The following is a 230686-nucleotide window of genomic DNA, read 5'->3' on the forward strand; positions in this document are numbered from 1 at the left end:
CGGTCCCATTCCGAACCCGGAAGCTAAGCCCCATTGCGCCGATGGTACTGCACTCGACAGGGTGTGGGAGAGTAGGACACCGCCGAACACCCGTTACCGAAAGGGGACCCAATAATTGGGTCCCCTTTCGTGTTTTTATCGTGCTTTTATGAAAGGATTTTTTCTGTGTCCGACAACAACGGTGAGCGTCGATCCTTCCGGAGTGGAGGATCTACTCCCTGGTCGGGCCGGGGCGAAGGCAAAGAAGGCTCGCAGACCAATCGCGGCAACGACGACCGCAGGCAGAGCGGCGACAGGCGTGACGATTCCTCCGCCGGACGCGGCGACGACCGCCGGCCTCAGCGCAGCGGTGAACGCTCCTACCCGGATCGCGCACAGCGCGGCCGGAGTGAGGATGCGCGCCCCCGCCGAGAAGGCGATGCACGACCCGACCGCAACAACGACTCCCGGCCCCGCCGTGAGGGGGACGCGCGTCCACCCCGCAGCGACGACAGGCCCGACCGCGGCTACCGGCCGCAGCGCGACCAGCCGTCCGGCGACCGCCGGCGTGACGACTCACGGCCCAGCCGTAGTGGCGACTCGCGCCCGAACCGCGACAGCGATCCTCGGCAGAGCAGGGGTGACGACCGCGGACGGCAGTTCGGTGATCGGAACCGACCTTCGTCGGATCCGTCCCGTCGAGACGCCGGTCGCAGCGAGCGTCCGAATCGTCCCACCGGTGACCGCAGCCGCGACGACGCACGCGGCGGAGGTCGCAGCTACGGCGACGATCGCCGTGGAAGCGATGACCGCCGTGGAAGCGACGATCGCGGAGCCCGCAGCTACGGCGGCGATCGCCGCGGTAGCGAGGCCCCTCGGCGTCGTGGCGGCGAAGGCGGTTTCGGCCCGGCAGGCGGACGTGACGGTTCTGCCCCCCGGCGCGATGCTCGCCCCGACGAGCCGGACCTGCCCGAGAACGTCGAAGCCTCCGAACTGGACCCGGCGATCCGGCGCGATCTGCTCAGTCTCGACAAGCTGAACGCCAACGCCGTCGCACGTCACCTGGTGATGGCGGGAAAGCTCATCGACGACGACCCGCGCCTCGCGTTGGCGCATGCCCGTGCCGCACGTCAGCGTGCCGGCCGGATCGCAGTCGTCCGTGAGGCCGCCGGTATCACCGCGTATCACGCAGGCGAGTGGGCCGAGGCACTCTCCGAACTCCGTGCAGCACGCCGGATGTCCGGTGGAACAGCGCTTCTCGCCGTCATGGCCGATTGCGAACGTGGCCTCGGACGACCGGAGAAGGCCATCGAACTCGGGCGCAGCGAAGAAGCACGTGCCCTCACCGGTGACGAAGCCAGTGAACTGCGGATCGTTGTCGCGGGTGCCCGCATGGATCTCGGCCAGTACGACCAGGCCGTCGTGACACTGCAGACCTCCGATCTCGACCCGACCCGTTCCGGTACGCCCGCGGCACGGCTCTTCTACGCGTACGCCGACGCACTCGTCGCAGCGGGACGCGCGGAAGAAGGCGTGCAGTGGTTCCTGCACTCCGCCGAAGCCGACATCGAAGGTGTCACCGACGCCGAGGATCGGGTGGAGGAGCTCACCGGAGGAGACTTGTGACGTCGTCGAGCGGCGCCTTCGGCGACGCGGCGGCCGAGTACACCGGTGACTCTCTGCGTTCGCTCTACGATGTCCTCCTCCTGGACCTCGACGGCACGGTCTATCGAGGCGCGGATGCCGTTCCCGGTGCCCGCGAGGCGTTGACCGCCGGCGACAACCTGTTCTACGTCACAAACAACGCGAGCCGTCGCCCGAGCGAAGTCGCACGCCATCTCCGTGACCTGGGGTTCCCGGCGGACGACGCGTCGGTGGTGACGAGTTCGCAGTCCGCCGCCCGTCTGCTTGCGGAACAGGTGCCGTCGGGATCGCCTGTCCTGGTAGTCGGTACCGACGCGCTGGCCGAGGAGGTCGCCCGGGTGGGATTGAACCCGGTGCGCACCGCCGACGCAGAGCCCGTCGCCGTGGTCCAGGGACATTCACCCGAGACGGGGTGGCCGATGCTGGCCGAGGCGACACTCGCCATTCGCGCCGGCGCCTGGTGGGTCGCGACGAACATCGACTCGACGCTGCCCACCGAACGGGGACTGGTGCTCGGCAACGGGTCGATGGTCGCGGCGGTGCGTCACGCCACCGGCGCCGAGCCCGTCGTGGCAGGCAAGCCGGCGGCCCCCTTGCTCGAGGATGCGATCCGGCGTGGTGCCGCACAACGACCGTTGGTCATCGGTGATCGGCTCGACACCGACATCGAAGGCGCCAACGCCGTCGGCGCGGACTCCCTCCTTGTTCTGACCGGCGTCAGCACGGTCGACGACCTCTTGCGTGCACCCGTGGAGCAACGCCCCACCTACGTCGGTGCCTCGCTCGGGTGCCTCGACGCTCCGGCGTCACAGGTCCGGGTGATGCCCGGCGGGCACTGGACGGCACGTGTCGAGGACGGCGATCTGTATCTCGAATCCACCGGAGTGGCCGGCGACGCGATGGAGGTCCTACGCGGACTGCTCGGCATCGCCTGGTCGAACCCCGGTTTCGGTCGAGTCCGGCCGGTCGACGAGCACGCGCGCAGCGTGCTCGAGGAGTGGGGCATCGCTCCCTGAATCGGGTCGTGCCGTGTGCCGGTCGTGGCGTAGATGCACTAGCGTGGTCGGTGATGAGCACGTCTATTCCACGCCCGGGCGAACACGTTCCCGGCCCACGAGCAGCGATCGATCCCGACCGTATCCACGCGGAGGTCGATGCGTTGCTGATGCGCGCGCGCGACAGCGCGGACACCTCCGATACGGCCCAGGGGATCTCCCGCCAGGCCCAGCTGCTCGACCAGGCCCACGACGTTCTCGTGCAGGCGCTGGCGACCGTGGACAAGATCTGACGTGGCGCGCCGAGCACGGGTCGACGCAGAACTGGTTCGTCGCGGATTGGCGCGTTCGCGGGAGCACGCGAGCGAGCTGATCGCCGCGGGCCGGGTGTTGATCGCGGGCACCGTGGCGACCAAAGCCGCCACCGCCGTCGAGCCGAACACCCCGCTACTCGTCACCGAGGTCGCGGACGAGGTCTCCTGGGCCTCACGTGGCGCGCACAAACTTCTCGGAGCACTCGAAGCCTTTACCCCGCAGGGCCTGCAGGTTTCCGGCAAACGATGCCTCGACGCAGGTGCGTCGACGGGTGGATTCACCGATGTCCTTCTGCACGAAGGTGCCTCGGAAGTGGTCGCCGTAGACGTGGGATACGGGCAGCTCGTCTGGAGACTGCAATCCGATCCGCGTGTCCACGTGATCGATCGAACAAATGTGCGTACCATCGACGCGGATCTCATCGGAGGACCGGTCGAAGTGGTGGTGGCGGATCTGTCCTTCATCTCCCTGAAACTGGTGTTGCCCGCGTTCGTGCGTTGCGCGGCTCCGGGCGCCGATCTGCTTCCGATGGTGAAACCCCAGTTCGAAGTCGGCAAGGACCGCGTCGGTAGCGGCGGAGTTGTGCGAGACCCCGAACTCCGGGCCGAAGCGGTGCTCGACGTGGCGCGCGAAGCCCAGCGTGCCGGGCTCCGCACCCGGGGAGTGGTCGCAAGCCCGCTGCCGGGTCCGTCCGGGAACGTGGAGTACTTCCTGTGGCTGCGGGCCGGCGAACCGGGCGCCGAGGAGCTCGACCCGAACGTGATCGATCTCGTCCACCGCGCGGTACAGGAAGGACCACAGTGACAACATGGCCGGCGCAGCCGAACCCGGGGACAACAGGGCCGGCGCACCTGGACCCGGGGGCAACAGAGCCGGCGCAGCTTGACCCTGGGACCACTGCGCCGACGGGTCCCGGACGCACCGAACGCGAGATTCTGCTCGTCTCGCATGCGGGCCGCGACGAGATCGCGACCACCGCCCTGCGGGTCGCCAAGGTGCTGGGCGAGGCGGGCATCGGCCTCCGGGTACTCGAGGACGAGGCCGGCAGCAACGGGCTGGGAGTTCTGGCAATCCCCGGCAGCTTCATCCGCATCGTCGAACCCGGCCCCGACGCCGCCGCAGGCTGCGAGATGGTCATCGTGCTGGGCGGGGACGGAAGTTTCCTCCGCGCCGCCGAACTCGCACAGTATGCGTCGGTCCCTGTGCTGGGCATCAACCTCGGACGAATCGGGTTCCTTGCCGAGGCCGAAGCCGAACACCTCGAAGACGCACTACATCAGGTCGCCCACCGCGAGTACCGCATCGAAGAACGAATGACACTGGACGTGACCATCCGCGTCGACGACAGGATCGTCGACCGCGGCTGGGCGCTGAACGAGGCGAGCCTCGAGAACAAATCCCGGCTCGGGGTGCTCGAGGTCGTGCTCGAGGTCGACGGCAGGCCGGTGTCGTCCTTCGGTTGCGACGGGGTGCTCATCGCAACCCCCACCGGTTCGACCGCCTACGCGTTCTCCGCGGGCGGTCCTGTGGTGTGGCCGGAACTCGAGGCACTACTGGTGATCCCGAGCAACGCGCACGCGCTGTTCGCGCGCCCGCTGGTGACGAGTCCCGAATCGATCATTGCCGTCGAAACCCTCGCCGGGGGCCACGACGGGGTGGTGTTCTGCGACGGCCGGCGCACGCTCGAACTGCCCGCGGGCGGACGCCTCGACGTGGTGCGCGGCCGGCACCCGGTGCGCTGGGTACGGCTGGATTCGGCACCGTTCGCAGACCGGATGGTGCGAAAGTTCGAACTTCCGGTGAAGGGCTGGCGGGGAAGGAAGCTCTGAGATGCTCGCTGAGATCCGGATCGACAATTTGGGCGTCATCTCCGAGGCGAGCGCCCGGTTCCACGGTGGTCTGACGGTGCTGACCGGCGAGACGGGGGCCGGCAAGACCATGGTGGTCACGAGCCTGCACCTGCTGTCCGGGGTTCGGGCGGACGCGACACGAGTCCGCGTCGGCGCGAACCGTGCCGTGGTCGAGGGACGCTTCAGCGTCGACGACGGCGCCAGTCACGTCGAAAAAGAAGTTGCCCGGCTTCTCGAGGCCGCCGGTGCGCAGCGCGACGAGGACGGCAGCATCATCGCCGTCCGCAGCGTGGGCAGCGACGGCCGGTCCCGCGCCCACCTCGGGGGACGCAGTGTCCCGGTGGGTGTGCTCTCGGAGTTCACCGACCCGCTGCTCACCGTGCACGGACAGAACGACCAATTGCGCCTGCTCCGCCCGGGTGAACAGCGCTCCGCGCTGGATCGGTTCGGCGGCAAGGCGATCGTTCCGCTGCTCGACCGGTATCGCACGCACCGGCGTCGGTGGCTCGACGCCCGCGCAGAATTGCACGAACGTACCGAACGGTCGCGGGAGCTGGCGCAGGAAGCCGACCGTCTCCAGTACGGACTCGACGAGATCGAGCGCGTCGATCCGGAGCCAGGGGAGGATGCCCGGCTCGTCGACGACGTCCGTCGCCTGTCCGATCTCGATTCTCTCCGCGAGGCAGCGATGGGCGCGCACGCGGTGCTCGCCGGCCAGGACGCCGCCGACGGTGACGAAGCACGCTCCGCACTCGACTTGCTGGGTGAGGCACGCTCGCGCGTGGACGGCAGCGACGACCCGGCCCTTCGCGACCTCGGGCCACGCCTGGACGACGCCATCGCGGTGGTCACCGACGTGGCCGGTGATCTGTCGGGCTACCTGGGGGATCTCCCGTCCGACCCGGGCGCGCTCGAAACGCTGCTCACCAGGCAGGCCGAACTGAAAACCCTGACCCGGAAATACGCGGCGGACGTCGACGGGGTACTCGAGTGGGCGCGCGGCGCCCGGGAACGACTCTCGAGCCTCGATGTGTCCGCCGAGGCCCTCGACAAACTCGCCGCCGAGGTCGACGCCGAGGCCACCGCCACCGCGGAGGCCGCGACGGCGTTGTCGGCGGCACGCCACAAGGTGGCGGGGAAGCTCGCGAAAGCGGTGAGCAAAGAACTCGCCGGACTGGCGATGGGCCGCGCGGTGCTCGAGGTGCAGATCCGTGAACAGCAGGCCGCGGCGGCGGATTCCGCGCCGCTACCCATCGGTGACCGCGTCCTGCACGCCGGTGAGTCCGGCGTCGACGAGGTGGAGTTCCGGCTTGCCGCGCACGATGGCGCTCCGGCTCTGCCCCTGGCGCGCAGCGCGTCCGGCGGCGAACTCTCGCGCGTGATGCTCGCGCTCGAGGTGGTCCTCGCAGGCTCCGAGCGTGGCGCGACCATGGTCTTCGACGAGGTCGACGCCGGCGTCGGAGGCCGTGCCGCTGTCGAGATCGGCCGCCGGCTGGCTCGGTTGTCCCGCACCCATCAGGTCATCGTCGTCACCCACCTCCCGCAGGTCGCCGCGTTCGCCGACACGCACCTGGTGGTGGACAAGGTGGACGACCGTGCCGGTGTGGTGAGCAGCGGCGTGCGGATGCTGTCGGACGCCGAACGTGTCGCCGAACTCGCCCGGATGCTCGCGGGACTCGACGACACCGAAACGGGTCGCGCCCACGCCGAGGAGTTGCTCGCCGTCGCGCACGCCGAGCGGGCACTGTGATCGGCCCGTGGAAGCGGCGTAGCGGCGTCGTCTCGGCGCGCCTCCGATAACTGACCGGAACTCCGGAGCATCATCTTTGCCATGAAGATGCCGGCGCTGCTGTCACGTACCAACGAAACGTTGCCCGGAGTCAGCGGTATCGCGAGGGTCGATACGAACTCCGCGAAGCTGTTGCGCCGGGTCGGCCCCGGCGATGTGGTGGTCCTCGACGTGGTCGACCTCGATCGTGTCACCGCAGACGCTCTCGTCGAAGCAGGCGTGTCGGCCGTCGTCAATGCATCGGCCTCGATTTCGGGCCGGTATCCGAATCTGGGCCCCGAGGTGATCGTCGCCAACGGCATCCTCCTGGTCGACAACACCGGCGCCGAGACATTCAAGAAGATCAAGGACGGCGCCAAGGTCCGGCTCTACGAGGGTGGCGTATACGCCGGCGAGCGACTGCTGGTGCAGGGTGACGAACAGACCGAAGCCGAGATCTCCGATCGGATGATCGAAGCCAAGACGGGTCTCGTCGACCACCTCGAAGCGTTTTCCGGCAACACCATCGAGTTCATCCGGTCGGAGAGCCCACTGCTCATCGACGGCGTCGGCATCCCGGAGATCGACCTCGACCTACGCGACCGGCACGTCGTGGTGGTGTCCGACGGGCCCGGCCACGTCCAGGACCTCAAGGATCTCAAGCCGTTCATCAAGGAATATTCGCCGATACTCGTCGGCGTCGGACCGGGTGCGGACGCGCTCACCAAGGCCGGGTACCGACCGGATCTGATCGTCGGTGATCCGGACGGGATCGGCACGGCGACCCTCAAATCCGGTGCCGAGGTGGTGCTTCCCGCGGACCCGGACGGCCACGCTCCCGGTCTCGAACGCATTCAGGACCTCGGTATCGGCGCGATGACCTTCCCGGCGGCCGGAACGCCCACCGACCTCGCGCTGCTGCTCGTCGATCATCACGGCGCCGCGCTCGTGGTCACTGTGGGCAGCACCGTCTCGCTCGACGAGTTCTTCGACCAGGGGCGTCGCGACACCAACCCGTCGGCGGTCATGACGCGGCTCAAGGTCGGACCGAAACTTGTCGACGCCAAGGCTGTCGCCACGCTGTACCGCAGCCGCGTCTCCGGCGGCATCATCGCCTTGTTGATCTTCGCAGCGCTGATCGCGATCATCGCGGCGCTGGTCGTCTCCAATCTCGGGGGCGATGTTGTCGCCCTGGCCCAGGAATGGTGGGACAGCGCCGTCGACTGGGTCCGGGGCCTGCGCGCGTGATTTCGCTGCGTCACCACGCCGTCTCGCTGGTGGCCGTGTTCCTGGCCCTGGCGCTCGGCATCGTGCTCGGATCGGGACTGTTGTCGGGCAGCGTGGTCTCCGGCCTGCGGGACGACAAATCCGAGATGCGGCGCGAACTACAGGACGCCGAGGACCGGGCGGCCCGGCTCGACGGACAACTCGTCGCCGCCGACGGGTTCGACGCAACCGTCGCGCCGCGCGTGGTGCGCGATGCCCTCACCGACCGCACCGTCCTCGTCGTCACCACCCCTGACGCCGATCCCGCCGACGTCGACGCACTGGTACGCACGGTGGGGGACGCCGGAGGAAGGGTCACCGGCCGGCTCGCGCTCACCGACTCCTTCGTCGGCGCGTCCGGAGCCGACCAACTGCGCACCACGGTCACCAATGTCATTCCCGCCGGGGTGGAGCTGCAGACCGGCGCCGTCGATCCGGGCAGCCTCGCCGGGGACCTTCTCGGCGCAGTGCTGTTGGTCGACCCGGTGACCGGTGAGGCCCGCGGCACTCCGGAGGAGCGCGCGCTGGCCCTGACCACTCTCCGCAGCGGCGGCTTCATCGGCTACGACGACGGAGAGTCCGAGCCGGCGCAGACGGCGCTCGTCATCACCGGCGAACCCGCTGCCGGGAGCGATGCCGCCGGCGGAAACCGTGGGGCTCTCGTCGCCCGCTTCGCCGCCGCTGTCGACGCCCGTGGAGCCGGTGCCGTCCTCGCCGGTCGCCCGGGTGCCGCGGCCGGAAACGGCCCTGTCGCCGTGGTGCGTGCCGATGCGGCACTGTCCTCCGGGCTGTCCACCGTGGACAATCTCGATCGGGAAGCCGGCCGGATAACCACGATTCTCGCGGTCCGGGAACAGCTCGACGGAGGCGCCGGACGCTACGGCACCGGTCCCGGAGCGAGCGGCGTCACCGTCGGCTCCGCGGCGCGCTGAGCGCACACCGTCCGGCCCGGTGCACGTGTCTCAGCCGTCCGGAAATGTGACGTCCACAGCACCGGAGGGCGATACAGGCGAGTCGAGTACGCCCCGGACGCAGAAGGTGTTACCGTGAAGTTCCGTGGGTCGGCAGGCCCCAGCTGCATCACATCAGTCCAAAAGTCCTGCACCTGACGTCACGGGAGCTCTTTTGCCACAGTCACGCCTTTCGCGTACCGCTACCAAGCACATCTTCGTCAGCGGGGGCGTCGCGTCCTCGCTCGGCAAAGGTCTCACCGCGTCGAGCCTCGGAGCGCTGCTCACCGCCCGCGGGATGCGGGTCACGATGCAGAAGCTGGACCCGTACCTCAACGTCGATCCCGGCACCATGAATCCGTTCCAGCACGGTGAGGTCTTCGTCACCGAGGACGGCGCCGAAACCGACCTCGACGTCGGCCACTACGAGCGCTTCCTCGATCGCGATCTCAGCGCCGACGCGAACGTCACCACCGGCCAGGTGTATTCGACGGTCATCGCGAAGGAACGCCGCGGAGAGTATCTCGGCGACACCGTGCAGGTGATCCCGCACATCACCGACGAGATCAAACGGCGCATCCTCGCGATGGCCGCACCCGACAACGAGGGCCAGATCCCCGACGTCGTGATCACCGAAATCGGTGGCACCGTCGGAGACATCGAATCCCAGCCGTTCCTCGAGGCCGCACGCCAGGTCCGTCACGAGGTCGGCCGCGACAACTGCTTCTTCCTGCACGTGTCGCTGGTGCCGTACCTCGGCCCGTCCGGCGAACTGAAGACCAAGCCGACCCAGCACTCGGTCGCGGCGCTGCGCAACATCGGCATCCAGCCCGACGCTCTCGTCCTGCGTTGCGACCGCGATGTGCCGGCCACGCTCAAGGCCAAGATCTCGCTGATGTGCGACGTCGACCTCGCCGGGTGCATCTCGTGCCCCGACGCCCCCAGCATCTACGACATCCCGAAGGTGCTCCACAGCGAAGGCCTCGACGCCTACGTCGTGCGTCAGCTCGGCCTGCCGTTCCGCGACGTCGACTGGACGGTGTGGGGCGACCTGCTCGAGCGGGTGCACAACCCCCGCGAGACCGTCGAGGTCGCGCTCGTCGGCAAGTACATCGACCTGCCCGACGCCTACCTGTCGGTGACCGAGGCACTGCGCGCCGGTGGATTCGCGCACCGCGCCAAGGTGAAGATCCGCTGGGTCGCCTCCGACGAATGCGAAACCGAAGCCGGCGCCGAGAAGCACCTCGGTGACGTCGACGCCGTGCTGATCCCCGGCGGATTCGGTATCCGCGGAATCGAAGGCAAGCTCGGCGCGATCCGCTTCGCCCGTATCCGCAAGATCCCGCTGCTCGGCCTGTGCCTCGGCCTGCAGGGCGTCGTCATCGAAGCCGCGCGGTCCGTGGGAATCACCGATGCCTCCTCCACCGAGTTCGATCCCGACACCACAGCACCGGTGATCTCGACGATGGCCGACCAGGAGCAGGCCGTCGCCGGCGAAGCCGACCTCGGTGGCACGATGCGGTTGGGCGCCTACCCGGCCACGCTGAAGAAGGGTTCGGTCGTCGCCAAGGCGTACGGCTCCGAGCACGTCTCCGAACGGCACCGTCACCGGTTCGAGGTCAACAACGCCTACCGCGACGAGATCGCGAAGTCGGGACTGGTGTTCTCGGGCACGTCGCCCGACGGCCGCCTGGTGGAGTTCGTCGAGTACCCCGCGAGCACCCACCCCTACTTCGTGGCGACCCAGGCGCATCCCGAACTGAAGAGCCGCCCGACCCGCCCGCACCCGCTCTTCGCCGGGCTGATCGCCGCAGCACTGCAGTACAAGGCCGCCGAACGGCTGCCCGTCGACGTCCACGGCGGTGACCCGGCCGCCGCCGAGCCGGTCACGTCCGCGTCCGGCTCCGGCGACGCCGAGTAGATCGATGGCGCAGCGACACGAGTTCAGCACCCGGTCCAGCAGACGGATCTACACCGGCGCCATCGTGTCGCTGCGCGTCGACGAGGTGGTCATGCCCGGCGGGCAGACCGCCGAACGGGAAGTCGTCGAGCACCACGGCGCCGTGGCCGTGGTGGCCGTGGACGCACACGACCGGGTGGTGCTCGTCCATCAATACCGCCATCCGCTCGGCCGTCGGCTGTGGGAGCTACCCGCGGGCCTGCTCGACGCCCCGGGTGAGGACCCCCTCGACGCTGCACGCCGTGAACTCGCCGAAGAGACCGGGCTCGCGGCCGCCGAATGGGAAGTGCTCGTCGACATCGCGCTGTCGCCCGGATTCACCGACGAGTCGGTCCGGGTCTTCGCCGCATGCGGTCTCAGCGCGGTCGACCGCCCCGACCCTGTCCACGAAGAGGCGGACCTCGAGGTGGAGTTCGTCCCCCTCGACGAGGCCGTCGCCATGGCGTTGCGCGGGGATATCGTCAATGCCACGGCGGTCTCGGGCATCCTGGCGTTCGCCGCCACTCGCACCACCGGGGGAGCGTTCCTCCGCGCCCCGGACGCGGCATGGCCGGACCGACCGAGCGCGTTCGCCCGAACGCGCGCCGAACAGTGAGAACCTAGAGGGCGTGCTCGCTCGACACCTCGACGCCTATCTCGATCACCTCACCGTCGAACGTGGTGCTGCCCGCAACACGCTCACGGCCTACCGGCGGGACCTGACCCGGTACCTCGAGTACCTCGCCGAGCGCGGGGTCGGTGATCTCGTCGAGGTCGAGGAACAGCACATCGCCGATTTCGGGGTCGCGCTCCGCCGCGGCGACCCCGAAGCCGGTCGTCCCGCGCTCGCTGCCGGTTCGGTAGCCCGCGCACTGATCGCGGTTCGCGGCCTCCACCGGTTCGCCGCCGCGGAGGGCCACACCCCCGTGGACGTCGCGCGGTCCGTCACCCCACCGAGCCAGGGCAGGCGACTGCCGAAGTCGCTCACCGTCGACCAGGTCACCGCGCTCCTCGACGCGGTCGGTGGGGAAGCGGACGGCGCGCGCGGCCTGCGCGACCGGGCGCTGCTCGAAGTGCTGTACTCCACCGGAGCCCGGATCTCCGAAGCCGTGGGGCTCGACGTCGACGATATCGACACCGAGTCGCGCGCCGTGCTGCTGCGAGGCAAGGGAGGAAAACAGCGCCTCGTTCCCGTCGGGCGACCTGCCCTCGCCGCGCTCGACGCCTATCTTGTGCGGGGCAGACCCGCCCTCGCCGGCGGACACACGCCCGCGCTGTTCCTCAACGCGCGCGGCGGCCGACTGTCCCGGCAGAGCGCCTGGACGGTGCTGCGGGCCGCCGCGGAACGCGCCGGAATCGACTCGAATGTCTCCCCCCACACGCTCCGCCACTCTTTCGCGACGCATCTCCTCGACGGCGGCGCCGACGTACGGGTGGTACAGGAGTTACTGGGGCATGCTTCTGTGACGACTACTCAGATATACACGCTGGTCACCGTGGGTGCGTTGCGCGAGGTGTGGGCCGGCGCGCATCCGCGCGCGAGATGAGTTACACCGCGTGGCGGCGCGTGTCCGTGCGGTAAACGGGGGCACGAGGCGGTAGCGTTCCTGTAACGGAACGGCCGCCGGACCAGGGCTCCGGTGACATACAGACTCCGGTGAAACAGAGACCGGGTCGCCAGACAGGGGGAGTACCGAAAGTGGGCACACCTCAGCCACCCGCCACGGAAACCACACACACCCGAACACCCGCATGGGCGCTCGCGGCCACCGGGTCGAGGGACACGGAGTCCGCGCCGCCGGTCGCCGACGTCGAACTCGGACCTACCGGACGGCCGCGCCGGGCGATACCCGAACCTGTCCCGCTCTCCTCCCACGGTCCCGCGAAGATCATCGCGATGTGCAACCAGAAGGGTGGGGTCGGCAAGACCACCTCCACCATCAACCTCGGGGCATCGCTCGCCGAATGCGGCCGCCGTGTGCTCCTTGTCGATCTCGACCCCCAAGGGGCCCTGTCGGCCGGTCTCGGCGTCGCCCACCACGACCTCGACATGACCGTCCACAACGTTCTCGTCGACCCACGGGTCACCGCCGACGACGTCCTCGTACGCACACACATCGAGAACCTCGATCTCCTGCCCAGCAACATCGACCTGTCGGCCGCGGAGATCCAACTCGTCTCCGAAGTCGGTCGCGAGCAGGCGCTCGGGCGCGCTCTCTACCCTCTGCTCGACCGCTACGACTACATACTCGTCGATTGCCAGCCCTCACTCGGGCTTCTCACCGTCAACGCGCTGGCCTGCGCCGACTCGGTGCTCATCCCGATGGAATGCGAGTTCTTCAGTCTCCGCGGGCTCGCGCTGCTCAACGACACGGTCGCCAAGGTCCGGGATCGGCTCAACCCGAAACTGACGGTGGCGGGCATTCTCGTGACCATGTACGACTCGCGCACCCTGCACGGCCGCGAAGTGATGTCGCGTGTCGTCGAGGTGTTCGGGGATCTCGTCTACGACGCCGTCATCAACCGCACCGTGAAATTCCCCGAGACCAGCGTCGCGGGCGAACCGATCACGCGGTGGGCTCCTACTTCCGCCGGCGCGGAGGCCTACCGGGGCCTGGCGCGAGAAGTGATCCACCGGGCCGGCCGCTGATCCGTGTATACCGCCACCCCGGACACGGCCCCTCCGAAAGCCGCTCGTCCGGCTACCGTCGCCCGGAATCACATGCCGGACGCCCCGGAAATCCCTGCTGCGCCGGAAGTCCCGGCTGCCTCGGAGGCCACGGATACAGCAGCGAACGTGGAGACCTCGGCGACGGTCGCTGCGGAGCCGGACAGGCCCGCCGGCTTCCACCTCAGCCTCCGCAACTTCGAAGGCCCCTTCGATCTGCTGCTCAGCCTGATCTCCCAACGTCGGCTCGACGTGACCGAAGTAGCCCTCCACGAGGTCACCGACGAATTCATCTCCTACACCCGTCGGCTCGGACCCGAAATGGGTCTCGATCAGACCACGGAGTTTCTCGTCGTCGCTGCGACCCTGCTCGATCTCAAAGCGGCGCGACTGCTGCCGTCCGGCGACGTCGACGATCCTGAAGACCTCGCCCTCCTCGAAGCCCGTGACCTGCTGTTCGCGCGGCTCCTCCAGTACCGGGCCTACAAACTCGTCGCCGAGCAGTTCGCCGCTCTCGAAAGCGCCGCCCTTCGCCGCTACCCGCGCGCGGTCTCCCTCGAAGAATGCTTCGAGAATCTGGTGCCCGACGTCGTCCTCGGCGTCGACGCCCAGCGCTTCGCGGAGATCGCGGCTGCCGCGTTCCGGCCCAAGCCCGTTCCCACAGTCGGTCTCGACCACCTGCACGTGCCGACCGTGTCGGTACCCGAGCAGGCGGCTCTGATCCTCGCTGTCCTGGAACAACGCGGGGCAGGGGTCTGGGTAGGGTTCGACGACCTGATTTCCGAGTGCGAGCACGGACTGCAGATCGTCGCCCGGTTCCTTGCGTTGCTCGAGCTCTACCGGGAACGTGCCGTCACGTTCGAACAACCGGACCCGCTGGGACCGTTGCAGGTGGCGTGGACCGGGGAGAACGACGACGCCGCCATCGACTTCGAGGAGGACTACGGATGAGCCAGGACCACGTCGCGGATGCCGCCGCCGGTACCGCCGACGAGCGGGCCTGGGACGCGGAACTGCTCGAGATGGCCGACGACGAACTCGTCGCCGCGCTCGAAGCGCTGCTGCTCGTGGTCGACACGCCGGCACCCACCGAGCAACTCGCCGCCGCCATCGGAGTCACCACCGAACGTGCGGAGACCGCACTGCGCGGCCTCGCACACAGTCTCACCGCGCGCGGCTCCGGCATCGACCTGCGGATCGCCGGCGACGGCTGGCGCTTCTACACACGCCGCGACTTCGCCCCGTACGTCGAGAAGCTTCTTCAGGGCGGCGCACGCACGAAGCTCACCCGCGCCGCCCTGGAAACCCTGGCCGTCGTCGCATACCGGCAGCCGGTGACCCGTGGCCGGGTCAGTGCCGTGCGCGGCGTCAATGTCGACGGCGTGATGCGGACACTGCTCGCCCGGGATCTCATCGCCGAGGCGGGGACGGACCGCGAGACCGGCGGCACGCTCTACATCACGACGGATCTGTTCCTGGAGCGGCTCGGGCTGGCGTCGCTGCAGGATCTCCCGCCCGTCGGACCCCTACTTCCGGACGTCGATGTGATCGATGACATCTCTGAGAGTCTCGAGTCGGACCCACGATTTGAGAGAATGGGAAAGAACGCGCGTCCCGAGAAACTCTCGCCCGCGGAGTTCGATCCAGAGAATTGACAGGAATCAAGTGAATACACCCGCTCGCCGTGATGGCACACCGGACCGCAATCGTAGTAACCCCCGCGCCGCGAAGGCTCAGAATCCTCGCGCTCAGCGCTCCGACAATCGGACTGACGCTCGTCCCGATCGTCGCACCGACTCCCGCCCCGACCGCCGTACCGAAGGTCGTTCGGATTTCCGGACGGATCGTCGTACGGAAGGTCGTCCCGATCGTCGTACGGAGGGTCGTTCGGATCACCGGACCGATCGTCGTACCGAGGGTCGTTCGGATCACCGGACCGATCGTCGTACCGAGGGTCGTTCGGATTTCCGGACGGACCGTCGTACGGAAGGCCGTCCCGATCGTCGTACGGAAGGTCGTCCCGAGTACCGGACGGATCGTCGTACCGAGGGTCGTTCGGATCACCGGACCGATCGTCGTACCGAAGGTCGTCCCGAGTACCGGACGGATCGTCGTACCGAGGGTCGTTCGGACCACCGCCCCGACCGTCGTACCGCAGGTCGTCCCGAGTACCGGACGGATCGTCGTACGGAAGGTCGTTCGGACCACCGCCCCGACCGTCGTACGGAGGGTCGTCCCGAGTTCCGGAACGACGCCCGTACCGATCGTCGTACGGACTCTCGTCCCGATCGCCGGGTTGAGGAACGAACGGACGCTCGTCCCGATCGCCGCACCGACGCTCGTCCTGATCGACGGGCAGCAACCTCGACGCCGGACGCCGGCAAGAAACCCCACCGCAAGGGCGCCACGCTGAACAAGCGCGGCCGCCCGGCCGCGCCCAAACCGGCGGCCAAGCGGCCCGTGCCCAACCCGACGATCAGCAATGCGAAGCCCGCGCGGCATCAGCACAGCGATGCCGGTCCCACCCAGCTTCCCGCGGGTGAGGGAGTGCGCCTGCAGAAGGTGCTCGCCCAGGCCGGTGTCGCCTCACGCCGGGCCGCCGAAGAACTCATCGACGCCGGTCGTGTCGAGGTCGACGGCAAGATCGTGGTCGAACAGGGCCTTCGCGTCGACCCTGAGAACACGGTCATCCGCGTGGACGGAACGCGCGTGGTCGTGAAGAAGGACCTCGTGCATCTCGTGCTGAACAAGCCGCGCGGATGGCAGTCCACGATGTCCGACGATCTCGGCCGTCCCTGCGTCGGCGACATCGTCTCCGAACGCATCGCCGCCGGCCAGCGACTCTTCCACGTGGGCCGGCTCGACGCGGACACCGAAGGTCTGCTGCTGCTCACCAACGACGGTGAGCTCGCCCACCGGCTCATGCACCCGTCGTTCGAGGTCACCAAGACCTACCTGGCGACCGTCAAGGGCGAGTTGCCGCGCGGCGTCGGCAAGAAGCTCAAGGAAGGCATCGAGCTGGACGACGGCCCCGCCTCGGTGGACCAGTTCGCACTGCTCGAAGTCTTCAACGGCCAGTCCCGCGTGCGTCTCGAATTGCACGAGGGCCGCAAGCACATCGTCCGCCGGCTGCTCGACGCGGTGGGTCACCCGGTGATCCGCCTGGTGCGCACCAACATCGGTGCCGTCGCGCTCGGCGACCAGCGGCCCGGCACTCTCCGTGTGCTCGGACGCAAGGAAGTCGGCGGACTGTACGAGGCGGTCGGCCTGTGACCGGCTCCGCCCCGCTCGCCGGGGACGGCCCGCTGATCGTCGCGATGGACGGCCCGTCCGGGACCGGAAAATCCACGGTGTCCAAGCGACTGGCGAAGCACCTGAACGCGGCATACCTCGACACCGGGGCCATGTATCGGATTGCGACCCTGCACGCGCTGCGTCGCGGCACCGATCTGACCGATCCGGCCGCCATCGCGGCGGTCACCGCAGGCTTGCCCTGGTCCATCGGCACCGATCCGGCCGTCGAGGACATCCGCCTCGACGGTGAGGACGTCCGCGAGGTCATCCGCAGCGCGGAGGTCACCGCTGCGGTGTCCGCGGTCTCCGCAGTGCCCGAGGTGCGCACGCTCCTCGTCGAGGCACAGCGGCGACTCGGACGCGCCGCGGGCCGTGTCGTCGTCGAGGGACGTGACATCGGCACCGTCGTGTTCCCCGACTCGGACGTGAAGATCTATCTCACCGCCTCTCCGGAGGCCCGCGCCCACCGGCGCAACAACCAGAACATCGCCGAGGGACGCGGCGACGACTACGAGGCTGTGCTCGCGGCGGTACAACGCCGCGACCACCTCGACTCCACCCGCGCGGTCTCACCGCTGCGCGCGGCGGACGACGCGGTCGTCGTGGACACCAGCGATATGAACATCGACGAGGTGGTTGCCGCGCTCGTCGCGGTGGTCACCGAGCAGACGGGAGCGACGCTGTGAGCGACGACGTCACCACAGAATTCGCCGGAGACGGCACATGGTCGGAAGAAACCGACTGGGATATCGACCTTACCGACGGTGACGCCTTCGAAGAGTTCGTGCCGGTTCCGACCGTCGCGGTCGTCGGCCGACCGAACGTCGGCAAATCGACTCTGGTCAACCGCATCATCGGGCGCCGCGAGGCGGTCGTCGAGGATGTGCCCGGAGTCACCCGCGACCGCGTCTCGTACGAGGCGACGTGGGCAGGGCGCCGATTCATGGTGCAGGACACCGGCGGCTGGGAGCCCGATGCCAAGGGCATGATGCAGTCCGTGGCGCAGCAGGCCGAGGTCGCCATGCGGACCGCCGACGCGATTCTCGTCGTCGTCGACGCGACGGTCGGTGCGACCAACGTCGACGAGGCTGTCGCGAAGGTGTTGCGGCGCTCGAAGACCCCGGTGCTGCTCGTCGCGAACAAGGTGGACGACGACCGGGTCGAAGCCGAAGCCGCCGCTCTGTGGTCGCTCGGTCTCGGTCAGCCCTATTCGGTGTCCGCCACCCACGGGCGCGGTACGGGCGACCTGCTCGACGACCTGCTCGAGAAACTGCCCGCGACGCCGCGCGAAGGCACCGGCGGGGGAGGACCCCGCCGCGTCGCCCTGGTCGGTAAGCCGAACGTCGGCAAGTCGAGCCTGCTCAACAAGCTCGCCGGTGACGAGCGTTCGGTGGTGCACGACGTCGCCGGCACCACCGTCGACCCCGTCGACTCGCTCGTCGAGCTCGGGGGCAAGCCGTGGCGGTTCGTGGACACGGCGGGCCTGCGCAAGCGCGTCACGCACGCGTCGGGCGCCGAGTTCTATGCGTCGCTGCGGACACGCGCGGCGATCGAGGCCGCGGAAGTCGCGGTGCTGCTGATCGACGCGTCCCAGCCCATCACCGAGCAGGACCAGCGTGTCATCACGATGGTCGTGGAATCGGGCCGGGCACTCGTGATCGCCTTCAACAAGTGGGATCTCGTCGACGAGGACCGTCGCTACGAACTCGGCCGCGAGATCGAGCGCGACCTGTCGCGGGTGCCGTGGGCGGCGCGGGTCAACATCTCCGCCAAGACCGGTCGCTCGGTGCAGCGTCTCGTCCCGGCCATGGAGACGGCGCTCGAGTCGTGGGACAAGCGCATCTCCACCGGACGCCTCAACAATTGGCTCAAGGAGATCGTCGCAGCGACACCTCCGCCGATGCGCGGTGGCCGGTTGCCGCGGGTGATGTTCGCGACGCAGGCCGCGACGCGCCCGCCGACCTTCGTGTTGTTCACCACCGGATTCCTCGAGGCCGGGTACCGCCGGTTCATCGAACGGAAGCTGCGTGAGGAGTTCAACTTCGACGGCAGCCCGGTTCGCGTCTCCGTGCGCGTGCGGGAGAAGCGCGACCGTCGCAAGTGATCGGTCCGCGACCATGACACTCCAACGGACATAGGGCTCTGACCAGGCGATTAGCGTTTCCCGCCGTCCCTGTTGTAATCTCAACGAGCGCTCGAGAGAGCGCGGACGGGCTGTGGCGCAGCTTGGTAGCGCACTTGACTGGGGGTCAAGTGGTCGCAGGTTCAAATCCTGTCAGCCCGACCGAGGAATAGCATGTCAGAGGCGGTTTCGGAGAAATCCGAGACCGCCTCGACTGCGTTCGAGCCCCGGATGCCCCACTGAGCCGTGACGCGGCCAGACGCTCGCGGGTCGCGAGGACGGCGACCCTGCCCCGGTCGCCACTCGGCTTCGTGGACCGCTGCTCGACGTCGAAGCCGCGCTCCGATCCCAGCTGTCAGGGACGGCGATCGGGACCAGCACGCGTCTCGAGGGGTCTCGTGGAGCTCCGTGAGCCCATTTCCGGCACAACTACGTCAGCGTCCAGCGCGAAGCCAGAGCATCGCAGATGGCGCGTTGCTGAGATTCGTCCTGGTGGTGCGCGAGGAGTCCTTCGATGGTGAAAATGCCGATCATCACTTCGGCGTCCACGGCCGGGGCGGCGACTCCGGCCTTCTCGAGCTCGTAGCGGAACAGACTTCCGGTGATCGCATGGAAATTCTGATGCCATTCGGCGATGGCCGGTGAGTGCCCGACGCGGGCGTGCACCGTCGTCACCAGGTGACTCATGTCCGTGAGTTGTCCGACCACCCAAGCCAGCCGGGCGGCAATGGGCTCGCCGGCGACGTCCTGGTAGCGCGGCCACACGTCGGCCATGACCGCCGTGAGAACTGCGATCAAGACGTCGTCCTTGTTTCCGAAGTACCAGTAGATAGTGTTCGGCGCCACCCCGGCTTCCTTGGCGAGTCGGCTCATCGAAGTGGCGTCGTAGCCATCCTCGACGAACAGCCGCCGGGCGGCCGCCACGATTTCTGCGCGCTTCTCGTCGGCGGGTTGCGGGCGCTTGTTGCGTGCCATGGCGTGGTTCCCCTCGGACGGTCCAGGTCCCGTTCCTCGATGCCGTTCACGGCGCTGCTACCTTGTGTTGAATATCATTCAAGATACTCGACGGGGGAACACCTTGACTCACCCATACAGCTACGTCCGACACGACGTGACATTCCTGTCCGACGGGACACCCTGCGCCGCATGGCTGTATCGGCCCGATGGCGTCGAGAATCCGCCCGTCGTCGTGCTGGCGCACGGCTTCGCCGCGTTCCGCGAACTGCGACTGGACGCCTACGCTGCACGGTTCGCCCAAGCTGGATACGCCGCGCTGGTGTTCGATTATCGGCACTGGGGGGCCAGCGGAGGACAACCCCGCCGCATCCTCGACATCGGTCGACAGCACGCAGACTGGCGTGCCGCCATTGCCTACGCCCGCAGCCTGCACAACGTCGACACAACCCGCGTCGTCGGGTGGGGATCCTCGTTCGGCGGTGGACACGTCTTGGACCTGGCCGCCCAGGATCACGCGCTTGCTGCCGCGATCGTGCAGGTGCCCCACATGACCGGCCCCGCCTCGGCGTTCGCGCAAGCCCCCGCACTCCTCGCCCGCCTCGTCGTCGCGGCCGTGCGCGATCAGGTAGGGGCGTGGCTGGGCCGCCCGCCCCATCGGGTCAAGTCCATCGGCACACCCGGCGACCTCGCAATGATGACCTCCCCCGGTGCCTACGCCCTGGTCGAGCGAATGGCCGGAGACCAGTTCGAGAAACTACTGGCCGAGAATGATGTCGCCGCTCGTATCGCGCTCCGCGTGCCGTTCTACTCACCGGGTCGGAAGGCAGCCGACATCACCGCTCCGACGCTGGTTCAGCTCGCCACGAAGGACGACGTCACCCCGTATGCGAAGGCTCGGAAGATCGCGGCGCGCATCCCGCGCGGTGAAGTGCGGTCCTATGACTGCACGCACTTCGAACCCTATCTGGACCCCCACTTCGAGCAGATCGTGACCGATCAGATTGCCTTCCTGGACCGCCATGTCGGAGGCACCCGATGACACCGTCGACAACGCCCCGACCCTTCCCGCTGCGGTGCGCAGCCTGAAACTCGGTGCCGGTCGATCGGCGTGGCGGTCGTCGGCGATGTGATCGAGACGTTGATACCGTCCACTCCTGACCGTGATCGGGCTCGAACCGGCGGGACTTCACGCTGATGGATTCACGCGCCGCCGTACCGCCCCCGGGGTTGTTCCCGTCGCCCTCTTGAACGCCCGCGCGAAGGCGGCCTCGGAGTCGTACCCCGATCGCGCGGCGAGTTCGGCCACCGTCGCGCCCCTGCGCAACGCGACGGCTGCCGTTTCCATCCGCCATCGGGCGACGTACCGCATGGGAGGTTCCCCGACCAGTTCGGTGAAGCGCGCAGCGAACGCAGATCGTGACATCGCCGCCTCGCGAGCCAGCCCGGCGACACTCCACGGCCCCTCCGGAGCGCGATGCACCGCCGCGAGCGCGCGACCCACCTGCGGATCCTGCAGCGCCCCGACCCACCCGTCCCGCGCCGCGGGGTCGGACTCGACCCAGGTCCGGATCGCGAGGATCACGAGGATGTCGGCCAACCGGGTCAGCACTGCCTCGCCACCGGGCCGCACCCGGCGTGCTTCGTCCGCCATCAGCGCGAGTATCTGCGATGCGGTCCCCAGGCCCGAGTCGATCCGCAGGACCGGCGGCAGTAAGGACACCAGTCGCCGCGCGGTCGGATGGTCGAATTCGACGATGCCGCATACGAGCACGGTGGGGTCACCGCCCCCACCGTGCCGCAGAACCGAATAGTGATCGCCGATCATTTGCTGCGGGAGCGTGTCGACGCGACCGGTGCGGGCCGCGGTCGGCCCGCTGCGAATCAGGTGGCCAGTCCCGTGGGGTACCACCGCGAATTCGCCGGGAAGCATGCGCGCCGGCGGTGAGCCGGGGACATCGAGCCATGCCTCGCCCGAGACGACCAGATGGAAGCTCGAACTGTCGGCGAACGCCGGCATCTCCAGACCCCACGGCGCACTCAGCTCGGAGCGGCAGTAGAAACCCCCGCGCATCCGCAGCAGATGCAGTGCTTCCCCGAGGGGGTCCACCGGGGTCCACGGATATGCCGTCGCGCCCGTCGTGTTCGTCATAGGGCCACAATCCCGCCCTCGCGACCCGTTCGTCCAGTCGCGCCGGACGAACGGGCATAAAACCTGGGCTTCGGGGCATGGAAGGTCCTGAACCGGCTCCATAGCCTGGGTTTTGGACACAGAACTATGGACGCGAACGAGGAGGACAACATGAAAGTACTGGTGGTCGGCGCAACAGGAGGTTCCGGGAAAGCGGCAGTGACCGCGCTGCTCCGCCGTGGTCACGACGTCACCGTGTTCGTCCGGAACGACAAGGCACTGGGAGATCTCGCTGGGCGATCGACGATCGTCACCGGCGATGCCACCCGGCCGGAGGATGTCGATGTCGCGGTGCGCGGTCAGGACGCGGTGATCGTGACGCTGGGGATCAGTGAAAACCCCGTCCGCGTGCGGATGCGCGGACCGGCAGGGACGGCTCTCGATGTGCGCTCACGCGGCACGCACAACATCGTGGCCGCGATGGGACGCCACGACGTTCGGCGCCTCGTCGTGCAGACCTCGTACGGCGTGGGGGACACCCGCGGCAAACTGCCCCGGCGATACGCGTTGATGTTCCGGGCGCTACTCGGTCCGCAGATCGCGGACACCGAGAAACAGGACGCTCTCGTGCGTGAGAGTGATGTCCTCTGGACGCTCGTGCAGCCGGTCAACCTCACGGACGAGGGATCCGGTACGGCGACGACGTCCGACACAGGGGAGGTCGCCGGTTGGCACGTGGCCCGCGGTGCGGTCGGTGAGGTCCTCGCCGACGCCGTCGAGCGGCCGGACTACGCCGGAAAGACGATTGCGGTGTCGTGAGTGTGAAGAGACGGTCACGATGAGAAAGTGCCACGCCGCGGGTCTGTCACGGCGTGGCACTGCCACACCACGACCGAGCGTTTCCCGACACAGAAGGAGTTGGTGACCGTGCCCACCACACTGAATCCGTATCTCGGCTTCCGTGACACCGCGCGCCACGCGATGGAGTTCTACCGAGACGTGTTCGGAGGTGAACTGACGATCTCCACGTTCGGGGAGATGCAGATGGGAGACCCGGGCGATGAGGACAAGGTGATGCATTCGATGCTCACCACCGCCAAGGGAATGGTCCTGATGGGTTCCGATACCCCCGCGGCGACGGAGTACATTCCCGGCACCAACTTTTCAGTTTCCATCAGCGGTGACGACGAGGCCGAACTCCGCGGCTACTGGGACGGTTTGACCGAAGGCGGCCGAATCGACGTGCCGCTCGAGGTTGCGCCGTGGGGCGACATCTTCGGGATGGTCACCGACAGGTTCGGAGTCGACTGGATGATCGGCATCTCCGGGGCTTCCGGCTAGCGGGCATCGAGCTCGTGGACCAGTCGCGCGGGAGCGGTGACGCGGAAGGACATATCCAGCAACTCGGCGACCTCGTCCCAGTCCACGGTGGCGCTCTCGAGGTCGAACCCGATCCATCCCGACGGACCCATGTAGGCGGGGTGGTACGTGCGCGCGTCCTGAAGCAGCGCTTCCCGCTCGGAGGCGTCCGGCTTGAGGATCAGCGAGCGCGGGAAGCTTCGTCCGGTCTCTTTCACGGTTCCGCCGTACACCGCGAACGCCGTCTTCGTATGGAAGAAGGGACGTCCGTGTGAGATCTTCTCGCCGGCGCCGGGAAACGCCAATGCCAGCTCGCGCACCCGCGCGAGCAGCGGATCTTTCTCGTCGAACATGATCGGGTGCGACATGCGGGCAGCGTACCGCCGAGTTCGGGGTGGCAGCAGCGTTCCGCGGCAGGTCGAACGCTCGTCGTGTGGGCCGGCGCCGGGGGACAGCTGTGTCCGTTCAGCGGAGCACGGCGATGCCCTCGCGGAGCAGCGGGGTGACTCCGTCGCCGATCTTGTCGAAGCCTTCGCCGACCGTCTTGCCCTGCCGGTAGCGGAAGTAGATCCCCTCGAGGATCACCGCGAGTTTGTAGTACGCCAAGGCCAGGTGGAATGCCAGGTCGGACACGTCGCGTCCGCCGGCCGCGTCGTAGCGGGCGAGGAGTTCGTCGTCGCTCAGGAAGCCCGGCGCCTGCGAGACCGTGGAGACGGGGAACCCGGCGTCGAGCCGCGCGAGACGCTGGTAGACGAGCAGCAGCGCCACGTCGGTCAGTGGGTCGCCGAGCGTTGCCATCTCCCAGTCGAGGACCGCGGCCACCTCGTCGTGGTCGTCGACGAGGAGATTGTCGAGCCGGAAATCTCCGTGCACAATGCCTGCGGCACCGTCGTGGGGGAGTCGTGCGACGAGCAGTTCGTGCAGCTCGTCGGCTTCGGGCAGGTCCCTGCTGCGGGAGTTCTCGAGCTGGGTGGTCCAGCGTCGCACCTGCCGGCCGAGGAATCCTTCCGGCCGGCCGAAATCTCCCAGTCCGACCGCCTTCGGGTCGACGGCGTGCAGGGCTGCGAGGGTGTCGATCATGCGTTCCGAGATGGACCGTGCCCGTTCGGATCCGAGGGGGAGGAGTTGTTCGACGGTGCGGTACGGCGTTCCCTCCACGAGGTCCATCAGGTAGAAGGGCGCGCCGATCACGTCGGGGTCCTCGCAGAGGTGATGAGTCCGGGGGACCGGCACTGCTGTTCCGGTGAGGGCGGTCAGCACGCGGTGTTCGCGCGCCATGTCGTGTGCTGTCGCGAGGACGTGACCGAGCGGGGGGCGGCGCAGGACGAGCCGGTGGGACCCGTCCGTCAGCTCGTAGGTGAGATTGGAACGCCCACCGCTGATGAGCCGGGCGGAGAGGGGACCGTCGAACTGCCCGAATCCCACGGTTTTCAGGTGGGCGGCGAGCTTCTCGAGGTCGAGACCTGCGGGTGGGGCTGTGTCCGTCATCCGGATCCTTTCTGTTTCGACACACTATGGCGTGCAGCGGATCTCGGTGTGGGCGGAACGACTGTCAATCCTGGAAGAAATCCGGGTTAGACGGAAATCAAAAATTTACCGAATCGTGCGCCGTCGGAACACCCGCCTCGCCTCGCCACGCTGTGACGCCACCAGACCAACCCACCTACTACTGTCATCGCATGAGCGCCCTACACCCTCTCGATCGCAACCACCTCACCGCGGCACTCGCCGCGTTCGAGTCACGCCGGTTGCCCCTCGATGGCAGGCGCCATGCCGCCGTGGTCGTCGCCGTCCTCGACGACGGCACCGGGAATCCCGTGATGCCGCTGACCAAACGACCCGCACGACTCCGCGCGCACCCAGGACAGTTCGCCCTCCCGGGCGGGCGTCTCGACGACGGCGAGACCCCCGAGGACGCGGCGCTTCGCGAACTGCACGAAGAACTCGGCCTCGCCCTCGAGCCCGACGCGATCATCGGTCGCCTCGACGACTACGTCACCCGATCCGGATATGTCATGTCGCCGTTCGTGGTCTGGTCCGACACCGCCATGGCCGACCTCGTCCCGAGCCCCGACGAGGTGGACATCCTCTACGCGGTCACCGCATCCGAACTCGACGTCGCGCCGCGCTTCGTCGCGATCCCCGAGTCCGACAAGCCCGTGATCCAATGGCCCTTCCGCGGACATCTCATCCACGCCCCCACGGCAGCGGTGGTGTACCAGTTCCGGGAAGTGGCACTGCACGGCCGGCACACCCGCATCGAAGGACTCGAGCAGCCAGTCTTCGCCTGGCGCTGACGCCCCGGACGGAGACCCGGGACGAATGTGGAAGGGTATGAGAGACCGACGGTGAAGCCGAGAAAACTGCGAAGAACAAGGGATGACGCGACGATGACCGATGCGACCACGGGCGCCGGCACGGGCAGCGCCGACCGCATCCTCACCGTTCCCAACGCCCTCAGCTTTCTCAGGCTGCTCGGGGTCCCACTGTTCCTGTATCTGGTGCTCGTCGTCCACGCCGACGCCTGGGCGCTGATCCTGCTCATCGTCAGCAGCCTGACCGACTGGGCGGACGGCAAGCTCGCCCGACTGCTCGACCAGACCTCCCGCCTCGGCGCGATCCTGGATCCGATGGTCGATCGCCTCTACGTCGTGACCACCCTCGTCGCACTCGTCGCCCGCGACATCATGCCGTGGTGGATCGCCGCCATCCTCATCGGGCGCGAAGTCGTCCTCGCGCCCACCCTCGCCGTCTACCGACGCAGGGGACTGCCCCCGCCGGAAGTGCTCTACCTCGGTAAGGGCGCCACCTTCCTGCTGATGTTCGCGTTACCGCTGCTACTCGCCACGGTGGCCGTACCCGGTTCGGAACCCATCACGGGTCCGCTCGGCTGGGCGGCGCTGATCTGGGGCACCGTGCTCTACGTGTGGACCGCGATTCTGTACATCGCTCAGGCCGTCACCATCGCGCGGACGGTCCCGGTGACGGGCCGGCCCGAATGAGCCGCAAGTGGGAACGCGTGCGCCGCAACCCGGTGCCGTCGCTGCTGAAATCTCTCCTCGAGGACCATCTCGACCCGGGTTACGCCGCGGCCGCCGCCGACCGGCGCGCCGGACGACGACCGACCTCGCGCGCCACCGCCGGGGTATGGCTCATCGTCGGGGTCGTGCTCGCCGGCCTCGTACTGGGAACCGCGTACGCCCAGAACAACGCGGGGGAAGCGGGGACCGACCAGGCGCGCGCCGAGATCCTTGCGTCTCTGCGCGCGGGTGACGAGAGGAACGCCGCGCTCGTCGCGCGGCGTGACGAACTGACCCGGACGATCCAGGACCGTCGCGATGCTCTCTTCGCCGACGACACCGAAGGCGGCACCGTGCTCGATCAACTGCGCGCGGCGGAGGATGCAGCCGCGGCGCTGCCGGTCCGGGGTCCGGGACTGACGGTTACCCTCACCGATCCCGCGGCCCGCCCGAACCTGTCCGACTCGTCCCAGCAGACAGAAGGCCGCCCGACCGCAGCGGTCTTCGACCGGGACCTGCAGGCAGTGGTGAACGCACTGTGGGCGGCGGGTGCAGAGGCTGTGTCCGTCGGCGGGGTCCGGGTGGGTCCGGGCGTGACCGTCCGCCAGGCCGGGGGAGCGATGCTCGTGGACAACCAGCCGGTCTTCTCTCCGTACGCAGTCTCGGCGGTGGGATCTCCGGGCCGGCTTCAAACCTCGTTCGTTGTGAGCGACGCCTACCTGAGGATCGCCGGAATCGCGCAACTCTACGGGGTAGGTTTCACCCTTGCCGACGAGGACGAACTCGAACTCCCGGCCGCGCCGGCGCGAAAAATCGGATCAGCAGGGGAAGTGGGGAATCGGTGAATCGGGTCAATCATGCTCAGGCGCTGTATGCGGCGCTGGCGCTCGCGATCGGGATCGCAGCCGGCATCGTGTTCAGCCCCCAGGTTCCCGACATCGTGCAGCCGTACCTGCCCATCGCGGTGGTTGCCGCCCTCGACACGGTGTTCGGCGGTCTGCGCGCTTACCTCGACGACATCTTCGACGCGAAGGTGTTCGTGGTGTCGTTCGTGTTCAACGTCCTCGTCGCCGCACTCATCGTGTGGCTCGGCGACCAGCTCGGTGTGGGCACGCAGCTCTCCACCGCGGTCATCGTGGTTCTGGGTATCCGGATCTTCGGCAACGCCTCGGCGCTGCGCCGCAGATTGTTCGGTGCGTGACCTATGTCCGACGACACACGCGGTGACGAACACGAACTACGCGGCGGTCCCGAACGGGAAGGCCCCGAACCGGACGCCGTCGAACCGGATCAGGACGCGGACGGCCTGGCCTCGGCGGCGACGGCCCCGGGGCCCAAGCGGACCGCGCCGGTCTTCGCGGTGCTCGCCGCACTCCTCGTCTTCCTGCTCGGTACGGCGCTCGCCACACAGGTCAGGAACACCGGTACGGGCGACACCCTAGATTCGGCGCGCCCAGCGGATCTCCTGGTTCTGCTCGACAACCTCAATCGCAGAGAGGCCGCGCTGCGGCAGGAGATCACGGCACTCGAGCGCACACTCTCGAGTCTCGAGCGGGACGGCTCGGACGCCGCTCTCGCCGAGGCACGTGAGCGGCTCGACGACCTGTCGATCCAGCTCGGCACTGCGCCGGCGACCGGCCCGGGAGTCGTTCTCACGGTGAACGACCCGCGCGGCGGCGTCGGGGCCGAGGTCGTGCTCGACATGATCCAGGAACTGCGCGCGGCGGGCGCCGACACGATGCAGATCGCCGGTGCGGACGGCGAGACCGTACGCATCGGTGTGGATTCGTGGGTGACGGGCTCGTCGGGCGCGATCACGGTCGACGACACGCCGCTTCGTGCCCCCTATACGGTCACCGCCATCGGTGACGGACCGACCCTCGCGGCAGCACTCAACATCCCGGGAGGTGTCGTCGACGCCGTGGCCCGAGCGGGCGGCAGCCTCACCGTGGAGCAGTTTCCGCAGGTCGACGTGCCCGCCTTGCGGGAGATCAAGCCGCGCCAATACTCTCAGCCCGGATAGTGAATCCGACGTTCGCCCGGAACGTCGCCCCCGAAAGGATCTACCTTGAGTGAGTTCGAAACGCCCGGCGAGTTGCGCTACACGGCGGAGCACGAATGGGTGCAGAGGACCGGAGCGACAACCGCGCGGATCGGGATCACGGACTACGCACAGTCTCAACTCGGCGACGTGGTCTTCGTGCAGTTGCCCGAGCCGGGTGCCGACGTGACCGGAGGCGACTCCTTCGGTGAGGTCGAATCGACCAAGAGTGTCTCGGATGTGTACGCGCCCTTCAGCGCGAAGGTCACCACGGTCAACACCGACCTGGAGACCAACCCGGAACTGGTCAACAGTGCTCCCTACGGAGCCGGGTGGCTGGTCGAGGTGGAGGTGGACAGCGAAGGCGACCTCGACGGCGCCCTCGGAAAAACGATGGATGCGGACGGCTACCGCGGCATCACGGAAAGCTGACGGTCGCGGCATGTAACGTGGCCGCGACTACCTGCACCAGTGCCCCCGCACAGGGTACGGTCAGATATGGCGTGTGCCGTGTCGATTTTGATCGGGGCGAACGACTCAACGATCGCCCGGGAGTTCCCGGGCGATCGAACGGATAAGGAGAAACGGTGAGCGAGAACGGCAACGCGGGCTACGAGGAGACTCCTGCGGAGACTACTTCGGTGTTTCGCGCCGACTTCCTGAACGAAGCGGAAAGCGCCGGGGCCGGAACGGCTACGACCGACGCGCCCGTCTCAGGTGTCGAAGGGCTCCCTGCCGGATCAGCGCTACTCGTTGTCAAGCGTGGACCCAACGCGGGTTCGCGCTTCCTGCTGGACCAGCCGACGACGTCGGCGGGACGGCATCCCGACAGCGACATCTTCCTCGACGACGTGACCGTCAGCCGCCGGCACGCCGAGTTCCGTCAGGACGAGGGCGACTTCCAGGTGGTCGACGTCGGAAGCCTCAACGGCACCTACGTCAACCGGGAACCGGTCGACTCCGCGGTACTCGCCAATGGCGACGAGGTTCAGATCGGCAAGTTCCGGTTGGTGTTCCTGACCGGTCCTCGCGGTTCGCAGGGCGCGAGTAGCTGATGACCGCAGCCCACCAGTCGGCGCCGGCCGGCATGTCGATCGGGTCCGTACTCGATCGACTGCGGCCCGAGTTCCCGGACGTCACGATCTCGAAGATCAGATTTCTCGAGGCCGAGGGGCTGATCAGCCCGGAGCGCACTCCGTCGGGCTATCGCCGGTTCTCCATCGCGGACTGTGAACGGCTGCGCTATGTGCTCACCGCACAACGGGATCAGTACCTTCCGTTGAAGGTGATCAAGGAACAGCTCGAGGCGATCGACCGCGGCGCCGCGACGGTGGGATCGGTCGAGACGCGGCCCAAACGGCCCCGGCCGCTGGCAGTCGCCCGCGGTGAGGTTTCACCGGAGGACCTGCGCACCGACCGGGAGATCCGCGTCAGCCGCGACGACCTGTGCGAGCGGGCCGGTGTGGATACCGCGTTCCTGGCCGAACTGGTGGGGGCGGGCCTGGTGATACCGGGTCCCGCCGGGTTTTTCGACGACGACGCGGTGCTGCTCGCGCGCACCGCGAAGGCAATGGCCGAGTTCGGCCTCGAGGTACGGCATCTGCGCGCATTCAAGCTCGCTGCCGACCGCGAGGCCGGACTCGTCGCCCAGATCGCGGGTCCTGTCGCGAAGGGGCGCGATGCCGGGGCCCGGCAGCGCGCGGAAGAGATGGTGCGCGAACTCGCCGCATTGTCGTTGACGCTCCACACTTGCCTGGTGAAGGCAGCCGTCCAGGGAGCGCTCGACCGCTGACCGCTCCCGGCAGCGCCGACCGGCACCTGACGGATGTTGAGGAGCGCACTAGAATTCAGGCAATATCGATTCGGGTGGTACGCCACTGACGAGCAGCGGGACGGAGGCGCCGCGATGAGCGAGATGCGCGTGGTGGGAATCCGAGTGGAACAACCCCAGAACCAGCCTGTCCTGCTGCTCCGCGAAGTCGACGGCGAGCGGTACCTGCCCATCTGGATCGGCCAGAACGAAGCGACCGCGATCGCGCTCGAGCAGCAAGGCGTGGAACCCGCCCGCCCCCTCACCCACGATCTGATCAAGAATCTGCTGGACGCCTTCGGCCACGCACTCCTGGAAGTCCGCATCGTCGACCTTCAGGAGGGCACCTTCTTTGCCGATCTTGTTTTCGACGGCGACATGCGCGTGTCGTGCCGCCCGTCCGATGCCGTCGCTGTAGCCTTGCGCATCGGTGCACCGGTATTCGTCGACGAAGCGGTACTCACCGAAGCAGGACTGGTCATGCCGGACGAGCGCGAAGACGAGGTTGAGAAGTTCAAGGAATTCCTCGACAACATCTCTCCGGACGACTTCAAGGCGACGGACGGCTGAGCGGTCGTTCGTCGACCGGCGACGGACGCGTTGCGGCCCCGAGCAGCAGCCCAGTCCGACGCGAGTAGTGTCGAACGTTGCCTTTCCGGTGGGCGTGTTGCTGCCCCGCGCCCCACGCCGGAGCGTACGCTGGGTAAATCCGAATATGGATTACTTGGTGAGCCTGAGAGCGCTCGACGATCGGATGCGGTGGGGGAATCCGCCGGTCGGTCGTTGCGAGGTACAACAGGGCGCGCGAGAGGAAGTCACACAGTGCGAGATCGGCCGCAGGGACAGCATTCCAACGTTGACGCCGGCGACCGCGCGAGTTCGTCACCTACACCGCACGACGAAGAGATCCAGCCAGGGCTGTTCCCCGACGATTCGGTGCCCGACGAACTCGTCGGCTACCGGGTGCCCATCGCGTGCCAGATCGCGGGAATCAGCTACCGCCAACTCGATTACTGGGCGCGTACCAACCTCGTGGTCCCGTCGATCCGAGGCGCGGCAGGGTCGGGAAGCCAGCGGCTCTATTCGTTCAAGGACATCCTGGTTCTCAAGATCGTCAAACGACTCCTCGACACCGGTGTCTCGCTCCAGAACATCCGCGTCGCCGTGGATCATCTGCGCAGTCGTGGCGTCCGCGACCTCGCCAGGATCACACTGTTCTCCGACGGCACCACGGTGTACGAGTGCACGTCGCCCGAGGAGGTCGTCGATCTTCTCCAGGGCGGGCAGGGCGTCTTCGGGATCGCAGTCAGCGGCGCAATGCGCGAACTGACCGGAAGCATCGCCGACTTCCCCGCAGAGCGTGCCGACGGAGGCGACGTCGAAGAGCGGCCGGAAGACGAATTGGCGTCCCGGCGCCGCAGTCGCATCAACCGCCGAATCGGCTAGACGAAGATCACCCGCGAGGGTGGTGCGGTGTCGTCGATGCATGACCGTCGTGTTCTAGACTTGGGCTCGCGTCGCCGTCGTGCGGGAGAGTTCCGGACCTGATCCGGGCGCCGAAGGAGCAGCACCTCCCCGTCAATCTCTCAGGCATACAGGACCGTGCGAGCTACGACGTCTCTGGAAAGCGGTGGGAGCACCCACCCGCCCACGGGGAAACGCCCTCCACGGGCCGAATCTCTCAGGCGCTCGCTCCGCGAGCTCGCGACAGAGGGGGAGGAAACATCCCGTGCGACCACGCACGGTGGTGGACCTCTCCGATCAGCCTGGGAGCTGCGATGTCAGAAGATGTCACCTCGAACTTCGCCGACCGTCACATCGGTCCCGACACCGCGGGTCTGCGCCGCATCCTCGAGGTGGTCGGAGTCGACTCGCTCGATGCACTCGCCGCGCGGGCCGTCCCGGCGACCATTCTCGACGAGCGCGACGGTGCCGTCTCCGACGGGCTCGAAGTCCTCGACGCCCCGAAGTCCGAACACGACGTTCTCGCCGAGCTGACTGCTCTCGCCCGGAAGAACACCGTCGCGACCTCGATGATCGGGCAGGGCTACTACGACACGCTCACGCCACCCGTACTGCTGCGCAACATCATCGAGAACCCCGCCTGGTACACCGCGTACACGCCCTACCAGCCCGAAATCAGCCAAGGTCGCCTCGAAGCCCTGCTGAACTTCCAGACCATGGTCGCGGACCTGACCGGCATGGAGGTCGCGAACTCGTCGATGCTCGACGAAGCCACCGCAGCAGCCGAGGCGATGACACTGCTCCGCCGCGCGAACCGCAAGTCGAAGAGCAACCGGATCGCTGTCGACGCCGATCTGTTCCCGCAGACCGCCGCGGTCCTCGCGACCCGAGCAGAGCCTCTCGGCATCGAGATCGTCACGGCGAACCTCGTGGACGACGGCCTTCCCGAGGGCGACTTCTTCGGGGTCATCCTCCAGGTACCCGGAGCGTCGGGACGCGTGTACGACATCACCCCGATCATCGACGCTGCCCACGCACGCGGCGCGCTCGTCGCAGTGGGCGCCGACCTGCTGGCACTGACCTTGATCACCCCTCCCGGAGAACAGGGTGCCGACGCGTGCTTCGGCACGACACAGCGTTTCGGCGTTCCCATGGGATTCGGTGGTCCGCACGCGGGCTATCTCGCGGTGAAAGCGTCCGACACCCGCACACTGCCGGGGCGGCTCGTCGGTCTGTCGGTCGACGCCGACGGCGACCCCGCCTACCGCCTCGCACTACAGACCCGCGAGCAGCACATCCGTCGGGAGAAGGCGACGAGCAACATCTGCACCGCGCAGGTGCTGTTGGCCGTGCTCGCCGCGATGTACGCGTCGTACCACGGCGCCGAGGGGCTGACGGCGATCGCACGCCGCGTCGCCGGGCATGCGGATCACCTCGCGTCGGCGCTGCGTGAAGGCGGCGTGGAGGTCGTGCACGAGTCTTTCTTCGACACCGTGCTGGCCCGGGTCCCGGGCCGGGCCGACGAGGTGATCGGTGCCGCAGCAGCGGCAGGTATCAATCTCTACCGGGTGGACGCCGATCATGTCTCGGTGTCCTGCGACGAAGCCACGACGCCGGCGCACATCACCGCCGTGCTGGAGGCGTTCGGTGTCGCCGACGGACATCCGGGATCGGGTGGGGGCGCATCGCTCGCCGTGCCGGCGCGGACGAGCGCCTTCCTGCAGCACGAGGCGTTCACCCGCTACCGCACCGAGACCGCGATGATGCGGTACCTGCGGCGTCTGTCCGATAAGGACCTCGCGCTCGACCGCACGATGATTCCGCTGGGCTCGTGCACGATGAAGCTCAACGCCGCTGCCGAGATGGAAGCGATCACCTGGCCCGAGTTCGCGGGCTTGCACCCGTTTGCGCCGGCCGAGCAGACCGCCGGCATCCGGCGTCTCATCGCCGACCTCGAGGGATGGCTGGCGGCGGTGACCGGCTACGACGCGGTAAGTCTGCAGCCGAATGCGGGCAGCCAGGGCGAATACGCAGGATTGCTCGCGATTCGCCGGTACCACCTCGACCGAGGCGACGACCGGCGCGACACGTGCCTGATCCCGTCCAGCGCCCACGGCACCAACGCCGCGTCGGCCGTGATGGCCGGGATGCGCGTCGAGGTCGTGGCGTGCCGGCCGAACGGTGACGTCGACCTCGACGACCTGCGGGCCAAGATCGCCGATCACGCGGAGCGTCTCGCGGCGATCATGATCACGTATCCGTCGACGCACGGCGTGTACGAGGAGGACATCGCCGAGATCTGCGGGGCCGTGCACGACGCCGGTGGGCAGGTGTACATCGACGGCGCGAACCTCAACGCGCTGGTCGGGCTCGCCCGTCCGGGCAAGTTCGGTGGCGACGTCAGTCATCTCAATCTGCACAAGACGTTCTGCATCCCGCACGGCGGCGGTGGGCCGGGTGTGGGACCGATCGGAGTGCGTGCCCATCTGGCCCCGTACCTCCCGGGTCACCCGGCCGAGCCGGGCCTCGGCGGCGGCGGACCGGTGTCGGCGGCGCCCTTCGGCTCGGCGTCGATCCTGCCGATCACTTGGACGTATATCAAGCTGATGGGGGCGGAGGGCCTGCGGAAGGCGTCGCTCACCGCGATCGCCTCGGCGAACTACATCGCCCGTCGTCTCGACGAGTACTTCCCGGTTCTGTTCACCGGCGAGAACGGCATGGTGGCGCACGAGTGCATCCTCGACCTGCGGGGGATCACCAAGGCCACCGGTGTGACGGTCGACGATGTGGCGAAGCGACTGGCGGACTACGGGTTCCATGCGCCGACGATGAGCTTCCCGGTGGCAGGCACGTTGATGGTCGAGCCCACCGAAAGCGAGGACATCGCCGAACTCGACGCGTTCATCGACGCGATGATTTCCATTCGCCACGAGATCGACCGGGTCGGGGCAGGGGAGTGGCCCGCCGACGACAACCCGCTGCGCGGCGCTCCGCACACGGCGGAATGCCTGGTGGGAGAGTGGGACCACCCGTATTCGCGCCGGACCGCGGTGTTCCCGATGGGGAAGGCCCGCGCGAAGGTGTGGCCGGCGGTCCGTCGGATCGACGGTGCGCACGGTGACCGGAACCTGGTGTGCTCGTGCCCACCGTTGGAGGCGTACAACAGCTGAGCTGTCCGGGGCCGACGGGAGAACCCGTCGGCCCCGCAGTTACCTGGTTAATGTTCTGGACGGTACGGAAACCCTAGAAAACCCGAACAACTCGTCCTCACGCGACGGACCTCACCCCCGGCCCCGACTCAGGGGGCGGGTTCAGGAGGCGGGTTCAGGAGGCGGGTTCAGGAGGCGTCGGCGGTGAGTTCGAGGATCGTGATCTCGGGGGGAGTGCCGACCCGGACGGGTGGGCCCCATGCTCCGGTGCCCTGCGACGTGTAGATCAGTGTGTCGCCGAACCGGTCCAGTCCGGTCACCGTGGGATTGGCGAGCGAGACGAACGGGCGGAGCGGCCACATCTGGCCGCCGTGCGTATGTCCCGACAGTTGCAGGTCCACGCCGCGATCACGCGCTTCGAGGACATGCTTGGGCTGGTGCGCGGCGAGCACCACGACCGTGCCCGGTTCGACGCCGTCGAGCGCGGCCGACATGTCTGCGATGTGAGGTTCCGGAGCCGTGTAATCGTGAACTCCGGCAAGCGCGATCGTGTCGCCACCCCGCGTGAGAACGACGTGCTCGTTTCGCAACGTCCGTACCCCGAGGGTCTCCCAGTGGTCGAGCCAGGACATGCCGTCGTCCGCGTAGTACTCGTGGTTGCCACTGACACCGAAGACGCCGAGAGGTGCACGCAGGTCGCGAAGTGGTTCGAGGTCCTCACCGGCGAGGGCCACGGTGCCGTCCACCAGGTCGCCACCGAGGACCACCAGGTCGGGTTGCTGGGCGTTCACCAGGTCGACGACGCGGCGCACGAAGTCGGCACCGCGAGCGGGTCCGACATGCAGGTCGGTTACGAGGGCGACGCGGGTCCCCTCGAATCCGGCGGGGAGCCGGCGCAGGGGCACGCGGACGTCGACCACGCGTGGACGCGCGGCCTCGAACACGCCGTAGGTGACGGCGCCGACCGATGCGACGACGAGTGTCGCGGTGGCGATCCGGATCGCTCGACGCCGGGACGGGTCGGCAGGTTCGTCGGTGCGGGGCTTCGTGCGGTCACGGATGCGCCGGACGATCCGTGCCCCGAGAGCGAAGATGCCGATGATTAGGACCCCGAGCCCGAGGTACAGCACGACGGCGAGCCAGGTCCACCCGAGGAACCCGATCGAACGTGCCCACGACGGGTCGAGCGTCGTACCCACCGAACTGGCGGCGACGGCGAAGACCGCGAGCACTACGAGCGCGAGATCGGCGCCGAGCGCGGCGCGACCGGTCACACCCGGCGCGCGTACGAGCCGACGATGCAACCAATAGGTGATGAGGGCGAAGAAGATCGCCATGACAAGCAATCTGAGCACGGTCAGGAAGCCAACTTCCGGATGATGTCGACGAGGGCGGCGCCCTCGGTGGAGGGGACGGTCTCGAGCGTTCCCCCGGTGCGGTCGGCGACCGCTCGCAACGCGGAGAGGTCGGTGACGGGCTCGCCCAGGACGACGAGGTTCACGCGGACGGGTTTGTCGGGGGAGGCAAGCTCGTCGATCGCGGCGAGGAGACCGGCCACGTCGGTATCGCTGCTGTCGAGCACTGCGAGAACGACGTTCGGGCGGGTGGGGTCGTACTTGTCCACCGCGTCGCGGTACGCGGCGGACAGCGCGGCGCTCACGGGTTCGTCGTCGGTGAGGGTGACGGTGTCCAGTGCGCTGCCGAGCGCCGTTCTCTTCGCCGCGGTCAGGCCGTCCCGTTCCACCGCGATCCGGTATCCCGGCGCGTCGTCGGAGAACACGTACATGCCGATCACCGACGTGTCGGGTGAGCGGCGGACGAGGAGGTCGAGGGCGTCGCCGGTGTGGGCGAGGCGAGTGCCGTCGCCGTCCAGGGCCGACATCGACTGCGACGTGTCGACGACGAAGGTGACCTTGCTGGGCGGCACCGGCTCGATGCGGGTGCGGAGCAGTGCCTCGGTGACGACACGGGGGGCGGGAACGAGCGTCGAGTCCACGCGAGGAAGGCGAATGGCGTCGATGGGCGCGGGCACTTCGTCGCCGACCCGGAAGCCGTTCTCGACCAAGAGTTGCGTCTGCTCGGGCTTGCGCACGAAATCGACGAACTCTGCCGCCGCGCGCGAGAGGGTCTCGTCGACCCACGGGGCATCCACAACGGCAGCCGGGAAATCCGCAACCGGGGTCGCACCGACGGGCAGGTAACCGGACAAGCCACGGACCGCGTCGTCGTCGAGCGACGCGTACAACTGCTGCTCGACGACCGGCACCGCGTGGACCGGCGCCGACACGTCGGCCCGGGCGCCGAGCGCCGCGAGTGCGTCGGTCGTCGTCGGCCCGGCGGTCGGCCCGAGTGCATTGGCGCCGAGCGCCAGTTCGGTGACGGCGGTGACCGCGGCCGGGGACTCGGCCTGTTCGACGGTGAGCGGGCCGGTGCCGGCGCCCGTGACCGCCGCGGCGACTCCCTCGAGGGCGAGCGCGGTGGCGTCGGTGCGTTCGCCGGTGGGCAGCGCGAGCGCCAGCCGACCCCACGCTTCGAGGCCCACGGCGCGCATCGCAGCCGGGTCGCGCTGGAGCTGGGGGAGATCGTCCCATCCGACCGCTGAGCTCGTCAGCGCGCGGCCGAGATCGTCGGGAACGGCGAGCACGACCGGGGAGGTGGCGAGGGAGCGGGCTTGCCCGTCGACGGCGGTCGTGGCGCGTTCGGCGGCGCGGGAATCGAGGGGCACCCACAGGGCGGGCTCGGGCCCGAGTGCGGTGTTCCACGGCGTGTCCGAGCCGAGGCTCGCCGCGACGGGAGCCGATTCGGCGGCGAACACCTGTGCGGTCACGCAGTGGTCGCGGATGACGGGAGCGACGTCGGTGGTCCATCGGTCGGCGAGCGTGGTCAGTGTCGGAGCGATCAGGGGGTCGGCGGCGATCCGGAGTACGGCGTCGCCTTCGACACATGTTGCGGCGGCGTCCGCGCCCTGCCTGTCGATTCGTTCGCGTAGCTCGAACCAGCCGAACACGGCGACCACGAGCAGGACGATTGCCACGACCACCACGATCAAGCTTCTGCTGATGCCTCGCGCACCGTCGCCGCGATGTCTCCCGCTCACGTCTGGGTTCGCCTCGTTTCGTGGTGAATCCGGTCGAATCCGACCGGCTACAGCAGTCTAGTGATGCCGCCGAAGGTGCTGTACGCGGTGCAGCCCGTACGGTGCAGCCGTACTACGGGGCAGGGCCCCGGTCCTTCTCGGATCGGGGCCCTGCTGCGCGAAGCGGTTGTGCCGGTGCCGGCGTTCGATCAGGCGAACGTGGCCTTGTACTCGCGGCGGCGGCGGTGCAGGATCGGCTCGGTGTAGCCGCTGGGCTGCGTGGTGCCTTCGAGGATGAGTTCCTTGGCTGCCTGGAACGCGATGTTGTCGGCGAAATTCGGGGCCATCGGCCGGTAGGTGGCGTCGCCCTCGTTCTGACGGTCGACGACGGGTGCCATGCGTTCTAGGGATTCGATGACGTCGGCTTCGGTGACGACACCGTGGCGGATCCAGTTGGCGAGCAGCTGGCTGGAGATGCGCAGGGTGGCGCGGTCTTCCATCAGTGCCACGTCGTGGATGTCGGGGACCTTGGAGCACCCGACACCGTGGTCGATCCACCGCACCACGTAGCCGAGGATCGACTGGCAGTTGTTGTCGAGTTCCTCACGCTTCTCGGCGTCCGACCAGTTCGGGTTCTCGGCGAGCGGGATGGTGAGGATGTCGTCGAGCGTGGCCCGGGTCTTGCCCTTGAGCTCGTCCTGGACCGCGAAGACGTCGACCTCGTGGTAGTGGGTGGCGTGCAGTGTCGCCCCGGTGGGGGACGGCACCCAGGCGGTGTTGGCGCCGGCCTTGGGCTGGCCGATCTTCTGCACGAGCATGTCGTGCATGAGGTCGGTCATGGCCCACATGCCCTTGCCGATCTGTGCCTTGCCCTGCAGACCGGCGGCGAGGCCGGTGTCGACGTTCCAGTCCTCGTAGGCGGCAATCCACTTCTGCTGCTTCATCGCGGCCTTGCGCACGACAGGACCCGCCTCCATGGAGGTGTGGATTTCGTCGCCGGTGCGGTCGAGGAAGCCGGTGTTGATGAAGGCCACGCGCTCGGATGCGGCTTCGATGCAGGCGGCGAGGTTGACCGTGGTGCGGCGCTCCTCGTCCATGATGCCGACCTTGAGCGTGTTGGCGGGCAGGCCGAGGATCTCCTCGACGCGGCCGAACAGTTCGGTCGTGAAGGCGGACTCTTCGGGGCCGTGCTGCTTGGGCTTGACGATGTAGATCGAGCCGGTGCGGCTGTTGAGGAGCGGTCCGTGCTCGTCGTCGCCGTAGAGGCCGTGGGAGGCGCACAGGCTGGTGACGAGGGCGTCGAGGATGCCTTCGGGCACCTCGTTGCCGTCGCGGTCGAGGATCGCGGGGTTGGTCATGAGGTGACCGACGTTGCGGACGAACAGCAGCGAGCGTCCGTGCAGTTCGAGGTCGCTGCCGTCGAGCGCGGTGTACACGCGGTTCGGCGCGAGGGTGCGGGTGAGGGTCTTGCCGCCCTTGGAGAACGATTCGGACAGGTCGCCGCGGTTGAGGCCGAGCCAGTTGCGGTAGCCGATGACCTTGTCCTCGGCGTCCACGGCGGCGACGGAGTCTTCGAAGTCCATGATCGTGGTGACCGCGGATTCGAGGACGACGTCCTTGACGCCGGCGGCGTCGGTGCTGCCGATGGGGGATTCGGCATCGATCTGGATCTCGATGTGCAGGCCGTTGTTGCGCAGCAGCACGGAGGTGGGGGCGGCCTTGTCGCCGAGGAAGCCGACGAGCTTCTCGGGCTGGGCCAGCCCGGTGACGGTGCCGTCCGCCAGGGTGACCCGGAGTTCGGTGCCATCGATGGCGTAGTTGGTGGAGTCGACGTGGGATCCCTCTGCGAGGGGGACGGCCTTGTCGAGGAAGTCGCGGGCCCAGGCGATCACCTTGTCGCCGCGCACCTTGTTGTATCCGGTGCCCTTCTCGGCGCCGTCGTCCTCGGGGATGGCGTCGGTGCCGTACAGCGCGTCGTACAGCGAACCCCAACGGGCGTTGGATGCGTTGAGCGCGAAGCGGGCGTTGAGGACGGGGACGACGAGCTGAGGACCGGCCGTGGTGGCGATCTCACTGTCGATATCGGCCGTGGTGATCTGGAACGGCGCCGGAGTGGGGACGAGGTACCCGATCTCCTCGAGGAACGCCTTGTACGCGGCGGGGTCGTGGGGCTGCCCGGCGCGGTCGCGGTGCCAGGTGTCGATGCGGCTCTGAAGATCGTCGCGCTTGGCGAGCAGCTCGCGGTTCTTGGGAGCCAGCTCGTGGATGATCTTGTCTGCACCGTCCCAGAACGCGGCTGCGTCTACCCCTGTGCCGGGGATCGCTTCGTCGTTGACGAAGTCGTAGAGCACCTTTGCGATGTGGAGTCCACCGATTTGCACGCGTTCTGTCATTAGCCTCACTCTTTCCGGTTGCGGTGCGCCCGGGGCAGCGCCGCGGGTGCTTGCACGAAAAACTCCAGTTATGTTACCCGCCGGTAGCAGTAGGGGTGTCGGGTCGACACGCGCGCAGGGCGGAGCATCGATTGAGCAGTTCCTCACGGAGGTCCGCGGCGCGAGTGGTGAGCGCCGACTGCTCGCGGACGTACTGTGCGCGTCCGGCGGCAGTCTCGATAGCGACGGGCGAGTAGCCGTAGCCGCTCAGATCATACGGGCTGGCCCGCATGTCCAATTCGCGAGCCGCCGACGCCAACCGGAAACAGTCGAGCACCAGATCGGAGTCGACCAGCGGGGAGAGCTTGAAGCACCACTTGTAGAGGTCCATCCCCGCGTGAAGGCACCCGGGTTGCTCCCGGTCCATCCGGCTGTCCTGGGTGAGCGCCGAAGCGTTGCGCGGCGCGGCCTCCGGGGTGAAGAACCGGAACGCGTCGTAATGGGTGCATCGAAGCTGCATTGATTCCACCACGTCGTCCGTGCCCTGGTGGCCGAGCCGCAGCGGCACCGACGAGTGCCGAACGTCCTCGGTGCCGGTGCGGTACACCATCGCCCATTCGTGCAGACCGAAGCAGCCGAGCTGGGCCGGACGGGATGCGGTGGCCGCGAGCAGACCGGCGACGAAGTCGACCGTGCCGGAGCGGTGCGCAAGGACGGCGTCCCTGACCCGGACCGCGGGTACGCCGTCCACCTCGAGCCGCTCGTAGCCGGGATGATCCCGGTAGTCGCGGGTCGCGGCACCGAGCAGGATCGTCCCGTAACCGGGATGCCAGAACCGCAACTTGCCGGGCCGGTAGTTGTAGTAGGTGAACAGGAAGTCGTGCACCGGGTGCGTCTCGTCGGCCGCGCGCCGCTTCAGATGATCGGCCAGCAGGGCGTCCACCGCGGCGTGGTGGCGGTCGCGGCGACCGGTCCAGTCCGCCTCCACGAGCACGGTCGGGGCGGCACCGGGGGTGGGGTCGGTCATGGGGTGCGGCGCTCCGGGGGTTCTGCGACGCGGTGGGTGGCGTCGCGGACGGTACCGACGAACTCCTCGACGAGATCTTCGAGCGCCACGATGCCGATCACGGTGCCGCCGGCATCGACGACCCCACCGAGATGCGAATTGGTGCGGCGCAGCACCGACAGTGCCTCGTCGAGCGCGACATCCGGGCGGATCGACGGCAGCGGCCGGATGGTGTCGGCGGCGATGGCGGCGTCGGGACCGGCGTTCGGATCTCCGACGAGGTCGAGGACATCCTTGATGTGCACGTAACCGTTGATCGTGCCGCTCGGTGCCTGCGCGGGGTAGCGGGAGAACCCGGTCGCGATGACCGCCTGCTCGATCGCGCCGAGCGTGGTGGTGCCGCTCGCCGTGACCGGCACGGTCCGCACGGACGCGAGCGGGATCATGACATCGGCGACGGTGCGGTTGCTGGTGCTCAGCGCGCGGGTGAGGCGGCGGTGCTGTTCCTCGTCGAGCAGGCCTTCGGAACGGGACTCGCCGATCATCTCCGACAGTTCGAGGGCGGTGACGGTGACCTCGAGTTCGTCCTTGGGTTCGACGCGCATCAGCCGCAGCACACCGTTGGCGCACACGTTGTAGAACGCGATGAGCCACCGGGCCGGTCGCATGAACATCAGGTGGGCGGGGACGAGCAGCATGGCGGTGCGTTCCGGACCGGCGATGGCGATGTTCTTGGGGACCATCTCGCCGAGCAGAATGTGCAGCACCACCACCAGGCTCAGGGCGAGTGTGAAGGCGATGGGATGCAGCCACGCATCGGAGATCCCGACGAGGTGCAGCGGCTGTTCGATCAGGTGCGCGAGCGCCGGTTCCCCGACCCGGCCGAGCAGGATCGAGCAGATGGTGATGCCGAGTTGGGATCCGGCGAGCATCAGTGAGAGGTGTTCACCGGCGTCGACGACGGTCTGGGCGCGTTTCCGGCCTTGCGCGACGAGCGTTTCGAGGCGGTCCCGCCGGGCGCTGATGAGTGAGAACTCCGCGCCGACGAAGAACGCGTTGCCGGCGAGCAGTACGACGGTGAGGGCGACGGCGATCCAGTCGTTCATCGGGCGTCACCGTCCGGTGTCTCCGAGGTGTCCGTGTCTCCGAGGTGCCCGGTGTCCGGATGCCCGGATTCGGTATCGCCGGGTTCGGTGTCGTCGGGTTCGGTGTCGTCGTCCGGTTCGCCGGGGACGAGGAGCACCCGGTCGATCCGGTGACCGTCCATCTCGAGGATCTGCGCGTACCAGGGCCGGTGTTCCTCCCCGGGGCGGGCCGGCAGGACGATCTCGTCCCCGACGTCCGGGATGCGGCCCAGTTCGGTGAGGAACAGGCCTGCCAGAGTTTCGTAGTCCCCCTCGGGAGCCTGGTAGCCGGTCAGGTGGGCGAGTTCGTCGGTGCGGAGCAGACCCGCACACGACCAGCCGACGCCCTGCGGGTGCGCGTCGAGTTCCGGTTCGTCGTGCTCGTCGCGGACATCGCCGACGATTTCTTCGATGAGATCCTCCATGGTGACCAGGCCGGCGGTGCCGCCGTATTCGTCGACGACCAGCGCGACCTGCATGCCGTCGGAGCGGACCCGTTCCATCACGGCGTCCCCGTCGAGGCTGGAGGGCACGTTCGGAACCCGGCGGGCCAGAGTGTGGACCGGCGTGGTGGCCCGTGCGGCGGCCGGGACGGTGAATGCGTGCTTGACGTGCACGACACCGACGGTGTCGTCGAGGTCGCCGTCGACGACCGGGAACCGGGAATAGCCGGTGCGGTCGGAGCGATCGATCAGGTCGAGGACGGTGTCGTTCCGGTCCAGCGACTCGATGGTCACGCGCGGAGTCATCAGATCGGCGGCGGTGCGCTCCCCGAACTGCAGGGACCGGTCGACGAGCTGGGCGGTGCTCTCGTCGAGGGCACCGCTGACAGCGGACGCGCGGACCAACGAGCCCAGTTCCTGCGGGGACCGCGCCGAGCGCAGTTCGTCGGCGGGTTCGATGCCCAGGCGCCGCACGATGTAGTTGGCGCTGCCGTTGAGCCCGTTGATGGCCCACTTGAACACGAGGGAGAACCCGGCTTGCAGGCCCGCGGTGGCCCGGGCGGTGGCCAGCGGCCGCGCGATGGCGAGGTTCTTGGGAACGAGTTCGCCGAAGATCATCGAGAACGAGGTGGCGAGGATCAGCGCGACGATCAGCGACACGGTCCCGGACGCGGACTCGCTCAACCCGATCGCGGTGAGCAGCGGGTTGAGGAAGCGGGCGAGGACGGGTTCGGCAAGGTAGCCGGTGATCAGGGTGGTGATGGTGATGCCGAGCTGTGCTCCGGAGAGCTGGAACGACAGGGTGCGGTGCGCGTGCTGCACCTGCCGGGCGCGGAGGTCACCGCCTCGGGCTTCGGCGTCGACGGTGCTGCGTTCGAGGGCGGTGAGGGAGAATTCGGCCGCGACGAACAGCGCTGTCCCGGCGGTCAAGGCAACGAAGCCGACCAGGCTGAGGACGGACAGGATCACGGAAGTCACATCCGCTCCCGTGGGTGGTGAGTGTCGCCGGGGTGGTCACCCGGCTCGGTAGGGGAGCCCTCCGGACCGGCGGAGTCGGGCTCCGCAGTGGCTTCGGGTACTGACCTGCGGGAAGAGGGTGCCGCGGGCACCGGGTTCCTTTCGTCTGGTCCGGGACGGGAAGAGGAAGCGGCCGCCCGGACATCGTGTGAAAGTCCTCATTCTACTGAGAGGGATGCGGTGTTGTCGCCGCGGCGCCGAAGCGCACCCGATCGGCGGTGGGTGCGACGGTTCGGCAGCCGTCGGCCTACGGTGTGGGCGGGACCGCGGAACGGATCTGTGCTCGCGCCCTCGGACGAAGGAGTATCGACCATGACTGCAGGAACCCCTGGCGGACGTATCCCGAGCCGGTGGGAGGAGCTCACGGCGGCAGATCCGTCGCATTCGACCTGGTACGTGGAGCGGTTCCGGGAGTTGGCGGCACAGGGCCAGGACACGGCCGGTGAGGCCAGGCTGGTCGACGCCATGGTCGAACGCGGGGCGCGGGTGCTCGACGCCGGATGCGGTCCGGGCCGGCTGGGCGGATATCTGCATCGGGCCGGACACCAGGTGGTCGGAGTGGATGTCGATCCGGTGCTCATCGCCGCGGCGGAGGAGGACCATCCCGGTCCGCGCTGGCTGGTCGGGGATCTCGCGGAACTGGATCTGCCGGCGCGGGGGGTGACGGGCGCGTTCGACGTGATCGTCTGTGCGGGCAACGTGATGACGTTCGTGGCGCCGCAGACCCGGGATGCGGTCCTGGCGGGATTCGTCCGGCACCTTGCCGACGGCGGGCGTGTCGTGGTGGGGTTCGGTGCCGGTCGGGACTACGAGTTCGCGGAGTTCTTCGCCGATGCGGAGCGGGCCGGACTGACAGTCGACTTGCGACTGTCGACGTGGGATCTGCGTCCCTTCACTGAGGATTCGGGCTTTCTGGTGGCGGTGTTGTCGCGGGCGTCGTGACCTCGGGGGTGGGAGCCTCCGCCCGGGACAGCGCGACGGTGGTGACGAACATGACCAGCACCGCCGCTGCGACGAGGACCACGCCGGCGCCGCCGACCTGCAGGTGTTCACCGAGCACGACGACTCCGAGGAACATCGCACCGAGCGGTTCGCCGACGGTGAGGGCGGGGAGAGACGCGGACAGCGGCCCCACCTGAAATGCTCGTTGTTGCAGGTAGTAGCCGCCGACACCGGCGACGACGAGCATCCAGACCTGCCAGGACGTCAGTACCGCGACAGGCCCGTCCTCGAACAGGTCGGTGACGTGCTTGGTGAGGGCGGCCACGACCCCGTACAGCAGACCGCCGGCGGTGCCGAGCAGGGTCGCGCGGACGCCGGGGGTCAGCCGCGTCGCGTGGGCCGGGGCGGCGCCGAGCGCCGCGGCGACCGCGGTGACGGTGAGGACTGCGCCGAGGGGCAGCGCCCAGCGGGTGGCGGCCGCATCGGTGGTGCCGGCGGCGGGGTTGCCGACGATCAGGAAGATCGCCAGCGCCGCGCAGAGCGCTGCGGCGAGCATCCAGGTGCTGCGGGTGAGGCGGTAGCCGCCGAAATAGGCGGCGAGGGGCAGCGCGAACAGCAGTGAGCTCACCATCAGCGGCTGCACGACGAGCACCGAGCCGAGGGCGAGGGCCGCGATCTGGAAACCGTAGCCGGCGGTGTCGCCGACCGCGCCGGCCCACCAGCGAGGGTTGCGCAGCAGCGAGCTGAGCAGGTTGCCGGTTTCGGGGACGGCGGCGGCCGATCGTTGCTGGGCGACCCCGGCGATCGCGGTCAGCACCGCGGCGGCGAGTGCGCACGCCACGGATACTGCCGCGAGACCGGTCACGGCGAGGTCAGGCGCTGACTTCGCTGTGGTCGCCGCTCCACAGGGTGTGGAACTTGCCCGGCTTGTCGATCCGCTCGTAGGTGTGCGCTCCGAAGTAGTCGCGCTGACCCTGGGTCAGGGCGGCGGGGAGCCGTTCGGCGCGCAGCCCGTCGTAGTACGACAGCGACGACGCGAACGCGGGAATCGGGATGCCCAGCGTGGTGGCGGTGACCACGACCCGGCGCCAGCTGTCGATGCCCGCTTCGATGGCGTCACGGAAGTAGGGGGCGAGGATCAGGCTGGGCAGGTCGGGGTCCGCGTCGTAGGCCTCTTTGATGCGGTTGAGGAACTGGGCGCGGATGATGCAGCCGCCGCGCCAGATGGTGGCGAGAGCGGCGCGGTCGACGTTCCAGCCGTACTCGGCACTGCCCGCCGCGATCTGGTCGAATCCCTGGGCGTAGGCGACGATCTTCGACGCGTACAGGGCGGCGCGGATGTCCTCGGTGAACTGGGCGGCGTCGGTGGGGGCGGCGCCGAGCGTGCCGGAGGTGAGTCCGCGAGCGGCGGCCCGCTGGTCGCGGGAGCCGGACAGAGCGCGCGCGAAGACCGCTTCGGCGATACCGGTGACGGGCACACCGAGGTCGAGGGCGGACTTGACGGTCCAGCGGCCGGTGCCCTTCTGTTCGGCGGCGTCGACGATCACGTCGACGAGGGGCTTGCCGGTCGCAGCGTCGGTCTGGCGCAGCACCTCGGCGGTGATTTCGATGAGGTACGACTCGAGGGTGCCGGTGTTCCACTCGGAGAACACGTCGGCGATCGCTGCGGCGTCGTGGCCGAGCGCGTCGCGCAGCAGCTGGTAGGCCTCGCCGATGAGCTGCATGTCGGCGTATTCGATGCCGTTGTGCACCATCTTCACGAAGTGGCCGGCGCCGTCGGGGCCGATGTGGGTGCAGCAGGGGGTGCCGTCGACGTGGGCGGCGACGGTCTCGAGGAGGGGGCCGACGGCGCTGTAGGACTCGGCGGGTCCGCCGGGCATGATCGAGGGGCCGTTGAGTGCGCCTTCTTCGCCGCCGGAGATACCGGCGCCGATGAAGTGCAGGCCACGCTCGCGCAGCGCTGCTTCGCGGCGGATGGTGTCGGTGTAGAGGGCGTTACCGCCGTCGATGATGATGTCGCCCGGTTCCATCGCCCCGGCCAGTTCCTCGATCACCGCGTCGGTGGCGTCGCCGGCCTTGACCATGATGAGGACGCGGCGGGGCTTTTCGAGGGCGGCGACGAATTCTTCGATGGTTTCGGTGCGCACGAACGTGCCGTCGGAGCCGTGCTCGGCGAGCAGCGCGTCGGTCTTGCCGATGCTGCGGTTGTGCAGGGCGACGGTGTATCCGTGGCGGGCGAAGTTACGGGCGATGTTCGACCCCATGACGGCCAGGCCGGTCACGCCGATCTGGGCTTGGGGTGTCGCGGTGTGTTCGACGGTCATGGGTACAGCTTCCCCCGAAACGGGGTGGGATCGAAATCGGCGCGGGCTCAGTGCGCGAGCAGGCGGCTCAGCTCGGTGAGCCACGGTACGGCGACGGCAACGGTGGGCACCACGAGGATCGCAGCGGCGGCGATGTAGGCGCCGGCGGAGATACGCAGGTCGGGTCCCGGATCGGCGAGGCGCCGCACCCGTAGCACGGTGCTGGGTCCCCCGGCGGCCAAGGCACCTTTCGGGGTGGAAGTGCCGGCGCACGCGACCAGTGCCCGGGCGAGGGGTGTCGGCCCGGTCACGCGGACTGCGGAGTCGTCGGCGAGCATCTCCACGAGTGTCTGCACCGAGCCGAGGGCGGAGCGGGACCGCACCCAGCGGGGGAATGCTTCGTACACGGCGGTGAACGCCTCGAGGACGAGGTCGTGCCGGGCCCGCAGGTGCGAGTGCTCGTGGCAGAGGATCGCGCGGAGTTCGGCGTCGCTGAGATTGTCGAGCGTGCCGGCGCTGAGCACCACGCGGTGGCGCAGGCCGGGAAGGCAGTACGCGATGGGGTCGGCGGAGTCGAGGATCCGGACGTGCGGGTGGCGTCGGACGACCTCGCGGCTGTCGCGGTTGTCGAGAAGGTCGACGAGCATGCGGTGCCGGGACCGGCGACGGCGGGTACGGACCGCGACCCGCAGCACGGAGTAGATCAGGCGCGCACCGATGAGCAGGGTCAGGGCCAGCACCGCCATGTAGGTCAGCCACAGCGGCACACCGAGGGCTTCGATCTCGCGGAGCGGTTCGGTGGTGGGCCGGCCGTCGGCACCGGGGACGAGGAGCCGGCTGGCGATGGCCAGACCGGAGCTGAACGCGGACAGGACCGCGGCCAGCGCGATCGCCTGCCAGAGCACGAGCGCCGCACGTGGGTTGCGGTGCGGCCAGGTGGCGCGGGCGAGGAGCCCGGGCACCGGACCCGCGAGAAGCAGCGCGAGTATCCCGAAGAACAGCGCTGTGGGGGCGTTCATGGCATCGAGTGTGTCAGCTCGCGCGCCCGGAGCCGTGTTCGCCCAGCGTGGTGGTGGTGCCCGAGTGCTGGGCTTCGAGTTCGGCGAGTGCGGCGCGCAGTGCTTCGGCTTCGTCGGCGCCGACGCGGCCGACGAAGTGGACGAGGGCGGCGGCGCGGCCGGCGGTTTCGTCGGCTTGATCGAGGGCGTCGACCATGAGATTGGCGACGAGTTCGTCGCGGCCGTGGACGGGCATGTAGCGGTGGGCGCGGTCGTCGCGCTGCTGCACCACCAGGTTTTTCTTCGCGAGCCGTTGCAGCACCGTCATGACGGTGGTGTACGCCAGGTTGCGGCGGGTGGACAGGGCTTCGTGGACCTGCCGGACCGTCTGGGGTTCGGTGGAGGACCACAGGTGGTCCATCACTGCTCGCTCGAGTTCGCCTAGTGCTGCCATGATCCGATTCTACGGATTTCTCCGACGTTTGTGCGTACTACCCCGGGTCGTAGCCTTGGCAGGGCTGTGATCAGGGAGTTTCGGTGGTTCCGGGGGTGTGGTCCGGGGCCACGGGACCCCCGACTGCCCCGTAGACGTGCCGGGTGCCGATCGGGATGATCAGCGGTCGGCCGGACACCGGATCCTCGATCACCGAAGCGTCGAGGTCGAACACCTCGGCGAGCAGTTCGGCGGAGATCACCTCCGAGGGCGGACCGGAGCGCACGATGCGGCCGTCCTTCATCACCACGAGGTGGTCGCTGTAGCGGACGGCGAGGTTGAGGTCGTGCAGGACCATCACGACGGTGCGGCCGAGTTCGCTGTGCAACCGGTCGACGAGGTCGAGCACTTCCACCGAGTGCGCGAGGTCGAGGTAGGTGGTCGGTTCGTCGAGCAGCAGGATGTCGGTGCCCTGCGCCAGGGCCATGGAGATCCAGGCGCGTTGGCGCTGACCGCCGGACAGTTCGTCGACCGGCCGGTCGGCGAGGTCGGCGATACCGGTGCGGGCGAGCGCGGCGGCGACTTCCCCTTCGTCGTCGGAGGACCATTGGCGCAGCCAGGACTGGTGGGGGTGCCGGCCGCGGGCGACGAGGTCGGCGACGGTCAGTCCTTCGGGGGCGAGAGGAGCCTGCGGCAGCATCCCGAGGACGCGGGCGACGTCGCGGGTGCGCATCGTGGTGATGTTGTGGCCGTCCAGCAGGATCTGCCCGGTGCGGGGCTTGAGCAGTCGGCTCAGCGACCGCAGCAGGGTCGATTTGCCGCAGCCGTTGGGTCCGATGATGGTGGTGATGACGCCGGTGGGGATCTCCAGGTCGAGGTCGTCGATGATCAGCCGATCCCCGTAGCCGAGCCCGATGTGTTCGGCGACCAGACGGGTCGCCGGGGCGGCCTCGGGGTGTTCGGTGTCCGAGGCGGCGGGGGTGTGGGTGTCGGTCACGCGGAGACCTTCCGGTTGGAGCGCACGAGCAAGTACAGCAGGAACGGGCCGCCGAGCGCGGAGGTGACGAGACCGACGGGCAGTGGCACCGGCAGGATCGTACGGGCGATGAGGTCGGCGCCGACGACGAGCAGCGCCCCGGTCAGTGCGGACGCGATGATCGGCGGCCCCGCGGACTTGACCAGACGGACTGCGATCTGGGGGGCGGCGAGCGCGACGAACCCGACGGGTCCGGCTGCGGCGGTGGCGACCGCGGCGAGGGTGCAGGCGGTGATCAGCAGCAGGGCCTGCTGTGTTTGCAGCGGCACCCCGAGGGAGCGGGCGGTGTCGTCGCCGAGGCGCAGCGCACCGACGGTGAACGAGGAGACGGTGGCCCACGCGCCGAGGACGAGCAGAACCAGGGCGGCCGGGGCCACCTGGTTCCAGGAGACGCCGTTGAGTGATCCGGTGAGCCACACCTGAGCGCGGGAGACGTCGTTGATGTCGGCGGAGACCAGCATCCAGTTGGTGAGGGCGAGCAGCATCGCGTTGATGCCGATGCCGATGAGGACGAGCCGGAACCCTTCGACACCGTTGCGCCAGGCGAGCAGGTAGATGACCGCAGCGGTGAGCAGGGCACCGGCGAGGGCGGCCAGCGGCAACCCGAGGGTGGCGAGGATGCCGACGACGGAGCCGCCGCCGGTGAGGACGATCAGGGCGACCGCGGCGGCGCCGGCACCGGCGGTGATACCGAGGATGTCGGGGCTGGCGAGGGCGTTACGGGACAGCGACTGGGTGATCGCGCCGGCGACGGCGAGGGCGGCGCCGACGACGATCGCGCCGACCGCCCGGGGGAGTCGCAGGTCGAAGACGATGAATCGGTCGAGGCGTGCGCCGCCGCCGAAGAGCACCTCGATGACCTGGGGAACCGACATCGGGTAGTCGCCACGTCCGAGCGACACGCAGGTGAGCAGGAAGGTGGCGACGGCGATCAGGGCGCACACCAGCACCATGCGGCCGCGCCAGACCACCGAGAACGGTCCGATGCGGAATGCGTGCCGGCCGGGCACGGCGGTGGAGATCTGGATCGGGGAGCGGCGCCGCGCGCCGTCGACCGGGGGTGCGGGGGACGTGGGGGTCTCGGTGCCGGGCGTGGTGGTCACAGGGCCACCAGCTTCCGCCGTCGCACCAGGGCGATGAAGAACGGCGCGCCGATGAGTGCGAGCACGATCCCGACCTGCAGTTCGCCGGGGCGCACCACGATGCGCCCGATCACGTCGGCGAGTACGAGCAGGACGCCTCCGAGCAGTCCTGCGTAGGGCAGCAGCCAGCGATAGTCGGGGCCGGTGATCGCGCGGGCGATGTGCGGGACGATCAGGCCGACGAAGGCGATCGGGCCGCAGGCTGCGGTGGCCGCACCGGTGAGAACGGTGATGGCGCCGATGCCGACGACGCGGGTGAGGACGATGTTGGTGCCGAGCGAACGGGCGACGTCGTCGCCGAGGCTGAGCACGTTGAGCGACGGTGTCCCGGCGATGGCGACGACGAGACCGGCGATCAGGAAGGGCAGGACCTGCCAGAGCACGTCCATGCCGCGTCCGGCGACGGAGCCGACCACCCAGAATCGGTAGCCGTCGAGGCTGGTCTGGTCGAGCAGCACGATGGTCTGGATCATCGCCTGCAGGAAGAAGGCGACGGCGGCGCCGGCGAGGGCGAGGCTCAGGGGGCTCGAGCGGCCGTTGCCGACGGAGGCGAACCCGAACACGACGATGCTCGAGAGCAAGGAGCCGGCGAAGGCGAACCACAGGTATTGGGCGGGGGTGGTCACCCCGAACAGGTAGATCGCGAGCACGACCATGAAGGCGGCGCCGGCGTTGATGCCGAGCAGGCCGGCGTCGGCAAGGGGATTGCGGGTGTGGCCTTGAATGAGGGCGCCGGCGACGCCGAGCGCGATGCCGACGATCAGGGCGAGCAAGGTGCGGGGGATGCGCAGCGAGTGCACGATCAGGTCGGTTTCGGTGCCGTCGTTGACGGCGATCGCGTGGTACACCTCGGCGAAGGACATGGGCCGCGCTCCGACGGCGATGCTGGCGAGCACGACGAGCACCAGGAGAACTGCCAGCACGGCGAGACCGAGGAGTCGTCGGCGGCGCATCGCGGGGAGGCTGGTGTCGGCCGGTCGGGGTGCGAAGCCGTCGTGGACAGCGGCCTTGACGGTGACGGTTTCGGTGCCGCGCCGTAGGAGTGCGGCCCGGGCGCCGACCGGTGCGGCGGTGAGGGTGTCGCGGGTGACCAGTCCGAGCCACTGTTTGCCCAGGCTCTGTCCGGTGCGGCCTTCGCGCAGACCGCGGTTCCACCACAGCACCGTCCCGGCGATGAGGACGGCTGCGGTGCCGAAGACGATGCGGTCGGCCTGCCCGCCGCCGTGTGCGTCGCCGAGGGTGTCGACCACCAGGGCGCCGATGGCGAGGGGGAGGGCGACGAGTGCGAGGTCGAGGAGTTCGGCGGCGACGCGACGCCCCGTGGTGGGCGGGGCGGTCGGGGTGGACGCCGGTGGGGCGGCGTCGCGGTGGGGGGTGGTGGTCACGTGCGCGGGGTGCTCCTCGGGAGGGATCGCGAGTGGGACTGCGGATCTAGGAGTTAGGTTACGGAATCCTATGTGACGGCGGGAGGGGTGCCCGGGGTAACGGGAACGTGGGGGGTTGCGCACTCCGGCCCAGACTGTAATGGTTAGCCTTACCTAAGTAACGGGCCCGTCGATCAGGAGGTCGGATGACGACTCTGCTGCTGCCGTCACCCGCGGCCGCTCCCACCCCCGTCCGCGCGTTCGACGACACGCGCCGGCGACTGGAATCACTCGCTCCGGGAACGCCGCGCGTGTACGCGGTGGCGTGCGTGGACGAGGAACCGCGGCGACGCTGGTGGTACCTCGGGGGCATGGAGCGCATGCACCGCATCGAGTTGCTCTATGCCCGGGCGCTCGAAGACGTCGAGGATCCCCGCATCGCTGCAGAGCAAGTTGCCGCCGCGCTCATCCACGCGGTGACCGGACGCGTGCTCGCCCCGTATGTACTGGAAGGCCGCGTGTGGGATCCGGGACTCGACAATCTGTGGCTGCACCAGGACAGCGACGGCTGCATCGACTGGGCGGGTGTCGCCGACGACACGCTGCGGGTCCTGCCGGACGATCGCGCCGCCAGGTCCGACGACGTGGTGGTGCTGCCGTGCGAGGAGGCGATGGCCGTGTGGACGGCGCATCGCGCCGTCACCGCCCTGACCGCGGTCCACGCCGCCGTGCGCCGCTGTGCACCTCTCGACGGCCCGCGATTCTGGGCCATGGTGGGACGATCCGTGGTAACCGGTGCGGCACAACTCCCGATCCTCGGCGGCGGATCCCGGCGGGTCGCCGCCCGCCGGGGCCAGATTCTCCTCGACGCGTTCGTCGCCGCCGGGTTTCCGGTCCGAGGTCTTGTGAAATAAGGGCAGGCTTCCCTATAGTGGTGATGTTCGCGCAGTAACGGACCGCGCCGGAGTCCTGAGGGCTGCAGTGATTCCCGGGTCCATCCCGACGGCGGGTCCCACGAGCAATCGTGGGACCCGCCGTTCTGTGTATCCAGTTGTGTGTACGCCAGGGGGTGGGTGCCGGCGAGACGCACCGCGCAACCGAAACACGCGACGTGACCGAAAACCGCGATGCCCTACCATCGTTCGGTGGCCACCGGCGCCCGGATCCACCGGACGCGGCCCCGCACGCAACGGAGAGACCGCATGACCGACCAGCCCCGGCTCGACCCCACCTCGCTGCACGACCCGGCCGCCGCCACGGCGCTCAACGCCAACGGGTTCGGCGCCGCCCTCGGCCTCGAATTCCTCGAGATCGGCCCCGATCGGGTGGCGGCGCGCTGGACGGTGACCCCGAACCAGCACCAGCCGTTCGGCATCGTGCACGGTGGTGTGTACTGCGCGGTGATCGAGACACTCGCGAGCGTGGGTGGCTCCGCATGGTTCGGCGACCGCGGCACCGTCGTCGGAGTCAACAACAACACCGATTTTCTCCGTGCCACCCGCGAAGGTGTTCTCACCGCGATCGGCACCCCCGTGCACCGCGGCCGCACCCAGCAGCTCTGGAAGGTGACCATCACCGACGAGCAGGACCGCCTCGTTGCCCAGGGACAGGTGCGACTCGCGAACATCACCGACGCCGCGCATCTCGGCAGCTGACCGCCGGAGAAACCCATGTGGCACCAGGATTCGAGTCACAAAGGCTCTCGGTAGCGCTCCGCGACCGTCTGCGCCCGGCTGCGCAAGGAGGCGCGAAGTTCCGGCGGTGTGAGTGCCTCGGCCTGGGTGCCGAGTTGCCACAGCGCCCACTCCGCGTGCCGGAGGTCTTGAAACGTGACTTCCAGGCGCAACCGGCCGTCGGCTTCGGGTTCCTCGGTGCGGACGGCTTCTGCCATGTCCAGCAGGTCATCTCGTCGCGCCGCGTCGACTCGTACATCGACGGTGATGTGGTCCTCGGACAGGAACTGCGCGCAGCGTTGTGCCCAGATGCGTGCCAGGTCGATCCGATCCGGACGCTCCGCTGGTTCGGGCAGTTCGTGCGCGGCGACGATCCGAGATATCCGCAGGGTCCTGTCGGTGCCGAAGTCGGTGCCCAGCAGGTAGCCCTTGTCTCGCACCGTGACCAGACCGATCGGGTCCAGGGTGTACCACTGCGGCGGCCGGCCCGTGGGCGCGTAGCGGATGCGCAGCTTGCGTCCGCCGAGGACCGCATTCCGGACCGCGGTCAGGATGGGGTCCGGCACCTCGTCCCGGGTCGAGCGGCGGGAGAGGAGGTCGGTCTCGGGGTCGACGAGCAAGCGTTGGGCGGCATTGTTCGCGGCGATCCGATGGCTTTCGGGGAGTGCGTCGACGACCTTCCGCAGGGCTGACGCGCGAGCGGTTCCGAGTCCGAAGACCGGCTCGCCCGACCCGGAACCGGCGGCGAGCAGAGACAGCGCTTCGTCGTGGTTCAGCCCGGTGAGCTGGGTCCTGAACCCGGGGAGCAATGAGAACCCACCGTGCCGACCCCGTTCGGAGTACACGGGGACACCCGCTGTGGAGAGCGCCTCGATGTCGCGAAGGACGGTGCGCACCGAGACCTCGAGTTCACCGGCAAGGACATCGGCTGTCAGCCGGCCGCGCTGACGCAGCAACAGCACCAGAGACACCAGCCGGTCGGCCCGCACACACCCGGACGTTACCGAATACCTGACACAAGGTGTCGTGATTCAGCGGAAGGCTCCATGACGCGACGCCGCACCGGCGCGTCGCGGGACAGGACGCGCCCCGCAGGATCCGAATGGAGCCGAAGTGACAATCGAGCGAACGGTCCTCTGCACGAGAGTCCATGGCACCGACGGCGCCGGCAGCAACCGAGAGGGGTGACTGCTGGTGCCGGGTCTGAGCACGATCGGCGTCTACGGCTTCGACGTGACGTCGTTCCTGGAACGACTGCGACGAGCAGAGGTGAGCATGCTGCTCGACGTGCGTCAGCGTCGCGGCGTCCGCGGACCCGACTACGCCTGGGCGAATTCGCATCGCTTGCAGACCTCGCTCGCCGCGAGCGGCATTGCATACCGGCACCACCTCGAACTGGCACCGACAACGGAGTTGCGTGAGCTTCAGTACGCCGAGGACGCCCTTCAAGGTGTCGGCAAACGCACCCGGCGCGAACTCGCCACCGGTTACGTCAGCCGCTACACCGCCGAGATCCTCGATCCGGCCGACCTCGAGGCGATTGTGTCGGTGCTGCCGAGCGCGGGAGCAGCCGCATTGTTCTGCGTCGAACGCGATCCCGAGGCATGTCACCGTTCCTTGATCGCCCGACGGCTCGTCGAGCAGCACGGCTTCACGATCGAGCACCTGCGGCCGTCGTGAGTGGCGTCGACGGGTCAGACGGAGCCGAGCGCATCCTCGTCCACCCGTGAGTCCTCGGCGAACCAACTGCTCGCCGGCGGATTGTCGAGGTGCCACCGCACCGATTCGGCCACCCGGTGCTGTGGATCACCAGGACACCAGCCGAGAAGCTTCTCTGCCCGGCTCACCGATGCAAGGAGATGCTGCGCCGGTGCTCCCATGATCGCCAGATCGGCGGGCAGTACCGACTCCGGTACCCGTACCGGCTCCAGCATGGAGCCGGCTGCCTCGATGATCTGTTCCAGCCACGCGACCATCGGCACCGTCGTGGGCTCGCCCAGATTCACCGCCATGCCGTCCGCGGCCCGGGTATCGAGAGCGGACAGTACGCCCGTGGCGACGTCATCGACGTGGACGCGGGTCCACAGCAGGTTTCCGGCGCCGACCGGGATGTGCTGCCGTCCGGCACGGATACGGCGCAGCACCGGTTCCTCCCGGCGCTGCGGATCGTGTGGTCCGTAGACCATGGGCAGACGCAACACCACGGCACCTCGCGGGAGCCACCGCTCCTCGACATCGAGCTTGTCGTAGGCGTCCGGGATCCCCGGCATCTGGGCCCCGCGGTAGGGATAGCGCTCCCGGCGCAATTCGGAGTCCTCGGTCAGAGGCACCGCGGATTCGCAACGCCCCAAGTTGAAACCCGTGAACGCCTGGTATACGTCCACGCTGGACAGCACCACCGTCGGCACCGTGGGCACCACCGGCAGGACGGCATCGACGTGGTCGGCTGTCAGTGCATAGGTGTCGACTACGGCGTCCGGACCGAACCGGCGAACATCGTCGGCGTGACGACCCAGGGTGAGGCGATCGACCCGTAGGTGATCGACCGCCACCCAGGGGGACGGCTCGTGGTGTCCGCGATGGACAACCAGCACCCGATCGCCGCGCTCGTGGAGTCTTTCCACGATGCGCCGGCCGATGAATGTCGTACCCCCGAGAACCAGAACCCTCATGTGCTGCCGTCCCTTCGGCGCCCCTGATAACCACCAGGTTCCGGAAGCAATAGTGTCGAAGATAGCCAGATCGGAGTGCCCCCACCCGCGTTCGCGTGTAACCAACGGTTGGCGGGGATCTGCACCGGGGCCGGACGTCACGGCAATCGTCGGTAAGCGCCGAGAGTGAATCCGCCCGAGGTTGCCGATATGCCGACTTCTGTAGCGGACCAGGAGTGGTGCTCCGAGCGGACGTTTGCCTCACAGGCGCGGTCGGTGCGACGCCGCCTGCGTTGCCCGGTCCGAACCCGTCACCCCTGGGGCAAGGGAGATCCCACCTCCCGCCGCCGACTGCGGAGAAGGCCGCAGGCGGCAGGAGGTGGGGTCATGTCAGATTCCTGCCGTGTTTGCGCCCACGGCGCCGGCGACACGCCACAACGCCGTGTTGGTGTGCCTCGCCGCGTCGAATGTCTCCGCCGCCGGAGTGGTGGGGAGATCCGAAACGTTCCCGCCCACCTTGGCCAGGACGGCTCGCGACAGGAGATAGTTCTCGTCCACGACCTCATCGAGCGTCGGTACCGGTGCGGGACGCGGGATATCGGCGTGGACCGTGTGCCGGTAGAGATTGATCTGGTACGGCCAGTTGTCGCGAGTATCCCACTGGGAGACCAGAACATAGAGCTCGTCCAGCGTGGAGCCGGCGAGGACGTACCCTCCGTAGCATTGGGCGAGAGTGTTGTTCCGGTCCAGGTGCTCCTGGTCGTGCGGCACGTGACGGACCACGGTCGTGGTCGGAGCCTCCCCGATATGGGACGTCGGCCCGTTGCGAAGGCCCTTCACGTTGACGCGGATGTCCGGTGCGGTCTGGGTATAGGTGAGCAGCCATTGGCCCTGGACCAGGCGGAGATTCATCTCCCGGACCTTGGTCCCCGCCGGGAAGATGTCCGAGCATCCCCGGTTCCATCCCCAGTCCGTGCCGTTCCACCCCCAGCCGGACCACTTGGAGCGGTCCGCCACCTCGTTGGGGCGGCAGCGGTACAGATGGACGTTGGAGCCGCCGTCCACCAACCACTTGTTGCCCATGATGTAGACCCAGCCATCGGTCCCCATTTCCCAGGTGATGCCCATCTGGAAAGCACCCTCGTGATGCCACTCGCGCTGTCCGGCGGGACCCGCGTGAACCCAGGTCTGGCCGTTGTCGTCGGAATACTGAATCTCCGTCCACAGGACCTCCGAGAGGGACCGGCAGATCGTCACGAACAAGTAGATGCGGGAGCCGATGACGAGGAGGTCCGAAGGCAGGACCGTGGCGAAGCCGCCATTGGTCCACGGGGCCCTGTCGTGGGTGTACGGCCACAACTGGCGGGCGTACGAGCCGCCGATGGCCCCATGGAACGTCAGACCGTTCGCGTACGCCGCCGGGGTCTTCTCGTTCGTGAGGAGCATCACCGGAGACCGCCACCCGGGGCCACCGACGCCGGCCTGGTCGAAGGTGTCACCCAGGACGACAGCCTGGCTTCCGTTGGGGAGGCTGCGGGCTATGCCCAAGTCTGTACCGCCGACACCGTACTGCGTCGACGACGTGTTCGGCCCGGTCACCGGTCCTATCTTGGTAGTCGTTCCGGGTACTGCGTTCTGTTGGGAGGGAGACGGGACCGGCTCCGCCGTAGCCGTAGCCGTCGACGAGGGGGACTCTGTGACCGTGGGGAAACTGCCCGACGAGGGGTGCAGAGGAGTTGCTTTTCGCATGGTGGGTGCCTCAATTCGATGACCGAATGGATGGGGTACCCCGACGTATGAGGTGTCGCAGGGACTCCGGCCGGCGTTAACACGTCGGGAGGTCGAGACCGACCCGACGCAATTCCGACACCGTGCTGTGTCCTCTTTTGTCGCGCTTAACGCTCGATTCCGCAATACCGGTGGTGCCTCGTCCTTTTCGAACTCGGACCCACACCACCGGGCTGGTGTCCGCGAACGCTGTTCTCGTCCATCCGGTAGGCAAGTCGACGTAGTGCTGCTCGCTTCGGGATGGCGAGCACAGCAGGGCGGCCTGCATATCGACAAGGGTGGGCGCCCGACGCTCATCTTTGAGCTTGCGGTTGCCGCAGGGGACTTCATCCGCGCCACCCGCGAAAGAGTCCTCACCGCGATCGGCACCCCGTGCATCGTGGCCGCACCCAGCAGCTGTGGAAGGTCGGCGCCCGTCTCCTCATTGCTCGGCACTTCCCTTGTCACCGTTCACGGACACCACGTCCTGTACAGATGTGGAGTCCCGCCGGAGGAGATAGTGCAAGGGACTCCCTGAGCGCGAGTACCGCTCGTACCGTCGTCGAGGAAGAAGTCAAAGAAGCCATCCTCCACTTGGCGTTTTACGCCGGCTGGCCGAACGGGGTCAGCGCGATCACCGTTGCCGAGCAGGTCTTCGGCGGAGCCTGACGTCCGGGTCGGCGACCTCGGCGTCGAGGTCGCGCGACACTCCGCGATCCAGTAGAGCCCGGTCAGTCGATCTCCTCGACCACGCTTGTGCCCGCTTCCGGACGCGATTCCCACGCCCAGCTCTCGTGAAGACGTACGCGGCCGTCACCGAGCAGTTCGATCCGGCTGTCGCAGACTCCACTCGCGGTGATGCCGTCGACACCGAGGTGGACATAGCGGAAGTGCAACCGCTCGCCCGCACGCGTTCCGACGAGGAAACCACGCGCCACCTCTCCGCCCTCGTATTCGGCCCAGACAACAGCGTCGTCCTGGTGGTAGCGAAAGCGGGTCGCGCCACTGACCTGCCCGGTGGGTGAGTTGCTGACACCGGCAAACACCCTGCCGTCCAGGCAGATGGTGGATGGCGAACGGTGCGCTGCGTCGGCAGTGGTCATTCCGGCACCCTATCCACGGCCCTCCGACACCCACATCAGGGCGTCGGTCGGCTCAGGGATCTGCACGCGGTCACGATTGTTCATATCGCGCAGACCCCCAGCGGCCCGGCGTACCATGCCCCCATGACGGTGGTCGCGATCGAGCACTTGGTCAAGACGTTCGGTCCGACCCGGGCCCTCGACGGCCTCGACCTGACCGTCGAAGCGGGCGAGATCCACGGATTTCTCGGCCCCAACGGCTCCGGTAAATCGACGGCCATCCGCGTGCTGCTCGGACTGTTGCGCGCCGATTCGGGACAGGTCCGATTGCTCGGTGGCGATCCGTGGCGTGACTCGGTGTCGTTGCACCGGCGCCTCGCCTACGTGCCCGGCGACGTGAACCTGTGGCCCACCCTCACCGGCGGCGAGGCGATCGATCTGCTCGCCGGGTTACGGGGCGGACTGGACGAGAACCGCCGCGCGGACCTTCTCGACCGCTTCGAACTCGACCCGACGAAGAAAGCCCGCACCTACTCCAAAGGCAACCGTCAGAAAGTCGCGCTTGTTGCCGCGTTCGCGTCGGACGTCGAGTTCTACATCCTCGACGAACCCACCTCCGGACTGGACCCACTGATGGAATCGGTGTTTCAGGACTGCCTCGGTGAGATGTCCGCCGCCGGGAAGACGGTGCTGTTGTCGAGCCACCTGCTCGCAGAGGTCGAAGCGGTCTGCGATCGGGTCAGCATCATCCGGGAGGGCCGCACCGTCGAGACCGGAACCCTCACCCAGCTACGGCACCTCACCCGCACCTCGATCACCGCCGAAACCGCCCGTCCCGTCACCGGACTGCCCGAACTGGACGGAGTGCACGATGTCCGTATCGACGGTGTGCACACCCGCTGCGAAGTCGACACCACCGCACTCGACGCGGTGCTGCGCCACCTGCTGACCTTCGGGATCACCTCGCTGACGTCCACTCCACCCACCCTCGAGGAACTGTTCCTGCGTCATTACGGTGACGAACGGGTCCGCGAGAACGAGCGCCACCGGCGGGCCGAACCAGGAATGTCTCCGCGATGACGACGGCGGCCGCCGCGGCCCCGACGACCGGGGCCGAACGATTCGCCGGTACCGGGCGGCTCGTCCGACTCGCGTTGCGGCGCGACCGCATCCGGTTACCGGTGTGGCTGCTCGCCCTCACCGCGATCCTCGCGTTCTCCGCAACCAGTGTGGCGGGGCTGTATCCCACCGTCGCCGAATTGCGGGGTTTCGCTGCCGCGTCCGCGGCGTCCCCGGTGACGCTCGCCGTCAACGGCCTTGTGTCCGGCTACAGCATGGGCGCTGTAGTCGCCAGCCAGATCGTCATGCCGCTGGCGCTGGCCGCCGCGCTGATGACCACACTGCTGGTGGTGCGGCACACCCGCCAGAACGAGGAAACCGGCGCGGCCGAACTCATCGGGGCAGCGGTCGTCGGACGCCGGGCGCTGCTCGCCGCCGCGCTGCTCGTCGCCGTGGGTGCCAACCTCACGCTCGGTGTTCTCAGTGCGGCCGTGCTGACGATGCAGGGATTACCGGCGGGTGGATCGATAGCGCTCGGTGCGAGCGTCGCGGCCGCCGGTATCGCCTTCGCCGCGGTCGCCGCAGTCACCGCGCAGGTCACCGACAGCGCCCGCACCGCCAACGGGCTGGCCGGTGCCGCCCTCGGCGTGGCGTTCCTGCTGCGTGCGGTGGGTGACATGACCGGAACGGTCACCGGTGACGGCACCCGCGTGGAAAGCGGATGGCCCACGTGGCTTTCGCCGATCGGCTGGGCCGAGCAGATGCGGCCGTACGACACCGACGACTGGTGGGTCTTGGCACTGCCGATCGTGTTCTCGCTGGTCCTCTGCGCCGTCGCCGTCGCGCTCACCGGGCGCCGCGACATCGGGTCCGGGCTGGTACCGACCCGGCCCGGCCCGCCCCGCGCGTCCCGGGCACTACCCACAGCGCTCGGATCGGCGTGGCGGATGCAGCGCACGATCTGGTTCTGGTGGGCCTTCGGGATCGTCGTCCTGTCCCTGGTGTACGGCGTGATCGCCGACCAGGTCGACGACCTCCTCGGCGACGGCGAGCAGGGCAGTGATGTGCTCACCGACCTGGGCGGCGGTGTCACCGATCTGATCGACGCCTACTTCGCGGCGATCTTCGCGATGATCGCAATCGCGGTCGCGGGCTACGCCGTCCAGGCGCTGCTGCGGATGCGCAGCGAGGAAACCGCAGGACGGCTCGAACCCGTTCTCGCCACCGCGCTCTCCCGGCCCCGATGGATGCTCGCGCACGTGGGTGTCGTCACCGCAGGGATCGTGGCCCTGCAAGCGCTTACCGGAGCGGCGATGGGTCTGGCCCACGGCGTGATAGTCGGGGATGTGTTCGGACAGGTCGGGCGGCTGACCGGGGCGGCGCTGGTCTTCGTACCCGCAATCCTGGTGGTCGCCGCCGCAGTGGTGCTGTTCATCGGGGGAGTGCCTGCCTGGTCGTCCGGACTGTCCTGGGCACTGCTCGCCTTCTGCCTCGTCGTCGGATTGTTCGGTCCGCTCCTCGGGGTGCCCGACACCGCCCGGGACGTGTCGCCGTTCACGCATGTGCCGGCGGTCCCGGCCGCGTCGGTCACGGCCGGTCCGCTGGTCGCGCTCTCGTTGATTGCCGTGGCTCTCGGTGCGGGTGGCGTGATGCTGTTCCGCCACCGCGATCTCACCACGTCGTAAGAACTCGCGAGCAGGTCCGACACGGGAGCGCCGAGGTCGGCATGCGGCGACGTCACGACTCGGACAGCGCCGGTGCGGCACGCTCGGCGCGGCGGTAGCGGGCCAGACTCAGACCGCCCAACACGACGGCGACGACTCCCAGCACCACGGCGAACAATGCGCCGACGACCCCGTTGCCGGTATCGGGACCACCGGCGGCGTTCGCGCCGTGCATCCCACCGACAATCACACCGATCGCTCCCGTCGCCAACGCCACGACGATCCACGAGAGGCTGGGAGGTGTTCCGGAGCGGCGGGAACGCCTCAGGGCCACCGCGCCGGCGACCACGCCGACCAGCGCGAGCACGGCTGCGGTGGTGGGTACCGCCCGCCCGACGCCGAGTTCGTAACCGGCGGCAACGATGGAGGTGGGATCCGGAAGCGGGGCAACAGAAACCTCGAATACGGACATGACGATCCTTTCGGTCGGACGGGTATCCCGTCGAGATGGGGCACCTTCGATCGTCGTGCCCCGAGGCCGGCAGGTCATCGGCCGACGGGCGTCGGCGACTACGGCATCGGGCGTATGCCGCGCGCATCGATCCGCAACCGCCGACGTAGGCGACCGAGCCGCAGACCCCGGGTGCTGCGGGCGCGGGAAACCTATGATCACTGCATGCAGGATCGCGCTGCGTCGTTCCGCCTGCCTACCCGCGTTCAGGACCTGCTGTTGGCGCTGTTCATCACCGTCATGCAGGTTCAGGGCACCGTGGTGCGCAACAGCGGGCAGCCCGAAATCGTGCTGCGTCCCCTGTCCGACCTCGGGAACCTCGGCTACCTCCTGTTGATAGTCCCCGGCGCGGCCCTCGTCGTGCGCCGCGCCTGGCCGGTCGCCGTGTTCGCGATCACCGCGTTCAGCAGCGTCGTGTACTACGGCCTCGATTTCCCGGACGGGCCCGGGTGGCTCGCCCTGTTCGTCGCCCTCTACACCCTCACCGCGCACGGCGACGGACACCGCACACTCCGGCTGGCCGCCGTGGGCATCGTGGTTCTGTCCGCGGCGTGGCTCATCGCCGCGGCCGACATCGAGCCACCCGCCGCCATCGGCTGGGTCTACTTCCGCATCGGCGCGTCGGTCATGAGCGCCGCTCTCGGTGAAAGCGTGCGAGCGAGAAATCAGATCGCCGCGCAGGCACTCGAACGCGCCGTGGTGGCGGAACGCACCCGTGACGAGGAAGCCCGCGCCCGGGTCGACGCGGAACGGCTGCGGATCGCACGCGAGGTACACGACACCGTGGCGCACGCCATCGCCGTCATCAACGTCCAATCCGGTGTCACCGCACATGTATTCGACAAACGACCCGAGCGCGCCCGCGAAACCCTCGAGGTGATCGAGCAGACCAGCGCGCGGGCACTGGCGGAGATGCGCGCAATCCTCGAAGTACTCCGAGACGACAACTTCGGAGACGACAGAACTGCCGGCGGGGGAGACACCGACGGGCGGGCCCCGAACCCTGGACTGGCACAGGTCCAGGACCTCACCGACCTGGCGCGCGACGCAGGCCTCGATCTATCCGTCGATGCGCCGTCGCCTCCGCAGCCGGTACCCGCTGCGGTCGGAACCGCCGTGTACCGGATCCTGCAGGAATCGATCACGAACGTGATCCGTCACGTCGGAGCGACCCGCGTGACGATCACCGTCACCTACGGCGCAGACACCGTGGAAGTGCGCGTCGTCGACGAAGGCCGAGCACTCTCGGCCACCCCCGCGGTCTCGCCGCTCTCGACCACGCGCCGGGAGAGTGACCGTCCGGAGCAGCAGCAGAACAGACGCGGGTACGGCCTCGCCGGGATGCGGGAACGCTGCCGGCTCCTGGGAGGGCACCTCGACGCGGGTCCCCGTCCGGACGGCGGTTTCGCTGTCACCGCGTGGCTTCCGCTGACTTCGACCGAAACGGCGGCCACATGACCGGCGAGGAAGACACCTCCGGCGACGGCACAATCAAGGTGCTGCTCGCCGACGACGAGCAATTGGTGCGGTCCGGGTTCCGGCTCCTCCTCGACACCGAGGACGACATCACGGTGGTCGGGGAGGCCACCACCGGCACCGAAGCGGTAGCGAAGGCCTATGCGCTGCGGCCGGACGTCGTCCTCATGGACATCCGCATGCCTAACCTGGACGGCATCGAAGCGACCCGGGAAATCACTACCGCCGGCCTGGGACATGTACGCATACTCATCCTGACGACCTACGACACCGACGCCTACGTGTTCGAGGGCTTACAGGCCGGTGCCAGCGGTTTCCTGCTCAAGGACGCCGGTCCGGCCGAACTCCTGCATGCCATCCGCGTGATCGAGGCTGGCGACGCGCTGCTGGCACCGCGCATCACCCGCCGCCTCATCGGCCGGTTCACCACCCGGCAGGCGGCGGACAGGGCCGGGGAAGATCGGCTCTCCGTCCTCACCGAACGCGAGCGCGAGGTTCTCGCACTGGTCGGGGAGGGTCTGAGCAACCAGGAGATCGGTGCTGCCCTGTTTCTCAGCCCGGCCACCGCCCGCACCCACGTCAGTCATGCCATGGCGAAACTCGGCGCCCGTGACCGCGCACAACTGGTGGTCATCGCCTACCGGAGCGGACTCGTCACCCCGTAAAGCAACGACGCGTGTGACGCCCGGAGGATCATCCCGCTTCGCGTCGCGCGACAGCCTCACGTTCCTCGGCCGCGTTCTCCTCGGTCCGCAACCGCTGGATCGCGAGCCGTCCGAACACCTGCTGCTCGGTCGCCGCCATCTGGTTGCGCCCGCTCGAGAAGAACGCCTGTGCCCACGACAGCAAGGTCGACACCTTCGACGAGAATCCCACCAGGTACAGCAGATGCACGAACAGCCACGCAATCCACCCGAGGAACCCGGTGATCTCGAGTTTGCCGACCTTCGCGACCGCACTGAACCGTGAGATCGTCGCCATGCTGCCCTTGTCGAAGTACCGGAAGGGCGCACGCTGCGCGGGATCCTGTCCCTCCTCCACCGAGGCGATGATCTGCTTCGCGGCATACTTGCCGCCCTGCATCGCGACCTGAGCGAGACCGGGCAGCTTGTCGAGCGACATCATGTCGCCGACGACGAACACGTTCGGGTATCCCGGCAACGAGAGGTCCGGCAGCACCTCCACCCGGCCCGCCCGGTCGATGCCTGCCCCGGACTGCTCGGCGAGTTGCTTGCCGAGTGGGCTGGCAGCGACACCTGCCGACCACACCTTGCACTGCGATTCGATGCGCCGTTCGGTGCCGTCCTTCTCCTTGACGGTCAACCCGTCGGCGTCCACGCCGGTCACCATCGCGTTGAGCTGGATCTGCACGCCCAGGCCCTCGAGCGTCTGGCGGGCCTTGCGGCTGAGTTTGCCACCGTAGACCGGAAGGACGTCCGGTGCGCCGTCGAGCAGGACGACCCGCGCTTCCGTGGAGTCGATGTGCCGAAAGGCATCCCGGAGCGTGCGCCGCGACAGTTCCGCGATCTGCCCGGCGAGTTCGACTCCGGTCGGTCCCGCACCGACCACCACGAACGTGAGCAACCGCGCCCGCTCGTCGGGGTCGTCGGACAATTCGGCCTGCTCGAATGCGCCGAGAATGCGGCCTCGCAATTCCAGCGCATCGTCGATCGTCTTCATCCCGGGCGCGAACTCGGCGAAATGATCGTTACCGAAGTACGACTGGCCGGCACCTGCCGCCACGATGAGGCTGTCGAACGGGGTGACGGTGCGCCGGTCGAGGAGTTGCGAGGTCACCGTCTTGTTCTCGAGGTCGATCGTTTCGACGTCACCGAGCAGAACCCGCGCGTTCTTCTGCTTACGCAAGATCATCCGCGTTGCCGGCGCGATGTCGCCCACCGACAGAATGCCCGTGGCCACCTGATAGAGGAGCGGCTGGAACAGATGATGGGTGGTACGCCCGATCAACGTGACGTCTACGTCGGCGTTCTTCAGGTCCTGGGTACCGAACAATCCACCGAACCCGGACCCGATGACGACGACACGATGACGAGACTCACCCGATTGGACATTCATGCATGCTCCTTCGCTGTTGTCGGCACGACTATCCATGGGTACCCCCACGGCAGCCCTCCGACGCGGGTGGGACTGCATCCAGTCTCGCAGTTGACAAGCCGCAGCACAGGGGGATCGCGCCGGAGCGCAGGCGCGCCGGGCGGTCAGTGCGGGCGGGGTGCCGAGTCGCCGAGCAGTCCGTACACCGGGTTGTGCTGCGCGGCGTGCCGCACCGCGTCGCCGGTCGCCGACGTATAGATCTGCACCGTCTGCAAGGACCGATGACCGAGCAACTGCTGCAACTCGACCATGGTGGCCCCGCTGTCGGCCAGACTCGTCGCGAACGTGTGCCGCAGCGCATGCGCCAGCGCTCCGCGTTTACGTTCGGACTCGATGCCGGCGCGCCGGTAGAGGCGGCGCACCCGGTACTGCAGGGTGCCTCGGGTGATGCGCTGTCCGTCGCTGCCCACGAACAACGGATCGGTTCCCGGGTAGCGCTCCCACACGGCCGGATCGTCGCGATCGCCGCGCACCTGCCGCCGCGGTGCCGGGAACCGCGCGTACCGTTCCTCGAGGTAACTCGAGACGATGGCCGTCCAGCTGTCTTCGAGCGGAATCTCCCGTTCGATGGCTCCCTTGCCCAGCACCCGCAGCACCGGTGTGCCCGCTCCGCCGAGAATGCTGCCCACGTCGAGGCGGATCAACTCGTCCGAGCGGATGCCGGTGAGCAGCAATGTCGCGATCAGCGCGAGGTCGCGTTGCGGCCACTCCCGCGACGATTCCGCCGGACGTTGGGCCTCGACGGTGACGGTCTCGACGAGCTGGTGAATCGCGCTGGGGGAGAATGACTTCGGTGTGTGCTGGGGTTTCTTCGGTTGGGTGATCGAGGCCATCGGGTTGCCCTCCGACACCCCCTCGGAGACCAGGAAATTGCAGAAGTTGTTCCACACCGACCACGCGCGGCGCACCGAGGCCGGCTGCCGCTCGGCGGCGAACGCTGCGAACGCCGAGCGCATCGCGCGGATCGAGATGTCGCCGACTGTCAGGTCGGCGGGCGGACGTTCCCGCAGCTCACCGAGGTGTGTGCATACCGCGTGCAGGTCCAGGCGGTATGCCTTCAGGGTGTGTGGGGACCGTTTCGCGGTCTGCAGCGTTTCCAGATACGACGAGACCCACTCGAGCAGACCCGGATCGTCCCGGCTCGTCATTCCCACGCCCTCCTTCGGCCACCCTGTCGTACGCATGTGCGATTCCAGTGTGACAGGAGGGGGTGACGTGGCTTATGGGCATGTGACAGAAGTCCGGATCATCCATCCCGCCGATCCGGCCGTGACGGACCGAGCGATGAGCCCACAGCCCTCAGGGTCCGGTGCTGGAACCGATCGACGATCCGCCCCCTTCGCTGGAGCCCGAGCTCCACTCCGGGCCGAGGACCAGCGCGCCGGTTGCGCCGAGAAGGTCGGAATTCAGGTTGCAGATGCTTACGACCGCATAAACACCTCTCGGGATGTCCTGGAAAGTTCCGGACACCACGTTGTCACGGTTGGCACCTCGCAGCGGCTGTATCGCCGTGATCGCGTCGGCGTCGCCGAGTTCTTGGAGCAAGGCGAGAACGTCGATATCGGGGTTACCGACGAGGTAGTCGAGCAATACCGGTCCGACGACCGGCGCAGCCCGAACCGCGTCGACCACTGCGGTGGTGCAGGAGCCCGGCAACGTGAGCGACCCGATGAGTGGCACCCGCGGCACATCGGTGGCCGTGTAGGTGATCGACAGCCCGTCGACCTGGACGGAGTAACCGATCCCACGGGCAATCGCCACTGCCGGAGCGGGTTCAGCGGGATTCGCGTCGACCAGCGCCGGAACCGCGAGAGAGGTTGCAGACGCAGTCGCAAGGACGAGAACTGTTCGTGCCAGAAAGTGACGAATCATCGCTGCATCCCTTACGTCGGATCGCTCGATACCGTGTCGCTCAGCAATGCTAGCCGCGCATCTCTCCGTCAGCACGGTGAAATACACTCAGCGTGTCTGCTCTCCGATCGGTGTGATCGAAGCGAATGTCTCGCGATGCCGGACGATTTCGCGTGCAGTGGCCTAGGGGCTTGCGGCCGGCACCCGAGTGCCTCACGCTCTCGGAGCGGGCGAATCCTTGCTTCCCTCATGGAAACTCCCGGAAGCGGTCTTTCCTTCTTCGACGACGGGTGACTTGATGACCACCGGCGCCATCACCATCGTCGGACTCCGGTCGGCGTCCGGCACCTGTTCTTCGTCGGGCACGGCAGTACGTGTCGGCGCGCGACGACCGTAGGCAATCAGGACGACGGCGATCAGCACCGCGAACACCATCGGGTATGCGGATTGGACCAGCGTGCGCACCAGTGGCTCACCCGGGATCATGAAGATTCCGATCGCGACGACACCGTCCGGGTAGGAGCGGTACCACGCGCACAACGGCACCGCCGCAGCAACGGGAACCAGATAACCCCACCATCGGCCCCACCGCACCGCCTGGTCGAGGCACAACACGAGCAGCGGCACCACCCACACCCAGTGATGACCCCACGAGAACGGCGAGACCATCGGCGCGGTCAATCCGCACACGGTCAGGCTCAGCAGATGGCGACCGTGCCGATGGGCGAGCTGCGCGGCCCACAGCCCGGCGACGGCGACTACACCGGCGCACAGCAACCACAGCCACATCGGAGGTTCCTGCGTGTGGAGCGCCCGCGCGAGGAGCCCGCGCACCGATTGGTTCGCCGGTGAGGAAATCAGCCCGATTCGGTCGGAGCGAATGATTGCCGAAGTCCAGAACTGCCACGCATCGGTGAAGATCATCACGAATCCCGCCACGATCGTCGCGGCAAACGTCACGGTCGCAACCACGGCGGCACGCCACTGTCGCACCACCATGAGATACGCGATGAAGAACGCGGGTGTCAGTTTCAGGCCCGCGGCCAGGCCGACGCCGATCCCACGCAGGCGGCTCTGCTCCGGGCGGGACAGATCCCAGAGCACCAAGACGAGCAACACCAGGTTGATCTGCCCCAGCCACACTGTCATCCGCACCGGTTCGATCCAGGTGAGCGCAACCGCCGAGCCCACGCTCACGACCCGCATCCGGACCGAATCCTCGTAACCGAGCGCGCGCCAGCTCAACCGGACCGCCAGGTACAACAGCACCAGATTCACCAGGTTCACCGCGATGGCGGTGCCCGCCACGGAGAGCAGTGACAACGGCACGAACATCAGCGCAGCGAACGGCGGGTACGTGAACGGCAACGAGTCGAACAGAACGAAGGAGTACAACGGTTCGGGGCTGCGCGCGGTCAGGCCGCCATGCCGGTACACCAGCGCGTCGACCCCGTTGCCGAACAAGCCGTAGTAGTCGGTGAACCCCAGCAGCCGGTCGTGGGCGACGAACGCGACGCCGGCAACGATCACTGCCGCAACCGGCCACCACCTCGGCACTCTCGATCCTGCTTTGTGTATCCGACTCCTGTCTCGACTCCCCATGGATCGAACCTAGGGGGAGGAGACCGGCAGGTGCCGTACCGACACAGCGTGAGGCCGGAGTTTGCGGCTTGCCGACAACGGCGTCGGGTAGGGGTTGCCGGTCGCTCTGTCTCCGACGTGCGGGCGATGGGTCAGTCGCCGCGGACCGGCAATCGCCGCGGGCCCGGACCTTCTTTGGCAAGCACATCGCCAGGGTTGGCCAGCGGACAGATCTTCAGGCTCAGGCATCCACACCCGATACACCCTGCGAAATCGTCCCGGAGTTCGGTCAACGCGTCGATACGGCGGGTCAACTCGTCGTGCCACAACGCCGACATCCGTGCCCAATCCTCGGCGGTCGGCACCCGGTTGTCCGGCAACGAATCCAATGCCGCCTTGATGTCGTCGAGCGACACCCCGACGCCCTGCGCGATCCGGATGAACGCCACTCGCCGCAGTGTGTCGCGCCGGTACCGGCGCTGGTTGCCGGTCGTCCGTCGACTGTCGATGAGCCCCCGCGACTCGTAGTAGTGCAGCGCCGAGACGGCCACACCCGACCGAGCGGCCAACTCCCCGGGGGTCAACCACACGGCAGGAGACATCGTGAACCTTCCTGCAATCGGGATTGCACGCGTCGATCTGGGTGCACAGTACCCAAATATGAGGTGCGACGGCAGCGCTCGGCGGGCACGGCAACGGCTCACCCGTATCGGCGTCCGGGTGAGCGGGGGGATGCGATTGTGCCGGTCTACTTACGCCAGAACAGGTGGTGGGTGACGCCGCTCGGGCTGGGAACGACGTCGTGATGGAACCTGTCGTGCAATTCGTCCGGTGACTCCCACAGGTGCAGGCCGGACCCGAATTCGAGCGGTGCCACTGCGATATGCAGGGTGTCGACCAGGTCGGCGTCGAGGAACTGGCGGACCGTGGTGACCCCACCGCCGAGTCGGACATCCTTGCCGTCCGCGGCCTCGCGCGCTCGAGCGAGGACATCGGACGGTTCGCCACCGACGAAATGGAAGGTGGTGTCGGAAAGCGTGATGGAGGGGCGGGGGTGGTGGGTCAGGACGAATACCGGAGTGTGGAAGGGCGGTTCGTCGCCCCACCATCCCTGCCATTCGTCGTCGGGCCACGGACCGCCCTTGGGCGCGAACTTGTGACGACCCATGATCTCTGCGCCGATGTTGTGGGTGAAGTCGCGGGTGAAGTAGTCGTCGATGCCGCGACTGCCGCCGGGATCGGTGCGGTTGGGCCAGCTGGCGGTGGCTCCGGCCCACTCGAACATGCCGCTGTGGTCGAGACCGAAGGGGTTCTCGAGGGTCTGATCTTCTCCCGCGGCGATTCCGTCGCTCGAGACGGTGAAGTTCTGTACTCGCAATAGCTGGGACACACTGTTCTCCCGTGTCGTCTCGGATGGATTCGCAGAGGTAGACCGGGCGCAGCGGGCAAACTCATCGGACGATGCTCACCGGAGGATGGGGGACAGGGACTGTGCCCCGGTGAGGTCCGCGAGGTGAGGGGAGTGGAGCGCGAGGATCGTGCCCCGGTCGGCCGGGGAGCGTCGACAAGATCAACCGAGGAGGATGCGCTGAGGTCGACGATCGCGTGTCCGGTGCAGAGGTGCCGGCAGGCTCGCGCGAATGTAGTCGCACATTCTCAACACGGAAACGGTTGTGCAGCAGTAGTATTCATGGATAACGGTGATTATCCATCAAAACTGAACAGGGTAGACGAGGCGCATGTCCGGTTTCCGGACCCCGGGGGACGGGGGGCTTTCGCGGGTCCGTGTGGTGCGCTGCACGCATGCTCGGCAGGTCTGGCGGACGTCCGTTGTCTCTGCGGTCGGTGCCGGACGGGCTTGTGCGGGAGGACCGCGGCGTTCTCGTGTACAGGGGCATGTCGGGTATCGACCTCGAATGCCGATGGGTCCACGAATCCGCGGGCCGGCCACCGGGACGACCCCGGATCCATGTGTCGAAGCGAGCCGAGGCGGGCGGTGAATGAAGCCGCTCGATGGTGCATCACGAGACGGTGTGGGAGGCGGGCGTGCCGGAAACGGCACGGGTCGCCCGGTAGGCGTTCCACTCCCTTCGGGGGCGGGCCTGATCCGCGTTACTTGACATAATGTAGATTATCGGCGAAATAACGACCTGCGGAAACGGACGCACGCGGCCTTCGGCGACCGCCGGTGATGTTGCGTATCGCTACGCGTCACGTGCGACGTCGTCGCTCATTGCTCGCTTCGCGCCACGCGACTCGGCGCGGTTCTGGCCTCTCGCAAGTCGGCGCCGATCCTCGGATCGAATCGTCCCCGACGGCTGTGTGACTGGCGATCGGGTCTCGGCCCCGCTTCGCCTGTCCGATTCGAACATGCGGACGACGGGAATGCCGGCGACCCTCCCCGCTCCCATCCTGCCGGGTGGACATTAAAACGTCACAGTGACGTTTTAATGTCCACCCTCCCTTGCCGTATTTCACCGCCTCTAAGGGTCTGTGCCGTAAACGCACCAGGGCGATATTCGAGCAGATGACTGCGTCCGAAACATTCTGTGCCTACTGTCGCCCTGAGATACACCCTCTGGACCGTGTCACGCTCGGCCCGAGGGGCACCCGTCGAAACGTCACGTGACGAGCCGTGGAATGGGGAAGTCTACCCGTGCAACGAGTGACAATCGGCCCTCGTCGGCCCGCGATCGGCGGCCGTAAGCTTGGGCAACTTTCACCCGAGGAGAAGCCGTGAGCCACGAAGTGAAGATGATCGTCCTGTCGACCGATGACCTCGACGAGTCGATCAAGTTCTACAGCGAGGGCCTGGGAATGAGACTGAAGTTCCGCGACGGCACGCATTTCGCCGCGCTCGACGGTGGTGCGGTCACGATCGCACTCGCGACATCGGTCGATCATCCGATCCACGGACAGGTCGTCGTGGGTATCAAGACCGACGATGTCGATGCCGCTGCGAAAGCCACCGAAGAAGCCGGCGGCGGCATCGTGCAAGGTCCGTACGACGACGCGCACGAGCGCCGCGCGGTGGTGTACGACAACAAGGGCAATGGATTGGTGTTCTACAGCCCGTTGAATCGTTGATCGTGAATCGGAACCATTGATCAAGAATCGTTGATCGTGCGTTGACCCGTCGGGGGGATGCGGCCGGGTGCTTCGAGGGGTCTTCCTCGGAGCACCCGGCCGCAGCGGTTCCTCCCCGCTCCTACTCCCCTGCCGTGCGTGCCATCATTCACCGGTAATAGCCAGCGAATCAACCAATTTGCGTAGTGAGTGCAATTCCTCAGTCAGCTCGGCAAGCACCGTCAGGTGCCGCGACAGGTTCCCCGAGGTCAAGCCGAGCTCTTCTTTCAGAAATACGAAATCGACGGACTTGGCCTGAGACAGCACTGCCAGCACCCCCAAGCGAACTCGCTGGTGCACGACGTCATCGAGGCCACTGGTCGGATGCGTCATCGCCTGCCTCGATCCCTCAACGCCACCGCCACCACTCCAAGGAGCGAGACCGATCCTGCAGCCGCGATGTTGGGGAGCAGCCGCCAGGGCTCATTGGGTGCCTTTCCTCGGCTTCTCCTCGGTGGTGTCGCTCAGACCCACTGCACGAGTTGCCACACGAGGCCGTTCGGGTCGGCGAACTGACAGAACCGCTCCCCCCACGGCTCGGTCTCCGGTGCCGTGACCACGGTGGCACCGGCGGCGGCGATGCGGGCGTATTCGTCGTCGAGAGCATCGACGACGAAGGCGATCAGCATGCCCTGGCCGGCGGGACCGGCGATCGAGGCGGGTGTGAAGGTGTCGAGTCCGGTGCGCAGGAAGACGACGTTGAATCCGGCGTCGGGGTGGGTCAGGGACACGAAGCCGTCGGCGGACATCGCTTCGGTGAAGCCGAAATGGGTGGTGGCGAATTCCGCGGAGGCCGCGGGGTCGGCCACGTTCAGGGACAGGGCGGTGTCGGTGATCTTCACGGGAACCTCCAGGTGACGGAGACGAGGTGGTGTTCGGGGGGATGGAAACCAAAAACATTGTGCAGTGTATAGAGTAGCTCGTACCCGACCTGCGGAGGAGAGGTTTTCGATGGCTCGCGAACTACTCGACCTGTTGTGGCGGGATCACCCCGCAGCCCCGCAAGGAGGCGCGCGTGGACCCCGGGCGAAGGTGACCACCTCACAGGCCGTCGACACTGCGATCGCTCTGGCCGACACCGAGGGGCTCGAGCACCTCACCGTGCGTCGCCTGGCCGCCGAACTCGGCATCTCCGGTATGGCGCTGTACACACACGTCGGTTCCCGCGACGACCTGCTGGTGCTCATGGCCGACTGCGCGCACGACCGGCAACCGCGCGCGCCGTACGCGACCGAGGATTGGCGGGCACGGGTGCGTCAGGTCGCCGACGCCGACCTGACCCTCTACGGCGAACACAACTGGCTCCTCGATGTCGCGGACCAGCGAGTGTCGTTGGGGCCGGGGACGATTGCGAAGTACGACCACGATCTGCACGCCTTCGACCACACCGGCCTCGGTGACGTAGACCGCGACGCGGCGCTGACCTTCGTGGCGGATTTCACCCGCGCCGCGGCGCGTGCCCGCCGGCCCGATCCCCGCGCAGCGGACATGGCCGAGGTGTGGTCCGCGTGGAGCGAGCGTCTTGCGGTCTATGTCGGGAACAACTTTCCGCTCGCGCGGCGGGTCGGCGCGGCGGCAGGTGCGGTGCTGAACACTTCGTACAGTCCCGGTGCGGCGTGGGAGTTCGGGCTCGAGCGCCTGCTGGACGCGCTCGACGTCCTCGTCACGACCGCGTCGGACGATCCTGGGCCAACCGTGTAGCAGATTGCTACACTGGGAGGAACGGTAAGGCGCGTCGCGCGAAGGAGTACGTCATGACGAACGTCGTCGACAAGGTGACCAGGTTCTCGTCGGAGCTCGTCGACGCGGCCGCATCCGAAGGTGAACGGGAAAACCGTTCGGCCCGTCAGCAACTCGAACACTGGGCGCGCGTCGGCCGCGAGGTGTCCAACCAACGGCAGGTCGCGCGACGCCGCGTCGAGGCCGCGCTCGCCGGGCGGCTGCCGCTGCGCGAACTCTCCGACGAAGAAGGCGTGGTGTTCAACGCCGAGATCGCCGCGGCCCTCGAAGAGTCCCTCGCCACCGGTCATCACGTCACCGATCGCGCCGCGCGGGGCCTCGCGTCGGTGGTGCTCGACGACCAGGGCCGCGTCGTCAAGCACCTGCCTGACGGTACCCAGATCGTTCTGTGAGGCGACTCGATCTCGTCGTCGGACCCAACGGATCCGGAAAAACGACGTTCGTCGAGCAGCGTCTCGCTCCCCTGCTGCCCGGCAGCGTGTTCGTCAACGCCGATGTGATTGCCAAGCAGCGATGGCCGGACAGCCCCGAGGAACACTCCTACGAGGCCGCGCAGATCGCCGCGACCATCCGCGACACCCTCATCGACCAGGGTGAATCGTTCATCGCCGAGACGGTGTTCTCGCATCCCTCGAAACTCGACCTGATCGACCGGGCGCACCGCGCCGGGTACGTGGTGGTGCTGCACGTGGTGCTCGTGCCCGTCGAACTGTCCGTCGCCCGTGTCGCCGAACGCGTGATCGAGGGCGGTCACCGCGTTCCCGAAGAGAAGATCCGCTCCCGCTTCGAGCGGGTGTGGCCGCTGGTGGCGGACGCGATCGACCGGTCCGATCACGCGACCGTCTACGACAACACCGCCGCGGATGTCACCCGCATCGCGGCGCGTTTCGTCGACGGTGACCCGGTCGGTGAGGTGGCGTGGCCGTCGTGGGCGCCGGCGGCGCTGACCGGAGCGCAGACCGCACCGACCGCCCAGACCTGACGGAAAGCCGGCCCGGGTGTGCCGAGGCGCGGCTCACCGCCGCGATCCGGTACCGATGCTCGGGTACCGCCGCCCTCGCCGCAGGTGCGCGTCGCTCTCCTCGAGTCGGGCGCAGAGCACCGCGGCGATGGTGTCCACCGCCGGCGGTGCCACCATCTCGTGGTGTTCGACGTCGAGACGGTATTGGTGCAGCGTCCCGTCGACGAGGTCGTGCCACGCGGTGACGGCCGGCACGGAGGTCGACGACCGCAGGGCGGTGAAGAACAGCGCGTCGCCGAGGAAGGTGTCCGGGGAATGACGCCGCACAGCGCGGGTGGCCGCGGCCGACCCGAGGTGCAAGCGTTCGAGATGGCGCGGTGTCAGTCCGGTAGGACCGCCGAGACTGTCCTCGAGCAGGTCCAGCGCATCGTCGTAGCTGGGGTCCGGCCCGCCGTTGGTGACGACCCCGAGATCGCGGAGCATGTCCTTGACCGCGACCGGCGCCGAACCGCCGGGGACACCGAGATGGCTGTCGATCAGCGCGAGGGTGTCGACGGGGGCTCCGCCGCGTTGCAGTTCGACGGCGACGGCGTGCGCGACGACCCCGCCGAGGGACCAGCCCAGCAGGTGGTAGGGACCGTCCGGCTGCGCGCGGCGGATCTCGTCGGCGTAGCGGCGGGCCAGCGCCGGGATCGATTCGACGATCTCCCCGGTGCTCAGCGCCGGCAGTTGCAGGCCGTAGACGCCGCGCCCGCCGAGCCGTTCGGTCAGCCCGGTGTACGCCCAGGCCAGGCCCGCGGCCGGGTGGACGCAGAACAGCGCCGGTCCGGTGCCGGTGCGGAGCGGGACCAGGATCCGCAGCGCGTCGTCGACGGTGTCCTGCTCCCCCGGCGCGCGCAGATGGGCGGCGAGGCCGGCGACGGTGGGATGGGTGAACAGCACCTGTAGCGGGATCCGCCGGTCGAGGCGGCGGGACAGGTCCGGTACCAGCCGGGTCGCGAGCAATGAACTGCCGCCGAGGGCGAAGAAGCTGTCGTCGACCGAGACCGTATCGAGCCCGAGGTGTTCGGCGAAGACGTCCGCGATGGTGCGTTCCAGGTCGTCGGCCGGGGCGCGGTGTGCACCGGAGATGCCGGCGAACTCGGGGACCGGGAGCGCACCCCGATCGAGTTTGCCGGCGGGCGTGAGGGGGATCTCGTCGAGCGGGATCACGGTGGTGGGCACCATGTGCGCCGGGAGGCGGGCGGCGGCGAAGTCCCGGAGTGCGGCCGGGTCCGGTGCGGGGACGGTGGTGGCCCGCACATAGCTGACCAGCACGGTTTCGCCGGACGGTGCGGTGTAGCCGAGGGTGTGGGCGAAGTCGATGTCGTCGCGGGCGGTCAGGACGGTGTCGATCTCCCCCGGTTCGATGCGGAACCCGCGCACCTTGATCTGGAAGTCGGAACGTCCCACGTAGTCGAGCCGGTGGTCGCCGGTCCAGCGCACGATGTCGCCGGTGCGGTACATGCGGGCACCGGGACGGTCGCTGTACGGGTCGGCGACGAACCGGGTGGCGGTCAGACCGGGGCGGTGGTGGTAGCCGCGGGCCAGTCCTGCGCCGGCGACGTAGAGTTCCCCGGCCACGCCCACGGGAACGGGCCCGAGCCGGGCGTCGAGGACGGCGGCGGTGGCGCCGCGGGTGGGACGGCCGATGGTGACGTGGTCGCCGGCGTTCAGCGGCTCCCCGAGCGACGTCATGATCGTCGCTTCGGTGGGGCCGTACGCGTCGATCATGCGATGTCCGTCGGCCCAGCGCGTCACCAGTTCCGGTGGGCACGCCTCCCCCGCGACGAGCAGTACCTGCAGGTCCGGGACCTGGGCGGGGTCGAGGGACGCCAGCGTGGTGGGTGTGACGAACGCGTGCGAGACGCGGTGGTGCCGCAGCACGGCGGCGAGGTCTTCCCCGCCGTACACCTCGGGTGGCACGAGCACGAGGGTGGCGCCGGCGCACAGCGCCATCATCTGTTCGAAGATCGACGCGTCGAAACTCGGTGAGGCCAGGTGCGAGACGCGGCTGTCCGGTTCGACCCGCAGATGGTGCCGTTCGTCGGCGGCGAGGTTACCGAGACCGCGGTGGGTGACGGTCACTCCCTTGGGCCGGCCTGTCGACCCGGAGGTGTAGATGAGGTAGGCGGGATGGTCGGGGCGCAGGGGTGCGGCGCGGTCCGCGTCGGTGACCGGGCCGGTGCTGCGGTGCGCCAGGTCGTCGCGGATCTCGTCGTGGTCGAGGACGAGCCACTGCACCGTGCGGGGCAGGTGCTCGAGGTGGGCGGCGACGGTGACACCGAGTGTGGCGGCGCTGTCGTCGAGCATGTAGGCGATGCGGTCCGCCGGGTACGTCGGGTCGACGGGGACGAACGCGGCGCCGGTGCGGGTGGTGGCCCACACCGCGGTGATCTCCTCTGACGAGCGCGGCAAGGCGAGCGCGACCACGGTGTCCGGGGCGGCTCCCCGGTCGAGCAGCACCCGGGCCAGCGCGGCGGAACGGGCCTCGAGATCCCGGTAGCTCAACGCGGTGTCGCCGTCGACGAGCGCGGTGCCGGCGGGGTTCGCCGCGACGGCGTCGTCGAGCAGGTCCGGCCACAACCGTGCCGGTCCGCCCGCCGGACCGGTGGCGGGCACCAGTGCCGCCCGTTCGGAGTCGGTGAGCAGGTCCAGGTCGCCGACGGGGACGTCGGGATCGGTGGTGACGGCGTCGAGGAGCCGGATGAACCGGTCCGCGAATCGGGTGACGGTGTCCTGATCGAACAGGTCGGTGGCGTAGACGAATGCGGCGTCCATGCCGCCGGCCGGGTCGGCGGATTCCCCGATGAGCAGTTCGAGGTCGAAGTTGCACGACTGCGGGTCGAGTTGGACACCCTCGACGGTCAGGTGCGGCAGTTCGAGCGCGGGCCGTTCGGTGTTGTGGAATTCGAGCGAGACCTGGAACAGCGGGGAATGCGCGGTCGAGCGGCCCGGTTCCACCGCCTCGACGACCCGTTCGAACGGCAGGTCGGTGTGGGCGAACGCGTCGAGGTCGTCGTGGGTGACCGTGTCGAGAAGGGCGGTGAACGGTGCGGCGCCGGGGATCCGGGTGCGCAGCACGACGGTGTTGACGAACATGCCGATCAGGTCGTCGAGTGCGCGGTGCCCGCGCCCGGCGATCGGAGACCCGATGGCGATGTCGTCGCTGCCGGACAGGCGGGCCAGCAGCACGGCGAGGGCGGTGTGCACGGTCATGAACAAGGTGGTGCCGTGCGCGGAGGCCAGCCGGGTGAGCCGTGTGTGCAGCGCGGGATCGATCGGGAACCGCACGACGTCGCCGCGGAACGACTGCTGGGCCGGCCGCGGCCGGTCGATGGGCAGGGTCAGCACGTCGGGCAGGCCGGCGAGGGTGGTGCGCCAGTACTCGGCCTGCGCGGCGGCGAGGGACTGCGGGTCGGTGGGGTCGCCGAGCCGGTCGAGTTGCCACAGCGTGTAGTCGGGGTACTGGACGGGCAGCGGTGTCCATGTGGGGCCTTCGTTGCGGCTGCGGGCCTGGTAGGCGCCGAGCAGGTCGCGGGCGAGCGGGACGGTGGAGGCGCCGTCGGCGGCGATGTGGTGCACCACGAGCACGGCGAGGTGTTCGTCGCGGTCGAGGGCGAACACCCGTGCCCGGAACGGGATGTCGACGGTGACGTCGAATCCGGTGGAGAGGAAGTCGGCGACGGCGCTGTACACGGTGTCGGCGTCGGCCGGCACCACGTCGACGGTCAGGGGAACGTCCTCGGCGTCGAGGATGCGTTGCCGCGGCCCGGCGGCGGAGGCCGGGTAGACGGTGCGCAAGCTCTCGTGCCGCGCGATGACATCGTGCAGCGCGGCGCCGAGCGCCGCCGGGGACAGGTGGCCGCTGAGCCGGATGGCGAGGGGAATGTTGTAGGAGGCGCTGCCGGGGTCGAACTGGTTGAGGAACCACAGGCGTTGCTGCGCCGGGGACAGCGGGATGTGGTCGGGGCGGGGCCGCGGAGTCGGGCCGGCGGTGTCGCGGCCGGGGGTGGTGTCGGTGTCGAGTCGGGTGGCGAGCATCCGCACGGTGGGGGCTTCGAACAGGGTGCGGACGGCGATGTCGCGGCCGAGCCGGTCGCCGAGGCGGGCGACGGCGCGGGTCGCGATCAGGGAGTTGCCGCCGATGTCGAAGAAGTTGTCGGTGACGGAGATGCGCTCGAGGCCGAGAACGTCGGCGATCTCGGCGGCGATGGCGGTTTCGAGGTCGCCGTGGGGTGGCTCGTAGGCGCCGACGGCGCTCAGGTCCGGGACGGGCAGGGCACGACGGTCGAGTTTGCCGACCGGGGTGAGCGGGATCGTGTCGAGGACGGTGACGGCCGTCGGCACCATATGTTCCGGAAGGAGCTGTGCCAGATGGGCTTTGATGTCGTCGGGGTCGATGGTGCTGCCGGCGGCGGGGTGGACGTGCCCGACGAGCACGGTGTCGCCGCTCGGTGCGGTGTGTGCGACGGTCACCGCGAACGACACCGCGGGATGGGCGGTCAGGGCAGCGTCGATCTCGCCGAGTTCGACGCGGAATCCGCGGATCTTGACCTGGAAGTCGGCGCGGCCGAGGTATTCGAGCGCGAGCCCGTCGTCCGGATCGCCGGTCCACCGGACGATGTCTCCGGTGCGGTACATGCGCTCCCCCGGCGTGCCGTACGGGTCGGCGACGAACCGGGAGGCGGTCAGCGCCGGCCGGGCGTGGTAGCCGCGGGCGAGTCCGAATCCGGCCAGGTACAACTCCCCCGCGACACCGTGCGGGACCGGGCGCAGCGCGGGATCGAGCACCACGGCGTGCACTCCGCGCAGCGGGCCGCCGAGAGTGAGCGGGTCGTGGGGGCCGAGCGGGTCGCTGATCGCGGCCATGACCGTCGTCTCGGTGGGGCCGTACCCGTTGACGAGGCGGCGGTGCGGCGCCCAGGTGTCGCGCAGTTCGGGGGGCCACGCTTCACCGCCGACGGCGAGGTCGACGAAGGCGGTCAGGTCGGCCGGGTCGAGGGACGCCAGCGCGGCCGGGGTGAGGAACCCGTGGGTCACGCCGGTCTCGCGCAGCAGGCGTCCGAGTTCGGCGCCGCCGTACACGTGCGGAGGGATCACGACGAGGGTGGCACCGGACCCGAACGCGAGCAGGTATTCGAAGATCGACGCGTCGAAACTCGGGGACGAGAAGTGCAGCACACGGGCGCCGGGTCCGGCGCGGAACCGGTCCTGCTGCTCGCGCGCGAAGTTGTCGAGACTGCGGTGGGTGGTGAGCACCCCTTTGGGGCGGCCGGTCGAGCCGGAGGTGTAGATCACGTAGGCGGCGTGGTCGAGGCGCAGCGGCACGGTCCGGTCCCGGTCGGTGATCGGCGCCGGATCGGTGGCGGCGAGCGGTCCGATCAGCGCGGGGTCGTCGAGCACCAGCCAGCGGACCGTGCCGGGCAGGTCCGCGACGTGCGCGGTCGTCGTCAGGCCCACGGCGGCACCGCAGTCGTCGAGCATGAACGCGATCCGCTCGGCCGGGTAGCGGGGATCGACCGGGACGAACGCCGCGCCGGTCTTGGTGATCGCCCACAGCGCGACGAGGGATTCGACGGAGCGGGCGATGCCGAGCGCGACGAAGTTTTCCGGCCCGATGCCCTCGTCGAGCAGGACCCGGGCCAGCCGGGTGGAGCGCTCGTCGAGGTCGCGGTAGGTGACGGTGCGATCGGTGCCGCCGGGGGTGGGGTCGAGCACCGCGACGGTGTCGGGATGCGCGGCGGCGGTGGCGGTGAGCAGGTCGGGAAGGGTGGCGACGCTGCCGCCGACCGGTCCGTGGACCGGGGTGAGGGTGCGCCGTTCGGTGGTGGTGAGCACGTCGATGCCGGTGGCGGGTGCGGTCGGGTCGCCGGCGAGGGCGTCGAGGGTGTGGGCGATGCGGTCGGCGATGGTGGTGATCTCGGCGCGGTCGAACACCTCCGGGAGGTACTTCATCCGCAGGTGTACCGCGTCGTCGGTGTGGACCACGACGCTGAGCGGGTAGTGCGCGGCGTCGTGGCCGGTGATGTCGGCGACCCGGATGCCGCCGATGTCGGTGTCGCGGTCGAGGCCGGCGCGTTCGACCGGGTACGACTCGAACACGGTGAGGGTGTCGAAGCGGGCGGCGGCACCGACGTGCCGGTCGAGGGTGCTCAGGTCGATGTGGTGATGGTCGAGCAGCGCGGTCTGTTCGGACCGGACCCGGTCGACGAGGCCGCCGATGGTGTCGCCGGGGCGGACCGCGACCCGGACCGGCACGGTGTTGATGAACAGGCCCACCATCGATTCGATGCCGGGGACCTGGGGTGGACGGCCGGAGACGGTGGCGCCGAACACCACGTCGGTGCGGCCGGTGAGCGCTCCGAGGACGAGCCCCCACGCGGTCTGGACGAGGGTGTTGACGGTGACGCCGCGTGCCACGGCGATCTCGTCGAGGCGTGCGGACAGCGTCGGGTCGAGGTCGATGTCGAGGTCTTCGGAGATGCCGGCGCCGTGGGCGGACCGGTGCTGCGGGGCGAGCAGGGTCGGTTCGTCGAGACCGTCGAGGGCGTGCCGGTAGGCGTCGATCGATGCGGCCGGGTCGCGCTCGGCGAGCCACTGCAGGTAGGTGCCGTAGCTGTGCGGACGGTCCAGGACGGCGGGGTTGCCGTCGGTGGCGTAGAGCACCAGCAGTTCGCGGATCAGGACGGGGGTGGACCAGCCGTCGAGCAGCAGGTGGTGGTTGGTCAGGGCGACCAGGTGCCGGTCGGGGTGGGTGCGGATGACGGTGGCGCGCAGCAGCGGCGGGTGCGTGGTGTCGAAGCGGGTGTGCCGGTCGGTGTCGAGCAGTTCCTGCGCGGCGGCGTCGGGGTCGGGGTCGGGGTCGTCGGTGGTGTCGACGACGGTGAACGGGACGTCGACGTGGGTGGGGATCACCTGCAGGTGGCCGTCGGGGCCGGTGCTGAACGCGGCCCGCAGGTTGGGGTGCCGGTCGAGGAGTATCTCGAGGGCGCGCCGCCACCGGGCGGGGTCGAGGGGGCCGTGCAGGTCGAGGACGAGTTGGACGATGTAGGCGTCGGGGTCGTCCCCGGCGAGCAGCGCGTGGAACAGCAGGCCGGTGTGCAGCGGCGCGGTGGGCCACACCGTGTCGAGGGGACCGTAGCGCTGTTCGAGGTCTTCGATAGTGCCCTGTGGCAGCCGCACCAGCGGCAGGTCGGACGGGGTCAGTCCCCCGGTGTGCGGGCTGCGGGTGTGCCGGGTCAGCGCGGTGGCCGCGGCGGTGAACCGGTCGCTCAGGTCGGTGAGGTCGGCGGTGTCGAGCAGGCCGGCGGGGGCGGACCAGTGCGCACGCAGGACCGGTCCGTCGGGGGTGTCGACGGTCACGGCGTTGATGTCGACGACGGCGGCGGCCGGCATGTCGGGGTCGTGGGTGCCGCCGTGCGGGAACCCGGCCACGGGCAGCCACGGGATGTCGGTGGCGCCGCCGGTGCCGGCGGTGGGACGTCCGAGGTAGTTGAAGCTGATCTGGGGTGCGGGGTGGGCGGCGAGGTCGTGGCCGGTGTCGGCGTCGAGATAGCGCGACAGCCCGTAGCCGATGCCGTGGTCGGGGACGGCCGCGAGGTGTTCCTTGACGGTCTTGACGGCGCGGCCGGCGGCGGGACCGGCGGCCAGTGCGTCGTCGAGGTCGATGCCGGACAGATCCAGACACAGCGGATGGATGGTGGTGAACCAGCCGACGGTGCCCGACAGGTCGGCGCCCGGGGCGGCGGCGGTATCGCGGCCGTGCCCTTCCAGGTTGAGCAGCACGCTGGTGGCGTCCTCACCGCGGTCGCGTCGCCATCCGGTCACGGCGAGAGCGACGGCGGTGAGCAGGGCATGGTCGACGCTGCCGTGGAAGGCGGCGGGCACGGTGGTGAGCATCGCGTCGGTGACGGCGGTGGGCAGGTCCGCGACCACGGTGGTGACGGTGTCGTTGGTGTCGCGGGCCGGGTCGAACGGCCGGCGGCCGAGCGGCGGATCGTCACCGGTGAGCATGTCGCGCCAGTAGTCGATTTCGGCGCGGCGCTGCGGATCGTGGGCGGCGTCGACGAGGGCGTGCGCCCAGCGTCGTACCGAGGTCCCGGCCGGGGGTGGCAGCAGCGGCCCTGCGGGGTCGTCGTGGGCGGCGACACCCCAGGCGGCGGCGAGGTCGGGTACGAGGATGCGCCACGACACGCCGTCGACGGCGAGGTGGTGGACGACGATCAGCAGCCGTCCGGCGCCGCTGGTGGCGTCGAACCACACGATCTGCACCACGTGCCCGGCGGTCGGGTCGAGACGGTCTGCGGCGGCGTCGAGTTCGGTGGCGGCGAGGGCGAAGAAGTCGTCGGTGTCGGCGGCGCTGGTCACGGGGACCCGGTGGACGACGGTGCCGGCGGTGACAGCGCCGGGTGGGTCGACGTGCAGGCCGTATCCGGCGGGTGAGGCCGGGTCGGGGACCAGACGGGCCCGCAGCATGTCGTGCCGGTCGAGCACGGCGTCGACGACCGCGGTGAGTGTGGCGTCGTCGAGCCCGGTCGGCAGGCGCAACAGCACCGCCTGGGAGTACCGGTCGAAGTGGCCGCCGCGCTCGAGCATCCAGTGCACGATCGGGGGCAGCGGCAGCGCGCCGACTCCCCCGCCGGGCAGTTCGGGGAGCACCGCGGGGGCGTCGGTGGTGCCGGCGACCGCGGCGAGACCGGCGGGGCTCTTGTGCTCGAACACGGCGCGCGGCGTGAGGTCGAGGCCGAGGGCCTTGGCGCGCGACACCAGTTGGATGGACATGATCGAGTCGCCGCCGAGGGCGAAGAACGAATCGTCCACCCCGACGGTGTCGAGCCCGAGGACCTGCGCGAACAGATCGACGAGGGTCCGTTCGACGCCGGCGGTGGGTGCGCGGCCGGAACTGGTGCGGTCCGCGAAGTCGGGCGCGGGCAGCGCCCGCTGGTCGAGTTTCCCGGTCGCGGTGACCGGCAGCGAGTCGAGGACGACGAGGGTCGCGGGCAGCATGTAGGCGGCCAGATCGGTCGCGGCGCGGTCGAGGGTGGCGGTCACGTCCAGGTCGGTGCCGGTTTCGGGGACGACGTAGCCGACGATCCGGTCGGTGCCGGACCGGTCGTCGGTGTGCACGACGGCGATGGCGCGGGCGACGCCGGGGCAGCGCAGCAGCACCGTTTCGATTTCGCCGAGTTCGATGCGGAACCCGCGCAGTTGCACCTGGAAGTCGCTGCGCCCCAAGTACTCGAGGTCACCGTCGCGGGTGCGGCGGGCACGGTCGCCGGTGCGGTACAGCCGCGCCCCGGGCGGGCCGTACGGGTCGGCGACGAACCGGGCTGCCGTCAGGTCGGGACGCCCGAGGTAGCCGTGGCTCAACTGCTCCCCCGACACGTACAGCTCTCCCGCCACGCCGGGCGGTACCGGGTGCAGCCGCGCGTCGAGCAGAGGCAACCGCAGTGCGGGCAGCGGATCGCCGATGAGGCTGGCGGTGGCGGTGGCAGCGCGGTGCCGGTCCAGGGGCAGCGCGGTGACGTGCACGGTGGTTTCGGTGATGCCGTACATGTTCACCAGCGTCGGGGCGGTGTCGTCGTACCGGCGGTACCACCGCTCGAGCTGCGCCAGGTCGAGGGCCTCGCCACCGAAGATCACCCGGCGCAGCGGCAGGGGCGCACCGCCGGCGGCGCGGTCGGCTTCGATGAGCTGATAGAACGCCGTGGGGGTCTGGTTGAGGACGGTGACCTGCTCGCGGCGCAGCAACTCCAGGAAGTCCTGGGGGGCGCGGGCGGTGTGGTAGTCGACGACGACGAGCCGGCCGCCGTGGGCCAGTGCCCCCCACAGTTCCCAGACCGAGAAATCGAAGGCGTAGGAATGGAACATCGTCCACACGTCGCGGTGATCGAACCCGAACATCTCCCGCGTGTCGTTCAGCAGGGTGACGACGGTGCGGTGCGGCACGACAACGCCTTTGGGCCGGCCGGTCGAGCCGGAGGTGTAGATGACGTAAGCGGTGGATTCGGGGTGCAGCGGACCGTGCCGGTCGGCGTCGGTCAGGGCGGTACCGGGCAGCGCCGCGAGCTCCGCGTACACCTCCGGGGTGTCGAGGTAGATCGCCGGTGCGGCCGTGTCCGGCAGTGACGCGGCGTGATCACCCGTGGTGACGGTGCACACCGGTTGCGCGTCGCGGTAGAAGTGGGCGAGTCGCTCGGCCGGGTAGGTGACGTCGACGGGCAGGTAGCCGGCCCCGGTGTCGAGCACCGCGAGGAGCGCGACGACGAGATCGGAGGTGCGGGGCAGCGCGACGGCGACGAGGGTGCCCGGCCCGGCGCCGTGGCCGAGCAGCAGCCGCGCCAGCCGGTGCACCCGCTCGTCGAGGTCCCGGTAGGTGAGGTCGCCGTCCGCGGCGGTGACGGCGACGGCGTCGGGGTCGCGGTCGGCGCCGCGGCGGAACAGGTCCATGAGGGTGTCGGTGCCGGGGACGCGAGGTGCGTCGGCGCGGTGCGGGTGTTCGCCCGGGACGAGCAGGTCCACATCACCGACGGGTCGTTGCGGGTCGGTGGTGACCGCGTCGAGCAGCCGCACGAACCGGTCGGCGAAGTCGGCGACGGTGTCGGCGTCGAACAGATCGGTGGCGTAGGTGAATCCGCCGGACATCCCCGACACGTCCGGCTCTTCCTGCAGGGACAGTTGCAGGTCGAATTTGGCGACGGGCAGGTCGGTGTCGAGTGCGTCGACGGTCAGTTCGGGCAGGTCGAGGTGGGCCCGCTCGTTGTTCTGGAACTCGAGGACCACCTGGAACAGTGGGGAATGGTCGGTGGCGCGGGTGGGAGCGAGCGCGTCGACGAGTTTTTCGAAGGGCAGTTCGGTGTGCCCGAACGCGGACAGGTCGATCTCCCGGGTGCGGTCGAGGTGGTCGGCGAACGACAGTCCCCCGGAGATGGGGGTGCGCAGCACCACGGTGTCGACGAACATGCCGACGAGGTCGTCGAGGGCGCGGTGTCCGCGGCCGGCGACGGGGGTGCCGACGGCGATGTCGTCGGTGCCCGACAACCGGGCCAGGAACACCGCGAGCGCGGCGTGCACGGTCATGAACACGGTGGCGCCGTGCGCGGCAGCGAGGGCGGAGATCCGGCGGTGCAGGTCGGCGTCGAGGGTGAACCGCACGATGTCGCCGCGGTAGGTGCGGTGCGCCGGGCGGGACCGGTCGGTGGGCAGGGGCAGCAGTTCGGGGAGGTCGGCGAACGTCTCGCGCCAGTAGTGGAGTTGGGCGGCGGCCAGGGAATCGGGGTCTGTGGGGTCGCCGAGCAGTGCCTGCTGCCAGAGCGCATAGTCGGCGTACTGCACGGTCAGCGGCGCGGCGGACGGCGCCGAGCCGCGGGTCCGGTCCAGATAGGCGCCCATCAGGTCACGGGCCAGCGGCGCCATCGACGCCCCGTCCGCGGCGATGTGGTGCACCACCACGGCGAGTACGTGCACGTCGGGGTGCTCGGTGCCGGGGTGCTCGGTGCCGGGGTGCTCGGCGTCTGAGGCGGCGTCCGGGCCGTCGGGGAGCACGCGCAGCAGTCGCACCCGCACCGGCACGGCCGAGGCGACATCGAAGCCGGCGGAAACGAACTCGAGCAGCGCGCCGGGCAGATCGGCGGCGGTGATCGGCACCGGGGTGGGGTCGGCGAGGACCCGGCCGGTGTCGGTGACCACCTGCTGTGGGCCGTGCTCGTCTTCCGGATACCAGGTGCGCAGGATCTCGTGCCGGTCCAGGACGTCGCCCACGGCGGCGATCAGGGCGGGCAGATCCAGGCGGCCGGTCAACCGGATCGCGAGCGGAATGTTGTACGCGGCGGAGTCGGTGTCGAACTGGTTGACGAACCACATCCGTTGCTGCGCCGGGGACAGCGGGAGACGCTCCGGGCGCGGCCCGGCGGTGAGCGGCACCCGCCCGTGGCCACCGTGATCATCGAGGACACGCACCGCCAGCGCCCGCACCGTGGGTGCCTCGAACAGCGCCCGCACCCCGGCGTCGGTACCGAGCGCGGTGTTGATGCGGGCGACGACACGCGTCGCGATCAACGAGTTGCCGCCGAGATCGAAGAAGTTGTCGTCGATCGAGATGCGGGGGTGGCCGAGGACCTCGGCGACGATGCCGGCGAGGACCCGTTCGAGGTCGGAGGTGGGCGCCCGGTAGTCGCCGCCGGTGGCGGCGAGGTCGGGGACAGGCAGCGCGCGCCGGTCGAGTTTCCCGACCGGGGTCAGCGGAATCTCGTCGAGCACCACGACGGTGGCCGGCACCATGTGTGCCGGGAGGGACGCGGCGAGGTGGGTGCGCAGGGTGTGCGGGTCCGGGTCGGTGGCCGGTTCGGGCAGCACATAGGACACCAGCACGGTGTCGCCGCTCGGTGCGGTGTGCCCGAGGGTGTGCGCGAACACCACCTCGGGGTGGGCGGTCAGTGCCGCGTCGATCTCGCCGAGTTCGATGCGGAACCCGCGTACCTTGACCTGGAAGTCGGAGCGGCCGAGATATTCGACGGTGCCGTCGGAGCGCCACCGCACGATGTCGCCGGTGCGGTACATTCGCTCCCCCGGTGCGCCGTACGGGTCGGCGACGAACCGGGCGGCGGTCAGGTCGGGGCGGCGATGGTAGCCGCGCGCGACGCCGGCACCCGCGATGTACAGTTCGCCGGCCACACCGGTCGGGACGGGGCGCAACCGGTCGTCGAGCACCACCTGGTGGAAGCCGATGGCGGGGCCGCCGACGGTGACGGTGTGCCCGGGTTGCAGGGGCGCGCTGACGCTGGTTTCGATGGTCGCTTCGGACGGGCCGTAGCCGTTGAACATCTGCCGGCCCGGCGCCCACCGGGTCACGAGATCCGGGGGGCACGCCTCCCCCGCGACGACGAGCACCTGCAAGGTGTCCAGGCCCGCGGGGTCGAGTGAGGCGAGGGCGGTGGGCGTGAGGAAGGCGTGGGTGACCCGTTCCTCGCGCAGCAACCGGGCCAGTTCGTCGCCGCCGTACACGTCGGGCGGCACGATCACCAAGGTGGCGCCGGCGCAGAACGCCTTGGTGAACTCGAAGATCGAGGCGTCGAAGCTCGGGGACGCCAGGTGCGAGACGCGGGCGGTGTGGGTCAGCGTGAAGTGGCTGCGCACCTCGGCGTGCAGGTTGGCCATGCCGCGGTGGGTGACCACCACGCCCTTGGGGCGACCCGTCGATCCGGAGGTGTAGATCAGATACGCGGGGTGGTCGAGATGCAGCGGCGCGGTGCGGTCGAGGTCGGTGACGGGCGCCTCGGAGGTGTCCTCGATGCGGCGCCGCACCCCTGGATCGTCGAGGATCAGCCACGGCACTGTGTCGGGCAGCGCGGCGGCGTGGTCGGTGGTGGTCACGCCGACGGCGGCGGAACAGTCCGCGAGCATGTAGGCGATGCGGTCGGGCGGGTAGGCGGGGTCGACGGGGACGAACGCCGCACCGGTCTTCGTCACCGCCCACACCACCGCCGCCGACTCGATCGAACGCGACAACCCGAGGGCCACTACCGATTCCGGTCCGATGCCGGAGGCGATGAGCAGCCGGGCCACGCGGGTGGACCAGTGGTCGAGTTCGGCGTAGGTCACCTCGCGGCCGCGGAACGACAGGGCCACCGCGTCCGGCACGATGGCCGCGATCGACGACAGCAGTTCCGGCCACGACTGGGGGGAGACCGGCGGCAGGCCGCGGGCGGGTGCCAGCGCGGCGAGTTCACGTCCGGTGACGATGTCGATGTCGCCGACCGGGACGGTGGGGGTGGTGCCGATCGTCTCGACGATCCGCACGAACCGGTCGGCGAACGACGCCACGGTGGTCTCGTCGAACAGGTCGGTGGCGTAGGTGAACGCGGCGCGGATCCCGGCGGGTCCGTTCTCGTCGGCGGTTTCGGCGATCGACAACTGCAGATCGAAGTGCGACAGTCCCGGCTGCAGGTCCAGCACCGAGGCGGTCAGCCCCGGCAGGTGGACGTCGGGCCGTTCGGTGTCCTGGAACTCGAGCAGCACTTGGAACAGCGGTGAATACGCCGTCGACCGGGGTGGGTCGAGGACTTCGACGAGGCGCTCGAACGGGACGTCCGCGTGCCCGAAGGCGGCGAGGTCGGCGTCCCGGAGATGATCGAGCAGGTCGGCGAACGTGTCGGTCTCGTCGACGTGGCTGCGCAGCACGACGGTGTTGACGAACATCCCGACGAGGTCGTCGAGGTTGCGGTGGCCGCGTCCGGCGACGGGGGTGCCGACGACGATGTCGGTGGTGGCGGCGAGCCGCGCGAGCAGCACCGTGAGGGCGGCGTGCACGACCATGAACACCGAGGCGTCGTGGCTGCGGGCCACCGCCACCAGCCGCCGGTGGGTCGCGGCGTCGACGGTGAACGGCACCTGCGCGCCGCGCAGGCTCTGCTGCACGGGGCGTGGCCGGTCGAGCGGCAGTTCGAGTAGTTCCGGGGTGTCGTCGAGGGTGGTGTTCCAGAACTGGAGTTGCCGGGCGGCGACCGAGGTGGGGTCGTCCTCGTCGCCGAGGATGCGGTGCTGCCACAGGGTGTAGTCGGCGTAGTGCACGGGCAGCGGGGCCCACTGCGGTGGCTGCCCCGCGCGGCGGGCGGTGTAGGCGGTCATGATGTCGCGGGCCAGGGGGCCCATGGAGAACCCGTCGGCGGTGACGTGGTGCACCACCAGCGCCAGGATGTGTTCTGTCTCGGAGACGGCCAGCACCCGGATGCGGGTGGGGATTTCGGTGGCCACGTCGAAACCGGTGCCTACGATCCGGGCGATCTGCGCGGCGGGGTCCGCCGCGTCGGGGGTGCCGTCGAGCGGCACCACCGCGAACTCGGGTGGGGCCGCGGCGGCGGGCACCACCACCTGCACGGGACCGGCGTCGGTGAACGGGTAGCGGGTGCGCAGGGATTCGTGCCGGGCGACGACGTCACTCACGGCGTGCCGCAGCGCGGTGAGGTCGAGGTCCCCGGACAACCGGAGGGCGACGGCGATGTTGTAGGCCGGTGAGCTGGTGTCGAACTGGTTGATGAACCAGATGCGCTGCTGCGCCGGGGAGAGCGGGATCGGGTCGGGCCGGGGGCCGGCGACCGGCGCGGGCCGGGTGGCGGCGGCGCGGTCGGGGGCGCTCAGGTGCGCGGCGAGGTCGGCGACGGTGGGATGGTCGAACAGGTCCCGGATCCCGACGTCCGTGTCGAAGGTCGCGGCGAGCCGGGCGGCCAGGCGCATCGCGAGCAGCGAGGTGCCGCCCAGGTCGAGGAAGTTGTCGTCCGCGCCGACGGTCGGGCTGCCGAGCAGGTCCGCGAACGCCGCGGCGACGAGTTCTTCGTGCGGGGTGCGCGGCGGCCGGTACGGAGCGGTGGCTCCGGTGCGTGCCGGTTCGGGCAGCGCGCGGCGGTCGAGTTTGCCGTTGGGGCCGACGGGGAGCCGATCGAGCACCGTCAGCGCGGCGGGCACCATGTAGCCCGGCAGGCGGTCGGCGGCGAATGCGGTCAGGGCCGCGGTGTCGACGGCGCGGTCGGGTCGCGGCACGACGTATCCGGCGAGTTGGTCGTCTTCGCGCCGGTAGACGACCACGACGGCCTGCGCGACATCGGGGTGGCTGCGCAGCACCTGCTCGACTTCACCGAGTTCGATGCGCAGACCGCGCACCTTGACCTGGAAGTCGGTGCGGCCCAGGTACATCAGGGCACCGTCGCGGCGCCAGGTGGCGAGGTCGCCGGTGCGGTACATGCGGCTGCCGGCGGGTCCGTGCGGGTCGGGGACGAACCGTTCCGCGGTGGGGGCGGGACGGTCGAGGTAACCGCGGGCGAGCTGGATGCCGGCGAGATACAGTTCCCCGGCCGCACCCGGCGGGACGGGATGCAGGCGCGCGTCGAGCACGTAGGTGCGGGTGTTCCACACCGGGGTGCCGATGGGTACCGCGCCGGTGTCGGCGGGGCCGGTGGGCCACGCGGTGACGTCCACGGCGGCTTCGGTCGGCCCGTACAGGTTGTGCAGCGCGGCGCCGGGCAGCGCCGCGCGGGTGGCGGCGGCGGTGGTGGCGGGCAGGGCTTCCCCGGAGGCGAACAGCAGGCGCAGCGACCGGCCGCGTCCGGCGGTGACGGCGTCGACGAACACCTCGAGCATCGACGGGACGAAGTGTGCGACGGTGACCTGCCGTTCGTCGATCAGTTGCAGCAGGTAGGCGGGGTCGCGGTGGCCACCGGGGTCGGCGAGGACGAGATGCGCCCCGACCTGCAGCGGCCAGAAGAACTCCCATACCGACACGTCGAACGTGGCGGGGGTTTTCTGGACGACGGTGTCGGCGGCGGTCAGCGGGTACGTGTGCTGCATCCAGCGCAGCCGGTTGACGATGGCGTCGTGCGCGACGGCGACACCTTTGGGCCGGCCGGTCGAGCCGGAGGTGAACAGCACGTAGGCGAGGGTGTCGCCGGTCGGGTCGGGCCGGTGCTCGACCGTGGGTGCGGTCGCGGGTGCGGTCGTGGTGTCGAGGGTGTCCAGGTCCAGGACGGGGGTGCCGGGCGGGAGGGTGAGGTGGTCGCGGCCGCGGGTCAGCACCGTCACCGGGTGCGCGGTGTCGAGGACGTAGCGCAGCCGCTCGGGCGGATGGTCGGGGTCGAGCGGCAGGTAGGCGGCACCGGTCTTGACGATGGCGTACATGCCGACGAGCAGGTCGAGCGAGCGGGGTACGGCGAGCGCGACCACCTGTTCGGGTCCGGCACCGCCGTCGAGGAGTACATGGGCGAGGCGGTTGGCGGCCGTGTCGAAGTCGGCGTAGTCGAGGGTGTGGCCGCCCGCCGTGACAGCCGGGGCGTGCGGGGTCGCGGCGACTTGCGCGGCGAACAGTTCGCCGAGTGTCGCGTCGGTGCGCGGCGCGGTGGTGGCGTTCCAGTCGTGCAGGATTCGGGTGCGGTCGGTGGGGGTGAGCAGATCGACGTCGCCGACGGGGGTCGCGGGCGTGGCGACGAGCGCGGCGAGCAACCGCACGAAGCTGTCGCCGAAGGCGACGGCGGTGTCACGGTCGAACAGATCGGTCGCGTACGACAGGGCCCCGGCGAGGGTAGCGGGGGTGCCGTTGTCGCCGGGTACATCGCTCAGGAGCAGATGCAGATCGTATTTGGTGGTGGCGGTGTCGATTTCGGCGATGTCGATGGTCAGGTCCTGCAAGGCGAGGTGCGCGGTCTCGTTGTTCTGGAATGCGAGCATCACCTGGACCAGTGGTGAGTACGCCTCCGAGCGGGCGCCGGCGAGGGTGTCGGCGAGGGTGTCGGCGAGCCGGTCGAACGGCAGGTCGGCGTGCGCGAACGCGTCGAGGTCGTCGTCGCGGATGGCGGTGAGCAGGTCACTGAATGCCCGGTCGCCGCCGATGGTGCTGCGCAGGGCGACGGTGTTGACGAACATGCCCACCAGGTCGTCGAGGGCGGGGTCCCCGCGACCGGAGACCGGGGTGCCGATGGTGATGTCGTCGCTGCCCGACAGGCGCGCGACCAGCACCGCGAGGGCGGCATGCACGACCATGAACGGGGTGGCGCCGGCGGTGCGGGCGAGCGTGTCGACCGCGCGGTACAGCTGCGGGTCGAGGTCGAAGCGGACGGTGTCGCCGCGGAACGATTGCCGCGGCGGGCGGGGCCGGTCGGTGGGCAGGGTCGTCAGTTCCGGGGCACCGGCGAGCCGGTCGCGCCAGTAGTCGAGTTGCGTCGCCGCCCGCGACTGTGGATCGGCGGGGTCGCCGAGCAGCCGGTCGAACCACAGGGTGTAGTCGGCGTACTGGACGGGCAGCGGTGTCCACGCCGGGGCGGCGCCGTGGATGCGGGCGGCGTAGGCGGAGACCAGGTCGCGGGCCAGCGGCGCCATGGACGCGCCGTCCGCGGCGATGTGGTGCACCACCACCGCCAGCACATGGTCGTCGTCGGGGGTGGTGAGCAGGCGGATCCGCACCGGCAGGTCGGTGGTGACATCGAAACCGGCGGTGGTGAATTCGGCGACGGCGGCGTCGAGGTCGGCGGCGTCGATCGGGACGGCGGTCAGGTCCGGCCCGAGGTCGCCGGTGGGCACAACCTGCTGGATCGGTCCGTCGGGGGTGGCGGGAAAGACCGTGCGCAGCGTTTCGTGCCGATCGAGCAGGTCGGTGACGGCGGCGGTGAGCGCCGCGGTGTCGAGTGGGCCGGCCAGGTGCAATGCCACCGGGATGTTGTAGGCCGCGGAGCCGGGGTCGAGTTGGTTGACGAACCACAGTCGCTGCTGCGCGGCCGATACCGGGATCCGGTCCGGCCGCGGCCCGGCGATCAGCGGGATGCGGTCGGTGGGGGCCTCGCTGATCTGCGCGGCCAGGGTGTGCGCGGTGGGCGCTTCGAACAGTGTCCGCACTCCCAGGTCGGCGCCGAGTGCGTCGTTGAGCCGTGAGATCACCCGGGTGGCGATCAGCGAGTTGCCGCCGAGGTCGAAGAAGCTGTCGTGGACGCCGATGCCGGGGACGCCGAGTTGGTCGGCGAACACCTGTGTGATGGTCTCCTCGGTGGCCGTCGCCGGTGCCGTGCCGGCCGGGCCGGCGGTTCCGAACACCGGTTCCGGCAGGGCGCGGCGGTCGAGTTTGCCGACCGCGGTGAGTGGGATCTCGTCGAGTTCGACGAGCGCGGCCGGCACCATGTGGGCGGGCAGGCGGCGCGCCAGGTGCTCGAGGAGCGTGTCGTGGTCGACGGTGCGGCCGGGTTCGGGCAGCGCGTAGGACACCAGGACGGTGTCGCCGGACGGGCCGGTGCGGCCGAGGGTGGCGGCGAACGCGATGTCGGGATGGTCGGTGAGGGCGGTGTCGATTTCGCCGAGTTCGATGCGGAACCCGCGGATCTTGACCTGGAAATCGGAGCGGCCCAGGTATTCGGCCGTGGGGGCGCCGTCGGGGGTGGGCCGCCATCGCACCATGTCGCCGGTGCGGTACATGCGGCTGCCGGCGGGGCCGTGCGGGTCGGCGACGAACCGGGTCGCGGTCAGCCCCGGTTTGCGGTGGTAGCCGCGGGTCACGCCGGGTCCGCCGACGTAGAGTTCGCCGGTCACCCCGGTGGGGACCGGGCGTAGCCGCGCGTCGAGGATCACCTCGTCGACGCCGCACACGGGCGTGCCGATGGTGATCGGTTCGCCCGGGACGAGCGGGTCGGTGATGTTGACGACGATGGTGGTTTCGGTGGGGCCGTAGGCGTTGAACATGCGCCGGCCGGGAGCCCACCGGGCCGCCAGTTCCGGCGGGCAGGCCTCCCCCGCGACGGTGACCGCCTGGCAGCCGATCCCGGCCGGGTCGACGGAGGCCAGTGCGGCGGGCGTGGAGAAGGCATGGGTGATCCGCTCGTCGCGCAGCAACCGGGCCAGTTCGTCGCCGCCGTACACGTGGGCGGGGATCACCACCAGGGTCGCGCCGATGGCGAACGCGGTCATGTATTCGAAGATCGAGGCGTCGAAGCTCGGTGACGAGAAGTGCGAGACGCGGGCGGTGGGCTCGGGGGCGAGCCGCGAGTGCAGTGTCACCGACAGATTTGCCAGGCCGTGGTGCGGAACCACGACCCCTTTGGGGCGGCCGGTGGAGCCGGAGGTGTAGATCAGGTAGGCGGGATGGCCGGTGCGCAGAGGTGCCCGGCGGTCGATGTCGGTGAGTGCGGTCGCGTCGGTGCCGGCGATGCGGGCGCGCACGGCGGGGTCGTCGAGGACGAGCCAGTCCACGTCGTCGGGTAGCGCGTCGCGGTGCGCTCGTGTGGTCAACCCGAGGACGGCACCGGAATCGCCGAGCATGTACTCGATGCGGTCGCGGGGATAGGCAGGGTCGATCGGCACGAACGCGGCACCGGATTTGGCGACCGCCCAGATCGCCGCGACGGATTCGAGGGACCGGCCGATTCCCAGCGCGACGTACCGCTCCGGGCCGGCACCGGCCGCGATGAGCATTCGCGCGAGCCGGCTGGACCACTCGTCGAGTTCCCGGTAGGTCAGCGCGTCGTCTCCGCAGGCCACCGCCACCGAGTCGGGCACGATCGCCGCGACGCCGGTCAGGATTTCGGGCAGGGTCTGCGGGGAGGTCGCCGGGCGGCCACGTGCGGGCAGGAAGCCGTCGAGTTCGTCGTCGCCGACGACGGGAAGATCACCGAGCGGGGTTGCGGGGGCGGTCACGGCGGTATCGAGGACGCGGGCCAGGCGGGTGACGAACCCGCGGGCGGTGTCCTCGTCCACTGCCTCGGGCCGGTACCGGCCGTGGACGTGCACCCCGCCGCCGCCGGCGGTGAGGTGCAACGTCAGCGCGGTGGTGTCGGGCTGCGGGAGTGCTGCGGACGAGTCGGTGAGGCCGACGGCCACGGGGACGGCCGCGCCGGTGAGCACCGCGGGGTCGACGTCGGCGTGGGTGGCGGCGTCGCGGACGAGTGCACGGATCCGGTCCAGGTACTGCTCGAACGGCACGGTGGGGTCGACGTCGCTGCGCAGCGGCACCACGGTGGTGTCCGTGGGGGCGCCCACGAGGGTGTCCCGGCTGCCGGTCAGGACCGAGGTGACCACCGACGTCGCGGCGTACAGCACGGACTCCGGGTCGGCGTGGTCCCGGAGCATCTGTGCGGTGCCGGGGGCCACGGGCAGATCGGTGTCGAACTCGGCAACCCCCGTATCGGCAGCTGCGGAGTCCGGGCCGGCGGCTGCGGGCCGCGGCAAGGCGAGATGGTCGGGGGTATCGGCGAGGACGGCCTGCCAATAGGCGGCGGCCGCGGCGGAGCGCGCACGCTGGGCACCGATCGCTGCGGTCTCCGGATCGATCCGGTCGACGGGAGTGTCGCCGTCGGCCTGCAGGAACGCCGTGAGCAGTCCCACGAACCGGTGATGGTGCGCACGCAGTTCCGGTTCATCGTACCGGTGCGGATTACCCCGGAAATCGATGAAAGTCGTTGCTGGGGTGCCACTTTGGTAGATGTTGACGAGCAGGTCCTCGACCGGCCCGGACGTCATGATGTGGAATTCGCCGCGCAGGTCGCCGAGCACGATCTCCTGCCGGAAGAGCATCACGTTGATGGTGGGACCGGCGTAGGCGTGCGGGGCGGTGGTGCCGGATTCCCGGCGGATGTCCTCGATGCTGCACCGCTGGTGGCGCAACGCCCCCGTCAGTTCCAACTGCACGCGCCGCACCAGCGCGGTGCGGGTGCCGTCCGGGTCGATGTGCAGGTGCAGGGGTGCGGTGTTGACGAGCATGCCGCCCGAGCGCCGGGCCGCAGCGGTGGTGCGGGCGGAGACCGGCAGGTTCACCACCACATCGTCGGTGCCGGTCATCCGCGCCAGGTAGCACCCGAACGCGGCGACCACCGCGGCGGTGGACGACGATCCGGCGTCCTCGTCGACAGCGGTCAGGGCGGCCACCAGGTCGTCGGGCAACGGGATGCTCGACAACAACGACACCGGGGCGAGCGGGCCGGTACGGGTAGCCGGCGACGAACCGTCCTCGAGGCCGGCGACGCGCTCCATCCAGTAGTCCCGGTCGGAGGCGTACCGGGAGGAAGCCCGGTAGTCGCGGTCCCAGTCGTAGAGGGTGCGCAGGTCGGTGGCGCGCGACGGTTCGGGATCGCGCCCCTCGACGGCCGCGGTGTACAGCGCGGCGATGCGGTTGACCATGGTCATCGCGGCGTAGCCGTCGAGCGCGACGTGATGGATTCGGCCGTACCAGAGATAGCGGGCATCGCCGACCCGCAGTAGCGTCATGTTCACCAGCGGGTCGTGCGCGAGGTCGACCGGACGGGAGTAGTCCGCCGTCATCCACCGGTGTGCCGCGTCGAGCGGGTTCGGGTCGGCACGGAAATCGACCAGTTCGATCGGTTTCGCTGCCAAGGTCGGGTCGACGTACTGATACGGCTCGCCGTCGACCTCCACGACCCGGAGGTAGGCGGACTGGAACTCGCCCCCCGCGACGTACCCGGCCTGCCGTACCAGGTCGATGTCGAGTTCTCCGGGCAGATCGACGTACTGGGCGATGCAGATCGGCACCTCGGGTGCGAGTTGCTGCGCGAACCAGATCGAACGTTGTGCGGACGAGAGCGGAAAAGCATCGGGTGGTAGCTGCAGACGACGCTGTCGCAACGACATGTCCCCTCCGAGAGCGATGTTGGCGTAAACGGCGCGCCCCCGACATCGCGTCGGGGCCGATGCTCGTCGAACCTCTGTCGCCGAGACGGCCCCCGTTCATGTTCCCGGTGTGACCGGGAGCACTCCTCCAAGTTAGACCAGGATGGCGACGGATTGCCCGCATTCCGCAAGAGGTATCCGGAAATACATCGGATACAGAATTCGATCTTGGATGCGAACGAAAAAACCTTTACCGAGCATTTCCGCGACCCTGTGAAAACAATTACTCGGAGTTTCTCCGAAGCGTGCCGGCGATGCACTTGATCTTCGGAGTGCGGCAAATGTCCCGAATGCTCGGAGATATCAGCGAAATCCCCCGGGGCGGCGGGGTGAATCCTTATCCTCAGGATTTGGTACCCCCGTACGCGTCAGGAATTGTCCCCGCTGCCGCGTACGTCCGCGTCACGCAGTCCCGCCTCACCGTGTCCCCGGGCCGTCGCCCGTCGGCCACGCTTGCTCGCCGCCTTCCCACACGACTTCTCACCGCCGACCCGAAGGAGCATCAGATGCCGCGTCGCCGGACCATCCGTATTCTCGGCGCCCTGTTCGCCACCGCACTGGCCGTCACCCTGCCCGCGCAGGCCGCTGCCGAGCCCGCTCCGCCGGGCCTGCCCCTCGACCAGCTGCGCGCCGCTGCCGCACCCGACCCGGATGCCCTCCGGGCCGTGGACGACATGCTGGGCGCCGGAACGGGGTCGGCGCTGTTCGCGCCGCCGCCGCGCAACACTCCGCAGCCGTTCATGCAGCCCGCCCCCACCCTCGGACCCGGCTGCGGTGGCGGCATCGTGCCGTACGCCATGACCACCGGCTGGGTGCAACCGGGCCCCAACGTGAACCCGGACGTGCAGATCGGGCAGCTGAAGATCTTCGTCGCACCGACCATCCCCGTCACTCCTGCGGCCGCCGACCTCAAATTCGTCTGGCTCAACATGGAGACCTTCCGCGGCGGCATCGAGACCCTCGACGACAAGGCCGGCGGGGTACCGCAGCTGTCGAAGACGGTCAACACCGGCACCGGCCCGGTGCTGGCCAGCCTCTTCGGTTCGATCAACTACACCAACGGTGCGTTCTGCCAGGTGGTGTTCACGATAGGCGGGTTCTTCGCCTGAACTCCCGGCCGGGCGGGTCCGCTCAGCGGATCCGCTCGGCGTCCCGGGCGAGAGACACCAGATCGGTACACAACCGGCCCAATTCCGTCGCGTCGGCGCCCTCGGTGACCGCGGTGGCCACATCTTCGGCGGCGCAGCGCACCAGATAGGCGCGGTCCGCCAGCGACTCCACCTCGGCGGCGGTGAGTACCACCGCGTCCTCGGGCAGCCCCGCCTCGCGGGTGGTGTTGCGTTGCTCGTACGCGCGTTGCCGGCACGATTGCCGGCAGTAGCGGCGGCGCCGGCCCGTCCCGATCTCCGGGACCGGTCGTCCGCACCACAGGCAGCTGCCCGGCGGACGGGTGCGGTCGGTCATGTCCGGACACTTTACCGACGCTGCGGAGGCGGCCGGTAATGTGGTGTATCCGGCCTCGAGGCGGGCCGCGGGAACGGAATCGGCCCCGTCGACGTTGACATGAGGTGAACGTTGATCCCGCGTGGGCGCCCGCCTGCAAGGCGGACCCACCAGCGGGTGGAGCACACAAGAGAGGACACCACCATGGCAGATCGTGTACTGCGAGGCAGCCGGCTCGGCGCGGTGAGCTACGAAACCGACCGTGACCACGATCTGGCGCCGCGGCGGATCGCGCGCTATCGCTGCGACAACGGGGAAGAGTTCGATGTTCCGTTCGCCGACGAAGCCGAGATCCCCGGCACCTGGATGTGCAAGAACGGGCTGGAAGGCACCCTCGTCGAGGGCGTGGCACCCGAGCCGAAGAAGGTCAAGCCGCCGCGCACGCACTGGGACATGCTGCTCGAACGCCGCTCCGTCGAAGAACTCGAGGTCCTGCTGCAGGAACGCCTCGATCTGATCAAGGCGAAGCGCCGCGGCGCCTGACAGGCCCGGCAGCACCACCTCCGAATGCCGTTGCGGGAATTGTTCCCGCAACGGCATTCGCCTTTCTGTATGCGGTATCGGCCGGCACGGTTTTCCGTCCCGGACGCAATTGCATTGCCGGAGTGGCACAAATCCATCAATTGTCGGCACCTCGTTCGCCTGCATGCAATCATGAGCGAATACCAACCGACGAGTCGGGCACCGTCGAACACTTCACGATCCGACCCCCACCCCGGGGGTTGCACAGGGGTGAGCGCACGTGAACGACAGGCATACCGCGGCGGAAACGACGACCGCACCGACACCGGAAACCGAACTCGACGCTCTGCGCACCGAACTCGACCGAGTCGACCGCGCACTGCTCGACGACGTCCGCGACCGGCTGGCGCTGTGCGCTCGCATCGCCGAAATCAAACGGCGCCACAACATCGCTGTGCTCCAACCCGGCCGGATGCAGGCCGTGCATAGCCGCGCCCAGGACTACGCGCACCGTAACGGACTGTCCGGCGACTTCGTCGAAGCGCTCTACACCCTGCTCATCGGGGAAGCCTGCCGGCTCGAAGACGACATCGTCGCCGCCGCAGGCGCCGACGCCGGTCCGCGCCCGGCGCGCTCCGGGGACCCCCAGATCTGAGGCCGCCATGTCTGCGCCGCCACCGACCCGAACCCTGTTGGTCGACAACTACGACTCGTTCACCTACAACCTCTACAGCCTGCTCTCCCGCGTCAACGGAGTTCCCCCGGTCGTGGTCACCAACGACACCGTATGGGACGAACTGGGGCTGCATCGGTTCGACAACATCGTCGTCTCCCCCGGACCGGGACGCCCCGATCGGGCCCGCGACTTCGGGATCAGCGACCGCATCCTCGCCGACTCCGGGCTGCCGGTCCTGGGTGTGTGCCTCGGCCACCAGGGGCTGTGTCACCTGTTCGGCAGTGCCGTGGTGCCCGCGCCCGAGCCGGTGCACGGCCGGATCAGCCGGATCGTGCACGACGGCACCGGTCTGTTCGCCGGGATTCCGTCCCCGTTCGACGCGGTCCGCTACCACTCGCTGATCGCCGAGCACGTCCCCGACCAGCTCGTCGCCACGGCCTATACCGACGACGGGCTGCTGATGGCGGTCGAGCACCGGCACCGGCCGCTGTGGGGAGTGCAATTCCACCCCGAATCGATCTGCACCTGCTACGGCACCGAACTGCTCGGCAACTTCCGGGACGCCACCCCCGCCCGGACTCCGATCACCGTCACCGCACCGCCGCCGGAACCCGCTCCACCCCGATATGTGCTCGACACCCGGGTCCTCGACTTCCACCCGGCGCCGCACGCCGTCTACGAAACGCTCTTCGCCGACGACCCGCACAGCTTCTGGCTCGACGGCTCCGTCACCACCGAGCCCGGCTCCCGGTTCACGGTGATGGGCGACGGCTCCGGCCCCCGCGCCGAGTTCGTCACCTACAGCGTCGCCGAAACCCTGGTGCGCGAATACCGTGCCGGCGCTCCCGTCGCCGAATACCACCGCACCTTCTTCGACCACCTCGATGCGCGGCTCGCCGAGCGGCGCATCGCCCCCCGCGACGATCTGCCGTTCGCGTTCGCCCTCGGATACGTCGGCTACCTCGGTTACGAACTCAAAGCCGACGCCGGCGGGCAACTCGTGCACACCTCTCCGATCGCCGACGCCTCGATGGTGTTCGCGGACCGCGCGGTCGTCCTCGATCACGAGGCGGGCCGCTGTTATCTCCTGGCGTTGTCCGACGAACCCGACGACCCCGCGTCCGTCGCCTGGTTCGACGCCACCGCCGCCGCGCTCGCCGCGCTCGCCGACACCGACGTCGTCGCCCCGACCGCGGAGCCGTTGCTGCGTGACGAACACGATCTGCAGATCCGGTTGCGGCACACGCCGGAGCACTACCTCGACATGATCGGGCAGTGCCAGAGCGAGATCCGCAGCGGCGAGACGTACGAGGTGTGCCTGACCAACACCGCGACCGTCGACCGCAGCATCGACCCGCTGCGCACCTACCGGATACTGCGGAAGATCAGCCCCACCCCGTACAGCGCGTTGCTGCACTTCCCGGAGGTGGCGGTGCTCAGCGCCTCCCCGGAACGGTTCCTGCGGATCGGCGCGGACGGCATCGTGGAGTCGAAACCGATCAAGGGCACCCGGCCCCGGGGCCACACCGCTGCCGAAGACGCCGCACTGCGCGACGGGCTGCTCGTCAGCGAGAAGGACCGCTCCGAGAACCTGATGATCGTCGATCTGGTGCGCAACGACCTCTCCCGCGTGTGTCGGCCGGGTTCGGTGCACGTGCCGAAACTCTTCGACATCGAAACCTATTCCGCGGTACATCAACTCGTCTCCACCGTGCGCGGGACCCTGCGCCCCGACGTCACCGCCGTGGACTGTGTGCGCGCCGCGTTTCCCGGCGGGTCCATGACCGGCGCACCGAAGCTGCGCACCATGGAGATCATCGACAAATTCGAGGACGGCCCGCGCGGGGTGTATTCCGGGGCGATCGGCTACCTGTCCCCCACCGGCACCGCCGACCTGTCGATCGTGATCCGCACGATGGTCGCCACCGACCATCAGGTCACCTTCGGCATCGGTGGCGCGATTGTCGCGCTGTCGGACCCGGACGACGAACTCGAGGAAACGCTCGTCAAATCGCTGGTGATGCGGCGCTGCCTGGCCGAGACCGACGCCGCCCGCGCCGACGGCAACGCCGCGCTCCGCGCCCGACCCGACGGCACCGCGCCGTGACCGCCGTCGGACCCGGTCCGGTCGTCGTGGCGGGGGGCCGTGGCGCGGTCGGTGCGATGCTCGCCGCGGCGCTGTCCGGCGACGGCCACCGCGTGCTGCTCGTCGACCCCAGCGGACCCGCCGCGGCCATCGGCACGGCCGGCGCCGCGGCGCTGCCCGGTGACATCGCCGCGCCCACCCGGGACGTCGCGGCGGCGGTGCGCGCGGCGCCGACGGTGATCCTCGCCGTCCCCGACGCCATCGCCGTGGCGGCGCTCCCCGCCCTCGCGGGGTTGCTGCGCCCCGAGGCGCTGCTGGTGGAGACCCTGTCGGTGAAAACCCCGTTCGCCGCGGCGCTGGGTATCTGCCTCCCGGACCGGGAGGCGCTCGGCATCAATCCGATGTTCGCTCCGGAGCTCGGGTGGGACGGACGCCCCGTGCTCGCCGTGCGGCACCGGGACGGCCCCGCAGTCGGTGCGTTCGTCGACGCGGTAGGCCGGTGGGGTGCGCGGGTCGTGGAGGTCGGCGCCGACGATCACGACCGCGCGACGGCAACCACCCAGGCGCTGACCCACGCGGCCGTCCTTGCATTCGGCGGCGCCCTCGACCGGCTGGGACCGCCGACGGCCGCGGCCGCCGCCGCTCCCCCGCCGCACGTGCTGTTGCGGGCGCTGCTCGCCCGGATCGCATCCGGCACGCCGGCGGTCTATCACGACATCCAGGTCGCCAATCCGTACGCTGCGGACGCCCGCCGTGCCCTGCGCGCCGCCCTCGACGAACTCGACGCGGCCGAGGACCCGGACCGGTTCGCGGCGCTGACCGCACGCGCCTGCCGCGCCCTCGGCGACGACCGCGAGCAGTACCGGGCACTGTGCGGGGAACTGTTCGGCCTGCTCCCGTCGGACCTGCACGAACCGGACGCCGTGCGAAACGGGGTGTCGCCATGACCGACCGCGAGGCAGCGAAGACACGGGCCCGGCTGCGGCCCCCGGAGCTTCCCGACCACGACAGCGGCGACCCGGTCGCCGCCGCGGTGATCCGCGGCCTGACCCGGTCCTGGCCGCGGCGCGCCGCGGTGAAGAAATCCGAACCCGACCTGGACGCGCTGTTCGAACCCGCGCGCGACGATTTCCCCGACACGCTGCTGCCGTTCCACACCCATCCCCGGTACCTCGCACTCGATGAGCCCGCCCAGGCGCGGCTGCGGGCGTGGGGGTGGATCGCCTACAACAAGAACGTCATCGACATCGAGCAGTACGTGGTCAATCCCGGTTTCGGGCTGATCACCTCCGACGTGTTCGGTCTCGCCCCGCCGGACACCGTGGTCGTCGGGGTGATGCAGGCGATGGTCGACGAGCAGTACCACACCCTCATGCACCAGAACGCCAACGCGCTCACCCGCCGCCGCCGCGGCTGGGCATTGCCCGACGCGGTGCTCCCCGCCTGCCGCACCCTGCGCGCGCACCGCGCGGAGTTGCAGAGCACCGTCGATCCGCGGCACGCGGCGCTGGCGCAACTGGCGTTCACCGCGGTCGCCGAGACATCGATCAGCGCCTATCTCGCGCTGTTCACCGGCGACGAGACCGTGCAGCCGGTCAACCGTGCCACGGTCGCGGTCCACCGGCGCGACGAACTGTGCCACGCCACCCTCACCGGGGAACTGTTCACCACGGTGTTCACCGAGTTGGACGCCGCGGACCGTGAGTTGCTGTTCGACGCGCTCGCCGCCGGGGTCGATGCCTTCACCGGCGGTGACATGACGACCTGGGCGGCGATCGTCGCGCACGAACACGTCCCCGGCGGCCGGGAACTGATCGCGGACACCGCCGCGGCGACCGCGCATCAACCGGTGGTGCAGGACTGCAGCGCGATCCGCCGCCTGTGTGCGTCTGTCGGCGCCGGCGACGAGTTCGACGCGCACCGTGCTCGGCGAGGCCGGTCCTGACCGTGCGGGACCGGTTCCGTCCCAGCGGTGGCAGGGCCGGTGGTCAGTTGCGCTGCAGCAGCGCCCGCACCCGGTCGTAGCGGCTGCGCAGCCCCCACAGCGTCACCCGCAGCAGTGCCTCCTGCACGATGTTGCCGCTCATCTTCGACTCCCCGATCTCCCGTTCGGTGAACGTGATCGGTACCTCGGCGACAGCGAACCCCGCCTGCAGCGTCCGCCACGCCAGATCCACCTGGAAGCAATAGCCGTGGGAGGCGATCGCGTCGAGATCGAGGGTTTCGAGCACCTCGCGGCGGTAGGCGCGGTATCCGCCGGTGATGTCGCTGACCTTCACCCCGAGTGCGAGACGCGAATAGATGTTGCCGCCGCGCGAGAGCACCTCGCGGTGCCACGGCCAGTTCACCACGACGCCGCCCGGCACGTACCGGGAGCCGAGCACCAGATCGGCGCCCGCGTCGATGCGCTCGAGCAGCAGATGCAGCTGTTCGGGGGCGTGGCTGCCGTCGGCGTCCATCTCCACGAGCACCGTGTAGGCGCGGTCCAGTCCCCACCGGAACCCGGCGATGTACGCGGCGCCGAGCCCGTTCTTCTCGGTGCGGTGCATCACGTGGATGCGGTCGTCCGCGGCGGCGAGGCCGTCGGCGATCGCACCGGTGCCGTCGGGGCTGCCGTCGTCGACGATCAGCACGTCGGTGCCGGGCAGGGCGGCGTGCAGCCGCTCGACGATCCGACCGATGTTGTCGCGCTCGTTGTACGTCGGAATGATCACCAGGGTGCGGGCGCTGGGTGCGCTGTCGTTCCCGGCCGGCGTCGCCGATGCCATCAAAGGTCCTCCCTGTCGAACCGGCCGGGGGCCGGTGCTCCTGCGGTGCCGGGCGCGGGGTCTGCTTCCGGACCGGCATTCTGACGTCGGCTACGCACGAGGGCGACACCGGCGGCGACCACGGCACCGACACAGAGCACGAGCTCCGGGATCGGTCCGAGCCGACTTGCCAGCGTAACGTCTGCGCGCAACGGCACCTGCGCCACCAGGGCTGCGGGCTCGAACAGCGGGGTGCGTTGCTGCACCGATCCGTCCGGATCGACGATGGCGCTGACCCCGCTGGTGGCGGCGACCACGACGGTGCGGCCGTGCTCGACCGCCCGCACCCGCGACATTGCCAGCTGCTGATACGTCATCTCGGTGTCGCCGAAGGTCGCGTTGTTGGTGGGCACCGCGAGCAGTTGCGCGCCCGCGTCCACCGAATCGGAGAACGCCCGGTCGAAGGCGACCTCGTAGCAGGTCGCCACCCCGATGGTGATGCCGTCCGCGGTGACTGCCCCGTCCCCGTCGCCGGGTACGAAATTGCCCGCGCGGTCGGCGTACTCGGAGAACAAGCGGAAAAACGAGCGGTACGGCAGATACTCCCCGAACGGCTGGATGATCCGTTTGTCGTGCTGCTCGCCCGGCCCGGCTTCCGGGTCCCACACGATCACCGAGTTGCTGGTGGTGCCGTCGTCGTTGCGCAGCACCGTGCCGACCAGGATCGGCGCCTGCACCGCTGCCGCCGCGGCCGTGATGTCGCGGGCGGCGTCGGCATTGCGCAGCGGGTCGATGTCGGAGGCGTTCTCCGGCCAGATCACCACATCGGGTTGCGGCACCGCGCCGGCGCGCACGTCCGCGGCCAGTTCCAGGGTCCGCGCCACATGATTGTCGAGCACCGCTTTGCGTTGTGCGTTGAAGTCGAGGCCCAGTCGCGGCACGCTGCCCTGGATCGCCGCGACCGTCACCACCTGCGAGTCGGCGGGATCGGTGCGCAGCAGCGGCCACACCGCCAGCGCGGCCAGCGGCGCGAGCGCCGCCCACGCCGCGGCCCGTACGGCGCCGCGCCGGTCGAGGCGGGCACCGTTGCTGCGCACGACGGCCAGGGCCAGCGCGGCGAGACCGGTGCCGGTCAGCGCCACCGCGAACGACACGAGCGGGGCACCGCCGAGCGCGGCGAGGGACACGAGCACCCCGTCGGGCTGCCCGAACGCGAGCCGGCCCCACGGGAATCCGCCGAACGGTACCGACGCGCGCGCGAATTCGGTGGCGCTCCACGCTGCCGCGATCCACAGCGGCGCCGCGGGCAGGGTTCGCAGATGCACTGCCAGTGCCCCGAACAGGCCGACGAACACCGCCTCGGCGGCGGCGAGCGCCAGCCACGGCAGCGGCCCCACATAGACCCCCACCCACGGCAGCAGCGGCACCAGGAATCCGAGTCCGGCGAGATAGCCGTATCCGAAACCGGCGCGGCGCCGCATCGGTTGCGCCGTGAGCACGGCGGTGAGCAGGGCAATGCCGACCGGCGCGAGGAACCACAGCGGTCGCGGCGGGAAACTGGCGAACAGCAGCACCCCGGCGAGCAGCGCTGCCCCCATCCGCAGGCCCACCACGGTGGCGGTTCGCCCCCGTGTCCTGCCGACCGGTGCGGTCACCGTGCGTACACGACGCGGCCCCGGTGCACGCTGCGCACCAGTACCGGATCGTCGGTGCCGTCGGCGAGGTCGGGCAGCGGCGCGACCCGCGAGCGCGGATCGGTCGACCATCGCTGCACGCTGTCCTTGGGGGCGGAGATCACCAAGTCCCCCGCCTCCCACAGCGCGTACGACGCCGGGGCACCCGGATCCAGAGTTCCGGCCATCCCGTCGCGCACCCCGCCGGCGCGCCACGCGCCGCGGGTCGCGGCGGCGAACGCGGCTCGTGGTGAGATGCCGCTTCCGGCGGTGCGGTGATGCACAGAGGCGCGCAGCATCTGCCAAGGCCGGGGCGCGGTCACCGGCGCGTCGGAACCGAACGCGAGGGACATCCCGGTCGAGGCGATGGCGGCGAACGCGTTGAGGGTCGCGGCGCGCGCCGCACCCAGACGCTGGGCGTACATCTCGTCGGGTCCGCCCCACAACGCGTCGAACATCGGCTGCATGCTGGCGATCACCCCGTACCGGGCGAGCCGTTCGGCTTGTGGGCCGGTGATGGACTCGACGTGCTCGAGGCGGTGTCCGCGCGCACCGACCGCCGGTCCGCCCAGTTCTGCGGCGACCGCGTCGAATGCCGCCACGGTGGCGGCGACGGCGGCGTCCCCGATGACGTGGAATCCGGCCTGGATGCCGGCGGTGGTGCAGGCCCGCACGTGGTCGGCGAGTTCCTCGGTGCTCAGGTACGCGGTGCCGTGGCAGTCGGGGAGGTCCGCGTACGGTTCGGTGAGCCAGGCGGTGCGCGAACCGAACGCGCCGTCCACGAACAGGTCACCGCCGAGCGCGTGCGCACCTGTCGCGGCGAGCAGGGCGGTGGCGTCGTCGGCGGTGCGGACCGCTTGTCCCCAGTAGCCGCGCACCTCCACGGGATGGTCGGTGGCGAGCAGTTCGGTGAAGTCGTCGCGGCCGGAGATGTCGGGGCCGCCGCATTCGTGGACGGCGACGATGCCGTGCGCGGCGAAGTCGTCGAGCGCGGCGCGGCGGGCCTGGGCCCGTTGCGGTGCGGTGAGCCCGGTGCGGGCCGCGGCCCGCACCGCGTGGTGGGCTGCGGCGGTGACCGGGCGCTGCGGGTGGTAGCCGCCGAGAGTGTCGAGCGAGCCTGCGGCGACGCGCAGCGCCGAGGAGGCCGCCGCCGAATGTGCGTCGATCCGTCCGAGGTAGACGAGGCGGCCGGGTGCGGCGGCGTCGAGTTCGTCGGTGGTGGGCGGGGTGGGATCCGGCCAGCGGGTTTCGTCCCAGCCGTGGCCCCAGATCACCGCGTCGTCGCAGCCGGCGGCGTACTCCCCTACCCGGCGGAGGACGTCGTCGCGGTTCACGGCGCCGGTGAGGTCCAGTCCGGTCAGGGCGAGCCCGTGTGCGGTGACATGCACGTGGGTGTCGACGAATCCCGGTGCGACGAAGGCACCCTCGAGGTCGACGATCTCGGCGTCGGGGTGCAGGACCCGTCCGGTACGGTCCTGCCCGACCCACACGATCGTTCCGTCCGTGACGGCCATCGCGGTGGCGTCGGGTGCGCTCGCACTGTAGATGCGGCCGCCGACGAAGAGCTGGGTGTGCGGTGCTGGACTCACAACTGCCCAGTCTGCCCCGTCACGGGCGGCGGGGCTGCCGCGGGGTCTCGACGATCTCCCCTTCGAGGATCTCGCCGTCCACCACGTCCGGCCGGGTCGTGCCGGCCGGACCGCGGCCGGCGCCGCCGGGCAGATGGGGCGCCGCCCCGACGACGGTGTTCTCGACGACCTGACCGTCGACGACCACCAGGCGTTGTCCGCGCCAGGTGGCGGCGTGGGTGCGGGCGGTGCGGGCGGCCACGGCGCGCACCACCGGGCGGAGCAGTGCGCGGCTCGGCAGCAGCAGCACGATGCCCAGGACGGTGGTGATCAAGCCGGGAAGCAGCACGAGGCCGGCCCCGGCGCCGATGAGAGCGCCGTCGGTGAGCACCTTGTCGGGTGAGCCGGCGGGCGGGAGTGGGCCGCTGCGGAGTCGGCCGAGTCCGCGCAGCGCGCGGCGCCCCTGGGCGCCGAGCACCAGATATCCGGCGACGTTGACGGCCAGGAAGATCAGCACGGTGGCGAGGGCGCCGACGGTGGAGCCGAGCCAGGCCAGCACAGCGATCTCCGCGGCGACGTAGACGACGAACAGCAACAGGTACACGCGGGGTCCTTCCGTACGCCGGGTCCGGCGCGATGATCTCTCGGGCGAGGGACTGTTGTGTTCAACGTACGAGAAGCCGAGTTTGCTCCCGCCCGCCGCACAGACGCGGAGCCGATCCGGTCGGCGTGCTCGTCCCATGATCGAATGGCGCGCATGGATGTGGGCGACTGGGCCGTGCTGCTGGCCGCGGCGACGGCCGCCGGATGGGTCGATGCGGTGGTCGGCGGCGGCGGGCTGATCTTGTTGCCGGCGCTGCTGCTGGTCGCGCCGCAGTTGGCACCGCAGGCGGCGCTGGGCACCAACAAGCTCACCGCGATCTTCGGGACCGGCGCGGCGGTGTGGACCTTCGCGCGCCGGATCCCGTTGCGGTGGTCGGTGCTGGCGCCGGCCGCGCTGGTGGCGGCGCTATTCGCCGGGGCGGGCGCCGCCGCGGTGTCGCTGATCGACCGCGAGGTGTTCATCCCGATCGTGATCGTGGTGCTCGTCGGGGTGGCGGTGTTCGTCGCGGCCCGGCCCAAGCTCGGCTCCGAGACGGAGCAGCACCGCCCGAGCGCGACACGCATCGTGACGGTGATCGTCGGCGCGGCCGCGGTGATCGGGTTCTACGACGGCATCCTCGGCCCGGGCACCGGCACCTTCTTGATCCTCATCTTCGCGGCGATGCTCGGCAGCGAATTCGTCAAGTCCGCCGCGATGGCGAAGGTGATCAACCTCGGTTCGAACCTGGGCTCACTGGCGGTCTTCGCGATCGGCGGGCACGTGTGGTGGACCCTCGGGCTGACCATGGCGGTGTGCAACGTCGCCGGGTCGATGCTCGGCTCCCGGATGGCGTTGCGGCGCGGTGCCGGGTTCGTGCGGGTGGTGCTGCTGGTCGTGGTGGTCGCGATGGCGGTGCGGCTCGGCTTCCAGCAGTTCGGGTGAGACAGTCGCTACGGTAGGCCGGTGACCGGTGTGGACGACGATTTTCTGGCGCTGCCGCTGCGGGCCGCCGCCGATGCGGCACTGTCGGTGGCTCGGGCCGCCGGCGCCACGCATGCCGACGTGCGGGTGCAGCGGGTACGCACTCACTCACTGACGCTGCGCGACGGAGCGGTGCAGGCCGCGGTGGACGGCACCGATTGCGGGCTCGCGGTGCGGGTCCTCCTCGACGGCACGTGGGGGTTCGCGTCGCACCCGGTGCCGGGACCGGCGGGGGCGGCGGACGCGGCGGCGCGGGCGGTGGCGGTCGCCCGGGCGGTGCGGCCGCTGAACCGGGACCGGGTGCAATGGGCGGACGAGCCGGTGTATCGGGACGCGGTGTGGACCTCCGCGTACGAGATCGACCCGTTCGCCGTGCCCACCACCGACAAGGTGGCGCTGCTCGGCGATTTTTCCCGCCGGTTGCTCGACGCGGACGGCGTCGACCACGTCACCGCCGGCGTGGAGCAGGTCAAGGAGCAGACGTTCTACGCCGATCTGGCGGGATCGTCGATCACCCAGCAGCGGGTGCGGGTGCACCCGCAACTCGAGGCGATCACCGTGGACCGCCGGGCGGGCACCTTCGAGTCGATGCGCACCCTGGCGCCGCCGGTCGGGCGCGGCTGGGAGTACCTGAGCTCCGACACCCACTGGGACTGGACGGACGAACTGGACCGGCTCCCCGGCCTGCTGGCCGAGAAGGCGCAGGCACCGTCTGTGACGGCCGGTCCGACGGACCTGGTGATCGACCCCACCAACCTGTGGCTGACCATCCACGAATCGGTCGGGCACGCCACCGAGTACGACCGGGCGATCGGCTACGAAGCCGCGTACGCCGGCACGTCGTTCGCGACCCCGGACCGGCTGGGCACGCTGCGGTACGGCAGCGACGCGATGCACGTGACCGCCGACCGCACCACCGCGCACGGCCTCGCCACCACCGGATTCGACGACGACGGGGTCGCCGCCCAGTCGTGGGATCTGGTGCGCGACGGGGTGCTCGTCGGCTATCAGCTCGACCGGGCGTTCGCGCCGAAACTCGGGGCGGCGCGATCGAACGGCTGCGCCTACGCCGACTCCGCCCACCATGTGCCGATCCAGCGGATGGCGAACGTGTCGCTGGAACCGGACCCCGTCGTCGATCGCAGCACCGCCGACCTCATCGCCGGTGTCGAGGACGGCCTGTACATCGTCGGGGACCGGAGTTGGTCGATCGACATGCAGCGCTACAACTTCCAGTTCACCGGTCAGCAGTTCCACCGGATTCGCGGGGGCCGGCTCGTCGGGCAGGTCCGCGACGTGGCGTATCAGGCGACCACCACCGAGTTCTGGGGTGCTCTCGAGGCGGTCGGCGGGCCGTCCACCTGGCGGCTCGGCGGCGCCATGAACTGCGGGAAGGCGCAACCGGGCCAGGTCGCCGCGGTCAGCCACGGTTGCCCGTCGGTGCTGGTCCGCGGCGTCAACGTGCTCAACACCGTGCAGGAAGGCAGCCGATGATCCCCGCAGCGGATCTCGTGGAGGCGGCGCTCGCCGCGTCGACGGCCGACGAGACGATCGTTCTGGTCGACGACACCGAAGAAGCAGCGCTGCGGTGGGCGGGCAACTCGATGACCACCAACGGATCGACGCGTGCGCGGACGGCGACGGTGATCGCGCTGCGGCACACGACGGCCGGCACCCGGTGCGGCATCGTCACCGCGCCGCTGGTGCACCGCGGTGAGGTGACCGCGATGACCGAGGCCGCCGACGCCGCGGCCCGCACCGCCCCACCGGCCGGCGACGCCGTGCCGCTCGTCGCCGGCGACGGGACACCCGCCGACTGGGACGCACCGGCCAGACGCACCGGTATCGACGTGTTCGATCCCGTGATTGGTGCTCTGGCAGACGGTTTCGACGGATCCGACGCGCTGTACGGATTCGCGGAGCATCGGGTGCGCACCACCTGGCTCGGGACCTCGACGGGTCTGCGGCGCCGCTGGACCCAACCCGACGGGTCCATCGAGATCACCGGCAAACGCGGCGGACTCGACGGCGCCAGCGCGTGGGTCGGGGCGGGCACCACCGATTTCACCGACGTTCCGATGGACCGTTTGCTCGAGGACCTGTCCCGGCGGCTGGATTGGGCCGCGACGTCGGTGTCGGTGCCGGCGGGGCGTTACGAGACGGTGTTGCCACCCTCCGCGGTGGCCGACCTGATGATCTCTCTGATGTGGTCGATGGAGGGCCGCGGCGCGCACGAGGGTCGCACGGTGTGGTCGGGTCCGCGCGGCACCCGCCTCGGCGACACACTCACCGGCCTGCCGCTGACGCTGACCTCCGATCCGGCGGCGCCGGGCCTGCAGTACGCGCCGTTCGTCACGGCCACCACCTCGACAGATCCGGTGTCGGTGTTCGACAACGGGTTGCCCGCCGGCCGGGTCGACTGGATTCGGGACGGCACGGTGCACGCGCTGGCCTATCCGCGTGCCACCGCCGCCGAGTTCTCCGCCGAGCCCACCGCGCCCGGCCACAACCTGTTGCTCACCGGCGGTACCGGCGGGTCCCTCGACGACATGATCGCCGGGACGGAGCGAGGATTGCTGCTCACCACGCTCTGGTATCTGCGCGAGGTCGACCCGGCGAGCCTGCTGATGACCGGACTGACCCGCGACGGGGTGTACCTGATCGAGGACGGGCAGGTGCGGGCCGCGGTGGACAACTTCCGGTTCAACGAGTCCCCGGTGGCGCTGCTGGGCCGGGCTACCGAGGTCGGACACACCGAGCGCACGCTGCCCCGCGAATGGAAGGACTGGTTCACCCGCACCGCGATGCCGCCGATGCGGATCCCGGATTTCCACATGTCGTCGGTCAGCGCGGCGCGCTGACCTCCGGTACCGGCGGGGCCTACGGAGCCCCGCCGGGCCGGTGCTGGACGGCCGGCCCGGCGCTAGAGCAGCTCGGCGAGCTGGGCGCCGATGTCCTCGGGGGCGACGGTCGGTTCGAACCGCGTGACGACCGCACCGGCGGGGTCGACGAGGAACTTGGTGAAATTCCACTTCACCTCGTCGGTGCCGATGGCCTCGGGCCGAGTCGTGCGGACGTGCTCGAACAGGAAACCGTGATCGGGCCCGAAGTCGCCGGGCGCCGCGCTGCGCAGGTACCGGTACAGCGGGTCCGCGTCGTCGCCGTTGACCTCGACCTTGCCGTAGACCGGGAACGTCACGTCGTAGGTCAGACTGCAGAATTCCTGGATCTCCGCGTCGGTGCCCGGTTCCTGCTCCCCGAACTGGTTGCAGGGGAACCCGATGATCTGCAGTCCCTTGTCGGCGGTCGCGCGGTGCAGCGCTTCGAGGCCTTCGTACTGCGGCGTCAGACCGCACTTGCTGGCGACATTGACGATGAGCAGATACGAACCGGCGTACTCACCGAGCGAGACGGCGTCTCCCTCGGCGGTACGAACGGTGAAGTCGTGCACGGTCATGCGGTCTCCTGGCGGATCTGATGCAGCGAGTCGGAATGCAGGGCGGGCGGAACAACATCGGTGTCGAACAAGATCGGTTTCGAACAAGATCGGTGTCACAGCAAAACTACGACACCCTGATCACGTCACCGCTGTGTCCGATGTCACGGCAGGATTCCGGTCGCTGCCGAATCCCAGTCACGGCAGCGTGCGACGGAACCGCGCGGGACTGCCGACATACAGCGAATCGGCGCCGCAGTCGCGCGTGACGAGAGAATTGGCGCTCACCACCACCCCGGGACCGATGGTCACTCCGGCAGGATCACCGTGCCCGAGCCGATCCACGAGCCGTCACTGCGTGTCGGTGGTTCCGGTGTCGGGATCGAGGGAACACGCCAGCCCCACCGTCCCGGTGCGGCCGCGGCGCAGCACACTGGCCCCCACGGTGAGCCGACCGAGCAGGCCGTACTTCCGGGCGATCACCGAACGCGCATGGGCGGTCTGCTCGGCGTCGAGGATCACTCCGGTGCCGGGGACCGCTGCCGACTTCACGTTGCCGCGGGCGTCGCACACCGCCAAGGTCAGCCGCGGGTCGCGCCGCAGCCTGCGCACCTTGTAGGCATCCGCGGCCGTCCACACCAGCAGGCGGTCGCCGTCGGGTGCCGCCCACACCGCGGTGCCCACCGGAGTCCCGTCCTTCCGGAAGGTGGTGAGCAGGATGTACTTGGCCTCGGAGAGCTCTGCGAACGAGGGGCGCTCGGAGCGAGTTTCGGACATGGCCGACACCCTACGGTCTTTCCCGGCCCGGACGCGCACCGACAGCGGACCGGCCACCGCGGAAGCTGTGGTCGTCGATCGCACGACGATCTAGCCTGGTGGCATGCCCGACACCGAGGTCGAAGTCCACTTGTCCGGTGGCGTAGTCACCGCAGCGCAGTTGCGTGCGCTGGCGGAACTCGCCGACGCGCACGGCGGCGGCGAACTGCACCTGACCGAGCGGGCACAGATCCTGTTGCGCGGCGACGCCGAACCGATCACCGCGCGGCTCAACGCGATCGGACTCACCGTCGACGCGCCGACCCGACCCCGAGTCCTCGCCTCACCACTGAGCGGGCGCCTCGAGGGGCACCGCGACATCCGTCCCCTCGTCCGAGCCGTCGCCGCGCGGATCCACGCTTCCCCCGACCACGCTGCCCGGGTCTACGGCATCGACGACGGCACCGGCGACATCGTCGCGCTGGCCCCGCACGTCGCGGTCCTCGCGCGACCCGACGGGCGAATGGCGTTGGTGCGCGACGGTATCGACACCGGCCTGCGCATCGACCCGGACACCGCCGCCGAGATCCTGCTCGCCGGGACCCCACCCGCCGGGGAACCCGATGCGGCGGAGCCGTTGCCGCCGCCGCCGCCGGCTCCGATCGGGTGGCTGGACCAGACCGACGGCGCGGTCACGCTGGCCGGCGGTCTCCCCGGTGGGGTACTGCCGGCACGTCTCGCCGAGTTCCTCGCGGCGGTGGAACAGCCGGTCGTGGTCACCCCGTGGCGATCGGTGCTGCTGTGCGACCTGGACGAGTGGACCGCCGAGCAGGTGGTGCGGGTGCTCGCCCCGATGGGACTGGTGTTCGACGCCCGGTCCCCGCAACTGGACTGACCGGCGCCGGAAGTGCCGGCCGATCCCCCGGAACGGGTCCGCCGAGGCCTTTCGCCGCCTACCGTGAAACGGGTGACCCGCGCCGACCGTCCTTCCGGGCCCCGCGAGCCCGGCACCGCTGACGACACCTACGACGTGATCGTGGTCGGAGGGGGCCCCGCCGGCGAGAACGCCGCGCAGTACGCCGTCGCCGGCAGCGACCGCACCGTGGCGCTCGTCGAACACGAACTCGTCGGAGGGGAATGCTCCTACTGGGCGTGTATGCCCTCCAAGGCGCTGCTGCGCCCGGCTCAGGTACTCGCGACGGCGCGGCACATGCAGGGTGTCGGCGACAAGGTCAGCGCACACGGTGTCGATGTGCCCGCCGTCCTCGTCCGCCGCGACGGCTTCACCAACCACCGGGACGACAGCGGGCAGGTTGATTGGGCCCGCTCGGCAGGCATCGATGTGGTGCGCGGGCGCGGCTGCCTCGCCGGGGAACGCACCGTCACCGTCACCGATGCCCACCCCGATCAGCCCCGCACGCTCCGCGCCCGGCATGCGGTGGTGCTGGCCACCGGCACCGTCGCCGTGATTCCCGATACGCCCGGGCTGCGTGCGGCGTTGCCGTGGACCTCGCGCGACGCCACCAACCTGCTGGAGATACCCCGCCGTGTGCTGGTGGTCGGCGGCGGTGTCGTCGCGTGCGAGGCCGCCACCTGGTTGCGGCAACTCGGCGTCGAGGAGCTGACCATGGTGGTGCGCGGCTCGCGCCTGCTGCCCCGCGTCGAACCGTTCGCGGCCGACATGGTCACCGAGTCGCTCCGCGCCCACGGCATCACGGTGCGTCACCACGCGGCGATCAGGCAGGTCAGCCGACCGGACGTGCGGGAAACCGGCATCGGCCGGATCCACGGCGGCCCGGTCACCGTCGACCTCGACGACGGCAGCACCCTCGACGTCGACGAGATCGTGGTGGCGACCGGCCGTCGCGCCACCACCGCCGCGCTCGGGCTCGACACGGTCGGTCTGTCCGCCGACGCGGCCGTCACCGTCGACGACCATCTCACCGTCGAGGGTGTGGACGGCGACTGGCTCTACGCCGTCGGCGATGTCGCCGGTCGCGCCGCGCTCACGCACATGGGCAAATATCAGGCGCGGGTGTGCGGCGACGTGATCGCCGCCCGCGCCGACGGCCGCCCCCTCGGTGGGCACCGCTACCGGGCGAGCGCCGACCATCACCAGGTCCCGCAGGTGATCTTCACCGACCCGGAGATCGCCGCGGTGGGTCGCACCGCCGATCAGGCCCGCGCCGACGGTTTCGACGTGGAGGTGCTCGAAGCGGACATCGACGTGGCCGGCGCCGCGTTGTCGCGCGACGACTTCACCGGCCACGCCGCGATGGTCGTGGACCGCGCCACCGATACTCTCGTCGGGGCCACCTTCGTCGGCACCGACGTGAGCGAACTCGTCCATGCCGCCACCGTCGCCCTCGTCGGGCACGTAACCCTCGACACGCTCTGGCATGCGGTGCCGTCCTACCCGACGGTCAGCGAAGTGTGGTTGCGGCTGCTCGAATCCCGACGATCCTGAAACACGCTCAGCCGCAATCGTATTCATCCAGGACCGCTCTGCCGTCCCGGTCGTCGCCTCCGGGCCGTTTACCGCCGGCGTCCGCGGGTAGACGTCCCGGCAGAGAACCGTCACGCAGCAATCCTGCACGACACCTCGAGTGAGGAGGCGACCGTGATCGACATCAGCAGGGCCGTCGGCAGCGCCGGTCAGGCGGTGAGTGGCCTGGTCCGCCGCGCCGCCGACCGACCCGTCGACGCCGGACGACCGCAGACGGTGACCGTCGCTGCGCCCCGCGCGCAAGTCATGCAGTTCTGGCGAGATCCCGACAATCTGACCAGGCTGTTCGGCGATCGCGTCCGGGTGGAGACAGCGGAGGCGAACCGGCTGCAGTGGCACTGGGACACCGGCGGAGAACCCATGACCTGGGACACCCGCGTCGACGTTACCGAGGAAGGACTTGCCTTCGTCGGTGAGGACGACGCCGATTCGCCGGGCCCGCGTCTGGTGCTGGCCGTGGCCGACGCCCCTCGTGGGCGCGGAACCGAGATGACCCTGCGTGCCGACACCCCCGCGCCCGAGCTCGTGACGGGAGCGCTGACCTTCACCGCGCTGTACCGGGCCCGGGCCCTGATGCAGACCGGTGAGATGCCCACACTCCACGGAAGTCCGAGCGCACGCGGCACGGAAGGAGACCGGTGATGAAGGCTCTGTGCTGGATGGGTGTCAACGACCTGTCCGTCGAAACGGTCGACGACCCGGGGTTGGTCAACCCGCACGATGTGATCGTGCGGGTACGCTTGACCACCACCTGCGGTTCCGATCTGCACTTTCTCGGTGGGTACCTGCCCGGGATGCGGGAAGGCGACGTCATCGGTCACGAGTTCATGGGCGAGATCGTCGAGACCGGCCCCGAGGTGGCGTCATTGCGGGTCGGTGACCGCGTCGTCGTGCCGTCGTTCATCGGGTGCGGCAGTTGCCCGTACTGCGCGGACGGGATGCACGCGATGTGCGACACCACGAACCCGAACGCCGCCATGCAGCAACCTGTCCTCGGCTACCCGACCGGTGGGATCTACGGCTACACCCACCCGTTCGGCGGCTACCAGGGTTCCCACGCCGAGTACATCCGCGTGCCCTTCGGCGACGTGAACTGTTTTCCGGTGCCCGACGGTGTGAGCGACGAACAGGCGCTGTTCCTGTCCGACGCGGTGCCCACCGGCTACATGGGCGCCGACTTCTGCGACATCTCGCCCGGCGACACCGTTGCGGTGTGGGGTGCGGGAGCGGTCGGGCTCATGGCCGCCGCGAGCGCGAAGATCATGGGCGCCGAACGCGTGATCGTGCTCGACAGGTTCCGCGACCGGCTCGATCTCGCCGAGAAGAAGGTCGGCGCCGACACGGTCGACTACACCGTCGCCGACAGCGTCTACGAGACGTTGCGCGAGCGCACCGGCGGGCGCGGGCCGGACGCGTGTATCGACGCGGTGGGCATGGAAGGGCACGGTACCGGCGTCGGCCAGGTCTACGACAAGGTGAAGCAGGCGCTGCGTATGGAGTCCGACCGCGCGACTTCGCTGCGGGAGGCGATCCTGGCGTGCCGCAAGGGTGGTGTGGTCTCCGTCCTCGGCATCTACGGGCTGACCGACAAGTTCCCGATGGCCGCACTGACCAACAAGAGCCTCACGCTCCGCACGTCGCAGCAGCACGGCCAGCGCTACATGCCGCAGTTGTTCGAGCACGTGACGGAGGGCCGGCTCGACCCGAGTTGGCTGATGACCCACGACCTGCCGCTGAGCGAGTCGGTGCGCGGCTACGAGATGTTCAAGAACAAGGAGGACAACTGCCTGCGGGCGGTGTTCCGCCCCTGAGCTGATGCGGCGTCGTACTCCATTGTGTGTGACGGCCCCTCGGTCGGCCGCCCGGCAGGTCTCGACCAGGCGGAGGATTTGCCCTAGACGTCGGTGGACATGACGTTGGTGGACATGCTGTGCAGTATGCCGGGTAGCTGCCCCAGCGTGGCTGCGGGCAAGTCGCGAACCGTTTCCTCCGCGAGGGTGACCCACAGCTTGCGGATCTGCTCGACAAGCGCCTTGCCGCTGTCGGTCAGTGCCACGCGGGTGGCGCGTTTGTCGGCCGGATCGGGGGTGCGCCGGATGTGGCCGGAGGCCTCCAGCTTTCGACTCATCAGGGTGACGCTGGGCGGCTCGCAGCCCAGCGCCTCGCTGAGCTGAGCCTGGATCATCGGGCCGGTCCGGTCGAGTTCGAGCAGCACAGCCTCTTGACCGGCGTGCAGGCCGAGCGGGGCCAGCAACTGCGCAGCCCGGGCACGGTGTCGCAGACTCAGCAGGCGAATTGCCTGATTGAGGGCTTCGGCGTACTCGCGATCCATAACCACACTCCTTGACAAACCCATTCGTTATGCGCATAAGATTATGCGCATAACCATCATGCAACTCTACACAGAATCGAGCAGTCGACATGACGGTGAAGGTTGCGATTTTCTGCTATAGCTCGACGGGCACTGTTCACGCCTCCGCCGAGGCCATCGACCAGAACCCCAGAGGGCATCGGCATCGCGACGCCACCCGCTCGGTGCCGGTCGCCCAGCTCGACGACCTCGCCTGGGCCGACGCGTACCCGTTCGGCACGCCGACCCGGAAGCAATGACGAATACCCGCGCCGACAGCGCGATCGAGCCGAACACCCACTCGGCCCGGCTCGTTCCGGCGCTGGCGTGCGCTTGCCAATTCATGGTCGTTCTCGACGTGTCGATCGTCAACGTCGCGCTACCGGCGGTGCAGCGGGACCTCGGGTTCACCGACACCGGACTCGTCTGGGTGGTGAACGGCTACGTCCTGGCGTTCGCCGGATTCATGCTCCTGGGCGGGCGCGCAGCCGACCTTTTCGGTCACCGCCGCGTGCTGGTGGCCGGGCTCGCCCTGTTCTCCCTGGCCAGCCTGGTCGCGGGCCTGGCGACCACCGCGGAGGTACTGGTCGCCGCCCGCATCGCGCAGGGTCTCGGTGGCGCACTGCTGGCCCCGGCCACCCTCGCCGTGATCAACACCTGTTTCCCGGAGGGGCCGCAGCGCGCCCGAGCCTTCGGAGCATGGTCCGCCTCCGGTGGCGTCGGCGGCATGGTCGGTGCGGTTGCCGGCGGTGTGCTGACGACCGGATTGTCCTGGCGGTGGGTGTTCCTGATCAACGTACCGGTCGGGGTGGTGCTGATCGTGGTGGCGACGACGTCGCTGACCGCGCAGCCCGGTCGCCGCGAACCGCTGGATCTGGCCGGTGCGATCACCGGTACGGCCGGGCTCGCGGCACTGATCTACGGCGTCATGCAGACCGCCGACCATTCGTGGGGATCGGCGCAGGTGCTCGTCCCCGTCGGGGCCGGCATTGTCCTGCTGCCGATCTTCCTGGTAGTGGAGAAGCGTTGCGCCGCGGCACCGATGATGCCGCTGCGGCTGTTCGGCCACCGCAGCGTGGCGGTCGGCAACGCGATGTTGTTCCTGTTCGGTGGCATCGCCATCGCGATGTGGTTCTTCACCTCCCTCTTCATGCAGAACGTGCAGGGCTACAGTGCGCTCGACGCCGGGCTGGGGCAGACGCCCGCCGCGGTCGTGTTCGTGGTGGTCGCACGGTTCGCCGTCGGCCGGCTGCCGAAAACCGGCGTGCGCCTACTGACATCTGTGGGGTGCGCGTGCTTCGTCGCCGGGTTCGCCTGGCTCTCGCAGGCGGGCGTCGGCAGCCACTACGTGGCGAGCGTCCTGGGCCCGACCCTGCTCGTCGCGATCGGCATCGGTCTGGTCTTCCCGACGTTGATGGCGTCGGCGACCGCCGGCGTCGAGCAGCGCGACATCGGTATCGTCGGTGGTCTGGCCAACACGGCGGGCCAGGTCGGCGGTTCGGTGGCATTGGCGGTGTTCGCGACTGCGGCTGCTGTCCGCGCCACCTCGCACAGCAGCGGCAGTTCCTCGCCCGAGGCTCTAGCCTCCGGGTACGAACTGGTCTTCGCCCTGGCGGTCGGCGTCGCCCTGGCGATCGCCTCGGTCAGCGTGCTGTTGCCCAGGCGGCAGCGGAGCTGACCGCGACGACCGGAGACATCCATCGCCGACATGAAGAGCCCCCACAGGAAATCGCGACACGACGGCCCCGAGATCACCGCGAAATGTAGAGCCGCTCGATCGGTCTGGTTCCGTCGGACATGATCCAGTCCGCGGGTCGCCGCTCGAGCAGTGTCCAGCCGGTGCGCTCGTACAGTGCGATCGCCGTCGTGGACTGCTCGATGACGTCGAGTCTCAGGACGCCCCGCTCGCGCGCCTTTCCCAGCAGACGTTCCCCGACGTGCGACCCCCTGGCATCCGGTCGCACGAACAGCCGGGATACCCACACAGCGTCTTCGCGCCCGACCAGAGCGAGGTGTCCGGCGATCCGCCCCGCCTGCTCGGCGATCCACGCGGTGTCGAGATCCGCGGGGCTCAGCCACTCGACCGGATCGTCGGGCCAGCGATGGGGGTAGCCGTCCGCCGTGTGAACCTCGGACAGCGCCTCGACGCACTGTGCGAGGTCTCCCGGGCGACGGAGACGGATATTCACCGGCCGAACGCTACCTCTGTGCATCCCCGGCTGCGAATCGCCGGCGGGCGGCGCTGCACGCCGATAGGCTGCTCCCGCAGGCACTTCGGGGGCTTCCGCGCCTGCGAGACCGGATCGGCCGGAGCCCTGGCCCCCACGCTCCGGCCCACTGACACGAACGGTGGCCGACGATGCATCTGACGCACCCGATCGGTCGCGGCCTGCACCGGCTCTCACGCCGGATGTATCGCGGCGGGCGGCCGGGCCCGGTCACCCGCATCATCAACCGGCTCACCGCACTGCAGTACTCGGCGGGTGTGTTGTCACCGCGCTACACGATGACCCTCGAAGTGGCCGGACGTCGCACCGGCCGCCCGGTGATGCTGCCCGTCGTGGTCGCCGCCTACGGCGGCGACCGGTATCTGGTGTCCATGCTCGGCTCCGACGTCAACTGGGTGCGCAACGCGCGGGCCGCCGACGGGCGCGCCGTACTGCACCGCCGCGGAAGCCACGCCGTGGCACTCGAGGAGATCGCCCCGGGCGAGCGGGCCCCCATTCTGCGCCGCTACCTCGACATCGCCCCGGGTGCGCGGCCGCACTTCCCGATCGACCGGCGCGCGACCCCCGCCGAGTTCGCCGCCGTTGCCGACCGGTACCCGGTCTTCCGGATCCACGCCGTCTAACGCGGCAGTCGCCGCCAGATCGCCCGTGGCAGCAGCCGCATCCCGAAGAACACCGGACGCAGCAGGGCGGGCACCCACACCTCACCGCGACCGCGGCCCAGGGCGCGCACCACCGCGTCGGCGACCTGCGGTGGGGTACTCGAGAACGGTGCCGGACTCATCCCCTCGGTCATCCGGCCGATCACGAATCCGGGCCGCACCAGGAGCAACGACACTCCGCTGCCGTGCAGCGCGTCCGCCAGCCCCGACGCGAACCCGTCCAGACCTGCCTTCGCCGAGCCGTACACGTAGTTCGCGCGGCGCACCCGCACACCCGCCACCGACGAGAACACCACCATCCGTCCCGATCCCTGCGCACGCAGCAGGCTCGCCAGCCGGGTCAGCAACGCGACCTGCGCCACGTAATCGGTGTGCACGATCGCCGCCGCGTGCGCGGCATCGGTTTCGGCGCGGGCCTGGTCGCCGAGAATCCCGAACGTGAGTACCGCGAGATCGATCGGCCCGTGTGCGGCAACCAGGTCGTCGAGCATCTGCTGGTGGGTGCCGAGCGCGTCGGCGTCGAATTCCGCGGTGTGCACGGCGACGGCACCGGCGGCCAGCACCGACTCCCGGGGTCCGGCCAGGTCGTCGGCGCGACGCGCGGCAAGAATCACGGTGCGCCCCGGTGCGAGCCGGCGAGCCACCTCCACTCCGATCTCGCTGCGGCCCCCGAACACGACGACGGTTCCCTGTGCGCTGTTCATTCCGCCAGTGTCGCGGGAACAGGTTGCGCAGGTGTCGCCGGGTCCCCTCGTTCCGCGGCGGCGGCCCCCGGCCCTCTAGGCTTCCGGGCATGGTTCACACCCCCGACGCGCTCGGCGACCGTGCCCTGCAATTCCTGTCCGAATACCACCTCGGCACCCTCACCACGCTGCGGTCCGACGGCACCCCGCACGTCGTCGCGGTGGGATTCACCTGGGATCCCGACGCGCGGGTGGCGCGGGTGATCACCAACGCCGGGTCGCAGAAGGCCCGCAACGCCGCCCGCGGCGGCTACGGGGCGGTGTCGCAGGTCGACGGGGGTCGCTGGCTCACCCTCGAAGGTCCCGCGCGGGTCCGCGACGACGCCGACGCCGTCGCCGAAGGGGTCTCCCGCTACGCCCGCCGGTACCGGCAGCCGCGGGAGAACCCGACCCGGGTGGTCGTGGAGATCGCCGTGGCCCGCGTGATGGGGTCGGTGCTGGACTGACCGGCGCGCACGGTCTCAGGCGGGCAGCACCGTCAGGCCGTGCGGCCGCAGATTCACCGACTCGCAGCCGTCTGCGGTGACCACCACGATGTCTTCGATGCGTGCCCCCCACTGTCCCCGGAAATAGATGCCCGGTTCGATGCTGAAGGCCATGCCCGGCTCGAGCGTCTCGGTGTTGCCCCCGACGATGTACGGCTCTTCGTGAACCGACAGGCCGATGCCGTGCCCGGTCCGGTGCACGAACACCTCCCCGAGCCCTTCGGCGGCGAGCAGATCGCGCGCGGCGGCGTCGACCGCTTCGGCGGTGACCCCGGGGCGCACCGCGTCGACCGCGGCCTGCTGCGCCGCTTCCAGCACCGCGATCTGGGCGGCGATCGCCGGGTCGGGCTCGCCGATGCTGTAGGTGCGGGTCGAATCGGAGTTGTAGCCGGGCTCGACGGGACCGCCGATGTCGATGACCACGATGTCGCCGGGTTCGATGACCCGATCGGACACCTCGTGGTGCGGGTCGGCGCCGTGCGGGCCCGATCCGACGATCACGAATGCCGCCTCGGTGTGCCCCTCCTCGAGGATCGCGGCGCTGATATCCGCGGCGACCTGCGCTTCGGTGCGACCGGCCCGCAACCACTCCCCCATGCGGGCGTGCACGCGGTCGATGGCGGCGCCCGCGCGGCGCAACGCGTCGATCTCGTCGGCGTCCTTGAGCATCCGCAACTGCCGGATCACCGGGGTGGCGAGGACCGGGGTGCCGCCGAAGCGGGCGGCGAGCGGCACCAGATGCAGCGCCGGCATCGCCTCGGCGACCGCGACCGCGGACGCACCCGGCAGCAGCTCGGCGACCAGCGCATACGGGTCCTGTCCGTCGACCCAGTCGCGGACCGGCACGGCGAGTTCGGCGACCGCCGACTCGTTGAGGGACGCCAACTCGAGGCGCGGCACCACCACGGTGGCAGCCGACCCGTCGGTGGGGATCACCAGGCAGGTCAGGCGTTCGAACGACTCGGCGCGTGAACCCACCAGGTACCGCAGGTCCGGTCCCGGGGTGATCAGCAACGCGTCGAGCCCGGCGGCGGCCCCCAACTCGGCGGCGCGAGTCAGGCGTGTTCCGTAGCGGGCGGCGGGAAATCGGGAGTCGGCGGTGCTCATGATCCCCAGCGTATCGGTCGCGCCCGGATGGCAGGATGTGGTCCGTGACCCCATCCGAGACGTCCCCGCCGCCGACCGCCCCGCAACCGGTGGTGCTGCTGCTCGACGGTGCCAGCCTGTGGTTCCGGGCCTTCCACGCGTTGCCCGAGTCGATGACCGCGCCGGACGGCACGCCCGTCAACGCGGTCCGGGGTTTCGTGGACATGGTCGCGTCGCTGATCCGCCGGCACCGGCCCAGTCGCCTGGTGGTGTGCCTGGATCTGGATTGGCGCCCCGCGTTCCGGGTCGCCGCGGTGCCGAGCTACAAGGCACATCGCGTCGCGGCCGGGTCCGACGGCACCGTCGAAGAGGTGCCGCCCGCATTGCTTCCGCAGGTCCCGGTGATCCTGGACCTGCTCGCCGCCGCCGGGATCGCCACCGGCGGCGCCGCCGGATTCGAGGCCGACGACGTGCTCGGCACCCTCGCCGCGCAGGAACGCACCGACCCGGTGATCGTGGTCAGTGGTGACCGCGACCTGCTGCAGGTCGTCACCGACACACCGGTGCCGGTGCGGGTGCTGTACGTGGGCCGCGGGCTGGCGAAGGCGGAACTGTTCGGTCCCGCCGAGGTCGCCGACCGCTACGGTGTTCCGGCCGACCGCGCCGGCGTCGCCTACGCCGAACTGGCCGTGCTGCGCGGCGACCAGTCGGACGGGTTGCCCGGCGTCAAGGGCGTCGGCGAGAAGACCGCCTCCGGATTGCTCATGCAGTACGGATCGCTCGCGGCGGTCCGCGCGGCGGTCACCGACGAGACGTCCCGGCTCTCGCAGGGCATGCGGGCGAAACTCGCCGCAGCCGCCGACTACCTCGACGCGGCGCTTCCGGTGGTGCAGGTCGCCACCGACGCGCACGTGCAGATGTCGCGGCCCGACGTGTTGCCGCCGGCCCCCGCCGACCCGGACCGGCTCGACGAACTGGCGCGCCGCTGGGGTGTGGAACGGCCGGTGACTTCGCTCGTCGCGGCGCTCGCCGGACAGTGACCCGCGGCGGCCCGGTCAGTTGGGGCGGCTGACCTCGTAGGTGCCCGCGTCGTCGGTGAAGGTCAACGTCACCGAGCGGTACTGGCCGTCGACGGTGACGGTGCACGTGAAACTGTTGCCCGCCTCGACTTCCTGCCCGGTCGGACAGGACACGTCGCCGACCTCGGTGGCGCCGTACGACTCGGTGAGCACCTTCGCCACGCCCGCCTCGGCGGCTGCCGCGTCGAGGGTGGTCTTGGCGCCGAGGGTCGCGACTGCGATCACCGCGCCGATGACGAGGACGAGCGCCACGACGCCGATGATGATCAGCGGCATTTTCGATTTCCTCGGCGGCGGAGTGGGCTGGCCCCACTGCTGCGCGCCGGCGGGCGGTGGCCCCCACTGCTGTCCGGCCTGCGGCGACGGGGGCTGGCCCCACTGCTGCGCCCCTCCGGGCGGCGGACCCCAGCCGAGAGTCGCGGCCGGTCCGGGCTGCGGTGCGCCCCACCCCGGCTGTCCGGGCTGCGGCCCCCAGCCCTGCGGGCCGGGTTGCTGCGGAGACTGTTGCTGGGGCGCCGGGACTGGACTCCAGGGCTGCTGCGGCGGACCGCCGGGCGGTCCCCACTGCCCCGCGGAAGCACCGGGCTGGGCGCTGCCCGGCTGCCACGGCGACGGGCCGGGATTCGGCTGGGCGGGTTGCTGTCCCCAGCTACCGGGCGGGGGCGGTGGTGCCCAGGATTGTCCGCCGGGAGCGGCGTCCCACGCCCGGCCGGAGGCCGGGTTCGCCCACGGATCGGCCGGTCGGGACGGTTGCTGTCCGTCCGGGTCCTGCGGTTCGTTCGGCCCGGTCATCGTCGCCTCCAGCTGCCCTTCACGTGTCGTCTCACCGTAGCGCCACCGGACCCTGTGGCACCGGTACGGCAGCGCGTATCAAATCACACCACCCGGACCGGTCGCGCCCCGGAGGGTCGCGGCGCCGACGCTCACGCCGCGGCCGGATCGATGGCGACCACCCCGCGCCGGATCGCCCCCACGGCCCGGCCTGCGGTACGCACCAGTTCCGGGTCGTCGGCGCAGGTCCGGACCTGGTCGAGGATGTCGATCAGCTGCCGGCACCACCGCACGAAATCGCCCGGGGACAACTCCCGGCCCGCGACGTCGGCCGCGATCAGCGCCTCGGCGAGCGAACCGGAGTTCGCCCAGGTGTACGCGGCGGTGACGAATCCCAGGTCGGGTTCGCGGGTGGGCGGCAACCGGTGCCGCACCTCGTCGGTCCGCAACGTGTCGCACATCCGGATCGTCTCCGCGAGCGCGGTGCGGATCGGCCCGGTCGGGCCACGCACGGTGACCACGTCGTCGGTGCGCGACTCGTAGATCACCGACGACGCCACCGCCGCCAGTTCGGCCGGGGACAGCCCTGCCCAGATGCGGTGCCGGAGGCATTCCGCGACCAGCAGGTCGGCCTCGGCGTACACCCGGGCGAGCCGGTCGCCGGCGTCGGTGGTCTCGGGGTCGTCGCCGCCGGTGAGGTAGCCGCGTTCGGTCAGGAGCGCGACGATCCGTTCGAACGTGCGCGCCAGCGAATCGGTGGTCGCCTCGGCGCGGCGCCGCTGCTGCTCGGTTTCGCGCAGCAGACGGTGGTACCGCTCGCCGAGCCGCGCCAGCGACTCGAGGTCGGGATCGTTGCGCGCCGGGTGGCTGCGCAACCGGCGCCGCAACGCGTCGATCTCCCGGTTGTGTCCCTTGGTTTTGCCGCGCTTCGGGCGGCGCGGTGCCGACAACCCCTTGGACCGCAGCGCCGACGCGATGTCGCGGCGACCGCGTCCGGTGCGATGGTCGATGTGCCGGGGCAGCCGGAGCCGTCCGAGGACTTCGGCCGGTGACGGGAAATCGCTCGGCGACAACCGTCCGGACCACCCGTCGGTGGTGACGACCGTCGGACGCGGGTCGGTGACGTCCTGATCGGGGATGACGACGACGGCGAGCCCGGTGCGTTTCCCTGCCGGCACGGTGATGATGTCGCCTGCCCGTAACCCGACGAGCGAGGCCACCGCCGCCTGGCGGCGGTCCTGCCGGCTGCGTCGTTCGTGCTCACGCTCGGCGGCGGTCAGATCCGCGCGCAAGGTCAGGTAGTCGAGGATCTCGCTGTCGGCGCCGCCGAGTTGTTCGCGCAGCTTCGCCAGCGTCGCCTCGTTGCGTTCGATGCCGCGGGTCAGGCCGACCACCGATTTGTCCGCCTGGAACTGCGCGAACGACATCTCGAGCAGTGCCCGGGACCGGTCCACTCCGACCGCGTCGATGAGGTTGACCGCCATGTTGTAGGACGGCCGGAACGAACTGCGTAGCGGGAAGGTGCGGGTGGACGCGAGACCGGCGACGGTCGTCGGCTCGACACCGGGCTGCCACAACACCACGGCGTGGCCCTCGATGTCGATGCCGCGGCGCCCGGCACGGCCGGTGAGCTGTGTGTATTCACCGGGGGTCAGCTCGGCGTGGGTTTCGCCGTTGAACTTGACGAGTTTTTCGAGCACCACACTGCGGGCCGGCATGTTGATGCCCAGCGCGAGGGTTTCGGTGGCGAACACCGCGCGTACCAGGCCCCGGACGAACAACTCTTCGACGGTGTGCCGGAACGCCGGCAGCATGCCCGCGTGGTGCGCGGCGATACCGCGTTCGAGGGCCGTGCGCCACGTGCTGTAGCCGAGGACCTCGAGGTCGGCGGCGGGCAACTCGCGGGTGTGCTCGTCGACGATCCGGCCGATCTCGGCGGCTTCCTCGTCGGTGGTCAGATGCAGCCCGGACCGCAGGCACTGCAGTACGGCGGCGTCGCACCCGGCGCGGCTGAACACGAACGTGATCGCCGGCAGCAACCCGTCGCGGTCCAGCCGGGTGATGACGTCGGGGCGCGGCAGCGGACGGAAGTTGCGTGACCCGAAGCCGCGGCCTCCCCGGCCCTGCCATCGGTCCGCGCCGTCGGCGCTCAGCCGGCGGCGCACCGCGGCGAGCAGTTCGGGGTTGACGACGATGCCGCGGCGGCGTTCACGTCTCGGCAGGTCGGCGGGTTCGGCGGTGGTGTCGAACAGGTCGTAGATCCGTGGCCCGACCATCATGTGCTGATGCAGCGGGATGGGTCGCACCTCGTCGACGACGACGGTGGTGTCGCCGCGCACGGTGGTCATCCAGTCCCCGAATTCCTCGGCGTTCGAGACCGTCGCGGACAGGCTCGCCAGCCGCACGTCCTCGGGCAGGTGCAGGATCACTTCCTCCCACACCGCGCCGCGGAATCGGTCGGCCAGGAAATGCACCTCGTCCATCACCACGTGCGTCAAACCGATCAGCGAGGTCGACGACGCGTAGATCATGTTGCGCAGCACCTCGGTGGTCATCACCACCACCGGCGCATCCGCGTTGATGGACTGGTCACCGGTGAGCAATCCCACGGCGCCCTTACCGTGCCGGGCACACAGATCGGCGTACTTCTGGTTGCTCAGCGCCTTGATCGGAGTCGTGTAGAAGCATTTGCTGCCGCCCTGCAACGCCAGGTACACCGCGAACTCGCCGACCACGGTTTTCCCCGCGCCGGTCGGCGCGCACACCAGCACCGAATGGCCGTCCTCGAGCGCGCGGCACGCGTCCTGCTGGAACGGGTCGAGGGGGAAGTCGAGTGAGGCGGCAAAATCGGTGAGCCGGGGGCCGGGGCCCTGCGGGACGACCGGTTCCACGCGCGGGTTCTCACTCACAGGGTGTCCGAGTAGTCGGGCCGGGCCGGGGCGGACGGTTCGACCGGTGCCGGTGCCGGGATGGTGGAACCCTCGTCGTCGTCGAGGTCACCCCAGCCTTCCGCGCGACGACGGCGCGCACGGCGCCGGTCGGTGATCCGGGAGACCTGGATGGCCACTTCGAGCAGCAACGTCAGCGCCATCGCCAGGGCGATCATCGAGAACGGATCCTGGCCGGGGGTGGCGATCGCGGCGAACACGAACATCGCCATGATCAGGCCGCGGCGCCACGCCTTGAGCTTCTCGTACGGCAGCACACCCACCGCGTTGAGGGCGACGATCACCAGGGGAATCTCGAAGGACACCCCGAAGATCACCAGCAGATTGATGATGAAACCGAAGTATTCGGAACCGGACAGGGCCGTGACCTGCACGTCGTTACCTACGGTGAGCAGGAACGACAACGCGTGCGAGACCACCAGGTAGGCCAGCACCGCGCCGGCGACGAACAGCACCGCCCCGGAGACGACGAACCCGATCGCGTACCGCCGCTCCTTGCTGTACAGGCCGGGAGTGACGAACGCCCACAGCTGATAGAGCCAGACCGGGCAGGCCATCACGATGCCCGCGGTCATCGCGACCTTCAACCGCAACATGAACTGTTCGAACGGGCCGGTCGCGAGCAACCGGCAGGCCCCGTCGGTGCTCAGGTCCGCGCGCGACGACGGCGGTAGCGCACAGTACGGTCCGCGCAGGATCTCACCGAGGCTGTCGAAGCCGAACACGCCGCGGCTGTACCAGAGGAACCCGAGGATGCTGGTGAGGAGCACCGCGGCGACCGCGATGAGCAGCCGCGTGCGCAGTTCGTACAGGTGCTCGACCAGCGACATCGTGCCGTCGGGATTGGTCTTGCGCCGACTGCGGCGGGGATCGAACGGGATGCGCACGGTGCGGTTCTCAGCTCCTGATAATGGCCGCCGGGGTTCGAAATCCGGGCCCCTCGGGACCAGCGGAACCGGGACACCCGTGTGGGTGCCCCGGAGGGGAGAGCACGGTCAGTAGGACCGCGGTTCGCTGTGAGGCGCGGTCTGCTGCTGCGGCGGAACGACGGTGGGCTCCACCGGCTGCGGCTGCTGCACCGGCGGCAGGGGCTGGACCTGCGGCTGCTGCGGCGCGGCGGAACGCGCGTCGTCGTTCTGCATTTCCTTGACTTCGCTCTTGAAGATTCGCAGCGAACGACCCAGACCGCGTGCGGCGTCGGGCAGCTTCTTCGAACCGAACAGGATCACCACGACCAACGCGACGATGGCCCAGTGCCACGGGCTCATTGCACCCATTTACAACCTCCACAAATCGGCTGGTGTCGATACTACCGGACCCGTACAGCCCGTTTTCGCGGGTGAACCGAATCCGCAGGGAGTTTGCAGAAGGTTCACACGAACGTTTCCTTTCGGCGCGGTCACGCGGGCCGTCCCGCGTCGTCGAGCGCCGCATACGCCTCGAGGGCCTCACCGGCGCGAGTCCGCACCGCGGACACCAACTCCGCGGGCGCGAGGACCGTCACGCCGCTCCCCAGGCCCACCAGCAGCCGCACCATCCAGTCCCGCGACGCATATCGCAGTACCGCCTTGCAGCTACCGTCCGGGAACACCTCCACGTCGGTGAGCGGGTAGTAGTCCAGCAGCCATGCGTAGCCCGGTTCGAGACGCAGCCGGGCGGCGGGCAGCGCGGGGTCGCCCTCGAACAACTCCAGGTGCTCGTCGCCGCTCAGCGCCTGCTGCGGCGGCTGCGCCGCCTCGGCGAGCACCGTCGCCTCGTCGATGCGGTCGAAGCGGAACAACCGCACTCCCTCGGCGGTGCGGCACCAGGCCTGCAGATAGGTGTGCTCGTCGATCAGCACGATGCGGATGGGGTCGACGACACGTTCGGACACGGTGTCGCGGGAGGCCGAATAATAGGTCAGGTGCAGCGCCCGGCCGCGGCGCACCGCATCCCGCACCCGTCCCGCCACGGGATTCTCCGTGACCGCGGCACCGGCGCCGTCCGAGGTGTGCGCGGTCGCGGCGGTGCCGGCGGCCGCTTCGATCTTCGCGATCGCCGATTGCGCCGCCGCGGGTTCCACCACACCGGGCATCTCCAGCAGCGACCGCAGCGCGACGAGCAGCGCGGTCGCCTCGGTGGAGGTCAACCGCAACGGCCGGTCGATGCCGGCGGTGAACGTGACGACGATGCTGTCTTCGGAGAACGACAGGTCGATCAGATCACCGGGTCCGTACCCGGGCAGCCCGCACACCCACAGCTGGTTCAGGTCGTCCATGATCTGTTTGGGAGTGACCCCCAGGTCGCGGGCCGCCTCCGCCGCACTGATCCCCGGGTGCGCCTGAAAATAGGGCACCAGGTTCAGCAACCGGGCCAACCGCCCGGACAGTCGTGCACTCATGGTGCGTCGTCCCCCTCCGTGTCGTCCCCCTCCGTGGCGTCACCGACCACCCGTGCCAGGATGCGTTGCACCTCGGCCCGCAATTCCGCCGGTTCCAGCACCAGCGCGTCGGCGCCCTGCCCGGCGATGATCCGCCCGATCCATTCCCACGACCGCACCGGCACCTCGAGAACGCTGCCGTCGCGGGGGGCACTGCCGTCGTGGCCACCGATCTGCCGCTGCTCGATCTCGTCTCCGAGGCGGCGCAACTCGTAGGCCTTCCCGGCCGCCACCCACACCCGCGCCGAGCCGGAGATCTCCCCCTGGCTGGTGGTGGCGAGCACCCGGGCCCGCAGGTCGATTCCCGCCGGGATCTGTACCGCCCCGGCCGGACCGATCGCGGTGACATCGTCGCCGATGCGGGAGAGCCGGAACGTGCGCGGCGCATCCCGATCGCGGTCGTGGCCCACCAGATACCACCGGCCGTGCACCGTCACCACTCCCCACGGGTCGACGGTGCGGGTGGTCCACGGTTCGGTGGGCGAACTGCGGTGCGAGAACCGCACCGCACGCCGCGCATCGATCGCCGCGAGCAGTTCCTGCAATGCCGGTTCCGAACCGCGGGCCCGCGCCGGGATCGGCGCGACCGTCCCCGGATCCACGTCGACCTGCACCCCCGCGGCCCGCAACTTCAGCAACGCGCCCTGCGCCGCCGAGGTCAGTTCGGGCGACTCCCACAACGCGGACGCCACCGCGACCGCGGCCGTTTCCTCACGAGTCAAGTCGATTTCGGGCAATTCGTACGCGTCCCGGTTGATGCGGTAGCCCTCGACGGTGGAGAACCGGGACGGCATCCCCGTCTCGAGCGGCACCCCGAGATCGCGCAGTTCGTTCTTGTCGCGCTCGAACATCCGGCTGAACGCCTCGTCGCTCGCGCACTCGGAGTACCCGGCCACCGACGTACGGATCTTCTCCGCTGTCAGGAACTGCCGGGTGGACAGCAACGCGATGACCAGATTGACCAGCCGTTCGACTTTCGAGATCGCCACGGCCCAACCCTAATGCCCCACCGCCCCGGCGCCGCCCCGGAATGTTCCACCGGAGAGCGCAGAACCGTCACATCGACGCGATGAGCCGCTCCACCCGCTCGTCCACGGACCGGAAGGGGTCCTTGCACAACACGGTGCGCTGCGCCTGATCGTTGAGCTTGAGATGCACCCAGTCGACGGTGAAGTCGCGGCCCGCGGCCTGCGCCGCGGCGATGAAATCGCCGCGCAGTTTCGCCCGGGTGGTCTGCGGCGGGGTGTTGACCGCCGCCTCGACCGCCTCGTCGTCGGTGGCGCGTGCCGCCAGGCCCTTGCGTTGCAGCAGGTCGAAGACCCCGCGGCCGCGTTTGATGTCGTGATACGCCAGGTCCAGTTGCGCGATCTTGGGATCGGACAACTCCATGCTGTACCGGTCTTGGTAGCGCTGGAACAGTTTGCGCTTGATCACCCAGTCGACCTCGGTGTCGACCTTCGCGAAATCCTGCGATTCGACGGCGTCGAGCACCCGTCCCCACAGGTCGACCACCTGCGAGACGTACCGATCCGGTGTGCGGGTGTCGAGGTACTCCACCGCACGCGCGTGGTATTCCCGCTGGATGTCGAGGGCGCTGGCCTGCCGGCCACCGGCCAACCGGACCGGTCGCCGACCCGTCAGGTCGTGGCTGACCTCGCGGATCGCGCGGATCGGGTTGTCCAGCGCGAAGTCGCGGAACTGCACCCCCGCTTCGATCATCTCCAGCACCAGTGCCGCCGACCCCACCTTGAGCATCGTGGTGGTTTCGGACATGTTCGAATCGCCCACGATCACGTGCAGGCGGCGGTACTTTTCGGCGTCCGCGTGCGGCTCGTCGCGGGTGTTGATGATCGGGCGGGAGCGGGTCGTCGCCGACGACACCCCTTCCCAGATGTGCTCGGCGCGCTGCGACAGGCAGAACGTGGCGGCCTTCGGGGTCTGCAGCACCTTCCCGGCCCCGCAGATCAACTGCCGGGTCACCAGGAACGGCAGCAGCACATCGGAGATCCGGGAGAACTCCCCCACGCGTGCGACCAGGAAGTTTTCGTGACAGCCGTAGGAGTTGCCCGCGGAGTCGGTGTTGTTCTTGAACAGGTAGATGTCGCCGCCGATGCCCTCTTCGGCGAGCCGCTGCTCGGCGTCGACAAGCAACTCTTCGAGCACCCGCTCCCCGGCATGGTCGTGTTCGACGAGCTGGAGCAGGTTGTCGCACTCGGCGGTGGCGTATTCCGGATGCGACCCGACATCGAGATACAGCCGCGCACCGTTGCGTAGGAACACGTTGGAGCTGCGCCCCCAGGACACGACCCGCCGGAACAGGTAGCGGGCCACCTCGTCCGGACTGAGCCTGCGGTGCCCGTGAAAGGTACACGTGACGCCGAACTCCGTCTCGATACCCATGATTCGTCGCTGCACACTTCGACAGTACCGCGCGGGTCCGACCACCATGGGTCGCAACGACATCTACGGTCAAGGTGTGACCCTTCGCGAGCGCCGCCGGTCCGCCGACCGGGCCCTGTTCCACCGCAGCGGAGCGCTGCGCGCCTCCCCCGCGGATCCGTTCTTCCGCGACCTGGGGCGCGCTGCGAACCACAGCGTGCTGTGGATGGGGTGCGCCGCGGTGTGCGCGGCCGCCGGTGGACGCGCCCGGCGTGGCGCCGTCCGGGGCCTGTTGTCGGTCGCCGCGGCCAGCGGCCTCGCCAGCGGCGTCCTCAAACCGCTGTTGCCGCGGCGGCGTCCCCCTGCGCGCACCGACCCGAAGTTCTCCCGCCGGATCGTGCCGACCCCGCGGTCCTCGTCCTTCCCGTCCGGGCACGCGGCATCGGCCGCGGCGTTCGCGACCGGGGTCGCCCTGGAATCACCGGTCGCGGGTGCCGTGCTCGCCCCCGTCGCCGCGGCGGTCGCCTACTCCCGTGTGCACACCGGGGTGCATTGGCCCAGCGACGTGGTGGTCGGCGCCGCGGTCGGTGCGGCGGTGGCGTTGTCGACGCGCCGCTGGTGGGCGGTGCGCGACGACGAGCCCGCCGCGGTCCGCACCGAGGTCGCCGCCCCCGCCCTCGACGGCGGCGACGGCTTGCTGCTGGTGGTCAATCCGGGTGCCGGGAGCAGCGACGAGACCGCAGAGTTGTTGCGGCAGGGTCTTCCCCGCGCCGAGCAGGTCGCGCTCGGCACCGACCCCGACCCGGCCGGTCGACTCGACACGCTCGTCGCCACCCACCGGCCCCGGGCATTGGGCGTGTGCGGCGGCGACGGCACCGTCGCCGCGGTCGCGGCTGCGGCACGGGCACACGACCTGCCGTTGGCAGTGTTCGCCGGGGGCACCCTGAATCATTTCGCGCGGGATCTCGGCTCCGACGACCACACCGCCACCATGCGGGCGGTAACCGGCGGGCACGCCATCGCGGTCGGACTCGGCGAAGTCACCGTCACCGGCGCGGCCGGCACCAGCACCCGAGTGTTCGTCAACACCGCCGGCATCGGCGGTTATCCCGACGCGGTGCGGCTGCGGGAACGATGGGAACCGCGCATCGGCAAGTGGCCGGCGGCGGCACTGGCGATGATCGAGGTGTTGCGGACCGCGGAACCGATGCGGGGCCGGCTCGACGGCGCCCCGGCGGCCTGGTGGCTGCTGTTCGCCGGAAACGGCCGGTACACACCCCGTGACCAGGTGCCGATGTCGCGGACGGCGCTCGATACGGGCACTCTCGACGTCCGGTATCTGAGCGCGGACCGCCGCTGGTCGCGGGTACGGATGCTCTACGCCGCAGCCACCGGGACGCTGGGGGCGTCCCCGGTGTACCGGCAGTACGACACCGCCACCCTGACGGTGCGCGTCGACGGACCCGCGGTGGCATTGGCCACCGACGGAGAAGCGCCCGGCGACGGCACCGTCTTCGGTTTCCGGGCGCTACCGTCCGCGTTGCGGGTGTACCGGCCGCCGGCCGATCAGTCCGTGCCCTGACTCGACGTGCTGTCCGGGCCGGAGTCGGACTCGCCCGCACCGGACTCGCCGGTGCCCGATTCGCCGGTGCCGGATTCGGTACCGGTACCGGTACCGGCGGGCAGCAGTGCCTCGAGCGCAGCCCCGGAGATCCGGCGGAACGCCCGGCGTGGCCGCGCCCTCTCGAGCACCGCGACCTCGAGTTCACCGCGGCCCAGGGCCCGCGGCGTCGCGTCGTTGCCGACCGGCTGCTGCAGGGCCCGCACCGCCACGCCCACGGCGTCCTCGAGCGACAACCCGGGACGGTACGACGACCGCAATGCCGTGAGGATCGGTTCGGTATTGCCCCCCATCACCACGAACTGCGGTTCGTCGACGATCGAGCCGTCGTAGGTGATCCGGTACAGCTGCGACACCTCGTCCCCCTCGGCCCGAGCCACCTCCGCCACACAGATCTCCACCTCGAACGGCTTCGGCTGATCGGTGAAGATCGACCCGAGGGTCTGCGCGTAGGCATTCGCGAGCGCCCGCCCCGTCACATCCCGCCGGTCGTACGAATAGCCGCGCATGTCGGCGTGCATGATGCCGGACCGGCGCAGGCTTTCGAACTCGTTGTACTTGCCCACCGCGGCGAACCCCAGCCGGTCGTACAACTCGCTGATCTTGTGCAGCGCCTTCGACGGGTTCTCCGCGACGAACAGCACACCCTCGGAGTAGATCAACGCGATCACGCTGCGGCCCCGGGCGATGCCCTTGCGCGCGAGCTCCGAGCGGTCGCGCATGATCTGCTCGGCCGACGCATAGTAGGGAAGCGTCACAGGTCACCTCCAGCGGTACGTTCGGCCACGATCTCCCGGGCCAGCGCGGACAACGTTTCCTCGGGCACCTCCACGGCGCCCGCCGCGGTGATCACCACCGCGGTCGGATAGATCCCGCGGGTGGTGTCCGGACCCCCGGTGCCGGTGTCGTCGTCGGCCGCGTCGTACAACGCCTCCACCGCGTTGCGCAGCGCCGCCGGCTCGTCCGCCTCCGCCCGGTACAACTTCTTGAGCGAGGACCGGGCGAACAACGATCCGGACCCCACCGCGTGGTATCCAGCCCGTTCCTCATACCTGCCGCCGACCACGTCGTACGACACGATCCGGCCGGCGCGCGTCGCGTCCGTCGCATCCAGATCGAATCCGACGAGCAGCGGCACCACGGCCAGGCCCTGCATGGCCGCACCGAGGTTGCCGCGCACCATCGACGAGAGGCGGTTCGCTTTGCCGTCGAAGGTCAGCGGTACGCCCTCGATCTTCTCGTAATGCTCGAGTTCGACCGCGAACAGCCGCACCAATTCGACCGCCAGCCCGGCGGTACCGGCGATACCCGCCGCCGAGTACGAATCGGTGACGAACACCTTCTGCACGTCGCGGGAGGCGATCATGCTGCCCATGGTGGCCCGGCGATCCCCGGCGATCAGTACGCCACCGGCGAAGGTGAGCGCGACGATCGTGGTGCCGTGCGGTGCCATGTCCACCCGGTCAGCCGCTTCGAACCGGAACCGGTTCTCCGGGAGCAGCTCCGGAGCGTGGATCCGCAGGTGATCGGAAAACGAGGACAGAGGTGACGCGAGGTGCAGCCGGGGCTGCACCTCGCGAGAAGAAAACGACGACCGGTCCGCTGTCACTGGCCACCCTTCTGTACGTATGCCCGCACGAAGTCCTCGGCGTTCTCCTCGAGCACGTCGTCGATCTCGTCGAGAAGATCGTCGGTATCCGAAGCGAGCTTCTCGCGACGTTCCTGACCGGCACCGCCGTCGCCGACGCCCTCGTCGTCGTCTCCGCCGCCACCGCGTGTGGTCTGCTCTTGCGCCATAGCCGCCGACCTCCTCCTGTATCCGTGCGATTCCCGTCACCGGTCGACGATCGGTGTGGCCACCGCTACTTCAGACCCCCACCCTACCGAGCCGCACCCTTCCGGGGCGGCGACACGACGAGGCTCGCGTGCTCACCGTCCCGGTGGGCCGTGGTCAGTGCGTGAGCTGATCGACCAGTTCGGCGGCCGACTGCGCATTGTCGAGCAGTTCCCCCACATGGGCGCGGCTGCCCCGCAACGGTTCGAGGGTGGGGATGCGGACCAGCGACTCCCCACCGAGATCGAAGATGACCGAATCCCAGCTCGCGGCGGCGATGTCGGCACCGAACCGGCGCAGGCACTCGCCACGGAAGTAGGCCCGGGTGTCCGACGGTGGGGTGTGCACCGCGTCGAGCACCTGCTGTTCGGTGACGAGCCGCTGCATCGACCCCCGCGCCACCAGCCGGTTGTAGAGCCCCTTGTCGAGTCGCACGTCGGAGTACTGCAGGTCCACCATGTGCAGTCGCGGCGCCGACCACGCCAGGTTCTCGCGTTGCCGGAATCCCTCGAGCAACCGCAGCTTCGCCGGCCAGTCCAGCAGATCCGCGCACTCCATCGGGTCGCGTTCGAGCAGGTCCAGCACCATCGCCCACTTCTCGAGAATGTCGAGAATGCGCTTGTCGTCGGTGCCGTCGTGGAACCGCGCGGCCCGCTCGTGGTAGATCCGTTGCAGCGCCAGCCCGGTCAGCTCCCGGCCGTCCGTCAGCGCGACGGTCTTGCGCAGCGTCGGATCGTGGCTGATGTGGTGCACGGCGGTCACCGGACGGGCGAGCTGCAGGTCGCTCAGGTCCACGCCCGCTTCGATCAGGTCGAGCACCAATGCCGTGGTTCCCACCTTGAGGTACGTCGACATCTCCGCCAGATTGGCGTCGCCGATGATCACGTGCAGCCGCCGGTACTTGTCGGCGTCGGCGTGCGGTTCGTCCCGGGTGTTGATGATGCCGCGCTTGAGGGTCGTCTCGAGACCCACTTCCACCTCGATGTAATCGGAGCGCTGCGACAGCTGGAACCCGGCCTCGTCGCCGTTCTGGCCGATCCCGACCCGGCCCGACCCGCAGATCACCTGGCGGGAGGCGAAGAACGGCGTCAGGCCCGCCACGATCGACGAGAACGGCGTCTGACGTGCCATCAGGTAGTTCTCGTGGGTGCCGTACGAGGCGCCCTTGCCGTCGACGTTGTTCTTGTACAGCTGCAGTCGCGGTGCGCCGGGCACGCTCGACGCGTGCCGGGCGGCAGCTTCCATCACCCTCTCGCCGGCCTTATCCCAGATCACCGCGTCGAGCGGGTCGGCCACTTCGGGGGCGGAGTATTCGGGGTGGGCGTGGTCGACATACAGCCGGGCCCCGTTGGTGAGGATCATGTTCGCGGCGCCGACCTCGTCGGCGTCGATCACCGGGGCGGGACCGTTGAACCGGCCCAGATCGAAGCCGCGGGCGTCGCGGAGGGGGGATTCCACCTCGTAGTCCCAGCGGGTGCGCTTGGCGCGTGGCACCCCTTCGGCGGCGGCGTAGGCGAGCACCGCCTGGGTGGAGGTGAGAATCGGGTTCGCTGTGGGGTCGTGAGGCGAAGAGATCCCGTATTCGACCTCGATACCGATGATCCGCTGCATAGCGTCGAGCCTAGGCGATGCGGGTGCGTGCGGCGTCGGGACGCCGATCCGGTGAGCCGAGGGCCGGTGCCCGCACGTGGCGGGCACCGGCCCTCGGTGCCGATCGGGACTGTCTGTGTTCCTACAGGTACTGACCGGTGTTCGACTCGGTGTCGATCGCCCGGCTGGCGCTGGCGTTCTTGCCGGTGACCAGCGTGCGGATGTACACGATGCGTTCGCCCTTCTTGCCCGAGATCCGGGCCCAGTCGTCCGGGTTGGTGGTGTTGGGCAGATCCTCGTTCTCCGCGAACTCGTCGACGATCGAGTCGAGCAGATGCTGCACCCGCAGACCCGGCGCGCCGGTCTCGAGCACCGACTTGATCGCGTACTTCTTGCCGCGGTCGACGATGTTCTGGATCATCGCGCCGGAGTTGAAGTCCTTGAAGTACAGGACTTCCTTGTCGCCGTTGGCGTAGGTGACCTCGAGGAAGCGGTTCTCCTCCGACTCGGCGTACATGCGGTCGACGACCCGTTCGATCATCGCCCGGATGCACGCGGCGCGGTCGCCGCCGAATTCGGCGATGTCGTCGGCGTGCACCGGCAGGGTCTCGGTGAGGTACTTGGAGAAGATATCCAGTGCCGCTTCCGCGTCGGGCCGCTCGATCTTGATCTTCACGTCCAGTCGGCCGGGCCGCAGGATCGCCGGGTCGATCATGTCCTCACGGTTGGACGCGCCGATGACGATGACGTTCTCGAGCCCTTCGACGCCGTCGATCTCGCTGAGCAACTGCGGCACGACGGTGGTCTCCACGTCGGAGGACACCCCCGACCCACGGGTGCGGAAGATCGAATCCATCTCGTCGAAGAACACGATCACCGGGGTGCCCTCGGACGCCTTTTCCCGCGCCCGCTGGAAGATCATCCGGATGTGCCGCTCGGTTTCACCGACGAACTTGTTGAGCAGTTCGGGGCCCTTGATGTTGAGGAAGAAGGACTTGGCGTCCTTGGAATCCTCGCCACGGGCCTCGGCGATCTTCTTCGCGAGAGAGTTCGCGACCGCCTTGGCGATCAGCGTCTTTCCGCAGCCGGGCGGTCCGTACAGCAGCACCCCCTTCGGGGGCCGCAGCGAGTACTCGTGGAACAGGTCCTTGTGCAGGAACGGCAGTTCCACCGCGTCGCGGATCTGCTCGATCTGCCGGCCCAGGCCACCGATGTCGCCGTAGTCGACGTCCGGGACCTCTTCGAGCACCAGGTCTTCGACCTCGGCCTTCGGCACGCGTTCGAAGGCGTATCCGGCCTTGCTGTCGACGAGCAGGGAGTCGCCCGGCCGCAGCTTGAAGTTGTCCGGCCCGTCGGTCTCGTCGGTGTTCGTGGTGCTCGCCGGGTCGAGGGTGCGGGCCGCCGCGGCAGCCAGCGGCGCGGCCAGCCACACGACGCGTTCCTCGTCGGCGTGCCCGACCACCAGTGCGCGGCGCCCGTCGTCGAGCAGTTCGCGCAAGGTGGTGATCTCGCCGACGCGCTCGAACTCGCCCGCTTCGACGATGGTCAGGGCTTCGTTGAGCCGTACGGTCTGCCCGGGACGGAAGTCGTCGAGTTCGAGATTCGGCGAAACCGCCACCCGCATCTTGCGGCCCGAGGTGAACACGTCGACGGTGTGGTCGTCGTAGGTCTCGAGCATCACTCCGTAGCCGCTGGGCGGCTGTCCGAGCCGGTCGACTTCCTCCCGCAGCGTGATCAACTGCTGCCGGGCGTCCTTGAGGGTCTCGAGCAGCTTGCCGTTGCGCACGGTGAGGGACTCGAGGCGAGCTTCGAGGTCGCGTACCCGATCGGACGGTTCGGCGAGCATGCGGCGCAGCGTGGCGACCTCCGCGCGCATTTCTTCGATCTCCCGTGCCGCCGCAACCGCATCCGGATTCTGTGAGTTCATGAGCGACTCCCTCCACTGTGGTCATTCCACGCTACCGGGCGTTGGCCGAATGTGTACGACGACACGAATTCGTCGGGTACCGAACAGGTGTCGGTGTGCTCGACCGGTACATCCCCGACACGCAGCCAGTGCTGTTAGGCTTTCCTAACTATCTTTTTTTGCCCCGTGTCCCGAAAGGACCTCCCCCGTGACCACCCGCACCCTGTGGACCGCCGCTGCCGTGGCCGCCCTGGCACTGCTGCCCGCCTGCTCCGATTCGTCGTCGGATACCGACACCACCGACACCACCGCCACCACAGCCACGAGCACGAGCACCACCACCGCGACCACTGCCGCCGCGGCCCCGGTCGACGCCGCGGTCCTGCAGCAGTCGGTGGACGTGTTCTTCGACCCCGCCGCGAGCACCGACGACCGCGTCGCCGTCGTCGAGGACGGCGACGAGCACCGCACCGAACTCGACCAGTTCACCGGCGTGCTCGCCGGCTACCCGCTCACCGGCACCGTCGGCGAGGTCACCGTCGTCGACGACGACACCGTCACCGCGGACACCGAGGTCGCCGGACCGCACGGCGGCGCCCCCATGCCCCTTCAGTTCAGCCTCACCGACGACGGCCGCTGGGTCCTCGACGACGACGCCGCCTGCTCGATCCTGGAAATGGGCCGCATCACCTGCAGCTGAGTACGGCTGCCTGTGGGGTTGACAGACCGATCGGAGGCAGTAAAGCTATTCGCTTAGATTCTAAGCGAATAGGTGAGATGGATGGCTCGACGGACCGACGCAGACCTGGCGCAGTCGACGCGCCGGCACAGCACGGCCACGGTGCTGTACCACCATGCGATGGCCGAGCGGCTCGGGCTCGGGCCCTCCGACCACAAGTGCCTCGACCTGCTGCTCCAGCACGGCGAGCTCACCGGCAGCCGCCTTGCCGCGATGACCGGGCTCACCACGGGCGCCGTCACCGGAGTCGTCAACCGATTGGAGTCGGCCGGCTTCGTGCGCCGCCGTCCGGACCCCACCGACGGACGACGGCAACTCCTGACGCCCGTCCCGGAGCGGGTCGCGGAGCTCGTTGCCGTCTTCGAGGACAACGGCCCGGCTCTCGACCGCCTCACGGACGGCATGACCCCGGACCAGGTCGACGCAGTGCTGACCTTTCTGTCCCGGGCGACCGATGAGCTCGAGGAGCGCACGACCCGCCTCCGTGGCCTTGCGCTCCTCCGAGGCGCAGGCCGCGCCGGGCCCACCCACCCGCGGCAGGCGAAGGAGGAAGCCCGATGACGGTCGTCACCCGAACTGCGGATGCGAGGCTGAACGAACTGTTCGACCGGATGTGCGCCGCCTGGACAGCAGGCGACGCGGCCGCCTACGGGGCGTGCTTCACCGAGGACAGCGACTACGTCTCCTACGACAGCACTCACGCGCGCGGTCGGAAGGACATGGTCGACAACCACGACCGGCTGTTCAGGGGCGTCCTGAGCGGCTCCGCACTCGTCGGCCGCGTCGAGTCGACCCGTTACCTGAGTCCCGACGTCGCGCTCCTGCACGCGACCGGCTCCGTGCTCATGCCCTGGCGGGCCCACTTGCCGAAGCGGCGGCTTTCGCGCCAGACGCTCGTCGCGGTGAAGGAGGACGGCGCCTGGCGGATCGCCGCGCTGCACAACGGGCGGGTCAGACCGGTCGGCATCCCGGAGCCGGGTTCCATGCCGTCCCGGATGTCCCGGGCGATGACGGCGGTGGCCCGGGCTCTCGGGATCGGTCACCACCTCGGCGAGCGTTGAGTACGGCTGCAGCCGACCCGGCTGTCGGCTCGGCCGCGCCCGGACGCCGCAGGGTCAGCCCTTGCCGGCCCGGCGCTGCGGCTTCGGGGTGACGGTGCCCGCGGCGAGCTTGCGTGCCGACACCAGGAACGCGGTGTGTCCCTGCATCCGGTGCTCCGGCCGCACCGCCAGCCCCACCACGTGCCAGCCACGCACGATCGACTCCCACGACCGGGGTTCGGTCCAGCACGTCTGCTCCCGCATCGCCTCGACCACCTTCGACAACTGCGTCACCGTCGCCACGTACACGATCAACACCCCGCCGGGCACCAGTGCATTCGCCACCGCCGGCAGCGCATCCCACGGCGCGAGCATGTCCAGCACCACCCGGTCCACCGGACCGTGTGCCTCGAGGTCGTAGTCGGCGACATCCCCGATCGTCAGATCCCAGTTTGCGGGCCGCTCACCGAAGAAGGTCTCCACGTTGCGCACCGCGTGTACCGCATGGTCCTCGCGCACCTCGTACGAGATCACCTTGCCCTCCGGGCCGACTGCTCGCAGCAGCGAACACGTCAGGGCCCCGGACCCGGCGCCCGCCTCGAGCACCCGCGCACCGGGGAACACGTCGCCTTCGTGCACGATTTGCGCCGCGTCCTTCGGGTAGATGACCTGCGCGCCGCGCGGCATCGACAGCACATAGTCGACCAGTAGCGGCCGCAACGCCAGGTACGGGGTGCCGTTGGTCGAGGTCACCACCGAACCCTCGTCCGCGCCGATCAGGGCGTCGTGCACGATCCCGCCGCGATGGGTGTGAAACTCCTTGCCTTCTTCGAGCACCACGGTGTATTTGCGGCCCTTGGCGTCGGTCAACTGCACCCGGTCCCCCACCTGGAAGGGTCCGCTGCGCCCGAGTCCGCCTTCTGCCATCACCGTGTCCACCTTCGTCCGATCACCGCGCCGACCTCGGCGCGCGGGACCCCGCATGGTGCCGGTCCCGGCTCTCTAGCGTGCCAGGTCGCGCCCGGCGGCCGACCACGCCCCCCACCGATCACGCCCTCACCGGCGGCGGCGCACCCGGTGTGTGCCGCGCGGCGCCGCGGCTGCCATCATCGGATCCGGCGCCCGGTTCCCACCGGGCGCCGTGCCGTCCCATCCCCACAAGGAGTTCCTGCAGTGAGCGCCGCCGCGTACTACGTCCCCGTCCCCGCCGATCCCGGGGCCGATCCCGACGTGAGCATCGAACGTTTCCGGCCCACCGAGCACACCGTCAGCACCTGGGGACCCGATCTGCAGCACGGCGCGCCGCCCTCCGCGTTGCTCGCCCGCGCGCTCGAACGGCACCGGCCGCGTCCCGGCACCCGATTGACGCGCATCACCGTCGACCTGCTCGGTCCGGTTCCGCTCACCGACCTCGAGGTGCGTACCCGGATCGACCGGCCGGGCCGCAAGATCGAACTGGTCGTCGCCGAGCTGTGGGCCACCGCCCCCGACGGCACCGCCCGGGCCGTCGCGCGGGGCACGGGCTGGCGGCTCGAGACCGTCGACCTGCCCGACGTGGCACGCACCTCGGAGCCGCCGCTGCCGCCGGTCGACACCGTCCCCGCGGGCTCGGTCGGTCACCCGGCGTGGTCAGGCGGGTACATCTCCACCCTCGAGTGGCGGGTCGTCACCGAATTCGGGGTGCCGGGTCCCTCCGCGGCGTGGGTCTGTGCCGCGCTGCCGCTGGTGGAGGGCGAAACCCCCACCGGGCTGGACCGGCTGATGACCGTCGCCGACGTCGCCAACGGTGTCGGCTCCAAGCTCGACCCCACCCGCTGGCTGTTCCTCAACACCGAACTGACCGTGCACCTGTTCCGCGCTCCCGACCCCACGTGGGTCGGGATCTCCGCCGAGACGTCCGTGGGTCCCGACGGCGTCGGTATGACCGCCGGGGTGCTCTACGACGAGGCCGGTGCACTGGGCCGCATCGCCCAGAACGTGCAGGTGCGGCCCCGCTGACGCGGGACCGCACCTGAGGCCAGAAAACGGGATGTGCCCGCCGGTAGTTTTCTTCCGGAGAGCTATTCGGCGGCGCGCATCGCGCGGCACGACCGGATGTTCGACGCCAGGATCGCGCGCGCCCCGATCTCGGCGAGACGATCCATCACCGCGTTGTGGTCCTTGCGGGGCACCATGGCCCGCACCGCGACCGACGAGTCGTTCGCCAGCGGGGAGATCGTCGGGGACTCGAGTCCCGGCGTGACCTGCACCGCCTGCTCGAGCAGGTGCTTCGGGCAGTCGTAGTCGAGCATCACATACTGCTGCGCGAAGACCACGCCTTCGAGCCGGGCGATGAGCTGATTGCGGGCCCGGTCGCCGCGATCGGAACCTTCCCGCTCGATGAGCACACCCTCCGAATCGCACAGCGACTCACCGAACGCCACCAGATCGTGCTGCCGCAGCGTGCGACCCGACCCGACCACGTCGGCGATCGCGTCGGCCACCCCGAGCTGGATGGAGATCTCCACCGCCCCATCGAGCCGGATCACGGTCGCGTCGAGACCGCGGGACTCGAGGTCACGGCGCACCAGATTCGGGTACGACGTGGCGATCCGCAGCCCGTGCAGGTCCTCTACCGTCCAGTCGCGGCCCTTGGGGCCGGCGTACCGGAACGAGGACCGCCCGAACCCGAGCGAGAGCCGCTCCGCGACGGGCGCACCCGAATCGAGGGCCAGGTCACGGCCGGTGATCCCCAGATCCAGCTCACCGGACCCGACATAGATTGCGATGTCCTTCGGGCGCAGGAAAAAGAACTCGACGTCGTTGACGGGATCGATGACCGTCAGATCCCGCGAATCGGTGCGGCGCCGGTACCCGGCCTCCTGCAGAATCTCGGCGGCAGACTCGGACAACGAGCCCTTGTTGGGAACTGCGACGCGCAGCATGACGAACGTCCTTTCGGAAAGGGAGGGAAGAATCGACGAGGTCCACGGGCACGGACGGCAGCCACCCCGAAGCGGCGGCGCCGGCCGTCACAGATGCTTGTAGACGTCCTCGAGCTTCAGACCGCGCCCCACCATCAGAACCTGCACCCAGTACAGCAACTGCGAGATCTCCTCGGAGAGCTCCTCATCGGACTGGTACTCGGCGGCGATCCATACCTCGCCGGCCTCCTCGATCACCTTCTTGCCCTGCGCGTGGACACCGGCGTCCAACGCGGCGACGGTGCCGGACCCCTCAGGACGGGTCACAGCACGTTCGGACAGCTCGGCGAACAGGGAATCGAAGGTCTTCACAGGGGTTGATTGTTTCATGCCGCGCCGCTCCCCCCGAATTCAGGACACCACCGCGCCCGACGCGCGGCTCACCACCCGAGGTTCCGGGCGCTGACGAACCGCCGCGTCGCCCCGCTGATCGGATCGGGGAACTCGAGCGCGCGCGCCAGCAGCCGCAGCGGATCGGTGAAGTCGTCCGGGTCGCGGCGCCGGAACACCGGATAGAAGTTGTCCCCCACGATCGGGATCCCCAGCGCCGTCAGGTGCATACGCAACTGGTGCGTGCGCCCGGTGCGGGGGTGCAGCCGGTACCGGGCCCGATCTCCGCGTTGCTCGAGCAGTTCGACGCGGGTCTCGGAGTTCGGTGCGGTGAAGCTCTGCACGGCGGTCAGCTCACCGTGCTGCTTGTCGATGCGGGTGCGCACCACCTGCGGGAACGCGAGGTCCGGCCGGAATCCAGCGACCGCCTCGTACTCCTTGGCGACCAGGTGCCGCTCGAACAGTTCCTGGTAGGGCCGCCGCCAGCGCGGGTCGGTGGTGCACAACAGCACACCGGCGGTCATCCGGTCGAGCCGGTGCACCGGCACCAGATGCGGCAGGTCCAACTCCCGGCGCAGCCGCACGACCACCGTTTCCCGGATGTGGGTGCCCCGCGGGATCGTCGCCAGGAAGTGCGGTTTGTCCACGACCACCAGTCGCTCGTCGCGGTGCAGCACCTCCACCGGAAACGGCACCGGCACCTCCGGCGGCGGGTCGCGGTAGAAGTACACGAACCGGGTCGGCTGATAGCGGGTGCCGGCGTCCACCGGTCGGCCGTGCTCGTCGACGAGTTCACCGGCGCTCATGCGGGCCTGCCAGTCCTCCCCCGGATGTCGGGACTGCAAGAACTCGACGATGGTCGCCGCGTCCGTCTCGGCGGGCATACGCAGCCGGTCCGGGCCGAGGCCGTCCCGCACCGGCAGCGGGGCTCCGCGCACGTCAGGACCCGACAGGATCCGGGACGCACCCCGCGCACACCAGCGTCAGGTCGCGGCCGTCGCGATCGGGATGATTGCGGTACCGCGACGTCGGCGTTCCGCACTCGGTGCACCGGCCCAATACCGTTGCCGCCGGGCTGAATTCGACGTTCATGCGGCCGTCGAACACGTACAGCGAGCCTTCCCACAGCCCGTCGTCGCCGAATGTCTCGCCGTAGCGCACGATTCCGCCGTCGAGCTGATAGACCTCTTCGAAACCGCGGTTGCGCATCAACGCCGACAACACCTCGCACCGCACCCCGCCGGTGCAATAGGTCACCACCGGACGGGACTTGAGATGGTCGTAACGGCCGCTGTCGAGTTCGGCGACGAAATCGCGGGTGGTCTCCACCTCGGGCACCACCGCATTCCGGAACCGTCCGATCTCCGCCTCGAACCGGTTGCGTCCGTCGAAGAACACCACCTCGTCGCCGCGCTCGGAGACCAACTCGTGCACGGCGCGTGGCGACAACGGGGTGCCGCCGTCCACCACACCGTGTTCGTCGACCTTCACCTCGTCGGGCACCCCGAACGTCACGATCTCCGGGCGCACCTTGACCGACAGGCGCGGGAAGTCGTGGCCGGTGCCGTCGGACCACTTGACGTCGGTGTCCTTGAACGCCCGATAGCCGCGCAGTCCGCGCACGTAGCGCTTCACCGCGGCAATGTCCCCACCGACGGTGCCGTTGATGCCGTGTTCGGAGATCAGGATCCGGCCCGTCAGCCCCAGCGACGACGCGAGGCTGTGCTGCCACAACCGGATCGCCTCCGGGTCGGGCAGCGGCGTGAACGCGTAGAACAACACGATCTTGGGAATCGCCATGTCAGCGCGATCCCGATCCGTGCAACTCACGCAGGTCCGCCACCGTCAGACCCTCGAGTGTGGACCGGAACACCCGGCGCGGCGACCCGGGCACCTCCACCAGCGACGGCACGACCAGCACCGCGCAGCCCGCGGCCTCGGCGGACGTCGCGCCGGTCGGGGAATCCTCGATTGCCAGGCACTGCGCCGGATCGACGCCGAGCAGTTCCGCGGCCCGCTGGTACGGCGCCGGGTCGGGTTTGCCCGCCGGCACCTCGTCACCGCACACCGTGTGGTCGAAGCGGTCCCGGCCGAGCGTCTCGAGCGCGACGTCGCACAACCGACGGCCGGTGTTGGTCACCAGCACCTGCCCCAGCCCCGCCTCGCGTACCGCATCGAGTGCCGCCTGCGCGCCGGGTCGCCACCGCAGACCCTGGGCGAACAACCCGGCCATGTACGCGTTGAGCCAGTCCTCGGCGGCGGTCTGCTCGTCGGGGGTCGGCTCGAGACCGAGACCGGCGAACGCCCGCCACACCGACAGGTCGAGCGGTCCGCCGATCGTCGCGCGCCGGGTCTCCTCACTCATCGGGCCACCGAGATGCAACGACAACTCGCGCATCCCGATGTCCCACAACTGCTCGGACTCGAGCAACGTGCCGTCCATGTCCCACAGCACCGCCTGCAGCCGGGCAGTCCCGACCAACGGTGCAGCGCAACCGGATTCGAGCTGATCAGACATTGAAATACTTGGCCTCCGGGTGGTGCAGCACGAACGCGTCGGTGGACTGCTCGGGATGCAACTGCAATTCCTCCGACAGTTCCACGCCGATACGTTCGGGCTCGAGCAATTCGACGAGCTTGATGCGATCCTCGAGATTCGGGCACGCGCCGTACCCGAACGCGAACCGGGCCCCGCGATAGGCGAGCTTGAAGTACTCGGCGATCTCGTCGGGATCCTCGTCGGCGGCGGTCCCGCCCCCGGCGAACGCCAGTTCCTGCCGGATCCGGCGATGCCAATACTCCGCCAGTGCCTCGGTGAGCTGCACGCCGATACCGTGCACCTCCAGGTAGTCGCGGTACGCGTCCGCCGCGAACAACTCGTTCGCGAAGTCGGCGATCGGCTGCCCCATCGTCACCAGCTGGAACGGCCACACATCGACCTGCCCCGACGCGAGCGCATCTTCCCGGGACCGCACGAAGTCGGCGATGCACAGGAACCGGGACCGCTGCTGCCGCGGGAACGTGAACCGGAACCGCTCCGGCGCGTCCGGGCGAGGCTCGGTGAGTACCACCACGTCGTCACCCTCGGACACCGCCGGGAAGTAGCCGTACACCACGGCGGCGTGCTGCAAGATCCCCTCGGTTGCCAACCGGTCCAGCCAGTACCGCAACCGCGGCCGGCCCTCGGTCTCCACCAACTCCTCGTAGGTCGGGCCGTCGCCGCCCCGCTGCCCACGCAGACCCCACTGTCCGAGGAACAGCGCGCGCTCGTCGATCAGCGACGCATAGTCGGCCAACGGGATGCCCTTGACCACGCGGGTACCCCAGAACGGCGGGGTCGGCACCGGAAGATCCGCCGCGACATCGCTCCGCGCGGGCACCACTACCGGTGCCTCCTCCGCCTTGCGCTTCTCCGCGATCCGCTTGCTGCGATCGTGCCGCTCCTTGCGCTCGGCGGCCTTCCGGGCCTCTTCCAGCGCCTCCGGGCTGTCGGGTGCCGGGGCCTCGCCCCGCTTGACGGCCATCACCTTGTCCATCAACGACAAGCCCTCGAACGCATCGCGCGCGTACGACACCTGGCCCTCGTAGACCTCCGCGAGATCGTTCTCCACATAGCTGCGGGTCAGTGCCGCGCCGCCGAGCATCACCGGGAACTGCTCCGCCACCCCGCGGGCATTGAGTTCCTGGAGGTTCTCCTTCATCACCACGGTCGACTTCACCAGCAGACCGGACATCCCGATCACGTCGGCTCTCTTGTCGACGGCTGCATCGAGAATCGTGGCGATGGGCTGCTTGATCCCGAGGTTGACCACCTCGTACCCGTTGTTCGACAAGATGATGTCGACCAGGTTCTTGCCGATGTCGTGCACATCGCCCTTGACGGTCGCCAGCACGATGCGGCCCTTACCGTCGGCGCCGGTGGACTCCATGTGGGGTTCGAGGAACGCCACCGCCGTCTTCATCACCTCGGCGGACTGCAACACGAACGGCAACTGCATCTGCCCCGACCCGAACAGTTCACCGACCGTCTTCATCCCCGACAGCAACGTGTCGTTGATGATCGTCAGCGGCGGTGTCGTGGTCATCGCCTCCGTCAGATCGTCCTCGAGGCCGTTGCGCTCACCGTCGACGATGCGCCGCTCGAGCCGCTCGAACAACGGCAGCGCTGCCAGTTCCTGCGCACGCGACTCCCGAGCCGACGCCGCCGACACACCCTCGAACAGTTCCATCAGCTTCTGCAGGGGGTCGTATCCCTCGCGGCGACGGTCGTAGACCAGGTCCAGCGCGACCTGCCGCTGCTCCTCCGGGATGCGTGCCATCGGCAGGATCTTCGACGCATGCACGATCGCCGTATCCAGCCCCGCTTCGGTGCACTCGTTCAGGAACACCGAGTTGAGCACCTGCCGGGCCGCCGGATTCAAACCGAACGACACATTCGAGATACCGAGCGTGAAGTGGATTTCGGGGTGTCGCCGGTGCAGCTCGCGGATCGCGCCGATCGTCTCGATCGCGTCGCGGCGTACTTCCTCCTGCCCCGTCGAGATCGGGAACGTCAACGCGTCGACGATGATGTCTTCCGGCGCGAGCCCCCAGTTCTCTGTCAGATCGGTGATCAGGCGCTCGGCGATCCGCACCTTGTGCTCTGCGGTACGGGCCTGACCCTCTTCGTCGATCGTCAGCGCGACCACCGCCGCGCCGTGCGTGACGACGAGCTGCATGATCCGCTGGAACCGCGAGCCGGGACCGTCGCCGTCCTCGTAGTTCACCGAGTTCACCGCGCACCGGCCACCGAGATGCTCGAGACCGGCCTGGATCACGTCCGGCTCCGTCGAGTCGATCATGATCGGCAACGTCGAGGCCGTCGCGAACCGAGACGCCAGTTCCGCCATGTCGGCGGCACCGTCACGTCCCACATAGTCGACGTTCAGGTCCAGCATGTGCGCGCCGTCGCGAATCTGGTCCTTCGCGATGTCGAGGCACTTCTGCCAGTCCGCGGCGAGCATCGCCTCCCGGAACGCCTTCGAGCCGTTCGTGTTCGTGCGCTCGCCGACCATCAGGATCGAGGCGTCCTGCTCGAACGGCACCGCCGTGTAGAGCGACGACACACCCGGCTCCGGCACCGGCGTCCGCGGGGCGGGCGTCACCTCACGCACCGCCGCGGCCACCTGCCGGACATGCTCGGGAGTCGTGCCACAGCATCCGCCCACGAACGCGAGCCCGTAGTCGGCGACGAACCCGGCCAACGCCGACGCCAGTTCCTCCGGCCCCAGCGGGTACTCCGCGCCGTTCGGCCCCAGCACCGGCAGCCCCGCGTTCGGCATCACCGACACCGGGATCCGCGCGTGCTGCGACAGGTACCGCAGGTGCTCGCTCATCTCCGCCGGGCCGGTCGCGCAGTTCAGCCCGATCAGGTCGATGCCCAACGGCTCGAGCGCTGTCAGCGCCGCACCGATCTCCGAACCGAGCAGCATCGTGCCCGTGGTCTCGACCGTGACATGGGTGACGATCGGCAGTCGCCGGCCCGCCTGCTCCATCGCCAGGCGGCTACCCACGATCGCGGCCTTCGCCTGCAACAGGTCCTGGCAGGTTTCCACCAGGATCGCATCGGCGCCGCCGTCGATCATGCCCAGAGCCGCCTCCGCGTAGGCATCCCGCAACACCGCGTAGGGCGCATGCCCCAAACTCGGCAGCTTGGTACCCGGCCCCATCGAGCCGATCACCATCCGGGGCATCCCGTCGTCGCTCGGGCCCATCTCGTCGGCCACCTCACGGGCCAGACGGGCGCCACGTTCGGACAGGTCACGGATGCGGTCGGCGATGTCGTAGTCGGCGAGATTGGGCAGGTTGCAGCCGAAGGTGTTCGTCGAGACCACATCTGCGCCGGCCTCGAAATACGCCCGATGGATCCCCCGGATCACATCGGGCCGAGAGTCGTTGAGAATCTCGTTGCACCCCTCCAAACCGCGGAAATCGTCGAGCGAAAGGTCCGCGGCCTGCAACATCGTGCCCATCGCCCCGTCTCCGATGACAACGCGCCGCTTCAACGCATCGAGCAAGACAGAGTGCAATGGGGTGGACATGCCCACCAGACTAGTGGGCGGACGAACCGGCCCGGGTCGTAGGCTGGACGAGTGAATGCACGCGAGAATTCCGACACCCCGGACCAGGACGTACCTGTCCTCCGTGATCCGGTGCTCGTTGCCGCGTTCGAAGGATGGAACGACGCAGGCGACGCCGCCAGCGGAGCCGTCGAACACCTCGAACTGATCTGGGACGCCGAACCCTTCGCCGAACTGGACTCCGAGGACTACTACGACTACCAGGTCAACCGCCCCCAGGTCCGGCTCGTCGACGGCGTCAGCCGCGAACTCGACTGGCCCGCCACCCGCCTGTCCGTGTGCGCACTCCCCGGCAGCGACCGCGACATCGTGCTGCTCCGCGGCATCGAACCCAACATGCGCTGGCGCAGCTTCTGCGACGCCATCATCGAACTCATCGACGACATCGGCGTCCACACCGTCATCCTCCTCGGCGCACTGCTCGCCGACACCCCCCACACCCGGCCGGTCCCGGTGACCGGCACCGCGTACAGCGCCGAAGCCGCCAAACGCTTCAACCTCGAAAAATCACGCTACGAAGGACCCACCGGGATCACCGGCGTCCTCCAGGACGCCTGCGTCCGTGCCGGCATCCCCGCCGTGTCCTTCTGGGCAGCGGTGCCCCACTACGTCTCGCACCCGCCCAACCCCAAAGCCACCGTCGAACTCCTCCGCCGCCTCGAAGACATCCTCGACGTCGAAGTTCCCCTCGGCGAACTGCCCGTCCTCGCCGAAGAATGGGAACAGGCCGTCACCGAGATGACCGACGACGACGAAGACGTCGCCGACTACGTCCGCGGCCTCGAAGAACGCGGCGACGCCGAAGCCGAATCCGACATCACCGACGACATCTCCAACATCGACGGCGACGCCATCGCCGCCGAATTCGAGCGCTACCTGCGTCGACGCGGTCCCGGCGGACTCGCCCAGTGAGCGCCCTGCGCGCGGCACTCCCGCGCGCGGCGCTCTACACAGGCGGCTTCCTCGGCCCGTTCGGCGGCAGCGTCGTCGTCTCGATGCTCCCCGAGATGGGCGCCGACCTCGGTGTCACGGCCGCCACCGCGGCCACCTCCGTGACCGCCTACCTCGGCGTCTTCGCCGCCGCCATGTTGTTCTCCGGCACCCTGGGTGCCCGCTGGGGCCGGGCCCGCACGGTCCGCCTCGCCTACCTCGCCTACGCGGTGGTGTCCGTCGCCGCCGCGCTCGCCCCCACCCTGACCGTGCTGCTCGGTGCCCGCATGCTCCAGGGCGCGGCCAACGCCTTCACCACACCGCTGCTGCTCGCGGCCCTCGCCTCCCTGACACCGCAGAATCGGCTCGGGCGCGCATTGGGTCTCTTCGGTGCCCTGCAGGCCGCCGGGCTGACCTTCGCGCCGCTCGTCGGCGGGCTCGCCGCCGAGATCGACTGGCGATGGGCCTTCGTGGTGCTCGCCGCGGCCGCACTGGCACTCGCGTGCATCGGCCTACCGGGCACCGTCGACGACGACACCACCAGCGAACCCGCCCGTCTCCGCGACGCGCTGCGTCCCCGCATCGTCCGCATCGGCATCGTGGCGCTGCTCGGCTGGGGTGCGATCGGCGGCCTCAACTTCCTCCTCGCCTTCCGTGCCGAGGACGTGTTCGCCCTCACCCCGTCGGAGCGCGGCGCCCTGCTCACCGTGCTCGGGTTCGCCGGCATCCTCACCGCCCGTCGCGTCGGGATCCTCGTCGACCGAATCGGCGCGCGGCGCACCGTCCTGATCGGCTCCTTCGCCGGCGCAGTGCTGGTGGTCACCGTCGGCACCGTGACGAACCTCACGATCGTCGCCGTCGCATGGTTCCTCGCGGGCGTCGCCTCGCAATGCGTGCTTGTCGGTGTCAATGCCGCCGTCCTGGGCGATCCCGGGGCCAACCGCGGCGGCGCGGTGTCGGTGGTGCAGGCCTTCCGGTTCGGCGGTGGTGCCTTCGCTCCCCTGGCACTCACGCCCGTGTACTCGGCGGATCCGACTGCTGCTTTCCTCGTTCCCGCGGTGCTGCTCGCCGTCGTCACCCCGCTCGCGATCCCTGCGTCGCCCCGATCTGACAGTTCCGACAAGGACGGGGTGAGGTCTTCCTGATCGGCATGTAACGCCCCGGCAGCCGATCCGTCACCGACGCGGCCGACCCTCGAACCATGACATCGACCCAGCCCCAACCGGAGACACCGCGTCGGCGGCTCCTCGTCGTGGGCAACGGCATGGCAGGTGCACGCACCGTCGAAGAGGTCCTTGCGCGAGGTGGACGAGACCTCTTCGACATCACCATGATCGGCGACGAGCCGTACGGCAACTACAACCGGATCATGCTCTCCCACGTCCTGTCCGGCGAAGCAACCGCCGACGACGACGATCTCGTGCTCAACCCCATGAGCTGGTACCGGGAGCACGGCATCACCCTCTTCGCGGGTGACCGCGCCGTCCGCCTCGACCGGTTCGCCAAGACGGTCACCTGTGAATCCGGCCGGGTGGTGGGCTACGACGTGCTCGTCGTCGCCACCGGATCGTCGACCTTCTTTCCCAACATGGACGGCCTGCGCGAAGCGGACGGCCGCCTCGGGCGCGGCGTGTTCGGTTTCCGCACCCTCGCCGACACCAACGGCATGCTTCAGATGGCGGAGTCCCGCGACGACGTGTCGGCGGTGGTCGTCGGCGGCGGACTGCTCGGGCTCGAGGCCGCGTACGGGTTGCGCATCCAGGGACTCGAGGTGACGGTCGTGCATTCGCCCGGGCACCTGATGAACCAGCAACTCGACGAGCGCGGCGGCCGCGTCCTGCGCACCGAAATCGAGAAACTCGGGATCACCGTGCACACGGGTACACGCACGATCGGAATCGAGCGCGACGGCCACGGCGACGTGGTCGGGGTCCGATTCGCCGACGACACCGTCGTCCCCACCGACATGGTGGTCGTCGCGGCGGGTATCCGCCCCAACACCGAATTCGCGCGTACCGGTGGTCTTCTCGTCGAGCGCGGCCTGGTCGTCGACGACCAGCTGCGCTGCGAAGACGAATCCAGCGTGTACGCCGTCGGGGAATGCGTGCAGCACCGCGGAGAGGTGTACGGCCTCGTCGCGCCGGTGTGGGAGCAGGCCGTCGTACTCGCCCAGCATCTCACCGGCACCGATCCGAACGCCGCGTACGAGGGCTCGCGCACCACCACGAAACTCAAGGTCGCCGGTATCGACGTCGCCGCGATGGGCGTGAAGGGACCCGAACGCGAAGACGACGAGTTCGTGCAGTTCTACGATCCGCGCAGCGGTGTGTACAAGGCCGTCGTCGTGCGTGACGACAAACTGATCGGCGCGATGCTGCTCGGCGACATCGGCCGGGCGTCGATGCTCGGACAGGCCTTCGACGGAATGATCGAGGTCCCCCAGGATCGCGCGGCACTGCTGTTCGACATCGGGGAGCCTCAGGGCGCCGACGTGGCGGCAGATCTGCCCGACAGCACCCAGGTGTGCAACTGCAACGGCGTCACCAAAGGTGACATCGTCGCCTGTGTCCACGGCGGAGCGGCCAGCCTCGCGGATGTCTGCGCCACCACCCGGGCGGGCAAGGGCTGCGGATCCTGCAAGGCGCTCGTGGGTGACATCGTCGCGTGCGCGGCCGGCGGCGCGCTCGCCGAGGACCCCGCCGCGAACTGGTATGTGCCGTGCATTCCGCTGACCAAACCCGACCTGATCGCCGCGATCCGCGAGCACGACCTGCGCGCGGTGTCACAAGTGTTCGCGGAACTCGCGACCGGAGGCCGGGAGGATGCCTCCGCGAAGATGCCACTGGCGTCGCTGCTGCGCACGCTGTGGGGCCCCGACTGGGTCGACGAGCGCGGCGCGCTCTACATCAACGACCGTGTGCACGCCAATATCCAGCGGGACGGCACGTTTTCGGTGGTGCCTCAGATGAAGGGCGGGGTGACCACGCCGGATCAGTTGCGCCGGATCGCCGATGTCGCCGACAAGTACCGGGTGCCCATGGTGAAGCTCACCGGCGGTCAGCGGATCGATCTCCTCGGCATCAAGAAGGAAGATCTGCCGAAGGTCTGGGCCGATCTCGACATGCCGTCGGGCTTCGCCTACGGCAAGAGCTTTCGCACCGTGAAAACCTGCGTGGGCAGCGACTTCTGCAGGTTCGGTCTGGGCGACTCGACGAGCCTGGGTATCGCACTCGAGGAACGCTTCCAGGGGCTCGAGACACCGGCAAAGCTCAAACTGGCCGTGGCGGGGTGTCCCCGCAACTGTTCCGAGGCGTTGTGCAAGGACCTCGGGGTGGTCGCCGTCGGCGACGGGCGGTGGGACATCTACGTCGGCGGCGCCGCCGGTGCACATGTCCGCAAAGGTGACCTCCTCGCGACAGTGGACTCCGCCGACGAGGTGCTCTCCGTGGCGGGACGGTTCATCCAGTACTACCGCGAACACGCCCACTGGCTCGAGCGGACCTACGCCTTCGTGCCGCGCATCGGCCTGGGCCGACTACAGGACCTGCTGATTCGAGACGAGGAGAACATCGTGGCCCTACTCGACGAACGCGTCGAGGTCGCCGTCGCCGGCTACCGTGATCCCTGGCTCGACCGTTCGGACCCCAAGTCTCCCGCGCAGTTTGCGCCGTCGCTGCCGTTGCTGCCCCTCCCCCAGGTCCCCGTTCGATGACCGCCGTGGACGACAGCGCCGTCGTAGACCTCGGACCGGTCTCGGATCTCACCCGCGGCGAAGGGCGCACGTACACGGTCGACGGCCGGCAGATCGCCGTGTTCCTGCTGTCCGACGGTTCGGTCCGCGGGACCGATGCCGTGTGCCCGCACAAGGGCGGGCCGTTGGCCGACGGGCAGATCGACCACACCGGCGTGGTGTGCCCGCTGCATCAGTACGCGTTCTCGTTCGAGACGGGTGCGTGCGCCGCACCCGGGATCGGATCGGTACGCACCTACGCGGTACAGGTGAACGACGGCCGAATCCTGCTGTCACCGTCCTTCTCGGGATCGCGGTAACACTCCTGCTATCGTCCGTTCCCTTCGAGGGAAGGGGCCACAGTGGGGTGCGTCGTCGTCGAACACGAGTCGGTCCTTCCCGCCGCGATCACCGCAGTCTGGGCCCGCATCACAGATCCCGGCGGTATCAACGACGAACTCGCCCCCGTGCTGGCGATGCGCATGCCGCGTGCGGTCCGGGGCCTTTCCATCGACGAGGTGCCGGTCGGTGTGCGCCTCGGCCGTGCACCGCTCCTGCTCTTCGGGGTACTGCCGGTCGAATTCGACGACCTCACCGTCGCTGCCGTCGAACCCGGTCGCCGTTTCCACGAGAAATCCAGCATGGTGCTCCTGCGCCGCTGGGAGCACGAACGCGAGCTACAGCCGCTGCCGTCCGGCGGAACCCGCGTCCACGATCGCCTCACGTTCGAGCTGCGCGCGCCCCTGTCGCATGTACCGATCGCCGCCGCCATGGCGCACCGCGTGGTCGCGGGACTGTTCGCCCACCGCCATCGCAGGCTCGCTCGCTACTTCCACCAGCCCTCGATGTAAGTGCGGGTGATGGGGGCGTTGGTGAATGGCGGGATCGAGACGAGTTGTGGTGGAGATGGCGGATTTTCCTTTTATTACCTTATTCCGTCCGTTCCAGAATATCTTTCAGTGCTGCGCCGATCGGTCCCTCCGGTCCGACCGAACGTCGGGTGTGCCCTACTCCCACCTCGTCTTCCTTTCCTGCGTCGGATCCCACTCCCCCGGAACGGCATCGGATCTCGCCTGTCCTTCACCCACGCGCTCCCCTGGCCCGCCGGCCCGGAGTCGTTCCCGTCCACCTCGTGAAAGCTACCGTGAAGCTCGACGCGTCGGAATACCCCAGGCGGTGCGCCACCCGCTCGACCGAGAGCCCCGCAGCGAGAAGTTCTTCGGCCACTGCGCTGTACGTCTCCGCCACGACCTCTCGGTACGACGTTCCTTCCTCGTCGAGCCTCCTCCGCAGCGTTCGCACGCTGAGCCCCAACTCCCCCGCCACACGCTGTTGCGTCGCACCCGACGACGCGGCACGAAGCAGGATCTCGCGGACCCGGAATGCGGTTCCACTGCGGAATCGTCGCCGCTGAAGGAGTTCTGCGCACTCTTCGAGCAGTAACGCCGACGCAGCCGCGCTGGCGGTGGGCATCGGACGTTCCACAGCCGCCGCGTCCACCACGACCGTGTGCGGCCCGGACACAGGCACCACCTCGTAGCCGTGTTCGCGCACCATCGGTGCGATGCGACCGAACAGCGACTCGTCGACTTCGATCCGCCGCACCTCGACCGGGCTGCCCCACAAGGCCGTCCAGTGCGCCAGGATTCCGGACAGGTCGCGTTCGAGAAGGAATCCCCGTACATCGCGCGGAACCTCACGGTCGTCGAGCGAGAAGCGCACCTCGCCGTCGGTGTACGCCAACGTCGCCCGCGAGAATGCGTACGACAGGTCGAAGTAGCGCGTCCCCACCTCGATTCCCTCCCGGACGGTCGCACAACTCATCAACGCGTATCCGTAGATGCCGTGCACGGCTGCCTGATACGACGCACCGAGCGTGAACCCGCACCCGGGTGCATCGTCCAGCGCCGCCACCAGATTCCGGATCAGCGCAAGTTCCTGTTCGTCCGTGATCTCGCTCGTGGGATCCGCCAGTCCCTCGGCCGGTAAACCGGTGCCGCGGAGAACCAGATGCGTGTCGATACCGCGCTCCCGGGCGAAGTCCACGAGAAGCCGTGCGCTGGTCGCGGCACGGCGAGGGACCACGGTTGTCACGACGTGCCATCATCGGCCACGTGGCCGAAATTCACAAGAAACAGCCGCTTTCGGCATGGATCTCCGGCGCTCCGCTTTCTAGCGTGAGCACACGGCAATACCCGCTCGAGAGTTAAGGACGGCAACACATGACCCGAGGTGCACAGGGCAAGCGCGTCGCGATCACCGGTGGCGCACGCGGTATCGGACGATCGACCGCGGAGGCTCTTCTCCGTGCCGGCGCACAGGTCGTCATCGGGGACATCGACACGGCCCTGGTGGAGGAAACAGCTGCCGCGCTGACCGCACGATTCGGTTCGACCGTCCTCGGGTTGCCACTCGACGTCACGGACCGCGGCTCGTTCGAGCAGTTTCTCGATCTCGCCGCAATCGAACTCGGCGGACTCGACGTCGTGGTCAACAACGCCGGCATCATGCCGACGGGACGGTTCCTCGACGAGTCCGACGCAGTGTCCGACCGCCAGATCGACATCAACGTGCGGGGCGTGATCATCGGGTCGAAACTCGCGGCCGCGCGCTTCACCGAGCAAGGGCACGGGCACATCGTCAATCTCGGGTCCATCGTCGGCATCGAGGGCGCACCGGGGATCGCCGTGTACTCGGCAACCAAGCATGCGGTGATCGGTCTGGGCTCCGTGCTGCGGCAGGAACTCGCCGGCTCCGGCGTCACGGTCTCGACAATCGCGCCGGGATTCGTACGCACCGAACTGATTGCGGGCATCAAGCCCAACGCGCTGATCCAGCGCGTCGCGATGGTGGGTCCCGAGGACGTCGCACAGGCGATCACCGGGGTGATCGGCTCGGGCCGTTCGGGTCTGCGCTACGTGCCCCGGACCGCAGGAGGCATTCTCGCCGTCCTGCGCCTGATGCCGGAGGCGGCCCGGCACCGGATCTCCGGTGCGTTCGGACTGCAGTCCGTCGTTCTCGAATCGGACGAGAACGCCCGTGCCGCCTACCGGAATCGCACCGAATCCACCCCCGCTCCCACTCCCGTCACCGACAGCGAGACGCAGCGACAGGTGCGGTGATGCCGGTGCGTTGCCGGCCGCGGATCAGTCCGCGGTCGGCAACGCGCGCAGCGACGTGACGGTGGCATCGAGTGCGCGAGCCGCTTCGGCGCCCTTCGTCACGAAGTGCCGGGTGTAGTACGAGACGTGCTCGTCGTGCTCGTGGAAGTGGTGTGGGGTGAGCACCACGGAGAACACCGGGACATCGGTGTCGAGCTGGACGCGCATCAATCCGTCGATGACGGCGGTGGCGACGAAGTCGTGACGGTAGATCCCGCCGTCGACCACCAGTCCTGCCGCGACGATGCCGGCGTACCGCCCGGTGCGCGCCAGACGTGCGGCGTGCAGGGGGATCTCGAATGCTCCGGGGACCTCGAAGTAATCGAGGTTCTCGGCAGACCATCCGAGCGAGACGATCTCGTCGGTGAACCCGGCCTTGGCCTGGTCGACGATGTTGCGATGCCATGTGGCCTGGATGAATGCGATCCGGCCGGCGCTGTCAGTCATGCGAACGACGCTAGCGCATCGATTCTTCGTGTTCCTCGAGGGCACCGGGTAATCCATCACATCGGAAATTCGATTAAAGGCCTTTTCCGTCGTGCACAGAGTGACTACTGTGGTGGATGTGACACAACAGGACTCCGTGGCCACCATCGAGAATCCGGCCGGACCGCGACCCGAACGCCACATCGACATCTACCGGCGAGCCGCCGCGGGCCTCGAGGCGTGCCTGCCGCTCGGATGGAGTCTGAGCGCCGACCGGTCCCGCTCCCCCGAAGCACCCAGGAGGCTCCTCGTCACCGCACCCGACGGTGAATCGGTGTCCTTCGCCGTCATACCGTCACGCGGAGTACTCAGCGGCGACGTCGCGCGCATCACGGCCGAATTGACCGAATCCGACCGGGGATTCGTCTGCGCCCACTATCTGTCCGATCCGGTCCGCCGCCAGCTCGACCAGCACGGCATCTCGTATGCCGACGCCACCGGCAACCTCGCTCTCATGGCGGCGCGCCCCGCTATCTGGGTGCGTAACCGCGGCGCCGACGCCGATCCATGGCGCGGTCCGGGCAGACCCTCCGGAGTGCTCACCGGTGAACCGTCCGATCGGGTGGTCCGCGCACTGGCGGACCACGAGGGCGAGATCACCGTTCCCGAGCTGATCAAGCTGTCGGGAGCGTCGACCGGCGCCACCTACCGCGTCGTCGAGGTTCTGGTCGAACGCGAACTCATCCGCAGGATCCCCCGCGGTGCGATCACCGAAGTGCGATGGGAACCGATGCTGCGTGCGTGGGCCGACGACCGGAAGGTCTGCCCGACCCGCCGTTTCGCGGCCCCGGACGGCGTGGCAGCGATCCGAAACCGGCTTGCCGAGCACCTCGACATCCCCTACGCGCTCACCGGAGTGGGAGCGACCGATTACGCCGAACCGGCCCTCGTCGAGGTCTACGCCGACGATCCCGACGAGTTCGCGGCCGTCCTCGGTCTGCGCCCGGTGGATCGGGGAGGCGATGTCGTCGTCGCGATCCCCTGGTCGCCCGTCGTGTTCGATCGCATGGACCGTCGTGGAGGATTGCGGCACGTCGCACCGTCACACGTCTACGCCGATCTGCTGACCGGCCCGTTCCGGAATACCGATGCGGCGGAGCACCTGATCACACAGCTGACCGCAGACGACGCCCGGTGGCGGCGCCCGATCCGCTGACGGCGGCGCGCCCCTTCCATTGCCTCCGGGAGGCAGTCCGTGAGGTGTACGGTTCGGTGAGGGCGGCTCCCTGGCGGACAGGTACCGCCCGGAGCCGTGAACCCGTTGACGACGACCCCGACTGCAGGAGGTACGGACGACATGGAAACGGTGTCGACCGTGGGAGATCTGCCCCCGGCCCTCGGCTCGGAGGCATTGCGGCAGCGTTTGGAGGGCCGCCGGCCGGCGGTATTCCTGGATTACGACGGCGTGCTCACACCCATCGTTCCCCGCCCCGAGGACGCGGTGTGGTCCGACAGCATGCGCCGGACCGTGCTCGCTCTGGCGGACCGATGCTCCGTCTGCATCGTCACCGGGCGCGACCGCCAGGTCGTGCAGCAGCTGATGGGTGTGGACGACCTGATCGTCGCCGGAAGCCACGGATTCGACATCTGGAGTCCCGAGCAGGGACCGGTCGTACACGAGGCACTCACCGACTTCACGGACCTGATCACGGAAACGACCGCCACCCTGCGTGAGAGGCTCCACGGTCTCGACGGTGTGTCCCTCGAAGCCAAACACGCGTCGGTCGCCGTGCACTACCGGCAGGCCGCACCGGATACCCGCGCCCGCGTCGACGAGATCATCCACGAACTGCGCGACCGGAACAGCGATCGACTCACTTTGGTCCCGGGGAAGATGGTGTACGAGTTCACCCCGGCGATCGACTGGAACAAGGGCAAGGCCGTTCTGCACCTCATCGACGTCCTCGGGCTCGACTCCGACGACATCGTTCCGCTCTATCTCGGCGACGACATCACCGACGAAAGCGCGTTCCGGGCCCTGCGCGGCCGGGGTATCGGCATCCTCGTGGGCCGCCCCGACGACCCGGAGATGGCAGGCCGCACCACGGCCGCCGACTTCGTGCTCGACTCGGTGCAGGACGTCGAAAAGTTCCTGTCCGGCCTGGCCCGCTGATCCGTCGCCCACCGCAACTCGCCTGGAGGTAAGCGTGTCCGACCCGGAGTTCACCCTCGAATACACCAACTTCGACGCGGACGAGGAAGGACTCCGCGAGGCGATGACATCCACCGGCAACGGATACTTCTGCACCCGGGGCACCGCTGAGTGGGAGGACATGGGCGAAGTCCACTATCCCGGCACGTACTCCCACGGCTGCTACAACCGTGAGACCACCATCATGGGTGGTCGCCCCGTCCTCAACGAGGATCTCGTCAACCTCCCCAACTGGCTCGTGCTCAAACTGCGCATCGAGGGTGAGGACGCGATCCGGCTGTCGAACGTCGAAATCCTGTCGTACCGGCACATCTACGACATCCGCACCGCCACGGTGATTCGGAAGTTGCGGTTCCGGGACCGGAAGGGCCGTGAAACCACCCTGCACAGCCGGCGGTTCGTCAGTATGGCGCACCGGCACCAGAGCGGCCTGTCCTGGACCATCACCGCCGAGAACTGGTCCGGACGCATCGAATTGGTCTCGGCGCTCGACGGGCGCATGACCAACCGCGCGGTGGCGCGTTACCGCGAACTCGAGGGTCGCCACCTCGATCCCGTCTCGCCCCGAACCTTCAGCGCCGACACGATCGCCCTGAAGGTGCAGACCCGGCAGTCCGACATCTACATCGCGCAGGCTGCCCGCACGCAGGTCTTCTACGAAGGCGAGCAGGACTGTCTCGACGTCGAACGCGACCTGTACCAGATGGAGGACTACATCCAGCAGGTACTCACCTTCGACGTCACCCAGGGCACGCCCATGCGGGTCGAAAAACTCGTGGCGATGTTCACCGCCCGCGACGATGCGATCACCGAGCCCCTCGCCGCGGCGGGTCGCCATGTGGTGCGCTATCCGGGCTTCGACGAGGCCTACGTCGAACACGAGGCCGCGTGGGACGAGTTGTGGGACATCTGCGACATCCGGGTGCCCCGCGAACCCCGCGTCCAGATGCTGTTGCGGTTGCACGTGGCGCACGTGCTGCAGGTGTGTTCGCGGCACACCGCACGTCACGATGCAGGCGTGCCGGCGCGGGGACTGAACGGCGAGGCGTATCGCGGGCACGTGTTCTGGGACGAGTTGTACGTCTATCCGTTCCTCGACCTGCGCATGCCCGACGTGACGCGAGGGTTGATCGGCTACCGGTACCGCCGGTTGGGCGAGGCACAGGCCGCGGCGCGGGAAGCCGGTTACGACGGTGCGATGTTCCCGTGGCAGAGCGGTAGTGACGGCACGGAGGAAACCCAAACCGTTCACCTCAATCCCCTGTCGGGACAGTGGGACCCGGATCTGAGCCGCAATCAGCGCCATGTGAGCGCCGCCATTTTCTACAACGTGTGGCGGTACTACCAGGCGACCGACGACTTCGATTTCCTGGCCGATTTCGGCGCCGAGTTGATGCTCGAGATCGCGCGGTTCTGGTCGTCCATCGCCCAGTACAACCCCGAACGGGACCGCTACGAGATCCACGGTGTGATGGGCCCCGACGAATTCCACGAGCGCTACCCGGATGTCGAGGCAGCGGGACTGAACAACAACGCGTACACCAACGTCATGGTCGCGTGGATTGCGGGCAAGGCACTCGACGTGCTCGAGCGCCTGTCCGCGAGTCGCCAGACGGCGCTGCGCGCCCGCCTGCGCGTGACCGACGACGAGTTGGAGACGTGGTCGCAGATGACCACCAAGATGTACGTGCCGTTCCACGACGGGGTGATCAGCCAGTTCGAAGGATACGAAGATCTCGAGGAACTCGACTGGGACCACTACCGGCGGAAGTACGGCAACATCCAGCGGATGGACCGCATCCTGCGGGCGGAAGGCAGGGACCCGAACCGGTACAAGGTCTCCAAGCAAGCCGACACGGTGATGTTGTTCTTCCTGTTCGACTTCAACGAGTTGCAACCGTTGTTCGCGCGACTCGGCTACGACGTCGACCGCGCACTCGCCGTGCGGACGGTCGAGTACTACGACCAGCGGACCTCACACGGGTCGACGCTGAGTTTCCTCACCTACGCAGGCGTGCTGGCGGCGTTCGATCCGGAGTCGTCGTGGGAGCGGTTCATGGTGGCGCTCGAGAGCGATGTGAGTGACCTGCAGGGCGGCACCACCAAGGAAGGCATCCATATGGGGGTGATGGCCGGAACGCTGGACCTCGTGCAGCGCTACTACGTCGGCGCCCGTATCTACGGTGGCGCGTTGATGTTCCGCCCTCGCCTGATGGACCGGCTCGACGGGGTGTCGTTCTCGATGCGGTATCGCGGCACTCCCCTGCGCGTGCGCATCGTGGGCGACAAGTTGACCGTCCTCGCCGAGGTCGAAGGTTTCCGGGTGCCCGTGCGGGTGGGTGTCGGCGACAACATCGTCGAACTCGGGGCGGGCGCGTCGCACGTGTTCCATATTCCGCCGGTGCCGGCGGTGCCGGCGGCACCGGATCACCACGAGTTGCCGGCCTGACCGGACCACGGGAGCGACGATGAGTGAGCACGGTCTACGCGGCGCGATCTTCGATGTCGACGGGGTGCTCGTCGACTCGCCACACGAGCACGCCTGGCGAGAGAGCCTCCGGGACCTGATGCTCGGCGAATGGGCGCCGATCCGCGACAGCAGCTCGTGGTCGGAGGACGCATTCACGCCCGTGGTCTACCAGGAGGTGATGTCGGGCCGGCCGCGCATGGAGGGCGCCGGTGCCGCGTTGCGGTACTTCGGGATTCCGGACGACGACGAACATCTCCACACCTATGCGGACCGCAAGCAGGATCTGCTGATCCGCTTGATCGACGACGGCAGATTCCGGGCGTACCCGGACGCCTTGCGGTTCGTGCTCGCGATCCGGGCCGCTGGTGTCCCCATCGCCGCAGCGTCGTCGTCGAAGAACGCGTTCCGATTTCTGCGGGCCGTCCGGATGGATGTGTTCGCGCGGGACGAGGGCCTCGACACAGCCTCCATCGACGAGGGCGCCACGCTGAGCGACATGTTCGACGCAGACCTCTCCGGTCGTGATTTCGCCCGCGGGAAGCCGGATCCCGAAATATTTCTCACCGCTGCCGCCGAACTCGGCGCCCCGGCGGAAGCATGTGTGGTCGTCGAAGACGCGGTGAGCGGAATCGAAGCAGCCGAAGCCGGACACATGCTGTCGATCGGGATCGCGCGCGCCGACGACGAGCGCGGCCTCGCCGAAGCCGGTGCCGACCTCGTGGTCACCTCACTCGATCAGGTCGATGTCGCTCGTCTCGTCCGCGGTGAGCCCGTCTTGCGGCGTCCGGAAACAGATCTCGCCTGAACGGGTTGTCCGCGGGACCCCCGTTCAGGACGAGGATCGCACGGCGTCCGTCCCGCGCCACTTCCACTGGGTGACCTCCGGCATGTCTTCGCCGTGGGTGCGGATGTAGCGGTGATGCTCGGCGAGCGTGTTCAGCAGGTCTTCGCGGGCATGCCCGGCGATGGGACGGATGCGGTCGACCCGGTCGATGACGTCCTTCGCGAGATGGAATCGGTCGATCCGGTTGAGGACGCACATATCGAACGGTGTCGTGGTGGTGCCTTCTTCGATATAGCCGCGCACATGGATGTTGTCGTGGTTGGTGCGGCGGTAGGTGAGGCGGTGAATCAGCCACGGGTATCCGTGGTAGGCGAAGATGACCGGCTTGTCGGTGGTGAACAGGGAGTCGAAGTCGGCGCCGGGCAGACCGTGGGGATGTTCCCGGTCGTCGTGCAATCTCATGAGATCGACGACATTGACGACGCGGATCTTCAGGTCCGGGAAGTATCCGAGAAGAATCTCGACCGCTGCGAGGGTTTCCTTCGTGGGTACGTCTCCGGCGCATCCGAGGACGACGTCGGGCTCCGCGCCCCCGTCGGTCGATGCCCACTCCCAGATGCCGATTCCCTTGGTGCAGTGGGTGACAGCCGCATCCATGTCGAGGTACTGCAATTCCGGTTGCTTGCCCGCGACGATCACGTTGACGTATTGACGGCTGCGGAGACAATGATCGGCGACGGACAACAGGGTGTTGGCGTCCGGCGGCAGATAGACCCTGATGACCTCGGCTTTCTTGTTGACGACGTGGTCGATGAAGCCGGGGTCCTGGTGGGAAAAGCCGTTGTGGTCCTGCCGCCACACATGTGAAGTGAGCAGGTAATTCAGGGACGGGATCGGTTTGCGCCACTCGATGCGGTTGGTGGTGCGCAGCCACTTCGCGTGCTGGTTGAACATCGAATCCACGACGTGGACGAATGCCTCGTAGCAGGAGAAGAGCCCGTGCCGTCCGGTGAGCAGGTATCCCTCGAGCCAGCCCTGGCACATGTGTTCGGAGAGCACCTCCATCACGCGCCCGTCGGGCGCGAGATGGTCATCTCCCGGCACCGTCCGGGCATTCCAGGTCCGATCCGTGACCTCGAGGACGGCGTTGAGCCGGTTGGAATTGTTCTCGTCCGGGGCGAACATCCGGAAGGTGGACGGATTGCGCACCATCACGTCGCGGAGGAAGTCGCCGAGCACACTGGTCGCTTCGGCGATCTCGTTCCCGGGTGTGCCGACGGGGACGGCGTAGTCGCGGAAATCGGGACACGCGAGGTCCCGGAGGATCTCACCGCCGTTGGTGTGCGGGTTGGCGCTCATCCGCCGTGCGCCCGAAGGGTGCAGGTCACGGATCTGCGGGACTGGAGCACCGTCGTCGTCGAACAGTTCTTCGGGCCGGTAGCTCCGCATCCACTCTTCGAGGATCAGGCGGTGCCCGGCGTCGTTGCGGGCGTTGCCGAACGGCACCTGGTGCGCGCGCCAACTGCCTTCGATCGGAGTGCCGTCGACCTCAGCGGGGCCGGTCCAGCCTTTGGGTGACTGCAGCACGATCATCGGCCATGCCGGGCGCTCCGTATCGCCGGTCCGGCGCGCGTGCTCCTGGATTTCGTCGATCCGGTTCAGCGCCCGGTCGAGTGCCGACGCGAAGGCCCTGTGCATCTCGGCCGGGTCGGAGCCGGCCACCACGATCGGGTCGTGACCGTAGCCGCGCAGCAGTGAGTCGAGTTCCCCGGGGTCGATACGCGCGAGGACCGTGGGGTTGGCGATCTTGTAGCCGTTGAGGTGCAGGATCGGGAGGACGGCGCCGTCACGGCGCGGATCGACGAATTTGGTGGAGTGCCAGCTCGCGGCGAGCGGACCTGTTTCGGCTTCGCCGTCCCCGATCACGGCAGCGACGACCAGATCGGGGTTGTCGAACGCAGCCCCGTACGCATGGGCGAGTGAGTACCCCAGTTCGCCGCCCTCGTGGATGGAACCCGGGGTTTCGGGGGCGACGTGACTCGGAATGCCTCCGGGGAAGGAGAACTGACGGAACAGGCGAGCCATCCCGGCTTCGTCCTGTGAGACCTCCGGATAACGTTCGCTGTAGGTGCCTTCGAGCCACCCCGCCGCGACGGGGCCCGGGCCACCGTGGCCGGGACCCATCACATAGATCATGTCGAGGTCGCGGGCGGTGATGACCCGGTTGAGGTGGGCGTAGATGAAGTTGAGTCCGGGCGTGGTCCCCCAGTGCCCCAGCAGGCGGGGTTTGATGTGATCGGGCCGGAGTGGTTCCCGCAGAAGCGGATTGTCCATGAGGTAGATCTGACCCACGGACAGATAATTCGCTGCGCGCCACCATGCGTCGAGATCGTGGAACTCGGAGTCGACCGGAACCGTCTCCTCGCTGCTCGCCGCTGTACGTGACCCTGCTGTTCGTGACTCCGCTGTACGTGACTGCATTGCTCTCCTCGGTCGCCCGGCGGCAGGTCGGTCCGTGCCCGGACCGGGTACCCGCCGGGTGCGCGCCTCACGCATGGGTGCGACGCGCCCCCGGACGGCGAGTTACTGCGTCGGCCCTGCGAGTCCGCCGGTTGCGGGGACGGAGCCGAAGCGTCCCGCCTGGAAATCCTCGAACGCGGCGATCACCTCGGCCTTCGTATTCATCACGAAGGGCCCCGCCATCGCCACGGGTTCACGAATCGGCTTGCCGCCCAGGACGAACACCTCGAGCGTGTCGGTACGCGAGTCCTGCCGGCCGGCCGCATCGATCGTCAGGGTGTCGCCGCGACCGAAGACCACGGTCTGCCCGGAGTGGATCGGCCGGCGGTCGGCGCCGGCGGAGCCGTCCCCTGCCAGCACGTAGGCCAAGGCATTGAACTCCGCATTCCACGGCACGGTCACGCGCGCACCGCGCGCCAGGCTCACGTGCAGCAGGGTGATCGGGGTATGTGTGGAGCCCGGTCCGCGGTGCCCGTCGAGGTCGCCGGCGATCACGCGGATGAGCGCTCCACCGTCCGGTGAGGACAGCAAGGTGACGCGGTCACGGGAGATGTCCTGGTAGCGAGGTGCAACCAGTTTGTCGTCACGAGGCAGATTCACCCACAGTTGGACCCCGTGGAACAGGCCGCCACTGGTCACCACGCGCTCGGGTGGCGCTTCGATGTGCAGGATGCCGCCACCGGCCGTCATCCATTGGGTGTCGCCGTCCGAGATGGTGCCTCCTCCCCCGTGCGAGTCCTGGTGCTCCATGATTCCGTCGATCATGTAGGTCACGGTTTCGAAGCCGCGGTGCGGATGCCACGGGGTGCCTTTCGGTTCGCCGGGTGCGTAGTGCACCTCACCCATCTGGTCCATGTGGATGAACGGGTCGAGGTGCCGCATCTCGATGCCGGCGAAGGCGCGGTGGACGGGAAACCCTTCACCCTCGAAGCCGCGAGGAGCGGTGGTCACCGACAGCACCGGTCGAGGCAGCGCGGAAGGCACCGGATCGGTGATGCGGGGAAGGGCAAGGATGTTGTCGACGGTCACGGCGGGCATGTGGACTCTCCCTCGATGCGGAAATAATTGACTTCTCAACTACCTTGCCCACCTCAACACCACGGCGTCGATTTTGTTCCCGATCAGCGCGGCCTGCCGGTGTTGAGCCGCGCGGCCTGCCGCACGAGGTGCTCGCGCTCGGCCAGGTTGGGCGCGGCGCGGGCGGCCTCGGCATACAACCGGGCTGCCGTTGCCGGGTCGCCGTCACGTTCGTGGAGATACGCCGCGACCGCCCGGTACCGCGGCAACGAGTCGTCCAGTTCGGCGAGCGCCGCCAGCCCGGCACGCGGTCCGTCCGCCTCCCCGACCGCCACCGCGCGGTTGAGCCGGACGACAGGATTGTCGGTCAACCGCGTGAGTTCGTCGTACCACTCGACGATCTGCACCCAGTCGGTCTCCTCGGCGGTGGGAGCGTCGGCATGGAGAGCCGCGATAGCCGCCTGCGCCTGATACTCGCCGAGCCGGTCGCGGGCGAGTGCCCCCTGCAGAATGTCGATCCCCTCGGCGATGGACGCGGTGTCCCACCGGCTGCGGTCCTGCTCCGCAAGCGGGATCAGGCTGCCGTCCGCCGAGAGCCGGGCGTCGCGCCGCGCGTGATGGAGCAGCATCAAGGCGAGCAATCCCTGCACTTCGGGATGATCGATGACCGCTGCGAGTTGCCTCCCGAGCCGGATCGCTTCGCCGGCGAGATCGACATCGCCCGAATATCCCTCGTTGAACACCAGATAGAGCACGCGAAGCACGGTGGCGACATCGCCGGGCCGGTCGAAACGCACGCCGGAGACCATGCGTTTCGCCCTGCTGATGCGCTGCGCCATCGTCGCCTCGGGCACCAGATACGCCTGCGCGATCTGCCGCGTGGTCAGACCGCCCACCGCGCGCAAGGTCAGTGCGACCGCCGACGACGGAGTCAGCACCGGGTGAGCGCACAGGAAGTAGAGCGCGAGGGTGTCGTCCACCGCAGCCGGTGGCGCAGCGCCGCGCGCGTCCGATACTCCACCGCCGGAACCGCGTTCGGCCGTCGCGAGGTCCTGGGCGACGAGCGCTTCACGCCGCCGACGCGCCGCGTCTGCACGGGTCGCGTCGAGGAACCGCCGCCAGGCCACTGCGACGAGCCACCCCTTGGGGTCGTCGGGCGGATCGTCCGGCCACACCCTCAGGGCTTCGATCAGTGCGTCCTGGACGGCGTCCTCGGCCGCCGCGAATTCTGCTCCGCGGCGGCCGAGGATGCCGAGCACCACCGGAGTGAGGTGCCGGAGTTCGGTTTCGTTCACTCCGGGGTCACTCCGTGACGGTGGGCGGCGCAGTCAGGAACGGACGTACTTCGAGCCATTCGTGAATCGGCTTTCCCCCCGCGCCGGGGGCGGCGGAGAGTTCACCGGCCAGAACGAGAGCCCGCTCGTAGCTGTCGACGTCGATCACCATCCAGCCGGCGATGAGGTCCTTGGTCTCGGCGAACGGTCCGTCCGTGACGGGTGGGCGGCCTTCCCCGTCGTACCGGACGAACGTGCCCTCCGGGGCGAGTGCCTGTCCGTCGACGAACTCGCCGGTCCGTTCGAGTCGTGCGGCGAAATCGTTCATGTACCCGATGTGGTCGGATACTTCGTCCGGTGCCCACTGATCCATCGGCACGTCGTTGACGGCCGCCGGAGCGCCGCGGTAGTGCTTGAGCAAGAGATACTTGGCCATCGTCTTCTCCTCGCTTCCGGTGTGACCCATTGTGGTCGCACTCGCTACGGAGACGGAGCAGGTGACGGATTCTCGACATTGCAGCGCGAAACGTTGCAGCGCGAACTTTCTTCCGCGCGGGAATGCGACTGGGTCGCGGCGCGCGTGCGTACGGCGGTCGCGGCACACAGGATCACGACGAGTCCTCCGCCGACGACCGGCCAGGTGAGGTGTTCGTGCAGGATCAGCGCGGCCCAGCAGATGGTCATGACGGGCTGGGTGAGCTGGATCTGGCTGACCTGCGCCATGGGGCCGATCGCCAGACCCCGGTACCAGGCGAAGAAACCCAGGAACATGCTCACGATTCCCAGATACGCGAAGGCGCCCCATTCGGGGAGCGTGCCGGTGGGCATCTGATCCGTCATCGACAGTCCGGTGAGCGCGACGGTCAACGGTGTACTCAGCACGAGTGCCCAGGAAATGGTCTGCCACGCGCCGAGTTCCCGGGAGAGCAGTCCGCCTTCGGCGTAGCCGATGGCAGCCGCGATCACGGCGCCGAAGAGCAGTAGGTCGGCTCCCTCGAGACCCGCGAATCCGCCGGTCTGCAGGCTCGCGAACACGAGCGCGGCGACCGTCCCGATACCCGCGGTGGCCCAGAACGCCGCGGGCGGTCGCTCCCGTCCGCGCAGAACTGCTGCCACGGCGGTCGCGGCGGGCAGGATCGCCACCACCACGGCTCCGTGGCTCGCCGGCACGGTCGTCAGGGCGTACGACGTCAGGAACGGGAAGCCGATGACCACCCCGCCCGCGACGGCGGCCAGCCGTATCCATTGGGAGCCGTGGGGGCGCACCTGGCGGGTGAGCAGCAGGGCGATCGCGGCCAGTAGTCCGGCGACGACCGCACGACCGGCGCCGACGAACAACGGTGTCATCGCGCCGTTCTCGACCACCAAGCGGGTCATCGGGAGCGTGAAGGAGAATGCGACCACACCGAGTAGTCCCCACCGGAGTCCGTGCTCGGGCGACGATAACGCAAGCCCGCTGGGAATGATAGCGCTACTCTTGTGTCTCATGAATGATAGTAGCAGCGCGCGGATCGTCGCCGGACTCGAGCGCTGGATCGCCTCGGCATCGCCCGGCGCGCAACTACCGTCGACGCGGGCGCTCGTCGAGCAGTACGGCGCGAGCCCGGTGACCGTGCAGAAAGCCCTCCGCGCGCTGCAGGCCAAGGGCGCGGTGGAGAGCCGTCCCGGTGTCGGCACCTTCGTGCGCGGCACCCGGCTCGCGCATTCCACCGACTTCGGCTGGCAGACCGCGGCCTTGGGCACGCCTCAGCACCGCATCCCCCGCTTTTCCTCGGCCCTGCGCAGCGTCCCGAACGATGTGATCGCCCTGCACTCGGGTTACCCGGATCGAGAGCTGCTTCCGGAGCGACTGGTTAGGGGTGCGTTCGGGCGTGCCGCACGCAGCGACGCCGCCATCGCTCGCCCACCCGCAGCGGGGATTCCGGCGCTTCAGGCGTGGTTCGCCGGAGAACTCGGCGCGGTGACGCCCCTCGGGGTGGCTGCCCCGTCCGCGAGTGACGTCATCATCACTCCGGGTAGCCAGGGCGGTCTCGGCGCCGCGTTCCATGCCCTCGTCGGAACCGGGAACCCGTTGCTGGTGGAGTCACCCACGTATTGGGGCGCGATGCTCGCGGCGGCCCGGGCCGGGGTCCGCCTCGTACCCGTTGCCGGTGGCCCCGCGGGTCCCGATCCCGACGAACTCTCCCGGGCGTTCGAGCGGACCGGCGCCCGGGCGTTCTATGCCCAGCCCAATTTCGCGAACCCGAGCGGCGCGCAATGGTCGCCCGCGTTGACCGAACACGTACTCGACCTGGTCCGGGACGCGGGGGCCTTCCTCATCGAAGACGATTGGGCGCACGACTTCGGGATCACCACCGACGCGCACCCGGTCGCCGCTCTCGACGACAGCGGGCATGTCGTCTACCTCCGGTCCCTGACCAAGAGCGTGTCGCCGTCCGTGCGCGTCGCTGCCGTCGTCGCCCGCGGACCGGCCCGCGACCGTATCCTCGCCGAGGTGCAGGCGCAGTCGATGTACGTCAGCGGGATGCTTCAGGCAGTGGCCTGGGATGTCGTCTCACAACCTGCCTGGCGTACCCACCTTCGCGGGGTCCGGCACCAACTCGCCTCGCGCAGGGACCTGCTCATCACCGCGGTCCGGGAGCACGCACCGTCCGCGCAGATCGAGGTGGTACCGCCCGGTGGTCTCCACCTGTGGGCACGGCTTCCCGACGGCACCGACCTGCCCGGGCTCGTCCGTGAATGCGAAGCCAGGGGTGTCGTCGTGGCGCCCGGCGACGAGTGGTTTCCTGCCGAGCCCACCGCTCCGCACCTGCGGCTCAACTATTCCGGAGCGAACCCCGGGTCGTTCCCCGACGCAGCCCGGGTCCTCGGCGACGTGCTGGCGGGCCGCTGATTTCCCGAACTCTGAGGCAGCCAGGGGCGCGACGACGGATCCGTCAGAGTCCGAGGTGGGTGACCGCGTTGCCGACCAGTCCGGCGTGGTGCCGGCTGTAGAGCGCGACCATGCGTTCGTCGGCGTGACCGGTCTGCGTCATGATCGTCTGCGTGGTTGCCCCGTTGCGGACGGCTTGGGTGACGAACCCGGCGCGGAGACTGTGCCCGCCGAGGGTCGCGACCAGGTCGGGACTGAATCCTGCCCGGAGCGCGCGGCGCTGGATCATCGAGTGCACGGACTGACCGGTCAGTGCTCCCCCACCGAGTGATCCGGAGCGGTGGACGGGCCGGAACAACGGCCGGTCCGCGTCCGTCGTGTCGACGGAAAAGCCGCGGCAACAGTGGTTGTCGACAGGAATGCCGTCGGCGGCGAGGAGTTCGGCGACCGCGGCGCGGCCCCCGTCGTCCCACGCGTCGAGTACCTCGCGCCAGCGCCGGTACGCGCACACCGGGCAGGTGTGGGGATCGGAACCGTACGGCACGGTCACCGTACGGCCCCGGGCTTCACGGTCTGTCTTGGAGCGGCGCACCGTCACGTACAGCCCGTCGGCACGGTGCGGCACCACGTCAGAGACGGTGAGCGCGGACAGTTCGCTGCGGCGCAACGCGCCGGCGAGGCCGATGAGCAGAAGCGCCGAATCGCGCCGCTCGGCGGCACGGTCCGGCCATCCGCCCTCGCGCGCGGTGGTCCGCATGTCGGCGAGGATGCTGCGGATGTCGTCGGTGAGCAGCGGTGTCCGCCGAGCCGGTGGGGTGGCGCGCTCACGGCGGATGCCGCGCAACAGATCCCGCACGCTTTCGTGTTGCCCGGGTCGCGGGTGCCCGGCCAGGGCGTGGAGCTTGTTGATCGTGGACACCCAGCGGGACAGGGTCGACGGTGCGTACGCCCAGCGGCCGTCGGGCCGGAGTTCGGCGGCCTTCTCGGTGAGAAACCACCCCACCTGTTCGGGCGTGGCAGGGAGAGGAGCGTGCCCGGTGCTCTCACACCAGCGCGTGAAGATCGCCCAATCGCTCAGGTGCGCCGCGCGGGTGTTTCCGGAGGCCGCCTTGTCCCGCAGGCGCCGCATCGCGTCCGCGACAGTGTCCGGCACGGCCGGAGCGACGGTGCCGGGCACGGTCGGAGCCGACGATGCAGCTAGGTCACCCGCGACGACGTCCGGGACGGATCGCGGATCGAGTCCGGTCACGGCGTGTTGAGTTTCTGGACGCGCAGGTCCCGGGCCAGATGGTCACGTTGCTCGACGACCAGACGCCGCAACGCCGCCGGCGCATCGGAATTGGCGGCCAGCCAGGCGTCCACCGGTTCGAGGGTATCGGCGAGCGGGAAGAGACCCACGACGATCCGGCGGGCGATTTCTATGCTCCGGTCGGCCCAGGTGTCGCGCAGCACCGCGAAGTAGTCGGCGTCGTACGGGGCAGTGAGGTCGCGCCGCGCACCCGCCCGGAAACCACCGATGACGGCGTCGAGGTGATCGTTGGTGAGAGTGCGGTCCGCGAGGACCGACGCCCAGGCGTGGGCCTTCACATCGGCGCGGGGTCGCGCGGCCAGTGCCCGCAGGTATGCGGTGCGTCCGGTTGCGGTCTCGTCGAGGCGCAACTCCTCGGCGAGGTCGCTTTCGTCGGCGTTCCCGGTCGCGCTCAGCGCCGTCCACAGCGCCCAGCGCAGATCGGGGTCGAGCGCCAACCCGGTAGGCGCCCCGCTGCCCTCGAGGATGCCGCGGATATCGGCGGCGCGATGGTCCGCGGTCTCGGCCGCCGCGGCCACCGCCCGCGCGAAGGACAGTTGCGCACCGCTGCCGGGTTCCGCAGCGAAAAGGCCCGCCCACACGGCCTCGAGCCACGCGGCGCGCGCCGACGGCCGCGCGGCGGCCGGGAGGTAGTGCTCGATGGCGGCCGGTGCGTTCGCCAGGACCGACGCGAGCAGTGCCAGGTTCTCCTCGCTCGGCGAGAAGCGTTGTGCCATCGACACGTACCGCGCCGCGGCGAGTTCTCCGTCGCGGGTGGCGTTCCACAGTGCCGACCACACCAGCCCGCGTGCAAGCGGGTCACGGACCCGGTCGAGGGAATCATCGACGGTGGCGAGCGAGTGCTCGTCGAGCCGAATCTTCGCGTAGGTGAGGTCGTCGTCGTTGAGCAGCGTCAGCGGTGCGTCGGGCAGGTCGATGCGGGTGCGGCTCTCGGCGACGTCGAGTTCCCGGCGTTCGGTACGGACGAGGTCGCCGGCATCGTCGAAGTCGTAGATGCCGACCGCGAGACGGTGCGGACGCGGTGTGGATTGCACGATCTCGCAGCGGTCACCGGCCCGTTCGAAGCTCAGTGTGGTCACGCCGGTGGTCTGCAGCCATTGCCGGGCCCACTCGGCCAAGTCGCGTCCGGACGCCGCGGACAGTTCGGAGAGCAGGTCGCCGAGGGTGGTGTTCCCGAAAGCGTGTGCGCGGAAGTAACGCCGGATGCCGTCGAAGAACGCGTCGCGGCCGACATACGCGACCAACTGCTTCAAGACGCTGGCGCCCTTCGCGTAGGTGATGCCGTCGAAGTTGAGTTTGGCGGCTTCGAGGTCGACGATGTCGGCGACGATCGGGTGGGTGGTGGGCAGTTGGTCCTGCAGGTACGCCCACGCTTTGCGCCGGTTCGCGAACGAGACCCAGGCGGCACGGAACTCGGTTGCCTCGGCGCTGACCAGCGCCCCCATGTAGTCGGCGAAGGACTCCTTGAGCCACAGGTCGTCCCACCACTTCATCGTGACGAGATCGCCGAACCACATGTGCGCCATCTCGTGCAGGATCGTGTTCGCCCGCCCTTGGCGTTGCGCGTCGGTGGCGGCCCCGCGGAACACATAGGCCTCGGTGAAGGTGACACATCCCGGGTTCTCCATCGCGCCGAGGTTGTACTCGGGGACGAACACCTGGTCGTACTTGGTGAAGGGATACGGGAAGTCGAAGTGGTCGGCGTAGTAGTCCATCCCCTGCGCGGTGATCTCGAGGATCTCGTCGCCGTCGAGATGCTCGGCGAGGGAGGCGCGGCACAACACGCCCAACGGAACTTCGAGGTCTCCCCTGGCCCAGGTCGAGTCGACCCGATGGTAGGGACCGGCGACGATCGCGGTGATGTACGTCGAGATCGGCAGGGTCGGCGCGAAGGTGACCGTCTGTGTGCCCTCGGTGGACCGCTGTCGCTCGGCGACCTGATTGGAGAGCACCTGCCAGTGCTCGGGGGCGGCCACCGCAAACGTGAACGGTGCCTTGAGATCCGGCTGTTCGAAGCACGGGAACACCCGGCGGGCGTCGGCCGGTTCGTACTGGGTGTAGAGGTAGGTTTCCCCGTCGACGGGGTCGACGAACCGGTGCAGGCCCTCCCCCGAGCGGCTGTATCGTCCGGTCGCGGCGACACTCACCACGTTGATTTCGCGAAGACTGCCGATGGTGATGCGCGCTCCGTCGTACACCACGGGGACGGATTCGCCGTTGACGGTGACGGACTCGACCGAGTCACCGAGGAAATCGATCCAGGTCTCGTCGGTGGAGGACGTGAACTCGATCGTCGTCACCACCGGGAAGTTCGTGCGTTGCGCGTCCACCGCGCCGCGCAGGTCGAGTTCGACCTCGTACGAGTGCACGTCGACGGCACGGGCGCGTGCAGCGGTTTCGGATCGGGTCAGGTTCGCGGAACTCACGGCCTCGATCCTGCCACTGTGACGCCGAATTCGTGGCGTCGGGCCGCTCGTGCGGGGTTGTCGGGGTGCACTCGTCACGCATGCTCGACGGTCGACGCCGGCCCCGCACCCACCGGCGCGTCCGCCGGGCCGGTGAACTGGCTGAGATACAGCTCGTAGTAGGCGCCGCGGGCGGCGAGCAACTCCTCGTGGTTGCCCTGCTCGACGATGTGCCCGTCCTCCATGACCACGATGACGTCGGCATCACGGATGGTCGACAGGCGGTGCGCGATCACGAAACTCGTGCGATCCGTGCGCAGAGTCGCCATCGCCTGCTGGATCAGCAGCTCGGTGCGGGTGTCCACGGAACTCGTCGCCTCGTCGAGAATGAGCACGACCGGCTTCGCGAGGAATGCGCGCGCGATGGTGATCAGCTGCCGTTCACCGGCGCTGACCCCGCCGCCTTCTTCGTCCAGCAGGGTGTCGTACCCGGCGGGCAGGGAGCGCACGAAATGGTCGACGTGGCTCAACTCGGCGGCTTCCCGCACTTCCTCCGGGGACGCGGACGGATCGCCGTATGCGATGTTGTCGTAGATCGTGCCGCCGAAGAGCCAGGAGTCCTGCAGGACCATCCCGGTGCGCTCCCGCAGGTCGTCGCGGGTCATGGCCGTCGAATCCACACCGTCGACGCGGATCGTTCCCGAGTCGACGTCGTAGAACCTCATGATGAGGTTGACCAGGGTCGTCTTGCCCGCACCGGTGGGGCCGACGATGGCCACCATGTGGCCGGGCTCGGCCACCAGCGACAAGTTCTCGATGAGCGGTTTGTCGGGCACATACCGGAACGAGACGTCCTCGAATTCGATGCGTCCGTTGTTGGTCGACGGGCTCTGCGGCCGGGCGGGATCGGGGGTCTGCTCGTCGGCGTCGAGGATGTCGAAAATGCGTTCGGCGGAGGCGACTCCGCTCTGGAGGAGGTTGAACATCGCACCGATCTGGGTGAGCGGCTGAGTGAACTGGCGTGAGTACTGGATGAAGGCCTGCACCGACCCCAAGCTCAGTGAACCCGAGGCGACCTGTAGCCCACCGACGACGGCGACCGCGACGAAATTCAGGTTGCCCATGAACATGATGGCCGGTTGCACCAGGCCCGAGATGAACTGGGCCCGCCAGCTCGAGTCGTAGAGCTTGTCGTTGCGGGTGTCGAACTCCTGCTCGACCTCGGCCTGCAGTCCGAACACCTGCACGATGTCGTGACCGGTGAATGCTTCCTCCACCTGGGCGTTGAGTTTTCCCGTCGAGGACCACTGCGCGGAAAAATGCGGTTTGGACCTGCGTGCGATCAGGGCCGTTGCTCCGAGCGCCAACGGGACCGTCACGAGCGCGATGAGTGCGAGCAGTGGTGAGATCCAGAACATCATGAACAGGATCGCGACGACGGTGAGGACCGAGTTGAGTGCCTGCGAGATGGTCTGTTGCAGGCTCTGGGACAGATTGTCGAGGTCGTTGGTGACCCGACTGAGCAGGTCACCGCGCGGCATCGTGTCGTAATAGCGCAACGGCAACCGGTGCAGCTTCGCTTCGACATCCGAGCGCAACCCCCGGATCGTGCCGACCACGACGATGTTGAGCAGATAGGCGCCGATCCACGACAGCAGCGCGGTGCCCAGGTACAGCCCGAGCACGATCATCAGAACCTGACCGACGGCCGAGAAGTCGACGCCCACACCGGGGGTGAGGTCCATCGACGCCACCATGTCCGCGAATGTGTCCTGCCCCTGCGCGCGAAGTCCGTCGACGGCCTCGTCCTTCGTGGCACCGGCCGGAAGCATCCGCCCGACCACGCCGTTGAAGATCAGGTCGGTGGCGTGGCCGAGAACCCGGGGTGCGATCGCGGACAGGATCACCGATCCGACGGTGGCCACGAGCACGGTAACCACGAAACCGCGGTAGGACACCAGACGGTGCATCAACCGTTTCACCGACGGCCCGAAGGACCGGGGCTTCTGTATCGGCACGGTGGCCGCGTGCCGTGCGGCGGGGCCCGTCATACCTGCTCCCCGACCGCGAGCTGCGAACCGACGATCTCGGCGTAGGTCGGGCACGTTTCCACCAGCTCGTCGTGCCGGCCCAGTCCGGCGATCCGTCCGCGATCGAGTACCACGATCTGGTCGGCGTCGATGATGGTCGATACGCGCTGGGCCACGATGATCACCGCAGCCGACCCGGTGACCGGCCGCAGAGCGGACCGCAGGCGCGCGTCGGTCGACAGGTCGAGCGCGGAGAACGCGTCGTCGAACACGTAGACGGCGGGTCTTCGGACGAGCGCCCGGGCGATCGCCAGACGCTGGCGCTGCCCACCCGAGACCGTGGTGCCGCCCTGGGCGACGGGAGTATCGAGGCCCAGCGGCATCGCACGCACGAACTCGTCGGCCTGCGCGATACGGAGCGCCTCCCAGATCTCCTCGTCCGTCGCATCACGTTTCCCGTGCCGCACATTCGAGGCGATGGTGCCGGAGAACAGGTACGCCCGTTGCGGGACCAATCCGATCACCGATCGCAGTGTGTCGGGATCGAGTTGCCTGACGTCGGTGCCGCCGACGAGCACCGACCCGGCCGTCGCATCGATCAGGCGCGGCACCAGCCCCACCAGAGTGGTCTTCCCCGAGCCGGTCGACCCTACGACGGCCGTGGTCGTGCCGGGCGCGACGAGGAAGGTGAGGTCGTGCAGTACCGGCTGATCGGCACCCGGGTACCGGAACTCGGCGCCGCGAAATTCGACCGACGCCGGATCCCCGGCGAATCCGGCCGGGTCGGCCGGCCGCACCACCGACGTTTCGGTGGCGAGGACATCCCCGATCCGGTCCGCGCAGACGGCCGCTCTCGGGGCCATCATCGCCAGGAACGACGCCATCATCACCGAGATCATGATCTGCACGACGTAGGTGATCATCGCGCTCAGCGCGCCGATCTCCACGCTCCCGTCGGACACGGCGTGGCCGCCGAACCAGATGATCCCCACGGTCGTCACGTTGGTGATGAGCATGACCGCCGGAAACATCAGTGCCATCATTCGCCCGACCCGCAGGGTCGCGTCGGCCAGTTTGTCGTTGGCGACCCCGAAGCGCTCCATCTCGTGGCGTTCCCGGACGAAGGCACGCACGACCCGGATGCCGGTGATCTGTTCGCGGAGGACGCGATTCACGCTGTCGAGGAACGCCTGCATCGAGCGGAATCCGGGGATCGTCACCCGAATGATCAGGCTCATCGTCAGACCGAGGACGGGCACCGCCACCACCAGGAGCCAGGCCAGCCCCGGCGCGACGCGCATGCCCATGACGATTCCGCCGATGCACATGATCGGCGCGGTGACGAGAACGAACGAACTCATCACCAGGAGAAGCTGGATCTGCTGAACGTCGTTGGTGTTCCTGGTGATCAACGACGGAGCGCCGAAGGTGCCGACTTCCCGCGCGGAGAAGGTGTTCACCCGGTGCAGGAGATCGTGCCGGATGTCGCGGCCGGCGGCGAGCGCGCCGCGGGCACCGAAGTACTGCCCGGAGACGGTGCAGATCACCTGCAGCAGCACTACCACGAGCATCCACCCGCCGATGCGCATGATGTATCCGGTGTCGCCCTTCGCAACGCCGCTGTCGATGATGTCGGCGTTGAGCGTCGGGAGGTAGAGCATCGCAGCCGTCGCGACGGACTGCAGCGCTACCACTGCGACGACGTACGCGCGATAACGCGACAGGTACGCGACGATCAGACGGGTCAGCATGGTGTGATCACCCTCACAACGGTAACCACAACTCGGCGCAGATGCCGGATGTCACCCATTCGCCCGGCCGGGGACTGTGCCCCGTCCCGCGCGTGACCACATGCGGATCGACGGGTGCGGCCGGACGGATCCACACGGATCGGCAACACGGGAGGCAGATCCGGAAACGACGAAGGCAAGGAGTCGTGCACTCCCTGCCCCTTTCAAGATATAGCTCACCCCCGGTCTTGCGGCAAGACCCCCGGTGTACTGCACAATCCCCATTCGAGGCCGGGACCTGCGCAAATACAGGGTTATGCGACATCCATGCTTCACAGTCGCCTCTGGCAGGCGCCGGATCCACTTCGGACGAACGGGGATTCTCATGATCGACGTCATCGTGGTCGGGGGCGGGCCGACCGGCATGATGCTGGCCGCCGAACTTCGGTTGCACGGATTGCAGGTGGTCGTACTGGAACAGGACACGGAGCCGACCCCGGTCGTGCGTTCGCTCGGGCTGCACGCGCGCAGCCTCGAAGTGATGGACCAGCGCGGACTGCTCGAGCGGTTCCTTTCGCACGGAAAGAAACACCCCGTGGGCGGTTTCTTCGCGGGCATTCCCGCACCGGCCCCGGAGGGTCTGGACACCGCACACCCGTACGTCCTCGGCATCCCGCAGCCCGTCACCGATCGCCTGCTGGCCGAACGTGCATCCGAACTGGGCGCGTCGATCCGGCGCGGCTGCACGGTCGTCGGACTCGAGCAGGACGACGACGGCGTCACCGCTGTGCTGACGGACGGAACACGGCTGCGCTGCCGGTATCTGGTGGGCTGCGACGGTGGTCGCAGCACGGTGCGCACGTGGCTCGGGGTTGCGTTCCCCGGTGAACCGTCCACGGTGGACACGTTGCTGGGCGAGGTGGAGCTGACCGCGACACCGGAGACGATCGACACCGTGAGCGCCGAAGTCCGAAAGACGCAACTGCGATTCGGCGCGATGCCCCTGGGCGACGGGCGCTACCGCGTCATCGCGCCGGCTGCCGGGGTGGCCGAGGACCGCAGGACCCCACCGACCCTCGACGAACTCAGGTACCAGTTGCGGAGTGTCTCGGGCACGGACTTCGGCGCACATTCACCCCATTGGCTGTCCCGTTTCGGCAACGGCACCCGGTTGGCGGAGCGTTATCGCGTCGGCCGGGTGCTGCTGGCCGGCGACGCCGCGCACATTCACCCACCAACCGGTGGACAGGGACTCAATCTCGGTGTCCAGGACGCGTTCAACCTCGGCTGGAAGCTGGCTGGCGCCGTGTGCGGGTGGGCGCCGGAGGCACTGCTGGACACCTACCACGCCGAGCGGCACCCGGTCGCCGCCGACGTGCTCGACACCACCCGCGCGATGATGGAGTTGATGTCCGCCGAACCGGGCCCGCAGTCTGTGCGCCGCCTGATGACGCAACTGATGGATTTCGACGTGGTGAACCGCTTCCTGGTCGAAAAGGTCACCGCGATCGGAGTCCGCTACGACCTCGGCGACCCGCACGATCTGGTGGGCAGGCACATGCGGGATGTACACCTCGAACACGGCCGGCTCTACGAGCAGATGCACGCCGGTCGAGGACTGTTGCTCGACCGCACCGGCCGCCTCTCGGTGGCGGGCTGGGCGGACCGTGTCGACCGCATCGTCGATCCCTGTGAGGAACTGGATGTGCCCGCGGTGCTGCTGCGGCCGGACGGTCACGTGGCGTGGGCTGGCGAGGACCAGCGGGATCTGGAGAGTCGCCTCAGCCGGTGGTTCGGCGCACCGGCCCGCTGAAGGTCCCTGCCGATCGCGCGCACTCACGGCGCGGCCGGCGACGATACGATCGCGCCGTGACAGCGACTCGGTACGGCATCCTCGTCTACGACGACGTCGAGGTGCTCGATGCGTTCGGCCCGTTCGAGGTGTTTTCGGTGGCCGCGCGGCTCTCGGCAGGCAGTCCGCGGGGAAGTGCCGGTGCGGTACTCGTGTCCGCATATCCGGATCGGTCGATCGTCACCGCCCGCGGCGGTCTTCGGGTGTGCACCGACGTATCGATTGCCACCGCACCGGAATTCGATGTTCTGCTCGTGCCGGGCGGTGTCACGCAGGTCGCGGAGACCGACCCGGACCTGCTTGCCTGGATCGCCGCGCGATCGTCGACACCGATCGTCGCCTCGGTGTGTACCGGGGCATTCCTGCTCGCCGTCGCGGGTGTGCTCACCGACCACCGCGTCACCACTCACTGGGACGACCTGGCTGAACTCGCGCGCCGCTTTCCCGAGTTGACGGTGCTGGACGGGCCGCGCTGGGTGCACGATCGAGGCATCTACACCTCCGCCGGTATTTCGGCAGGAATCGACCTCGCCCTGCACCTGGTCTCCCTCGTCGACGACGACCTCGCGCTCCGTGTGGCCCGGCAGATGGACTACCGCGGATAAGGGGATCGGGGTTCGGCTTGACCTTCGAGTCGACTCGAAGGTTTACCGTCGAAGTGTGGGCACGATGCTGATCTCCCAGTTCGCCGAACACACCGGCGTCCCAGCGACCACCTTGCGGTATTACGAATCCGCGGGGCTGGTCCCTGCGGGCCGGACCGACAGCGGATATCGCGTCTACGAGGACCGGGATTTCGACCGCGTCCGGTTCATTCAGGCAGCCAAGCATCTTGGACTCGCTCTCGGCGAGATCCGTGAATTGCTCGCGGTGTGGGAGCACGGTTCCTGCGCAGAGGTGCGTGCTCGGCTACGGCCGAAGACGGCTGCACGCCTGGACGACACCGATGCGCGGACCGCTGAACTCACCGCATTCGCCGACACACTTCGGCGAGCACTCACGCGACTCGACGACATGCCCGATCGCGCCGAGCCGTGCGATGCCGCCTGCTTCGTCCATGCATCGGAAACTCGCATTCAGGCACTCCACCTGCCTCTCACCCCATCGCGCGTCGGGGGCACCGGGCAGTCCGCACCGCCGATCGCCTGCTCCCTCGGCGGCGCCGACCATCGCACCCGCGCGCATCGATGGCGGCGGCTGCTCGCCGGCGCTGTCCGTGAACCGAGCGCGGCAGGGGTTCGGTTGCGACTGCCCGTCGACCGAGCAGGTGCTATCGCCCAACTCGCCGCCGCAGAGCAGCAGTGCTGCCCGTTCTACGACTTCACCCTGCACCTGGGAGGTAGCCAGGTGGTTCTCGAGATAGAGGCGCCGCCGGAAGCTGCGGGGATGGTGCGCGAGTTGTTCGGCGAGGGCGCACGCGCTCACCCGGATCACTGAGCGTCGGTTGCAGGTTCGCGGTCGACACCAGCGCATGTCGAGGTGCGCCGACGCCCACCCACCCGGCACTCCCACCCGGCACCGCTGCCCACTTTTTTCTCCCCCCTGAGACTCGCCGTCTGCTAGGTCTCGCGTGCGCATGAAGGGGGGTGCACAGTTTTTCGCACCGGTCGGTGAGTAACTCACCATAAGAGGGAATTATGACGATCAGGAGTTCGGTGCCTGCGGCGCTTACTGGACGCTCAAAACGGTGCCTCTGACCGAAGCAGCCGCGTTACGTATCCGTTTCATATCGGCGCATGTCCACTATCTTCCCAGTTCAACAGGTTTCATTTCATTTCATTGCGTATTACATTTCGTTCTTGTACGGATATGAAATATAGATTAAGGTCGTTCGTAGCCCGATAAGCGGCGTTGGCCGCAATCCCAGACACCGAGGACTCCATGAGCGCCCCCTCCCCCGATACCTCCCGCCCGGAAAACGCCCACGCCGGGAACTCGTCTGGGCAACCTGAGGCTGCACCCGCGCGCGTGGGCCGGCCCCGCAAATACGCGTCGGCGGCCGATCGGGTACGTGCCCACCGCGAGCGCGAACGGGCCAAGAAACAAGCGGCTCTCTCCCCCGCCGCCGCGCAGGCATCCACACCCGACGATGCGATTTCCACCCTGGCCACCACCACGACGGCGTTGCGGACTCTCACCGCGACGACACTCGAGCAGTACGCAGCTATCGCCACCCGTATCACCGAAGCGGTCGACAAGCTCACCGACGCAGAGGCCGTCGAAGCACAGATGACCAGGGCGGCGACCGAACTGGCCAAGGTCCGCGCCGACGCCGATGCCAAGATCGCGCGATTGCGGGAACAGCTCGCGCAGGCCACGGAGGATCGCGAAAATGCCGATGCGGCGGTCGTCGCTGTCGACGCCGAACTCGCGGACGCGCGGACCGCACACGCCGAACAGGTCCGTCAGCTCCAGCAGGCGCATCAGGAAGAGCTCACCCGGGTGAGCGACGACCATGCCGACACCCTGCAGCATCTCCAGGGCCGGCTCGCGGATGCGGAGTCCGAGCACCACCGAGTCGCCGCCGAGTATCGGGAGACCATCGAGGAACTCGAGGCCGACCTCACCGGGTGCCGTCGGGCGCTCGACGACATCGCCGCCGAACGAGATCGCGTCCGTGCGGAACTCTCCGACACACGCGACGAACTCGGTCGGGTGCGGGCCGCGCTCGAACGGGCGTCTGCAACCGTCGCCCGCCTCGAGTCCGAGTTCGGCGCCGAACGCGACCGGAACGCCGAGCTTCGGGATCACCTCGAGCAGGCCCGGGTCTCGGCTGCCACCTCCCGCGCCGCGGAGACGGCCTCCCGTGAGCGCAGCGACGAGCTGCGGGCCGAGTTGAACGATCTGCGCACCGAACTCGCCGGGTGCCGGGCAGAACTCGATGCCGCGCGCACGGAACTCGTGCGAGCACGAATGACCGCGGATTCGGTGAAGCGCCCGCGCGACGATTCGGCAGGCGTCGACCCACAGAAGTGACGGGCGGCCGTTGCGCTCGGCCTCCGTATTCCATTCGGGCGCTGAGCCGTTGCTGGCCGCAGGCTACGGGGCAGGTACGTCGGCGACGTGACCGGTCGGCACCGCGAACACGAAGTCGTTGTTCGCGTAGCCGAGCGGCGGTCCGACGAATTCCCCGCCGCAGGTGACGAGCAGCAGCGTTTCAGGACCGTCGAGCCGGTTGAGTTCGTCGAGCGGGAGGTTTCCCTCCTTGCCCACGCTCAGCAACCGGTCCACGCGGTATTCACGTGCGCGCCCGTCACCGGCCGACACGATCAATTCGTCACCTTCGCGCACGTCGGCGAATCGTGCCGCGAACCCGTCCCCTTGATCGACATCGTCGACGTGTCCGGTCACCACGATCGCACCGCTCCCCCCGCCGGGCATCGCAGAGTCCACCCACCAGCCGAGTCGCGAAACATCTTGCGGGGGCAGCAATGTGCCGCTCGAGTCGGTGGCGACTGGGTCGGTCGGCGCGGTGACGCCGTCGAGCGTCAGGGATACCGGTGCTGCCGGGTCGTCGGCGATCGCCGCGACCGGTGGCGGCATGTCCTTCTTGCCCTCCGCCACCGAGGCCGGGACGGAGGCGGTATCCGGATCGGAGGTGGTGGCGCAGCCGCCCAGAAACACGAGGGCGGCTGCGCACACAACGGTGATGCTCGGTCGTGCCCGCATGTCAGCGACCGTAAATCGATCCGGCAGGGATGGATTGCACCGGCACCCGCGCATCGGGATCGCGATGGACCGGCGGCGCACTCGGACTATCCGGAACCGGGGCGTGCGGCGGCACGGTGCTGTGCGGGTGCGTCGGTTGCGGCGTCGTCGATGACGGCGGTTTCGTGGGCGGTGGTGTGGTCGTCGGTGGTTTCGTCGTCGGTGGTTTCGTCGTCGGCGGTGGAGTTGTTGTAGGCGGCGGCGTGGTCGACGGGGGTTTCGTCGTCGGTGGCGGAGTCGTTGTAGGCGGTGGCGTCGTCGACGGCGGTGGCGTCGTCGTGGGCTGGGTCGTTGCCACCGTCGGTGCGGACTCTTCGGTACTGTCCGAGGGTTGAGCGCCGGCTCCGCCGGCGACAGCCACGAGCAGTGTGGTTCCGAACAGCGCGGCGAGGAATGGAGATGCTTTTCGCATGGTGGGTGCCTCAATTCGATGACCGAATAGATGGGTACCCCGACGTATGACATGTCGCAGCGACGCCCGTCGGCGTTAACGATTCCGGAAGTCGAGACCCACCCGACGCAACTCCGATACCGCGCCGTGTCTTCTCTGCCGCGCCGAACCTCGATTCCGCAGCACCGATAGGTCTCGTCCTTTTCGAACTCGCGCCCGCACCACCGGGCTACTGTCCGGAGGGGAAAGCGGGAAGGCTGTTCTCGTTCCGTCCGGGAGGCACTGTGCAGAACGACGAGGGTGACACCTCTGACCCGCCGCTCATCGACCTGCGGCACCACAGCGCGGTCGTCGTCGATCTCTGCGTCGTTCCGGGTTTCGCGTCGGACTCCGATGCCGAGACTTCCGGCGCCACCTCTCCCGGCGATTGCGAGGGACGAGCGGACCCGCTGATGACACTGCTACACCGACTGGACGGTATCGGTGTGGGGATGGCGGTGTTCTCACCCAGTGGAAACGCGAAGGAAGTGCTGGAGACCGCAGGCCTCGGCGGGCCGCTCTCCGTCGCGGTGAACGAGATGACACCCGAGGGTGCCGCGGCACGCCTGGGCGCCCGGTGTTCGTCCGCGGTGCTCGTCACGGCCGACGAACAAGGGGTGCAGACGGGACGTCGTGCCGGGTTCGCCCTGGTGATCGGTGTCGACCGGGAAGGATGCGGGCGAGATCCGATTGTCGCGGGCGCAGACGTGGTGGTCCGGGACCTCGGCGAGATCGGACTGCGGGCGGATGATCGCCCCCTCTCGGAGATCCCTGATGCCGCGGCGTCCGATGCGGAACTGGCGGCGTTCCTGCGTGTCCACGAACCGGTCCTGCTACTCGACCTCGACACCGCCACGGCGGATACCGCGCAGGCCGAGGGCATTCGGCGCGCTCTGGCGAGGCTGGCGGAAACATGCATCGTCGTGGTGCTGAGCAGCCGAGATCTGCCGGGCCTGCAGGACCGGATCGGGATACCCGGTCTGTGGTACGCGGGCCGACACGGATTCGAACTCTCCGGACCGGCCGGCGAGAAGTACGAACACCCCGCCGTACTCGCGACGGAGCCCGGTGTCGACCGATCGTCCAGTGGCCCGGATAGCGGGGACATGCGTGCCGCCCCCGGGCGGGACAAGGGCACAGCACTGCGATGGATGCTCGAACACATCGCCCAGGGGAAGTCCGTGCTGCCTCTCTACGTCGGAGGCGACCGCACCGACGAGGACGCGTTCAATGCGCTGCCCCGCGGCGGGATCGGGGTCGTGGTCCGACACGAGGCCGGCGAGGATCGACGGAGCGCCGCCCGGTTTGCGGTGAACGGCGCGGCCGGGGTGCAGGAGCTACTGGGTCTGGTCAGTGACGTGCTCGAGCGCAACCCGCCGGATGCATCCCGGGCCGGAGCGTGGACTCTGTTCTACGACCACTACGACCCTGAATCCGAAAAACTCCGGGAAGCGCTCTGCACCGTGGGAAACGGGTTCTTCGCCACTCGGGGATGTGCACCCGAATCAGTGGCGGGTCCGACCCACTATCCGGGCACGTACATCGCCGGCCTGTTCAACCGATTGCGGGACGACCGTCCGGGCATGACGCTCGTGAACGAAAGCCTGGTCAACACGCCCAACTGGCTACCGTTGACGTTCCGGATCGACGGTGGACCGTGGTTCGACGTGGACGCGGTCGACCTGCTCGATTACCGCCAATACCTGGACCTGCGCCGCGCGGTTCTCACGCGCCGGATGAGGTATCGCGACGGCGCCGGGCGGACGACCACAGTGGTACAGCGCCGGTTCGTCGCGATGCATCTGGCGCATATCGGCGCGCTCCAGACGACGGTGATGGCACACGACTGGTCGGGGGTGGTGGAGTTCAGGTCGTCGCTCGACGGTTCGGTCCGCAACACGCTTGTCGATCGATACCGTGAGCTGGCCGATCAGCATCTCGTGCCGGTGGACGCGCGCGAGGTGACACCAGACTCGGTGGTGCTGAGCATGCGGACGAACCAGTCGCATGTCCCGGTGGCAACGGCAGCGCGCACCACGGTCCGGTCGAATGGCGAGCGGCACGACAACACGTATCGACTGTTCGAGTGTGATGGCAGCATCGGCCATGTCGTCACTGTCCACGTCGACGAGGGTCGAACCGTCACGGTGGACAAAACAGCGACCGTGTTCACCGGTCGCGACCATGCGATCTCCGATCCTGCCGACGCGGCGACCCGGCTGTTGTCTGCCTCGGGCACGTTCGACGAGATCCTCGACGGCCACGTGCGGGCGTGGGAACGCTTGTGGGACCGCACTCGGATCACTCTCCACGATCGGCCCGATGCGTCACGAATTCTGCGTCTGCACATGCTGCATCTTCTCCAGACCTTGTCGCGGAACACCGCCGATCTCGACGCGGGTGTCCCGGCCCGGGGCCTGCACGGCGAGGCCTACCGCGGACACATCTTCTGGGACGAGTTGTTCGTCTTTCCCGTGCTCAATCTGAGGAAACCGTCGCTGACCCGCTCCCTGTTGATGTACCGGTACCGCAGGCTTCCGGAGGCACGCCGTGCGGCCCGTGCCGCCGGTTACCAGGGCGCGATGTTCCCGTGGCAATCCGGGAGCGACGGACGGGAGGAAAGCCAGCAATGGCATCTCAATCCACGGTCCGGGCGGTGGCTGCCGGACCCCAGTGCGCGGCAGCACCACATCGGCATTGCCGTGGCCTTCAACGTGTGGCAGTACTACCAGGTCACCGGTGACCTCTCGTTCCTCGGTGAGTACGGCGCCGAGATGCTGGTCGAGATCGCACGGTTCTTCGCGAGTCTCGCGTCGTACGACGGGGTTCGGTCCCGGTACGTCATCCGGGGAGTCGTGGGACCGGACGAGTTCCACTCGGGGTACCCCGACGCTCCGTACGACGGCATCGACAACAACGCCTACACCAATGTCATGGCGATATGGGTCATTCTTCGTGCGATGGAAGCGCTTACCGCCCTTCCCGATCCGGACCGGACCGATCTGATGCACAGTCTCCACCTCGACGCGGACGAACTCGCCCGGTGGACCGATGTCACCCGGCGGATGTTCGTTCCGTTCCACGACGGGGTGCTGAGCCAGTTCGAGGGATACGCCGACCTGGCCGAACTCGACTGGGACGGTTATCGCGAGCGGTACGGAAACATTCAGCGGCTGGACCGGATACTCGAGGCGGAAGGTGACGATGTCAACCGGTACCGCGCCTCGAAACAGGCCGATGTGGTGATGCTGTTCTACGTGCTCTCGGCCGACGAACTGCGAGATCTCCTCCAACGCGCGGGATACCGGTTCGAACCGGCCGCGATCCCCCGCACCATCGACTACTACCTCGCGCGCACCTCCCACGGATCGACCCTCAGCGCCGTGGTGCACTCGTGGGTCCTCGCGCGTGGCCATCGCGACGAAGCCGTGGAGTACTTCGAAAGGGTTCTCATCTCGGACGTCACCGACATCCAGGGTGGCACCACCCGGGAGGGCATCCATCTTGCGGCGATGGCGGGAAGCATCGACCTGCTGCAGCGCTGTTTCACCGGACTCGAGACACGAGGTGACCGCCTCATCTTGAACCCACAGTGGCCGGAAAGCCTCGGTGCGCTGGAGTTCCCGATGCGATACCGCGGACACAACCTCCAGGTGTCGGTCCACGGCCGGAAGGTGGAGGTCAGCGCCGGACCCGGAGATCACCGCCCGATCGAGGTGATGTGCCGCGACCGAACAGCCACTTTGCAACCCGGGTGCACCGTTGCGCTGAGCTGAGGTGTCGTGGGAACCCTGCCGTGCTCCTCATCGGGCGCGGCGGCGAGCCCTTCTGCGGAGAAGTTCGTCGCATCCCCACACCAGGACCGGAAGCGGCAGCAGCAGCAGGAGTTGCCACCACTCGGGCAGCGCCGTACCGAACACGTCCCGAAAAACCGGCACCGTCACGATCAGTGCGGCGAAGCAGACCTCGAAAACGATGCCCCACAACAACAGCGGGTTTGTGAACAACCCGATATCGGCGAGCGATGCACGGTGGGTTCGGGCGGCCGTCGCGGTGCCTATCTGGCACGCGACGATCGCGAGGAACGTCATGGTGGTCGCCTGCTGCCAGGTGTGGTGCAGCGGACCGGAGCTGACATCGGCACCGAGCGACCATCCCCCGGCCACCAGCGTGCCGAGGAACAGCGCCAGCACCAGCACAGCCGAGACACCGCCGAGCACCACCCAGGCACGGATCATCATGGATCGGTCGATGACCGACTGTGCCCGCCTCCTGGGTGCGCGTTCCATCAGGCCCGGTTCCGCGCGTTCACGTCCCAGCGCCAGAGCAGGCACCGTCTCCGTCCCGAGGTCGATCGCCAGAATCTGCATCACGGTCAACGGCAGGGGTATGGCTCCACCACTCAACGCGTACAACAGGAACGGCACGACCTCCGGGGTGGTGTGCGCGAAGATATAGACGATGAACTTGCGGACGTTGTCGTAAACCCTGCGGCCGGCCTCGACCGCGCTCACGATGGTCGCGAAGTTGTCGTCGGTGAGAACCATCGTGGCCGCTTCCCTCGCCACATCGGTACCCGACTTGCCCATCGCGATACCGATGTCGGCGCGGCGCAACGCAGGAGCATCGTTCACGCCGTCCCCGGTCATGGCCACGATGTATCCGGCACCCTGCAACGCGTCGGTGATCCGCAGCTTGGACTCCGGCGAACTGCGCGCGAAGATCAACTCTCCAGGAGTCGCGAGGACCGCGTCGAGTTCGCGGTCGGACATGCGGTCGACCTCGTCACCCCCGAGCACGGTCAGTCCGCCCCGTCCGATGCCGACGCTCTCGGCGACACCTCGGGCGGTCAGCGCGTGATCGCCGGTCACCACGATCAGGCGTATCCCGGCGTCGTGGCATCGCGCGACCGCGTCGGGCACCTCCGCGCGGGGCGGGTCGATCATGGCTGCGACACCGAGAAGGACCAGGTCGTGCTCGGCGTCGTCGCGATCGGGCGGCGACTCGGCTGCGGGATCGAGACGGCGTTCCGCGAGCGCGAGGACGCGTCGTCCCTGTCGTGCCCACGAGTCGACGACGCCCTCGACCTCGAGGCGGTCGGCGTCCGTCAGTCGGCGGTCGCCGCCGACGCCGACCGCGACCCGTGAACAGCGGGCGACCACCACTTCCGGTGCGCCTTTGGTATGCACCCACGCACCCTCGGGACCTTCATCGACCGTGGACATGCGGCGCAACATGGAGTCGAACGAGAAGAGCGCCAGGCGACCGGAATGCTCGGCGGGTACGTCGACACCCATCGCGTCGGCCGCACGGAGCAGCGCCAGTTCGGTCGGGTCCCCGGTGCCCTGATTGTCACCGGATGTGTCCGTGCGGCGGATTGCCGCATTGCTGCAGCACACCGCAGCCCAGGCGAGCCGAGCCGGCGGCGTGTCGGGTGCCGGGGGCTCGATCGACCCGTCGAGGTCGAGGACACCGGCAGCAGTCCACATCTCCACCACACTCATCTCGTTGAGCGTGAGAGTGCCGGTCTTGTCCGTGCAGATCACGCTCGTCGAACCGAGTGTTTCCACCGCAGAGATGCGTTTCACCAGGGCGCCCTTCCGGGCGAGGATCCGCACCCCGACCGCCAGGGCGAGCGTGATCGTCGGCAACAGTCCCTCGGGGACGTTCGCGACGAGCAACCCGATCGCGAAATCGGTGGCTTCCGAGAGCGACAACCCCGCGAGCAGGGTGCCGAGCGGGATGAAGGCGACACCCATCCCGACCGCCACCAGCGCGATCAGCTGCGCCACCCGCTTGACCTGCTTCTCGAGCGGGCTCTCCTCATGCCCCACTCGCTGCGACAGGGCGGCGATCCGCCCGAGTTCGGTGCGCATGCCCGTCGCGAACACCACGGCGGTCGCCTCGCCTGCAGTGCAGGAGGTTCCACTGAACACCACGTCTCGTGCCCTGATGAGCGGCACGTCGGTGCTGCCGGCGTCGACGCGTACCTCGACCGGCGCGGATTCACCGGTCAGCGTCGACGTATCGATGTCCACCGCCCCGGACAACAGCCGAGCATCGGCGGAGATGCGGTCGCCCTCGGAGACGACGACGACGTCGCCCGGTACGAGCAGGTGGGCTTCGACCTGAGTCTCTTGTCCGTCACGCACCACCCGGGCATGCGGCGGCAGGTAGGCCGACAGTGCCTCCACGGCTTGTTCGGCGTGACGCTCTTGCACGAAGGCGAATCCCGCGTTCAGGAAGATGACGACGACGATCGCGACGGCCAGGGGCCCCGAATCGGAGATCCAGGCGAGGAGAGCCGCCACCCACAGCAACAACGCCAGGGGGTGGACGAGCTGGCGAAACAGCTCGCGCCAGGCGGGCTCGCCTTTCTGCCGGACCAGATCGTTCGCCCCCACCTGGGTCAGCCGCCGTTCGGCTTCTCTGGTCGAGAGGCCCTCGGTGTGGGTCCGCAGATCCCGCAGCAGACGGTCGAGCGACTCCTGCGGGTCCGTGACGGAGAAACCTCCGTTCGAGTCCGGTGGCGATGTCGGTGAATTCGTCATATGAGGGGAACCGTCTCTGCGCCGATGCGGTGTCGGTGCTGGGAGTCAGGGCCGCTGAGTGCCGAGTCAACAGGGCAGCGGCGTTTCCCGTGGGAAGAACGAGGCACCACTTCGGTATCGATCGCCGTGCACGGTGTGTTCGGGGCGTGCGTATCTCCGCAGCGGGCTACGGCATCGTCGTATCGGTACGAGGAAGTTCGTCGGGGAACCGGAGGCTGCATCCCAGTTCGCCGGCCGACGCGGTGTTCCAGCCGTCCCGGAACCAGGCGATGCAGGTGTCGGCGACAAGGCGGACGTCGCGGGAGAACAGATAACCGTCGGTGCAGTCCTCGAAGTGACCGTCGAAGTGCCACAGGTCGAGGACCAGCCCGTCCGGGGTGTGGTCCCCGAGCAACAGGTGAGACAGCTCGATACGCGAGCGGCGGAGCATGAGCACACCGTCGGCGAGCACATGGATCTGCGCGCACACGACCTCGGGGTCGTCCTCGGACGGTACATAGTCGCGCGGGCCGATCTCGAGGACGAATCCGACCGGCCTGCCGGTGAGCGACGCGACGAGCCATTGCGCCATGTCATCCCACGTCGTGGCACCCGAACCGGCCCCGGGATCGGACATCTCCCCTCCTACGGTCGCGCGTTGTTGCACGACCAGAATAAGGAAGTGCGCCGACACGGGCGGCGGGTGATGCGGGCGCCGGGCGACTGTCCGCCTACCCTGTCACGGTGAACGAAACAGGTCGATCCGGCACCCGGACGGTCGAGGACCCGACGGTGCGGGACGGCCGGCTCCGGCTGTTCTCCTTCGCGACCGCCGAGAAACGCACCGAATATCTGTGGGTGCTCCGGGCGTTCGATCATGCCCGCGCCAACTATGTCGTGCTGCTGCACGCAGCCGACGTCGAAGCTGTGCTCGGCCGGATCGGCGGTGACGATCCCGCGGCAGCACTGACCTCGTCGGAGATTGCGCCCCTGCTCGAGCAGTTGCACGCGTGGGGCGTGCTCGAACGCAGCTACGACGGAACCCGCGCAGCCACCCTCGCGGAGTACCGCAACCGGCACTTCGTCTACCAGTTCGGGCAGGAAGGCTTCTATGCCTTCCGCGCCGTCGACGACGTCCTGACCGGTCGCGGGCAAGATGTCGCGCTCTCCCGGCTGGCCCTGGCCGATCTCCTCGCCGATCTGACCGAACTCGCCGATGCCAACGACGCCGGGGACGGCGAACTGGTGTACCGGAAGCTGAACCGTCTCGATGCGACCCTGTCGGACATGGCGGAACGGGCTGCACGGTTCTACCTCGTGCTGGGTGACCTGGTGCGCACCACCGAGATCACACCGGAAGTGTTTCTCACCCACAAGGACGCCCTGCTGTCGCACATGCGGGAGTTCAGTTCCGATCTCGCACGATATGCGCCGAAGCTCACCGCCGCCCTCGCGCGGGTCCAGGCCACCGGCGCCGCGCGGCTACCTGCCCTCGCTGCGGCGCACGACGAGAGGGTCCTGCTCTCCTACGAAGAACGAGAAGCCGACTGGCGCCAGCGCTGGCGCGGGCTCGAACACTGGTTCGTGGGCATGGGGTCGGCGCCGAGCGAAGCCGAGCGGTTGCGGGAGGGCACGATGAGTGCGATCGCGGCGGTGCTGGCGCTGCTGCGCCGGCTCACCGAGACCCGCCGAGGCGGGGTGAGCCGGGAATCGCAGTTGAGGCACCTGGCGGGATGGTTCGCCGCCGCGCCCAGCGAGGACGCCGCGCACGCATTGTTCGGGGCGGTGTTCGACCTCGGCCGTCCCCGGCATTTCTCGGTGCCGCACTCCGACGCCGACGTGGTGCCCGCCAACCGGTCGTGGTGGGACGCACCGCCGGTCGAGATCTCGCGCACGCTGGCCGAAACAGGCCGGGCACCGACTGCCGGTGCACCCGGCCGGGTGCACCGCAACGACGCCGCCGTGCGGCGGTTGCGTGAAGTGCAGTGGGAGACCCAGCGGCGCCGTACCGACGCGGCGCGGTCCCTCGCGTCCGGCGGGGTGCGGGAGCGCGAACTCACCGAACCGGAGACCGAGGTGCTGCTCAGCCTGATCGACGCGGCGCTGTCGGCGCGGGTACCGGTGAGCGGACGCGTCCGCGGCGACGGAACGTCCGGCACCCAGAACGGCGTGAAACTCACGTTGCGGCCCAGCACCGAATCGACGGTGGTGCGCACTGCACGCGGACGGTTGTATCTGGACGCCTTGACCGTGGATGTGCAGTGAAAGCACGTACCATCGCGCCGCTCGACCTCGATTCGTACCAGCGTGCGGCGCGCCTGATCCTGACCCACCACCTGGTGACGTCGACGTTCCCCGATCGCGCCGCCCTGCCGTTGCTGCGACGGTGGGCCACCGAGTTGCGTGACGACCTGCTCGACGCACTCGGGTACCGACTCGAAGTCACCGAAACGACGGCCAGGTTGTTCACCGTGCTGGACCGGCTCGACCCGGGTGCCGGTACCGCCACCCACACCGACCGCCCCTTCGACCGGCGGCGGTATGCCTACCTCGCACTGGCCATTGCGGCGCTCGGCCGCGCAGGTGGACAGATCAGCCTGTCCGAACTGGCCGACCACGTAGCCACCGATGCCTCCCGGATCGACGGAGTGGATCTGGCCACCGACAGGGCGACGGACCGCGACGCCTTCGTCGACGCGGTGGCATGGCTCGCGGCGCGCGGGGCGATCTCCCTCGCCGACGGTGATGCGGGTGGATGGGCGAGCGATCCCGAGAGCGGCGAAGCCCTCTACGACATCGACCGGTCGGTCGTGGCGGCATTGTTCCGTCCGCCGCTGGCGCTGCAGCACCTGAACTCGGTGCGCGGTCTGCTCGCGAACCCGGCCGGCGGCGCCCCCGTGTCCGACGGGCGGCGTTCCGCCGAGGCGACGCGGCGGGTTCGTCGCGCCCTGATCCAGCGTCCCGTCGTCTACGCCGAGGGACTCGACGACGCCGAAGCATTGCAACTCGCGCTGCCGCGCACCACCGCCGACCTGGAAATGCTCACCGGACTGGTGGCCGAGCGGCGTGCGGAGGGCGTGGCCCTGGTGGACACCTCCGGTCGCCTGTCGGACCTGCGGTTCCCCGGCACCGGCACCGTCGCGCAGGTGGCACTGTTGCTGGCCGGAGAGATCTGCGACCGGGTGCTCGACCCGGATCTGCCTGCGCCGGAGCGACTTTCCCTCCCCCCTGACGAGCACGACGTCCTTGTCGCGGCCGTGGACGCAGCAATTCCACGCTCGGGGGTGTTCACCGCGTTGGCGGTGACCGGCCCACCCGACCGCGTGCAGGGAGACGATCTTGCCGGAGAGCGCGTCCGGCCCGAGCACCCGATGGTCGACGATGCGTGGCTGGCGAGCACCATCCGCGGGCTCGTCGACACCTACGGCCGCACCTTCGCGGCGCAATGGCAAGCGGATCCGGCCGGCCTCACGGACGCGGCGGTGATTCTGCTCGCGAAACTGGACCTCATCGCCCGGGTGCCGGGTGGCGTACTCGCACTGCCCGCGTTGGCGCGGTTCCGGGGTGCGACCGTCAGTGTGCGTAAACGAGATCCGCAGATCGACCTGTTCCCGGACGAGACAAAGCGAGACGGAGAGTCATGAGTAGTGCCCGTTTCCGGCCCACCCGCGCCGGAATCATCAATCTGTGGGACTACCGGGATCAAGAGTTCTCGTTCGCGGACGGGCGCCTGGTGCTCCGTGGCCCCAACGGGTCGGGTAAGACGAAGGCTCTCGAGGTGCTGTTCCCGTTCGTGTTCGACGGGCGCATCGAACCGCGCCGGCTCAACCCGTTCGCGGGCGAAGAACGCACGATGCGCTCGAACCTGCTCTACCAGGGGCAGGACAGCGCGTATTCCTATGTGTGGATGGAGTTCTGCCGCGGCCGGGCCGAGGACCCGGAGGCCGTCACGGTCGGGGTCGGCATGCGCGCCACGCGGGGAAACGACAAGGTCACGCGCTGGTATTTCGTCGTCGACGGACGTGTGGGTGTCGATTTCTCGTTGCTCGACACCGAAGACCGGCCGCTCACCCGGAAACAGCTGATCGAGGAAGTCGGCGCCGACGCCGTCACCGACCGGCCGGTGGATTACCGGGCGGCCATCGACGCGCGCATGTTCGGGCTGGGTGCGCAGCGATACGACCAATTGATCAACCTGATCCTCACGTTGCGGCGCCCGCAGCTGGCGAAGAACCTCGATCCGAAGGGGTTGTCCCAGGCGCTGACCGACGGTCTCCGCCCACTCGACGACCAACTGCTGGTCGAAGCTGCCCGGTCGTTCTCCGACATGGAGGAGGTGGCGCGGACGCTCGAATCGCTGGCCGCGGCCGACGACGCGGCGCAGAGTTTCGTCGCCGTGTACTCGAACTATCTCCGGCAGCAGGCACGCTCGGAGGTCGACCAGGTGGGGATGCGTCTCGCGACGGTCCGGGCCGCAGTCGAGTCGTTGCGCTCTGCCGTGGCCGACAGAGAAGGGGCCGCCGCGGCTCGCGCACAGGCCGAGGAAACCCTCGCCGTGGCCGAGCGGGATCTCGAACAGGCCCGCGCCAATCTCGACGCCCTGCAACGCTCCGGCGCATACGAGGGCAAACAGCAACTCGACGACCTTGCGCAGGCGGTCGCGAACCTCCAACGCACCACCGCGGTGCAGGCCGAGCAGGCAGAGCGGACTCAGCGCGCCGTCGCGCAGCGCGCCGACGAACTCGAGCGGGCCGAGTCCGCCCTCGCCGCAGCAGTGTCCACGCGGACCCGCTGCGAGGATGCGCTTCACGAGGCCGCCGAAGACGCGGGCATCGACTGGCGCGGTGCGGAGTATCTCGATCGGACCGATCGGCTCGTCACCGCGCTCGACGCGCACGCGGAGGAACGCGATGCCGACGTGCGGGCGGTCCGGGCGGCCGCCGGAAACGTGGACGCCGCCGCGGCAGCGCGAACGCGTGCGGAGGCAGCGGCGACGCGCAGTCGCACGCAACGCGAGTCGGCCGCCGCCGCGGTGGACGCGGCGGAAGCGGTGGTCGACACGACGCGAGCGGAGACGGCGAACGACCTGCGGACATGGTGGACAGAGCACGCAGAACGATATGCCGTAGAAGGCATTTCGTCGGATCTGCTCGACGCACTGGACTCCGCGATCGCGACCGCCGGGCAGGACGACGCCCCGACACCCGCCTCCGCGCTCGGCATCCGCACGGCCCCCGCGCTCGAGGAACTCCGGTTCCGACGACGCGCGCTCACCTCCGAGATCGAGGCCCTCGGGGTGCGGATCGCGGAGTTCGACGCCGAGCGGACCGACGTGGAAGCCGAACACGACGACGCTCCCCCGCCGTTCCCGGCGCGGACAGGAAGCCGGGAGTCGCTGCCGGGTGCACCGCTGTGGCGCCTGGTGCGATTCCGTGACGACGTCACCGCAGCGGACGCAGCCGGAATCGAGGCGGCACTGCAAGCCGCGAACCTGCTCGACGGATGGATCTGGGCCGGGAACGGCGAGTTACCGGCCACCGAGTCGGAACAGTTCCTCGTCGCGGTGCCGGCGCCGCTTCGGCCGTCGGGGCCGACGCTGGCCGATGTCCTGGTGCCCGAACCCGATACGGAGGTTCCCGAGCGCGATGTCGCCGATGTGCTCGAGTCGATCGCGCTGACATCCACACCGGCCGGCGGGGTCGCAGTGTCGGTGGACGTCACGGGCGGTTTCCGGCAGGGCACTCAGGTGGGCCGGCACGTCAAGACCCACGCGGAGTTCATCGGGGCGACGGCCCGCGCACGCCGGCGACAACTGCGGGTGACAGAACTCGAACGTGCGGTCGCCGAAGCACGTTCGACGGTGGAGTCGTTGCGCGAGCAACATCGCATCCTCGGGGACCGGCTGGCCGGGCTCGACGAGGCCGCCGCCTCGGTGCCCCGCACCGGTTCGGTGCTTGCCGCATTGCGAAAAGTCACCGAGTGCGCGGGGGCACTGCGGACGTCCACCGAGGCGGCTGCGGCCGCCGACCGCGATCTCGATCAGGCACTGGCGGAATTCGCTACCCGGCAGCAGCACCTGCGCTCGACCGCCGCACGACACCGCGTGCCCTACCACCCCCGGGAACTCGACAGCCTGGAAGCTGCAGTGCGGCACTTCCGCTCGCAGGGACAGGCACTGCTGCGGGCGTTGCGAGAGCACGCCGCCACCGGCGAGCGGGTACGGGAGGCGCAGGTGCGGCTCGACGAGGCACGCCGCGTCGCCGACGAAGCCGCCGAACAATCGGCGATCTCCGAAGAGTCGTTCACCGCTCAGCGACAGAAACTCGAAACACTGCGCGACGCGCTCGGTGCCGGCGCCGACCGGATCGACGTGCGACTCGAGCAGGCTCGGGCCCGGATCGAGTCGGCGAAGTCCTCCCAGCGTGCCGCGCGTAAGGCGTATGAGGCGGCGATCGAACGGATCGGCAAGTCGGAGGCCGCGCATACCGCCGCCGAGGACACCCTGCGTTCAGCGCTGGCGGAATCCCGCGCCGACGCCGAGCGGCTGGCGCCTTTCGCGCGGCCGGACCTGCTGGCGCTGCTGGCGATCGAGCAACCGCACGCGTGGCCGGCGAGCACCGCGGCGTGGCTGGACACCGACCAACTGCTGTACCGGATTCAGCATGCGGAATCCGACGCCGACGTTCCTGTCTTCCCGGCTGAGGTGCAGGCGCTGTTCCGATCGCTGGCAGCGGCGACGGACACGGTCACCGCCAGTGAATCGGCTCGCAAGTCCACGCGCACCGCGCTCACTGCTGCCGTGCAGGAGTTCGATACGGAACTTGCGCGTAGTCAGGACTACCGGTTGCAGTGGGATGCGCCCGAAGGGCTGACCGTGGTGCAGGTGCAGGACGAACAGGGGTACTCGTCGGTCGGGCACTTCGCGGTGCGCATCGCGCACGCGCGTCGCGAGCAGGAATTGCTGCTGACCGACTCCGAGCGCCGCATCCTCGAAGACGCACTACTGGCGGCTCTGTCCCAGCAGATCCACGAACGCACCGTCGACGCGCGAGATCTCATCGCACGCATGGGCGCCGAGATGCGGCAACGGCATATGTCCTCGGGCAACACGATCGGCGTGCACTGGGTGCTCGCGGACGATCTGGACGACCAGGCGCGCGCGGTCTGCAAACTGCTCGACCGCGACGCTGCGGCGCTGTCGGCGGAAGACCTCGCCGGCATCCGGGCGCACTTCGCATCCCGGATCCGTGCGGAACGGGCCGCGCATCCGGAGCGCTCGTACCCGGAGATCCTGGCCACGACCCTCGATTACCGCCGTTGGCGGGTGTTCTCGTTCAGTCTCATCGGTGCGGACGGGAGCGACGACAAGCTGACACCCGCGCGGCATTCGGCGTTGTCGGGCGGTGAGCAGTCGGTGTCGTTGCATCTGCCGTTGTTCGCGGCGGCGCACGTGATGCTCGATTCGGCGGATCCACATGCGCCGCGATTGCTGGCGTTGGACGAAGCGTTCGCGGGCGTCGACGATACGGGGCGAAGCGAGTTGCTCAGTTTGTGTGTGCAGTTCGATCTGGACTTGTTCATGACCGGGTTCGACCTGTGGATCACGTACGCCGGTGTTCCCGGTTGCGCGCACTACGACCTGTCGCATTCGGTGGCCGAGCACACCGTTGCCGCGACATTGCTGGTGTGGTCCGGCGGAGAACTGCTGGCCGAGCACGACGGCTCGGACCTCGCAATTGCGTTGGGATCCCCCGGTTCCCGGAAGGTGGCGCAGCCAGTGGAGGGGTCACTCGAATTCGTCTAGCCACGTGCAGACGGCGAATGCGGATTCGGCGACCGAAGCAGATATACAATTAGTTTCGCGAACATTGCAAAGTCTCGGCACGGATTCCACGATTCACTACCGAAGCCAGCTCATTATCCGAAACGCCGTCCCGGCCAAAGAAAACCCCGGCTATTTTCGCCGATTGTGTAATGAACGTCGAATTTCCCACGATGATCGGGGCATGACACACCCGCACGGATCGGTCTCCGCAATACCCACCGGCCTCGTCGGGGCATCACCGAACACCCGCTCTCCTATTCCGGATCGAATCTCACCGAACCGAAAGGAAACACCATGCGCGTCTCCACACGGCTTTCGATTCTGACCGGTACGGCGCTCACCGCCGCCGGAGTGGCGGTAGCGGGAGCGCCCGCCGCCGCAGCCGACCCCGTCGGCCCCACGCTGACCTCTACTCCGATCTCCGTCTATCAAATTCCCGCTGTCGGCGTGCAGATCACCGGACTCGGACTTCCGGATCTGCTCTTCTCCTCTGTGAACGCCTCGTCTCCCGGAAAGGGCCGGACGACCTTCACCCTGCCCGTGAGCGACGCGCCGTGCTGGACCAGCGCTGCGCTCACGCTCGTCCGCATCAACTATGTGAATCTGGCGAACGGCACCAGCGGCTCCACGAGCCTGCGGCCCTGCACGCCATACGGTTCACTGCCCGATGCGCCCACGGTCGACACCGGATCGGGACCCGTCGCCATCACCGTCGCCATCGTCGGGGCCGAGGGCTACCCCAATGCCGGACAACCGTCGCTCCCCGGTATCGGAGGGTACGTCGCTCCCTGATTCTCCCCGGCGCCCTGAGCACGTCCGGTCCGCGCATTCGCCCCGGGTCTATACAGTGGCCCCTGCAACGGTGTGATGCGCCGCGTCGTGTCCCCGGACTGTTTCCGGTCCGGGGAACGAGGGTGCCGGGGGTCGGTAGAGCAGGGGAATGGAGTCGGCGGGAGTGCGAGCAACCACGGTCAAGTTCGCTCGCGAGCGGTTGGGTGCGCTGGTGCGCGAAGTCAACGACGACACCGTTGCGGTCGAGATCGCCGGGAAACACACTGAGGCAGTGCTGATCTCGAAGAAGCGATATCTCGCGTTGCAGGAGGCCACGTTTCTCCTCCGCTCACCCGAACTCATGAACAGTCTCCGCAAGGAGATGGCGCGTTCGCTCCTCGAAGAACAATCGAACACCGCGCCGGACGGCGCCACCGACAAGGCCGAGAAACCGAACACATCCGCCCGGCGGCAGTCACGGGCGCGCTCCCGCAAGCAGCGAAAGAAGAAGCGGAAGAAGGCCGAGTAGCGCCGACGCGACCTCGCCGGTGCGCAGCGACCCGACGCGTCCTACGAGTTGTTCAGCCGGGCGCGATAACCGAAGAACACAACCGAGACCAGTCCTGCAGCGATCATCGAGCCGCCTGCAGTCGCGGGAATGTCCGGATGGAAAGCGACGACCACGCCACCTATCGCGAGCACCGCTCCAAATGTCGCCAGCCAAATCGCGATCGCGGCGGCACGCACTCGTGCTGCCCCGGCCGTGTCGTCATGATCGTTCGCCATCATTCACCGCAATCAAGGTTGTTCGCCGGACGACCCGAGCGACTCGAACGGGTCACGGCACAGGATCGCAGGTTGTGTCGAGCAATGCACTCGTCGATGGTTAGCGGCGCGGTTCGTACCGCATTGCCGCGGTGCCCGCACCGAACTCGTGCCGGTCCAGGAAGCGCAGTTCGAGGGGCTTCGACAACCCCGCGAACAACGTCGGCCCGTGGCCGGCGATCCTGGGCTGCACCACGAACTCGTACTCGTCGATCAGCCCCAGCTCGGCCAACGCGAGCGGGAGTCGCACGCCTCCGACGAACAGACCGTTGGGCGCTTCCTGTTTGAGTTTCCGCACCGCCTCGGCCAGGTCCCCCTGTACGAGTTCCGCGTTCCAGTCGACACTCGGGAGCGTGCTCGACACGACGTACTTCTTCGCTGCGTCGATCGTCCGGGCGAACGGGTCCGTCCACTCGGGATTGTCTGCTGACGACGGCGACAATCGCCACGCCGACTCCATCAGTTCGTACGTCACGCGACCGAAGAGCAGCGCGTCCGCCCGCTCGAGGTTCGCGGTGTGGTGACGGTGCAACTCCTGCAACTCTTCCTCCGCGGGGACCGCGCGATGATCGCAGCATCCGTCCAGAGTGACGTTGATGGAGTACCGGAGTAGTCCCATCGGGAAAGAATAGGTGAGAAACAAGGTCCGTTGCGGCGCTTCGACAACGCCGATATGCGATAAGAACGATGTGCGATGAGTATGCCTACCCGGCTCGGTCTACCTCTCCGACCGAGGAACCACGACGAGGAGGTACGGGCATGGGCCTCATCGAGATCGAACTGTTCACCACGCTCGACCTCGTCGGGCAAGCGCCCGGCGGCCCCGAGGAGGACCCGGTGGGATTCCCGTTCGGCGGCTGGCAAGCACCCCTGCTGGACGCGGTGACCGGAGCGCAGATCGGTGCCGCGTACGAGGGCACGGACGCACTGCTTCTCGGTCGTCGAACCTATGACGTGTTCGCCGCATACTGGCCCCACCAGAAAGGCGGTGAGGACAGCGAGATCGCCACATTGTTCAATTCGGTTCCGAAGTATGTGGCTTCCCGCGGCAACCCCGACCTCTCGTGGGCGGGGTCCACGAAGCTCGGGCCCGATCTGGTCGCTGCGGTGCGCGAGGTCCGCGACCGGCACGAGCACATCAAGGTCGTCGGAAGCCTGAATCTGGTGCAGACCCTCCTGCGCGAAAAACTCTACGACCGCCTCGACCTCTGGGTGCACCCGATCGTGCTGGGGGTCGGGAAGAAGGTGTTCGACGGCGGCGAGGTGCCGACGAACGTCACGCTCCTCGCACCACCGGTCGCCGATCCGAAAGGCACCGTGTACCTGCGTTACGGACTCGGCGAAGGCACCCCCAGGACCGGCGACATGAGTGCACCCGATCGTGGGGTCGGGCGCGAGGACTGAACCCCTACGTCGGCGCAGGCCCTCCCTGACAGATCTTCCAGGCGCTCACGAACTGCTTCCGAATCTGATCGCGCGACTACCCCCTGTTCCAGTAGGCGTCACCGACCAGGAAATCCACCGGGCGGGACAGTTCGCTTCCGACAGCCGATTATCGACCACGATGCTCATTCACTCGATGCACGTCGCCCTGAACAGGTTTCGTGCGGCTCGGGACCCTGGGCGACGGTGCCCGTCAACTCTCAGCGGAACGCGTCGGCCGCGGCCTGGACCTGTGCGACGTGTGCGCGCCATCGGGCGCCGTCCGTGTAAGGGAGGCTGTCGACACGTTCCGACAATCCCGCGGATCCGTCGATGGTCTCCCTGACGATGTCGGCATGTCCGGCATGCCGCGCAGTCTCGATGATCATGCGCATCAGAGCCTGGTGCAAGGTGATACGTGCGTCCCTCCACCACGGGACGCGCCCGATCGAATCGAGGTCGCATTCGTCGAAAGTCTGCGCGGCGTGTTCCCAGGAGCGACGGTAGAGGTCGTCGACGATGAACTGCTTCGACTCGGCGGGCGTCGCCCACATGTCGGCGTTCTCGGAAGCGTCGGGATGTTGCCAGGGAAAGTCCACCGGAGGCCGTCGTGCGAATACCTCACCGAAATAGCCGAATTCGCAACTCGCCAGATGCTTGACCAGACCCAGCAGGTTCGTGCCCGTCGGCGTCAGCGGACGGCGGAGGTCGTACTCCGACAGGCCTTCCAGTTTCCAGAGAACCGAGTCACGGAGGTCCTGGAGTTGGTGGATCAGGTCGGACTTGTAGGTCGTCGCCTCGGTCACGGCGGGAGTATATCGGCCTATGCTGACGCGATGTTCTTTCTCTTCGGCTACGGCACCAAAAGGCAGTACCTCGGCGAAGGGCACACTCGCACGTGTCCGCGCTGCCACAACACAACTCAGTGGAGAAGGCTGCGTGAGTACAAGCAATTCACACTGTTCTTCATTCCGGTCGCGCGGTGGAATCGCCGGGAGTTCGAGGAATGCGGCATCTGCGGCACCGTCGTCGAAAGCTGACCGCCGTGTTCTCCGAAAGCTGCCGTATCAGGTCCCGCAGAATGTCTGAAAGGACTCGCTGAACTGTCGTGGGGCGGGGGCGGCGTAGTCCGACCATTCGTCGCGCTTCTCGAACGGATGCGTCACGACTTCGAGCAAGGTCGTGAAGGGCGAGAGGTCTCCGTCGGTGGCGGCGCGGAGAGCAGCATCGACCTGGTGATTTCGGGGGATGTAGAGCGGATTGACGTTGTCCATCGCGTCCGCGGTGGCCGCCGGTCCCCTACCCTGCTGCGCCAGGACCTCGTTCCAGCGTTCCAGCCAGGGGCCGATATCCGTCCGGGGCAGGAGGCTGTCGAGAGATGCGGGGTGTCCCCGTAGCTCCTCGGCAAGAGCACGGAAGGTCCCCGTCCAGTCGGCGCCCGATCCTTCCATCAACGACAGCAGGTCGTCGACCAGCGCCCGGTCGATGTGTGTGCCGGCGACGCCGAGTTTCGCTGCGATCCCCGCCGTGTAGTGGGCGTCGTAACGCTCGTCGAAGGTGTCGAGCACGCCCGACGCCGCGGTAATCGCATCGTCCGGGGTGGACGCCATCAAGGGCAGCAACGTTTCGGCGAACCGCGCCAGATTCCATTTCAGGACCGCGGGCTGGTTACCGAACGCGTAGCGGCCCCCATGATCGATCGAACTGAACACCGCGGCCGGGTCGAACGCGTCCAGGAAAGCACACGGGCCGTAATCGATGGTCTCCCCGGAGATGGTCGTGTTGTCGGTGTTCATCACTCCGTGCACGAAACCGGTGAGCACCCACTTCGCCACCAGTGACGCCTGCGCCTCGACCACGGCCTCGAAAAACCGCAGATAGCGGTTGTCGTCACCCGTCGCGGGAAGTCCGGTGAGCTCCGGATAGTGGCGGCCGATCGCGTAATCGGCGAGCCGCGGCAGCACCTCGCCCCGTCGCACCGCGAATTCGAAGGTCCCGACCCTGAGGTGGCTCGCGGCGATCCGAGCGAGCACAGCCCCGGGCTCGAGTCCGTTTCGGGGCACGTGTGCGCCGGTGGCAACTACAGAGAGAGCTCGCGTCGTGGGAATGCCGAGCGCGTACATAGCCTCGCTGACCAGGTATTCGCGCAGCATCGGGCCGACGACGGCGAACCCGTCACCGCCGCGGGAGAACGGCGTCGGCCCCGAGCCTTTGAGATGCAGATCGACTCGCCGTCCGGCTTCGTCGGCGAGTTCACCGAGCAGCAGGGCCCGTCCATCTCCGAGGAGCGGGGCATAACCGCCGAACTGGTGACCCGCGTATGCCATCGCCACCGGCGCGGCCCCGTCGGGCACAGCCGATCCGGACAGCACACCGACGCCCTCCTCGCTGCGCAACCCCTCGGTGTCCAGCCGCAGTTCGGATGCCAGTTGCTCGTTGAGCACAAGCAGTGCGGGATCAGGAGCTTGTGCACCCTTCCACGGCACCGTGAGGTCGCCGAACTCGTCGGCGAAGGTGCTCTCGAGACCGGGCACCGCGATGTTCGGGCCCCTCGTGAAATCGGGAACTGCAGTCATGGTTCGAGGGTAACCACCCGCGACCTATCCCACCGCGTGGACAGCGAGGCCCTTGTCATCGATGCGCTCTTACGGTTCGGCGACCGGTGTTCCCTGGTGATAGAGGATCGTCCAGCCGCTTGCGCGGTCCTGCCACACGGTCGCCCGGCGAGTGAGCCTGCTTTGGTGCAGCAGGGTGTAGGTCAACAGGTAGGTGGACGGCGCGAGCTCACGCAACTGGAAGTCGCTCGTCTGCCAGTCGAGCGTGCCGGGCGGAGCGGATCGACTTCGCTCCTCGAGAATCGACCAGACGTACTCCCGGCTGTAGCGACGCCCGGACGCTCCCGTCTCCCAGAAATGCGGGTCGACGAGTCTGTCGAACTCCTCCCGAGTAAATCCCGTCGGAGGATGGTGAAAAATGGGTTCTCGCGCTTCCAGCTCCTCGAGAAGCCCGTGAAGCTCCGGCGCGGTCCTGCGGTCCGGCTCGTTCGCGGCATCATCCACGACGCCGAGTATCCGCCTTTCGGGTCCTCCCGGACCAGATAGGTACCCAGGCCTCTGCGCCGTACCTACGCCTACTGTCACCCTCGGCAGCTCGACGACAGGGCGGCCGGTGGACTCCGGCGGGTTTCGCCGACTGGCGGCTGTGTACCGCCGCCAGTCGCGGCCTCCGACCGGAACGTCCGGGTCTTCCGCTACGCCATGTCCGAGGCTTCGGATCCCACGACTTCCGCTCCGCATCGCACGCCTTCTCCCCTTACTCTCACAACAGATTTCACATCAATCCCATCGTGTCATTCGGTGACCAGAAGTCCCACCGGTTACACGCCGGCAACTCGATCTGTGAAGGTCAACAACCGGTTACGGGACGCACTCGCGGCTGTGTCCTGCAGCACGATCCGGTCACGCACTCGGTAACGATGAGGCATTTTCCGCGCTAGGCGGGGATAGGTCGTGCCCGAACGATTCGCGCGGCTCCATCGATCGAGCGAGCGGGCCGGATCGAGGGCCGCCTTTCGGAGATGTCTTACCGAATTACTTTGCCGAACAATAAATTTGGCACACGCTCCAAGGCTCAGCGGTACGGCGAGCAAACCGTCGACGCCCCAGCCCGCCAGTCCCCGAGCAAGATCGCCGGGCGATGCGAAAGGCGATGGATCGAGCTCGGATGCGGTGCGCGTCACCCGGGCCGGGCGGGAATGGCCTCGAGCACGATGCCTTGAAAAGCTCGCTAGCTGCGACGTTACCTGGTTGTGACCTTAAAACAGCTCAACGGGCAATCGACACGCGAGAAAAGATCTCCTTTCGATAACGTCCGCGAGCCCCTGCTAGTAGGCCGGATCGAACTTTCGGCCGAATCTTGGAGCAAGACTCATGTCCGTTTCATCCTCGCGCCGTATTCGCGCTGCCATCGCCGCCGCGGCCGTGATCACCACCGGCGTCGGAGTCGGTACCGCCACTGCTGACGCTTCCCCGGTCTCCGCGCCCACTCGGTACCAGGAGCCCGGTGGTCTGCTCGTCTCCCTGGACTTCCAGGCCCTCTCCACTGCCGGGTGGGCCAAGACGGAGGTTACCGCGACCGCCGATTCCGACGAGTCCCCGGAGGCCACCGAGTCGACGGAGGCCACCGAGCCCACAGAGTCGACCGAGGCCACAGAGGAGGCACCCGCGGTGGTCGAGCCGGCTCCGGCACCGCCCACCGTGACGCCCGACGAGCTGGCGCGCATCGTGCCGGGTGTCGCGCCGGAGAAGATCAACGAATTCATCGCCCCGCTGAACGACGCGATGCTGCAAAACGGCATCGACACGCCGGTCCGTCAGGCGGCGTTCATCGCACAGCTTGCGGTCGAGTCCGATTCCTTCCGCACCTTCGAGGAGTACGCGTCCGGACGTGCCTACGAGGGCCGCGCCGACCTCGGCAACACCCAGCCGGGAGACGGCGAGCGGTACAAGGGCCGCGGTGCTATCCAGATCACGGGCCGTCACAACTACGAGAAGTTGAGCCAGCACACCGGTGTCGACTTCGTTGCGAACCCCGAGTTGCTCGCCACGAAGGAGAACGCGTTCACCACCGCCGCCTGGTACTGGACGTCACGCAACCTCAATCAGGTCGCCGACACCGCAGGGATCGTCCGGGTGTCCGAGCTCGTCAACGGTGGCCACCACGCCCTGCAACGGCGCGTCGCCGACTTCGAGCGGGGTCTCAGCGTGCTGCTGCAGCCGTAAGCTCAGCGGACACCCTCCGCGGCCGACTCGGCCTCCACCACCTGCCGATCCGGCCCGCCTGTCCTGGGCGGGCCGGATCGCTTGTCGGACTAGACGGCTACGTCGAAGATCTGCCCGATTGCGTACGTCACCACCATTGCCAGCGCGCCTCCGAGCACGACGCGCACCACGGCTCGTCCGCGCCGGGCTCCCCCGAGCCACGCACTCGTCGTCCCGGTGATCGCCAGCGCGACGAGCACAGACGCGAACGTCACCGGAATCCGCACCCCGTCCGGCGCGAACACGATGACCAGCAGCGGCACCAGCGCCCCGAGCGTGAACGACACCGCCGACGACAGCGCGGCGAGCCACGGATTGGCCAGCTCGGCCGGGTCGATCCTCAGTTCCACCTGCGCGTGCGCAGCGAGCGGATCCCGGGCGGTCATCTCCTCGGCTGCGGTCCGGGCCGTGCTCTCCGAGAGCCCCCAGCTCTCGAGCAGATCCTCCAGCTCGGCCAGTTCGGCCTCCGGCATCACCTCGAGCTCGCGCCGTTCCGCGACCAATGCGGCCTGTTCGGTGTCACGCTGAGTGCTCACCGAGACGTATTCACCGAGTGCCATCGACACGGCTCCCGCCGCGAGACCGGCGACACCGGCGGTCAGAATTGTCTGTTCCGTCGGCGTCGCTGCCGCGACGCCGACCACCAGGCCCGCGGTCGACACGATGCCGTCGTTCGCGCCGAGCACACCTGCGCGCAACCAGTTGAGTTTGCCCGCCAAGGAGCCACCGTGGGGTTCTGCGCCCTTGTGGCCTCCCGGCTCGCCCCCCTGCGACCGCGGTTCGGGCAACGACATGCCGTCAAGCTAACACCGCGCCGACGGCATCCATCGGGTAATGCCTATTCGGAACCGTCCCCTTTTCACCGGCATCGTGTGACGGTGGTCGAGCGATTGACCGGCGCTGCGCCCCTGAGTCTCGTCGACCTGCTGCAGCAGCGCCCACCGGAGGGCTCGGACCGCGTCATGACCGGCGTCAGCGGCATGCTCCGAGCCGAGGCAGCATCGACTGGGCCAGTGGGGTGCTGTACCGGAGGCCGGTGCCGACGGTGTCGTGACCTACCCCGGCACGGCGTGAGACCACCGAGCTTGCGCGCTCGCACCGACGCGAAACGAGGAGCACCGGAAACACACCGATTCCCGATGGAATCCGGTCGTCGTTGACAGACTTGTTCTGCCGCCAACCTTCGAAGGGAAGCCGGATGAGCGTCGTCAATCTCGGGAAGCAACACCCCGTCGCATACAAGCAACTGGTGAGTCTCAACGAGCAGGCCGAAGAAGCAGTCCGGCAGGTCGATCTGGACCCGCTGCTCGCCGAATTGGTCAAGATCCGGATCTCACAGATCAACGGATGCGCGTTCTGTCTGCGCATGCACACCCGTGATGCCCTCGGGAAGGGCGAGACCAGCGACCGGCTGGCGGTAGTGGCCGCGTGGTGGGAGTCGCAGTACTTCACGTCCCAGGAGCGCGCGGCCCTCGCGCTGGCCGAGCAGGTCACGCGGTTGTCGGTGCCGGACGCACACGCCTGGGACGACGGGTCCCTCACGCCCGCGCAGGCGTCTGCGGTCGGCTGGCTCGCGGTGGTGATGAACGCGTGGAACCGGGTGGCGATCACGAGCGGTTATCCCGTAGGACCCTGAGCTGCCGGGTCCTGGGTGCTACAGACGGGTAGCGGCCTCGACGTCGCGGACGAACCGGGCGGTCGCGTCGGCGAGTTCAGCGGGATGCGAACGAGGTGACCAGTGGCCTGCATCCAACGGGTGCACGCGCAGATCGGTCACCCATCTGTCGGTGTCTTCGTACCCGACCGGCCGCACCGCCCGGTCCCGCAGATTCAGAACCAGCTGGACGGGAACCGCGGTCCGTCGCTCACGCGGACCGGCGAGCCGCCTACGCAGATTGGCGCGGTACAGCTTCAGTCCGTGCGCCATGTCGTCGGGCAGGGTCGGCGCGACCGGCCCGATTGCCGCGGGGTCCGTCCGGTCGAAGAGTCCGACGAAGGCGGGCCAGCGACGGGCGAACCATGCCCGCAGCACGAGCGCCGGCACTCCGGGGATCTGGAACAACAGGGTGTAGGACGAGGCCAGCGCCTGCTCGCCGGGGCCGAGGAGCCGCAACTCCCCCGCCCGCCGGCGCATCCACAGGCCCAGATGGTCCAGGTTCGGCCCCGATACCGAGGTGTACGACGCGATCCGTCCGGTGGCGACCGGCTCGCATACCGCTTCCCAGCACAGGACCGCACCCCAGTCGTGACCGAGCAGGTGTACCGGTTCGTCCGGGCTGACCGCGTCGATCACCGCGAACAGGTCGGCGGCGAGGTGCTCGAGCCGGTAGTCCTCGACGGCCCGGGGGACGGTGGACTTCCCGGCGCCGCGATTGTCGAAGCGCACGATCCGGAAGGTGTCGGCGAGCAGCGGCGTCACCCGATCCCATAGGGCGTGCGTGTCGGGCCAGCCGTGGACGAGGACGAGAGTCGGTCCGTCCGGGTTGCCTTCCTCCACGACGTGGAGCCGGGTCGGTCCGTTGGTGACGACACGACTGATCATGTTCTCCCCCGATGTCGCGCAGCACTGGAAGTACGTATGGCGCCCAGATTAACGTGACGCGGAATAATAAGTAACCGCGAGTGTTCGTCCGCCCTACAGATTCATACGAGGGAATCCGGGCCCCGGACGTGTCCACTCTGCCGCGGACGCAGCATCCGCCAGGCGACGACCGCGGACACGACCATCAGCGCGGCGCCGATCGCCGACGTGATCGCCACTCCACTGTCGAACGCGGATCCGGCGGCGGCCAGGAGAGCTTCGGCCTGCGCCGGGGGCAGTGTCTCGGCCACCGCGTGCGCGCCGCCGAGAGTCTGTTGCGCAGCGGCCGCCCGCGCCTCATCGATCCCGGCGGGAACGGTGAAGTGGGACGTGTACGACGCAGTGAGAATCGAGCCGAGTACGGCGGTTCCGAGCACGGCACCCATCTCGTACGCGGTTTCCGACACCGCCGACGCCGCACCGGCCTTCGTCGGGGGCACGCTCGAGACGATCAGGTCGTTCGAAAGCGTCTCCGCCGCACCGATGCCCGCGCCGAGCACCGCGAACGCGACGATGATCGGTGTGACGGCCGACGGCGAGGCCATCAGGAACACGAGCCCGTAGCCGACCGCGGACAACAGCAGCGCAGCAACGATGATCGACGACGGCCGGATCCACCGCACCAGCAGCACCACCGACATCCCGGCGACGACCATGACGGCCAGTCCCGGAACGAGAGCGATGCCGGCTTGCATCGGGCTGCGGCCGATGACGAGTTGCAGGTGCTGCGAGACGAAGAACAGGAAACCCACCAGCGAGAACACCGACAGCAGGTTGACGATGACGGCGCCCGAGAAGGCCGGTACCCGAAACAGCCGGACGTCGAGCATCGGGTCGCTCCGGCGCAGTTGCCGCCGGACGAAGAGCACCAGCGCGAGCACCCCCACTGCTGCGGGAACGAGCGCGGCGGGACCCGTCCCGTCGCCGGCGAGGCGTTTGATCGCATATACCAGCGGCGCCAGCGCGAGCATGGACAGTCCGATGCTCACCACGTCGACCCGGCCGGGGTTCGGGTCCTTCGACTCGGGAACGAACATCGGTGCGAGCACGAGCAGCGGGATCAAGACGGGCACGGCGAGCAGGAAGACCGAGCCCCACCATGCATGCTCGAGCAGGAATCCGCCCACGATCGGGCCGAGTGCGGCGCCGGCCGCGAAGCACGACGCCCAGATCGCGATGGCGAAACGTCGCTGGTCGCCGTCGAGGAAGATGTTGCGCAACAAGGACAGCGTGGACGGCATGAGCATCGCGCCGAAGAAGCCGAGCGCACCGCGGGCGACGATCAGCAATTCGGCGGACGGTGCATAGGCGGCCGCAACGGAGACGGCGGCGAATCCCGTCGAGCCGATGAGCAACAGGCGTCGGCGCCCGATCCGGTCACCGAGGCTGCCCATCGCGACGAGCAGACCGGCAAGCACCAGCGGGTAGATGTCGATGATCCACAACTGCTGCGCTCCGGTGGGCTGTAGTGCCGACGAGATCTCGGGCAGCGCGAAGGCCAGAACGGTGTTGTCCACCGAGACGAGCAGCACCGGAAGCATGAGCACCGCGAGCGCGGCCCATTCACGAGGACCCGCCTTGGCGCTCGATGAGAGGTCGGGCGGGGAAACAGGGGTGGTGGACATGGATCTCGTGCTTTCGAAGTCAAGGCCGGAATGTTCGTTACTGTACCAGCTGGACGGTATAGTAACGAAGGTCGTAGGATCGCCTGGTGCCACCCCCACCTGCCGCCCGCACCAAACTTGTGGACGCATTCGTGTCGGTCCTTCTCGAACACGGTGAACGAGCCGCCACCCTCGACGCGGTCGCGGCCGCCGCCGGCGTCTCCAAAGGCGGCCTCCTCTACCACTTCCCGTCGAAAGCAGCCCTGATCGAGGGTCTTGCCGAACATGTCGAACAGCTCGCCGCCGACGACGCCGAACTCATGCGTACAGCCCCGGAAGGTCCTGCGGCGTACTACATTCACACCTCGGTGTACGCCGACACCCCCATCGACCGAGCCATCATCGCGACCACGCGTCTGAGCCAGGGCGCGAACGAACGCGCACGGCAGGCACTGCACCGCATCCGCCAGGGCTGGCTGGACGTTCTCACCGACGCGCTCGAGGACCCCGCCGTCGCCCGAGCGGTGATGCTGATCGGCGACGGCCTGTACTACAACGCTGCGATGTCGGGCGAGACGAGCGAGACACCGCCGGAGGACGTGGACGAACTTCTCGAAGTCGTGCGACGCATGACCGACGGACGCGCCTGATCAGCGACCCGCCGGTCCGCTCGATTTCGCCGGGAGACGGTGCAACTCGACGTCGCCCAGCGCACCGTTCTCGATCGTCGCAGTCATGTACGTGCACTGCGGCTGGCGGCGGCGATCCGTCGGCGAGCCGGGATTGAGTAGGCGCAGACCGCTAAGGGTTGTTGTGTCCCACGGGATATGGGAGTGGCCGAAGACGAGTACGTCCGTGTCGGGATAGGCCGTCGCCATGCGCTTTTCCCGCCCGGTCGAGGCGCCGGTCTCGTGCACCACCGCGAGCCGTACTCCGTCGAGCGTCACCCGCGCGATCTCCGGAAGCCGCTCCCGCAGCGCGGGTCCGTCGTTGTTGCCCCAGCATGCGACCAGGCGTCGTGCACGTTCCTCGAGAGAATCCAGTAGGCCGACGTCGATCCAGTCGCCCGCGTGGACGACGACGTCGGCGCGGTCCACCTCGTCCCACACGGCGGCGGGGAGCACGCGCGCCCGTGCGGGGACGTGGGTGTCGGCCAGCAACAGCAACCTCATCTGCCCAGTGTGCCGCGCCCTGCTCGGGTATGCCGCCTACTACCGCAGAGGGACACCCAGCAGCGCGTCGACCGCGTCCGCGAACAGGCCGGGCGCCGACGCATCGTCGCCACCCTGCTCGACCGCGAACCGGGCCCAACCATCAAGGGCCGCAAGAGCCTTCGGGGTGTCGAGATCGTCCGCGAGGTGCTGGCGCAACCTCGCGATGGTGTCGTCGGCGGACTGCGCCGACTTCAGCGCCGCCGCCTCGCGCCAGAGCGCGAGGCGGGTGTGCGCGTCGGCGAGCACCTCGTCGGTCCAGGCCCGATCGGTGCGGTAGTGCCCGGAGAGCAGACCGAGGCGGATCGCGGAGGGGTCGACGCCCTGCGCGCGCAGCTTGGAGACGAACACCAGGTTGCCGCGCGACTTGGACATCTTCTCGCCGTCGAGACCGATCATGCCGGTGTGGACGTAGTGCCGCGCGAAACGGCGATCGCCGGTGACGGCTTCGGCGTGTGCGGACGAGAACTCGTGGTGCGGGAAGATCAGGTCGCTGCCACCCCCCTGCACATCGAAACCGCTGCCGATGCGGTTGAGGGCGATCGCGGCGCACTCGATGTGCCAGCCCGGGCGGCCGTCACCGAACGGAGACGGCCATGCCGGCTCCCCCGGCCGCTGCGCGCGCCACAGCAACGCGTCGAGCGGATTGCGCTTGCCCGCACGGTCGGGATCGCCGCCGCGCTCGGCGAAGAACCGCATCATCGTGTCGTGGTCGTACCCGGATTCGTATCCGAACTGCTCGGTGGCGTCCACCCGGAAGTACACGTCGGGGTACTCGGGATCGTCGACCGTGTAGGCGGCGCCCGATGCGACGAGCTTCTCGACGAGTTCGACGACCTCGTTCACCGATTCGACGGCACCGATGTAGTCGCGGGGCGGCAACACCCGGAGCGCTTCCATGTCTTCGCGGAACAGTGCGGTCTCCCGCATTCCGAGGACCATCCAGTCCTCGCCGTCGCGTTCCGCGCGCTCGAACAGGGGGTCGTCGACGTCGGTGACGTTCTGCACGTAATGCACGTCGTGTCCGGCGTCGCGCCAGATGCGATTGACGAGGTCGAAGGCCAGGTAGGTGGCGGCGTGCCCGAGGTGGGTGGCGTCGTACGGGGTGATGCCGCAGACGTACATCGTGGCGGTCGCGCCGGGTGTGACGGGGCGCACCGCGCGATCCGCGGTGTCGAACAACCGCAACGGGGGCCCCTCACCGGGGACGGAGGGGATCGCGACGTCGGACCAAGACTGCATGGATACGAGAGTAGTGGAGCGGAGCGGCGCCCCTGCCGGGGCACCCGGCGGTCAGAACTTCAGAAGGCAGGCCACGGAATCCGGCGCTCGCCGAGAGGCCGGGGCATGACGGGGTGCTCGAGGAGTGTCTCGATTCGCCGCCGCAGCGCCTCGACTTCGTCGGCGGTGATGTACTCGCGCAACACTTCGGCGAACTCACCCTCGAGGCGGCGAGCGAGTTTGTCGAGGTCGGTGAGCAGTGCGGGGTCGATGGGGTCGCCGGCCCACCCCCACAGCACCGTCCGGAGCTTGTCGTCGCGGTGCAGGCAGATGCCGTGGTCGATCCCGTAGACGTTGCCGTCGACACTTTCGAGGGCGTGCCCGCCCTTGCGGTCGGCATTGTTGAGCACGAGGTCGAGCACCGCCATTCGGTGCAGGCGCGGGTCGTCGGCGTGGACGAGCAGGACGTCGTCACCCTCGAGGTCGCGGGCCCGGAGGATGGGCAGCCACCCTTCGGGAACATCCCCGGCCGGGTAGAGATCGACCACGTCCAGCTGGTCCGCCGGTCCGTCGGAGGGGTCGCGGGTGTCGATCCAGCGTTGCACCATCCCCGGGCCGAACGGCCCGTCGCGGAGCACCGTGAGCGGGATGACACCCCAGCCGAGCGCCTCACAGATCAGGTACGACGCGACCTCCCTGCCGGCGAGGGTGCCGTCCGGGAAATCCCACAGTGGCCGTTCGCCGCGCACGGGCTTGTAGACGCAGCGGACGACGGTGCCGCCGTAGCGCGCATCGCACACCAGCGTCGCGTTGCTGGCGTGGGCGATCTGACCGATGACGGTGAGTTCACCTTCGGTCAGAACGGTGCGCAGGTCGGCGACGGGGGTCACCGTCAGCTCTCCTCGCCGAACCAGGACGCCGGATCGAAGCCGGGAGTACGCAGGTATCCGTTGGTGCGTATGCAGATGTGGCCGTCGCCGCCGATGGGCTCACCGCACAGCGGGCACGGCGCTCGTCCTGCCGCGATCACCATGTCCGAGCGCGCGGCGAATTCGCGGGCCTGCACCGGGGTGAGGAACACCCGAACGGCGTCGGGCCCTTCCTCGGTGTCGTCGAGGACGACGGACTCGTCGAGTTCGGTGTCGGTGACGGCAAGCAGCTCGACGACAACGGCCCCGGAGTCGGAGTCCCAGCCCAGACCCATGGTGCCTACCCGGAACTCGGCTTCGATGGGCGTTACCAGCGGATCGATGTCGACGGGCAGTTCGTCCGGTACCGCTGTGCCGAACCTGCGCTGCACCTCTTCGAGCAACAGGCCCATCCTGTCGGCGAGGATCTGCACCTGCTGCTTTTCCAGCAGGACGCTCACAATCCTGGACTCGTGCACGGCCTGCAGATAGAACACCCGGTCACCCGGTTCACCGACGGTGCCGGCGATGAACCGGTCCGGAGTACGAAACACGTGTATCGCGCGAGCCATCGCACCTCCTCGAGTCAACCCACTCTGCCATGCCGGACATTCTCATTATCCGCCCGTATTCCCCTCGGGTTCTCCACCTGCGGATTCGTCGGCGTCCGCAGCGCCGCCGGGTACCTCGCCACCGGGTACCGACTTGGGAGCGGCCGGTCCGGCGAGCCCGGACAGGTCCGAGCCGGTGTCGTTGATACGCAGCACGAACGGTCGCGTGTCCGTGTACCGGACGACGGAGATCGATGCGGGTTCCGCGACGATCCGCTGGAATCCGTCGAGGTGGGTGGCGAGCGCATCGGCGAGGATCGACTTGATCACGTCGCCGTGGGTGCAGGCCACCCAGACGACGTCTTTGCCGTGCGCATCGGCGAGGCGCCGGTCGTGCTCGCGAATCGCCGCGACCGCGCGGGCCTGCACCTGGGCCAGGCCCTCACCGTCGGGGAACACCGCCGCCGACGCGTGCTGCTGGACCACTTTCCACAGCGGCTCCTGCAGCAGATCCTTCAGTGCCCGGCCGGTCCAGCCGCCGTAGTCCACCTCCGCGAGCCGATCCTCGACCACCGGGGTCAGTCCGCGGTCGTGGCTCAACGGCTCCACGGTCTGCCGGCACCGGAGCAGCGGGGACCGAACGATCTCGGCGATCTCGAGCCCGGACAGCCGGGTGACGAGATTCTTCGCTTGGATGTGACCGACCTCGTCGAGTTCGACACCCGGGGTACGGCCGGCCAGAACGTGCGAGGTGTTCGCCGTCGATCGTCCGTGGCGCAGCAGGATTACCGTCATGGATCCAGCCTAGAGGCCGCGACACGCGGCGTCGCCGCAGACAGTCGGCGGGTCATCGGCCGATCACGTCGCAGAGATCACACCGGTGCCGAGTAGCGCGAGCACCACGACGCCGAGGGCGACGCGATAACCGACGAACCAGTACATCGAGTGGTTGACGACGAACCTGAGCAGCCAGGCGATGGCGGCGTAACCGACACCGAACGCGATGACGGTGGCGACGAGCAACTGCGGTCCGGACGCATTGAGCCCCTCCCCGACCGGTTCGAATGCGTCGGGAAGGCTGAACAGACCCGATGCGACGACCGCGGGGATCGCGAGCAGGAACGAATAGCGGGCCGCGGCTTCTCGGGTGAGGCCGAGGAACAGGCCCGCCGAAATGGTGCCGCCCGAACGCGAGACGCCCGGAATCAGCGCCAGCGCTTGCGCCGACCCCATGATCAGCCCGTCTTTGAGGGTGAGCTGCTCGACGCCGCGACGTTGTTTGCCGAAGTACTCGGCTGCCGCGATGACGATCGAGAAGACGATGAGCATCGTCGCGACGAGCCAGAGGTTGCGGGCGACCGTGCGGATGTCGTCCTTGAATACGATGCCGAGGATGCCGATGGGGATGGTGCCGAGAATGACGTACCAGCCCATCTTGTAGTCGTGGTCGGCGCGCCGCTCGCGGTTGACGAGGCCGCGGAACCAGGCCCGGACGATGCGCCAGATGTCACGGGCGAAGTACACGAACACGGCGGCTTCGGTGCCGAGCTGGGTCACCGCGGTGAACGATGCTCCGGCGTCCTGGCCGAAGAAGACCTCGGAGACGATGCGCATGTGGCCGGACGACGAGATGGGAAGAAACTCGGTCAGCCCCTGGACGATTCCGAGCACGACCGTCTGCAGCCAGGTCATCGATTCGCCGATCATGCGGAGACCTCCGTGTGCTCGGCCGAGCAGCAGACGGCGCGGCGCTGGTTCCTCACTCGCGGAAGGGTACGTGGCGAAGGTGCTCTCGGCGCGCCGGAACACCCTCGGTACGCCTCGGCACTAGGCTTGCCCCCCGGGGAGCGCGGTGCGGTACCGCACGATCCCGATGCCGGGGAGGTAGTGCGGTCGCTATGGAATACAGGACTGTCGGTGCGAGCGGGTTGCGCGTGTCGCGGCTCGGCTTGGGCACTTTGACGTGGGGTCGTGGCACCGACGGCGACGAGGCGGCGGCGCAGCTGTCGGCTTTCGTCGACGCCGGGGGCACACTCGTCGATACGTCTCCCGCGTATGGCGACGGGGTGTCGCAGCGCATCCTCGCGGAACTGCTCGACGACGTCGTGCCCCGGGACGAACTCGTGCTGTCCGGTAGTTCGGGCATCGACACGACCAAGATCGGGTCCGGCCGCGTCGACTGTTCGCGTGGCGGGTTGCTCACCCAGCTCGATACGACCTTGCGGGAACTGGGAACCGACCACCTCGACGTGTGGCAGGTCGCGACGTGGGATCCGCACACTCCGATCGAAGAGGTCGCCTCCGCACTCGAGTTCGCGGTCGCGAGCGGTCGCGTCCGGTATGTCGGGGTGCGCGGCTACCTCGGGTGGCAATTGGCGACCGCCGCCGCAGCGGCACGGCGACCGGCCCCCATGGTGTGCACGCAGGTCGAGTACTCGTTGCTCGCGCGCGGCGTCGAAGAGGAACTGGTCCCGGCCGCGGCCCATCACGGTGTCGGAGTGTTCGCGGCGGTACCCCTCGCCGGTGGTGTGCTGACCGGCAAGTACCGGTCGGGGATGCCGGCGGATTCGCGCGGGGCCGACGAGGTCCATGCCGAAGAAGTGCGCCGCTACCTCACCGAAGCCGCGGTGCGCGTGGTGGACGCGGTGGCAACGGCCGCCGACGGGCTGGGAACCTCGCCGCTCGCGGTGGCGCTGGCGTGGGTCCGGGATCGGCCGCAGGTGGCGTCCACTTTGGTGGGTGCGCGCGACCTGGCACAGCTCACCGGGGTGCTCGTGGCCGAGGAACTGGCGCTGCCGCCGGCGATCGCTGCCGCGCTCGACGATGTGAGCGCGTAACCGGGTTCACAACCCTCGCCGAATTGGCAAAGGTTAGGCTACCCTCTCCCTAAGAGTGAGATCATTCGGAATTCAGGGAGGTCGGCCGATGGCCGCAATCGAGGTCGCCGGATTCGCCGAGCGCATCAAGATCGATACACAGCAGGCGCACCGGGAAACCGAGAACTCCGTGTTCGTCTCCGAATTGCTCGCCGGCAAGCTCACCGCCGAGGCCCACGCCGAATTGACCGCGCAGTTGTGGTTCCTCTACGACGCGCTCGAACGCATCGGCCGCACCTACACCGACGATCCGATCGTCGGGCCGCTGCTCTCGGACGACTTGCTGCGCATCCCTGCCCTCGAAGCCGACCTCGACTTCCTGATCGGGAGCGACTGGCGCAGCCGGATCACTCCCCTCCCCGCGACCAGCGCGTACGTCCAGCGCCTCGAGCAGGTAGCGGCGTCCTCACCGGAAGCGTTCGTCGCCCACCATTACCTGCGGTACCTCGGCGACCTGTCCGGCGGCCAGATCATCCGCCGGATGCTCGAGCGTGCCTATGGGTACGAACGGGACGGTCTGCGGTTCTACATCTTCGACGGCATCCCCAAGCCCAAGCCGTTCAAGGACGCCTACCGCGCCAAGCTGGATGCCGCCCCGCTCGACAGCGACCAGCAGCAGGCAGTGATCGACGAGGCAATCCTCGTCTACGGCCTCAACCGCGCGCTGTTCCAGGACCTTGCCGCACACATCGACCGCTACCGGGTTCAGGCCTGACGATGTCCGTCTCGCCCCGCACGACGCTGACCGTCCTGCTGCTCGTCCTCGCCACCACGTTCGCCGGTGCGTGTAGCTCGCCCGCCGGAGACGGCCCGTCCAGTTCCGTTGCGACAGGTCACCGCACCGCCGTGGTCGACGACCGCAACCCCCGTCCGATCGGAACAACCCCGTCGCCGACCCTGCCCGCCACCGTGCGCGGTGCCGACGGCGTGGATGTCACCGTCACCGATGTCTCCCGGATCGTGGTCGCCGACCGCTCCGGAACCCTTGCCCAGACCGTGCACTCGCTGGGCCTCGGCGGCAACATCGTCGGACGGTCGACCGCGATCTACCCTGCCGGCGAACACATTCCCAATGTGACGCCGGGCGGCCACAGCCTCAACGCGGAAGCCATCCTCGCGCTGAACCCGACCGTCGTGCTCACCGACACCTCCATCGGCCCGCTCGCGGTGCAGGAACAGATCCGCGCGACCGGAGTGCCGGTGGTGTTCGTCGACCCCGAGCGCAATCTCGACACCGTCGCCCCCGGCATCGAGATGGTCGCGGCAGCCCTCGGCGTGCCGGAAGCCGGCGCGGCGCTGACCCGGCGCACTCTCGACGAGATCACCGCGGCGCGCGACTCCGTCCCGTCCGACAAACCCGATCTCACCGTGGCTTTCCTCTACCTGCGCGGTTCGGCGATCAAGATGCTCGGCGGACCGGGATCGGGCGCAGACGCACTGGTCGCCGCCGCGGGGGCACGCGACGCCGGCATCCTCGCCGGTCTCGAATCCCAGTTCGTGCCCATCACCAGTGAGGCGATGATCGCGTCCTCACCCGACGTCATCCTGATCATGACGCACAGTCTCGAATCCGTCGGTGGCCCGGACGGTCTCGCAGCCCTTCCGGGTGTGGCACAGACGCCCGCCGGGAAGGCGCTGAACATCGTCGACATGGACGATTCGGTGTTGCTCAGTTTCGGTCCCGACACCGGAAAAGTGCTGGGAGCACTCGTCGAAGCGCTGTACCGGACGGATACCGCATGACCGCGGGTCGCCCCGGCGGCCCCCTCAGCGGTACCGCCGACGATCCGGTGGCCCCCGGCGGGACGGGCGAGAAAGCAGGCATCGGACGCACCACCGTCGTCTTTGCGGGCCTCGGCGCAGCACTGCTGATCCTCGCTGTCGTGTCCGCATGTCTCGGGCAGGTCCCCACCAGTCCCGCGGAAGTGGTCGGAAGCCTGCTGCACCGCATCGGTCTGGACCTCGGGCCGATGCCCGCGCATCCCGCCGGTGAAGTGACGCTGTGGGAGGTGCGGTTCCCGCGCGTGGCGCTCGCGATGCTGGTCGGGGCCGCGCTCGGCTGCTCCGGGGCGCTTCTGCAGGGCATCTTCGCCAATCCCCTCGCCGAACCCGGCGTGATCGGGGTGTCCTCCGGAGCCGCGGTGGGCGCGTCCGCAGTCATCGTGCTCGGTGGCGCGTTCACGTCCGGGTGGTCGCTCGCGTGGGCGGCTCTGCTCTCCGGTCTGGTCACCACCGCGCTCGTCTACATGCTGTCGCGCTCCGACGGACGTACCGAGGTCGTCACCGTCATCCTCACGGGTGTCGCGGTCAACGCCGTTGCCGGGGGTCTCATCGCCTTCTTCACCTTCGTCGCCAATCCCGCCGCCCGCGACCAGATCGTCTTCTGGCAACTCGGCAGCCTCGGCGGGGCCACCTGGGACACCGTCTCCGTGGTCGCTCCCTTGACCGTTGTGGGCGTCGCGGCCGCCGTCGTGCTGGCTCCCAAACTCGACCTCCTCGCGCTCGGCGAAAACGTGGCGCGGCATCTCGGCGTCGATGTCGAGCGGGTGCGCCAGGTCTCGATCGTCGTGGTGGCGGTCCTGGTCAGCGCCGCAGTCGCCTTCACGGGAATCATCATGTTCGTGGGTCTGGTGGTGCCCCATCTGATGCGCATGCTTCTCGGCCCGGCGCATCGCGTGCTCATCTGCGCGAGCGTTCTGGCGGGCGCCGTCGTTCTGCTCGCAGCCGATCTGGGCGCGCGCACCCTCGTCGAGAACGCCGACCTGCCACTCGGCATGATCACGGCGCTGATCGGCGGTCCGGCCTTCTTCTGGATGCTGCGCCGCACCCGCGCCCAACAAGGAGGCTGGGCATGAGCCGCCTGCTGCACCGACGCGAGGACCGCGTGGTACCACCGCGATCCGGGCTCGGCACCGCCACCATGCGCGCAACCGGGGTACGGCTGAGCCGGGGCACCCGGGAGATCCTCCGCGGCGTCGACCTCGAGGTGCGGGTGGGTGAGGTGCTCGCGCTCGTCGGCCCCAACGGTGCCGGCAAATCCACCCTGCTCGCCGCACTGACCGGTGACCTCCCGGTCAGCGGTGGACGCATCGAGGTCGACGGACGACCGCTCGGTGACTGGTCGCCGCTTGCCCTTGCCCGCAGGCGCGCGGTGCTGCCGCAGCACCATGCCGTCGGTTTCCCGTTCACCGCCCGACAGGTGGTGTGCATGGGTCGTGCGGCATGGTCGCGCACCCCGCGGCAGGACGACGACGACCGGATCGTCGCAGACGCCTTCGCGACCTGCGACGTCACGCACCTCGCCGACCGGCCCTTTCCTGCGCTGTCGGGTGGCGAACGGGCCCGGGTCGCGCTCGCGCGGGTGCTCGCGCAGGACACCGAAACGCTGCTGCTCGACGAGCCCACCGCAGCCCTCGACATCGGCCATCAGGAATCGGTCATGCGGGTCGTGCGGGATCGCGCCGACCAAGGCCACGCTGTCGTGGTGGTCCTGCACGACCTCGGTCTGGCAGCCGCCTACGCGGACCGGATCTGCGTGCTCGAGAACGGCCTGATCGCGGCCGAAGGCCCGCCCGCCGCGGTCCTGACCGAAGACCTCCTGGCGAGGGTCTACCACTATCAGGTTCGCGTGACGCAGCACCCGGAAACCGGGACTCCGCTCGTCCTCCCGCGGCGCGCGAGGACATCCTCCGCGAAGTGAGCCGCGCGTCACAGGCACCGCGACGGCCCCGAGCCGGGTGCGGCGAGACAACGGCGATCAGGAACACTGGAAGCTACGCGCCGCCGCGGACCGTGCCGGCGCGTGAAGCGACGCGACGACGAGGAGCGAGAACGATGGGCAGACCCGGTATCCGTGGGACCGCGCTGGTGTGGGGAGTCGCGGTGGCGGTACTCGCCGGCTGCTCGTCGGAGAACGCGTCCGACACGCTCCAGACCATCGAACCCGCCACCCCCGCGTCCGCCCCCAGCGTGGCACCCGAGGCCGCCGGCAACGTTCGCCCGTTCGACTACCGGGTCGATGCCCTGGTCGTCCAGCCCGACACCGGCACGTTGGTCGCCCTCGCCGACGACGGGACCCGTCTGCTTCTCCTCGACGACGGCGCTGCCGAACCCCGCGTCGTGGATCTTCCGGCCGCGGCGGCCACCGTGGTAGCCGGACGGGACGGCACCGTCCTCGCACCCGCGTCCGGCGTCGTGGCGCAGGTCGACACCACTGACGGTGCGGTCACCGAAGTTCCCGTCGACGCCGACGCCCTCTCGGCTGCGGTTCTGAGCGACGGCCGGTGGGCAGTGGGCACGGCCGACGGCCGGGTACTGGTCGTCGCGCCGGACACCGGTGAGGTCGCGGAGACAATCTCGGGACTCGCCTCGACCGACCTGATCGCCGTCAACGGCGACTCGGTCGCCGCTCTCGACCGCAGGCAGACCTCGCTCACCTCCATCGACATCGAGGACGCGCATCTCGGTGCGGCATTGCGGGCCGGACGCGGCGCAACCCAGCTGGCCACCGATCCGTACGGGCGGGTGCTCGTCACCGATACGACCGGCGAGGAACTGCTCGTCTACACGATCGACTCGCTCATCCTGCGGCAGCGCTACCCCGTCGGCCCCGCTCCGTACGCTGTTACGTACGACGAACAGCGCGATTTGGTATGGGTGACGTTGACCGGCAGCAATGAGGTGGTGGGCTACGATCTGTCGACCGGGACCGCGGAGGAACGCCATCGTTTCGCGACCGTGCGACAGCCGAATTCGGTTGCCGTCGACCCGGCTGATGGGACGCTGGTGATCGCCTCGGCGACCGGCGACGGACTGCAGAGGATCCCGATCGAAGGGTAGAGATGGCAAACGAGCGATTCAGCCGGTTCACCCGACTCCCCGTCGACTGGGACACCAGTAACGACGAGTACGAATACGCACCGCTGCGGCTCCCGCGCGACGTGTCCCGGGTGAGTGCGTCGCTTCGCCTGGCGATCTCCGCCGAGTTCCACGGCTGGGAGTTGACGCGCCTGCGGCTCTATCCCGACGGTAGTCGCCGGGTGTTGCTGCGCCGCCGCAAGACCGGCCAACCCGTTCCCCATCCCACCGTCCGCTGATCCGAACCCCGGCCGCCGCCGGGCCCGCAGGGAGTTGCCCGTGTACCGCTTGCTTCTTCGGCTGATGTTCCTTCTCCCCCCGGAACGTGCGCACCACCTCGCATTCTTCGCGATGCGGCTGGTGACGCGGTTCGCGCCCACCCGGGCACTTGTCTCGAAGGTTCTCGTCACCGACGACCCGATCCTGCGCAACACCGTCGCAGGGGTGGACTTCCCCGCGCCGCTCGGGCTCGCTGCCGGCTTCGACAAGGACGCCACGGGTGTGGACGTATGGGGACCGTTGGGTTTCGGATTCGCCGAGATCGGGACTGTCACCGCGCAGGCACAACCCGGCAATCCCGCGCCCCGGCTCTTCCGGCTCCCCGCGGATCGTGCGCTGGTCAACCGGATGGGCTTCAACAACCACGGTGCGGGTGAGGCCGCCAACCGGCTACGGCAGCGTCGCCGCACCGTCCCGATCGGCGCAAACATCGGCAAGACGAAGGTCGTGCCCGCGGAGGACGCGACCGCCGACTACACCGAGAGCGCCCGCCTGCTCGGGCCACTCGCCGACTTCCTCGTGGTCAACGTCTCGTCCCCGAACACTCCCGGACTTCGCGACCTGCAGGCCGTTGCGTCCCTGCGCCCGCTGCTCGCTGCGGTGCTCGAGACCGTGACGGTGCCGGTGTTCGTGAAGATCGCGCCGGACCTGTCGGACGACGACATCGACGCCGTCGCCGATCTCGCGCTCGAACTGGGGCTTGCCGGCATCGTCGCCACCAATACCACCATCCGCCGCGACGGTCTCCGCACCGACTCGGCGCGCATCGACGAGATCGGTGCCGGCGGCCTGTCCGGTCCTCCGGTGGCGGCTCGCTCGCTCGAGGTTCTCCAACGGCTCTATCACCGCGTCGGTGACCGTCTGGTGATCGTGTCCGTCGGCGGCATCGAAACTGCGGAACAGGCGTGGGAACGCATCCTCGCGGGAGCGTCACTGGTGCAGGGCTACACCGGTTTCATCTACGGCGGAGGCCTGTGGGCACGCCGTATCAACAGGGGCATCGCGCGCAAACTGCGTGCCCACGGCTACCGGTCGATCGCGGATGCCGTCGGCGCGGGAGCCCGGGTGTAGAACCCCGGCGGAACCGTCACGGCGGGTGGCATCGGAGCACAACACGTGCCTCGATGTCACCCGCCGTTGTAGATCTAGGCGACCTCGTAGGTCCCCGTGAGAAGTCCGCGCGCGATGGCGTGGCCGAAGACGTTGAAGCCGAGGAAGGCCGGGCTCGAATCGGCCGTGACACCATCGAGAACGTCGACGTCGAGTGCGTGCACCGCGACGATGTAGCGGTGGTAGCCGTGACCGGCCGGGGGCGCAGCGCCGATGAATCCGTGCGCGCCGCCGTCGTGACGGAGCGTCACGGCGGACTCGGGCAGACCCGGCGCTCCGGGAGTCCCGGCGCCCGTGGGCAACTCGGTGACAGTGGCCGGAATGTTCGCGACGGCCCAATGCCAGAATCCCGAACCGGTAGGTGCATCCGGGTCGAGCACGGTGACGACGAAGCTCTTGGTCTCCGCCGGAAACCCGGACCAGGACAGCTGCGGCGAGACGTCGCCGCCTCCGGGAATCCCGAACGCTCCGCTCGCCTGAGGGAGTTTCCATTCCTCACCCTCGGCGAAGTCTTCGCTGGTGACCTCGAACGTCGGCAACGCGGGCAGGAACTTGTACGGGTCGTAATCGAAGGCCATACCGGTCCTTTCGTGATCGGGATACAACTGGGTCAGGCGTGCATGAGGAAGTGTTCCATGACGCGAGTGCCGAAGTGCAGTGCGTCGACGGGGACACGCTCGTCCACCCCGTGGAACAAGGCAGCGAAGTCCAGTTCGGGCGGCAACTGCAGAGGCGCGAAGCCGAAGCACCGGATACCCAGTCGCGCGAACGCCTTCGCGTCGGTCCCGGCGGAAAGCATGTACGGAACGGTGCGCCCGATGGGGTCGTGCGCGAGGATCGCAGCGTTCATCGCGTCCACGAGATCGCCGTCGAACGTGGTTTCGTACGACTCGAGGCTCGTGATCCATTCACGCGTGACGTTCGGGCCGATCAGTTCGTCCACGGTGCGTTCGAACTCGGCGAGGCGACCGGGGAGAATTCTGCAGTCGACCATCGCGTGCGCGGTCCGAGGGATCACGTTGGCCTTGTAGCCCGCGTCCAGCATGGTCGGGTTCGCCGTGTCGCGAAGGGTGGCGCCGACGATCCGGGCGATCGACCCGAGTTTCGCGAGGGTTCCGTCGAGGTCCGGGGACGACGGATCCAGATCGAGTCCGGTCTCCTCCCCGACCACGGCCAGGAACTCCGCAACCGAATCGTTGACGACGAGCGGGAACGTGTGGGATCCCAGTCGCGCGACTGCCTGCGAGAGCACGGTGACGGCGTTGTCCTCGTGCAAGAACGAGCCGTGGCCCGCGACACCGGTTGCGGTCAGACGCAGCCAGCCCATTCCTTTCTCTGCCGTCTCGACCATGTAGAGGCGGCGTTCGCTGCCGTCGGGACGCGGCACGGTGAGCGAGAAGCCGCCCACTTCCCCGACTGCTTCGGTCACGCCCTCGAACAGGTCGGGCCGGTGTTCGACGAGCCACTGCGACCCGTACTTGCCGCCGGCCTCCTCGTCGGCGAGGAAGGCGAACACGAGATCTCGGGGAGGGACGATGCTCTCGGCTTTGAAGTACCGCGCGACCGCGATCATCATGCCGACCATGTCCTTCATGTCGACCGCGCCGCGCCCCCAGACGTAGCCGTTCTCCACGGCACCGGAGAACGGGTGCACGCTCCAGTCAGCGGGTTCGGCAGGCACGACGTCGAGGTGCCCGTGCAGCAGGAGCGCACCGCGGGAAGGGTCGGAGCCTGCGAGGCGCGCGAAGACGTTGCCGCGACCCGGCGCGCCGGACTCGACGTAGACGGTCTCGTAGCCCACCTCTTCCAGGAGCGAGGCAACCCATTCGGCACACTCGCGCTCGCCACGGGTGGTCGCGGGATCGCCGGTGTTGGTGGTGTCGAAGCGGATCAACCGGGAGACGAGGTCGACGACCTCCGACTCAGCCCGGGAGGGACGGTGAGCACTCGGGTGTGTGGCCATGCATGCATGTCTACCATTGCCCCTGTCCCGGATCAGTGCAGGTGAGCGTGCCGATTTGGGGCGGGCGCCTCGGTGGGATAGTCTTTCACAGCACCCGCCGGAGCGGGCGCAAGCATGAGTCCGAGTGGCGGAATGGCAGACGCGCTAGCTTGAGGTGCTAGTGTCCTATTAACGGACGTGGGGGTTCAAGTCCCCCCTCGGACACTCTGCGTTGAGACAGACGATGAAGGCCCCGAACCGCAAGGTTCGGGGCCTTTGTCGTGGTGTCGGCAACTGCCGGTTCGTGGCTGCTGAGTAGCCCCGCTGTCCGCTCCCCTGCGATGTCGTGGCGTTTTGGGAATCGGCCCCGGAATGCGCTACTGTTTTCTTCAGCGCCCGCGGGAGCGGGTGCTACCGGCATGTCCCTCGTGGACGTCGGTCCGAGTGGCGGAATGGCAGACGCGCTAGCTTGAGGTGCTAGTGTCCTATTAACGGACGTGGGGGTTCAAGTCCCCCCTCGGACACTCCCGGCAGTTCCACGAACTGCAACCACACGAGGTCACGAACTCGAAAGAGATTGTGGCCTCGTTTTCGTATGTCGGCACCGAAAACCTCACCGACAGCGACAGCGACAAAGTCGACGTTTTCCGACGCCACCACGGTCTCGACCGAGTGCCGCCTCATCTCGCCCGAGAGGTCGAAGTGAGAGCCCGATCATCGCGGTCGTCCGTGGCAGATGTTGCGCATGGAGTCCCCCGCCGAAGTCGTCGACCGCATCGTCGCGTTCGCGTCGGCTCACGATGGCATCGAGGTTGTGATCCAGACCGGTTCCCGCGCACGCAACGAGCGAGTCGATCGCTTCTCCGATTTCGATATCGAACTCGTCGGTCCTGCCGTGCCCGCTTTGGCCGGTAACGACGGTTGGGCAGCACCGCCCGGAGACCAACTGGTGAGCATTCATCTCGCCAACGAGGAGGACCACGCACCGGACTGGCCGACATACCTCGTTGTCCTGGCTGGTGGACGGAAGATCGACTTGACCCTTTCAGGCCGGGAGCGGGCACCCGGATGGTCGATGGTGGCCTGGACCCGCTCTACCAGCGCGGCTACCGCGTGCTCCTGGACAAGACCGGGATCGCCGCCGCGCTTCCCACTCCCACCGGCCCGCCCACCGAGGCTCGGCCGACCGAGTCCGAGTTCGTGTCGAATCAGCGAGAGTTCTGGTTCGAGGCGACCCAGATCCCCATCTACATCGCACGCGGCGACCTGTGGCCGGCTCACTTACGGCTGGAGGGAATTCGGTCACTGCTACTGGCCGTGCTGGAGTGGCATGCCAGGTTGCTGAGGGTCGACCCGGTGGACACCAGGCACAACGGCCATCACATCGATGAATGGCTCGCCCCCGCATATCACGACCGCATCCCCGAACTGTTCGCTCTCTACACCCGCGACGATCTGTCCCGCGCACTGCGCGCCACCACCGAGTTGTATGCGCAGGCAGTCGCCGAAATCGCTGCCGTGAATCCACTTCCCGATCTCGGGCTCCTCCCAGCGGTCACACAACACATCGGCCGGGTTCTGCAGGCCGACACCGAGGGCGTTCGAGCAACTCCGACGGAACTTCCCGCAACAGGTGATCTCTCCGCGCCCGCCTAGCGGCCCGGCAGGATCAAGCCGCAGGTGGTGCCCGTACCGGCTGCATTCGAAACAGAATGCGGGATCAGTCGAGGTAATCCCCATTCACGAGACCGGCCCCGGAATCGGCGCGCTGTCCTTGCTGGGGGTTTCTGGGAATGATTCTGCATTTCTAGGGATTCCGTACGGTTCGGTATTTCATTCGATATTCCCTGCGATAGGTCGTTCGAAGGGCGCGCACTCCGGTCAACGCAGAATTGAGGGCAACTAGGGCGAAGTGCCTGCCCGGAATCCGAGTAATCGGAACGATGCGGGGGTACCCGACGGCATGTCAACCAGTTCTCGAGGCCCAGGCGAGTCGAACCCCGACTACTCGCCCTCCCCGCGGCACAGCGGCGCCTCTGTCCCCTCGTCGGGCACGACGCCGGACCCCGACTCCCCCGGCGATCTGCACCCCGACCTCGAACGGCGTAAAGGCATCAGGCACACCCGGACCGGTGCTCTCTGGATTGCGCTGCTGGCCGGCATCCTGATCTTGCTGTTGTTGTTGGTATTCATCCTGCAGAACCTCGACAGCATCACGCTCGAACTCTTCGGGTGGGACTTCTCGCTGCCGCTGGGTGTGGCACTGTTGTTCGCCGCGATCGCCGGAGCGGTGATCGTCGCACTCACCGGGGGCTTGCGGATCCTGCAACTCCGCCACGCCGCCAACCGACAGCACACACTCACCAACGGACAGTAGGACACGACGAGTACGGCGGCCGAGAAGATCAGCCGCCGTACCGCTGCGTGAGTTCAGCCCCGATCCGCGCGAGTTCGTGCTGCAACGCGACGGGATCGAGCACCTCGACCGCCCCACCCCAGCCGGCCAGGTTGCGAGCGATGTCACGCGGGGTGGGCGCAGCGATTCGGACCCGGCTGCGCCCGTCGTCGCACTCGGCGTCGACGTGGCAGTGGCGACCGAAGTGGTCACGCAGGATCGGGACGTAACGGGTCTCGATGAGGACGGTTGCCCAAGTGCCGGAACGCTTCTGCTCAACTTCGCCCACCACCTCGTTCCACGCCCGGTCGAGCGCGAAGTCGTCGGGACGTTCGGCGATCTCCTCGGTCGCCTCGACCTCCGCGATCCGGTCGACGCGAAAGGTGCGCTGCCCACGCTCCGTGCCCGCGATC

194 protein-coding genes, 3 tRNA genes, 1 rRNA gene, 2 pseudogenes and 1 riboswitch (1 of these 201 cut by a window edge) are annotated in these 230686 nt (G+C 68.7%); of the genes and pseudogenes, 108 read left to right on the forward strand and 92 right to left on the reverse strand.

Going from position 1 to position 230686, the window contains the following annotated elements; translation table 11 throughout:
• From rrf to ACFWU2_RS08430, 19 genes and pseudogenes are all read left to right on the forward strand, one after another.
• Positions 1 to 88 (forward strand): 5S ribosomal RNA (gene rrf, locus ACFWU2_RS08340); the annotation flags it as partial.
• Positions 89 to 165: 77 nt separating this feature from the next.
• Positions 166 to 1605: a hypothetical protein gene (locus ACFWU2_RS08345; protein ID WP_378603813.1), complete on the forward strand. Its 1440-nt coding sequence runs from the start codon at positions 166 to 168 to the stop codon at positions 1603 to 1605.
• Positions 1602 to 2639: an HAD-IIA family hydrolase gene (locus ACFWU2_RS08350; RefSeq protein ID WP_378603816.1), complete on the forward strand. Its 1038-nt coding sequence runs from the start codon at positions 1602 to 1604 to the stop codon at positions 2637 to 2639. The genes ACFWU2_RS08345 and ACFWU2_RS08350 overlap by 4 nt, the downstream gene beginning before the upstream one ends.
• 53 nt (positions 2640 to 2692) lie before the next feature.
• Positions 2693 to 2911, forward strand: a complete 219-nt coding sequence (locus ACFWU2_RS08355; RefSeq protein WP_378603819.1) for a hypothetical protein — start codon at positions 2693 to 2695, stop codon at positions 2909 to 2911.
• A 1-nt stretch (position 2912) separates the two neighbouring features.
• Positions 2913 to 3737 (forward strand): TlyA family RNA methyltransferase, encoded by an 825-nt coding sequence (locus ACFWU2_RS08360; protein WP_378603822.1) that lies wholly within the window; start codon positions 2913 to 2915, stop codon positions 3735 to 3737.
• A 128-nt stretch (positions 3738 to 3865) separates the two neighbouring features.
• Positions 3866 to 4762, forward strand: a complete 897-nt coding sequence (locus ACFWU2_RS08365; RefSeq protein ID WP_296550984.1) for an NAD kinase — start codon at positions 3866 to 3868, stop codon at positions 4760 to 4762.
• 1 nt (position 4763) lies between these two features.
• The gene (gene recN, locus ACFWU2_RS08370; protein WP_378603825.1) at positions 4764 to 6533 is read left to right on the forward strand and encodes a DNA repair protein RecN; all 1770 of its coding nucleotides are present in this window, start codon (positions 4764 to 4766) and stop codon (positions 6531 to 6533) included.
• An 81-nt stretch (positions 6534 to 6614) separates the two neighbouring features.
• On the forward strand, positions 6615 to 7799 hold the full coding sequence (gene steA / locus ACFWU2_RS08375; protein WP_378603828.1) for a putative cytokinetic ring protein SteA: 1185 nt from the start codon (positions 6615 to 6617) through the stop codon (positions 7797 to 7799).
• Positions 7796 to 8749: a copper transporter gene (locus tag ACFWU2_RS08380; RefSeq protein ID WP_378603831.1), complete on the forward strand. Its 954-nt coding sequence runs from the start codon at positions 7796 to 7798 to the stop codon at positions 8747 to 8749. The genes steA and ACFWU2_RS08380 overlap by 4 nt, the downstream gene beginning before the upstream one ends.
• Before the next feature lie 193 nt (positions 8750 to 8942).
• Positions 8943 to 10688, forward strand: a complete 1746-nt coding sequence (locus tag ACFWU2_RS08385; protein WP_378603834.1) for a CTP synthase — start codon at positions 8943 to 8945, stop codon at positions 10686 to 10688.
• 4 nt (positions 10689 to 10692) lie between these two features.
• On the forward strand, positions 10693 to 11322 hold the full coding sequence (locus tag ACFWU2_RS08390) for an NUDIX domain-containing protein (RefSeq protein WP_378603837.1): 630 nt from the start codon (positions 10693 to 10695) through the stop codon (positions 11320 to 11322).
• A gap of 13 nt (positions 11323 to 11335) precedes the next feature.
• Positions 11336 to 12253, forward strand: coding sequence for a site-specific tyrosine recombinase XerD (gene xerD / locus ACFWU2_RS08395; RefSeq protein ID WP_378603840.1), 918 nt, complete (start codon positions 11336 to 11338; stop codon positions 12251 to 12253).
• A 152-nt stretch (positions 12254 to 12405) separates the two neighbouring features.
• The gene (locus tag ACFWU2_RS08400; protein WP_378603847.1) at positions 12406 to 13356 is read left to right on the forward strand and encodes a ParA family protein; all 951 of its coding nucleotides are present in this window, start codon (positions 12406 to 12408) and stop codon (positions 13354 to 13356) included.
• A gap of 72 nt (positions 13357 to 13428) precedes the next feature.
• The gene (locus ACFWU2_RS08405) at positions 13429 to 14325 is read left to right on the forward strand and encodes a segregation and condensation protein A (RefSeq protein WP_378603850.1); all 897 of its coding nucleotides are present in this window, start codon (positions 13429 to 13431) and stop codon (positions 14323 to 14325) included.
• Positions 14322 to 15029, forward strand: a complete 708-nt coding sequence (gene scpB / locus ACFWU2_RS08410) for an SMC-Scp complex subunit ScpB (RefSeq protein WP_378603853.1) — start codon at positions 14322 to 14324, stop codon at positions 15027 to 15029. The genes ACFWU2_RS08405 and scpB overlap by 4 nt, the downstream gene beginning before the upstream one ends.
• Positions 15030 to 15642: 613 nt before the next feature.
• A pseudogene (locus ACFWU2_RS08415) lies at positions 15643 to 16647 on the forward strand (pseudouridine synthase); the annotation flags it as partial.
• A 44-nt stretch (positions 16648 to 16691) separates the two neighbouring features.
• Positions 16692 to 17354, forward strand: a complete 663-nt coding sequence (gene cmk, locus ACFWU2_RS08420) for a (d)CMP kinase (RefSeq protein WP_378605143.1) — start codon at positions 16692 to 16694, stop codon at positions 17352 to 17354.
• A complete protein-coding gene (gene der / locus ACFWU2_RS08425) occupies positions 17351 to 18772 on the forward strand; it encodes a ribosome biogenesis GTPase Der (RefSeq protein WP_169622354.1) in 1422 nt (473 codons plus the stop codon). The genes cmk and der overlap by 4 nt, the downstream gene beginning before the upstream one ends.
• A gap of 106 nt (positions 18773 to 18878) precedes the next feature.
• A tRNA-Pro gene (locus ACFWU2_RS08430) sits at positions 18879 to 18952 on the forward strand.
• 267 nt (positions 18953 to 19219) lie between these two features.
• Here the strand turns inward: ACFWU2_RS08430 and ACFWU2_RS08435 are convergent.
• Positions 19220 to 19765: a TetR/AcrR family transcriptional regulator gene (locus ACFWU2_RS08435; RefSeq protein ID WP_378603856.1), complete on the reverse strand. Its 546-nt coding sequence runs from the start codon at positions 19763 to 19765 to the stop codon at positions 19220 to 19222.
• 103 nt (positions 19766 to 19868) lie between these two features.
• On the opposite strand from ACFWU2_RS08435, the gene ACFWU2_RS08440 reads away from it, so the two are divergent.
• Positions 19869 to 20786, forward strand: coding sequence for an alpha/beta hydrolase (locus tag ACFWU2_RS08440; protein WP_378603859.1), 918 nt, complete (start codon positions 19869 to 19871; stop codon positions 20784 to 20786).
• A gap of 147 nt (positions 20787 to 20933) precedes the next feature.
• Here ACFWU2_RS08440 and ACFWU2_RS08445 read toward each other — a convergent pair whose 3' ends face one another.
• Positions 20934 to 21896, reverse strand: coding sequence for an AraC family transcriptional regulator (locus tag ACFWU2_RS08445; RefSeq protein ID WP_378603862.1), 963 nt, complete (start codon positions 21894 to 21896; stop codon positions 20934 to 20936).
• Between the two features lie 150 nt (positions 21897 to 22046).
• Here ACFWU2_RS08445 and ACFWU2_RS08450 point away from each other — a divergent pair, with 150 nt between their 5' ends.
• Both ACFWU2_RS08450 and ACFWU2_RS08455 read left to right on the forward strand, forming a co-directional pair.
• Positions 22047 to 22694: an NAD(P)-dependent oxidoreductase gene (locus ACFWU2_RS08450; protein ID WP_378603865.1), complete on the forward strand. Its 648-nt coding sequence runs from the start codon at positions 22047 to 22049 to the stop codon at positions 22692 to 22694.
• A gap of 108 nt (positions 22695 to 22802) precedes the next feature.
• Positions 22803 to 23216 (forward strand): VOC family protein, encoded by a 414-nt coding sequence (locus tag ACFWU2_RS08455; protein ID WP_378603868.1) that lies wholly within the window; start codon positions 22803 to 22805, stop codon positions 23214 to 23216.
• On the opposite strand, the gene ACFWU2_RS08460 is transcribed toward ACFWU2_RS08455, so the two are convergent.
• Both ACFWU2_RS08460 and ACFWU2_RS08465 read right to left on the reverse strand, forming a co-directional pair.
• Positions 23213 to 23602 (reverse strand): MmcQ/YjbR family DNA-binding protein, encoded by a 390-nt coding sequence (locus tag ACFWU2_RS08460; protein ID WP_072698079.1) that lies wholly within the window; start codon positions 23600 to 23602, stop codon positions 23213 to 23215. The two genes, ACFWU2_RS08455 and ACFWU2_RS08460, sit on opposite strands and share 4 nt — an antisense overlap.
• A gap of 97 nt (positions 23603 to 23699) precedes the next feature.
• Positions 23700 to 24722 (reverse strand): phosphotransferase family protein, encoded by a 1023-nt coding sequence (locus tag ACFWU2_RS08465; protein ID WP_378603871.1) that lies wholly within the window; start codon positions 24720 to 24722, stop codon positions 23700 to 23702.
• Positions 24723 to 24913: 191 nt separating this feature from the next.
• Here ACFWU2_RS08465 and ACFWU2_RS08470 point away from each other — a divergent pair, with 191 nt between their 5' ends.
• From ACFWU2_RS08470 to gcvP, 11 genes are all read left to right on the forward strand, one after another.
• Complete coding sequence (locus ACFWU2_RS08470) at positions 24914 to 25531, forward strand: NUDIX hydrolase (protein ID WP_378603874.1); 618 nt, start codon at positions 24914 to 24916, stop codon at positions 25529 to 25531.
• Positions 25532 to 25624: 93 nt separating this feature from the next.
• Positions 25625 to 26236 carry a CDP-alcohol phosphatidyltransferase family protein gene (locus ACFWU2_RS08475; protein ID WP_378603877.1) on the forward strand — a complete coding sequence of 204 codons (612 nt, stop codon included), beginning with the start codon at positions 25625 to 25627 and terminating at the stop codon, positions 26234 to 26236.
• Positions 26233 to 27099: a DUF881 domain-containing protein gene (locus tag ACFWU2_RS08480; protein WP_378603881.1), complete on the forward strand. Its 867-nt coding sequence runs from the start codon at positions 26233 to 26235 to the stop codon at positions 27097 to 27099. Before ACFWU2_RS08475 ends, ACFWU2_RS08480 begins: the two co-directional genes overlap by 4 nt.
• Positions 27096 to 27455 (forward strand): small basic family protein, encoded by a 360-nt coding sequence (locus ACFWU2_RS08485; protein WP_072698117.1) that lies wholly within the window; start codon positions 27096 to 27098, stop codon positions 27453 to 27455. The genes ACFWU2_RS08480 and ACFWU2_RS08485 overlap by 4 nt, the downstream gene beginning before the upstream one ends.
• A 3-nt stretch (positions 27456 to 27458) precedes the next feature.
• Entirely contained in the window at positions 27459 to 28277 is an 819-nt protein-coding gene (locus ACFWU2_RS08490; RefSeq protein WP_378603884.1) for a DUF881 domain-containing protein, read from the forward strand.
• A 45-nt stretch (positions 28278 to 28322) separates the two neighbouring features.
• Entirely contained in the window at positions 28323 to 28727 is a 405-nt protein-coding gene (gcvH, locus tag ACFWU2_RS08495; protein ID WP_378603887.1) for a glycine cleavage system protein GcvH, read from the forward strand.
• A gap of 155 nt (positions 28728 to 28882) precedes the next feature.
• On the forward strand, positions 28883 to 29350 hold the full coding sequence (gene garA, locus ACFWU2_RS08500; RefSeq protein ID WP_378603890.1) for a glycogen accumulation regulator GarA: 468 nt from the start codon (positions 28883 to 28885) through the stop codon (positions 29348 to 29350).
• Positions 29350 to 30087 (forward strand): MerR family transcriptional regulator, encoded by a 738-nt coding sequence (locus ACFWU2_RS08505; RefSeq protein WP_378603893.1) that lies wholly within the window; start codon positions 29350 to 29352, stop codon positions 30085 to 30087. Before garA ends, ACFWU2_RS08505 begins: the two co-directional genes overlap by 1 nt.
• A 114-nt stretch (positions 30088 to 30201) precedes the next feature.
• Complete coding sequence (locus tag ACFWU2_RS08510; protein ID WP_072698776.1) at positions 30202 to 30675, forward strand: bifunctional nuclease family protein; 474 nt, start codon at positions 30202 to 30204, stop codon at positions 30673 to 30675.
• 252 nt (positions 30676 to 30927) lie between these two features.
• Positions 30928 to 31551 (forward strand): MerR family transcriptional regulator, encoded by a 624-nt coding sequence (locus ACFWU2_RS08515; protein WP_378603896.1) that lies wholly within the window; start codon positions 30928 to 30930, stop codon positions 31549 to 31551.
• Positions 31552 to 31623: 72 nt separating this feature from the next.
• Positions 31624 to 31718, forward strand: a riboswitch (glycine riboswitch).
• A gap of 165 nt (positions 31719 to 31883) precedes the next feature.
• Positions 31884 to 34739 (forward strand): aminomethyl-transferring glycine dehydrogenase, encoded by a 2856-nt coding sequence (gene gcvP / locus ACFWU2_RS08520; RefSeq protein WP_378603899.1) that lies wholly within the window; start codon positions 31884 to 31886, stop codon positions 34737 to 34739.
• A gap of 167 nt (positions 34740 to 34906) precedes the next feature.
• Here the strand turns inward: gcvP and ACFWU2_RS08525 are convergent, their stop codons facing one another.
• The 6 genes from ACFWU2_RS08525 to ACFWU2_RS08550 all read right to left on the reverse strand — a co-directional run bounded on the left by ACFWU2_RS08525 (position 34907) and on the right by ACFWU2_RS08550 (position 43717).
• On the reverse strand, positions 34907 to 36073 hold the full coding sequence (locus ACFWU2_RS08525) for a metallophosphoesterase (protein WP_378603902.1): 1167 nt from the start codon (positions 36071 to 36073) through the stop codon (positions 34907 to 34909).
• Positions 36074 to 36075: 2 nt separating this feature from the next.
• A complete protein-coding gene (locus ACFWU2_RS08530; protein WP_378603904.1) occupies positions 36076 to 37752 on the reverse strand; it encodes a substrate-binding domain-containing protein in 1677 nt (558 codons plus the stop codon).
• Positions 37753 to 38003: 251 nt separating this feature from the next.
• The gene (locus ACFWU2_RS08535) at positions 38004 to 40187 is read right to left on the reverse strand and encodes a malate synthase G (RefSeq protein ID WP_378603907.1); all 2184 of its coding nucleotides are present in this window, start codon (positions 40185 to 40187) and stop codon (positions 38004 to 38006) included.
• A 73-nt stretch (positions 40188 to 40260) separates the two neighbouring features.
• Positions 40261 to 41193 (reverse strand): 3-methyladenine DNA glycosylase, encoded by a 933-nt coding sequence (locus ACFWU2_RS08540; RefSeq protein WP_378603910.1) that lies wholly within the window; start codon positions 41191 to 41193, stop codon positions 40261 to 40263.
• Positions 41190 to 42278 (reverse strand): hemolysin family protein, encoded by a 1089-nt coding sequence (locus ACFWU2_RS08545; protein ID WP_378603913.1) that lies wholly within the window; start codon positions 42276 to 42278, stop codon positions 41190 to 41192. Before ACFWU2_RS08545 ends, ACFWU2_RS08540 begins: the two co-directional genes overlap by 4 nt.
• Positions 42275 to 43717 (reverse strand): hemolysin family protein, encoded by a 1443-nt coding sequence (locus tag ACFWU2_RS08550; RefSeq protein ID WP_378603916.1) that lies wholly within the window; start codon positions 43715 to 43717, stop codon positions 42275 to 42277. Before ACFWU2_RS08550 ends, ACFWU2_RS08545 begins: the two co-directional genes overlap by 4 nt.
• Positions 43718 to 44068: 351 nt before the next feature.
• Between ACFWU2_RS08550 and ACFWU2_RS08555 the strand changes: the two genes are divergently transcribed.
• Entirely contained in the window at positions 44069 to 44698 is a 630-nt protein-coding gene (locus ACFWU2_RS08555; protein ID WP_378603919.1) for a class I SAM-dependent methyltransferase, read from the forward strand.
• Here ACFWU2_RS08555 and ACFWU2_RS08560 read toward each other — a convergent pair.
• The 7 genes from ACFWU2_RS08560 to ACFWU2_RS08590 form a co-directional block, all read right to left on the reverse strand.
• Positions 44649 to 45563 (reverse strand): DMT family transporter, encoded by a 915-nt coding sequence (locus ACFWU2_RS08560; protein WP_378603922.1) that lies wholly within the window; start codon positions 45561 to 45563, stop codon positions 44649 to 44651. The two genes, ACFWU2_RS08555 and ACFWU2_RS08560, sit on opposite strands and share 50 nt — an antisense overlap.
• Positions 45564 to 45570: 7 nt before the next feature.
• Positions 45571 to 47022 (reverse strand): NADP-dependent phosphogluconate dehydrogenase, encoded by a 1452-nt coding sequence (gene gndA, locus ACFWU2_RS08565; RefSeq protein ID WP_378603925.1) that lies wholly within the window; start codon positions 47020 to 47022, stop codon positions 45571 to 45573.
• A gap of 47 nt (positions 47023 to 47069) precedes the next feature.
• Entirely contained in the window at positions 47070 to 48020 is a 951-nt protein-coding gene (locus tag ACFWU2_RS08570; RefSeq protein WP_378603928.1) for a M48 family metalloprotease, read from the reverse strand.
• Between the two features lie 13 nt (positions 48021 to 48033).
• The gene (locus tag ACFWU2_RS08575) at positions 48034 to 48453 is read right to left on the reverse strand and encodes a BlaI/MecI/CopY family transcriptional regulator (RefSeq protein ID WP_378603931.1); all 420 of its coding nucleotides are present in this window, start codon (positions 48451 to 48453) and stop codon (positions 48034 to 48036) included.
• Positions 48454 to 48523: 70 nt separating this feature from the next.
• Positions 48524 to 49429: an ABC transporter ATP-binding protein gene (locus ACFWU2_RS08580; protein ID WP_378603934.1), complete on the reverse strand. Its 906-nt coding sequence runs from the start codon at positions 49427 to 49429 to the stop codon at positions 48524 to 48526.
• Positions 49426 to 50421 (reverse strand): FecCD family ABC transporter permease, encoded by a 996-nt coding sequence (locus tag ACFWU2_RS08585; RefSeq protein WP_378605146.1) that lies wholly within the window; start codon positions 50419 to 50421, stop codon positions 49426 to 49428. The genes ACFWU2_RS08580 and ACFWU2_RS08585 overlap by 4 nt, the downstream gene beginning before the upstream one ends.
• A gap of 146 nt (positions 50422 to 50567) precedes the next feature.
• Positions 50568 to 51995: an iron chelate uptake ABC transporter family permease subunit gene (locus tag ACFWU2_RS08590; protein WP_378603937.1), complete on the reverse strand. Its 1428-nt coding sequence runs from the start codon at positions 51993 to 51995 to the stop codon at positions 50568 to 50570.
• A 185-nt stretch (positions 51996 to 52180) separates the two neighbouring features.
• On the opposite strand from ACFWU2_RS08590, the gene ACFWU2_RS08595 reads away from it, so the two are divergent.
• Positions 52181 to 52888, forward strand: coding sequence for a hypothetical protein (locus ACFWU2_RS08595; RefSeq protein WP_378603940.1), 708 nt, complete (start codon positions 52181 to 52183; stop codon positions 52886 to 52888).
• A 288-nt stretch (positions 52889 to 53176) separates the two neighbouring features.
• Positions 53177 to 53629 carry a PaaI family thioesterase gene (locus tag ACFWU2_RS08600; protein ID WP_378603943.1) on the forward strand — a complete coding sequence of 151 codons (453 nt, stop codon included), beginning with the start codon at positions 53177 to 53179 and terminating at the stop codon, positions 53627 to 53629.
• Between the two features lie 35 nt (positions 53630 to 53664).
• Here ACFWU2_RS08600 and ACFWU2_RS08605 read toward each other — a convergent pair whose 3' ends face one another.
• Positions 53665 to 54636 carry a helix-turn-helix transcriptional regulator gene (locus tag ACFWU2_RS08605; protein WP_378603946.1) on the reverse strand — a complete coding sequence of 324 codons (972 nt, stop codon included), beginning with the start codon at positions 54634 to 54636 and terminating at the stop codon, positions 53665 to 53667.
• Between the two features lie 205 nt (positions 54637 to 54841).
• Here ACFWU2_RS08605 and ACFWU2_RS08610 point away from each other — a divergent pair, with 205 nt between their 5' ends.
• Entirely contained in the window at positions 54842 to 55327 is a 486-nt protein-coding gene (locus ACFWU2_RS08610) for a DUF488 family protein (RefSeq protein ID WP_378603949.1), read from the forward strand.
• A gap of 14 nt (positions 55328 to 55341) precedes the next feature.
• On the opposite strand, the gene ACFWU2_RS08615 is transcribed toward ACFWU2_RS08610, so the two are convergent.
• The 3 genes from ACFWU2_RS08615 to ACFWU2_RS08625 form a co-directional block, all read right to left on the reverse strand.
• Positions 55342 to 56319, reverse strand: a complete 978-nt coding sequence (locus ACFWU2_RS08615) for an NAD-dependent epimerase/dehydratase family protein (RefSeq protein ID WP_378603952.1) — start codon at positions 56317 to 56319, stop codon at positions 55342 to 55344.
• 369 nt (positions 56320 to 56688) lie between these two features.
• Positions 56689 to 57897, reverse strand: coding sequence for a DUF4185 domain-containing protein (locus tag ACFWU2_RS08620; RefSeq protein WP_378603955.1), 1209 nt, complete (start codon positions 57895 to 57897; stop codon positions 56689 to 56691).
• An 899-nt stretch (positions 57898 to 58796) separates the two neighbouring features.
• Positions 58797 to 59168: a hypothetical protein gene (locus ACFWU2_RS08625; RefSeq protein WP_378603958.1), complete on the reverse strand. Its 372-nt coding sequence runs from the start codon at positions 59166 to 59168 to the stop codon at positions 58797 to 58799.
• Between the two features lie 123 nt (positions 59169 to 59291).
• Here ACFWU2_RS08625 and ACFWU2_RS08630 point away from each other — a divergent pair, with 123 nt between their 5' ends.
• Positions 59292 to 60227 (forward strand): ATP-binding cassette domain-containing protein, encoded by a 936-nt coding sequence (locus tag ACFWU2_RS08630; protein ID WP_378603961.1) that lies wholly within the window; start codon positions 59292 to 59294, stop codon positions 60225 to 60227.
• Positions 60224 to 61891, forward strand: a complete 1668-nt coding sequence (locus ACFWU2_RS08635) for an ABC transporter permease (protein ID WP_378603964.1) — start codon at positions 60224 to 60226, stop codon at positions 61889 to 61891. The genes ACFWU2_RS08630 and ACFWU2_RS08635 overlap by 4 nt, the downstream gene beginning before the upstream one ends.
• 52 nt (positions 61892 to 61943) lie before the next feature.
• On the opposite strand, the gene ACFWU2_RS08640 is transcribed toward ACFWU2_RS08635, so the two are convergent.
• Positions 61944 to 62342 (reverse strand): DUF6223 family protein, encoded by a 399-nt coding sequence (locus ACFWU2_RS08640; RefSeq protein WP_378603967.1) that lies wholly within the window; start codon positions 62340 to 62342, stop codon positions 61944 to 61946.
• Positions 62343 to 62546: 204 nt separating this feature from the next.
• Here ACFWU2_RS08640 and ACFWU2_RS08645 point away from each other — a divergent pair, with 204 nt between their 5' ends.
• Positions 62547 to 63839 (forward strand): sensor histidine kinase, encoded by a 1293-nt coding sequence (locus ACFWU2_RS08645; protein WP_378603970.1) that lies wholly within the window; start codon positions 62547 to 62549, stop codon positions 63837 to 63839.
• Complete coding sequence (locus ACFWU2_RS08650) at positions 63836 to 64522, forward strand: response regulator (RefSeq protein ID WP_378603973.1); 687 nt, start codon at positions 63836 to 63838, stop codon at positions 64520 to 64522. The genes ACFWU2_RS08645 and ACFWU2_RS08650 overlap by 4 nt, the downstream gene beginning before the upstream one ends.
• 28 nt (positions 64523 to 64550) lie before the next feature.
• Here the strand turns inward: ACFWU2_RS08650 and ACFWU2_RS08655 are convergent, their stop codons facing one another.
• From ACFWU2_RS08655 to ACFWU2_RS08680, 6 genes are all read right to left on the reverse strand, one after another.
• Positions 64551 to 65933, reverse strand: a complete 1383-nt coding sequence (locus ACFWU2_RS08655) for an NAD(P)/FAD-dependent oxidoreductase (RefSeq protein WP_378603976.1) — start codon at positions 65931 to 65933, stop codon at positions 64551 to 64553.
• A gap of 143 nt (positions 65934 to 66076) precedes the next feature.
• A complete protein-coding gene (locus ACFWU2_RS08660) occupies positions 66077 to 67120 on the reverse strand; it encodes a tyrosine-type recombinase/integrase (RefSeq protein ID WP_378603979.1) in 1044 nt (347 codons plus the stop codon).
• Between the two features lie 151 nt (positions 67121 to 67271).
• Positions 67272 to 67844, reverse strand: a complete 573-nt coding sequence (locus tag ACFWU2_RS08665; RefSeq protein ID WP_378603982.1) for a hypothetical protein — start codon at positions 67842 to 67844, stop codon at positions 67272 to 67274.
• Positions 67845 to 68036: 192 nt separating this feature from the next.
• Positions 68037 to 69380 carry a glycosyltransferase 87 family protein gene (locus ACFWU2_RS08670; protein WP_378603985.1) on the reverse strand — a complete coding sequence of 448 codons (1344 nt, stop codon included), beginning with the start codon at positions 69378 to 69380 and terminating at the stop codon, positions 68037 to 68039.
• A gap of 176 nt (positions 69381 to 69556) precedes the next feature.
• Entirely contained in the window at positions 69557 to 70006 is a 450-nt protein-coding gene (soxR, locus tag ACFWU2_RS08675; RefSeq protein ID WP_378603988.1) for a redox-sensitive transcriptional activator SoxR, read from the reverse strand.
• Between the two features lie 146 nt (positions 70007 to 70152).
• On the reverse strand, positions 70153 to 70794 hold the full coding sequence (locus ACFWU2_RS08680; RefSeq protein ID WP_378603991.1) for a dihydrofolate reductase family protein: 642 nt from the start codon (positions 70792 to 70794) through the stop codon (positions 70153 to 70155).
• Between the two features lie 1364 nt (positions 70795 to 72158).
• On the opposite strand from ACFWU2_RS08680, the gene ACFWU2_RS08685 reads away from it, so the two are divergent.
• A complete protein-coding gene (locus ACFWU2_RS08685) occupies positions 72159 to 72491 on the forward strand; it encodes a VOC family protein (RefSeq protein ID WP_378605149.1) in 333 nt (110 codons plus the stop codon).
• A 144-nt stretch (positions 72492 to 72635) separates the two neighbouring features.
• On the opposite strand, the gene ACFWU2_RS08690 is transcribed toward ACFWU2_RS08685, so the two are convergent.
• Positions 72636 to 72863: a transcriptional regulator gene (locus tag ACFWU2_RS08690; protein WP_378603994.1), complete on the reverse strand. Its 228-nt coding sequence runs from the start codon at positions 72861 to 72863 to the stop codon at positions 72636 to 72638.
• A gap of 131 nt (positions 72864 to 72994) precedes the next feature.
• On the reverse strand, positions 72995 to 73372 hold the full coding sequence (locus ACFWU2_RS08695) for a VOC family protein (protein WP_378603997.1): 378 nt from the start codon (positions 73370 to 73372) through the stop codon (positions 72995 to 72997).
• A gap of 109 nt (positions 73373 to 73481) precedes the next feature.
• Here ACFWU2_RS08695 and ACFWU2_RS08700 point away from each other — a divergent pair, with 109 nt between their 5' ends.
• The 3 genes from ACFWU2_RS08700 to ACFWU2_RS08710 are packed head-to-tail and all read left to right on the forward strand — an operon-like array spanning position 73482 to position 75252.
• Positions 73482 to 74231 carry a TetR/AcrR family transcriptional regulator gene (locus ACFWU2_RS08700; RefSeq protein ID WP_378604000.1) on the forward strand — a complete coding sequence of 250 codons (750 nt, stop codon included), beginning with the start codon at positions 73482 to 73484 and terminating at the stop codon, positions 74229 to 74231.
• A gap of 53 nt (positions 74232 to 74284) precedes the next feature.
• Positions 74285 to 74662, forward strand: coding sequence for a hypothetical protein (locus ACFWU2_RS08705; protein WP_378604002.1), 378 nt, complete (start codon positions 74285 to 74287; stop codon positions 74660 to 74662).
• Positions 74659 to 75252 carry a zeta toxin family protein gene (locus ACFWU2_RS08710; RefSeq protein WP_378604005.1) on the forward strand — a complete coding sequence of 198 codons (594 nt, stop codon included), beginning with the start codon at positions 74659 to 74661 and terminating at the stop codon, positions 75250 to 75252. Before ACFWU2_RS08705 ends, ACFWU2_RS08710 begins: the two co-directional genes overlap by 4 nt.
• 33 nt (positions 75253 to 75285) lie before the next feature.
• Here ACFWU2_RS08710 and ACFWU2_RS08715 read toward each other — a convergent pair whose 3' ends face one another.
• Complete coding sequence (locus ACFWU2_RS08715) at positions 75286 to 97377, reverse strand: non-ribosomal peptide synthase/polyketide synthase (protein ID WP_378604007.1); 22092 nt, start codon at positions 97375 to 97377, stop codon at positions 75286 to 75288.
• A gap of 545 nt (positions 97378 to 97922) precedes the next feature.
• Between ACFWU2_RS08715 and ACFWU2_RS08720 the strand changes: the two genes are divergently transcribed.
• Entirely contained in the window at positions 97923 to 98525 is a 603-nt protein-coding gene (locus ACFWU2_RS08720) for a hypothetical protein (RefSeq protein WP_378604010.1), read from the forward strand.
• A gap of 22 nt (positions 98526 to 98547) precedes the next feature.
• Here ACFWU2_RS08720 and ACFWU2_RS08725 read toward each other — a convergent pair whose 3' ends face one another.
• Positions 98548 to 98880 (reverse strand): hypothetical protein, encoded by a 333-nt coding sequence (locus tag ACFWU2_RS08725; RefSeq protein ID WP_378604013.1) that lies wholly within the window; start codon positions 98878 to 98880, stop codon positions 98548 to 98550.
• A 183-nt stretch (positions 98881 to 99063) separates the two neighbouring features.
• Between ACFWU2_RS08725 and ACFWU2_RS08730 the strand changes: the two genes are divergently transcribed.
• The 5 genes from ACFWU2_RS08730 to ACFWU2_RS08750 all read left to right on the forward strand — a co-directional run bounded on the left by ACFWU2_RS08730 (position 99064) and on the right by ACFWU2_RS08750 (position 104088).
• A complete protein-coding gene (locus ACFWU2_RS08730; RefSeq protein ID WP_378604016.1) occupies positions 99064 to 99402 on the forward strand; it encodes an RNA polymerase-binding protein RbpA in 339 nt (112 codons plus the stop codon).
• A 259-nt stretch (positions 99403 to 99661) separates the two neighbouring features.
• On the forward strand, positions 99662 to 100036 hold the full coding sequence (locus ACFWU2_RS08735) for a chorismate mutase (protein WP_378604019.1): 375 nt from the start codon (positions 99662 to 99664) through the stop codon (positions 100034 to 100036).
• Positions 100037 to 100043: 7 nt separating this feature from the next.
• Positions 100044 to 102164, forward strand: coding sequence for an aminodeoxychorismate synthase component I (gene pabB / locus ACFWU2_RS08740; RefSeq protein ID WP_378604022.1), 2121 nt, complete (start codon positions 100044 to 100046; stop codon positions 102162 to 102164).
• Complete coding sequence (locus ACFWU2_RS08745) at positions 102161 to 103090, forward strand: prephenate dehydrogenase dimerization domain-containing protein (RefSeq protein ID WP_378604024.1); 930 nt, start codon at positions 102161 to 102163, stop codon at positions 103088 to 103090. Before pabB ends, ACFWU2_RS08745 begins: the two co-directional genes overlap by 4 nt.
• Positions 103087 to 104088, forward strand: coding sequence for a diiron oxygenase (locus ACFWU2_RS08750; protein WP_378604027.1), 1002 nt, complete (start codon positions 103087 to 103089; stop codon positions 104086 to 104088). The genes ACFWU2_RS08745 and ACFWU2_RS08750 overlap by 4 nt, the downstream gene beginning before the upstream one ends.
• 43 nt (positions 104089 to 104131) lie before the next feature.
• Here the strand turns inward: ACFWU2_RS08750 and ACFWU2_RS08755 are convergent, their stop codons facing one another.
• The 4 genes from ACFWU2_RS08755 to ACFWU2_RS08770 are packed head-to-tail and all read right to left on the reverse strand — an operon-like array spanning position 104132 to position 108735.
• Positions 104132 to 104911 (reverse strand): polyprenol monophosphomannose synthase, encoded by a 780-nt coding sequence (locus tag ACFWU2_RS08755; protein ID WP_378604030.1) that lies wholly within the window; start codon positions 104909 to 104911, stop codon positions 104132 to 104134.
• Positions 104911 to 106488: an apolipoprotein N-acyltransferase gene (lnt, locus tag ACFWU2_RS08760; RefSeq protein ID WP_378605152.1), complete on the reverse strand. Its 1578-nt coding sequence runs from the start codon at positions 106486 to 106488 to the stop codon at positions 104911 to 104913. Before lnt ends, ACFWU2_RS08755 begins: the two co-directional genes overlap by 1 nt.
• Positions 106489 to 106541: 53 nt before the next feature.
• Complete coding sequence (locus ACFWU2_RS08765) at positions 106542 to 108152, reverse strand: amidohydrolase (RefSeq protein WP_378604033.1); 1611 nt, start codon at positions 108150 to 108152, stop codon at positions 106542 to 106544.
• A 19-nt stretch (positions 108153 to 108171) separates the two neighbouring features.
• Positions 108172 to 108735: an FxsA family protein gene (locus tag ACFWU2_RS08770; protein WP_378604036.1), complete on the reverse strand. Its 564-nt coding sequence runs from the start codon at positions 108733 to 108735 to the stop codon at positions 108172 to 108174.
• A gap of 153 nt (positions 108736 to 108888) precedes the next feature.
• Here ACFWU2_RS08770 and ACFWU2_RS08775 point away from each other — a divergent pair, with 153 nt between their 5' ends.
• Genes ACFWU2_RS08775 through ACFWU2_RS08785 form a run of 3 tightly spaced genes read left to right on the forward strand, consistent with a single transcriptional unit; the run spans position 108889 to position 112556 of the window.
• The gene (locus ACFWU2_RS08775; RefSeq protein ID WP_378605155.1) at positions 108889 to 109656 is read left to right on the forward strand and encodes a TSUP family transporter; all 768 of its coding nucleotides are present in this window, start codon (positions 108889 to 108891) and stop codon (positions 109654 to 109656) included.
• Between the two features lie 21 nt (positions 109657 to 109677).
• Positions 109678 to 111189, forward strand: a complete 1512-nt coding sequence (locus tag ACFWU2_RS08780; RefSeq protein WP_378604039.1) for a TldD/PmbA family protein — start codon at positions 109678 to 109680, stop codon at positions 111187 to 111189.
• Positions 111186 to 112556 (forward strand): metallopeptidase TldD-related protein, encoded by a 1371-nt coding sequence (locus tag ACFWU2_RS08785; RefSeq protein ID WP_378604042.1) that lies wholly within the window; start codon positions 111186 to 111188, stop codon positions 112554 to 112556. The genes ACFWU2_RS08780 and ACFWU2_RS08785 overlap by 4 nt, the downstream gene beginning before the upstream one ends.
• 62 nt (positions 112557 to 112618) lie before the next feature.
• Here ACFWU2_RS08785 and ACFWU2_RS08790 read toward each other — a convergent pair whose 3' ends face one another.
• Together ACFWU2_RS08790 and ACFWU2_RS08795 are read right to left on the reverse strand one after the other, a co-directional pair.
• Positions 112619 to 113152, reverse strand: coding sequence for a glutathione peroxidase (locus ACFWU2_RS08790; RefSeq protein WP_378604045.1), 534 nt, complete (start codon positions 113150 to 113152; stop codon positions 112619 to 112621).
• A 330-nt stretch (positions 113153 to 113482) separates the two neighbouring features.
• Positions 113483 to 113908, reverse strand: a complete 426-nt coding sequence (locus ACFWU2_RS08795) for a PPOX class F420-dependent oxidoreductase (protein ID WP_378604048.1) — start codon at positions 113906 to 113908, stop codon at positions 113483 to 113485.
• Between the two features lie 103 nt (positions 113909 to 114011).
• Between ACFWU2_RS08795 and ACFWU2_RS08800 the strand changes: the two genes are divergently transcribed.
• From ACFWU2_RS08800 to ACFWU2_RS08815, 4 genes are all read left to right on the forward strand, one after another.
• Positions 114012 to 114782 carry a precorrin-3B synthase gene (locus ACFWU2_RS08800; RefSeq protein ID WP_378604051.1) on the forward strand — a complete coding sequence of 257 codons (771 nt, stop codon included), beginning with the start codon at positions 114012 to 114014 and terminating at the stop codon, positions 114780 to 114782.
• Positions 114783 to 114854: 72 nt separating this feature from the next.
• Positions 114855 to 116354, forward strand: coding sequence for a dihydrolipoyl dehydrogenase family protein (locus tag ACFWU2_RS08805; RefSeq protein WP_378604054.1), 1500 nt, complete (start codon positions 114855 to 114857; stop codon positions 116352 to 116354).
• Positions 116355 to 116507: 153 nt separating this feature from the next.
• Positions 116508 to 117035, forward strand: coding sequence for an SRPBCC family protein (locus tag ACFWU2_RS08810; RefSeq protein ID WP_378604057.1), 528 nt, complete (start codon positions 116508 to 116510; stop codon positions 117033 to 117035).
• Positions 117035 to 118204 carry a zinc-dependent alcohol dehydrogenase gene (locus ACFWU2_RS08815; protein ID WP_378605158.1) on the forward strand — a complete coding sequence of 390 codons (1170 nt, stop codon included), beginning with the start codon at positions 117035 to 117037 and terminating at the stop codon, positions 118202 to 118204. Before ACFWU2_RS08810 ends, ACFWU2_RS08815 begins: the two co-directional genes overlap by 1 nt.
• An 83-nt stretch (positions 118205 to 118287) precedes the next feature.
• Here ACFWU2_RS08815 and ACFWU2_RS08820 read toward each other — a convergent pair whose 3' ends face one another.
• Positions 118288 to 118725 carry a MarR family winged helix-turn-helix transcriptional regulator gene (locus ACFWU2_RS08820; RefSeq protein WP_378604060.1) on the reverse strand — a complete coding sequence of 146 codons (438 nt, stop codon included), beginning with the start codon at positions 118723 to 118725 and terminating at the stop codon, positions 118288 to 118290.
• 89 nt (positions 118726 to 118814) lie between these two features.
• On the opposite strand from ACFWU2_RS08820, the gene ACFWU2_RS08825 reads away from it, so the two are divergent.
• Both ACFWU2_RS08825 and ACFWU2_RS08830 read left to right on the forward strand, forming a co-directional pair.
• Complete coding sequence (locus tag ACFWU2_RS08825; protein ID WP_378604063.1) at positions 118815 to 119003, forward strand: hypothetical protein; 189 nt, start codon at positions 118815 to 118817, stop codon at positions 119001 to 119003.
• On the forward strand, positions 119000 to 120421 hold the full coding sequence (locus ACFWU2_RS08830) for an MFS transporter (RefSeq protein WP_378604066.1): 1422 nt from the start codon (positions 119000 to 119002) through the stop codon (positions 120419 to 120421). Before ACFWU2_RS08825 ends, ACFWU2_RS08830 begins: the two co-directional genes overlap by 4 nt.
• A 73-nt stretch (positions 120422 to 120494) precedes the next feature.
• Here ACFWU2_RS08830 and ACFWU2_RS08835 read toward each other — a convergent pair whose 3' ends face one another.
• Positions 120495 to 120932, reverse strand: a complete 438-nt coding sequence (locus ACFWU2_RS08835; RefSeq protein ID WP_378604070.1) for a GNAT family N-acetyltransferase — start codon at positions 120930 to 120932, stop codon at positions 120495 to 120497.
• Between the two features lie 170 nt (positions 120933 to 121102).
• On the opposite strand from ACFWU2_RS08835, the gene ACFWU2_RS08840 reads away from it, so the two are divergent.
• Complete coding sequence (locus ACFWU2_RS08840; RefSeq protein ID WP_378604073.1) at positions 121103 to 121594, forward strand: hypothetical protein; 492 nt, start codon at positions 121103 to 121105, stop codon at positions 121592 to 121594.
• Here ACFWU2_RS08840 and ACFWU2_RS08845 read toward each other — a convergent pair.
• Entirely contained in the window at positions 121591 to 122337 is a 747-nt protein-coding gene (locus ACFWU2_RS08845; protein WP_378604076.1) for an SDR family NAD(P)-dependent oxidoreductase, read from the reverse strand. The two genes, ACFWU2_RS08840 and ACFWU2_RS08845, sit on opposite strands and share 4 nt — an antisense overlap.
• Before the next feature lie 89 nt (positions 122338 to 122426).
• Between ACFWU2_RS08845 and ACFWU2_RS08850 the strand changes: the two genes are divergently transcribed.
• Positions 122427 to 122822, forward strand: coding sequence for a PPOX class F420-dependent oxidoreductase (locus ACFWU2_RS08850; protein ID WP_378604079.1), 396 nt, complete (start codon positions 122427 to 122429; stop codon positions 122820 to 122822).
• A gap of 15 nt (positions 122823 to 122837) precedes the next feature.
• Here the strand turns inward: ACFWU2_RS08850 and ACFWU2_RS08855 are convergent, their stop codons facing one another.
• Positions 122838 to 123968, reverse strand: coding sequence for a M24 family metallopeptidase (locus ACFWU2_RS08855; protein ID WP_378604082.1), 1131 nt, complete (start codon positions 123966 to 123968; stop codon positions 122838 to 122840).
• A 35-nt stretch (positions 123969 to 124003) separates the two neighbouring features.
• Between ACFWU2_RS08855 and ACFWU2_RS08860 the strand changes: the two genes are divergently transcribed.
• Entirely contained in the window at positions 124004 to 124987 is a 984-nt protein-coding gene (locus tag ACFWU2_RS08860; protein ID WP_378604085.1) for a 5'-3' exonuclease H3TH domain-containing protein, read from the forward strand.
• Between the two features lie 15 nt (positions 124988 to 125002).
• On the opposite strand, the gene ACFWU2_RS08865 is transcribed toward ACFWU2_RS08860, so the two are convergent.
• From ACFWU2_RS08865 to pafA, 7 genes are all read right to left on the reverse strand, one after another.
• On the reverse strand, positions 125003 to 125818 hold the full coding sequence (locus tag ACFWU2_RS08865) for a DUF4333 domain-containing protein (RefSeq protein WP_378604088.1): 816 nt from the start codon (positions 125816 to 125818) through the stop codon (positions 125003 to 125005).
• Between the two features lie 131 nt (positions 125819 to 125949).
• A complete protein-coding gene (locus ACFWU2_RS08870; protein ID WP_378604093.1) occupies positions 125950 to 128706 on the reverse strand; it encodes a DEAD/DEAH box helicase in 2757 nt (918 codons plus the stop codon).
• On the reverse strand, positions 128703 to 129632 hold the full coding sequence (gene tatC / locus ACFWU2_RS08875; RefSeq protein WP_378604096.1) for a twin-arginine translocase subunit TatC: 930 nt from the start codon (positions 129630 to 129632) through the stop codon (positions 128703 to 128705). Before tatC ends, ACFWU2_RS08870 begins: the two co-directional genes overlap by 4 nt.
• 108 nt (positions 129633 to 129740) lie before the next feature.
• The gene (tatA, locus tag ACFWU2_RS08880) at positions 129741 to 130022 is read right to left on the reverse strand and encodes a Sec-independent protein translocase subunit TatA (protein ID WP_378604099.1); all 282 of its coding nucleotides are present in this window, start codon (positions 130020 to 130022) and stop codon (positions 129741 to 129743) included.
• 122 nt (positions 130023 to 130144) lie between these two features.
• Positions 130145 to 131125, reverse strand: coding sequence for a helix-turn-helix transcriptional regulator (locus ACFWU2_RS08885; RefSeq protein ID WP_378604102.1), 981 nt, complete (start codon positions 131123 to 131125; stop codon positions 130145 to 130147).
• Positions 131122 to 132153, reverse strand: coding sequence for a helix-turn-helix transcriptional regulator (locus ACFWU2_RS08890; RefSeq protein ID WP_378604105.1), 1032 nt, complete (start codon positions 132151 to 132153; stop codon positions 131122 to 131124). Before ACFWU2_RS08890 ends, ACFWU2_RS08885 begins: the two co-directional genes overlap by 4 nt.
• Positions 132154 to 132220: 67 nt before the next feature.
• Complete coding sequence (gene pafA / locus ACFWU2_RS08895) at positions 132221 to 133579, reverse strand: Pup--protein ligase (protein WP_378604108.1); 1359 nt, start codon at positions 133577 to 133579, stop codon at positions 132221 to 132223.
• A 61-nt stretch (positions 133580 to 133640) separates the two neighbouring features.
• On the opposite strand from pafA, the gene ACFWU2_RS08900 reads away from it, so the two are divergent.
• Entirely contained in the window at positions 133641 to 135125 is a 1485-nt protein-coding gene (locus ACFWU2_RS08900) for a phosphatase PAP2 family protein (RefSeq protein ID WP_378604111.1), read from the forward strand.
• On the opposite strand, the gene prcA is transcribed toward ACFWU2_RS08900, so the two are convergent.
• The 5 genes from prcA to arc all read right to left on the reverse strand — a co-directional run bounded on the left by prcA (position 135110) and on the right by arc (position 140515).
• Entirely contained in the window at positions 135110 to 135922 is an 813-nt protein-coding gene (prcA, locus tag ACFWU2_RS08905; RefSeq protein ID WP_378604114.1) for a proteasome subunit alpha, read from the reverse strand. The two genes, ACFWU2_RS08900 and prcA, sit on opposite strands and share 16 nt — an antisense overlap.
• On the reverse strand, positions 135919 to 136773 hold the full coding sequence (gene prcB / locus ACFWU2_RS08910; RefSeq protein WP_378604117.1) for a proteasome subunit beta: 855 nt from the start codon (positions 136771 to 136773) through the stop codon (positions 135919 to 135921). Before prcB ends, prcA begins: the two co-directional genes overlap by 4 nt.
• The gene (locus ACFWU2_RS08915) at positions 136770 to 136961 is read right to left on the reverse strand and encodes a ubiquitin-like protein Pup (RefSeq protein WP_072698184.1); all 192 of its coding nucleotides are present in this window, start codon (positions 136959 to 136961) and stop codon (positions 136770 to 136772) included. The genes prcB and ACFWU2_RS08915 overlap by 4 nt, the downstream gene beginning before the upstream one ends.
• A 154-nt stretch (positions 136962 to 137115) precedes the next feature.
• Positions 137116 to 138609 (reverse strand): depupylase/deamidase Dop, encoded by a 1494-nt coding sequence (gene dop, locus ACFWU2_RS08920; protein WP_378604122.1) that lies wholly within the window; start codon positions 138607 to 138609, stop codon positions 137116 to 137118.
• Positions 138610 to 138730: 121 nt separating this feature from the next.
• Positions 138731 to 140515, reverse strand: a complete 1785-nt coding sequence (gene arc / locus ACFWU2_RS08925) for a proteasome ATPase (protein ID WP_378604125.1) — start codon at positions 140513 to 140515, stop codon at positions 138731 to 138733.
• Positions 140516 to 140702: 187 nt separating this feature from the next.
• Between arc and ACFWU2_RS08930 the strand changes: the two genes are divergently transcribed.
• From ACFWU2_RS08930 to ACFWU2_RS08940, 3 genes are all read left to right on the forward strand, one after another.
• Positions 140703 to 141194, forward strand: a complete 492-nt coding sequence (locus ACFWU2_RS08930) for a nuclear transport factor 2 family protein (RefSeq protein WP_378604128.1) — start codon at positions 140703 to 140705, stop codon at positions 141192 to 141194.
• Between the two features lie 81 nt (positions 141195 to 141275).
• Complete coding sequence (locus tag ACFWU2_RS08935; protein WP_378604131.1) at positions 141276 to 141794, forward strand: MarR family winged helix-turn-helix transcriptional regulator; 519 nt, start codon at positions 141276 to 141278, stop codon at positions 141792 to 141794.
• On the forward strand, positions 141791 to 142294 hold the full coding sequence (locus ACFWU2_RS08940) for an SgcJ/EcaC family oxidoreductase (RefSeq protein WP_378604134.1): 504 nt from the start codon (positions 141791 to 141793) through the stop codon (positions 142292 to 142294). Before ACFWU2_RS08935 ends, ACFWU2_RS08940 begins: the two co-directional genes overlap by 4 nt.
• Before the next feature lie 54 nt (positions 142295 to 142348).
• Here the strand turns inward: ACFWU2_RS08940 and ACFWU2_RS08945 are convergent, their stop codons facing one another.
• The gene (locus ACFWU2_RS08945; protein ID WP_378604137.1) at positions 142349 to 143200 is read right to left on the reverse strand and encodes a tRNA (adenine-N1)-methyltransferase; all 852 of its coding nucleotides are present in this window, start codon (positions 143198 to 143200) and stop codon (positions 142349 to 142351) included.
• A 246-nt stretch (positions 143201 to 143446) separates the two neighbouring features.
• Between ACFWU2_RS08945 and ACFWU2_RS08950 the strand changes: the two genes are divergently transcribed.
• On the forward strand, positions 143447 to 144271 hold the full coding sequence (locus ACFWU2_RS08950; protein WP_378604140.1) for a thioesterase family protein: 825 nt from the start codon (positions 143447 to 143449) through the stop codon (positions 144269 to 144271).
• Positions 144272 to 144333: 62 nt separating this feature from the next.
• Here the strand turns inward: ACFWU2_RS08950 and hisG are convergent, their stop codons facing one another.
• The 6 genes from hisG to metH form a co-directional block, all read right to left on the reverse strand.
• Positions 144334 to 145197, reverse strand: coding sequence for an ATP phosphoribosyltransferase (gene hisG / locus ACFWU2_RS08955; RefSeq protein ID WP_378604143.1), 864 nt, complete (start codon positions 145195 to 145197; stop codon positions 144334 to 144336).
• A gap of 87 nt (positions 145198 to 145284) precedes the next feature.
• On the reverse strand, positions 145285 to 145566 hold the full coding sequence (locus ACFWU2_RS08960) for a phosphoribosyl-ATP diphosphatase (protein ID WP_206037218.1): 282 nt from the start codon (positions 145564 to 145566) through the stop codon (positions 145285 to 145287).
• Positions 145567 to 145616: 50 nt separating this feature from the next.
• Positions 145617 to 146504 (reverse strand): pseudouridine synthase, encoded by an 888-nt coding sequence (locus tag ACFWU2_RS08965; protein WP_378604146.1) that lies wholly within the window; start codon positions 146502 to 146504, stop codon positions 145617 to 145619.
• Position 146505: 1 nt separating this feature from the next.
• Positions 146506 to 147366, reverse strand: a complete 861-nt coding sequence (locus ACFWU2_RS08970) for a rhodanese-related sulfurtransferase (RefSeq protein ID WP_378604149.1) — start codon at positions 147364 to 147366, stop codon at positions 146506 to 146508.
• 1 nt (position 147367) lies between these two features.
• Positions 147368 to 148084, reverse strand: a complete 717-nt coding sequence (locus ACFWU2_RS08975) for an HAD family hydrolase (RefSeq protein WP_378604152.1) — start codon at positions 148082 to 148084, stop codon at positions 147368 to 147370.
• Positions 148077 to 151646, reverse strand: a complete 3570-nt coding sequence (gene metH, locus ACFWU2_RS08980) for a methionine synthase (protein WP_378604155.1) — start codon at positions 151644 to 151646, stop codon at positions 148077 to 148079. The genes ACFWU2_RS08975 and metH overlap by 8 nt, the downstream gene beginning before the upstream one ends.
• A 51-nt stretch (positions 151647 to 151697) precedes the next feature.
• On the opposite strand from metH, the gene ACFWU2_RS08985 reads away from it, so the two are divergent.
• Genes ACFWU2_RS08985 through ACFWU2_RS09005 form a run of 5 tightly spaced genes read left to right on the forward strand, consistent with a single transcriptional unit; the run spans position 151698 to position 157196 of the window.
• On the forward strand, positions 151698 to 152597 hold the full coding sequence (locus ACFWU2_RS08985) for a PAC2 family protein (protein WP_378604158.1): 900 nt from the start codon (positions 151698 to 151700) through the stop codon (positions 152595 to 152597).
• Positions 152594 to 153760, forward strand: coding sequence for an MFS transporter (locus ACFWU2_RS08990; protein WP_378604161.1), 1167 nt, complete (start codon positions 152594 to 152596; stop codon positions 153758 to 153760). Before ACFWU2_RS08985 ends, ACFWU2_RS08990 begins: the two co-directional genes overlap by 4 nt.
• Before the next feature lie 56 nt (positions 153761 to 153816).
• Positions 153817 to 156327, forward strand: a complete 2511-nt coding sequence (gene nirB / locus ACFWU2_RS08995; protein ID WP_378604164.1) for a nitrite reductase large subunit NirB — start codon at positions 153817 to 153819, stop codon at positions 156325 to 156327.
• On the forward strand, positions 156324 to 156665 hold the full coding sequence (locus ACFWU2_RS09000; RefSeq protein ID WP_378604167.1) for a Rieske (2Fe-2S) protein: 342 nt from the start codon (positions 156324 to 156326) through the stop codon (positions 156663 to 156665). Before nirB ends, ACFWU2_RS09000 begins: the two co-directional genes overlap by 4 nt.
• Before the next feature lie 42 nt (positions 156666 to 156707).
• Positions 156708 to 157196, forward strand: coding sequence for a hypothetical protein (locus tag ACFWU2_RS09005; protein ID WP_378604170.1), 489 nt, complete (start codon positions 156708 to 156710; stop codon positions 157194 to 157196).
• A 229-nt stretch (positions 157197 to 157425) separates the two neighbouring features.
• On the opposite strand, the gene ACFWU2_RS09010 is transcribed toward ACFWU2_RS09005, so the two are convergent.
• Positions 157426 to 158439, reverse strand: coding sequence for an AraC family transcriptional regulator ligand-binding domain-containing protein (locus ACFWU2_RS09010; RefSeq protein ID WP_378604172.1), 1014 nt, complete (start codon positions 158437 to 158439; stop codon positions 157426 to 157428).
• 128 nt (positions 158440 to 158567) lie between these two features.
• On the opposite strand from ACFWU2_RS09010, the gene ACFWU2_RS09015 reads away from it, so the two are divergent.
• Positions 158568 to 159467, forward strand: coding sequence for an SDR family oxidoreductase (locus tag ACFWU2_RS09015; RefSeq protein WP_378604175.1), 900 nt, complete (start codon positions 158568 to 158570; stop codon positions 159465 to 159467).
• A 24-nt stretch (positions 159468 to 159491) separates the two neighbouring features.
• On the opposite strand, the gene ACFWU2_RS09020 is transcribed toward ACFWU2_RS09015, so the two are convergent.
• Complete coding sequence (locus tag ACFWU2_RS09020) at positions 159492 to 159953, reverse strand: 6,7-dimethyl-8-ribityllumazine synthase (protein ID WP_378604178.1); 462 nt, start codon at positions 159951 to 159953, stop codon at positions 159492 to 159494.
• A 112-nt stretch (positions 159954 to 160065) separates the two neighbouring features.
• On the opposite strand from ACFWU2_RS09020, the gene ACFWU2_RS09025 reads away from it, so the two are divergent.
• The 4 genes from ACFWU2_RS09025 (at position 160066) to ACFWU2_RS09040 (ending at position 165419) form a co-directional block, all read left to right on the forward strand.
• Positions 160066 to 161148, forward strand: a complete 1083-nt coding sequence (locus tag ACFWU2_RS09025; protein ID WP_378605161.1) for a helix-turn-helix domain-containing protein — start codon at positions 160066 to 160068, stop codon at positions 161146 to 161148.
• Between the two features lie 141 nt (positions 161149 to 161289).
• Complete coding sequence (gene otsB, locus ACFWU2_RS09030; RefSeq protein WP_378604181.1) at positions 161290 to 162105, forward strand: trehalose-phosphatase; 816 nt, start codon at positions 161290 to 161292, stop codon at positions 162103 to 162105.
• Positions 162106 to 162139: 34 nt separating this feature from the next.
• A complete protein-coding gene (locus ACFWU2_RS09035; RefSeq protein WP_378604185.1) occupies positions 162140 to 164593 on the forward strand; it encodes a glycoside hydrolase family 65 protein in 2454 nt (817 codons plus the stop codon).
• Between the two features lie 19 nt (positions 164594 to 164612).
• Positions 164613 to 165419, forward strand: coding sequence for an HAD family hydrolase (locus tag ACFWU2_RS09040; protein ID WP_378604188.1), 807 nt, complete (start codon positions 164613 to 164615; stop codon positions 165417 to 165419).
• A 24-nt stretch (positions 165420 to 165443) separates the two neighbouring features.
• Here the strand turns inward: ACFWU2_RS09040 and ACFWU2_RS09045 are convergent, their stop codons facing one another.
• The 5 genes from ACFWU2_RS09045 to ACFWU2_RS09065 all read right to left on the reverse strand — a co-directional run bounded on the left by ACFWU2_RS09045 (position 165444) and on the right by ACFWU2_RS09065 (position 171697).
• Complete coding sequence (locus ACFWU2_RS09045; RefSeq protein ID WP_378604192.1) at positions 165444 to 167879, reverse strand: phosphoketolase; 2436 nt, start codon at positions 167877 to 167879, stop codon at positions 165444 to 165446.
• Positions 167880 to 167981: 102 nt separating this feature from the next.
• The gene (locus tag ACFWU2_RS09050) at positions 167982 to 168956 is read right to left on the reverse strand and encodes a pirin family protein (protein WP_378604195.1); all 975 of its coding nucleotides are present in this window, start codon (positions 168954 to 168956) and stop codon (positions 167982 to 167984) included.
• 83 nt (positions 168957 to 169039) lie between these two features.
• Positions 169040 to 170230 carry an RNA polymerase sigma factor gene (locus tag ACFWU2_RS09055; RefSeq protein ID WP_378604198.1) on the reverse strand — a complete coding sequence of 397 codons (1191 nt, stop codon included), beginning with the start codon at positions 170228 to 170230 and terminating at the stop codon, positions 169040 to 169042.
• A gap of 7 nt (positions 170231 to 170237) precedes the next feature.
• Complete coding sequence (locus ACFWU2_RS09060) at positions 170238 to 170645, reverse strand: YciI family protein (protein WP_378604207.1); 408 nt, start codon at positions 170643 to 170645, stop codon at positions 170238 to 170240.
• 44 nt (positions 170646 to 170689) lie between these two features.
• A complete protein-coding gene (locus ACFWU2_RS09065; protein ID WP_378604210.1) occupies positions 170690 to 171697 on the reverse strand; it encodes a DMT family transporter in 1008 nt (335 codons plus the stop codon).
• Between ACFWU2_RS09065 and ACFWU2_RS09070 the strand changes: the two genes are divergently transcribed.
• Positions 171696 to 173102, forward strand: coding sequence for a PLP-dependent aminotransferase family protein (locus ACFWU2_RS09070; protein ID WP_378604213.1), 1407 nt, complete (start codon positions 171696 to 171698; stop codon positions 173100 to 173102). The genes ACFWU2_RS09065 and ACFWU2_RS09070 overlap by 2 nt on opposite strands.
• A 43-nt stretch (positions 173103 to 173145) precedes the next feature.
• Here the strand turns inward: ACFWU2_RS09070 and ACFWU2_RS09075 are convergent, their stop codons facing one another.
• The 4 genes from ACFWU2_RS09075 to ACFWU2_RS09090 all read right to left on the reverse strand — a co-directional run bounded on the left by ACFWU2_RS09075 (position 173146) and on the right by ACFWU2_RS09090 (position 180576).
• Entirely contained in the window at positions 173146 to 174210 is a 1065-nt protein-coding gene (locus ACFWU2_RS09075) for an integrase (RefSeq protein ID WP_378605164.1), read from the reverse strand.
• Between the two features lie 116 nt (positions 174211 to 174326).
• A complete protein-coding gene (gene pepN / locus ACFWU2_RS09080; protein ID WP_378604216.1) occupies positions 174327 to 176816 on the reverse strand; it encodes an aminopeptidase N in 2490 nt (829 codons plus the stop codon).
• A gap of 74 nt (positions 176817 to 176890) precedes the next feature.
• Positions 176891 to 178846 (reverse strand): ABC transporter ATP-binding protein, encoded by a 1956-nt coding sequence (locus ACFWU2_RS09085; RefSeq protein WP_378604219.1) that lies wholly within the window; start codon positions 178844 to 178846, stop codon positions 176891 to 176893.
• Positions 178843 to 180576, reverse strand: coding sequence for an ABC transporter ATP-binding protein (locus ACFWU2_RS09090; protein WP_378604223.1), 1734 nt, complete (start codon positions 180574 to 180576; stop codon positions 178843 to 178845). Before ACFWU2_RS09090 ends, ACFWU2_RS09085 begins: the two co-directional genes overlap by 4 nt.
• Positions 180577 to 180940: 364 nt before the next feature.
• Here ACFWU2_RS09090 and rox point away from each other — a divergent pair, with 364 nt between their 5' ends.
• The 4 genes from rox to ACFWU2_RS09110 all read left to right on the forward strand — a co-directional run bounded on the left by rox (position 180941) and on the right by ACFWU2_RS09110 (position 185383).
• The gene (rox, locus tag ACFWU2_RS09095; RefSeq protein WP_378604226.1) at positions 180941 to 182368 is read left to right on the forward strand and encodes a rifampin monooxygenase; all 1428 of its coding nucleotides are present in this window, start codon (positions 180941 to 180943) and stop codon (positions 182366 to 182368) included.
• A gap of 56 nt (positions 182369 to 182424) precedes the next feature.
• The gene (locus ACFWU2_RS09100; RefSeq protein ID WP_378604229.1) at positions 182425 to 183012 is read left to right on the forward strand and encodes a DJ-1/PfpI family protein; all 588 of its coding nucleotides are present in this window, start codon (positions 182425 to 182427) and stop codon (positions 183010 to 183012) included.
• 64 nt (positions 183013 to 183076) lie between these two features.
• The gene (locus ACFWU2_RS09105; protein ID WP_378605167.1) at positions 183077 to 183844 is read left to right on the forward strand and encodes a MerR family transcriptional regulator; all 768 of its coding nucleotides are present in this window, start codon (positions 183077 to 183079) and stop codon (positions 183842 to 183844) included.
• A gap of 444 nt (positions 183845 to 184288) precedes the next feature.
• Positions 184289 to 185383 carry a hypothetical protein gene (locus ACFWU2_RS09110; protein ID WP_378604232.1) on the forward strand — a complete coding sequence of 365 codons (1095 nt, stop codon included), beginning with the start codon at positions 184289 to 184291 and terminating at the stop codon, positions 185381 to 185383.
• Positions 185384 to 185446: 63 nt separating this feature from the next.
• Here ACFWU2_RS09110 and ACFWU2_RS09115 read toward each other — a convergent pair whose 3' ends face one another.
• Complete coding sequence (locus ACFWU2_RS09115) at positions 185447 to 186076, reverse strand: class F sortase (RefSeq protein WP_378604235.1); 630 nt, start codon at positions 186074 to 186076, stop codon at positions 185447 to 185449.
• A gap of 29 nt (positions 186077 to 186105) precedes the next feature.
• On the opposite strand from ACFWU2_RS09115, the gene ACFWU2_RS09120 reads away from it, so the two are divergent.
• Together ACFWU2_RS09120 and ACFWU2_RS09125 are read left to right on the forward strand one after the other, a co-directional pair.
• Complete coding sequence (locus tag ACFWU2_RS09120; RefSeq protein ID WP_378604238.1) at positions 186106 to 186450, forward strand: hypothetical protein; 345 nt, start codon at positions 186106 to 186108, stop codon at positions 186448 to 186450.
• 340 nt (positions 186451 to 186790) lie between these two features.
• On the forward strand, positions 186791 to 190321 hold the full coding sequence (locus ACFWU2_RS09125) for a trehalose-phosphatase (RefSeq protein ID WP_378604241.1): 3531 nt from the start codon (positions 186791 to 186793) through the stop codon (positions 190319 to 190321).
• A gap of 27 nt (positions 190322 to 190348) precedes the next feature.
• Here the strand turns inward: ACFWU2_RS09125 and ACFWU2_RS09130 are convergent, their stop codons facing one another.
• Positions 190349 to 193096 (reverse strand): cation-translocating P-type ATPase, encoded by a 2748-nt coding sequence (locus ACFWU2_RS09130; protein ID WP_378604244.1) that lies wholly within the window; start codon positions 193094 to 193096, stop codon positions 190349 to 190351.
• Positions 193097 to 193262: 166 nt separating this feature from the next.
• Positions 193263 to 193712, reverse strand: coding sequence for a hypothetical protein (locus ACFWU2_RS09135; protein ID WP_378604247.1), 450 nt, complete (start codon positions 193710 to 193712; stop codon positions 193263 to 193265).
• Positions 193713 to 193867: 155 nt separating this feature from the next.
• Here ACFWU2_RS09135 and ACFWU2_RS09140 point away from each other — a divergent pair, with 155 nt between their 5' ends.
• The 5 genes from ACFWU2_RS09140 to ACFWU2_RS09160 all read left to right on the forward strand — a co-directional run bounded on the left by ACFWU2_RS09140 (position 193868) and on the right by ACFWU2_RS09160 (position 202200).
• Positions 193868 to 195340: a TIGR02677 family protein gene (locus ACFWU2_RS09140; RefSeq protein WP_378605170.1), complete on the forward strand. Its 1473-nt coding sequence runs from the start codon at positions 193868 to 193870 to the stop codon at positions 195338 to 195340.
• Positions 195337 to 196719, forward strand: a complete 1383-nt coding sequence (locus ACFWU2_RS09145; RefSeq protein WP_378604250.1) for a TIGR02678 family protein — start codon at positions 195337 to 195339, stop codon at positions 196717 to 196719. Before ACFWU2_RS09140 ends, ACFWU2_RS09145 begins: the two co-directional genes overlap by 4 nt.
• Complete coding sequence (locus ACFWU2_RS09150; RefSeq protein ID WP_378604253.1) at positions 196716 to 200879, forward strand: TIGR02680 family protein; 4164 nt, start codon at positions 196716 to 196718, stop codon at positions 200877 to 200879. The genes ACFWU2_RS09145 and ACFWU2_RS09150 overlap by 4 nt, the downstream gene beginning before the upstream one ends.
• Before the next feature lie 315 nt (positions 200880 to 201194).
• The gene (locus ACFWU2_RS09155) at positions 201195 to 201692 is read left to right on the forward strand and encodes a hypothetical protein (protein ID WP_378604256.1); all 498 of its coding nucleotides are present in this window, start codon (positions 201195 to 201197) and stop codon (positions 201690 to 201692) included.
• A gap of 163 nt (positions 201693 to 201855) precedes the next feature.
• Positions 201856 to 202200, forward strand: coding sequence for a type II toxin-antitoxin system Phd/YefM family antitoxin (locus ACFWU2_RS09160; RefSeq protein ID WP_378604259.1), 345 nt, complete (start codon positions 201856 to 201858; stop codon positions 202198 to 202200).
• A gap of 41 nt (positions 202201 to 202241) precedes the next feature.
• Here the strand turns inward: ACFWU2_RS09160 and ACFWU2_RS09165 are convergent, their stop codons facing one another.
• Together ACFWU2_RS09165 and ACFWU2_RS09170 are read right to left on the reverse strand one after the other, a co-directional pair.
• Positions 202242 to 202457: a hypothetical protein gene (locus ACFWU2_RS09165; RefSeq protein WP_378604262.1), complete on the reverse strand. Its 216-nt coding sequence runs from the start codon at positions 202455 to 202457 to the stop codon at positions 202242 to 202244.
• 100 nt (positions 202458 to 202557) lie between these two features.
• Positions 202558 to 203115, reverse strand: a complete 558-nt coding sequence (locus ACFWU2_RS09170; RefSeq protein WP_378604265.1) for a dihydrofolate reductase family protein — start codon at positions 203113 to 203115, stop codon at positions 202558 to 202560.
• Positions 203116 to 203255: 140 nt separating this feature from the next.
• Between ACFWU2_RS09170 and ACFWU2_RS09175 the strand changes: the two genes are divergently transcribed.
• The gene (locus ACFWU2_RS09175; RefSeq protein WP_378604268.1) at positions 203256 to 203900 is read left to right on the forward strand and encodes a dihydrofolate reductase family protein; all 645 of its coding nucleotides are present in this window, start codon (positions 203256 to 203258) and stop codon (positions 203898 to 203900) included.
• A 239-nt stretch (positions 203901 to 204139) separates the two neighbouring features.
• On the opposite strand, the gene ACFWU2_RS09180 is transcribed toward ACFWU2_RS09175, so the two are convergent.
• Positions 204140 to 204724 (reverse strand): DinB family protein, encoded by a 585-nt coding sequence (locus ACFWU2_RS09180; protein WP_378604271.1) that lies wholly within the window; start codon positions 204722 to 204724, stop codon positions 204140 to 204142.
• Between the two features lie 30 nt (positions 204725 to 204754).
• Here ACFWU2_RS09180 and ACFWU2_RS09185 point away from each other — a divergent pair, with 30 nt between their 5' ends.
• Complete coding sequence (locus tag ACFWU2_RS09185) at positions 204755 to 204958, forward strand: zinc-ribbon domain-containing protein (protein ID WP_378604274.1); 204 nt, start codon at positions 204755 to 204757, stop codon at positions 204956 to 204958.
• Positions 204959 to 204985: 27 nt separating this feature from the next.
• On the opposite strand, the gene ACFWU2_RS09190 is transcribed toward ACFWU2_RS09185, so the two are convergent.
• Together ACFWU2_RS09190 and ACFWU2_RS09195 are read right to left on the reverse strand one after the other, a co-directional pair.
• Positions 204986 to 206494 (reverse strand): YdiU family protein, encoded by a 1509-nt coding sequence (locus tag ACFWU2_RS09190; protein WP_378604277.1) that lies wholly within the window; start codon positions 206492 to 206494, stop codon positions 204986 to 204988.
• A gap of 69 nt (positions 206495 to 206563) precedes the next feature.
• A complete protein-coding gene (locus tag ACFWU2_RS09195) occupies positions 206564 to 206977 on the reverse strand; it encodes a DUF4440 domain-containing protein (protein ID WP_378604280.1) in 414 nt (137 codons plus the stop codon).
• Positions 206978 to 207847: 870 nt separating this feature from the next.
• Here ACFWU2_RS09195 and ACFWU2_RS09200 point away from each other — a divergent pair.
• Positions 207848 to 208699, forward strand: coding sequence for a glycoside hydrolase family 19 protein (locus tag ACFWU2_RS09200; protein ID WP_378604283.1), 852 nt, complete (start codon positions 207848 to 207850; stop codon positions 208697 to 208699).
• An 89-nt stretch (positions 208700 to 208788) separates the two neighbouring features.
• Here ACFWU2_RS09200 and ACFWU2_RS09205 read toward each other — a convergent pair whose 3' ends face one another.
• A complete protein-coding gene (locus ACFWU2_RS09205; protein ID WP_378604286.1) occupies positions 208789 to 209532 on the reverse strand; it encodes a VIT family protein in 744 nt (247 codons plus the stop codon).
• 404 nt (positions 209533 to 209936) lie between these two features.
• Between ACFWU2_RS09205 and ACFWU2_RS09210 the strand changes: the two genes are divergently transcribed.
• A complete protein-coding gene (locus ACFWU2_RS09210) occupies positions 209937 to 210374 on the forward strand; it encodes a carboxymuconolactone decarboxylase family protein (RefSeq protein WP_378604289.1) in 438 nt (145 codons plus the stop codon).
• A gap of 18 nt (positions 210375 to 210392) precedes the next feature.
• Here ACFWU2_RS09210 and ACFWU2_RS09215 read toward each other — a convergent pair whose 3' ends face one another.
• Together ACFWU2_RS09215 and ACFWU2_RS09220 are read right to left on the reverse strand one after the other, a co-directional pair.
• Positions 210393 to 211280, reverse strand: coding sequence for an alpha/beta fold hydrolase (locus tag ACFWU2_RS09215; RefSeq protein WP_378604292.1), 888 nt, complete (start codon positions 211278 to 211280; stop codon positions 210393 to 210395).
• Between the two features lie 101 nt (positions 211281 to 211381).
• A complete protein-coding gene (locus ACFWU2_RS09220; protein WP_378604295.1) occupies positions 211382 to 212944 on the reverse strand; it encodes an MFS transporter in 1563 nt (520 codons plus the stop codon).
• An 86-nt stretch (positions 212945 to 213030) separates the two neighbouring features.
• On the opposite strand from ACFWU2_RS09220, the gene ACFWU2_RS09225 reads away from it, so the two are divergent.
• On the forward strand, positions 213031 to 213573 hold the full coding sequence (locus tag ACFWU2_RS09225) for a TetR family transcriptional regulator (RefSeq protein WP_378604298.1): 543 nt from the start codon (positions 213031 to 213033) through the stop codon (positions 213571 to 213573).
• Here ACFWU2_RS09225 and ACFWU2_RS09230 read toward each other — a convergent pair whose 3' ends face one another.
• The 6 genes from ACFWU2_RS09230 to ACFWU2_RS09255 form a co-directional block, all read right to left on the reverse strand.
• Positions 213574 to 214095, reverse strand: coding sequence for a metallophosphoesterase family protein (locus ACFWU2_RS09230; protein ID WP_378604301.1), 522 nt, complete (start codon positions 214093 to 214095; stop codon positions 213574 to 213576).
• Positions 214096 to 214134: 39 nt separating this feature from the next.
• Positions 214135 to 215376, reverse strand: a complete 1242-nt coding sequence (gene mshC, locus ACFWU2_RS09235) for a cysteine--1-D-myo-inosityl 2-amino-2-deoxy-alpha-D-glucopyranoside ligase (RefSeq protein ID WP_378604304.1) — start codon at positions 215374 to 215376, stop codon at positions 214135 to 214137.
• Positions 215377 to 215435: 59 nt separating this feature from the next.
• Entirely contained in the window at positions 215436 to 216245 is an 810-nt protein-coding gene (locus ACFWU2_RS09240) for an SCO1664 family protein (protein WP_378604307.1), read from the reverse strand.
• 2 nt (positions 216246 to 216247) lie between these two features.
• Positions 216248 to 216835: a DUF3090 domain-containing protein gene (locus tag ACFWU2_RS09245; RefSeq protein WP_378604310.1), complete on the reverse strand. Its 588-nt coding sequence runs from the start codon at positions 216833 to 216835 to the stop codon at positions 216248 to 216250.
• A 45-nt stretch (positions 216836 to 216880) separates the two neighbouring features.
• Complete coding sequence (locus ACFWU2_RS09250; protein ID WP_378604313.1) at positions 216881 to 217609, reverse strand: histidine phosphatase family protein; 729 nt, start codon at positions 217607 to 217609, stop codon at positions 216881 to 216883.
• 63 nt (positions 217610 to 217672) lie between these two features.
• Positions 217673 to 218518, reverse strand: coding sequence for an undecaprenyl-diphosphate phosphatase (locus ACFWU2_RS09255; protein ID WP_378605173.1), 846 nt, complete (start codon positions 218516 to 218518; stop codon positions 217673 to 217675).
• 194 nt (positions 218519 to 218712) lie between these two features.
• On the opposite strand from ACFWU2_RS09255, the gene ACFWU2_RS09260 reads away from it, so the two are divergent.
• From ACFWU2_RS09260 to ACFWU2_RS09295, 8 genes are all read left to right on the forward strand, one after another.
• The gene (locus ACFWU2_RS09260) at positions 218713 to 219651 is read left to right on the forward strand and encodes an aldo/keto reductase (protein ID WP_378604316.1); all 939 of its coding nucleotides are present in this window, start codon (positions 218713 to 218715) and stop codon (positions 219649 to 219651) included.
• 88 nt (positions 219652 to 219739) lie between these two features.
• Positions 219740 to 220405 (forward strand): heme oxygenase (biliverdin-producing), encoded by a 666-nt coding sequence (locus ACFWU2_RS09265; protein WP_378604319.1) that lies wholly within the window; start codon positions 219740 to 219742, stop codon positions 220403 to 220405.
• Positions 220406 to 220407: 2 nt separating this feature from the next.
• Positions 220408 to 221433: a hemin ABC transporter substrate-binding protein gene (locus tag ACFWU2_RS09270; RefSeq protein WP_378604322.1), complete on the forward strand. Its 1026-nt coding sequence runs from the start codon at positions 220408 to 220410 to the stop codon at positions 221431 to 221433.
• Positions 221430 to 222545, forward strand: a complete 1116-nt coding sequence (locus tag ACFWU2_RS09275) for a FecCD family ABC transporter permease (protein ID WP_378604325.1) — start codon at positions 221430 to 221432, stop codon at positions 222543 to 222545. Before ACFWU2_RS09270 ends, ACFWU2_RS09275 begins: the two co-directional genes overlap by 4 nt.
• On the forward strand, positions 222542 to 223390 hold the full coding sequence (locus tag ACFWU2_RS09280; RefSeq protein WP_378604328.1) for a heme ABC transporter ATP-binding protein: 849 nt from the start codon (positions 222542 to 222544) through the stop codon (positions 223388 to 223390). The genes ACFWU2_RS09275 and ACFWU2_RS09280 overlap by 4 nt, the downstream gene beginning before the upstream one ends.
• Before the next feature lie 134 nt (positions 223391 to 223524).
• Complete coding sequence (locus ACFWU2_RS09285; RefSeq protein ID WP_378604330.1) at positions 223525 to 224529, forward strand: hypothetical protein; 1005 nt, start codon at positions 223525 to 223527, stop codon at positions 224527 to 224529.
• 2 nt (positions 224530 to 224531) lie between these two features.
• Complete coding sequence (locus ACFWU2_RS09290; RefSeq protein ID WP_169622208.1) at positions 224532 to 224786, forward strand: DUF5703 family protein; 255 nt, start codon at positions 224532 to 224534, stop codon at positions 224784 to 224786.
• 40 nt (positions 224787 to 224826) lie between these two features.
• Complete coding sequence (locus ACFWU2_RS09295) at positions 224827 to 225897, forward strand: quinone-dependent dihydroorotate dehydrogenase (protein ID WP_378604332.1); 1071 nt, start codon at positions 224827 to 224829, stop codon at positions 225895 to 225897.
• 74 nt (positions 225898 to 225971) lie between these two features.
• Here the strand turns inward: ACFWU2_RS09295 and ACFWU2_RS09300 are convergent, their stop codons facing one another.
• Both ACFWU2_RS09300 and ACFWU2_RS09305 read right to left on the reverse strand, forming a co-directional pair.
• Positions 225972 to 226514, reverse strand: coding sequence for a YbhB/YbcL family Raf kinase inhibitor-like protein (locus ACFWU2_RS09300; protein ID WP_296550139.1), 543 nt, complete (start codon positions 226512 to 226514; stop codon positions 225972 to 225974).
• A gap of 32 nt (positions 226515 to 226546) precedes the next feature.
• A complete protein-coding gene (locus tag ACFWU2_RS09305; protein WP_378604335.1) occupies positions 226547 to 227899 on the reverse strand; it encodes a M20/M25/M40 family metallo-hydrolase in 1353 nt (450 codons plus the stop codon).
• A gap of 118 nt (positions 227900 to 228017) precedes the next feature.
• Between ACFWU2_RS09305 and ACFWU2_RS09310 the strand changes: the two genes are divergently transcribed.
• The 5 genes and pseudogenes from ACFWU2_RS09310 to ACFWU2_RS09330 all read left to right on the forward strand — a co-directional run bounded on the left by ACFWU2_RS09310 (position 228018) and on the right by ACFWU2_RS09330 (position 230255).
• A tRNA-Leu gene (locus ACFWU2_RS09310) sits at positions 228018 to 228103 on the forward strand.
• Positions 228104 to 228316: 213 nt separating this feature from the next.
• Positions 228317 to 228402: transfer RNA gene (locus ACFWU2_RS09315), tRNA-Leu, on the forward strand.
• A gap of 221 nt (positions 228403 to 228623) precedes the next feature.
• Positions 228624 to 228929: pseudogene (locus ACFWU2_RS09320) on the forward strand (aminoglycoside 6-adenylyltransferase); the annotation flags it as partial.
• Between the two features lie 17 nt (positions 228930 to 228946).
• Positions 228947 to 229534, forward strand: a complete 588-nt coding sequence (locus ACFWU2_RS09325) for an aminoglycoside 6-adenylyltransferase (protein WP_378604338.1) — start codon at positions 228947 to 228949, stop codon at positions 229532 to 229534.
• 307 nt (positions 229535 to 229841) lie between these two features.
• On the forward strand, positions 229842 to 230255 hold the full coding sequence (locus tag ACFWU2_RS09330; protein WP_378604341.1) for a lipopolysaccharide assembly protein LapA domain-containing protein: 414 nt from the start codon (positions 229842 to 229844) through the stop codon (positions 230253 to 230255).
• Positions 230256 to 230283: 28 nt separating this feature from the next.
• Here the strand turns inward: ACFWU2_RS09330 and ACFWU2_RS09335 are convergent, their stop codons facing one another.
• Positions 230284 to 230686, reverse strand: the final stretch of a protein-coding gene (locus tag ACFWU2_RS09335) for a helix-turn-helix transcriptional regulator (protein ID WP_378604344.1). 542 nt of this gene lie beyond the right edge of the window; 403 of the gene's 945 nt are visible here — the last part of the coding sequence; its start codon lies beyond the right edge, outside the window; the stop codon is at positions 230284 to 230286.

It is taken from the genome of Rhodococcus sp. NPDC058639 (genome assembly GCF_042717545.1).
Lineage (GTDB): Bacteria > Actinomycetota > Actinomycetes > Mycobacteriales > Mycobacteriaceae > Rhodococcus.

Excerpts from the sequence above, each read along its gene's own strand:
- ACFWU2_RS08720 (WP_378604010.1), top strand. The coding sequence starts at position 97,923 with ATGCCGCGTCGCCGGACCATCCGTATTCTCGGCGCCCTGTTCGCCACC.
- ACFWU2_RS08970 (WP_378604149.1), bottom strand. The coding sequence starts at position 147,366 with ATGGCGATTCCCAAGATCGTGTTGTTCTACGCGTTCACGCCGCTGCCC.
- ACFWU2_RS09330 (WP_378604341.1), top strand. The coding sequence starts at position 229,842 with ATGTCAACCAGTTCTCGAGGCCCAGGCGAGTCGAACCCCGACTACTCG.
- ACFWU2_RS08685 (WP_378605149.1), top strand. The coding sequence starts at position 72,159 with ATGATCGTCCTGTCGACCGATGACCTCGACGAGTCGATCAAGTTCTAC.
- tatA (WP_378604099.1), bottom strand. The coding sequence starts at position 130,022 with ATGGGTGCAATGAGCCCGTGGCACTGGGCCATCGTCGCGTTGGTCGTG.
- recN (WP_378603825.1), top strand. The coding sequence starts at position 4,764 with ATGCTCGCTGAGATCCGGATCGACAATTTGGGCGTCATCTCCGAGGCG.
- mshC (WP_378604304.1), bottom strand. The coding sequence starts at position 215,376 with ATGCAGTCTTGGTCCGACGTCGCGATCCCCTCCGTCCCCGGTGAGGGG.
- ACFWU2_RS09280 (WP_378604328.1), top strand. The coding sequence starts at position 222,542 with ATGAGCCGCCTGCTGCACCGACGCGAGGACCGCGTGGTACCACCGCGA.
- ACFWU2_RS08450 (WP_378603865.1), top strand. The coding sequence starts at position 22,047 with ATGAAAGTACTGGTGGTCGGCGCAACAGGAGGTTCCGGGAAAGCGGCA.
- hisG (WP_378604143.1), bottom strand. The coding sequence starts at position 145,197 with ATGCTGCGCGTCGCAGTTCCCAACAAGGGCTCGTTGTCCGAGTCTGCC.
- ACFWU2_RS08860 (WP_378604085.1), top strand. The coding sequence starts at position 124,004 with ATGTGGTCCGTGACCCCATCCGAGACGTCCCCGCCGCCGACCGCCCCG.
- ACFWU2_RS08725 (WP_378604013.1), bottom strand. The coding sequence starts at position 98,880 with ATGACCGACCGCACCCGTCCGCCGGGCAGCTGCCTGTGGTGCGGACGA.
- ACFWU2_RS09115 (WP_378604235.1), bottom strand. The coding sequence starts at position 186,076 with ATGCGGGCACGACCGAGCATCACCGTTGTGTGCGCAGCCGCCCTCGTG.
- ACFWU2_RS08510 (WP_072698776.1), top strand. The coding sequence starts at position 30,202 with ATGAGCGAGATGCGCGTGGTGGGAATCCGAGTGGAACAACCCCAGAAC.
- ACFWU2_RS08715 (WP_378604007.1), bottom strand. The coding sequence starts at position 97,377 with ATGTCGTTGCGACAGCGTCGTCTGCAGCTACCACCCGATGCTTTTCCG.
- ACFWU2_RS08800 (WP_378604051.1), top strand. The coding sequence starts at position 114,012 with ATGCCCGACACCGAGGTCGAAGTCCACTTGTCCGGTGGCGTAGTCACC.
- ACFWU2_RS08445 (WP_378603862.1), bottom strand. The coding sequence starts at position 21,896 with ATGACGAACACGACGGGCGCGACGGCATATCCGTGGACCCCGGTGGAC.
- ACFWU2_RS08975 (WP_378604152.1), bottom strand. The coding sequence starts at position 148,084 with ATGTCTGATCAGCTCGAATCCGGTTGCGCTGCACCGTTGGTCGGGACT.
- ACFWU2_RS08830 (WP_378604066.1), top strand. The coding sequence starts at position 119,000 with ATGACGAATACCCGCGCCGACAGCGCGATCGAGCCGAACACCCACTCG.
- ACFWU2_RS08535 (WP_378603907.1), bottom strand. The coding sequence starts at position 40,187 with ATGACAGAACGCGTGCAAATCGGTGGACTCCACATCGCAAAGGTGCTC.
- ACFWU2_RS08795 (WP_378604048.1), bottom strand. The coding sequence starts at position 113,908 with ATGTCCGAAACTCGCTCCGAGCGCCCCTCGTTCGCAGAGCTCTCCGAG.
- ACFWU2_RS09090 (WP_378604223.1), bottom strand. The coding sequence starts at position 180,576 with ATGCTGACCCGTCTGATCGTCGCGTACCTGTCGCGTTATCGCGCGTAC.
- ACFWU2_RS09075 (WP_378605164.1), bottom strand. The coding sequence starts at position 174,210 with ATGCGGCGCCTGCGGGACAAGGCGGCCTCCGGAAACACCCGCGCGGCG.
- ACFWU2_RS08625 (WP_378603958.1), bottom strand. The coding sequence starts at position 59,168 with ATGACCACTGCCGACGCAGCGCACCGTTCGCCATCCACCATCTGCCTG.
- ACFWU2_RS09165 (WP_378604262.1), bottom strand. The coding sequence starts at position 202,457 with ATGGCGAACGATCATGACGACACGGCCGGGGCAGCACGAGTGCGTGCC.
- ACFWU2_RS08960 (WP_206037218.1), bottom strand. The coding sequence starts at position 145,566 with ATGAAACAATCAACCCCTGTGAAGACCTTCGATTCCCTGTTCGCCGAG.
- ACFWU2_RS08470 (WP_378603874.1), top strand. The coding sequence starts at position 24,914 with ATGAGCGCCCTACACCCTCTCGATCGCAACCACCTCACCGCGGCACTC.
- ACFWU2_RS08755 (WP_378604030.1), bottom strand. The coding sequence starts at position 104,911 with ATGGCATCGGCGACGCCGGCCGGGAACGACAGCGCACCCAGCGCCCGC.
- ACFWU2_RS09040 (WP_378604188.1), top strand. The coding sequence starts at position 164,613 with ATGAGTGAGCACGGTCTACGCGGCGCGATCTTCGATGTCGACGGGGTG.
- ACFWU2_RS09015 (WP_378604175.1), top strand. The coding sequence starts at position 158,568 with ATGACCCGAGGTGCACAGGGCAAGCGCGTCGCGATCACCGGTGGCGCA.
- ACFWU2_RS09000 (WP_378604167.1), top strand. The coding sequence starts at position 156,324 with ATGACCGCCGTGGACGACAGCGCCGTCGTAGACCTCGGACCGGTCTCG.
- ACFWU2_RS09200 (WP_378604283.1), top strand. The coding sequence starts at position 207,848 with ATGTCCGTTTCATCCTCGCGCCGTATTCGCGCTGCCATCGCCGCCGCG.
- ACFWU2_RS08820 (WP_378604060.1), bottom strand. The coding sequence starts at position 118,725 with ATGGATCGCGAGTACGCCGAAGCCCTCAATCAGGCAATTCGCCTGCTG.
- gndA (WP_378603925.1), bottom strand. The coding sequence starts at position 47,022 with ATGACCGTCGAACACACCGCGACACCCCAAGCCCAGATCGGCGTGACC.
- soxR (WP_378603988.1), bottom strand. The coding sequence starts at position 70,006 with ATGTCTCCTGCCGTGTGGTTGACCCCCGGGGAGTTGGCCGCTCGGTCG.
- gcvP (WP_378603899.1), top strand. The coding sequence starts at position 31,884 with ATGTCAGAAGATGTCACCTCGAACTTCGCCGACCGTCACATCGGTCCC.
- dop (WP_378604122.1), bottom strand. The coding sequence starts at position 138,609 with ATGCAGCGGATCATCGGTATCGAGGTCGAATACGGGATCTCTTCGCCT.
- ACFWU2_RS09120 (WP_378604238.1), top strand. The coding sequence starts at position 186,106 with ATGGATTGCACCGGCACCCGCGCATCGGGATCGCGATGGACCGGCGGC.
- ACFWU2_RS08540 (WP_378603910.1), bottom strand. The coding sequence starts at position 41,193 with ATGACCGACCCCACCCCCGGTGCCGCCCCGACCGTGCTCGTGGAGGCG.
- ACFWU2_RS08480 (WP_378603881.1), top strand. The coding sequence starts at position 26,233 with ATGAGCCGCAAGTGGGAACGCGTGCGCCGCAACCCGGTGCCGTCGCTG.
- ACFWU2_RS09130 (WP_378604244.1), bottom strand. The coding sequence starts at position 193,096 with ATGACGAATTCACCGACATCGCCACCGGACTCGAACGGAGGTTTCTCC.
- nirB (WP_378604164.1), top strand. The coding sequence starts at position 153,817 with ATGACATCGACCCAGCCCCAACCGGAGACACCGCGTCGGCGGCTCCTC.
- ACFWU2_RS08575 (WP_378603931.1), bottom strand. The coding sequence starts at position 48,453 with ATGGCAGCACTAGGCGAACTCGAGCGAGCAGTGATGGACCACCTGTGG.
- ACFWU2_RS09155 (WP_378604256.1), top strand. The coding sequence starts at position 201,195 with ATGCGCGTCTCCACACGGCTTTCGATTCTGACCGGTACGGCGCTCACC.
- ACFWU2_RS09290 (WP_169622208.1), top strand. The coding sequence starts at position 224,532 with ATGGCAAACGAGCGATTCAGCCGGTTCACCCGACTCCCCGTCGACTGG.
- arc (WP_378604125.1), bottom strand. The coding sequence starts at position 140,515 with ATGAACTCACAGAATCCGGATGCGGTTGCGGCGGCACGGGAGATCGAA.
- ACFWU2_RS08850 (WP_378604079.1), top strand. The coding sequence starts at position 122,427 with ATGGTTCACACCCCCGACGCGCTCGGCGACCGTGCCCTGCAATTCCTG.
- ACFWU2_RS08915 (WP_072698184.1), bottom strand. The coding sequence starts at position 136,961 with ATGGCGCAAGAGCAGACCACACGCGGTGGCGGCGGAGACGACGACGAG.
- ACFWU2_RS09065 (WP_378604210.1), bottom strand. The coding sequence starts at position 171,697 with ATGAGACACAAGAGTAGCGCTATCATTCCCAGCGGGCTTGCGTTATCG.
- ACFWU2_RS08645 (WP_378603970.1), top strand. The coding sequence starts at position 62,547 with ATGCAGGATCGCGCTGCGTCGTTCCGCCTGCCTACCCGCGTTCAGGAC.
- ACFWU2_RS08790 (WP_378604045.1), bottom strand. The coding sequence starts at position 113,152 with ATGACCGTGCACGACTTCACCGTTCGTACCGCCGAGGGAGACGCCGTC.
- ACFWU2_RS09110 (WP_378604232.1), top strand. The coding sequence starts at position 184,289 with ATGAGCGCCCCCTCCCCCGATACCTCCCGCCCGGAAAACGCCCACGCC.
- ACFWU2_RS09265 (WP_378604319.1), top strand. The coding sequence starts at position 219,740 with ATGGCCGCAATCGAGGTCGCCGGATTCGCCGAGCGCATCAAGATCGAT.
- ACFWU2_RS08390 (WP_378603837.1), top strand. The coding sequence starts at position 10,693 with ATGGCGCAGCGACACGAGTTCAGCACCCGGTCCAGCAGACGGATCTAC.
- ACFWU2_RS08690 (WP_378603994.1), bottom strand. The coding sequence starts at position 72,863 with ATGACGCATCCGACCAGTGGCCTCGATGACGTCGTGCACCAGCGAGTT.
- ACFWU2_RS09020 (WP_378604178.1), bottom strand. The coding sequence starts at position 159,953 with ATGACTGACAGCGCCGGCCGGATCGCATTCATCCAGGCCACATGGCAT.
- ACFWU2_RS08595 (WP_378603940.1), top strand. The coding sequence starts at position 52,181 with ATGACGACTCTGCTGCTGCCGTCACCCGCGGCCGCTCCCACCCCCGTC.
- ACFWU2_RS09205 (WP_378604286.1), bottom strand. The coding sequence starts at position 209,532 with ATGTCGTTGCCCGAACCGCGGTCGCAGGGGGGCGAGCCGGGAGGCCAC.
- ACFWU2_RS08705 (WP_378604002.1), top strand. The coding sequence starts at position 74,285 with ATGACGAACGTCGTCGACAAGGTGACCAGGTTCTCGTCGGAGCTCGTC.
- ACFWU2_RS08640 (WP_378603967.1), bottom strand. The coding sequence starts at position 62,342 with ATGTCCGTATTCGAGGTTTCTGTTGCCCCGCTTCCGGATCCCACCTCC.
- ACFWU2_RS08435 (WP_378603856.1), bottom strand. The coding sequence starts at position 19,765 with ATGGCACGCAACAAGCGCCCGCAACCCGCCGACGAGAAGCGCGCAGAA.
- ACFWU2_RS08775 (WP_378605155.1), top strand. The coding sequence starts at position 108,889 with ATGGATGTGGGCGACTGGGCCGTGCTGCTGGCCGCGGCGACGGCCGCC.
- ACFWU2_RS09060 (WP_378604207.1), bottom strand. The coding sequence starts at position 170,645 with ATGGCCAAGTATCTCTTGCTCAAGCACTACCGCGGCGCTCCGGCGGCC.
- ACFWU2_RS08635 (WP_378603964.1), top strand. The coding sequence starts at position 60,224 with ATGACGACGGCGGCCGCCGCGGCCCCGACGACCGGGGCCGAACGATTC.
- lnt (WP_378605152.1), bottom strand. The coding sequence starts at position 106,488 with ATGGGGGCAGCGCTGCTCGCCGGGGTGCTGCTGTTCGCCAGTTTCCCG.
- ACFWU2_RS08585 (WP_378605146.1), bottom strand. The coding sequence starts at position 50,421 with ATGGTGCTGGTGTGCGCCCTGATCGCCGTCGCCACCTTCCTGCTCACC.
- pabB (WP_378604022.1), top strand. The coding sequence starts at position 100,044 with ATGTCTGCGCCGCCACCGACCCGAACCCTGTTGGTCGACAACTACGAC.
- ACFWU2_RS08555 (WP_378603919.1), top strand. The coding sequence starts at position 44,069 with ATGACTGCAGGAACCCCTGGCGGACGTATCCCGAGCCGGTGGGAGGAG.
- ACFWU2_RS08545 (WP_378603913.1), bottom strand. The coding sequence starts at position 42,278 with ATGAACGACTGGATCGCCGTCGCCCTCACCGTCGTACTGCTCGCCGGC.
- metH (WP_378604155.1), bottom strand. The coding sequence starts at position 151,646 with ATGTCCACCCCATTGCACTCTGTCTTGCTCGATGCGTTGAAGCGGCGC.
- ACFWU2_RS08825 (WP_378604063.1), top strand. The coding sequence starts at position 118,815 with ATGACGGTGAAGGTTGCGATTTTCTGCTATAGCTCGACGGGCACTGTT.
- ACFWU2_RS08885 (WP_378604102.1), bottom strand. The coding sequence starts at position 131,125 with ATGAGTGCACGACTGTCCGGGCGGTTGGCCCGGTTGCTGAACCTGGTG.
- ACFWU2_RS08465 (WP_378603871.1), bottom strand. The coding sequence starts at position 24,722 with ATGACGGACACAGCCCCACCCGCAGGTCTCGACCTCGAGAAGCTCGCC.
- rox (WP_378604226.1), top strand. The coding sequence starts at position 180,941 with ATGATCGACGTCATCGTGGTCGGGGGCGGGCCGACCGGCATGATGCTG.
- ACFWU2_RS08940 (WP_378604134.1), top strand. The coding sequence starts at position 141,791 with ATGACGGTCGTCACCCGAACTGCGGATGCGAGGCTGAACGAACTGTTC.
- ACFWU2_RS09305 (WP_378604335.1), bottom strand. The coding sequence starts at position 227,899 with ATGGCCACACACCCGAGTGCTCACCGTCCCTCCCGGGCTGAGTCGGAG.
- ACFWU2_RS09210 (WP_378604289.1), top strand. The coding sequence starts at position 209,937 with ATGAGCGTCGTCAATCTCGGGAAGCAACACCCCGTCGCATACAAGCAA.
- ACFWU2_RS09245 (WP_378604310.1), bottom strand. The coding sequence starts at position 216,835 with ATGGCTCGCGCGATACACGTGTTTCGTACTCCGGACCGGTTCATCGCC.
- ACFWU2_RS08460 (WP_072698079.1), bottom strand. The coding sequence starts at position 23,602 with ATGTCGCACCCGATCATGTTCGACGAGAAAGATCCGCTGCTCGCGCGG.
- otsB (WP_378604181.1), top strand. The coding sequence starts at position 161,290 with ATGGAAACGGTGTCGACCGTGGGAGATCTGCCCCCGGCCCTCGGCTCG.
- ACFWU2_RS08600 (WP_378603943.1), top strand. The coding sequence starts at position 53,177 with ATGACCGACCAGCCCCGGCTCGACCCCACCTCGCTGCACGACCCGGCC.
- ACFWU2_RS08935 (WP_378604131.1), top strand. The coding sequence starts at position 141,276 with ATGGCTCGACGGACCGACGCAGACCTGGCGCAGTCGACGCGCCGGCAC.
- ACFWU2_RS09250 (WP_378604313.1), bottom strand. The coding sequence starts at position 217,609 with ATGACGGTAATCCTGCTGCGCCACGGACGATCGACGGCGAACACCTCG.
- ACFWU2_RS09135 (WP_378604247.1), bottom strand. The coding sequence starts at position 193,712 with ATGTCCGATCCCGGGGCCGGTTCGGGTGCCACGACGTGGGATGACATG.
- ACFWU2_RS08490 (WP_378603884.1), top strand. The coding sequence starts at position 27,459 with ATGTCCGACGACACACGCGGTGACGAACACGAACTACGCGGCGGTCCC.
- ACFWU2_RS08865 (WP_378604088.1), bottom strand. The coding sequence starts at position 125,818 with ATGACCGGGCCGAACGAACCGCAGGACCCGGACGGACAGCAACCGTCC.
- ACFWU2_RS08785 (WP_378604042.1), top strand. The coding sequence starts at position 111,186 with ATGATCCCCGCAGCGGATCTCGTGGAGGCGGCGCTCGCCGCGTCGACG.
- ACFWU2_RS09170 (WP_378604265.1), bottom strand. The coding sequence starts at position 203,115 with ATGGGACTACTCCGGTACTCCATCAACGTCACTCTGGACGGATGCTGC.
- ACFWU2_RS09105 (WP_378605167.1), top strand. The coding sequence starts at position 183,077 with ATGCTGATCTCCCAGTTCGCCGAACACACCGGCGTCCCAGCGACCACC.
- ACFWU2_RS09275 (WP_378604325.1), top strand. The coding sequence starts at position 221,430 with ATGACCGCGGGTCGCCCCGGCGGCCCCCTCAGCGGTACCGCCGACGAT.
- ACFWU2_RS09300 (WP_296550139.1), bottom strand. The coding sequence starts at position 226,514 with ATGGCCTTCGATTACGACCCGTACAAGTTCCTGCCCGCGTTGCCGACG.
- ACFWU2_RS08855 (WP_378604082.1), bottom strand. The coding sequence starts at position 123,968 with ATGAGCACCGCCGACTCCCGATTTCCCGCCGCCCGCTACGGAACACGC.
- ACFWU2_RS08630 (WP_378603961.1), top strand. The coding sequence starts at position 59,292 with ATGACGGTGGTCGCGATCGAGCACTTGGTCAAGACGTTCGGTCCGACC.
- ACFWU2_RS08750 (WP_378604027.1), top strand. The coding sequence starts at position 103,087 with ATGACCGACCGCGAGGCAGCGAAGACACGGGCCCGGCTGCGGCCCCCG.
- ACFWU2_RS08475 (WP_378603877.1), top strand. The coding sequence starts at position 25,625 with ATGACCGATGCGACCACGGGCGCCGGCACGGGCAGCGCCGACCGCATC.
- ACFWU2_RS09220 (WP_378604295.1), bottom strand. The coding sequence starts at position 212,944 with ATGTCCACCACCCCTGTTTCCCCGCCCGACCTCTCATCGAGCGCCAAG.
- ACFWU2_RS09325 (WP_378604338.1), top strand. The coding sequence starts at position 228,947 with ATGGTCGATGGTGGCCTGGACCCGCTCTACCAGCGCGGCTACCGCGTG.
- ACFWU2_RS09085 (WP_378604219.1), bottom strand. The coding sequence starts at position 178,846 with ATGACGGGCCCCGCCGCACGGCACGCGGCCACCGTGCCGATACAGAAG.
- ACFWU2_RS08615 (WP_378603952.1), bottom strand. The coding sequence starts at position 56,319 with ATGAGGGTTCTGGTTCTCGGGGGTACGACATTCATCGGCCGGCGCATC.
- ACFWU2_RS09190 (WP_378604277.1), bottom strand. The coding sequence starts at position 206,494 with ATGACTGCAGTTCCCGATTTCACGAGGGGCCCGAACATCGCGGTGCCC.
- cmk (WP_378605143.1), top strand. The coding sequence starts at position 16,692 with ATGGACGGCCCGTCCGGGACCGGAAAATCCACGGTGTCCAAGCGACTG.
- ACFWU2_RS09070 (WP_378604213.1), top strand. The coding sequence starts at position 171,696 with ATGAATGATAGTAGCAGCGCGCGGATCGTCGCCGGACTCGAGCGCTGG.
- ACFWU2_RS09260 (WP_378604316.1), top strand. The coding sequence starts at position 218,713 with ATGGAATACAGGACTGTCGGTGCGAGCGGGTTGCGCGTGTCGCGGCTC.
- ACFWU2_RS09050 (WP_378604195.1), bottom strand. The coding sequence starts at position 168,956 with ATGCCCGCCGTGACCGTCGACAACATCCTTGCCCTTCCCCGCATCACC.
- ACFWU2_RS08660 (WP_378603979.1), bottom strand. The coding sequence starts at position 67,120 with ATGACGAGCCGGGACGATCCGGGTCTGCTCGAGTGGGTCTCGTCGTAT.
- ACFWU2_RS08405 (WP_378603850.1), top strand. The coding sequence starts at position 13,429 with ATGCCGGACGCCCCGGAAATCCCTGCTGCGCCGGAAGTCCCGGCTGCC.
- ACFWU2_RS09185 (WP_378604274.1), top strand. The coding sequence starts at position 204,755 with ATGTTCTTTCTCTTCGGCTACGGCACCAAAAGGCAGTACCTCGGCGAA.
- ACFWU2_RS08840 (WP_378604073.1), top strand. The coding sequence starts at position 121,103 with ATGCATCTGACGCACCCGATCGGTCGCGGCCTGCACCGGCTCTCACGC.
- ACFWU2_RS09045 (WP_378604192.1), bottom strand. The coding sequence starts at position 167,879 with ATGCAGTCACGTACAGCGGAGTCACGAACAGCAGGGTCACGTACAGCG.
- ACFWU2_RS08650 (WP_378603973.1), top strand. The coding sequence starts at position 63,836 with ATGACCGGCGAGGAAGACACCTCCGGCGACGGCACAATCAAGGTGCTG.
- ACFWU2_RS09285 (WP_378604330.1), top strand. The coding sequence starts at position 223,525 with ATGGGCAGACCCGGTATCCGTGGGACCGCGCTGGTGTGGGGAGTCGCG.
- ACFWU2_RS09215 (WP_378604292.1), bottom strand. The coding sequence starts at position 211,280 with ATGATCAGTCGTGTCGTCACCAACGGACCGACCCGGCTCCACGTCGTG.
- ACFWU2_RS08505 (WP_378603893.1), top strand. The coding sequence starts at position 29,350 with ATGACCGCAGCCCACCAGTCGGCGCCGGCCGGCATGTCGATCGGGTCC.
- ACFWU2_RS08845 (WP_378604076.1), bottom strand. The coding sequence starts at position 122,337 with ATGAACAGCGCACAGGGAACCGTCGTCGTGTTCGGGGGCCGCAGCGAG.
- ACFWU2_RS08355 (WP_378603819.1), top strand. The coding sequence starts at position 2,693 with ATGAGCACGTCTATTCCACGCCCGGGCGAACACGTTCCCGGCCCACGA.
- ACFWU2_RS09150 (WP_378604253.1), top strand. The coding sequence starts at position 196,716 with ATGAGTAGTGCCCGTTTCCGGCCCACCCGCGCCGGAATCATCAATCTG.
- ACFWU2_RS08945 (WP_378604137.1), bottom strand. The coding sequence starts at position 143,200 with ATGGCAGAAGGCGGACTCGGGCGCAGCGGACCCTTCCAGGTGGGGGAC.
- ACFWU2_RS08730 (WP_378604016.1), top strand. The coding sequence starts at position 99,064 with ATGGCAGATCGTGTACTGCGAGGCAGCCGGCTCGGCGCGGTGAGCTAC.
- ACFWU2_RS08655 (WP_378603976.1), bottom strand. The coding sequence starts at position 65,933 with ATGAATGTCCAATCGGGTGAGTCTCGTCATCGTGTCGTCGTCATCGGG.
- ACFWU2_RS08570 (WP_378603928.1), bottom strand. The coding sequence starts at position 48,020 with ATGAACGCCCCCACAGCGCTGTTCTTCGGGATACTCGCGCTGCTTCTC.
- steA (WP_378603828.1), top strand. The coding sequence starts at position 6,615 with ATGAAGATGCCGGCGCTGCTGTCACGTACCAACGAAACGTTGCCCGGA.
- ACFWU2_RS09270 (WP_378604322.1), top strand. The coding sequence starts at position 220,408 with ATGTCCGTCTCGCCCCGCACGACGCTGACCGTCCTGCTGCTCGTCCTC.
- ACFWU2_RS09230 (WP_378604301.1), bottom strand. The coding sequence starts at position 214,095 with ATGAGGTTGCTGTTGCTGGCCGACACCCACGTCCCCGCACGGGCGCGC.
- scpB (WP_378603853.1), top strand. The coding sequence starts at position 14,322 with ATGAGCCAGGACCACGTCGCGGATGCCGCCGCCGGTACCGCCGACGAG.
- ACFWU2_RS08700 (WP_378604000.1), top strand. The coding sequence starts at position 73,482 with ATGGCTCGCGAACTACTCGACCTGTTGTGGCGGGATCACCCCGCAGCC.
- ACFWU2_RS08665 (WP_378603982.1), bottom strand. The coding sequence starts at position 67,844 with ATGATTCGTCACTTTCTGGCACGAACAGTTCTCGTCCTTGCGACTGCG.
- ACFWU2_RS09175 (WP_378604268.1), top strand. The coding sequence starts at position 203,256 with ATGGGCCTCATCGAGATCGAACTGTTCACCACGCTCGACCTCGTCGGG.
- ACFWU2_RS08815 (WP_378605158.1), top strand. The coding sequence starts at position 117,035 with ATGAAGGCTCTGTGCTGGATGGGTGTCAACGACCTGTCCGTCGAAACG.